Here is a 228,979-nt window from a genome sequence, read left to right on the forward strand (position 1 = left end):
GCGCATCGTCGGCCTGGTACCAGCTGAGCTGAATCGGCCGCGGGGCGTATTCCGCGGCCGGGTCCTGGGGATGCGGCAGCGCGGTCAGTACCATGAGGACATCCATCGGCGCAAACAGCTCAACGTAATCTCCGGCGCGGCTGTTGCCGGGGATAAAGCGGAAACTGCCGTCCTCATCGACGGTCACTTTGCTGAAGAAGTTAACCACCATCAGCAGGTCTTCCAGGCCCAGATCCCACTTGCCCATCTCGACCAGCAGGTTATCGACGCCGTTGCGATAGAAGCCGTTGCGCAGCTCCTGGTAGCGTCCTGCGCCATATTTTTCACGCGTCTCATCGGCGTTGAGCACCCCGCCGAACGGGTCGTGCCAGCCGCAGCTGTCGGCAACGATCCCGGCCAGGACGCGCCCCATATCGGAGTAGAAACAGTGCCCGGCGGTCAGGCGCGCGGTATGCTGGCCCTTGAGGGTGTCCGGCAGATTCAGGCGCTCGCTCTTCTCGTGGGGATTAAGCATCATCATGCTGACGTTGGCCCCGCCGTCGATATCGGTCAGGCGCAGGATCTGACCTTTGCGCAAAATTAACGAGGTGTGCGCCCCGCCGGGGAGCCGCTCTTCGCGCAGGCTGGGGGAGGAGTGAAAAAGTGCGGTCATCAAACTATCTCCTTAATGCGTAAACGTTATTGTCGCTGCCGGTCGTCAGCTGCGACATCCGCGCTTCATTGAGCGGGATATCGTAGGTAATGCGCGCCCCCCAGGCGTTGGGCGCCTGCGGATCAATGCGCACTTTGTCGAAAACCAGCAGCCGGGTGCCAAGGTTGAAGCCTTCCGCAAGGTCGTGGGTGACCATAAAAACCGTCATCCGGGTTTCGCTCCATAGCTGGAGCAGCAGCCCGTGCATATCCTTGCGGATCCCAGGGTCCAGCGCGCCGAAGGGTTCATCGAGCAGCAGCACGCGCGGCTGCATCACGAACGCCTGGGCAATCGCCAGCCTCTGCTGCATCCCGCCGGAGAGCTGCGCCGGGTATTTATCCAGCGCGTGCCCCAGCCCGACTTTCTCCAGCATCCTCCGCGCCCGTTCGCGGGCGTCGCGTTTCCTGCCGGCAAACAGCCGGCCAAACAGCGGTGACGCCGGAAGTTCAAGACCTATGGCGACGTTATCCAGCACGTTGAGATGCGGGAAAACCGAATAACGCTGAAACACCACGCCGCGGCTGCGGTCCGGCTCCGCCGCCAGCGGCTGGCCGTCGAGGGTGATTTCGCCGCGAGTCGGCTTTTCCTGGCCGAGCAGCAGACGTAAAAAGGTTGATTTGCCGCAGCCGGACGCGCCGACCATCGAACAGAACTCGCCCTCTTTCACCTGCAAATTGATGCGCTCCAGCACCACGTGATCGCCATACTCCTGCCAGATATTTTTGATGTCGATAAAACTCATGCCCGACCTCCTTCCGCCCACGGGAAACAGGCTTTGTGCAGCTGGCGCAGAGCCAGATCCATCAGCCACGCCAGCAGCGTTATCCAGATGACGTAAGGAATAATCACGTCCATCGCCATATAGCGGCGAACGAGGAATATGCGATAGCCGAGCCCGGCGGTGGCGGAGATGGCCTCGGCGGAGATCAAAAATAGCCACGCGGAGCCCAGCAGCAGGCGCAGGGAGGTGATCAGCCGCGATAGCAGCTGCGGCAGCACCACCCGCAGCACCACCGTCCAGCTATTGGCGCCGAGGGTTTGCGCTTTGATAAACAGCTCCGCCGGGATTTCCCGCGCCCGCTGTTCAAGGTCGCGCGCCAGCATCGGCGTAATGCCGATGACGATGAGCATCACTTTTGACAGCTCATCCAGGCCGAAGACAATAAACAGCACCGGCAGGATCGCCAGCGGCGGGATCATCGATACCACGGTCATCAGCGGCGACAGCGCCGCGCGGTACATCGGGAACACGCCGGCGGCGATGCCGATGCCCAGGCCAATCAGCGAAGAGAACGCCAGGCCAATCAGCAGGCGGCCCAGGCTAATCAGCGTATCGGCCCACAGCAGATACTCACCACTGCGTTTATCCGGCGTGAACGCCATCCGGTCAATGGCCGCGATCATCTGCGACAGGCCGGGCAGCAGCTTATCCTGCGGATTGGCTTCCAGCCGCACCGCCGAACCGATAAACCAGGCGGCGACCAGCAGGACAAAGGGCAACAGCATCAGCGTCAGGCGCATACCCTGCCGGGGATAGCGGTTAATGTGGCGCATGGCGTGGACTCCCGGAGTCAATCATTACAGCTTGCCCGCCGCGGCCAGCTTCAGATAGCTGTCGTCAAAGCGCAGCTTGCTGTTCGCGGTATCGCCGACGGTGACGCCGCCGGGGAAGGTCATGCCGATAAAGTCGGCGCTCTGCGCGCCCTCGCCCAGCAGCCCTTTATCAAAGGAGAACTGCGCCACCCGCTGCATGGTTTTGGCCAGCTCCGGCGAGGAGATAAACGTCAGGGTGTCGGCAGGCGTCCAGAACAGATGGGTCGTTTTTAGCTGCGCCTGGTAACCGGCGAGATCGGTGCCGGAGTCGGCGGCCATCGCGTTTAGCGCCTCGGTATCGCCGGCCCGCATTTTGGTCATCATCTCGAACCAGGCGCCGGTCAGGGCTTTGCCCAGCGCCGGGTTATCTTTCAGCGTCTGAGTATTCACCACCATCATGTCGATCAGCTCGCCGGGAACCTGCGAAGAGCTAAAGACTTCCGTGGTTTGCGGCGTCTTTTTGATAACCGAAAGCTGCGGATTCCAGGCCACCGCCGCGCGTACGCCGCTGGTGCCAAAGGCCGAGACGATATCCGCATCCGAGGTATTGACCACTTTGACGTCTTTTTCCTGCAGTCCGGCTTTTTCCAGGCCGCGAACCAGCAGGTAGTGCGATACCGAAAGCTCCGGGAGATACACCGCCATCCCTTTCAGATCGCTGAGCTTTTTATTCCCCCCCTTCAGTACCACGCCGTCGTTGCCGTCGGAGTAGCTGCCGGTAATCAGCGCCGTCGTGTCAACGCCGCCCGCCGCCGGAATGGTCAGGGCATCCATGTTGGTCATGGTGCAGCCGTCAAACTGGCCCGCGGTATACTGGTTGATGGACTCGATGTAGTCGTTTAGCTGAACGATATTGATTTTGATGCCGTATTTACTGGCCCACTTATCGATGATTTTTTCGTTGCTGATGGTGCCCCAGGGCATCCATCCGGCGTAGATAGTCCAGCAGACGTTGAACTCTTTTTTGACGGCGGCAAACGATGGGACGCTGGCCAGCAGCGCCAGCGACAGAATTAGAGAGCGGAGGAGCGGCGGTGTCTTCATGGTGGACCTCTGGTTAGCACGGGAAACGGGGGCAGCGCGACACCCAACGGTGCTGCTGTCTCCCGGGCTTTTGTCCCGCCGTGTAACCTCGCAGAGGTCGCCAGCTCTCGGACCAGACGTTCACCTGAGTGAACCGGAACCCTAGCCAGCTATTGTGTTATCTCAATTGTCTGTTGCGCTGCCTTCTGACGAGGAGTTTGCAAGGTCTATGCCAGGCGCGCAGAGCACGTAAACTCAGCCATGCGACGACAGGCGTCGCCGCGATTCCCAATTATGGGGAGTGATGATGGGGCATTGCATGGATTTGGTGCGCTCGCCGTGAAGGAGGAGCGCGGTCGGGATAATACTAACGCGCTTTTTCGCTGACCGTCATAGTGAACCGCGTGACCGCATCCCCGGCGTTAGCGTAGCTATGCGGGGCGTCGGTGCGCGCCACGGCGGAATCTCCGGCGACAATTACATAGCTCGCGTCGTTGACCGTCAGGGTTAAGGCGCCCTCGGTCACGAAAAGCAGTTCTGTCGTGCCATCGCCGTGCCCCGGCGAGGTAAAAATCTCACCGGGATAGAGACTCCATTGCCAGAGCTCCACCATATCCGGTCCGCTGGTACCGGCAAGCAGCCGTGCATGACCGCCCCGCTCGCCCTGCCATAGGGTGGGAATATCGCTTGCGGCCATCACCTTGACCGGCGGCGCGGCGGCGACGTTGACAAAATCGGCCACGGATACGCCCAGCGCCGAGGCCAGACGGCACAACAGCGCGATGCTCGGATTGGCCCGGCAGGCTTCAATGTCTACCAGCATGCCTTTACTGACCCCCGCGCGTCGCGACAGCTCATCAAGGGAGATCTTCTTTTCCGCCCGGTAGCGTTTAAGGCGCGCCGCAACGGCTTCATTGATCATGGCGGCATCGGCGCCCGCATCGGTCGTTATATTGACTTTATTGGTCATCGGTCGATATTATGCTTTAAAATGGTCGTTACAGGATTATCCAATGAATAGCGTATTACCGTCAATCAGCCCGCAGGTCTCCGCGCTGGCCCCCGGCTTTCGCGCCCTGAGCATTGATGTTGTTTCCGCCGCCGTACGCGCTCCCCAGGTCGGGTCCGATGCGCTCCGCTCCGCCTGCAAAGCGGTTCTCGCCGGCGAGCCGCAGTGGGCGGAGGCGCACCTGCAGGCCTGGAGCGAAGTATTCCGCGCCTTTGGCGCAAAACCTAAAAGGACCCCCTGCTCGGCTGAAGCCTTGCGCAAACGGGTGCTGCGCGATGGCGAGATGGCCGCGCTCGATCCTATCGTCGATCTCTATAACGCGGTAAGCCTGCGCTACGCCGTGCCGGTCGGCGGCGAAAACCTGGCGGCGTATGTTGGCGTGCCGCAGCTCAAGATCGCGGACGGCAGCGAGCCGTTCGATACCGTTAAAGAAGGACAGACGGTCGACGAATACCCCGACGCGGGAGAAGTGGTCTGGGGCGACGATCGCGGCGTGACCTGCCGACGCTGGAACTGGAGGCAGGGAGTCCGTACTCGCCTGAGCGTGGAGAGTCCGCGGATGTGGTTTATTCTTGAAAGCCTGCCGGAAATGCCGCTTAGCGCGCTGCAGGAGGCGGGAGAGATGCTGTGCAACGGTCTGCTGGAGATGATGCCGGAAGCCACGATCCGCTCGCGGCTGATTGGCCAGGGGGCTTAATCCCCTTCCGCTGCGCCCGGCAGCGCTATGCTACCGGGCAGAGCGATTACTTCCGCGCTTCGAAGGCAATTTTCACCGCCATCCCCGCCAGTACCGTCGCCATCAGCCAGCGCTGAAACTGCTGCCACAACGGGCGCCCCGCGAGAAACAGCGACACCTGCCCGGCCATCATCACAATCAGCGCGTTAACCGCCACGCTAATTATCGCCTGGGTAAATCCCAGTACCAGCGACTGCGCAAGGATGCTGCCGTGTCCGGGAGAGATAAACTGCGGCAGCAATGAGAGGTACATAATAGCGATTTTAGGGTTCGCCAGATTAGTGATAAAGCCCATCAAAAACAGCTTACGGCCGCTATCGGCGGGCAGATCCCGCACCGCAAAAACCGAGCGCCCGCCGGGCCTCACCGCCTGCCAGGCCAGATAAAGCAGATAGACAACGCCGCTGATGCGCAAGACGTCATAAGCATAGGGCACGGCGAAGATCAGCGCGGTAATACCGAACGCCGCGCACAGCATATAAAAGACAAACCCCAGCGCCACCCCGCCGAGGGAGACCAGCCCGGCCCTTCTTCCCTGGCAAAGTGAGCGCGAAATCAGATAGATCATATTCGGCCCCGGGGTCAGCACCAGGCCAAGGGCCACCAGAGCGAAGGTCAGCAGCGACGAAATCTCAGGCATAGCGTATCTCCATACAGTGAAGTGACGCCCAGGCGCGCGGCGGCGGCAACCATGCTCCCCGACAGTGATCTGTCTAAAGCGCCAGTCACATGGTGACGAACAGTATGGCCGCGGTTGGCGATGCGCGACAACTCACCTGAACAGGTGGGCGGTCTATCGCTTCTCTGCGGCTTTTGCCGCCGTGCCGGAGCGATAAATAAAGAACAGCGCCAGCCCCAGACAAACGATCGCCCCCAGCCGCCCCGGCGAAAAGGTAATGGCGTCATTACCCAGCCAGCCAAAGTTATCGATTAGCAAGCTCATGGCCAGTTGGCCAAAAATCACCGCCACCGTGGCCGCCGCGGTACCAATACGCTGCACCGCCACCACCATAATCACGATATAGGGGACGCCGCAAAATGCCCCCAGCAGCTGCCATTTCGGCACATCCAGCAGCGTCGTCGTCTGGTGGGGCGCAAAGTAGAAAATCAGCAGCGCGGTGATCAACGCGCCCACGGAGAAAGTGAGAAACGCGCTACGAAATACGCCTACCTGACTGCCCAAACGACCGTTAATCGCCGCCTGCATGCTCAACATCGCGCCGCCGGCCAGCGCCAGCAAAATCATTATGCTACTCATCTTAACTCCTCAGCTTGTGGCGATCAGAATCAGGGCGACGACGATAAACAGCAGCGCGATAAGCCGCCGACCGTCGATTTTACGTTTTGGCGAACCAAACAGGCCGTAATGGTCAATCAACAGGCTTTTGCAGACCTGGCCGGCAAGAATGCCGATCATCGTCATGGCGATACCGATAACCGGCACGGCGATGGTTAAGATGACGACATAGATGGGGCCCAGGATGCCCCCGGTAAGCTGCCAGCCCGGCAAAGAGAAGAACGAGGGGCTTTGTCTCTGGCCAAACAGCAGCATCAGCAGAAACGTCAGCGCGCTGCCGACGCTGAAAATGCTGAAGGTGGCCCACAGGTCCCCTACCTGACCGGCCAGCGGCCCGAGTAGTCCGGCTTCCACGGATAATCCCATGCCGCCGGCAATCACAAGAAAAATCAGTAATAACTGCATCGTTGATATCCGATTATTAATGAGGTGTCAGAGCATAAAACAGCGGAGTGATGTGAAAAACGATACAATCAAGGAAACACTTTTGCGGATATTGCATTAATGAGCGATGCGGGTAATGTGAATTTTCGGGCGCTGCAGCTGTTTATCGCCGTTTACGACAGCCAGAGCTTTTCCACAGTGGCGCGACGAGAAGGCGTTTCTCCCTCAATGGTATCGCGCACCATTCACCAGCTTGAGGACGCGCTCGGCCAGCAGCTGTTTTATCGTAATACCCGGGCCGTGGTGCCTACCGAAGCAGGACGCCTGTTTGCCGCTCATGCCAGAGGCATCAGCGAACAGTTCAGCGCCGCGCGACGCGATTTGCAGGACCGGAGCCTTGAGCCGGGCGGGCTGGTGCGCATCAACGCCCCGGTCTATTTTGGCCAGCGCCATATCGCGCCCTGGCTGCCGGGGCTAACGGCGCGCTATCCGCAGATGCAGATTGAGCTGGCGCTGACCGATGATTTCATCGATCCGCACCGCGATGCGACCGATGTGATTTTTCGCATCGGTAGCCTGCCGGATTCCAGCGTTCACGCCAGGGTACTGGGTATGCAGCATCACTATCTGGTCGCCGCTCCGGCGTATCTGCAACGCCGCGGCATTCCGGAGACGCCGGAAGATCTTCGCCAGCACAGCACGCTGGTCTACAGCGGCTCAAACGGGCCCAACCGCTGGCTGTTCCGTCTTGCGCAAGGGGAATGGGTGCACTATCCGCAAACGCCGCAGCTCACTTCAAATAACGCCGATGCGCTGCTGACCGCTGCGCTGGGGGGGATGGGGATGGTCCTCTTTCCCGACTGGATGGTTAATGAAGCGACTGGAGAAGGAAAGCTGATTAAGCTGATGCCCCGCTACGCTGCGGCAATCGGCAATACCCCCTCGCCGGTCTCGGCGATTTACCCTCACGCCCGGCATCCGTCACTTAACGTACGGGCGGTAATTGACTATTTTATCGACGTTTTTGGTACGCCTTTATACTGGCAGCGCTAAGCTTGTTTACGCACTAAAATTGTCATAACGCAAATAATGGGGTCTTCGCTGGCGGAGATGATGCCTTAACGATTCCTTTACGCTGATGTTACGACTATGGTGGTGAGGTCATTGTTGAAAACCAGCCCTTCAACAATGATATATATTCGGTTTTTACAAGAGCATTGAACGGAAATAACTATTAAATCCGTAGACTCATTCAAATATCGCTTATTGGTAGCAGTGTATATCGTAATGGCATTCACAAAAGCAAACGGAGCCTGATATGAGCACGTCAAACGATCCTTCGAATACCCCGTCGGCAGGGAAATGCCCTTTCCACGCCGAAACGTCGACGCCCACGCAGAGCGCGGGCGGTGGCACCGGCAACCGCGACTGGTGGCCTAATCAACTACGTGTGGATCTGCTGAATCAGCACTCCAATCGTTCAAACCCGCTGGGCGAAAACTTTAACTACCGCGAAGAGTTTAAGAAACTCGACTATTCGGCCCTGAAAGCCGATCTGCGCGCCCTGCTCACCGACTCTCAGGAGTGGTGGCCGGCGGACTGGGGTAGCTATATCGGGCTGTTTATTCGTATGGCATGGCACGGCGCCGGTACCTATCGTACCGTTGACGGTCGCGGCGGCGCGGGCCGCGGGCAGCAGCGTTTCGCTCCGCTCAACTCCTGGCCGGATAACGTCAGCCTCGACAAAGCCCGTCGCCTGCTGTGGCCGGTCAAACAGAAATACGGCCAGAAAATCTCCTGGGCTGACCTTTATATGCTCGCGGGCAACGTGGCGCTGGAAAACGCCGGTTTCCGCACGTTTGGCTTCGGGGCCGGTCGTGAAGACGTATGGGAACCGGATCTGGACGTTGACTGGGGTAATGAAACCGAATGGCTGGCCCATCGTCATCCGGAAAGCCTGAATCAGCAGGCGATCGGCGCCACCGAAATGGGGCTGATTTACGTCAACCCTGAAGGCCCTAACGCCAGCGGCGACCCGCTCTCCGCGGCCTCCGCAATTCGCGCGACATTCGGCAATATGGCGATGAATGATGAAGAGATCGTCGCGCTGATCGCCGGCGGCCATACGCTGGGCAAAACCCACGGTTCCGCGGTGACCAGCCACGTTGGCGCAGAGCCGGAAGCGGCGCCGATCGAAGCGCAGGGCCTCGGCTGGGCGAACAGCTACGGCAGCGGCGCTGGCGCCGATGCGATCACCTCCGGTCTGGAAGTGGTGTGGACGCAAACGCCAACCCAGTGGAGCAACTACTTCTTCGAAAACCTGTACAAATATGAGTGGGTGCAGACCCGCAGCCCGGCAGGCGCGATTCAGTTCGAAGCGAAAGACGCCCCTGAAATCATTCCTGACCCGTTTAACCCAGAGAAAAAACGCAAGCCGACCATGCTGGTCACCGACCTGACGCTGCGCTTTGACCCGGAATTCGACAAGATTTCCCGCCGCTTCCTGAACGACCCGCAGGCCTTTAACGAAGCTTTCGCCCGCGCGTGGTTTAAACTGATCCACCGCGATATGGGGCCGAAGTCCCGCTACATGGGCCCGGAAGTGCCGAAAGAAGATCTGATCTGGCAAGACCCGCTACCGGCGGCGATCCACGCCCCGACCGCAGAGGATATCGCGACGCTGAAAACCGCCATTGCCGACGCCGGCCTTTCGGTCAGCGAGCTGGTTTCCGTGGCCTGGGCATCCGCATCCACCTTCCGCGGCGGCGATAAACGCGGCGGCGCCAACGGCGCGCGTCTGGCGCTCGAGCCGCAGAAATCGTGGCCGGTCAACGCCATCGCCTCCCGCGTGCTGCCGACCCTGCAGGCGATTCAGCAGGCATCCGGTAAAGCGTCGCTGGCCGATATCATCGTCCTCGCCGGCGTGGTGGGCATTGAGCAGGCTGCCGCGGCGGCAGGTGTTCAGGTCAGCGTACCCTTCGCCCCTGGCCGCGTCGATGCGCGTCAGGATCAGACCGATGTCGAAGCGATGGATCTGCTGCAGCCGCTGGCCGATGGTTTCCGCAACTATCGCCGCGTGGGCGGCGGCATCTCCACCGAAACGCTGCTGATTGATAAAGCGCAGCAGTTAACGCTGACGGCGCCGGAAATGACGGTCCTGGTAGGCGGTCTGCGCGTGCTGGGCGCTAACTTTGACGGCAGCCGCCACGGCGTATTTACCGACCGCGTTGGCGTATTGAGCAACGATTTCTTCGCTAACCTGCTCGATATGGGTACCGTCTGGAAAGCCGCTGACGAGCACGCTGAGCTGTTTATCGGCCGCGATCGTAAGAGCGGCGAAGAGAAATACACCGCGACCCGCGTCGATCTGGTGTTTGGCTCCAACTCCGTCCTGCGCGCCCTGGCCGAAGTGTATGCCTGCAGCGATGCGCGGCAGAAGTTCGTCAGCGACTTTGTCGCCGCCTGGACCAAGGTGATGAACCTCGACCGCTTCGATCTGTAATCTTTTCTCCGGCAGAAATGCTCATCCCGGGCCAGTGGCCCGGGATCCTCTTATCTAATCCAGATAGTCAGCAAAATAATGATGGCCGCAATCAGCGCCGCATGAATAAAGACTTTGTCCAGCGAACCTTTGCGCATCGCGCCCCCTTATTCAGAACAGGATTTGCCAGATAGCCAACAGCAGCACCAGCAGACCCATCAGGAAAAATATCAGCGCGATGATAGTGTCCGGAGAACGATTCATCTCTGCGCCTCCTTATTATCAGAACCACTGACCGAAACGTTTGATATAGAAACGCTTCATGCCCTGCGCGACCACGCAGTAGCTGAGCAGCGTCGCGACCAGCCACGGGAAGTAGCTCAGCGGCAGCGGCTCCAGCCCGACCATCGCTCCCAGCGGAGAGAACGGAATGTAGATGCCCATCGCCATAATCAATGCGGTGGTGAGCAGCACCGGCAGCGTCGCGCGGCTCTGGATAAACGGAATTTTCTGCGTTCTCAGCATATGTACGACCAGCGTCTGCGACAGCAGTCCTTCAATAAACCATCCGGACTGAAACAGCGCCTGGGCTTCGACGTTGTTCGCCGCGAACACGTACCACATCAGCGCGAAGGTGGTGATATCAAAAATGGACGACGTCGGGCCAATCCACAGCATAAAGCGGCCGATGTTTTTCGCATCCCACTTGCGCGGTTTGCGCAGGAACTCTTTGTCCATCTTGTCCCACGGCAGCGAGAGCTGGGAGAGATCGTACATCAGGTTCTGGATCAGCAGATGAATCGCCAGCATCGGCAGGAACGGAATAAACGCGCTGGCCACCAGTACCGAAAAGACGTTGCCGAAGTTAGAGCTGGCGGTCATATTCAGATACTTGATGATGTTGCCGAAGGTCTCACGCCCTTTGATCACCCCTTCTTCCAGCACCATCAAATCCTTTTCCAGCAGGATAATATCGGATGCCTCTTTGGCGATATCCGCCGCGCTGTCAACCGAAATACCGACGTCCGCATCGCGCAGCGCCGGCGCATCGTTGATGCCATCGCCGAGGAAGCCGACGGTGTGGCCGTTTTTCTGCAGCGTTTTCAGGATCCGCGACTTCTGCAGCGGCGTCAGTTTGGCGAACACCGCGCGCGTTTCCACTTCGCGCTCCAGTTCGTTATCCGTCATCGCCTCAATCTGCGGCCCGGTCAGGATACCGTGGGCATCGATGCCCACTTCCAGGCAAATCCGCGCCGTGACGACCGGGTTATCGCCGGTTAACACTTTCACTGCCACCCCGTTGTCGCGCAGCGCGGTAATCGCTTTTCCCGCGCTCTCTTTCGGCGGGTCGAGGAAGGTCAGCATTCCTTCGACCGTTAGCCCCTGCTCATCGTCGGCGCACAGCGGGGCTGTCAGAGCGGAATCATCCAGCTTGCGGGTCGCAACCAGCAGCACGCGGAAGCCCTGGGCATTGTAATCCTGCGTTTTGGCTAACAGCAGATCGCGTCGGGTGTCATCCAGCGCAACCACGCGGTCGCCTTCGCGAAGATGCGTGGCCACCGTCAGCATCTCTTCGACCGCGCCTTTGCAGATCAGGCTTTTATCGCCGTGGCGGACATCTTCCACCGACACCGACACCCGACGGCGAACAAAATCAAACGGCAGTTCATCAAGCTTCACGAAGCGCTCTTTGGTCGCTGGCGCAATCCGCCCCTCGCCAAAGCGCAGCACCGCCCGGTCCATCAGATTACGCGCCCCGCTCTGGCTGCTGCTGTTAAGCCACGCCAGCGTCAGCACCCGGTCGCTCTCGCTGCCGCTGACGTCAAGATGATGCTCAAGAATGATATTGTCCTGGGTCAGCGTGCCGGTTTTATCGGTGCACAGCACGTCCATGGCGCCGAAGTTCTGAATCGCGTTCAGCCGCTTGACGATCACTTTGCGCCGCGACATGGCGATAGCGCCTTTCGCCAGGTTTGAGCTGACGATCATCGGCAGCATTTCCGGCGTCAGGCCGACGGCGACCGCGAGAGCAAACAGCGATGCTTCAACCCAGTCGCCTTTGCTGAAACCGTTAATCAGCAGCACAATCGGCACCATCACCAGCATAAAGCGGATCAGCAGCCAGCTGACGCTGTTTACTCCGCGATCGAACGCCGTCTGGGTACGCGTGCCGACAATAGACTTCGCCAGCGAACCAAACCAGGTGCGGTTTCCGGTGGCCACCACCACCGCCTGCGCCCTGCCGCTGGTGACGTTGGTGCCCATCAGACAGATATTGCCCATCTCCAGCAGACTCTTGTCCTTGTTCGGCTCGGGCAGCCTGTCGCACCCTTTGCCGGACACGCTGGCCAGAACATCATACTTTTCAACCGGCAGCGATTCACCGCTGAGTATCGACTGGCTAACGAACAGGTCGCGGGACTCCAGCAGGCGGACATCCGCCGGAACCAGATCCCCCGCCGCCAGGAAGATGATGTCACCGGGCACCAGCTCCTCAATGGCAATTTCCTCCTGCGTCGGCCCCATGTTACCCGGACCGCGACGCAGCACCGTCGCCGTGGTGCGGACCATTGATTTCAGCGCCTGCGCCGCTTTGTTAGTGCGAAACTCCTGCCAGAAACGCAATAACCCGCTCAGGCTGACCATCGTGACGATAATGATAATCCCGGTCAGATCGGTCTCTTCGCCGTTACGCAGCGGCAGCCAGTAATCGGTCACGAAGCTGACGGCGGCCAGCGCCATCAGGACATAGATAAACGGGTTATTGAATGCCTGCAAAAGCTGAATTAGCGCCGGCGGCGCCTGCTCATGCGCAACCTCATTGCGGCCGTATTCATCCAGCCGTTCAAGGGCATCTTCGGTGGTGAGCCCCTGGCGGCTGCTGTTGAGCCGCGCCAGCGTATGATCCGGGCTGTTAAATGCCTCGGTTTCAATGGCGAAGCTTTTTTTATGCTGCTTATCATTTTCTGACGCAGACCGGTTGAGTTTCCGGTTTTCTATTTTCATGTCAGTCATGATTTATCCTCAAATTAAAAACGTGGTTATCCCTGCATAATTGGCTTATGCATAATTTATTTTTACGCTATTAAACGCTTCTTACTTTAATTGCCTGGGAACATTCATCATTCCCTCCTTATGCAAACTCTTGCCCGAAGGTTAACTTCCCTCAATGGCCCAGCGGACTGACGTAATATTTTCGTGACCGCCAATTTTTTCCATAATAAGGTCTCGCGCCTTGCGATAATCGGCATTGCCGACCAGCTCGATGCGAATTTCTTTATGCCCTTGTTCTTGCGCGGTTATGGATGCCAGCCCCAACAGGCTGAGCCTCATCTCTTTGCTGATAGCGAGTAGTTGCTGACGAATCGCGTTTTCATGTTCGCTATGACAGATAATATTCAGGACATAGCATTTCTCTTCTTCTGTCGCGCCGGGAATATGATTAATTCGCTGCGCCGCTTCGCGCAGTAAAATATTCGCGCAGAGGATGATCAGCGTTGCCGCCGCGGCTTGCCAGAACTGGCCTAACCCGCACAGGACGCCAATCGCCGCCGAGCACCACAGCGTGGCGGCGGTATTAAGGCCGCGCACGTTCATGCCTTCGCGCATGATAACGCCCGCGCCGAGGAAGCCAATCCCGGAGACCACCTGCGCCGCAATACGGCCCGGGCTATCCGGGGAAGCGGCAACGGAGCTGAGAATAAACACCGCCGCGCCGGTGGCGACCAGCGCATTAGTGCGCAGGCCGGCCATCCGCTGCCGCCACTGTCTTTCGGCGCCAATCAGCGCGCCCAACAGCATCGCGGCGAGTAAATTTGCGATATAAGGAAACATCAACATAGTTTCCTCCATTTTTGCTGGAAGAATTAACTATGTGCTTTATTAAGCACACGACAAATTGTCGCCGGAGAGGCGATTAACGTCGCGTTGACGGTGGAGGGAATAATGTATTTTTAAACAGGAACATGACGATTATCCTCGCAGCCTGGCTGCGTTATTTTTTATGGGATGCAATCGTCTGGATCAGGAGGATTGCTGCCCGCCGGTTGGCAAGCAGCGCAGAAAAAATAGCGTCAGCTTGCCTTGATGTTTAAGTAAGGGTGACTGTCCAACATATTTCTCCTGTATGAATTTGTGCTCATTATAGTCATTCAATTATTTGAGTAAAGGTAAAATCTCGCTTTAGTGACGATTTGTTTAGAATGACCTTAATGCGCTAAATCGGTGCTGATAAAACTAACCCCGGCACTAACCGGGGTTAATTCACTAATCAAAAACGCCATTAATTATCGACGTCACGATCGCCGTACTTAGCGCGATCAGCACTAAATCCTGACCCACCACCCGCCATTCATAGCCTGGATAGTAAGGCAGTTCATTGAGCATCGATGCCGGAACCGCTTTTTTGGCAATCCCCGGAGGTAATGGTTTGCCGCGAGCCAGGTTTTTGGCGATTCCCGGCGGCAGCGACTGGTAGCCGGTTAAACCGTAGTTTACCGCCAGCGAACGCGCTCTGGAAAAGCTGATATCGGCAGAGACATGATCGGGTTTGCCGTAATTTTTTCTCTGCCCCTGATTACCCTGTTTGTGACCCTGATTGCCCTTGTCTGCGTTGTTTTTACCGCTATTGCCGTTGTTGCCATGGTTACCGCTATTACCATGGCTACTGCCGCCGTTGCCGTTGCCGTTGCCAGGATTGGCGAAGACCGGCGTTGCCATCATTGACAGCGAAAGCGCCGCCGCCAGCGCTGCCTGTAGGACTTTCTTACTGGACATGATTTTTTTCCTGAGTGGTCGTACTCGCTTTGAATGTAGGTGAATAACCAGAGCGCAACAATCTCTCGTTATCTTAAATTTAATCCAGATCAAACTCAGCGGTGTGATGGTGAATTCCTTCAGGCTGCGGGCGGATGAAGCGCTAAAACCAGCATACAACTCTACTCGGATAGCATTGTCGCTATTTTATTCTGCAAATGCAATTTCACCGATGTGATTAAAAATTTAAAACCATTAACAATCAAATAACATTAGCAGGCAAACATTTTATCTGAGGAAAATAACAATATGTCTACCACCCAGGTTCTGGGCGACGCCGCGTTCGCCTCCCCAGGACATCCGCACTCCAGTCTGACCGCCCGCATCGATGCGCTGCCCGCTTCCGTTGGCCTGTGGTCTTTTATCACCCTCCTGGCGCTGGGCGGCTTCTTCGAGCTGTACGATCTTTTTCAGACCGGCTATATCAGCACCGGGCTGCTGGCAGAGAATATTTTCCATACCGGCGAACAGGGTATCTTCGGCATTTCCGACCAGGCCGCCTTCGCCTCGTCCACCTTTATGGGGCTGTTTATTGGCGCCAGCCTGCTTGCGCCGCTGGCGGATAAACTGGGCCGCCGCCTGACGTTTATGTTCGCCCTTGCCTGGTATGGCGTATTTTCGCTGATGATGGCCCTGCAAAGCAGCGCCGAAGGAGTTATCTTCTGCCGCTTTCTGGTGGGCGTCGGTCTCGGCATTGAGCTGGTAACGATCGACACTTATTTAAGCGAATGGGTACCGACGCATCTGCGCAATAAAGCCTTTGCTTTCGCCTTCTTTATTCAGTTTTTATCGGTTCCCGCCGTGGCGCTGATGTCGTGGATGCTGGTGCCGATCGCCCTTTTCGGCCTGACCGGCTGGCGCTGGGTGATTATCTTCGGCGCGCTCTGTTCGCTGATCATCTGGGTTATCCGCAAGAAGCTGCCGGAGTCGGCGCGCTGGCTGGAGGAAAAAGGTCGCCACGAGGAAGCCCACAAGGTGATGTGCGAAATGGAACAGCGCTGCGGCGTTTCTCCCTCGCCGCGCCACCGGATTGAGATGCAACATAACCGCCGCAGGCTGGGAAGCTTTAAAGCGATCTGGGCGCCGCAGTACCGCAAACGCACGATCATGCTGATGGTGATGAACTTCTTCCAGGCCATTGGCTTCTTTGGCTTCGGCAACTGGCTGCCCGCCCTGCTTTCCGGTCAGGGGGCGAGCATTACCCACAGCCTGCTGTACGCGTTCTTTATTACCCTCGCCTATCCGATTGGCTGCCTGTTCTGCACCCGCTTCGTCCATCGTTTTGAAAATAAATGGCAAATTGTGCTTTCGGCGCTGATGACGGTGGTGTTTGGCACCCTGTTTGCCCTACAGAACAGTCCGGTGCTGCTGGTGATTTGCGGGTTTATGATCACCTGGTCAAACGCCTGGCTGACCATTAGCTATCACGCCTACCAGGCGGAGGTCTTCCCGACCCACATTCGCGCGCGGGCGGTTGGCTTCTGCTACTCCTTTAGCCGGCTGTCAACGGCGATCACCAGCATTTTGATCGGCGTTATTTTGCAATACGCCGGAACCCCAGGGGTGATTAGCTTTATCGTCGCCAGCATGCTGATGGTGATGCTGTCGGTGGGTATCTTTGGTCCGAAAACCCGCGGGATCAGCCTGGAGAATATTTGACGCTAGCCGCCGCCGGGTTAGCCGGCGGCGCGCGTGGCTAATCTTTTCTCCTGAACCCGCAGCAGCCACGGCAGCGGCAATGCGCTCAGGGCGCAGAGCAGCAATATCCCCTGCATCGCCCGTTCGCCGCCCCCGTCAACCGAGAGCAACCACGACGAAAGCAGAAAGGCCGCCGCCGTGCTTAATGACATCAGGGTATTCTGTAAAAGCGTAAACCCGGCCCTGGCGCTATCCGCTGGAAAACGCATCGCCACCGCCGATGAGGCCACCAGGCGGCAGTAGGCGGCAGCCAGAAACAGCAGCATAAACAGTGCGCCGCCGTGGTTGAAGATAAAAGCAATGCTCAGGCTCAGTATAAACAGCAGACTGCCCAGCAGGCTGATGCGGTAGCCGCTATAACGCTGACACAGCCTGCCGGTCAATTTAGTGGCGCACAGCCCTGCCGCTCCGCCGGCGAAAAAGAGCCACGGCAATTCGTCGCCGCTGGCCCCCAGCTTAGTCGTAAGTAGCGGTACCAACAGCGGAATGATTAACATTGGACTGAACTGCGCGAGGGCGTTGCCGGAGGCATGAAACAGCAGCGAGGATGACCATCGCAAGCCCGCCTGAGGACTCGCCTCGATGGACTGTTCCGGCAGCGCAAGGACTATCAGCGGTAAAGCGATTATACAGAGTCCGCCGATCGTCGCGGGGGCACTCTGCCAGCCGATTTTTTCACTGAGAAATAGCATCGTCGGCATGCCGACAATGCTGACCAGCGAGAATGCGGCAATCGTTGAGGCCAATGCCCGAGGGCGCAGCTGCGGCGGCATAATGTTGACCAGCAGACTACTGGCCACGCCCATCGTGGTCCCGCCGACCACCCCGGCAAGGAAACGCCAGAATAACAATACGTCAAAACGGGTGGTGGTTAGCGTCATCGCCGTTAATCCCCCCAACAGGGCCATGTTGCAGAGCAAGAAACGCCTTGGTTTAAGCTGACCGACCCATCGCCATACGCCGATCCCCGAAATGACTGAAGCCAGCGTATAGATACCGGTGACGTAACCCGCCTGGCTTACCGGGACCTGAAACGTCGGCGCCATCCAGGTAAATAAGGGATTAAAAATCATATATTCAAGCGCGTTGATGAACTGAACGAAAGCGATAATCAACGTTGCGCGTACCAGATAACCGGGCATGTAAAGCTCCTTACAATGGAATGCGCAGAGTCTAGCCGCTGGTAAATCCGCGCATAAGCCGGTAAAAGTGGCGTTGTTAATTATCAAAATCGGGATAATCAAGAGTGAAAAGAGTGGATCTTAACGCGCTGCGGGTCTTCGTCACCGTGGCGGAAAATGGCTCATTCAGCGCCGGAGCAAAAGCGCTGCAGATGCCCTCATCGAACGTAAGCCGACAGATTTCACAGCTTGAGGAGAGCCTTCAGCTGCGTTTGATACAGCGCAGTACCCGGCATATGAAGCTGACCTCTGCCGGGCAGACGCTGCTCGCCAGTATGCGGCCGCTGCTGGAGCAACTTGCCGCGACGGAAGCCGAGCTGACTCAGCAGCAGGCCGAACCCGAAGGGCCGCTGCGTCTGTGCCTGCCGAACGAGATTGGCCCCTCGCTGTTTGCGCCGCTCATGGCGCAATTCGCCCTGCGCTACCCGAAAATAACCGTGAGCTGTACCACGAATCTGGCGGGCACGGAGGTGTTAAAAGAGGATGTGGATATTGCGGTGATCATCACCCGCGGCAAAATGGAAGACGCCAGCGTGATTGCGCGCCCGCTCTTTTTGTTTCCCTGCTGCGTGGTCGCTTCTCCGCAGCTGATTGCCAGAACGGGTATGCCGACAAACAGCGAGCAATTAACCACGCTGCCCTGTATTACCACCGTTAGCGCCCTGGCGGGGCAAGCCTGGCAGTTCGCCGCGGCGGACGGTAGCTTCAAAAAGGTTAGCGTCAACGGCCACTATCGCGTCAACAGTGGCGAAATGGCCCTGCACGCCGCGCTTGCCGGCGTCGGCTTCGCGATTCTGGGGGAGAAACCCTGCCGCCCGTTTATCGAACGCGGTGAACTCCAGGAAGTCACGCTGGAGCTGCCGCCGGCGCCGTTACAGCTCTCCGCCCTCTATCGTGAGCGCCACTTTATGCCCGCCAGAACGCGCGTCTGGCTTGAATTTATCCAGTCGCAGATGGCCGACGTTCGCTAAAAATCACCTGCGCATCGGTAAAACATTTTTCCGCCAGCGACGACACCGGCTCTTTATTACGCATGATCAGCGCCAGCGTCGAGTCGACCTCCGTCTCGGCGATTGGTCTGATGTCGAGATTATCGCTCAGCGCTTCCAGACCGTTGTTCAGCGGCATAATCGCGCAGCAGATCCCGGCCTGCACCGCCTGGATAATCTGAAACGTGGAGTCGCTTTCGAAAACGTATTTTGGCGCCAGCCCCTTGGCCTTAAAGCTCATCTCAATCGATTCGCGGTAGTACATGCCCTTGGTCAAAAAGCCCAGCGGCAACGAGGCCAGCGTCTCCCAACCGGGGATCGCGTCAGCAAACTGGAAATGGCGCTTATCGTGCAGCAAACCCATCCGGGTGTTCGGCAGCCACACCACGTTGAACAGCTGGCTATCGACGTGATGCAGATAGCAGATCCCCAGATCCAGCTGGTTGCGGCTGACGCCGTCGATAATCTGTTCCGAGGTCATGGACAGCAGACTGAACTGCAACTCCGGGTATTTATCCGCCAGCGGTTTGATCAGCTGCATCGGATTCAGGCTGGCTAAGGGCACCATTCCCACTCTGAGCTGGCCGACCATCTGCCCGCGGCAGATAGCCGCCTCCGCCTCCAGCCCGTCGTGCGCCGCCAGCAGCGCTCGCGCCCAGGCCAGAATACGCTCGCCTTCCGGGGTAAACCCTTCAAACCGCTGCCCGCGCTGAATCAGAGTCAGATTAAGTTCTTCTTCAAGATTGCGGATCCGCATTGATAGCGTAGGCTGGGTGATATGGCAGGCCGCCGCGGCCTGGCCGAAATGTCGTGTTCTGTCGAGCGCAATCAGGTACTTAAGCTGTTTGATATCCATTAATGATCCACTGTTTGCGCAATCTGCTGCCCGCGCCGCAGGCAAAATGTTAGCTAAATGTTATGTTCAGCGTTGATGAAATTCAAGCGCCGGTCGACCGTTGCTCGTCCCGCGCACCTGAGGCTACACTCATGCTATGCCCCGGCAGGAGAAACCGTTGAAAACTCGCCTTCATCACGTTCAGCAGCACCGGATAGCCATGCCGGGGCTGGAAGCCATATCGTTAGTCACGGAACAGAGCTTTTCGCGCCATTCCCACGATCGGTTCGGCATCGGGATTTTCACTCAGGGCGCGCAGCGTTCGTGGAGCCATCTGGGCAAAGTTGAAGCCGCCGCCGGAAATATCATTATGGTTAATCCAGGGGAGATGCACGACGGTATCCCGCTGGAGGGCCCACGCAGCTGGCGGATGGTCTATCTCGATCCTGAGCGCGTTGTCGACGAACTGCAGGGAGAGATGAAGGCCGAAGAGATCCTCCTGCGTCCGGTCGTCGACGACCCGCAGCTGCGCGGGCAAATGCAGCGGCTGTTTCGCGAGATCGTCGCCAGCGCGCCCGACGATACCGCCGTGGAAGAGGCGCTGCTGCTCTGCCTGATGCAGGTGAGCCAATATCATCTTTGCGCCAGGCAGCCCGCCAAAATCGGCACTCCCGCCATTGCGCTGGCCAGGCAATATCTCGACGACGCCCCGGAAGAAAAAATCTCTCTCGACGCGCTGGCTACCCTCTGCGGTCTCAGCCGCTTTCAGCTGATCCGCGGCTTCGCCCGTGAAACCGGCATTACGCCGCACGCCTACCTGGTACAGGCCCGCGTACGCCTGGCTCGCCGTCTGCTGGCGGAAGGTTACTCCCCCGCCGATACCGCGTTCATGGCCGGCTTTGCCGATCAGAGCCATCTGACCCGCGCGTTTCAAAAACAGTTTGCCGTCACGCCGGGCAGCTATCAGGCGCTCGTTCAGGCGAGTCGCTAGCCGATGTTGTGCAATTTTGTTCAATACCGGCGCGCGGCTTTGCGAAATACTCAGGGCCTCGATTCACAACATCAGGAATAACATCATGGCGCTCATCAGCCCTGAGTTTCTTTTGACTTCGCTTATTGTGGTTATCGCTCCCGGCACCGGGACGCTGTACACCATTGCCACCGGTCTGGCGGCGGGCAGACGAATGAGTTTTGCCGCGGCCTTCGGCTGCACCCTGGGCATTATTCCGCATATGCTGGCGGCGATAACCGGGCTGGCGGCCATCCTCCACAGCACGCCCGGCGCATTCGAACTGGTGAAGTACGCCGGCGTCGCCTGGCTGCTGTACCTCGCCTGGGCCACGCTGACCCAGCGCGGCAGCCTGAGCGTGGAAGGCGTCGGGCAACGCAACCCGCGGCAGGTCATCAGCCACGCCATTCTGATCAATTTGCTTAACCCCAAGCTGCCGCTCTTCTTTCTCGCCTTTCTGCCGCAGTTTATGCAGCGCGGCTCGGCTTCGCCGGTCCGGGAAATGCTGATCCTGAGCGCCATGTTTATGCTGATGACGCTGCTGGTTTTTATGCTCTATGGCGCCTTTGCGGCGGCGATGCGCGGGTACGTGCTGACTCGCCCCAGGGTTTTACAGGGGCTGAGAGTCAGCTTTGCCGCCGGTTTTGTCGGGCTGGGGATTAAGCTGATTCTGGCGCAAAGGTAGCCGTTCGCCCGCGTCGCTATCCGCGCCGTGGGCGAAACGGCGGCTTAGCGCAGCCCCGCCAGCGGGCGGATCTCTTTCGAGCGCAGGGTTAAACGGACGGGCGCCGATTTATACGACGGCGTGCCGCTCTCTTTATCGAGATAATCGAGAGGGACCAGCACGTTCGCTTCGGGGTAGTAGGCAGCAACGGTGCCCGGCGCGATGCTGTAGGCGACCAGCGTGATATCTTCCAGCCGCTGCTGGTGGCCCGGCAGCGCGGAGCTGATATCGACCCGATCGCCATGCTCGAATCCCTGCTCCGCCATGTCCTGCTCGTTCATAAACAGCACGTCGCGACGGCCAAACACCCCGCGGTAGCGATCGTCCATGGCATAAATGGTGGTGTTGTACTGATCGTGGCTGCGCAGCGTCACCAGCCGCATCACATCGTTACCTTCCACCTGTAGGTTTTCGCGCACGCCGTGGAAAACCGAGAACATCGCTTTACCGGTCGGCGTCGGCCAGATACGCTCCGTCGGCGGCAGCGGCATACGAAAACCGCCGGGATGGCGAATACGCTGATTGTACTGGTCAAAACCGGGAACGGTCTGCTCAATCAGATCGCGGATCCGATCGTAGTCGGCGACCAGCCACTGCCAGTCGATTTTGCTCTCCGGCAGCGTCGCCGTTGCCATTGCGGCGACAATCGCCGGTTCCGAGCGCAGCTCAGGCGAGCCGGGCTTCAGCTTGCCTGATGACGCGTGCACCATCGACATCGAATCTTCGACGGTGATCGACTGGCGTCCGGTCTCCTGAATATCGAGTTCGGTTCTCCCAAGGCACGGCAGGATAAAGGTCTCTTTCGCCACCAGAAGATGCGAGCGGTTAAGCTTAGTGCCAATATGGACGCTCAGATCCAGCCCCCGCATCGCCGGAAAAGCCCGTTCGCTATCCGGCATGGCCACCGCGAAGTTACCGCCAAGGCAGATGAGCGCTTTCGATTCACCGTCAATCATCGCCTGCAGCGCTTTTACCGCATCATGGCCGTGCTCCTGCGGCGGCGTAAAACCACACACCCGCTGCAGGTTGGCGAGAAACTGGGCGCTCGGTTTTTCGGTGATGCCGACGGTACGGTTGCCCTGGACGTTGGAGTGGCCGCGCAGCGGGCAGATCCCGGCTCCCGGCTTGCCAATATTCCCGCGCATTAGCAGCAGGTCAGCTATCAGGCGTACGTTGGAAGTGCCCTTGTTATGCTGGGTGATGCCCATGCCGTAAGTGATAATCGTGGCGTGAGATTTAGCGTAAGCCGCCGCCACCCGTTCAAGATCGCCGCGCGTCAGGCCCGACTCGCGTTCGATATCCGGCCACGGCGTCGCGTCGACATCCCGCGCAAAGTCGGCAAAGCCCAGGGTATGCTCATCGATAAAGGTCCGATCCAGCACCTCGCCCTGCTCCTCCTCAAGCCTTAACAGCGCCTTCGCGATCCCCTTAAGCGCCGCCGCGTCGCCGCCCGCTTTGACCTGGAAGTAGGTCGATGCAATGTTGGTTGAGCTGTAGGTCGCCATCTCAATGACGTTCTGCGGATCGGCGAATCGCTCCAGCGCCCGCTCTTTTAACGGGTTGAAGACGATAATCGGCACGCCCCGACGCGCCAGTTCGTGCAGCGTACCCATCATGCGCGGATGGTTGGTGCCGGGATTGTGGCCGATAGAGATAACCAGCTCGGTTTTGTCAAAGTCATCAAGCGAGACGGTCCCTTTACCGATGCCGATCGACTGCGGCAGGCCGACGCTGGTCGACTCGTGGCACATATTGGAGCAGTCAGGAAAGTTGTTGGTACCGTATTCGCGGGCAAACAGCTGGAACAGCCAGGCCACTTCATTAGAGGCGCGCCCGGAGGTGTAGAACTCCACTTCATTGGGCTGCAGGGTGCGAAGAACTTCGCCAATGCGGGTAAACGCCGCTTCCCATGACACCGGACGCAGGGTGTCGCTGGCCTTATTGTAGGCCAGAGGCTGGGTTAAACGCCCGTAGCCTTCCAGCTCGAAATCGCTCCGGGCCAGCAGCGACGTGACGCTGTTCGCCGCCAGAAACTCTGCCGTGACCCGCTTGCTGGTGGCCTCCCAGGTCACCGCTTTGGCGCCGTTTTCGCAGAACTGAAACGTGGATTTATGCTCTTTATCGGGCCAGGCGCAGCCGGGGCAATCAAAGCCATCCGGCTGATTGGTTCGCAGTAGCGTCGCGGGGGCATCGAGCGCATCCATTTGCGTACGAACGGCGATGGCGGTGGCTTTTAAGGCACCCCAGCCTCCCGCCGGGCCATCATACGGATGGACGCCGGGAACGACGCGTCTTTTATTACTCATGTTCACTCCTGATGCGCTTTCGGCGGCGGATAGCAGGTGAAACGCCGCGTGATTCTTATCACCCGCTACCAGCCAGCGTAACGGGCATTTTTGTTAACGAAAGCATAACAATCAGGGCCGAGACTGTATAATCAATGTTATCTATCACGCGTTAGATTTAACTTATTTAACGAATAATAAACATACAAATTAGGTCAGATTGTAGTAGCGATCCGGCTCAAGTTGCGCCGGCAAAGGATGCTGCCCGGTCATATCCAGCAGGTTGCGCTCAATGGTGTTGCACATCGCGTTCAGCGGCAAATCATTGGCCGCGGTACCGAACGGATCCTCCAGCTCTTCCGCCAGCGAATCCCATGACAGAAAGGTGTAGGAGATAAAGACCGACACGAACGGCGTCATATAGTGCAGGTCGCCGACCAGGGCAAACGGCAGCAGAGTACAGAACAGGTAAACCGTGCGCTGCAAAATAAGCGTGTAGGCAAAGGGGACCGGCGTGCTGGCGAGGCGCTCGCAGCCGCCCAGCGCATGACCGAGCTCATCTAGCTTATTGTCCATCAGGCTGAAGGTGATATCGCTGAGCTTCCCCTCCGCGCGAAGACGCCCCAGCTCATCCCCCGCCAGCAGCAGAATACGATTGGTGGGCATCGAGCTGGCGAGAATGTCCGCCACGTCTGACGGCGGCAGCAAACGCGCTAAATCGGCGCTCGGGTCCGTCTTGCGCAGCTGATGCTTCAGGCTCCAGCTAAACGCGACCAGATAGCTCACCAGCCGCTGATGGGATACGCTTTCCATCGGCAGGATATTCTTCAGCTGGCGCACCAGCGTTCTCTGGGCAATCAGTACCGTTCCCCACAGATTGCGCGCTTCAACAAAGCGGTTGTACCCGGCGCTGTTTCGAAAACCGAGAAAAATGGCAATGGCAATCCCCAGCAGGCTAAACGGCGCAACGGTAAGATGGATCCCCAGTTGCTCGTACCATTGATAGCTGATGATGGCGATAATCGACATCAGCAGATTAAGCAGCAGGCGAAAGACGATTTTTGACAGCACCGAGCCGTGCCAGTCAAACAGACGAAGAAACCAGTGTTGTTCTGGCCGGATAATCATTGTATTACTTCCTGAAATTTCGCACGGGCAATAGATATTTTCTATTAGCCGATTGGCTTTTTATATTGTTTAAAAACACGACAATGCGTCAACCTGCTATTAATCAGCGATGAAAGAATAGCCGCTGAATTATGGTCCTTTTTTATTTGCCAGGCAATATTGTCCGCAGAATAATAAAATCCTTTAGGTTTCTGGGGAATAAACTACGTATTCATTGCGGCTATTTCCGCGCGACAAGGGTCGATATGAATCATCATATGCATAACGTTATGGCTATTTAGTACTCGCGAGCGCGCCGTCAGCGCAATATCGTGCCCTTGCGCAACCGATAAATTTCCCGGTACTTCAATGTGCACATCGACCAGAATGAAATCTCCGGCACGGCGGGTTTTGAGGTCATGCAGCGCCGCAACGCCGGGCGTCGCCAGAATGGTGGCGGTTATCTGCTGCTCGGTATCGCGGTCCACTGAGCGATCCATTAAGTCATGCAGGGCGTCAGACGAAAAGGTATAGCCCATGCGGGTGACCAGCGCGCCGACGACCAGCGCGGCGACCGGGTCAAGCCACGCGAAACCGGCCAGATTACCGATGATGCCGACCGCAACGACTACCGAAGACGCGGCGTCTGAGCGGGCGTGCCACGCGTTGGCAATCAGCATTGAAGAGTGGATTTGCTTAGCCGCCCTTAGCATATAACGGAATAAAATCTCTTTGGCGACCAGCGCGGCGAGCGCCACCCACAGCGCGGTAATATGCACATTCTGGATAGACTCCGGATGCCACAGCTTGCCGCAGGCGGACCACAGCATCCCCGCGCCAACCAGTAACAGCAGCGCGCCAATCGCCAGGGAAGCGCCGTTTTCATAGCGCCAGTGCCCGTAGGGGTGATCGTCATCAGAAGGCTGGCGGCTTTTTTTATTCGCCAGCAGCACGACAAAATCGGCGACTAAATCGGAAAGAGAATGGATACCATCGGCAATGAGTCCTTGCGATCCGCAAAACACGCCCGCCAGCACCTGAGCGCTGGATAAAAAAAGGTTGACCACCACGCTGACCAGCGTCGTTTTACGCGCAACCTGAGAACGCCGATTCTCATCAGTCATCCCGCTCATGTTCGCTTCTCCGTAAAAAAATAAATAACGTACGCGCTTCGGCTTAATTTTTCCTGAATAATTCGCCGCCGTTAAGAGAAGATTTAATTATTTTTACCATCGCTAAATATATAAATGAGAATAGTTTGTTTTTAAAAAATATAGCCATGACAATAATAGCCATGGCTATATTCCCGGGTAAAACGCAGCCTGAATAATTAAAATTGATTCATCCGGCGCATGGCGCAGTGATAAGCGCCGTTGCGCACCGACGCGCGCAGTACGCGAGCGACGCCGTGCACCGCTATCCGCGCGCTGTGGCGCTGCGTTGCGCTCAGCGGTAAATTGAGCATCTCCTGCGCCCACGGCGGCAGCAGATCAATTCCGGCGCACATCATCATTCGCCCAACCGGCTGGCTCAGGCGACCGGGCAGGCGGGTCGACAGCAGTACGTCGGCCACTTCCTGCGTTCGCTCATCGCAGCGCAGCACCGGGCGCATATCCTGCAGATAGTCGGCAACCTGCCGCGGCGTCACCGGGATATCCCGAGCGCCAAGGCGGCGGGCAATTTCGGCGGCTTCCTGATAATACTGCTCCTGGCGGGCGGGGCTCACCACGGTACGTTTATAGCGCAGATGCGAGGCCATAAAGCTGCTGCATTCGGCGACGTGGACCCAGGTCAGCAAGTGCGGATCGCTGGCCTGATACGGCGTGCCGTCTTTATCCCGGCCGCTGACCCGCAGGTGGATCCCCTGCACTTTTGCGATCAGCCGTTCGGCGTCGGCGGTGGTACCAAAGGTGGTGGCGGAAATAAACTGGCTGGTGCGGCGCAGGCGGCCGAAGATATCCTCACGGAAGTTTGAGTGATCCCAGACCCCCGCCAACGCCAGAGGATGCAGCATCTGTAACAGCAGCGCGCTGACGCCGCCGCAGAGCATGGAGGTAAAATCGCCGTGAACCTGCCAGATCGCCGATTGCGGGCCAAATAGCCCCGGTTCCCCTTTGGGATGCTCAAAATCGATCTCTTTTAGCGCTATCCCGGTTAAGCCCAGAACCTGAGCCTCAATGGTTTTACGTATGCCGATCATTACCCTACCTGCTCTTTTCCGTGAGCGGCAAAGATAGCATTAATTCACGCCGGGGGCATTTGCCAACGATGGCTTTCAAGGCAGGAGCGCCCGCCGACGGCGGGCGCCAGTGAGATTAAGGATTAAGCTGGTAGTCGAGGCTTATCTCTGCGTTCAGGACCTGCGACACCGGGCAACCGGCTTTGGCTTTTTGAATGATCCCGTCAAACGCATCGGCTTCGATGCCTGGCAGCACGATTTTGCTCTGCAGCGCGATTTGGGTGATGGCAAAGCCGCCGCCGGATTTATCCAGCGTCACCACCGCCACGGTATCAATGGAGGTGGCGGTGTAGCCCTCTTCGCTCAGCATCAGCGATAGCGCCATGGAGAAACAGGCGGCATGTGCGGCCCCGATCAGCTCTTCCGGGTTGGTCCCCTTCACGCCTTCGAAACGGGTGTTAAAACCATAAGGCTGCTGGTTCAGCGCGCCGCTCTCGGTAGAGACGGTTCCTTTACCGCTTTTCAGATCCCCTTCCCAATGCGCCTGACCTTTCTTATGGATTGCCATAATATCGCTCCTTTTTGACATTAAAGGGTTAAGTATAGAACCCCCTTACGCATTTGGGCGGCGCGCGGCGTTTTTCAGATCAATCCGTCGGGATATTTTTACTCATATTAACGCCGGTCACGCGGAAACCCGCGGCGTCGTAGAGATGGCGGGCGCGCGGGTTATCCCCGGCGACGCGCAGCTTAACTTGGCTGATGCCCTGGCTTTTCAGCGCATGCTCAAAAGCCGCCATTGCTTGTTTACCCAACCCTTGCCCCTGCAATGCCGGATAAATATAAAAATCGCAGATAAAGGCGGAGCGCATTTCTTCATCCGGCTTGTACCAGAGATAGCCGACCCGCTTTTCTGCTCCGTCGCTGTCATCGAATAAGCAGCATAAAACCTGGCCGCAGGTATTGACGCCGTCAGGCAGATCCGCGGCGATTTCGCGCTGCGCCTGGGCTAAAGCGGCCGCCGGCGAAAGCGCATAATTGGCCGAGATTTCCGCCGCGTAGTCGGGGATAAAATAGTCGAGATAAGCGGGATACTCTTCATTACGCATGGGGCGAAGCACTATCATCATAGGTTTCCTTTTATATCGTGAGTTTGCGCCAGTAGCTGCTGAATCTCGCCAAGAAACAGCGGCAGCGCGCTCGGCTGGTAGTCCCTGGAGAGGTAAATCCCATACACGCTTAACGGTTTTGGCCGCCAGGCCGGCAACACCTGTTTCAGCGCCCCGCCGTTAAGCGCCCGCTGCGCCTCCAGCTCCGGCAGCATCGCGATGCCGCAGCCGGCGACCGCCGCCTCCATTAGCAGCGAAGAGATCCCGGCGCTAAGGTTGCCGGAAACCGCCACCGCTACGCTTTCGCCGTCGGGGTCGCTAAACTGCCACGTCTGGCTGGCAAAATGGCTGTAGTGCAGACAGTTGTGGCGGGCGAGATCTTCTGGCGATTGCAGAGGGCCGTTCTGCTGCAGCCAGCGCGGCGAAGCGCAGAGCACCGAACGGCATACGCCAAGGCGGCGGGCGATAGCCCCCGGTTCCGGGTTATCGGTGATCCGTATCGCCACGTCGATACGCTCGCTAATCAGGCTCACCGGGTGATTATTGATATCCAGCTCCAGGCGCAGCTGCGGATAGCGGGCGAGAAAATCGGGTAACAGCGGAGAAATAAGCTGCATGGCGGTGAAGTGCGCGCAGGCGACGCGCAGGGTCCCGCTGGGGATCGCGCGCTCGCTTTGCCCGGCGATCTCATCCGAGAGCTGCGTCAGGGTGCGCGTTTTTTGCAGCACCTTTTCACCGGCGGCCGTTAAGGTCAGTTTGCGGGTGGAACGGTGGACCAGTCGAGTACCGGCCCACTGCTCCATCTGCTCCAGATAGCGGCTGACCATCGGGCGCGACATCCCCAGCGCGCGCGCGGCGGCGCTTAAACTCCCCAGTTCACAAATGCGCATATACACCTGCGCGGCGATTACCCGATCCATAACTGATTTCCATCTGCACGTTTTATGAAACTCAGCATCTCTTTTTTCAGGAATTTTCGCAAATCAGGAAATCCGTAAAATAGCGCTCATTCACCTGACCAAGAGAAAATGAATATGAAATTATCTGCCCTGGCTATCGCGACCGCGCTGTTCAGTACTTCCGTTCTGGCCGCCCCTTTAACGCTGCAAACCTACAACCCGCAGGAAAACGCCATTTTCGCAGTGAACTCCACCCTCGCCTCCGGCCCGCATGAAGCGGTGCTTTTCGATGCCCAGTTCAGCGTTAAAGATGGCGAGAAGCTGGTTGAAATGATTCAGAAAAGCGGTAAAAAACTGACCCGCATCGTGATCACTTCCGGCGATCCGGATTTCTACTTCGGCCTCGAGCCGCTGGTGAAGGCCTTCCCGGACGCCAAAGTGGTGGCGACCGCGGAAGTGGTTAAACATATTAACGCCACCAAGGAGGCCAAATTGGCCTACTGGGGCCCGCAGATGAAGGACGGCGCGCCGAAGCAGGTTTACGTCCCGCAAGCGCTGACGACCAATACCTTCTCCATCGACGGCGAAAAAGTGGAGATCCGCCAGCCGCAAAATTACGCCGCCTATGTGTGGATCCCGGCGAATAAAGCCATTCTTGGCGGCACCGGCGTGGCGTGGGGGATGCACGTCTGGACCGCGGACACCCAGAGCGTCGAAAGCCGCCAGCAGTGGATCAATACGCTCGATGAGATGGCCGCGCTGCATCCGCAGCAGGTGATCCCCGGCCATTACCTGGGTACGCCGCCCGCAGGCGACCGCGCGATTACCTTTACTCGCGACTATCTGACCCAATTTGAGCAGGCGCTCAACGCGCACAAAGATTCCGCCGGCGTGATCAAGGCGATGAAACAGCGCTGGCCGGGACTGGCGGAAGAGAGTTCGCTGGATCTAAGCGCCAGGGTGAATACCGGCGAAATGAAGTGGTAATTCCGGCTATCGCGCGGGTATGTCGGCCGGATGGCGGCTGAGGCCTTATCCGGCCGACAAACCGCGGTCCGCTGAAGAGACTGTTCTTAATCTGCCGCCGCAACGTTGCTAATCCCGGCAAAATGGGCCACGCTGATTATCGCCGCGCTAAAAATGAGCGGCGTACTTAAGGGTTAAATTTCGTCCGACACCCGTCGGGCTTGTCCTTGAAACCGACACAGGATAAAGGAGTAAGAATGAAATCGAACCAACAGGCACGTCATCTTCTCGGTCTGAACTACAAGCTTTCTCAGCAGAAAAAAGTGCTGCTGGAGGGCGATGCGGAAACCACGGTTAACCATGTTCGCGCCACCGGCCGCAAACGCCGCGGTGGCTAACTTTTCAGCTGAATGATGATAAAAACACCGTCCTTTCCACAGGATGGTGTTTTTTTAACGCTATCGTCCTCTTGTTTACTCTCCTTTGATGCCATCTGCCTTATACTCTGCACGCTGCCATTCCCTGCCAGCCCCCCGCCTGTCGCCGCGCCCGGGCTGAAGCGATTATCAAGGAGTTAGTGCGATGCAATTCACCCATAAGAAAAACCGCTCTCTTTACATCCCTTACGCCGGCCCCGTGCTGCTTGAATTTCCGCTGCTCAACAAAGGTAGCGCCTTCAGCATGGAAGAGCGCAGCAGCTTCAACCTGCTGGGTCTGCTGCCGGAAGTGGTCGAAACCATTGAAGAGCAGGCCGAACGCGCGTGGATCCAGTACCAGGGATTTAAAACCGAGATCGACAAACACATTTATCTGCGCAACATCCAGGATACTAACGAAACGCTGTTCTACCGTCTGGTCGGCAACCATCTCGAAGAGATGATGCCGGTTATCTATACCCCGACCGTCGGCGCCGCCTGTGAACGCTTTTCTGAGATCTATCGTCGCGCCCGCGGCGTGTTTATCTCTTATCAGAACCGCAATAACCTCGACGATATTCTGCAAAACGTGCCGAACCACAACGTCAAGGTGATCGTGATGACCGACGGCGAACGTATTCTCGGCCTCGGTGACCAGGGTATCGGCGGGATGGGCATTCCGATCGGTAAACTGTCGCTGTATACCACCTGCGGCGGTATCAGCCCGGCCTACACGCTGCCGGTAGTGCTGGACGTCGGTACCAACAACCAGCAGCTGCTGGACGATCCGCTGTATATGGGCTGGCGTCACCCGCGTATTACCGACGACGAGTACTATCAGTTTGTCGACGACGTTATCCAGGCGATTAAAGCCCGCTGGCCGGACGTGCTGCTGCAGTTCGAAGACTTCGCGCAGAAAAACGCCATGCCGCTGCTCAACCGCTATCGCCACGAGGTATGCTCTTTTAACGATGATATCCAGGGCACCGCTTCGGTCACCGTCGGTACGCTGATCGCCGCCAGCCGCGGCGCGGGCAGCCAGCTGAGCGAGCAGAAAATTGTCTTCCTCGGCGCCGGCTCCGCGGGCTGCGGTATCGCCGAGCAGATCGTCGCCCAGATCCAGCGCGAAGGGTTAAGCGAAGAGGAAGCCCGCAAGCGCGTGTTTATGGTTGACCGTTTCGGCCTGCTGACCGACGCCATGCCGAACCTGCTGCCGTTCCAGAGCAAACTGGTGCAAAAGCGTGAGCATCTGCAAGCGTGGGACACCACGAATGATGTGCTGTCGCTACTTGACGTGGTACGCAACGTCAAACCGGACATCCTGATCGGCGTTTCCGGCCAGCCGGGTCTGTTCACCGAAGAGATTATCCGCGAGATGCATAAGCACTGCCCGCGGCCAATCGTCATGCCGCTGTCCAACCCGACCTCCCGGGTGGAAGCCACGCCGCAAAATATCCTCAGCTGGACCGACGGCGCGGCGCTGGTTGCTACCGGCAGCCCGTTCGCCCCGGTCACGCTCAAAGGCAAACAGTACGTTATCGCCCAGTGCAATAACTCCTATATCTTCCCGGGAATTGGCCTCGGCGTGATCGCTTCGGGCGCGTCGCGCGTGACCGATGAGATGCTGATGGCCGCCAGCGAAACCCTGGCGAAACACTCGCCGCTGGTGAATAACGGTGAAGGCCCGGTCCTGCCGGAGCTGAAGGATATCCAGACCGTCTCGCGGGCGATTGCCTTCGCGGTCGGTAAGGTGGCGCAGGAACAAGGCGTGGCGGTGAAAACCTCAGCTGAAGCGCTGCTGCAGGCGATTGCCGATAACTTCTGGCAGCCGGAGTACCGCAGCTACCGCCGGACGTCGATTTAACCGGAAAATCAGCTGTATAACGGGCCTGCTTTGCAGGCCTTTTTCTGTTCTTCAGCTAGCCAAAACGCTCTTCTCCCTCTACACTGCCAGCACCCATCAACTAACTGAATAGAAAAGGAGGATCCCATGTCGTACTGTGAAATGTTTTTTTCACGTGCATTTGGCGATCGCACCAGCTCAAGCGTTATCGGTATCGTGCTGCGATAACTTCAGCTTGAGCGAAGAAACCAAAGACTAACTCCCTTCCCTCGGGCTTACCGGGTTATCGTCAGCGATGTTTGACGAGGCATTCACATGCCTGTAACTCTTGAGTAAGTTCCCAATGAGCACATTACTAACTGCACAATCTCTTCATGTTGATACGGCGTTTGGCCCGCTGTTCACAAACCTCTCCTTTACCCTGAAAAAAGGCGACCGTATTGGCCTGATTGGCTACAACGGCTGCGGAAAAAGTACTCTGCTACAGGTGCTGGACGGCACGATCGTGCCCAATTCGGGTAGCGTGGCGCAGGCCAATCACTGTCTGATGGCGCGAGTGGAACAGCATCTACCCGATACGCTGTTAGCGCAGCCTCTGCTGCAGGCGGTATTGGCGAAACTTCCCGTCCTTGAGCGTGAGAGCCAGCGCTGGCAAGCGGAAAGGCTGCTGGCGGAGATGGGTTTTACGCCAGATGAGGTCCTGCAGCGGGCGTCGACGCTTAGCGGCGGTCAGCACACCCGACTGCTGCTTGCCAGAGCGCTGATCCAGCAACCGGATCTCCTGCTGCTGGATGAGCCGGGAAACCACCTCGACCTGCCGACCCTCCTGTGGCTGGAAAGCTTCTTGCAGACCTGGCAGGGGAGCTTCGTTCTGGTGTCGCATGATAATATCCTATTGGATGCTGTAACTAATGCCAGTTGGATCCTGCGCGACAGAACCCTGCACGCCTTCTCCCTGCCCTGCAGCGCCGCCCGTCAGGCGCTGGAAGCCCAGGACGCCAGCGACGCGCTGCGCCATAAAGCGGAGCAAAAGGAGATCGACCGGGTCGCCGCCAGCGCTAAACGGCTGGCCATCTGGGGCCGGACGTATGATAACGAAGATCTCTCGCGCAAAGCCAAGCAGATGGAAAAGCAGGTTCAGCGCCTGAAGGAGAGCCAAACCGAGCTCACCGATGGAACGCCCTGGCGGCTGGCGCTGCGCGGCGACATGCTGCGGGCTGACCGACTGCTGGAGATGGAACAGCTCCCCGTTCCGCCCGCGCCGGGTCTGCCGGCCCTGTTCACCGCGGGCCTGGCGCGCCTGAAAAGCGGCGATCGGGTGGCGGTGATGGGGCGTAACGGCTGCGGCAAGTCTTCGCTGCTGCGTCTGCTGTGGCGGCAAATGCAGCAGGAAACGACGGATCCCGGTCTGCGTTTGCATCCGCGGCTGAAGCCCGGTTACTACGACCAGACCCTGCATCAGCTGGCGGATGGCGACACCCTTCTCGACGCGCTGGAGCCCTTTGAACCAGCGGCGGAAACGCGCCGGCGGGCGCTGATCTCCGCCGGATTTATCTGGGCGCGTCACGGGCAAAAGGTCGCCACCTTAAGCGGCGGCGAGCGTTCGCGCCTGCTGTTCGTCGGCCTGTCACTGGCCCGCTATAGCCTGCTGCTGCTGGATGAGCCCACCAACCATTTAGATATGGATGGCAAAACGGCGCTGGCGGCGACGCTGAACGACTACCCCGGCGGCCTGCTGCTGGTCAGCCACGATCGCGAGCTCATCAACCACAGCTGCAATCGCTTCTGGCTTATCGACGAGCGCGGGCTGAGCGAATGGCAAAGCGCCGACGAGGTGTATGACGTTTTACGCGCCGCCGTCCGCCGTCCGCTCATCGAGGAAACAACGGTGAACAGCCGCGAAGCAGAGGACGATCATGATGCGCTGCTGGAGCGGTTAATCACGCTTGAGCAGCTGCTGGCCGACGATCTGGCGCGCAAGCCAAAACATCAAAAACCGCAGCTGCAGGCGCAGTGGCGTAAGGAGATGACGACGATCAATACGAAATTAAGCTAAATGCTGTTCTCCCGGCGCGGCGATTCGCGCCGGGAGATTATTCAGCGCGGGCCTGCTGCCGGCTAAACTGCTGCTCGGTCATCATCCGCCCCCACTGATCCCCCTGCCACTCTTTATGCAGCGTGAAGCCGAAGGATTCATATAGCCTGCGGGCGGCGTTCAGCCCGCTGAAGGTCCACAGCTGCACCGCAGCAAAACCCTGGCTATCGCAAAAAGCCAACGCTTCATTCAGCAGACGGCGGCCAATACCGCTTCCCCGACAGCTATCGTCGAGAATAAACCAGCGCAGATGCGCTTGATTGTTACCGAGATCTTCGCCGTCAATCGCCACCGACCCGACAATCTGCTCGCCCTGCACGGCAAGCCAAACCTGATTGCGCGGTTTATCAAGACGACCGGAAAACTCCGCCAGCCCGCTGGCCACTTTGCTCTCGAAAAAGTGACCAAATCCGTAGTGCTTCGCATAGTACTCGCCGTGCATCTGCGCAATGCGGCCAATCATTCCCGGACGATAGCCGGTAACGATAGCAATCGCCTGTTTCGCGGCGGTCGCCTCAACGTCGCGACATTTTTCCAGCGCCCAGGCCCAGTCGGTGAGGCCCTGAGCAACACCTTGTTTCTGCTCGTCGCTCAGGTGCGCCAGCGCGTTGACCACCCGCATTGCGCCATAGGCGTTAACTTTTGCCACCGTCGCCGCGCCTTTGGCCGTTAACGCAAGCTGCTTAAAACGCCCGTCGCCGGCGGAGGGTATTTCCTGGAGCTCGCCGGCGGTAACCAGGCGGGCGAGCATTCGGCTAACGCTCGATTTTTCGAGCCCCAGAATCTGCACCAGCTGCGCGGCGGTCATCGCCCCGCGCAGCGATATTTCCAGTAAGGTGTGCACGGCGGAAGGTGAATAGTCCGTGGCGGCCAGCGTCGCGCTCATAAAGCCAAGCTCCCGCACCATCAGGCGCGATGCGGTGCGAATTTCATCAATAAGCGGGGATGAGGTCATGGTCAGTCAGCCTGGTCGCAAATGGTTGCATAATACAACCATCTTCAGGACATACGTGTCAATGCCCTGGGCTTTCCGGTCATCCGCCCGCGTTAGCATCAAATCGGGGGTCATCGGCGCTTTCGTAGCGTATTGCCTCGTTCTGCGGACAATAAGGCGAAGAAAAAGCGACAGGCACCGGGCGATGCCTGTTTTTACGCTTATTGCGCATTATTTGCTTTCCAGCCATCCCATGCCGCTTTAATTTCCTGCTTCGCGGCGGCGGCATCATTAAAGCCGTTCAGCTCCACTTTTTTACGCCCTTCCGGCAGCTGTTTGTAAACGCGGAAGAAAGCCTGCAAACGCTCCTGCTCAATTTTCGGCAGATCGCCGATCGTGTTGATCTCATCGTAGGTTGGGTCGATTTTGCTGGCCGGAACGGCAATGATTTTGTCGTCCTTCTCGCCGCCATCAATCATCTTCAGCACGCCAATCGCGCGCAGCTTAATCAGCGTTCCCGGCGCCATCGGCGCACGGGTGTAAAACACCACGTCCAGCGGATCGCCATCCCCTGCCAGGGATTGGGTCAGCGAGCCGTAGTTAGCCGGATAGGCCACCGGCATTGACTGAAAACGATCGGCGATCAGAAAGCCGGTTTTGGCGTCGGTTTCATATTTGATAATCCCGCCAGCGGGAATTTCGGTCACCGCATAAAACTCTTCAGGATTGTTTTTCGGCTGCGGGAAATCCAGCACGTTCTGCGCCTCGGCGGTAGCGGAAAGCAGAAGGCCTGCGGCAAGGAGGGTTTTCACCAGATGCATTGTCGTGTCGCTCTTTCGTTATAAGAATTGAAAAACAGAACGATAGAGGCCGCAAATGAAGCGTGCATGACGTAACGATGACGGTAATGTGACGAGAATTTCATTAATAAATCTGATTAAAAAAACGGCACATAAAACTCACCCCAGCAAGGAACAGCAATTATTCCCTTGATTTTGTGATGATTTAAGCTAAACCTTAACATGCGTAAAAAACAAAACTGTGTTAATACGCTTATGTTCAATAAGGAGAACAGAATGAAAGCTGCTGTCGTCACGCAAGATCATCAGGTCAATGTTACGGAAAAAACGCTTCGTCCACTGCAATATGGCGAAGCCCTATTAAAAATGGATTGCTGCGGCGTATGCCACACCGACCTGCACGTTAAGAACGGCGATTTTGGCGATAAAACCGGGGTCATTCTGGGCCATGAAGGCGTGGGCGTCGTACAGCAGGTCGGCCCCGGCGTGCATTCTCTGAAACCGGGCGATCGCGCCAGCGTCGCATGGTTCTTCGAAGGCTGCGGGCATTGTGAATATTGTAACAGCGGCAATGAAACGCTGTGTCGCTCGGTGAAAAACGCCGGCTATACCGTCGATGGCGGTATGGCGGAAGAGTGCATCGTCATGGCCGATTATGCGGTCAAAGTGCCGGACGGGCTGGATTCAGCGGCGGCCAGCAGCATCACCTGCGCGGGCGTGACGACCTATAAAGCGGTAAAAGTCTCCCATATCAAACCCGGCCAGTGGATCGCCATCTATGGCCTCGGCGGCCTCGGCAACCTGGCGCTGCAGTACGCCAAAAACGTGTTTAACGCCAAAGTGATCGCCCTTGACGTTAACGATGAACAGCTGAAGCTGGCCGCGGAAATGGGCGCGGACCTGACCATCAACTCACGCAGCGAAGACGCGGCCAAAATCATTCACGAGAAAACCGGCGGCGCGCATGCCGCAGTGGTCACCGCCGTCGCGAAAGCGGCGTTCAACTCAGCGGTAGACGCGGTTCGCGCCGGTGGACGCGTGGTGGCGGTAGGCTTGCCCCCGGAAGCAATGAGCCTGGACATTCCGCGTCTGGTCCTCGACGGTATCGAAGTGGTCGGTTCACTGGTCGGCACCCGTCAGGATCTGACCGAAGCCTTCCAGTTCGCCGCGGAAGGTAAAGTCGTACCAAAAGTCACCCTGCGCCCGCTGGGCGATATCAACGCGATCTTTAAAGAGATGGAACAGGGGCAGATTCGCGGCCGTATGGTCATTGATTTCCGCCGCTAATCGTCGGACCTCTCCCCGCAGCGGGAGAGGTTTATTTCCCCTTTACACGCGCGGCCCCGTCGCGCAACCGTACATCATCACCAGCGGAAATAGCGGTACCAGCGGAATCAGAGCGATCGTCCCCAGCGTGCTAATATCTCTCCGTCATTAAATTATCCAGCTTGAGAGTTAGCTGAAACACATGCGAATACCAGCCCCCAAAAATCGAACCGGCTAACGGACGAAATCTGTCACCCTGAATGGCAACAAAGATATCCCCGGCCCGGCATCAAATGTGGCGGGTATAAATGCTTTTTATGCAAATGCTTAGCGCAAATCCTCACTTCCTTTGTTAAAACGCGCGCCCGATGATGGCCAAACAATAGATAACAAAGGAATTCACCATGCACACCCGTTTTCGCCTGCCCGCGCTGGCGGCACTTTTTTTAAGCGGCGCCTTTTCCGCGTGGGCCGCCGATACGCCGGTTAAAGGCGGCACGTTAATTTATCTTGAGCAGCAGCCGCATACTAATCTTTATCCGCCAGCTGGCGGGTTCTATCCCAACGGCGGTATCCTGAATCAAATAACCGATAAGTTAACCTGGCAAAATCCCGAAACTCTACAAGTCGAACCCTGGATTGCCGAAAGCTGGAGCGTTAACGCCGATAAAACAGAATATATCTTTAAGATTCGCCCTGGCGTCACCTTCTCGGATGGAACCCCGCTTGACGCCAATGCGGTTGCCAAAAACTTTGATACCTACGGGCTTGGGAATAAAGCGCGCCGCCTGCCCGTTTCCGAGGTGATTAATAATTACGATCGCAGCGAAGTCATCGATCCGCTGACGGTAAAATTCTACTTTAAAAAGCCCTCGCCGGGATTTCTGCAGGGCACCGCGACCATCGGCTCCGGGCTGGTTTCCCTCAGCACCCTGGCGCGTAATTTTGAAGAGCTGGGCGACGCCCGCCATATTATTGGTTCCGGCCCTTTTACGGTTAAAGATGAAAAACCGGGGCGTGAACTCACGCTGGTCGCGCGTAAAGATTATCAATGGGGGCCAAAAAGTCTCGCCCAGCAGGGACCGGCCAATCTCGACGGCATAACCTATATCGTCACCCCGGAGGATGGCGTGCGTATTGGCGCGCTGCTGGCGGGCCAGGCCGATTTTATCCGCCAGGTGCAGGCCTACGATGAAAAGCAGGCCACCGATGCAGGCTTTAAAATCTATGCTGCTCCGACGCGCGGCGTCAACGACAGCCTCAGCTTCCGCCCCGATAACCCGCTGGTTGCCGACCTGCGCGTCCGCCAGGCGCTACTGCACGCCACCGACGCGAAACAGGTGGTCGAAACCCTGTTCTCCGCCAACTATCCGCAGGCCACCTCCGTCGTCGCCAGTAGCGCGGCCGGATACGTTAACCTCAGCGACAGGCTGGCTTTCGATCCGGCCAAAGCGAAACAGCTGCTGGATGAGGCGGGCTGGAAACCGGCCGCCGACGGTATACGGGTCAAAGATGGCCAGCGGCTGGCGTTAACCGTCTATGAATCCCTGCCCCAGCCGCAAAACAAAGAGGTGCTCCAGCTTATCGCCCAGCAGTGGCGTCAGGTCGGCGTTGCGCTGGCGGTCAAAGCCGGTGATGCCGGTAGCCGTACGCTGGATAGCCTCGACCCGTTAAAAACGCCGCTCACCGTGTCGGAAGTGGGCCGCGCCGACCCGGATGTGGTTAAGAGCATGTTCTTCCCCACTAACCGCGACGCGCTGCTGCAAAAAGGCGGCTCCAGCGACAAAGTGCAAAGCTTCCGCGACGATAAGCTCAACGCGCTGCTGACCGCGATTTCAGCCGAAGTCGAACCGCAAAAACGCCTCCAGCTGACCGGCGACGCCCAGCGCTATCTGCTGGATAACGCCTACCTAATCCCGATTTTTGAAGAACCGCAGGTCTTTGCCGGCGCGCCGTGGGTTAAGGGCGTTAGTTTTGAAGCGGTAGGCCGCCCGTCGTTCTACGGCGCGTGGCTGGAAAAGCACTAAGGAGTCTGCGATGAGCCACTATCTTCTGCGGCGCTCCGGCCAGGGACTACTGGTGCTGTGGGCAGCGTTTACTCTCTCCTTCGCGCTATTGCAGGTGCTCCCCGGCGATGCGGTACTGATCAAGTTTCAGAACCCGGATCTGGGACTGAGCCCCGAGCAGATCGCCGAAATGCGCCTCGCCTACGGGGCCGATAGCCCGCTGTGGAAGCAGTATTTCCACACGCTATGGGCCATGCTGCGGGGCGATTTTGGCTATTCGCTGCAGGCCGGGCTGCCGGTCAGCGCGCTTATCGCCAGCAACCTGCCGGAGACATTAAGCCTGGCGCTGCCCGCCTTTGCGCTGGCGGTGGCGCTGGCGTTCACCCTCGCCCTCGCCTCACGGCTACCGGGTCTGCGCTGGCTGAGCAACGCGCTGCAATCGCTGCCGGTGCTGTTTATCTCGCTGCCAACGTTCTGGCTCGGTATCGCCCTGATTCAGCTGTTCTCCTTTCAGCTGCGCTGGATCCCGGTGATCAACCCGGGACCGGTTGAGGGCTTGATTTTGCCCATTATTGCCGTCGCGGTGCCGATTTCCGCCCCGCTGGCGCAAATCCTGATGCGCAGTCTGGATCAGGTCGCCGCGCAGCCGTTTGTCGCCGTTGCCCGCGCCAAAGGCCTGAGCGAAACCGGCGTTCTGTGGCGGCACGTTACCGGCAACGCCCTGCTGCCGGTGCTCAATATTGCCGGTCTGCTGCTGGGGGAACTGATCGCCGGAGCGCTGATTACCGAAACCGTGTTTGGTCGCGGCGGTCTGGGACTGCTGACGCAGCAGGCCGTCAATAATCAGGATATCGCGGTATTGCAGGCGGTGGTGATGATCTCCGCCCTCGGTTTCGTACTGATTAACCTGCTGGTTGACCTGCTGATGCCGCTGTTCGACCCGCGCCTGAAAACCGTTATCGGAGGTGCCGTATGAGCCTGGTGGATTACGCAATCGCCGCGCGCCGCCGCAGGGTAAACTGGCGTACGCTACGCGTTCAGCCCGGCCTGCTGCTGGCCTGGACGGTAACGATCGTTGCCGCGCTGATGGCGATCGCCCCGCAGCTGTTTACCGCGTATAACCCGCTGGAGGGCCTTCCCGGCGCCCAGCGGCTGGCGCCGCAGGCCGGCCACTGGCTAGGCACCGACCAGCTAGGTCGCGATCTGTGGAGCCGCATTGTTTACGGCGCCGTACATTCCCTCTCCGCCGCGCTGGCGGCGGTGGCGATCGGCCTGTTTATCGGTACCGCGCTGGGCACCCTGGCCGGTGCGCTGGCGGGACGCGTGGAGTCGGCGATCATGCGGCTGGTTGACGTGCTGCTGGCGATCCCCTCTTTATTGTTGTCGCTGACGGTCATCATCCTGCTCGGTTTCGGCACCCTTAACGCCGCCGTCGCGGTCGGCGTCGCGGCAATAGCCAGCTTTGCCCGCCTGGCGCGAGCGGAAGTGGTTCGCGTGCGCCACAGCGACTTCGTCGAAGCGGCGTACGGCAGCGGCGGCACCTTTTTCGCCGTTTTCTGGCGGCATATTCTGCCCAATTCGCTCACCGCGGTACTGGCTTTTGCCACCCTCCAGTTCGGCCAGGCCATTCTGGCGCTCTCAACCCTGAGTTTTCTCGGCTACGGCACGCCGCCGCCGGTTCCGGAGTGGGGGCTGCTGATCGCCGAGGGCCGTAACTATCTCTCCACCGCCTGGTGGCTCACCACCCTTCCCGGCCTTGCGGTGATCGCGGTGGTGCTCGCCGCCAACCGCATCAGCCGTCAATTTAGCGGAGAACGCCCATGAATGTTTTGACCGTCGAGAATCTGCGCATCAGCTATCGTTCGCAGCGCGAATGGCGCGAAGTGGTGCACGACGTCAGTTTTGCGGTAAAACGCGGCGAAATGCTGGCGTTCGTCGGCGAATCCGGTTCAGGTAAAACCACCACCGCGCAGGCGATTATTGGCCTGCTGGCCGATAACGCGCGCCGTGACAGCGGGCGCATCTTGATTAACGGCGAAGAGATCAGCGGCTGGTCCGCCAAACGCCTCGACGGCCTTCGCGGCGCGCGGATTAGTCTGGTGCCTCAGGATCCGGGCAACTCCCTGAATCCGGTAAAAACTATCGGCGCGCAGGTGGGCGAAATCCTGCGCCTGCATCAGCAAAGCAGCGCCGCAGAGCGTAAAGCGCAGGTGCTGGCGCTGCTGGCGAAGGTTGGGCTGAGCCACCCGGAACAGCGCATCGATCAATATCCCCACCAGCTTTCAGGCGGTATGAAGCAGCGGGTGCTGATCGCTATCGCCATCGCCCTGAAACCCGACTTAATCATTGCCGATGAGCCCACCAGCGCCCTCGACGTGACGGTACAAAAACGGATCCTCGACCTGCTGGATACGCTGCGCCGGGAGTCCGGCACGGCGGTGCTGTTCGTGACCCACGATCTGGCGCTGGCGGCGGAACGCGCCGACCGACTGCTGGTCTTTCGCCACGGTGAAATTCAGGAACAGGGCGCGACCGGCGATGTGGTGCGCACGCCGCAGCACGCCTATACCCGCCAACTGCTCAGCGATCTCCAGGGTTCGACGCTGACCATTGCCCCGGCCAGCGGGCGCGTGCTGGCGACCCCGGCGATCCGCGTAGAGGGCATCAGCAAATGTTTTTCGCTCGGCCGCGCGCATTTACAGGCGCTGGACGCCGTGAGCTTCGAGGTGAAACGGGGCAGCACCCACGCGCTGGTCGGCGAGTCCGGCTCCGGCAAAACCACCCTTGCGCGGATCCTGCTGGGATTCGAAAAGGCCGATGTTGGCCATATCGCTATTGACGGTATCGATGCCGGGCATCTCAGCCGCGAGGCGCTCCGCCAGCTGCGGCGTAAAATCCAGTTCGTCTACCAGAACCCCTTTGCGTCCCTGGATCCGCGGCAAACGCTGTTTGAGATTATCGAAGAGCCGTTAAAAAACTTTGACCGCCTCAACGCCGAGACAAGACGCCAGCGCGTGGAAACGGTCGCTGCCCGCGTGGCGCTCGCGCCGGAGCTGCTGTCGCGAACCGCCCGCGAGCTATCCGGCGGCCAGCGGCAGCGGGTGGCCATCGCCCGCGCCCTCATCCTTGAGCCAACGATCCTGGTGCTGGATGAAGCGACCTCAGCGCTGGACGTCACGGTGCAGGCGCAAATTCTCGCCCTGCTGCAGCAGCTTCAGCAGCAGCTCGGGCTGAGCTATCTGTTTATCACTCACGATTTGGCGACGGTGCGCCGTATCGCCCACAGCGTGACGGTGCTGCGGGCGGGCCAGGTGGTTGAACACGGCGACGTCAGCCGGCTGTTCAGCGCCCCGCAGCATGACTATACCCGCGAGCTTATCGCCGCGATTCCCCACTTTTCATCCCCGAGCAAGGAGGTTGCATGACGCGTAAACGACTGGGCTTTTTCACCCGCCTGCTGGACCACGCCACGCCCAAAGAGCGCTATCGGCTGGCCACCGAGCAAATTCGCCACGCCGAACGCCTGGGGTTCGACAGCGCGTGGATTGCGCAGCACCATTTTCATGAGCACGAAGGCGGCCTGCCGTCGCCGCTGGTTTTTCTCGCCCATGCGGCAGCGCACACCGAACGCATTCGTCTGGGAACCGCCATTATCACCCTGCCGATGGAAAACCCGCTACGGGTGGCGGAGGATGCGGCGGTGCTGGATCTGCTCGCCGATGGACGGCTGGAGGTAGGCTTCGGCTCCGGCGGCACCCCCACCTCGTTTTTACCCTTCGGCCTGACGATTGACCAGCGCAGCGCGATATTCGCCGAGCATCTGCATCTGATTCAAAGCGCCTGGCGCGGGGATTCGCTCGCCCATCCGGATAATCATCTTTACCCTCAGGCGCCGCAGCTGGCGGAACGTATCTGGATTGCCACATTTTCCGTCGACGGCGCGGTCCGCGCCGCGCAGGCCGGACACGGATTGATGCTCTCGCGCACTCAGCCGCGTCCGGCCGGGCAACCGACGCTGCCGCTCGACGCGATTCAGAATCCGATTATCGACGCCTATCTCGCCGCGCTGCCCGCGGGCGTCGAGGCAAGGATCCTTGCCTCGCGTACCGCCTTCGTCGCCGACAGCCAGGAGTACGCGCTACAGGTCGCCGAACCCGGTTTACGCAGACAGGCAGCCCAGCATCGCGCCGCCGGCCATGAAATTATTGGTGACACTGTCACCGAATTTCTACCGCAGCTTGACGCTCACGTCGGCGACCCCGCGCACGTCGCCGCCTCGCTGGCGCGCGATAGCGTGCTGCGGCGGGTGACCGATATTTCGTTTCAGGTGCACTCCGTTGAACCATCGCACCGGGACACGCTGCGTTCCCTTGAGCTGATCGCTCAGCACATTGCCCCTCAGTTACGATAAGGAGTCACCATGACGCTAAGTCAGGATATATTGGCCGAACTGGCAGAGATCGCCCCCGATTCCGCTTTAGCCGCGGCGCGCGCCGTGCGCGAGGCGGCCACCCGCCACGCGCAGGGAAGCTATGAAACGCTGTTTGGTCAGCAGGATAACGACTTTCCGCTCGATGAGCGTTTTGCCGTTGCCGCCAGGGTGGCTAAGCTGCATGACAGCGATGCGCTGGCGGCCCACTATGCCGGTTTTGGTATTGCCGACCCCACATCCCCGCGGCTGGCCCCGGCGCTGGCCTTTGCCCGACTGTTAACCTTTACGCCTGTGGAGGCTACGCCATCGCCGCTGGAGGCCTTAATCCGCGCCGGATGGACCCTGCGCGGCATTGTCACCCTCGCCCAGCTTATCGCCTTTGTCAGCTTCCAGAGTCGGCTGGTCACCGGGCTGCGCCTGCTTAACGGCAAAAGCATTACTGTCGCACAAACCCCGGTCGCGGCCGGATTCTGGCATACCTCGCCGCAAACCCTCAGCGGTAAGCGCGCGCCGGTGCGCTTTACCCGCGACGAACTGCACTGGGAGCCCTGGCTGGCGGCTAAACCGCTGGCGGAATTCTCCCCCGATGAGCAGGCGCTGCTGACGAAGTTCGGCCACAGCGATTCCCCCTATTTCCGCCTGCTGGCGCGTAACCAGCCGATACTGGAGCAGCGTACGTTAACCGACAAAGGCATTTTTTATACTCCCGGCGGCCTGCCCCGCGCCGAACGCGAGCTGGCGGCGACGGTAGCGAGCAAAGTTAACGGCTGTATTTATTGCGCATCGGTGCATGCGCGTAAGGCCGCGCAGCTGGCGAAGGATGAAACGGCGGTAGAGACGCTGCTGGCGGTGACGCCCGGAGAGAACCTGAGCGACGGGCAGACGCCGGGCTGGCAGGCGCAAATCGATTTCGCCGCCGCGATTTCCGTTACCCCGCCCGCCCTGGCCGCCGGCCACCTTGCCGCGGTCGAACAGCAGGGCCTGGATACGCTCGCTCAGCTGGATTTACTGCAATCGGCAGCGTTCTTCGCCTGGGCCAACCGTTTAATGTTAACCCTCGGCGAACCCTGGCAGGAGTAAATGAATCAGGCCAGACGCTGCTGATAGCGGGCATAAATCAGCAGCGAACTGAGGGCAAGAAACGAGAGCAGCGCGGCCGGTAAGGTAACGGAACGCCAGCCAAAATCGGCCGTAATCATCATTCCGCCAAACAGCGCGCCGATGGCGCTACCGAGATTAAAGGCGATCTGGCCGCCCGCCGCGCCCAGCATCTCGCCGCCTTTGGCGTTTTGCAGCAGCAGAATTTGCAGCGGCGCCGACAGGGCGAACAGCGCCGCGCAGCAAATAAACGCCAGGGTTAATGAGGCGGCTTTATGCTCAGCCAGCAGAAAAATCAATAATAAGGTCACCACAATAACGCCATCGGTAACGGCGGCAATACGCAGCGGGCTGTAGCGAACAGAAACTTTACCACTAAAGAGATTTCCGAGAACCATTCCGAGGCCCACCAGCATCATAATGAATATCATGGCGCTCTCACCGAAACCGGAGACGTTAATCATAAACGGCTTAATATAGCTGAACCACGCGAATACGCCGGCATTGCCGAACATCGTGGCGGCAAAAACTAACCACGGCGCGGGCGATTTTAAAAAATGAAACTGCGAGCGCAGGCGCGCCGTGGATTTATCAAACAGCGTGGGCACCCACCAGGCGATGGAGACCAGCACCGCGATATCAAATACCGCAATCGCCAGAAAAGTATAGCGCCAGCTAAACTGATGGCCGAGCCAGGTCCCGGCGGGCACCCCCAGCAAATTGGCGACCGTCATCCCGGCGATCATCCCCGCCACCGCCGCCGTCACCTTTCCTGGCGGGGCGATTTTTGACAGGATAATCGCCCCCACGCCAAAGAATGCGCCGTGCGGGAAGCCGGAGATCAGACGGCCCAGCGCCAGCATCGAATAGCTGGAAGATAAAGTGAAGATGGCATTGCCGATAACGCACAGCGCCACGAGAAACAGCATAACCGACTTTAACGAAAAGCGGCTGGAGAACAGCGCCATCACCGGCGCGCCGATCACCACGCCAAATGCATAATATGAGATCATATTGCCTGCGGCGGGAATCGATATCCCGACATCATGAGCGATTTCAGGTAATACGCCCATAATGCCAAATTCCGCCATCCCGAGACCAAAGGTGCCAAGCGCTAACGAAAAAATAGTCTTTTTCATACAACTAATCACTTGTTATAAAATAAACCGACGGCATTATTGTGCATTATCCAGCGGCAAACCAGATAAAAACGCCGGGTGACATTTTTATCCATATAACGGCGCGGTTATTTCATAAGCTTATTCGCAGATTGGAAAAAACGAATAAAGCCATTTCGCGCCCCGCCGCTGCCCAGTAGCCAGCAACGGCATAGCGATAACAATTCACAACCGCGGTTCCATTAAAATTTCATCATTTCATGCCGTTGCTTTTCAATGGAACCCGTCTCGCAAATGCGACTTAACCAGGGCAATCGGTATTGTTTTTTAAAGTAGTAGACTGATAATGGCGACATTAACCACACGGAGGCAGGATAATGAAAGAATACACAGCGGAAGATAGCTTCCAGTCGGCGGCATCAACGAGTAAAAAGTGCCATTTATCCTCGATACCCACAGCTAAAAGTCAGTCAATGCATCCCCGTAACGAATTGTTCCGGTTAATGAATGAATTCGTCGACGAGCATGGGTCTATCACCGATGATGAATACTTCAGGGTGCTCTGATGCTTAAGCAATTCGACGTTTATCGGAACCCTTCTTCGCAAACGAAGAACTCTCTACCCTATTTTATGATTGTGCAAAATGATTTTTATGAAGACCTACCCACCAGGGTAATTATTCCCCTGATGCGTAATGCTCATCTGCCACTATGGCAGCATCCTTTAGTTCCTGAGGTCAATATTGAATTTGAAACGTTTATGCTTTGTTCGCCGATGATGACGAACCTTAACAATAAGCTGATCAAGCGCGAAGATTTTATCGGTAGCTTAAAAAGCGCCAGAGGCGAAGTGATTTCCGCCATTGACGCCCTTATCACCAATACCTGACCCGCTCCGGGTTTAACCGGAGCGGGTTTACGACGCAGAACTTATTTAAGCCCTTCGCAGCTCTCTTTCTTCGCTTCCTGACGCTCCACCTCGCGATACCAGCGCGGATGATGCTTCTTCGCCCAGCGGCGACTCACCTTCCCCTCAACCATTCCCTTAATCGATCCTTTAACCCAGAACGCCATATACATATGAATAAGAATCGCGTGAATAAGAATAATCGCCGAGGTCGCGTGAATCAGCAGGCTATAGCGAATCACCTGAATCGGAAAATAGTGGGCAAACCAGGGTCGCCAGATGATCACCCCGGTCACCAGCAGCACAAAAATCATGCTCATAATGGTCCAGAACATCATTTTCTGCCCGGCGTTATATTTCCCTACCCGCGCCACTTTATGCTCGTTGCCTTTCAGCACCTCAATAATCCCCTTGAGCCAGGGAATATCCTGCCTGTCAGGAATATTGTGGTGGACAAAGCGTACAAACATAAACATCAGGGCCACGAAAATCAGCACGCCGAAGAACGGATGCAGAATACGCCCCATCTGCGGCGTACCGAAGGTTTCGGTCAGCCACTGCAGCGTCGGGAAGAAAAACGAGATCCCCGAGAGCGCCACCAGGAAGAAGCTGATGACGACCGTCCAGTGACAGGCGCGGTCAATAAACTTCGTGCGCACAATCATTTTCGATTTACTCATTGCGCTCCTCCTCATCGTCATCCGCTTCTTTGTTCGGCCCAATCCCAATGTAGTGATAAATCAGCCCGGCAAAGGTGGCGATAAACCCGACCGCCGAGAGCGGCTTCAGCGCCCCTTTCCACAGGTTGATCGCGGTATCGATCTGCGGTTCTTTCGCCAGGTTATGGTATAGCTCCGGTTGGTCGGCATGATGCAGCACGTACATCACGTGCGTGCCGCCGACGCCCGGCGGGTTATACACCCCGGCATGGGAATAGCCGCGCTTCTTCAGTTTTTCCACCCGCTCGTTGGCCACCTCGAGCATCTCTTGCTTGCTGCCGAAATGAATCGCGCCGGTTGGGCAGGTTTTCACGCAGGCCGGCTCCTGGCCGACGCTGACCCGGTCAACGCACAGGGTGCACTTATAAACCCGGTTATCCTCTTTATTGAGGCGCGGGACGTTAAAGGGGCACCCGGCGATGCAATAGCCGCAGCCGATGCAGTTCTCCTGCTGAAAATCGACAATGCCGTTGGCGTACTGAATAATCGCCCCGGCGGACGGGCACGCTTTCAGGCAGCCCGGGTCCTCGCAGTGCATACAGCCGTCTTTGCGTATCAGCCACTCCAGCTTGCCGTTCTGTTCGGTTTCGCTAAAACGCATCACCGTCCAGGATTTGGCGCTCAGATCGGCGGGATTGTCGTACACGCCGACGCAGTGCCCCACGTCATCGCGAATATCGTTCCACTCGGAACAGGCCACCTGGCAGGCTTTACAGCCCACGCAGGAGGAGACATCAATCAGCTTTGCCACTTCCGCCTTAAAATCCCGCGCGCGCGGCGCGGGAGTTATCGGGTTGGTGGCGGAGCGTTTAATGATGTCCTGGGTTTCCATCGCCATTGATTCGCTCCTTACGCTTTCTCGATGTTGACCAGAAACGCTTTATACTCCGGCGTTTGCGAGTTGGAATCCCCGACGTTCGGCGTCAGGGTGTTGGCGATGTAACCTTTGCGGGCTACCCCTTCAAAACCCCAGTGCAGCGGGATACCGACGGTTTCCACCTGCTGACCGTTAACGTTGAGCGTGTGCAGACGACGCGTCACCACCGCCACCGCGCGAATAAAGCCGCGCTTGCTGCTGACCGTGACCCGATCGCCGTTGGCAATCCCCTTCGCTCGCGCCAGGCCTTCGCTGATTTCAACAAACTGCTCCGGCTGCGCGATGGCGTTGAGCAGCGCATGCTTGGTCCAGGTGTGGAAATGCTCGGTCAGACGATAGGTGGTACCGACGTAGGGGAATTGCTCCTTCTTGCCTAAGCGCAGGGCATCCTCTTCGTACAGCCGCACCACCGGGCTGGAGACCACGTTCGGGTGCAGCGGGTTGGTGCCAAGGGGCGTTTCCATCGGCTCGTAGTGTTCCGGGAACGGGCCTTCCGCCAGCTTATTCAGCGCAAACAGTCGTCCCATCCCCTCTTGCTGCATAATAAACGGCCCGGTTTTGCTGCCCGGCGGGGCGTTATTAAAGTCCGCAATATCGTTGCCGACCCACTTGCTGCCGTTCCAGCGGATCAGCATCCGCTTCGCATCCCACGGCTTGCCGTTGATATCCGCCGACGCGCGGTTATACAGCACCCGCCGGTTGAGCGGCCACGCCCACGCCCAGCCGAGCGTATTGCCAAGACCTGACGGATCGGCGTTATCGCGGTTGGCCATCTGGTTGCCCTGCTCGGTCCAGCTGCCGGTATAGATCCAACAGGATGAAGCGGTGGTGCCGTCATCGCGCAGCAGCGCAAAGCTGTTCAGCAACTGGCCCTTCTTCGCCAGCAGCGCGCCGTTTGCGTCGTAGAGATCGTCCAGCGCGTAGCCGTTGTTCTCTTTGGCCACCTCTTCCGATTGCGGATGATCCGGCTGCTTATAGCGCCAGCCCATCTTCAGCAACGGCTCGGCGCCTTTGCCGCCCTCGGTGCGATACATCTCGCGCAGACGGTGGTAAATCCCGGCAAGGATTTCGCCGTCGTTGCGCGCTTCCCCCGGCGCGTCCTGACCTTTCCAGTGCCACTGCAGCCAGCGCCCGGAGTTGGCGATCGAACCATCCTCTTCGGCGAAGCAGGTAGACGGCAGGCGGAAGACTTCGGTCTGAATCGCCGCCGGATCGACATCGTTCGACTCGCCGTGGTTTTGCCAGAAGGTCGACGTTTCCGTCACCAGCGGGTCGATCACCACCATGTACTTCAGCTTGCTCAGGCTGCGGACCACCTTGTTTTTGTCCGGGAACGAAGCCACCGGATTGAAGCCCTGGCAGAGATATCCCGTCACCTTGCCGTTATCCATCATATTGAAGTACTTGATGACGTCGTAAGCCTGGTCCCACTTCGGCAGCCAGTTAAAGCCCCAGTCGTTCTCTTTTTGCGCCGCATCGCCGTAGAACGATTTCATCAGGCTGACGAAGAATTTCGGATAGTTGCTCCAGTAGTTCACCTGATCCGCCAGCAGCGCTTTCGGCGTATTCGCCGTCAGATAGCTTTGCAGATCGGTCTGTTGTTCCGACGGCAGCGTCAGGTAGCCCGGCAGGCTGGTCGACAGCAGCCCTAAATCGGTAAGCCCCTGAATGTTGGAGTGCCCGCGCAGCGCATTCACGCCGCCGCCCGCCATCCCCATATTACCGAGCAGCAGCTGGATCATCGCCATGGTGCGGATGTTCTGCGCCCCGACGGTGTGCTGCGTCCAGCCCAGCGCGTAAAGGAAGGTGGTGGTCCGGTCCGCCGCGCTGGTTGAGGCCAGCACTGCGCACACCTTGAGGAAATCGGCCTTCGGCGTGCCGCAGATATTCTCCACCACCTCCGGCGTATAGCGAGAAACGTGCTGCCGGAGCAGATTCCATACGCAGCGCGGATGCTGCAGGGTTTCATCGCGCAGGGCGTAGCCGTTTTCGTCGAACTGATAGTTCCACGACGATTTATCGTACTGACGCTTTTCAGCATCGTAGCCGCTGAACAGGCCGTCTTCGAAGGCAAAATCGTCGCGCACCAGCAGGCTGGCGTTGGTGTAGTGCTTCACGTACTCGGCGTTGATTTTGTTGTTTTCGATCAGGTACAGCAGTACGCCCGACAGAAAGGTAATGTCGGTGCCGGAACGAATCGGCGCATAGATATCGGCCACCGACGCCGTACGCGTAAAGCGCGGATCGACGACAATCAACGTCGCATCGTTGTTGTTTTTCGCTTCCATCGCCCAGCGGAATCCCACCGGATGGGCTTCGGCGGCGTTACCGCCCATCACTACCACGACGTTGGCGTTTTTGATATCCACCCAGTGGTTGGTCATCGCACCGCGACCAAATGTTGGAGCAAGACTTGCTACCGTTGGTCCGTGTCAGACGCGCGCCTGGTTGTCTACCGCCAGCATACCGAGGGAACGCACAAACTTCTGCGTCAGCATGCCGGTCTCGTTGCTGGCCGCCGAGGCGCACAGCATCCCGGTGGTAAGCCAGCGGTTTACCGTGACGCCATGCTCGTTTTTCTCCATAAAGTTGGCGTCGCGGTCGGCTTTCATCAGCCTGGCGATACGCTCAAACGCCTCATCCCAGGAGATGCGCTGCCATTTATCCGCACCCGGCGCGCGGTATTGCGGGTAGCGCAGGCGGTTATCGCTGTGGACGTAGTCCAGCAGCCCGGCCCCTTTCGGGCACAGCGCGCCGCGGCTTACCGGATGATCCGGGTCCCCCTCGATGTGATAAAGCGCTTCTTTCGCGTTCTTCGCGCCGTCGCCCAGGCTATACATTAATAGCCCGCAGCCTACGGAGCAGTATGTGCAGGTGTTGCGGATCTCTTTAGCGCGCAGCAGCTTGTAATTACGCGCCTGAGCCAGAGCCATTTTGGGCGCAAACCCCAAAGCAGCGGCTGTTGTTCCGGCCATACCGCCTGCGCAGATTTTAAAAAACTTTCTGCGGCTGACGTCCATTGTTCCCCTCCATGCGGGATGTTTATTCATCGCGGAGGGCAAAACTAACAGCAATATCCCTGTTTTATTTGCGTCAAATCAATGTCGAAAACTGACGCCCCCTTAATAGTCAGCGACGCCAATTTTTATTACTCCGATAGTATTAAGCATGGCGGAAAATATCCCCCCCGGCGGGCGTAAAAAGTGTTATAAAACCCGACTGCGTTTGAACCAACATCAGGTTAAATATGGAGAAAAAGAGAGCCACGCTCATTGGATTGGCCGCTATCGTACTCTGGAGCACCATGGTCGGGCTGATTCGTGGCGTCAGCGAAGGCCTTGGCCCGGTGGGCGGCGCGGCGATGCTCTACAGCCTGAGCGGCATGTTGCTGATCTTTACCGTCGGCTTCCCACAAATACGCCAGATCCCCCGCCCCTATTTACTGGCGGGGAGCCTGTTGTTCGTCAGCTATGAAATTTGCCTGGCGCTGTCGGTTGGCTTAGCTGGTACCCGCCAGCAGGCTATTGAAGTGGGGATGGTCAATTATCTGTGGCCCAGCCTGACGATTTTATTCGCCATTCTGTTTAACGGCCAAAAAAGCAGCTGGCTGGTTATCCCCGGTTTATTCCTCGCTATACTTGGCGTCACCTGGGTATTAGGCGGTGAGCATGGTCTGAATATAGACGAAATTATCAGCAACGTGGTCTCCAGCCCGCTGAGCTATATTTTGGCGTTTATCGGCGCGTTTATCTGGGCGGCCTACTGCACGGTCACCGCGAAATACGCCAAGGGCAAAAACGGGATTACCCTGTTTGTTCTGCTCACCGCCCTGACCCTGTGGCTGAAATTCCTGTTCAGCGAGCAGCCGCCGATGGTCTTTAGCTGGCCGGTGACGATCAAGCTGATCGCGCTGTCCGTCGCCCTGGGGTTTGGCTACGCGGCGTGGAACGTCGGGATCCTGCACGGCAACGTCAGCCTGCTGGCCGCCGCCTCTTACTTTACCCCGGTGCTCTCATCGGCGCTGGCGGCGGTACTGCTCAGCGCCGCGCTGTCGTGGTCGTTCTGGCAGGGCGCCGGGATGGTATGTATCGGCTCCCTGCTCTGCTGGCAGGCGACCCGGCGCTAACCGAGGTCGCCCCCGGCGACGGGCAACGTCACGCCGGTAATATAGCTGGCCTCATCGCTGGCGAGAAACAGGATGGCATTGGCCTGTTCCGCCAGCGTACCGTAGCGATGCATCAGGCTGCTCGCCACCGTCTGATCCACCACCTGCTGATACCACTTCTGCTCTTGCGCCGTCGGCTGCTCTTCATTACGCGGCGTCAGGCGCGCAGGCGCCTCGGTTCCCCCCGGCGCCACGGCATTAATACGGATCCCGTTTGCGCTATATTCCAGGGCCAGCGAACGGGTCAGCGCGTTAACGCCGCCTTTCGCTGCGGAATAAGGTACCCGGTTCACTCCCGCCGTCGCCACGGACGAAATATTGACGATGCTTCCCTTTCCCTGCCTGAGCATCCACGGTAGCGCAGCCCGACAGCCCCACAGGGTCGGGAACAGCGAGCGGCGAATCTCCTTCTCAATCTGCTGCGGCTGATATTCGGCAAACGGCCGCGCCCAGATGGTGCCGCCGACGTTGTTAATCAGCACGTCAAGGCGACCAAAATGAGCCACCCCTTCGGCAAACGCCCGCTCGGTGCTTTCCCATTGCTCAAGATCGGCCTTCAGCGCCAGCGCTTCGCTGCCGGAGTCGTTCAGCGCCGCCGCCAGTTCGTGAACATAACGAGAACGGTCAATCAACAGCAGCCGGGCGCCCTCACGCGCCGCCTGCTCAGCCGTCTGTCGGCCTATCCCCTGCGCGGCGCCGGTAATGGCCACGACTTTATTGCTAAATCGCATCGTTGCTCCTTATGCCGCCGCGCTCTGGCTGGCGATAAATTTTTCATACCAGAAACCCGCCGGCGAAACGCCTCTCTCGCGCAGCGCCGTGGCTACCGCATTGACCATCGGCGGCGGCCCGCACAGATAGATATCCACATCGCCATCGTTGAGTATCGCGTCATCGAGATGTTCGGTCACAAAACCGCGCTGCGGGCATCCGCTTTGCGCGTCGGCAACCACCGGCAGCCAGCGATAGGCCGGAAGCTGGCCGGTAAATGCTTCGAGCGCATCAGTTTTCACCAGGTCGCAGTCGCGGGTCACGCCATAGAGCAAGGTGACGGGCCGGGTGCTGCGCTGCATAACCAGCGTTTGCAGCATCGAGAGCAGCGGCGCTAAGCCGGTGCCCCCCGCGAGCAGCAACAGTGGACGCTCGCCGCCGCGCAGATAAAAGCTGCCCATCGGACCGCTTAGCGTCAGACGATCGCCGGGGCTGGCCCGCTGCGTCAGCCACTGACTCATCAAGCCGCCGGGCACGTTACGGATCAGAAAGCTCCCCTCACGCGAGCCCGGTAGAGAGCTAAACGAATAGGCGCGCGCCTGCGGCGTTCCTGGCACCTCAATATTGATGTACTGGCCCGGCAGAAAATCCAGCGGTTCATCCAGCACAACGACCAGCTCAATGGCGGTGTCCGACAGTAGATTTACCTGTTTTACCGCTGCGCCCAGGCTTGCCAGCGCGGTTTTGCACTGGGCCGCCGCAGCCGGAACATCAATGACGCAATCGCTGGTTGGCACCATCTGACAGGTCAGCACCTGACGCTCTGCGGCTTCGTCCTCGCTGAGCGCCTCTTCAAGAAAATCGTCACCCAAACCATATTCGCCGCTGACGCAGCGGCACTTGCAGGTGCCGCAGACGCCGTCCGAGCAATCCATCGGCAGATTCACCTGCTGACGATAGGCGGCATCCAGCACTTTTTCCCCGGCATGGCATTGAATAAAGCGGGTGATGCCGTCTTCAAAATTGAGAGCAATATTAAAGGTCATAAACGCCTCTTAAATGTGGTAAACGTCAATCACCTGACGGATGTAATCGTTATTCAGCCGCACGGTTTTACGGATAATCTGCGGTTTGCCGGCACTTTCAATCAGCGTGCAGCAGGTAGAGCCAAACCAGGTATCCGTCTGCTGATAGCGATGACAGTAGGTGACCCAGTTGTAGCGCACCTCCATCCCCTGTTCGGTTTCGCCAAGCCGCTCAACGTTGCCGATCATGTGGGTGGTTCGCGGTTCCGGCGTGCTGGCCCCGGAGCGTTCCGTTTTGATGCGGTATACCCGGTCTTCGAGGCCATCGCGGTTCGGGTAGTAAATCAGCGAAATTTCGCGCTGCGGATCGCGGGTAAGCTGGTCGTCATCGCCCCAGGCGGGCATCCAGTACACCACCTGCGGGCTGTAGCAGTTCAGCCATTCATCCCACTGGCGATCGTCCAGCAGACGGGCTTCGTAATAAAGAAACTGGCGAACCTGTTCGAGAGTCAGCATCAGGCCACCTCCACGCGTTGAGTGATCGACTGGTCGTAGCGCTGCCGCTCTGTTTCCAGCGCCGCCAGCATCACGTTTTGCCAGTGATGATGATGGGCGATATACAGCGCTTCATCTTCCGATTTCACTCCGCTTAGCTGCGGGCTAAAGCCCGCCTGCAAGGCGTGGTCGTCAGGGCCGTCGACCCAGTGCAGCGCCCCGCGGCTGAGGTCGCTCCATGCCAGATTCTCGCCGAGATAACCGCGCTGACAGGCGCTGAACTCTTCCAGATCGTCAGGCGTCCCCATGCCGCTAACGTTGAAGAAATCCTCATACTGGCGGATACGCAGCGCTCGCGCCTGGTCAGATTCACCTTTCGGGGCGAAGCACCAGATGGTGACTTCGGTTTTATCCACCGCAATGGGGCGGATCACGCGGATCTGCGTCGAAAACTGATCCATCAGGTAGACGTTCGGATAGAGGCACAGGTTGCGCGTTTCGTTGACCATCCGATCGGCGCGAGACTCGCCGAACTCAGCCCGCAGACGTTCGCGATGTTCATAGACCGGACGCACTTCCGGATTAAGCGCCCGGGTCCAGAGCAGCATATGCCCATTCTCAAAGCCGTATCCGCCGCCGACGCTTTTCGACCAGCCGTTTGCGTCTACCGCGTGCGTTCCTTCCGCTTCGTAGTTGCGGCGCGACATGGTGGAAGCGTAGTTCCAGTGCACCACGCTGACGTGATAGCCGTCAGCGCCGTTTTCCGCCCCCAGCTTCCAGTTGCCTTCGTAAACATAGCTCGACGAACCTTTAAGTACCTCCAGCCCTTGCGGCGCCTGGTCGACGATCAGATCGATAATTTTGCGGGTTTCGCCGAGGTACTCCTCCAACGGCTGCACATCAGCATTCAGGCTACCGAACAGAAACCCGCGATACGATTGAAACTTTGGCAGCTTTGTTAAATCATGAGAGCCTTCCTGTTTGAAGCTGTCCGGGTAACCACCGGTGCTTTCATCTTTGGCTTTTAATAGCTTGCCGTTATTGCTGAACGTCCAGCCGTGAAACGGGCAGGTCAATGAATTTTTATTACCGGTTTTGCGCCGACATAACATCGCTCCGCGATGGGCGCAGCTGTTAATTAGCGCATGTAGCTCATTCTTTTTATCGCGGGTTATTATCACCGGCTGGCGCCCAAGGGTCAGAGTGTAATAATCTCCTGGCTGCGCAATCTGGCTCTCATGGGCAAGGAACAACCAGTTGCCTTCGAAGATATGCTTCATTTCAAAATCAAATAACTGCGGGTCGGTAAATATTGAGCGATGGCAGCGATAAATATGTTTTTCACGATCAACAATTAATGCATTGCTGATTTTATCTTTTAATCTGGCGAATGTTTTTTGCATGAGTCGGCCCCTCCTGCATAATTCAGGAATAGAAAAAAGAGAACTCGTAATTTCGTTTTATTCTCCGGCCGCGATATGGCCGGAGAATAGCATTAACGCAGCGTTTTATTCCTGCGCGCGCAGGCGCGTACCGCGCTGTTCTTCATCGGCGTTAAGCGCTTTACACAGGGTAAAATCAAAGCGTACTTCAGTATGTTCCCCATCCAGTTCGCGCTGCTGAATAAGCTCGCGGTCGCTTACTTTTACCGGGTCGGCAATCAGGCCATCGCGGGTAGCGAACGCGAAATCATCCCATAGATATTTGTCACCGTTGAGATTAATCTGGCTGGTCAAATGTTTATAACCTAGCGCAGAGACGAAGAAGTGGATATGCGCCGGACGATTACCGTGGCGCCCCAGTTGGTTAAGCAGCTTTTGCGTCGGTCCATCCGGCGGGCAGCCGTAGCCGGAAGGCATTATGCTGCGCACGCTGTAGCGGCCATCGGCGCCGGTACGGATACGGCGACGCAGGTTGTATTCACTCTGGCTTTTATCAAAGAAAGAGTAGTTCCCAAGGGTGTTAGCGTGCCAGATATCAACGATAGCGTTGGCAACCGGGCGGCCCTGAGTGTCGTTGACCTGGCCGTAAAGCCACATCACTTCCCCCGCATCTTTACCATCATCCATACGGGTATGTCCGTCGGCCAGCGGCGCGTTCGCCACGTACAGCGGGCCTTCAATGGTGCGAGGGGTGCCGGTTTCCCGCTGCTCCGCGGCGTCGATAGCGTCCTGGCGCAGGTCGAGAAAGTGTTCCAACCCGAGGCCTGCCGCCAGCAGCGCCGCTTCCTGGCGCCCGCCTAATTCATGCAGATAATTCACCGCATGCCAGAACTCCTCTTCAGTGATGTTATAGTCATCAATCAGCGTACAGATGTTTTCCAGCAGGCGGTGAATAATCGTTTTAAAACGTTCGTCGCCGCCGCTAATATTTAATCCCGCGCTTTCGCGCAATAAATGTTGCACAGCATCTGGTCGTACGAATGCATTACTCATAATTAGTCTCACTTATCATTGTAGGATATTCGCCGAATTTCTTCGGCGCGAGGTTAGTGATTATTATTTATTAACGGTCGTCTTCGCGAATCGAGGAGGGATGACGACAGAGCGCCTCCACGCGAATTTGCATAAAGGGATATAGTGGTAAAGCCATTAAGATTTGATGCAATTCCTCAGCATCTTTCACATCAAAAATACTGACATTGGCGTAAAGACCGGCGACGCGCCAAATATGCCGCCACTTACCTTCACGCTGCAGCTGCTGTGAATAATTTTTTTCTCGCAGCTTAATTTCCTCTATTTCGTCAGCAGGAAATCCCAGCGGAATATTCACGGTCATATCGACTTTAAATAGCATACTAATCATCCCTTATCCTTTGCGGCTATAGAAGCGCAGCTTGTCTTCATCCAGTTCAACGCCAAGACCGGGCGTTTGCGGCAGCGTCACCTCGCCCTCGGCAAAGGTGAGCGGGACGCTGACAATATCGTCCTTCAGCAACAGCGGGCCAAACATCTCGCTGCCCCACTGCAGGGGGAGCGTAGACCAGGCGTGCAGAGAGGCCAGGGTGCCAACGGTTCCCTCAAGCATCGTGCCGCCGTAAAGCCCAATTCCCGCTGCTTGCGCAACTTTCGCCAGCGCCAGTACGCTATTGGGCCCCCCCGCTTTGGCAATCTTCAGCGCATAGGCGCCGCTAAACCCCTGCTGCGCCAGGCGATATCCATCGTAGTGGGTCGCCACCGCTTCATCGGCCAGAATGGCCGTGTCGATATGATGACTGAGGCGCACCAGCGCAGCGTTATCCTGCGCGCCGACCGGCTGTTCAATCAAATCCACGCCCATCGCCGCCAGCTCGCGGCAGCCTTTTGCCGCTACGGTGGCGTCCCACGCCTGATTCACGTCGACGCGGATGCTGGCCCGGTCGCCCAGCGCTTCAACAATCGCGCGCGTGTGGCGCAGGTCGGTCTCCAGCGCCCGGGCGCCGATTTTCAGCTTAAACGCCTGATGGCGGCGCTCCGCAAGAAGCTTTTCGCCCTCGGCAATATCTTTCTCGGTGTCGCCGCTGGCCAGCGTCCAGAGAACCGGCAGCGAGGTCGTCAGCGCCCCGCCAAGCAGCGCCGAAACCGGCAGACCGAGCGCTTTACCCTGCGCATCCAGCAACGCGGTTTCAATCGCCGATTTGGCGAAGGTATTGCCTTTAACCGCGCCGTCCATACGGCTGGTCAGGGCATTTAAATTATCGGCCGCCTGACCTTTCAGCAACGGCGTCAGGTAGTGGTTTATCGCCGATACGATGGCTTCCGGGCTCTCCACGCCGTAGCTGAGTCCGCCGATGGTGGTCGCTTCGCCAATCCCGCAAATGCCATCCGAGCGGGTAACCCGGATTATCGCCAGCGTCTGACAGCCCATCGTGGTCATGGAGAGTTTATGCGGCCGAATGGTCGGGATATCTACCAGCCAGCTTTCAATACGTTCAATGGTCGCGGTCATCTTTTTTTCCTGGTGATGAAATACATAACTTTTCCTACCCCGGTTCATAACGTGGGGTAACGATGCTGATGACAATAGGACTGCGTAATGGAGAGGGTCAACGGCGATAATCGAAATGTTGTGCGATTATCGACGCAGTTGTTAAGTTGAGGTTAATAATGTGATCGGCGTGGTAAAACCAGCACCAGGAATCCCCGCGTTTTTTACCCGCGATATAGTGATGCTCCGTGAGCCTATATCTTCAACAATCGAGGGGGTTATATGAGCGAAAAACAACCTGGCACACTCAGCGCCCGCCAGGCTGAACACGACCCTAACTTTATGTTATCCCTGGCGCGCGGTCTGGAGGTGCTGAACGCGTTTAGCCCCCAGCGGCAGCGCCTGACCATCTCCCAGCTTAGCCAGAAAACGCAGATCTCACGCGCGGCAGTGCGCCGCTGTCTGTATACCCTTGCCGCGCTGGGGATGGTGCACAGTCCGGATGGCCGCAGCTATGAACTGCTGCCTCGCGTACTGGCGGTGGGCCACGCTTATCTGGCCGGAACGCCGCTGGCTAAAGTCGCGCAGAGCGCGCTGGATACGCTGGGTAAAAACCTGGGAGAGTCCTGTTCCGCCGCCACGCTGGACGGCGATAACGTTCTGTATATCGCCCGCACGGCGGTGAATAATTTGCTCAGCGTGGATATCGGCCGCGGCAGCCGCCTGCCGGCATGGGCGACTTCCATGGGACGAGTCCTGCTGAGCGCATTGCCAGAAGAGCAGCTAGAGGTGACGCTGTCACGGGCAAATTTAATCCGCTATACCCCGCATACCCTCTGCGATATACCGGGATTACGCGAAGAGATTGCCAGAGTGCGCATGCAAGGCTACGCGCTCGCCGATCGGCAAATTGAGGTGGGATTGTGTTCGCTGGCGGTACCGCTGCTTTCCCGCAGCGGCCAGGTGGTAGCGGCGCTTAACGTTGGCGTTCCCGCAGGCAGCACCAACGCCGCGGCGTTGAAAGAGAAAGCCCTGGCCCCGTTACGGCGGGCGGCGATGGCGCTTTCTCTTCAGCTATAAAGGATTAATTGAGTTCAGGCGCTTTTGCCAGGCTTCGCCAAATCCCCGCCGCCAGCAGCAGAAGCAGGACGCCAGCCGTCGCCAGCACGGTACTGTGCGAGTGAATAAACGCCGCCTTCGCCGCCTCAAGCAGGCTTTGCGCCGGAATGGCGGGCAGCGACTGCGCCAGCTTAATCGCCTCGCTGATGGAGGAGGACGCCTGCTCCGCCGCCGCGCCCTCGATCCCCTGCGGCAGGACGATTGACGAGGTGTAGCTGCGGGTCAGGATCAGGCCAAACAGAGCGATGCCCAAGCCCGCGCCCAGTTCATAGGCCATGGTCTCGATGGCCCCCGCCGCCGCCGCTTTCTCCTTCGGCGCAGCGGCCATGATCGCCGAGCTGGAGGCCAGCAGCGCGCTGGCGACGCTGAAGCCCAGCAGCGTCATCAGCCCCCATGCCTGCCACTGCTGCGTGTTGAAATCGGTCATCGACAGGCCGAGGAAGCTCAGCGCGCTCAGCAGCATTCCGCCGGTGGCGACCTCGCGCAGCCCCAGACGCGACACCAGCATGCCGGCGATCGGTCCGCTGAAACCGCTTGCCACCATCACCGGCAGCATAAACAGCCCGGCTTCAAAAGGCGTTTTGCTATGCACAAACTGCAGCTCCTGCGCCATCAGCAGCTCAAACCCCACCAGCGTAATCAGCGCGGTCATCGCCATCATCACCCCGCTTAAAATAATGCGATGGGTAAACAGACGCATATCGACCATCGGCCGCGTTGCCGAGAGCTGTTTGCGCACGAACCAGAACAGCATCGCGGCGCCCGATACCGCCACCAGCCCGGTTAACCACAGCGCCATTTGCCCTTTGAGCGCCGTCTTGGCGCTAAACACCAACATCAGGATGGCGGCGATGAGGATCAGCGCCTGGAAAAAATTGAGCGGCTGCTCGCGCCGCGCGGGCTGGCGCGGCACCACTTTGGCGTTAATCGCCATCACCAACAGCACGATCGGCACGTTGATCAGGAATACCGACCCCCAGTAAAAGTGCTCCAGCAGCATGCCGCCAATCAGCGGGCCGAACGCCGCGCCGCCGGAACCGACTGCCGCCCATAGACCCAGCGCCATATTGCGCTGTTGCGCTTGCGAAAAGGTGCTGCGGATACCGGCAAGGGTCGCCGGGACGATCATCGCCGCCCCCACCGCCAGCAGCGCGCGGGAGGCAATCAGCGTTTCTGCGGTAGGGGAAAACGCCGCCGCCAGCGACGCCGAGCCAAAAATACCGCTGCCGAGCAGAAGCAGCCGTTTAAAGCCGATTTTATCGCCCAGTGCGCCCATAGGCAGCACCATGCCTGCCATGACCAGCGAATAAATATCAATAATCCACAGCAGCTCGTTGCCGCTGGTGCCCAGCGCTACGCTAAGCGTGGGCGCGGCCACGTGGAGAACGGTGGCGTCAATCGCCACCGGAATATAAACCAGCAAAATCGCCATCAGCGTCAACCATTGCCGAGACATACTACCTTTCCTCAAAGTTAAATATTGGACAGCCGTCCAGGAAAGCGATCCTGCCGGAATGTTGAACGAGTGTCCAACTTTTTGTTACTATCGGCAAAAAAACCGGGGTCACAAACGTTATGAGCTACTTAAATCGCGATGCGCGTCGGGAAGTTATTGTACAGGCGGCCATGCGCGTGGCGCTTCAGGGCGGGTTTAGCGCCATGACCGTTCGCAATATCGCCGCCGAAGCCGGCGTTTCCGCCGGCCAGCTGCACCACCATTTCACCTCCGCGGGCGAGTTAAAGGCCCATACCTTCGTGCGCCTGATCCGCGAAATGATGGATATGCCGCTGGTCGCCGACGATGCCACATGGCGCGAACGCCTGTTTTCCATGGTGGGCAGCGATGACGGCAGACTGGAGCCCTACATTCGTTTATGGCGCGAAGCGCAGCTGCTGGCCGATAGCGACGCTGACATTAAAGGCGCGTATCTGCTGACGATGAGCATGTGGCATGAAGAGACGCTGAAGATAATCCAGCGCGGGACCGAAGCGGGTGAGTTCAGGCCAAATGATCCCGCGGAAAGTATCGCCTGGCGGCTGATTGCCCTCGTCTGCGGTCTGGATGGTATTTACGCCCTGGGAATGAAGGAAATTGATGATGCCGCCTTTAACCAACATATCAATCATTATATTTCGCTGGAATTATTTTAATTCGGGTTACACTTTGTAACAAATAATCCCCACCTATTATTCGCGCGTCTCTTTTAGACGCGTTTTTCTTATCTATTCTTCATTCATTACAACAGATACATCACCCATCCCCTGGTTTTATTCCTTTTATTAATTTGCTGTTTTACAAGTTTATTCTTTTTGACTGACGACTGTTCATTCGAGGGCAATATGCAGAGCAAAAATGAGAAAAAGAATCATTATCTTTTAAAAGAGTGGAAACCAGAAAACGCGGCGTTTTGGGAGAATAAGGGAAAGAAAATAGCCCGCAGAAATCTTTGCATTTCCGTAGCTTGTCTGCTACTCGCTTTTTGCGTCTGGATGCTATTTAGCGCCGTCGCCGTCAATCTCAATAAGGTTGGCTTTAATTTTACCACCGATCAGCTCTTTTTATTAACCGCCCTGCCTTCGCTCTCTGGTGCAATATTACGCGCGCCCTACTCCTTTATGGTACCTATATTTGGCGGGCGCTACTGGACGGTATTAAGCACGATTATTCTGGTCGCGCCCTGCATCTGGCTGGGCATAGCTATACAGAACACCGCTACTCCTTTTTGGGTATTTATTACGATTGCTTTACTCTGCGGTTTTGCCGGGGCGAACTTTGCGTCCAGCATGGGAAATATCAGTTTTTTCTTTCCTAAAGCGAAACAGGGCAGCGCCCTGGGCATCAACGGCGGCCTCGGTAATCTCGGCGTCAGCGTGATGCAGATGATCGCCCCGGCGGCGATTTTTGTGCCCATTTTCGCCTTTCTTGGCGTACACGGCGTGCCTCAGGAAGATGGTTCAATCCTCGCGCTAAGCAACGCCGCCCTCGTCTGGGTACCGCTGCTGGTGATAGCCACCATCGCCGCATGGGTAGGCATGAACGATATCGCCAGCTCGAAGGCATCCATTCGCGATCAGCTCCCGGTGCTGAAACGCCCGCATATGTGGCTGCTGAGCCTGCTCTATCTGGCCACCTTCGGCTCGTTTATTGGTTTTTCCGCGGGTTTTGCCATGCTGGCGAAAACCCAGTTTCCCGACGTTAACATCCTTAAGCTGGCCTTCTTCGGGCCGTTTATCGGCGCGCTGGCGCGATCGTTTGGCGGCATAATCTCCGACCGCCTCGGCGGCGTGCGGGTAACGCTGGTCAATTTTGTGCTGATGGCGCTGTTTACCGGCTTGCTGTTTCTTACCCTACCCGGCTCCGGCTCAGGTAGCTTTCTCGCCTTTTACGTCGTGTTTATGGGCCTGTTTCTGACCGCCGGTCTCGGCAGCGGTTCCACCTTCCAGATGATCGCCGTGATCTTCCGCCAAATCACCATCGACAGCGTGAAGAAACGCGGCGGCAGCGACGAGCAGGCCCAGCACGAAGCGGTGACCGATACCGCGGCGGCGCTCGGCTTTATCTCCGCCATCGGCGCGATTGGCGGCTTCTTTATCCCGAAAGCCTTCGGTACCTCGCTGGCGATGACCGGCTCTCCGGTCGGGGCGATGAAGGTCTTCTTTGTGTTCTACGTGGTCTGCGTGCTGGTGACCTGGCTGGTCTACGGCCGGCGCAAACCGGCAAAAAAATAACGACATCTTTTTTAGCGGATGGCGGCTGACGCCTTATCCGGCAAACGGGATCGTAAGGTCTTGTCAGGCCGGACATTATCGAAGCAGGAGAAATGTCATGAGTAAACTACTGGATCGCTTTCGCTACTTTAAGCAGAAAGGCGAGAGCTTTGCCAACGGTCACGGCCAGGTGTACAACACCAACCGCGACTGGGAGGACAGCTACCGTCAGCGCTGGCAGTTCGACAAAATCGTCCGCTCAACGCACGGCGTGAACTGTACGGGCTCCTGTAGCTGGAAAATTTACGTCAAAAACGGGCTGGTGACCTGGGAAACCCAGCAAACCGACTATCCCCGCACCCGCCCTGACCTGCCGAACCACGAGCCCCGCGGCTGCCCCCGCGGCGCAAGCTACTCCTGGTACCTGTATAGCGCCAACCGCCTGAAGTATCCGCTGGCGCGTAAGCGGCTGATTGCGCTGTGGCGCGAAGCATTGGCCCAGCATCCGGATCCGGTAGAGGCGTGGGACAGCATCATGCGCGACCCGGTAAAAACCCTTAGCTACAAACAGGTTCGCGGCAAAGGCGGGTTTATCCGTTCAAGCTGGAAGGAGCTGAACCAGCTGATCGCCGCCGCCAACGTCTGGACCATCAAAAACTACGGCCCGGACCGGGTGGCGGGCTTTTCGCCGATCCCGGCGATGTCGATGGTCTCTTACGCCGCCGGTACCCGCTATCTGTCGCTGCTCGGCGGCACCTGCCTGAGCTTCTACGACTGGTACTGCGACCTTCCCCCCGCCTCGCCGATGACCTGGGGCGAACAGACCGACGTTCCCGAATCCGCCGACTGGTACAACTCCAGCTATATCATCGCCTGGGGCTCCAACGTCCCGCAGACCCGGACGCCGGACGCCCACTTTTTTACCGAAGTGCGCTACAAGGGCACCAAAACCATCGCGATTACCCCGGACTTTTCGGAAGTCGCCAAGCTCAGCGACCAGTGGCTGGCGCCGAAACAGGGTACCGACAGCGCGCTGGCCATGGCGATGGGCCAGGTGATCCTTAAAACCTTTCACCTCGATAACCCCAGCGATTATTTCCTCAACTACTGCCGCACCTACACCGATATGCCGATGCTGGTGATGCTTGAACGCCGCGAGGAGGGTTTCTACGTTCCCGGCCGCATGTTGCGCGCCGCCGATCTGGTTGACGATTTGGGCGAAAGCAACAACCCGGAGTGGAAAACCGTCGCTTACAGCAGCACAGGCAATCTGGTTGCCCCTAACGGCTCAATTGGCTTCCGCTGGGGAGAGAAAGGCAAATGGAACCTCGAACAGCAGGCCGCCGGGCAAGCGATTGAACTCTCGCTGTCGCTGCTGGATAGCCGTGACGACGTGGTAACGGTGGGTTTCCCCTACTTCGGCGGCAACGAAAACCCGCACTTTCGCAGCGTTAAGCAGGAGCCGGTAACCCTGCATCAGCTGCCGGTTAAACAGCTGCCGCTGGCCAACGGCGAAACCGGCCTGGTGGTCAGCGTCTATGATCTGATCCTCGCCAACTACGGGCTCGATCGCGGTTTAGACGATCCCAACGCCGCGCAGGACTTCGGCGAGATGAAAGCTTATACCCCGGCGTGGGCCGAACAGATAACCGGCGTCCCGCGCCAGCACATCGAGCAGATCGCCCGTGAATTTGCCGATACCGCGCATAAAACCCACGGGCGGTCGATGATTATCCTCGGCGCCGGCGTCAACCACTGGTACCACATGGATATGAACTACCGGGGGATGATCAACATGCTGGTGTTCTGCGGCTGCGTCGGCCAGAGCGGCGGCGGCTGGTCGCACTATGTCGGTCAGGAGAAGCTGCGCCCGCAAACCGGCTGGCTGCCGCTGGCGTTCGCCCTTGACTGGAACCGCCCGCCGCGCCAGATGAACAGCACCTCTTTTTTCTACAATCACGCCAGCCAGTGGCGCTATGAGAAGCTGACTGCCCAGGAGCTGCTGTCGCCGCTGGCCGACGCCAGCCAATTCAGCGGCAGCCTTATCGACTTTAACGTCCGTGCCGAACGCATGGGCTGGCTGCCCTCCGCGCCGCAGCTGGGCGTCAACCCGCTGACTATCAAGGAACAGGCCGCCGCTGCGGGTCTTTCCCCTGCCGACTACACCGCCCGGGCGTTGAAGTCCGGCGAGATCCGCTTCGCCTGCGAACAGCCGGATAACGGCAAAAACCATCCGCGTAATCTGTTTATCTGGCGCTCTAATCTGCTGGGCTCTTCCGGCAAGGGCCACGAGTATATGCTCAAATATCTACTGGGTACCGACAGCGGTATTCAGGGCGATGAGCTGGGCGCCAGCGATAACGTGAAGCCCGAAGAGGTGGAGTGGCAGACCGCGGCCATCGAAGGCAAGCTCGACCTGCTGGTGACCCTCGATTTCCGCATGTCCAGCACCTGCCTGTTCTCCGATATCGTTCTGCCGACCGCCACCTGGTATGAAAAAGACGATATGAACACCTCGGATATGCATCCGTTTATCCACCCGCTGTCGGCCGCGGTAGATCCGGCCTGGGAATCACGAAGCGACTGGGAAATCTACAAAGATATCGCCAAAACCTTCTCCGAGGTCTGCGTCGGCCACCTCGATAAAGAGACCGACGTGGTGCTGGTGCCGCTGCAGCACGACTCCCCGGCGGAGCTGTCGCAGCCCTTCGAGGTGCTGGACTGGCGGAAAGGCGAATGCGAGCTGACGCCGGGTAAAACCGCGCCGTCGATCGCCGTGGTTGAGCGTGATTACCCGGCGACTTACGAGCGCTTCACCTCCCTTGGCCCGCTGCTCGACAAGCTGGGCAACGGCGGCAAAGGCATTACGTGGAACACCCAGAGCGAAGTCGATTTCCTCGGCAAGCTGAACTACGTCAAGCTGGACGGCCCGGCGAAAGGCCGCCCGCGCATCGACAGCGCCATCGACGCCTCGGAAGTGATCCTCGCCCTGGCCCCCGAAACCAACGGCCAGGTGGCGGTAAAAGCCTGGCAGGCCCTCGGCGAATTTACCGGCCGCGAGCACACGCACCTGGCGTGCAATAAAGAGGATGAAAAAATCCGCTTCCGCGATATTCAGGCCCAGCCGCGCAAAATCATCTCCAGCCCGACCTGGTCCGGCCTTGAGAGCGAGCATGTTTCCTACAACGCCGGCTATACCAACGTCCACGAGCTGATTCCCTGGCGCACCCTTTCCGGCCGCCAGCAGCTGTATCAGGATCATCCCTGGATGCGCGCCTTTGGCGAAAGCCTGGTGGTTTATCGACCGCCGATTGATACCCGCAGCGTCAGCCAGATGAAAGCGATCCCGCCCAATGGCTTCCCGGAAAAAGCGCTCAACTTCCTGACGCCGCACCAGAAATGGGGCATCCACTCCACCTACAGCGAAAACCTGCTGATGCTGACCCTGTCGCGCGGCGGGCCGATCGTGTGGATCAGCGAAACCGACGCCCGCGAGCTGGGTATCGAAGATAACGACTGGATCGAGGCCTTCAACGCCAACGGCGCGCTCACCGCCCGCGCGGTGGTCAGCCAGCGCGTACCGCCGGGCATGACCATGATGTACCACGCCCAGGAACGCCTGATGAATATTCCGGGCTCGGAAGTCACCGGCCGGCGCGGCGGGATCCATAACTCGGTGACCCGCGTGTGCCCGAAACCAACCCATATGATCGGCGGCTACGCCCAGTTGGCTTACGGTTTCAACTATTACGGCACCGTCGGCTCCAACCGCGATGAGTTCATCATGATCCGCAAAATGAAAAATATTGACTGGCTGGATGACGAAGGTCGCGATGGGGTACAGGAGGCGAAAAAATGAAAATACGCTCACAGGTCGGCATGGTTCTCAATCTTGATAAATGCATCGGCTGCCACACCTGTTCCGTCACCTGTAAAAACGTCTGGACCGGACGCGAAGGGATGGAATACGCCTGGTTTAACAACGTCGAAACCAAACCGGGCATCGGTTATCCGAAAAACTGGGAAGACCAGGAGGTATGGGAAGGCGGCTGGGTGCGCGACGTTAATGGCAAAATACGCCCGCGTCTGGGCGGCAAAATGGGCGTCATCACCAAGATCTTCGCCAATCCGGTGATACCGCAGATTGACGACTACTATGAGCCGTTTACCTTTGATTACCAGCATCTGCACAACGCGCCGGAGGGCAAACATCTGCCTACCGCCCGCCCGCGCTCGCTTATCGACGGTAAACGGATGGATAAAATCATTTGGGGGCCCAACTGGGAAGAGCTGCTCGGCGGCGAATTTGAAAAGCGCGCCCGCGACCGTAACTTCGACAAGATTCAGAAGGAGATGTACGGCCAGTTTGAAAACACCTTCATGATGTATCTGCCGCGCCTGTGCGAGCACTGCCTGAATCCGAGCTGCGTCGCCACCTGCCCGAGCGGCGCCATCTACAAGCGCGAAGAAGACGGCATCGTGCTGATCGACCAGGACAAATGCCGCGGCTGGCGTCTGTGCATCAGCGGCTGCCCGTACAAGAAAATCTACTTCAACTGGAAAAGCGGCAAATCGGAGAAGTGCATCTTCTGCTACCCGCGCATCGAGTCCGGACAGCCCACCGTCTGCTCGGAAACCTGCGTCGGACGTATTCGCTATCTCGGGGTGCTGTTGTACGACGCCGACCGTATTGAAGAAGCCGCCAGCACCGAGCGCGAAATCGATCTCTACGAGCGGCAATGCGAGGTGTTCCTCGACCCCCACGACCCGGCGGTGATTGAAGAAGCGCTGAAACAGGGGATTCCGCAAAACGTGATTGATGCCGCCCAGCGCTCGCCGGTGTACAAAATGGCGATGGACTGGAAGCTGGCCCTGCCGCTGCATCCGGAATATCGCACCCTGCCAATGGTCTGGTACGTGCCGCCGCTGTCGCCGATTCAGTCCTACGCCGACGCCGGCGGTCTGCCGAAAAGCGACGGCGTGCTTCCGGCCATCGAAAGCCTGCGTATTCCGGTGCAGTATCTCGCCAATATGCTCAGCGCGGGCGATACCGGCCCGGTGCTGCGCGCGCTGAAGCGCATGATGGCGATGCGTCATTACATGCGCTCGCAAACGGTGGAAGGCGTCACCGATACCCGCGCCATCGAGGAAGTGGGCTTAAGCGTTGAGCAGGTCGAGGAGATGTACCGCTATCTGGCGATCGCCAACTACGAGGACCGCTTCGTGATCCCGACCAGCCACCGTGAAATGGCGCGCGACGCTTTCCCCGAGCGCAACGGCTGCGGCTTTACCTTTGGCGACGGCTGCCACGGCTCCGACAGCAAATTCAACCTGTTCAACAGTAGCCGTATCGATGCCATCAACATCACCGAAGTGCGCGATAAAGCGGAGGGGGAATGATGCAAATCCTCAAAGCGATCGGCCTGCTGATGGAGTACCCGGATGAGTTTCTTTGGCAGTGCAAGGAGGAGGTGCTGAGCATGGTGCGTCGCGACGCCCCCCTGCTCGACGACTTCGCCGCGGCGATGCTGAATGCCCCGCTGCTGGACAAGCAGGCCGAATGGTGCGAAGTGTTCGACCGGGGCCGCGCCACGTCGCTGCTGCTGTTTGAACACGTTCACGCCGAGTCTCGCGATCGCGGCCAGGCGATGGTCGATCTGCTCGCCCAGTATGAAAAAGCGGGCCTGGTGCTCGACTGCCGCGAACTTCCCGACCATCTGCCGCTGTATCTGGAATACCTCAGCATATTGCCGGAAGCCGAAGCCCGCGAAGGGCTGCAAAACGTCGCGCCGATTCTGGCCCTGCTGGGCGGGCGGCTCAAGCAGCGCGATACGCCGTGGTACCTGCTGTTTGACGCCCTGCTGAACCTTGCCGGAAGCCCTCTTTCAAGTGACAGTGTCACGAAGCAGGTCAAGCAAGAAACACGGGATGACACCCGGCAGGCGCTGGATGCGGTCTGGGAAGAAGAACAGGTGAAATTTATCGAAGACAACGCTACGGCCTGTGACAGCTCACCGTTACAGCAATATCAACGACGCTTTAGCCAGGACGTGGCGCCGCAGTACGTCGACGTCAGCGCGGGAGGCCCGAAATGATACAGTACCTGAACGTCTTTTTTTACGACATCTACCCCTACATCTGCGCGACGGTCTTTTTCCTCGGCAGCTGGCTGCGCTACGACTACGGTCAGTACACCTGGCGCGCCTCCTCCAGCCAGATGCTGGATAAACGCGGGATGGTAATCTGGTCGAATCTGTTCCATATCGGCATACTCGGCATTTTCTTTGGCCATCTGTTCGGCATGCTAACGCCGCACTGGATGTATGCCTGGTTTTTGCCGATTGCGGTCAAGCAGCAGATGGCGATGGTGCTCGGCGGCGTGTGCGGCGTTCTGACGCTGATTGGCGGCGCGGGGTTGCTCTGGCGCCGTCTGACCAACCAGCGCGTGCGCGCCACCTCGACGATGCCGGACATTATCATCATGAGCATTCTGCTGATTCAGTGTCTGCTCGGGCTGAGCACGATTCCTTTCTCGGCGCAGTATCCTGACGGCAGTGAAATGATGAAGCTGGTTGGCTGGGCGCAGGGCATCGTGACTTTCCGCGGCGGCTCGTCTGAAATGCTCAGCGGCGTCGCCTTTGTCTTCCGCGTGCATCTGGTGCTGGGGATGACGATTTTCCTGCTGTTCCCGTTCACCCGCCTGGTTCACGTCTGGAGCGCGCCGTTTGAATATTTCACCCGCCGCTACCAGGTGGTGCGTTCAAGACGCTGAGCAAAATCGGCAATCATCCCGGGTGACGGCGTCAACGCCTAACCCGGGCCACAGGATCCTGTAGCCCGGCTAAGCATCGCGCAAGCCGGGTAACATCCACGTTTGACAGCCAATGGTTCTGTACGATGTTTATTTTCCGGCCTCGGGATGGGTATCAAACGCCGCCATCACCGCCGCCAGCTCCGCTTCGCTGAAGCCGTATTTGGCATCATCGACGCCGAGGCCAAAACGCGTTTTCAGCGCTTCATACAGCGCCGGAACATCCGCTAAATCCAGCTTTTCGACCACATGGTTTTTATCCCAATGGGTAAAGTGGAAATTGGTCAGCGTCATCTTGCCGCCGTCCGGTAAATGGCGACACATCAGCAGATGGTGGCGGAAGTGCGACTGCGGCCAGTGCGCCGACCAGAAGTTGCCCATCACATAGTCAGCAGCGTACTGGCGACCTAAATCAAAATGGTACATCGACTGCCAGTGGCCGTGATGGCTAAACTGCAGCGCCCACTCATCCCCTTCGTAAATCAGGCGATACTCGCCGTGCGGCGTGGCTTGTTCAATATCCGCCAGCAGCTTAATCGGCGCGGTGAGGGTCTGGCCGCCGAAGCCGACGTCGGCAATCCAGCGTTCACCCTCCACGTCCACCAGCAGCAGCCGGTGGGTTCGCGGCGGCATATGCGGCGGATTGGCCAGCACCACGCGGCCCAGAAGGCTGCGCACGTTAAAACCGATCTCGCGCAGCGCCCTCTCAAGCAGGCCGTTTTGCTCAAAGCAGTAGCCGCCGCGGCGACCATGAATCAGCTTATCCTCAAGGGTACGATCGTCGAGATGAATCTCTCTGGGCAGCAGCACATCGAGATTCTCAAAGGGGATGGCGCCATTATGATGGATATGCAGTTCGCGCAGGGTGTTCAGAGATACATCCGGGGTGCCCACCCAGCCCAGGCGAGAAAAATAGGCGCTTAAAAAGGGACTCATCAATGCCTCCAGCAATCGGTGTCCGACATTTATAGCCTTTTTTTGTCGCCTGATGGCGTATTTTGTGCGATCGGCGTTATTCGCGCGCGCCCCGCTGCATCAACGCCAGCGCGCTGAGCATCAGCCCCAGACCGGTAAACAACGTCAGCGAGGCCATCGCCATGCCTTGTCCTGGGGATCCCTGCTCAAACTGACGCCAGATAAACACCGCCACGGTTTGCGTCCCGGCGGGGGCCAGCAGCAGCGAGGTCACCAGCTCGCGTGAGGCGATGGCAAACACCATCAGCATCGCCGCCAGCAGCGCCGGAAAGACCAGCGGCAGGACGATCAGGCGCAGCGCCTGCAGGGGCGTGGCGCCGTGCACCCGCGCGGCGGGCTCAAGGTTATGACCAAGCTGGCGCAGCGCGCTGCCAACGTAGCGCACCGGCCACGGCAGCAGTAGACAGCAGTAGGACAGCAGCAGCATAAACCCGGTGTTGTAAGGCGACACCGGCCAGAACGGCTGGTTCCACAGCAGAATCAGCCCGACGCCGACCACCACGCCCGGCAAAGCCGCCGGCATCAACGACAGCGCATCGACGATCGCGCTGCCCTTCATTTTCTGCACCAGCACCAGCCATGCCGCCAGCAGGCCAATGACGCCGACAATCAGCGCCGAAGCCAGCGCCAGCGAAAGGCTGGTGCCCAGCGCCGACAGCGCGTCGCCCTGCTGGGCAAACAGCGCCGTGAAATGGCGGAGGGTAAAGTTATCGCCATGAATACCGCCCGACAGGGTACTCATCAGGCTGGTCAGCACCATCGATGCTCCCGGCAGCATCACGGCCACGCCCCCGACGCTCGCCATTAACAACGTCGCAGGAAGCGCCAGCCAGCCCAACTCCGCCCCGCTATTCTCTCCCGGTTTGCCGGTGACGCTGGTGACCTCTTTATCGCCTGTCAGCCGTTTTTGCAGCCACCAGGCCAGCAGCGCCACCGCCATCAGCAGCAGCGACAGCAGCGACGCGCCGGGGAGATCGATTGGCCAGTCGGCGAGCTTTTTCTCAATTCCCACGGTGAGCATCAGCAGACCCGCGCGCGGCCCGAGGGCCGCCGGAACGCCGTACTCTTCTATCGCCAGGGTGAACGCCAGCAGCATCCCCGCCGCCAGCGCCGGTGAAAGCATCGGCAGCGTGATGTGCCAGAACGCCCGCCAGGCGCAGGCCCCGTGCACCCGAGCGACGATCGCCAGCCGCTGACCGCTCGCCAGCAGGCTGCGCGAAACGGCAAAATAGACCACCGGGAAAATATTGAGCGTCATCACCAGCACAATCCCGCTGCGGCTAAACAGCAGATCGTTGAGATCCCAGCCGGTTAGCTGTTGCAGATAGCCGTTGCTTTGCAGCAACAGCGTCCACTCCAGCACAGCGATATAGGGCGGCGTAAGAAACGGGATCAGAAACAGCACATCCCACAGCCGCGGCAACGGCACATTAAACAACCCGCGCAACACGCCCAGCGGCAGGCCGATCAGCACGCTCATCAGCGCCACGCCGCAGGCCACCCACAGGGTACCGCCGAGCATCATTGGCAGCTGCGGGTCGGCAATCAGCGCCGCCACGCCGCTAAACGCGCCTTCCAGCGATCCGGCGCTAAACCGGGGGAAAATTGCCTGCAGAACAATAAAGAGCAGCGGCAACGCCACCAGCACCAGCAGCACCGCCAGCGTGCCAGCGGAAATCAGTTTCTGTTTCACGGTATTTTCCTGAATACGATCTTTCCCGGCTCGCGCTGCGCTTAGCCGGGCTACAGGGTCACAGCCATCTGCGGTCCGGTAGCCCGGACAGGCGCGCCAGCGCCGCCTCCGGGGAATGTGCCGGGGCAAATTTTCGCAGCCCCGGGCAAAATCGGTTTACTGGGCGAAAAGCGTATTAAAGCGGGAAAGCACCGCGCTGCGGTCGCTCTTGCCATCGCTGACGGTTGGCAGAATTTTTAGCTCGTTGAGCAGCGGGCGCTTCGCCGGAACATCGCTGCGGGCGGGCATCAGCCAGGCATCGGCGACCCGGGCCTGGCCTTCCGGCGACAGCACATAATCCACGAAGGCTTTTGCATCGTCAGCATGCTGGCTGGTTTTGAGGATCATCATCGGCCGCGGAGCAATCACCGTGCCGCTGGCCGGGAAAATCACCTTCAGCGATTCGCCCTGATCGATATTGCCGTATGACACATAATCGACCGCGCCGAACACCGCCGCTTTCGCCCCCTGCATCACCGGCGTCACCGCCTGGGCGTTCGGCCCGCTAACCACCATGCCGTTGTTTTTTAAATCGTCAAACAGCGCCCATGCTTTATCGCCCATGCCATTCTGTAACCCGATCAGCAAATCCAGCGATGCGCCGGAAAGCGCCGGGTCCGGCGTCGTCACTTTGTTTTTGAACGCCGCTTCGGTCAGGTCGCGCCACTCTTTCGGCTCCGGGGTGCCGCTTTTGCTGTTCCACACAATCCCCAGCGCCGAAATACCCTGGGCAACGTAATCGGCGGATTTCAGGTTGGCCGGAACCTTATCGGCGTTGGCGCTCTGGTACGGCAGCAGCCAGCCGCGATGATGGAGATCCTCCGCCGTATCCCACGAAGCGGAGATCAGCACATCCGCCTGCGGGTTAGCCTGTTCGGCCTCAAGACGCGCCATCACCTTGCCGGTGGTGGCCTGGAAAATATTCACCTTAACGCCGGTTTTCAGCTCATACCCGCTGGCGAGGCTTTTCGCCAGCGAGCCCGGACCGGCGGTATAAACGGTGAGCGCGTGGGCGCTGGAAATCATTGTGGCGGACAACATCATCGCGAGCACGGCTCCTTTCTTAACGGTCATAACGGCTTTCATGCGGGTTCCCCTGAGGATGAAGAAACGGCGCGGACGGCGGCAACGCAGCCCGCGGATAAATGCACAATCTTGTCGGCCAGCAGTTCGGCTTCGCGACGGTCGTGGGTGACGTAGACGGCGGTGATGCCCAGCTGGCGCAGCAGGCGGCTCATTTCGATGCACAGCGACTCGCGCAGCTCGCTGTCGAGATTGGAGAGCGGCTCGTCGAACAGCAGCACGCGCGGTTCGGCGACGATGGCGCGGGCCAGCGCGATGCGCTGCTGTTGGCCGCCGGAAAGCCCTGACGGTTTGCGGTCGGCGAAGCCGCTGAGGCCGACCAGCGCCAGCGCCTCCTCGACCCTATGCTGACGTTGCTGACGCCCGACGCCGCGCATGCGCAGCGGAAAAGCCACGTTCTGCGCCGCCGTCATATGCGGCCACAGGGCGTAATCCTGGAAGACCATGCCGAGATCGCGCTGCTCCGGCGGCATCCCCCAGCCGGCTTTCGCCACCAGGCGATCGCCAAAGTGAATGCTGCCGCTGGCGGGTACGGTTAATCCGGCGAGCAGGCGCAGCAGCGTGCTTTTACCGCAGCCCGAAGGCCCCAGCAGCGCAACAGTGCTGCCCGCATCGATATGCAGATCGATCTGATTAAGCACGGTGTGGGCGCCGAAGGCGAAAGAAACGCCGTCGAGTTTAATGCTGGTCAGCGCGCGCATTATCGCCCTCCCCGATGGGAAAGCGAGGCTCTGCCCGCGGTCAACATCCGCCGGCGCGCGCTCACCTGAGATAAATTCAGGGGAGCTAACATCTTGTTATCCTCTTTGGGACTTAGTGACGCCGACTATAGGGAGCCTCGATGACGTATTGATTACATTTTCATTGCGGATTAACGTGTTGTCTGGCATCAGACCCATTTACCAAGGAACGCATATGAGCCGTTTTCGCCACGTGGAACTCCAGTACGCCAGTCGCCTGCTCAACCATGGCCCGACCATTCTGATAACCAGCTATGACGCCCCGTCTCAACGCCGCAACGTTATGGCCGCCGCGTGGTCGATGCCGGTGGAGTTCGCCCCGCCGCGGCTGGCCATCGTGGTGGATAAAAGCGCCTGGACACGGGAAATTATCGAGCGCAACGGCACCTTCGGCATCGTCGTCCCCGGCGTCGAAGCCGCCAGCTGGACCTACGCGGTCGGCAGCATCAGCGGGCGCGATGAGGATAAATTTAACGCTTATGGTATTCCGGTGGTGCAAGGCCCGGAGCTGGGATTGCCGCTGATTGAAGAAAAGTGTCTGGCGTGGATGGAGTGCCGACTGCTGCCGGCAACGGCGGCTCAGGAGCAGTACGATACGCTGTTTGGCGAAGTGGTTTCCGCCGCCGCCGATGAGCGCGCCTTCGTCACCGGCCGCTGGCAGTTCGACGACGATAAAATTAATACCCTGCATCATCTCGGCACCGGCAACTTTGTCGCCAGCGGTCGCCACGTCCGCGCCAATACCCCGGAAGAGTAGGCTCCCTCATTGACGCAGGCGCGGTTAGCGGCCTGCTCGCTTCATCCCGGGGGCGGCGCAGAGCGCCTTGCCCGGGCGACAGGACCGCAGACCGCTGAGGGCGCGTAGCCCGGACAGATGCGCAGCATCGCCTCCGGGGAGAGAACTACCGCTGCAAACGACGCCGGTCTTCGCTGGGAGTCAGGCCAAAAACCTTTTTATATAAGGTGGTAAAGTGATTGCTGTTGGCAAAACCGCATAAATAAGCCACTTCGGTGATCGTCATATCGGTTTCGCGTAATTTTACGCGCGCCGAAACTAATCTCAGCCGCTTTAAATAATTATCCGGGGTCAGTCCCGTCGCCTCTTTAATATGACGAAAAGCGGTCCGCGTAGTCAGATGAAATTTATCCGCCAGCTGCTGCCAGTTATGTTCTTCAAAACAGTGCTCCTGTAGCCAGGTCAGCAGCTTATGCAGCTTATATTTGGTATTACTGTATTCGGCTTCGGTTTCCGCATGCAGAATCGTCGTTACCAGCTGGAAAAACGCGGCTTCTCTCAGGGCGATATTTCCTGCCTGCCGCAGCTCGCGTGAAAAGATTTTGTCAACCAGCTCCTTGCAGGTATGGCGGGTGTCCGGAGCCAGCCAGCCGTAACAGGCGGCCTTCCGCGCGGAGAAGGTCTGCAATAACGTATCGAGCTGCTGTAAATAATGGAACTCTACCAGTGGGTTAATCAATACGTTAATTAACTTCAGCGTTCCCAGCTCATCATAATAATGTACATCGCCCGGCTGAACGTAAAAAACGTCCCCCTGTTGAATATATAATGGCCGGCCATTAATAACGTGTAAACCGTGTCCTTGCTCAACGATCACCAGTTCAGCAAATTCGTGACTGTGTTCATGGCTATTATCTTCCGGGTCACTGGCGTACATCCCCAACTTATCCTGCGGATGGGTGAAATAATACTCAACGGTTAACATCATCGATTAAGTCCAAAACGACATACGGTGCACGGGCAAGATAATGCATTTCACCGGCGGCCACGAGTCAGATTTGTGGAATTGTGATCGCCGACCCGCCCACCCCATTATCAGTGCCATTTTGTCAAATGCATTGGCATTGCCAGAGTGGTTGCCGCGGGCGGCGGCGTCTTATGCTGCGGACAATTAAACACAGAGGACGCAGTATGTCACAGGCAATTCAGCATAATTCTCAGGTCACGATGACTCGCCACCCGCATTTTCTACGCATCGCCGAGGCGCTCCGGCCCGCGCTGCGCCGTCAGGCGCATCTGCCGAGCGCGGTGGTGGAAGCCCGCGCCGACGCCGCGGCGCTCTTTGGCTGGCGCGCCGAGCCGGTGAGCACCCTGGCCGCGTTTTACCAGCGCGAGCTGACCAGCGGCGATAGCGTCATTATTGATTTTGGCAGCCACTACGTTGGCTACCTGCATTTTCTCTGCCGGAGCGCCGGGAGCCCGCCGGACGCTCCGGCCCATCTGCAGTTCACCTTCGGCGAAACGCTGAGCGAAGTGTGCGAACCGTTCAGCGATTATCAGGGCTGGCTCAGCAGCAGCTGGCTGCAGCAGCAGGATCTGTGGCTTGATGTCCTGCCCGCCGAAGTTGATCTCCCGCGTCGCTACTGTTTCCGCTACCTGAAGGTGGAGGTCAAAGCCGTTTCGCGCAAGTTTCGTCTGCAGTTTGACCAGATCCAGGTTAATGCCGTTACCTCAGCCAGCGGCGCATGCCCGGCGGCGACCACCTCCGACCCGCAGCTCCAGGCCATCGATAGCATCGCCGTTTTGACCCTACAAAACTGCATGCAGGAGGTGTTTGAAGATGGGCCCAAACGCGACCGCCGCCTGTGGCTCGGCGATTTACGTCTGCAGGCGCTGGTCAACGATGTCACCTTCGCCCGCCACGATCTGGTGCGCCGCTGCCTGTACCTTTTCGCCGGGCATACTCGCGAGGATGGGATGGTGTCGGCCAACGTGTTCGTCCAGCCGGATGTCGTTGCGGACGATACCTTTCTGTTTGATTATTCATTGTTTTTTGTCGACGTTCTTTATAACCATTGGCAAAGCGCCGAGGACGTTGAAACGGCCCGCGAGCTGTGGCCCACGGCGCGCCGTCAGGTAGAGCTGGCGCTAAGCCGCTGCGGCCCCTCCGGTATTGTGCGCGATAGCGACGACTGGTGGGTGTTTATCGACTGGCAAGCGTCGCTGAATAAACAGGCGGCGGCGCAGGGCGTGCTGATTTACTGCCTGCAGCGCGCGGTCTGGCTGGCGGAACGCTTTGAGCCTGAATTAGCCGCCCGCTATCGCACCCGTTTACAGCAGCTTAAAGCGGCGGCGCTTGATTCGTTCTGGGACGAGCGGCAAGGCTTCTACATTAGCGGCCCGCTGCGCCAGGTCTCATGGGCATCGCAAATCTGGCTGGTGCTGGCGGAAGTCGGCACGCCGCAGCAGAGACGGGAGATCATGCGCAACCTGGAGAAAAATCCCCCCGCCATCGCCATGAACACGCCGTACCTGCGTCACCACTATATCGCCGCCCTGTTGCAGTGCGGGCTGCGGGATGAAGCGATTGCGCAGATCAAGGCCTACTGGGGCGCCATGGTCGACTACGGCGCCGATACTTTCTGGGAAATCTTCGACCCGGCGCATCCTGACTTTTCCCCTTATGGCAGCAAACTGATCAACAGTTACTGCCATGCGTGGAGCTGCACCCCGGCCTGGTTTATTCGCCAGTACGGACTTTAACAACAACGATAAGCGAGTTTATTTTTATGGCAGAAACAACCTTTACCCTGTGGCGGCAGCGCCTTGGCTATGGCATCGCCGACCTCTCCTGCAACCTTGTGTGGCAGATGATCTCTCTTTATCTGATGTTCTTTTACACCGACGTGATGGGGCTGCCCGCCTATTACGTTGGCCTGATGTTCCTCGTTACGCGTCTGGTGGACGGCGTTGCCGATGTGCTGATGGGGTTGGTTATCGACAACACCGCCACCCGCTGGGGACGCTGTCGTCCATACCTGCTGATCGGCGCGCTTCCCTTCGGACTGCTGTGTATTCTGGCCTTCTACGTGCCGGATTTCGGCACCACCGGTAAGCTGATCTACGCTTTTATCACCTACCTGTGCCTGTCGTTTCTCTATACCCTCGTCAACATTCCGTTCTGCGCCATGCTGCCGTTTCTGACGAACGACTCGCGCGAACGCACCACGCTGTCGGCGGTGCGTATCCTGCTCGGCTCGCTCGGCGCAACCATTGTCGCGGTCGCCACTCTGCCGCTGGTTAGCGCGCTGGGGAAAGGCAATCAGCAGCACGGTTTCTTCTATACGGCGGTGGTTTTCGGCGTTATTGCCACCTTTTTCCTGCTGGTGAGCTTTCGTAACGTTAAAGAAAATATCAGCATTACCCAGGAGCGCATGACCTTAAAACGCGCCTGGGTCAGCCTGCGCGCCAACCGGCCATGGTTCGTCTTCGCCATTAATATTTTCCTGATGTGGGGCGCGTTCTTCTTCCAGACCGGGGCGCTGGTCTACTTCTTCCACTACTACGTCGGCAATAACGATCTCACGGCGATCGTCGCCGGGATCTCCACCTTCGTGCCGCTGCTGGGTACCCTCACCGTACCGCTGCTCGCCAGCCGCATGAAAAAACGCCACGTCTACCTGGCGGCCAGCGCGATCAACCTGGTCGGCATGGGCATGATGATGGCGGCAGGCGTTAACAGCTGGGGGCTGATCGCCGGTGCGGTGGTGCTATCGCTTGGCGCCGGACAGCGCACGGCAATTTACTTCTCCATGCAGGCCGATCCGGTGGATTACGGGGTGTGGAAAACCGGCATCAATACCGCTGGCATTTTGACCTCTATCAACGGCTTTCTTGGCAAAGTGGCTATGGCGGGCGCGGGCGCTATTACCGGGGTACTGCTCTCATCCGGCGGCTATATCGCCAACCAGGCCCAAAGCGACGGCGCGATGCTGGCGATTAAAGCCTGCTACCTCTATATCCCGGCGCTGTTGATTGTCGCCTCGATGCTGTGGATAGGCCGTTTCTACCGCCTCGACGACCAGTACGAGCAGATCCGCGCCGACCTTGATGCCGGACGCCGCGCGCCGTCGGATGCGTCATCAGTCGCCGGAGAAAACCACGCCCTGTAAGGCGCTGCATACCCTTCATACCTCTGAAAAAATAAGGATTAATATGCGTATCTCTTTGATTAGCGCAGCGGTTTGCTGCGCCCTTTTTTCAGCTTACGGCGCGAGTGCGGCCCCGCTCAGCGTTGAACAACGTCTGGCGCAGCTGGAGGCCCGGCTTAACCATGCGGAGCAGGAGGCCGGAGAGGCCAAGCGTCAGGCGCAGCAGGCGGAGCTGCGCACCAGCGCGGCAGAACAGCGCGCGGCGGCGGCGGAAAAACAGGTGCAGACGTTAAGCCAGCGCACCGATGCCACGGAGCAAAAGCAGCAGGCTGCCGACAAACAGCTGGCGAAAACCCGCCTGAGCGATGGCTTTGAATTTAACGCCTACGCCCGCTCCGGAATGCTGGTCAACAGCCACGGCAAAGGCGCGCGCGGCGGTCCGGGGATCTCGCCGGCCAGTTCGCTCAACGGTGACGCCCATGTTGGCCGTCTCGGTAACGAGAAAGATAACTACGTCGAGCTGAGCTTCGGCAAGAAAATAACCTTCAGCGACGGGTCGTGGGCGCACTTTAAAACCATGCTGGCCGACGGCGCGACCAACCCGGATCCGTGGGTGCAGGATAACGATAGCCATCACCTGAACGTGCGCCAGCTGTACGTCGAGATGGGCAATTTCGCCGATTTTTCCGGGCCGTTCAGGAACGCCTCCATCTGGGCGGGCAAGCGTTTCGACCGCGATAACTTCGATATCCATTTTACCGATAGCGATATTATGTTCCTCGGCGGTACCGGCGGCGGGATCAATGACGTCAACTGGAACAGCGCGCTGCGCGGCGACTACTCGGTTTATGCGCGCAGCTTTGGCGATCTGGGTAGCGATAACTATGAAGATAACGATATCCAGAACCTGATGTTCACCGCCAACCACTTCTGGAACAACTGGCAGCTAATGACCACGGCAATGACCGCGCAGGGTAACGATTCGCTAAAGGATAATACGTCGACGACCGGCAGCTACGCCCTGCGCAGCGATAATACGGCGAAGAACGGCTACTATGCGATGCTGGCGTATCACGATAAACAGCGGTTCTACGGCCTGGCGCCAGGCGTATCGGAGAGCGCCCTGCAGTACGGCGGCGGACTGGGCGCCGAGGCGCGGCAGCCCGGCAGCGATGGCGATCTTACTGAAAACGCCAAATCTCTGCGCTTTGCGTCCTACGGTATTTTGCCGCTGGGCAAAAACTGGCAGCTTGCGCCATCGGTTATCGCCCAGCATAGCGAAGATCGCTACCGCGACGGCGACCGCTACGATTGGGCGACCTTCAACCTGCGGGTTTCGCAGGGGATCACCCGCAACTTCGCCCTGCTGTACGAGGCGTCCTGGCAATATATGGACCTCAATCCCCATGGACGAACCTATCGCTACGACAGCGGCGTGCATCAATACCAGGCGGTGAGCGGCGATTTTTACAAGCTGACCTTCGCCCCGACGTTCAAAGTGGGCGATGTATTGGATATTAAAGCGCGACCGGAGATACGTTTCTTTGTGACCTGGATGAACTGGGACAAGGATCTGGATCGCTACGCAATTAACGATGATTTCGGCAGTAAAGGCTTTACCGCCGGGGGGAACTGGAACTTCGGGGTACAGACGGAGATTTGGTTTTAATAAAGTTGCCCGTCCGGGGCAAACGCCTGGACGGGTTTATTTAAATACACGCTGTAACTTTATCGCTATGCCAGTTCTGTATGAAGTAAAATAAACTAATAAAATAAAAACCATAACAGGCTAAAAAGATAAAGGTTGTTTTTATAATTCCAACAAGTGACTTTCGTTTTTTCTCAACGATGAGAAGATCGTCAAACCTTTCTTGCTGTTGTTCTGGTGTTAAATTATTAAGTATTTTATTTTTTATATCATCGTGAATCTTTTTAAACGTTCGCTTTTCACCTGGAAAGCTACCGTGTAGAAGAAACAAAAAAATAAAGAAAAGCATAACGAATGCCAATATCCGAATACTGGGCTCAGTTACCCCCCAGCATCCAAGGGTAGCAATAAACAACCAGATACCATGAATGTTTGCTCGCGCTCTAAACCTATCAATATGAGTGCTGTATTTCTCGATTTCTTTCAAAATAGAATCACTGGTTTCCATACGTAATACTCTCCTTTTTAAATGTCCTCGGTTACGAAAGGGTGCAGATCCTGCCATTTTCGTTGCGAAGCGTAACGATTCAAATAACCTTCAACAAATTGATAATCAATGGATTGCCCTGAAGCAATAAAAGCAGCTTTCTGGATGCACCGGTTGGATGACGTCGTTTCGTTTCCCAGCTTTTAACTAGCTCATAGCTAACGCCAACGGCGGCGGCGAAGTCCTGCTGTTTTAAACCTGTGGCTTCGCGTATCGCTTTCACATCAACTTCGCTGAAGGTATGAACGTGGTGCACCTTCGGCGTTTGTTCACCCTTCTCAATCCTGACCATCTCTTCTGCACTAGCCAGCAGATCGGCAAACAATTCGTCTTTCATATACACCTCAGTTGGCTCTCTGGCGCTATCGATGTTTCAATCATTAATAGCTCAGCCTTACTTTATGTTTATTGGCTAGTTTAATAACTCAGCAACCTGCCTTAACATCTTTTTCTGCTCCTGGCTTAATTCATCCTGTTCATTTTTAGGATAGATGAGCGCCAGGTAAATTCTTCCCTTTATCGTTACATTATAGTAAATCACCCGCACGCCGCCGCGCTTGCCCGTTCCGGGACGACTCCAGCGGATTTTACGAAAACCTCCGGTTCCCGAAATGGTGTCACCTGCCTCAGGATCATTGATCAGGATTTCCTGAAAGGCCCGAAATTCATCATCCGGTAACAGCACCTGGCGTCGTTTACTGAAGCCTTGTAGTTCAATAAAAGTAAACATCTCATTCCCTGATGTCCTTACGACTTACCAGACAATATACATGTACTGTGTACAGTAATCAAAGGATTTTATGTACCCGGTACATTGTGACGCGTTGGCCCAGGACAAGACGTATCGCTCATGACCTGGCTTCAGTGCCCACGCTCCCGGGGGCGGCGCGATGCGCCTTGCCCGGGGTACCGAATCGCAGACCACTGAGGACCCGTAGCCCGGACAGATGCGCAGCATCGCCTCCGGGGGCCCGGGTTACATGCTGTAACCCGGCTTCTTAATCAACTGCTCCATCTGCGGCGCGATTTCGCTATCCCAGACCTGCTGCCAGTCGCTCGGTTCTACCTGCTGCAGGGCCACACTCACCGAACTCTCTTTGCTGTTCAGATGGCGAATCAACACCTCGGTAATATCGGCGGCCAGCGCCGTTTTTTGTTCATCATTCAGCTCGCGGGGAAAACATTTAATATCAACGTGCGGCATAGCAGGCTCCTTATTGTCAAGACAATAAAGCTATCATAGCAGGCGACGTTCAGTTCTCATTTTGTGCTTTAAATCAGCTCGTTGCGACGCAGCACGGATTGGAGTTTGGGATGGCGATACACCGCATCCGCCACGGCGACGAATTTTGGCGTATGGGCCGCAAACCACTCCCGGCGCGGGCCCCAGGCGCACATCGCCGCGATATAGCAGTCGAGCAGGGTTATCCCCGCGCCCAGCGCATACGGCGCGGCGGCGAGCTGCTGCTCCAGCCACAAATAGAGCGATTTACGATAGCGGATGCAGCTTTCCCGCAGCTGCTCTGGCGCATCGGCGGCCCAGCGTTCGGGGTAATCCGCAAAGGTAAAGGTGGGATAAACGTTCGCCACCAGCCAGATGAGCAGACGCTGAAAGGCATGCCGCTGCGGCGAGCCCGGCGCCGGGGCCAGATCCGGCCGCCTGTCGAGAATCATCAGGGCGATAGCGGCGGTTTCGGTCATCACGCTGCCGTCTGCAAGCGTCAGGGTCGGCACCTGACACAGCGGGTTTATCTGTTTGAGGCGGTCGCGCTGCGGGCCCGGCTGGTCAAAGCCCTCAACGTTGACAAAATAGTACGGGATATCGGCCAGCGTCAGCATCAGTTCGCTAATTGTCGACCCCCAGCCGGGTACGCCATAGACGGTGATCATGTTCTGCGCCCTCGTGAATTCGCCGCACAGGAGCGCGGCGGCGGCAGGTTTAGCCATGTTGCAGTATAGATTCGATCGCGCGATGCCGCTATAGAACGCCCTACGCCGACTCCCGCGCCACCAGGTGAAAGCCGATATCAATAATCACGTCCCCTTCACCGCCGCCTTCGATGCGGTCGGCGAGCAGCGTGGCCGCCTGCTCGCCGATGGCGTGACGGTCGACGCTGACGGTGGTGATCGCCGGACGGTTGCTGGCGGCGAAGTCCAGATCGCCAAAACCGATCACCGCCAGATCCTGCGGCACGCGCAGACCCCGGCTTTCGGCTTCCATAATCGCCCCCTGGGCAAGGGTATCGGAGCTGCAGACGATAACGTCAAATTCGCCGCCAGCGAGCAGCTCGGCCAGGCCGCGACGCCCCAGCGCCAGTGATGCCGGAAGCGGCACTTCGACCTGCGGCGCATCGTCAATGCCGTTTTTGGCCAGCCGTGCGCAGAGCCCCTGCTTTCGCAACGTCGCGCGCGCGTCGCCGGCCCACAGCAGACCCGGTCGGCGGTAGCCTTTTTCCAGCAGATACTCGCCAATGGTTTCACCGACTTTTTCATGCGAAAAACCGACCAGCATATCCAGCGGCGTCGGGGTGAGATCCCAGATCTCCACCACCGGCGTAGCGGCGTTGAGAATCGTCTTCTTCAACGCCGGGGCGTGCTGAATGCCGGTCAACACGACGCCATCCGGACGCCGGGAGAGTAAGGTTGCGACCAGCTCGGCTTCGGTCTGTCGGCTGTAGCCCGCCACGCACAGCAGCATATGGTAGCCGCGCGCCGCCAGGGTATCGCTCAGCGCCTGGATGGTATCGACAAACATATTGTTGTTAATTTGCGGCACCACCACGGCCACCAGCTTGCTGCGCCTGGAGGCCAGGCCGCCGGCCAGCGCGTTGGGGATGTAGCCCGTCGCCTGCACCGCCTGCATCACTTTCTCGACCGTTTTTGGCCGTACCAGCTGCGGCGTATTCAGCGCCCGACTAACCGTCATCGATGACAACCCGGCGCTGCGGGCAACGTCATCCAGCGTCGGCGCGCGCGTCGGTTTTCTGCTTTTCACGACTAAGCCCCTGTGTTGAGTCGTTTCCTGTGGGCATTATTGATGATGGTCCGCGCAATTGCCAGCGCCCTCCGGGACATCTCTAAGAGAATCAACGACCTGAAAAACAAAATGTTATCGCTATCATTATGCTTTGTAACTTTTCACAAACCTTGTTGGATCGTGACCTGCGCTGCATAATTTCACTCGTTATAACCGCTAATTGTGATCGTTTGTACAAATTAAAATCACTGTCGTAGCGTAAAGACAATTCCAGGATTAAAAATGTTAGCGCAAACATTTTATCACTAAAAAGGAACTGACTATGACCTCGAGTGCTAATTCCGAGTCCGTGACCTACGCCAAAGCTTCCGGCGTCAAAACCGCCGCTGAGACCGGTGACCGTATTGAACACGTCAAACTGTCGCTGGCTTTTCTGCCGCTGGCGACCCCCGTCAGCGATGCAAAAGTTCTGACCGGTCGACAAAAGCCGCTGACCGAAGTGGCGATTATCATCGCCGAAATCCGCTCCCGGGACGGTTTTGAAGGCGTCGGCTTTAGCTATTCCAAGCGCGCGGGCGGCCAGGGCATTTACGCCCACGCCAAAGAGATCGCCGATAATCTGCTCGGCGAAGACCCGAACGATATCGACAAGATCTACACCAAACTGCTGTGGGCCGGGGCTTCCGTAGGTCGTAGCGGCATGGCCGTACAGGCCATCTCCCCTCTCGATATTGCGCTGTGGGATATGAAAGCCAAACGCGCCGGACTCCCGCTGGCGAAGCTACTCGGCTCGCATCGTGATTCCGTCCAGTGCTACAACACCTCCGGCGGCTTCCTGCATACCCCGCTGGATCAGGTATTGAAAAACGTGGCTATCTCCCGCGAAAACGGCATTGGCGGGATTAAGCTGAAAGTCGGTCAGCCGAATACCGCTGAGGATATTCGTCGTCTGACGGCGGTGCGCGAGGTGCTGGGCGATGACTTCCCGTTAATGGTCGACGCCAATCAGCAGTGGGATCGCGAAACCGCTATCCGCATGGGGCGCAAAATGGAGCCGTTCAACCTGATCTGGATTGAAGAACCCCTTGACGCTTACGACGTTGAAGGCCACGCGCAGCTCGCCGCCGCGCTGGATACACCGATTGCCACCGGCGAGATGCTGACCAGCTTCCGCGAACACGAGCAGCTGATCCTCGGCAATGCCAGCGACTTTGTCCAGCCGGACGCCCCGCGCGTCGGCGGGATCTCCCCGTTCCTGAAAATTATGGATCTGGCGGCGAAGCACGGTCGCAAGCTGGCCCCGCACTTTGCGATGGAGGTGCACCTGCATCTCGCCGCCGCCTACCCGCTCGAGCCGTGGCTGGAGCATTTCGAGTGGCTGAACCCGCTGTTTAACGAACAGCTGGAGCTGCGCGACGGGCGGATGTGGGTTTCCGAACGCCACGGTCTGGGCTTCACCCTGAGCGAACAGGCCCGCCGCTGGACCCAGCAAAGCTGCGAGTTTGGTAAACGTCCTTAACAGAATTCCCCGGATGGCGGCGTAAACGCCTTATCCGGGCTACAGGCCCAGTCGCCCGGCAAGGCGTATTAAGCGCCGCCCCCGGGAGAATACAGCGTTTTCCCGGAGGCGATGCTGCGCATTTGTTCGGGCTACCGGTCCGCAGGCGACTGAAAACCCGTAGCCCTTCCGGGGAAATACCTCTTATTGCCTGTACCCACAATACACAACCCTGCAAAGGAGTTGATTAAAATGCAACAGCAATTAAAACGCAGCAACGTGCGTTACGGTATATTACTGTTTTTATTTCTGGCTACCGTATTTAATTATGCCGACCGGGCAACGCTGTCCGTCGTCGCGCCTATTATGAGCAAAGAGTTAGGTTTTGATCCCGAGGCGATGGGGCTGGCCTTTTCCGTTTTTGGTATCTCCTACGTCATTATGCAAATACCCGGCGGCTGGCTGTTGGATAAATATGGTTCGCGGCTGGTCTACGGCTGCGCGCTAATTGGCTGGTCGATCGTCACCATGTTCCAGGGCACCATCTATATGTTCGCCAGCCCGCTGGTAGCGCTGGTTATTCTGCGCCTGATGATGGGGGCGATTGAAGCCCCAGCCTTCCCCGCCAACAGCCGTCTGAGCGTGCAATGGTTTCCCAATAAAGAGCGCGGATTCGTCACCTCGGTCTATCAGGCCGCGCAGTATATCTCTTTGGGGATTATTACGCCGCTGATGACCATTATTCTGCATAATTTAAGCTGGCACTACGTATTTTATTATATTGGCGCTATCGGCGTGGTGCTGGGGATATTCTGGCTGGTAAAAGTAAGAGATCCCTCTCATCATCCAAAAATTAACCAGCAGGAGCTCGACTATATTCGTGAAGGCGGCGGCGAGCCGGAGTTAGGCACGAAAAAAACGCAGCAGAAATTAACCCTCGCGCAAATCAAAAGCGTCTGCGTCAATCGTATGATGATCGGGGTATATATTGGCCAGTTCTGCGTAACGTCCATTACCTGGTTCTTCCTGACCTGGTTTCCGACCTATCTTTACCAGGCCAAAGGTATGTCGATCCTGAAAGTCGGCTTTGTCGCCAGTATCCCAGCCATTGCCGGATTTATCGGCGGCCTGCTGGGCGGCGTATTCTCGGACTGGCTGTTGAAACGCGGCTACAGCCTGACGACCGCCCGCAAGCTGCCGGTGATCTGCGGCATGCTGCTCTCCTGCGTGATTGTTGTCGCCAACTACACCACCTCGGAAGTGGTGGTGATCGCCGCCATGAGCGTGGCCTTCTTTGCTAAAGGGTTCGGTAACCTCGGCTGGTGCGTGCTGAGCGACACCTCACCGAAGGAGATGCTCGGTATTGCCGGCGGCGTGTTCAACATGTGCGGCAACCTGGCGAGCATCATCACGCCGCTGGTCATCGGCGTGATCATCGCCAACACCCACTCGTTTGATTACGCCATCCTGTACGTCGGCTCCATGGGCGTACTGGGGCTGTTCTCCTATCTGTTTATCGTCGGGCCGCTGGATCGTTTGACGCTGACCCCGCGCGCCGCCTGATTTAACACCCTGGCGAGGATTCGCCCCCGCTGTTTCGCATCACACTCCTGCGAAACAGCGGTTTTTTAGTAGGTTATCCCCGGCGGATTCACCGTCGATTGCGTCACCTCTTCGCCCTGTTCGCCCCAGCGCGCCAGCACCTTCTGGTATTCCCCACGAGCAATCGCGCCATTTAGCGCCGCTTGCAGCGCCACCACCAGGCCGTTGCCCTTTTTGGTCGTCGTGGCAACGTATGCTTTTTTCGGCCCCAAGCCGACGACTTTGGTTTTGCCGCTGAGCGCCGCTTTATAGGCCGCCACCGACTGCGGCCCAAAGAACACATCCGCGCGCCCGGACTGAATATAGAGATTGCCCGAAGCGTCATCGGTCAGGTAGACCGGCAGCGCCGGTTGACGCCCGGCGGCTTCATTTTCGGCGTTCCAGCCGAGCAAAATCCGCTCCTGATTGGTCCCGGACCCGACGATCACCTTTTTGCCCGCGAGATCCGCCGGTCCGCTGACGCTGGCGATATCGCTGGTCGATTTCACGGAAAAGGCCAGCGAATCGACGCGATAGGTCGCAAAATCAAACTTCTCTTTCCGCTGCTCGGTCACCGCAATATTGACCAGCGCCACGTCGTAGCGACCGGAAGTCATCCCCAGCGGCCAGTCCTCCCAGGCGGTGGGCACCAGCTTCAGCTTTAGCCCGAGGCTGCCGGCCAGCAGCCGGGCGATATCCGGGTCGCTGCCGATACGCGTGCGGTTATCGCTGGCCAACAGCGCCAGCGGCGGCGAGTTGAGCGCCGAAATCGCCACCGTTAAGGTGCCCGGCTCGACGAAGGCGTAATTTGCCGGGATCTTCGCGATCGCCTGCTCATCGCGGGTCACCGGCAGCGGCTGCTCGTTGGCGCGAAGGTCGATAGCCGCCTGCGATGCCGCGGATAAAGATAATAACGTCAGGGCTAAAAGTCCGTTTCTCATGCCGCTAATACCCTCGATAAGAACTGCCGCGTCCGCGGGTGCTGCGGGTGGTTCAGCACGGCGTCGCTGCCGCCCTGCTCGACAATTTTGCCGTCGACCATAAACACCACCCGATCCGCCACCTCTTTCGCAAAGCCGATTTCATGGGTCACCACCACCAGGGTAGTGCCGGAGCGCGCCAGCTTTTTAATCACATCCAGCACTTCCCCCACCAGCTCAGGGTCAAGCGCGGAGGTCGGTTCATCAAACAAAATCACCCGCGGGTTCAGCGCCAGCGCCCGGGCAATGGCGATGCGCTGCTGCTGCCCGCCGGACAGGTGTCGCGACCAGGCATCGGCTTTGTTGCGCAGTCCGACCACGTCCAGCAGGTCATACGCCCGCGCGATAGCCTCTTTGCGGGTCGCCTGTTTGTGGGCGATGGGCGCCTCAATCAGGTTTTCCAGCACCGTCAGATGCGGGAACAGATTGAAGTTCTGAAATACGTAGCCGACGTTGACCCGCTGGCGGAGGATCTCTTTCTCTTTCAGTTCGTACAGCTTGTCGCCTTTGCGGCGATAGCCGATATAGTCGCCATCGATCTGGATAAAGCCTTCATCGACGCGCTCCAGGTGGTTAATCGCCCGCAGCAGCGTCGATTTTCCCGAGCCGGACGGCCCGAGGATCACCGTTACCGTGCCGGGTTCGATTTCCAGCGACACGTCATCCAGCGCTTTATGGCGGCCAAAGTATTTGCTGACGCCGGTAATGGAAATATGACCGTTACGAGAGTTGGACATGGACAGGCTCCTGCGGTTGTGGGCGGCGAACGGGTTCAGCGCGACGGCTGCTGCGGGCGGTATTGACCGCCGAGCGGCGTTCGCTGCGGGCCAGGCCGCGCTCGACCAGATACTGAATCAGCGACAGCACGCTGGTGATCACCAGATACCAGGCGGCGCCGACCATCAGCAGCGGAATGACTTCCTGGGTGCGGTTGTAGATCATCTGGATGGTGTAAAACAGCTCCGGCATCGCCAGCACGTAAACCATCGCCGTCCCCTTGGCGAGGCTGATAATTTCGTTAAAGCCCGCCGGTAAAATGGTGCGCAGCGCCTGCGGCAGGATAATGCGCAGCGTGCGACGGCTGGCCGGAAGCCCCAGCGCCGCCGCCGCTTCATACTGACCGTGATCGACGCCAAGGAAGCCGCCGCGGATAATTTCGGCGGTGTAGGCGCTTTGCACGAGGGTCAGCCCGACAACGGCAGTGGAAAACTGTCCCAGCACGTTGATGGTCTCAAAGCTGGCCCAGCTAATGCCGGTGAACGGGATACCGATCGATAACCTGTCGTAGAGATAAGAGAAGTTGTAGAGAATAATCAGCACCACGATCAGCGGCAGCGAGCGGAACAGCCAGATATAGCCCCAGGCCAGGCTGCTCAGCAGCCATGAGCTGGAGAGGCGGGCCAGCGCCAGCAGGCCGCCGAGAATAACGCTCAGCGCCGTCGCCAGCAGGGTCAGCAGCAGCGTCTGCCCGAGGCCCTCGAGGATCACCGGGTCAAAGAACCAGCGGGCAAAAACGCCCCACTCCCAGCGCGGGTTAAAGGCGACGGATTGAATCACCACCGCCAGCGCCAGCAGCGCCAGCGCCGCGCCTACCGCCCGCAGCGGATAGCGCGCGGGGACAACCTTAATCGTTTCCGGGGTATGCATAGGGGCTCCTTAAGCGCTCTGGCTTAGCGCGCTGACCGCCAGCGCTTTGGTGAAGCGCAGTCGGCCATCAAACGGCGGCAGACTGTACTCTTCCGGATCGCGGCTGAGGTCAAACTGCGCCTCGTAGCCCTGACTCAGGTAGAGCCGCACCGCTTCCGGCTGCCGAAAACCGGTGGTCAGATAGATATGGCTGTAGCCGGCAAGCAGCGCCCGACGCTCCAGCTCCTGCACCACTTTCGCCGCCAGCCCCTGCTGGCGCAGACGGCGATGGGTCCAGATACGTTTGATTTCCGCCGTATGGGCGTCTTTCGGTTTGTACGCGCCGGTGGCGATAATTTCGCCCTCGCGCTCCAGCACGATAAACAGCCCCTGCGGCGCCAGATACCATTCAGTCAGCTCGATTTCGGCATCGCGGGAGAAGTAGTCGCCGTAGCGCGCGGCGTACTCACCGAACAGGCCCTCAATAATCGGCTGCAGCTCCGGGGTTTCCGGAGAGACATCGCGGAAAATATCGCTCATCATGCCTCCTGTTAGTCGCCGAGTCCGGCCGGGTTGATTTCCGATTGCGGGATGCTCTCCACGCCTTCGCCCCAGCGGTTCAGTACCTTCGCGTAATCGCCGCTGCGGATAGCGCCGTTCAGCGCCGTCTGTACCGGTTCAACCAGACCGCTGCCTTTTTTCACCGTCACGGCGATATGCGCCGCCTTCGGCCAGCCGCCGTCAACGCTGCCCACCAGCTTGGTTTTGCCGGTCAGCGCCGCTTTCCACGCGCCGATCACGTTGGGGCCGAAGAAGGCGTCGGCGCGCCCGGACTGCAGCGCCAGGGTTTGGGCGGCGTCATCTTTGGTATAAACCGGGGTAAACGGCTTCAGCCCCTTCTTAAGGTTCTCGGCGTTCCACGCCAGCAGGATCGCTTCCTGATTGGTACCGGAGCCGACGATAATCCGCAGCCCGGCAATATCTTCGGCTTTTTCAATTTTGCTCAACGGACTGGTGCTCTTGACGTAAAAACCCAGCGAATCTTTGCGGTAGGTGGCGAAGTCAAACTTCTCTTTGCGCTCTTTGGTTACGGTGATATTGCTGACCGCCGCATCATATTTGCCGGAGGCGACGCCGAGCGGCCAGTCTTCCCATGATGTCGGTACCACGTTCAGCTCAAGCCCAAGGCTGTCGGCCACCAGGCGGGCGATATCCACTTCGCTGCCGAGCAGAGTTTTGTTATCGTCAGAAAACACGGTCAGCGGCGGCGAGTTCAGCGCGGCGACCGCGACGGTCAGTTTGCCCGGCACCGCCAGGTGAAGACCTTTGGGCAACTGCGCGATAGCCTGCGGGTTTTTCGCCGTATGAATCGGCGTTTTGTTAGCTTCGAGGCTCACGCCGGTGCCGTTGATCGTGACGTTCTGCGCCCAGGATGAGGCGCTAACGGCCAGCGCAAGCGCCAGGAGTAGCGATTTTTTCTGCGTTTTCTGCATAGCGGGTGTTCTCTATTATTGTTTTTGGAATTGATTAACGGGCTCTGCCAGCCCTAAGCTTTCGCGCAGCGTGGTGCCGGGATATTCCCGGCGGAATAATCCGCGCTGCTGAAGAATGGGTACGACCTGATCCACAAAGCGCGGGAAGGTGTCCGGCGTGCCGCCCTGGATAATAAAACCGTCCGCCGCGCGCTGTTCGAACCACTGCTGTAAACCATCCGCCACCTCTTCGGCGGTGCCAGAGAAACGCGGTCGCGGGCTGGCCGCCTCCAGCGCCACCTGGCGCAGCGTCAGGCCGCGTTCGCGGGCGTTGCGTTTTATCTCGTCGGTGGTGCTGCGAAAGCTGTTCTGCCCGAGGTCGCCGATATCCGGAAACGCCTCGTCCAGCGGATATTGGGCGAAATCGTGATGCTCAAAATAGCGGCCGAGGTAATTCAGCGCGTCGTCAATCGATACCAGCGCGGCGGTGGTCTGGTATTGCTGCTCCACATCGTCGGCGCTATCGCCAACGATGACGCTGACGCCCTGGAATATGTGTAGTTCGCTCTCCCGGCGGCCGTGCGCTTCGAGCTGGCTTTTGACGTCGCGATAAAAGGCCTGCGCCTCCGCCAGCGATTCCTGATGGGTAAAAATAGCGTCGGCGTGGCTGGCGGCTAATTTTTTGCCGTCATCGGATGCGCCCGCCTGAAAGATAATCGGTCGCCCCTGCGGCGTGCGGGCAATATTTAGCGGACCGGCTACTTTAAAGAAATCGCCGTGATGATTAAGCGTGTGCAGCTTATTTTTATCAAAGAACTGGCCGCTCTCTTTATTCCGAATAAACGCATCCTGCTCCCAGGAGTCCCACAGGCCTTTGACAACCCGCAGATATTCATCGGCAATGCGGTAGCGCAGCGCATGATCGGGATGCTGGGCGCGGGAGAAGTTTTTCGCCGAGCCCTCCAGCGGCGAGGTGACCACGTTCCAGCCCGCGCGCCCGCCGCTCAGATGATCGAGGCTGGCGAACTGGCGGGCGGTGGTAAAGGGTTCGCTGTAGGAGGTCGACAGGGTACCAACCAGGCCTAAACGCGTGGTTACCGCCGCCAGGGTGGATAATACCGTCAGCGGTTCAAAACGATTTAAAAAATGCGGGATCGATTTTTCATTAATATATAAGCCGTCGGCGACAAAAATAAAATCGAGCTTGCCCTCTTCCGCTTTTAGCGCCGTCTGCTTAACGAACTCAAAGTTAATACTGGCGTCGGCCAGCGCGGCCGGATGGCGCCATGCCGACATATTTCCCGATGCGCCATGTAATATAGTGCCAATACGCAGCTGCCGTTGTTCAGACATCGTTAATCCTTAGTCTATGACCCTGAATAATTAAAGTTCTTTTAATGCCTGCTCTGCCAGATCGGCAAAGTAGTGCGCCGCTGGCGCGATCAACCGCTCATCCGGGTTAAACGCCGGATGGTGAAGACCAAATTCGCTGGCGCTGCCGATGCTGACGAAGGCGCCGGGTATATGCTGGAGATAAACGGCAAAATCTTCGCCGCCGAGATGGAGGTCCGCATGATGCGTGCGGTAGCCGGACTTATCGGCCACGTCGCTGGCGAATGCCGCCCAGCGCTCATCATTGACCAGCGCGGTCGGCCCGGCGTACCAGAAGACATCGATCTGCGCGCCGAAGGCGCTGGCGAAGCCGGCGGCAATCTCGCTCACCCGCGCCTTCACCCGCTGCTGGACTTCGCTGCTATGGGTGCGCAGCGTACCTTCCAGCTCGACGCTTTCCGGCAGGACATTCCACGTATTGCCACCCTGAATCCGCGTGACGCTCAGCACCACGGAATCGAGGGTGTTCACTTCGCGGCTGGCGACGCTTTGCAGCAGGGTCACCAGCTGGCTAGCCAGCAGAATGGCGTCCTTCCCTTCATGAGGCCGGGCGGCATGCGCGCCTTTACCGGTCACTTTGAAGACAAAGCGATCGACGTTGGCGTAAAACGCGCCGCCGCGGGTGGCGAACTCGCCTACAGGCAGGCCCGGTTCATTATGCATACCGAAAATGGCGGAAACCCCCTCCAGTACCCCGGCGCGAATCAGGGTTTTCGCGCCGCCGAAGCTCTCTTCCGCCGGCTGGAACAGAATGCGGACGCGTCCCGCCAGCTGCGCTTCGCGTTGTTTCAGCAGTAAGGCCGCGCCAAGGATCACGCTGGTATGAATATCATGCCCGCAGGCGTGCATCACGCCGGCATTCAGCGAACGAAACGGCACGCTGGCCGCCTCTTCGATAGGTAGCGCGTCGATATCGGCGCGCAGGGCTATCACCTTATCGCCGCTGCCCACTTCGGCCACCGCGCCGGTTTTCAGTTCATAAGGCAGCAGGCTGATGCCGCCGCTCTGCAGCCAGTCGCGAATACGCGCGGTGGTATCAACCTCCTGCAGCGAAAGTTCCGGGTACTGGTGCAGTTCGCGCCGCCAGCGTATTAACTGTTCGGCAAGACTCATGGTTGGACCTCCGCGCTCAGATGCGCCTGGGCCAACAGACGCAGGGAATTCAGACGCGCCGCGCCGTCGCTGATGGGCGTGTCGATAATAAATTCGTCGATGTTCCACGCCGACTGCAGAGCATCCAGCTGCGCTTTCACCTGTTCCGGGGTGCCGAACAGCACCGCCGATTCCCGACGGGCGATGCGCGTCGGCCTGCTACCCGCCTGGCGGGCAAAGGCGGCCGCCTGCGCTTCGCTGCCGACGGTCACCCGCTGGCCGTTTTCCAGCTCAACGCCCCAGACTTCCACGGCGTTTGCCAGATCGGCTGCGGTGGCAGAATCGTCGGCCACCACGGCCTGGACGGCAATAATCGCGTCGCGACGGCTCAGTTCGCGCCAGCGGGTGAGCACCTCGCGCAGCAGATGCTTATCGCCGTTGAGATGGGCGGCGAAGACAAAGTTCCAGTCCAACTGCGCCGCCAGCTGCGCGCTTTCCAGGCTGGCGCCGAGGAGAAAGCCGTCTGCGCGACGCGGCGGAATCGGGGTTGCGCGGACGCTCTCTTCCCCGTCGGTTTCGGTCAGCGACAGCCAGTTATCGAGCTGCGCCAGCTGGTCGGCAAAACTCCCTTTTTGCTGGGGATTAAGCCCCTGCTGCAGCGCGCGGGTAGAGAGCGGCAGGCCGCCGGGAGCTTTGCCCACGCCCAGATCCACGCGGCCCGGCGCGAGGGAGGCCAGCATATTGAAGTTTTCCGCCACTTTGTACGGGCTGTAGTGCTGGAGCATGACGCCGCCGGAACCGACGCGAATCCGGCGGGTCTGGCCGAGGATCCAGGCGATCGCCAGTTCCGGCGACGGGCTGGCAAGCTGCTCGGTATTGTGGTGTTCGGCTATCCAGAAACGGTGATAGCCCCAGGCTTCCGCCTGTTGCGCCAGCGTTAATGTACGCGCCAGCGCCTGGGCGGCCGTTTCTCCGGCCGCCAGCGGGCTTTTATCCAGGATACTGATTCGATAAGACATTTCGCAGGCTCATGTGAATTAACATGTCTGCATTATTAGAAGCGGCCGCGGTCAGTGAGAAACAATTTATTTACATTTGCTCTGCCGGAAATTAGATATGCGGTGAGGTAACTGCCCCGGAGGCGATGCTGCGCATCTGTCCGGGCTACGCATCCTCAGCAGTCTGCGAGCCTGTAGTTTGTAGTCCGGCTAAGCGCAACACATTCCCCGGGTTGCGGCGTAAACGCCTTACCCGGGCTACGGGTTCCCGGCAGTCTTCGACCCGGTAGCCCGGCTAAGCGCAGCGCGAGCCGGGGGATTATCGGCTATTCTGCCGAAGCTCGCGCACCAGCGCCTCGGTCTGCTGCTGGTTGCGTAAGCGCACAAAGCGAATATGTCGATACTGCGGATCCTGCATATCCGCCAGATAGCGGCGGCGATTATTGCGCCAGGTTTTTAGCGTCCAGAGAATAATGGAGTCCCGGCTAAAGAAGGAGCGGCGGAAGGTTTCACAGTTACCGGTGCCAGGCCACAGTTCCTGGCGTCGGCTGGCGCGTGAAGCCGCGCGCCAGACCGCCTGGCGCAACGTGCGCCAGAAGCTGTAGTCCACCCACACCACCAGATCCACGTCGCGCCATTTTAGCGGGCGGCTGCGGTTATAGTTACCGTCCAGCACCCAGCCGGGCGCGGCGAGCGCGGCGGCAAGTTTGGCGTAAAACTCATCGTCCGGCGTCCCTTGCCATTCGGGCAGCCAGTAGAGCACATCCATTTCGATATAAGGCAGCGACAGTTCCTGAGCCAGCCGACGCGCGAGGGTAGATTTGCCGACGCCGCTGGTCCCTACTACATTGATTTTCATCGTGGTCTCTCGGGCAAAACGCGGGCTGAAAATAATAGCGCACGTTGGGCAAAATCGATCAGCGAAATTTCCAGGTAATTACCCCCCCACAGAACGCGGCGATCTCATTGATATTTAAGCAAGTGCGGTCCGCAAATCTTTTACGTGCGTCCATTTTCCGATACGTGTAGGATTCTCCGCCATGCTCGCTTATCTCATTCCTCAGAATGATGAGAGAGCCAGCAGCACGAACCACTCATGGACATTGACAGGAAAATAGCGACATCAATGAATACAAAACACTCTAGCGTGGCGGAGCAGCACGCTGCCAAACGCCACTGGCTGAATTCGCAGGAGTCCGGCTACCACAAGGCGATGGGCAACCGTCAGGTACAGATGATTGCCATCGGCGGCGCCATCGGTACCGGCTTGTTTCTCGGCGCGGGCGCGCGCCTGCAGATGGCCGGGCCGGCTCTGGCGCTGGTTTATCTGGTCTGCGGCCTCTTTTCGTTTTTTATCCTACGCGCGCTGGGCGAGCTGGTGCTTCATCGTCCTTCGAGCGGCAGCTTCGTCTCCTACGCCCGCGAGTTCCTCGGTGAAAAAGCGGCTTACGTGGCGGGCTGGATGTACTTTGTCAACTGGGCGATGACCGGGATCGTCGATATCACCGCCGTCGCGCTGTATATGCACTACTGGGGCGCGTTCGGCGACGTCCCGCAGTGGGTATTCGCCCTCGGCGCGCTGGCGATTGTCGGCACCATGAACATGATCGGCGTGAAATGGTTCGCCGAGATGGAGTTCTGGTTCGCGCTGGTGAAAGTGCTGGCGATCGTGGCATTTCTGGTGGTCGGAACCATTTTTCTCGGCAGCGGCAAGCCGCTTGATGGCAATGCCACCGGCTTCCACCTGATTACCGATAACGGCGGCCTGTTCCCGCACGGCCTGCTGCCAGCGCTGGTGCTGGTTCAGGGGGTGGTGTTCGCCTTCGCCTCTATCGAACTGGTGGGCACCGCCGCTGGCGAATGTAAAGACCCGCAGACCATGGTGCCGCGCGCGATTAACAGCGTTATCTGGCGTATCGGTCTGTTCTATGTGGGTTCGGTGCTGCTGCTGGTGCTGCTGCTGCCGTGGAATGCCTATCAGGCCGGGCAGAGCCCGTTCGTCACCTTCTTCTCGAAGCTGGGCGTGCCGTATATCGGCAGCGTGATGAATATTGTGGTGTTAACCGCCGCGCTCTCCAGCCTCAACTCTGGTCTCTACTGCACCGGGCGTATTCTGCGCTCCATGTCGATGGGCGGTTCCGCGCCGAAGTTTATGTCGAAAATGAGCCGTCATCACGTGCCTTACGCCGGGATTCTGGCGACGCTTGGCGTCTACGTCGTTGGGGTATTCCTCAACTATCTGGTGCCTTCACAGGTGTTTGAGATTGTCCTCAACGTCGCGTCGCTGGGGATTATCGCTTCGTGGGGCTTTATTGTGGTGTGCCAGATGCGCCTGCGCAAGGCGATTAAGGAAGGGAAAGCGGCGGACGTCAGCTTCAAGATGCCGGGAGCGCCTTTTACCTCCTGGCTGACACTGCTGTTCCTGCTGAGCGTGCTGGTATTAATGGCTTTCGATTATCCGAATGGGACCTATACCATCGGTTCGATTCCGCTGATCGCCGTGCTGCTGGTCGCCGGCTGGTTTGGCGTACGTAAGCGCGTACATGATATTCACAGCACCGCGCCGAATATTGAAAAACCGTAACTCGTTCCTTTTGCGGTTTGCCCCACCGGGCAAACCGCAACGGCACAACTTAATTATCTTCCACCAGCTGAGCGACGTCGCTGCTGTTAATCTGGCGCTTATTGCCTGACTCATCGGTATAGCTGGTCATGCCGGTATCTTTATCCAGCTGCGGCTTGCCCTGCGTCACGATAGTCTGCCCGCTTTTCGTCGTCATCACATAGTTTGAGCTACAGCCCGCCAGAAGGGCCAGCATCGCGCCGGCGCAAACGACCATAAATGATTTTTTCATCTTTTCTCCAGGATTAATGCCACCGTCCCGCTTGCGCAGGAAAGACGTCAGTTTATAGCCATTGTATTTATCAGGCTAATAAGTGTTTGTAACAGAGGGTGATATCGCTGAAGGCGTCAGCCGCCGCCCGGCAGACAGACTTTCAGGAGGGGTTACCCCCTCCCGTCAGGATCACAGCGCGATGCGGATAACGTCATCCGGCTGGGTGGCCTCTTTCTGGCGTGTCGATTCCTGCTTCACGCTGACGTACAGCGTTTTGCCATCGGCGGATAAGGTCAGGCTGTTCGGGTGAGTCGGGGTTTTGAAGGTCTTGACCACTTTGTAGGTCTTACCATCGATCACGCTCACTTCGCCGGCTTTACGGTGAGTTACGTAGGCTTCATTGCGGGTCGGGTTAAACAGCACGGCCAGGGATTCCGGCGCGGCGATTTTCTCCAGCACTTTACCATCGCGAATATCGACCACCAGCACTTCCGGCTGTTTGCCGTCGGTGATAAAGGCCCGGTGACCGGCGGTATCGAGGCTCAGGTTGAGGTAGAAGTGCTCTTTGCCGTCATCCTGCAGTTTCTTACGCGTCAGGATTTTATTGCTGGCGCTGTCGATGGTCACCAGTTCGCCGTCGGCGTTAGTGGTGTAGATACGGTTCGCTTCCGCGTCCACCGCCAGGCCCGTCGCCATCGCGCCGGTATTGGCAATAGTGTCTTTCAGCGTCAGCTTGTCGCCGTCCACCACCCAGATCACGCTCTCTTTACCCAGACCGGTGATGTAGACAGTATTGGTTTTCTCGTTAACCGCCAGTTCGCGCGGGGCCAGCGGGCGCACGGTTTCGCTGCGCTGACGGGGATCGAGCACCAGACGCCCTTTCACCTTCCCGGTTTTGGCATCAATTGCCGTTACGCTGCTGTCGGTGGTATTGCCAAACCACAGGGTCTGGGTAGCGTTGTTGATCGTTGCGCCGAACGGTTTCAGATCGTTATGAATAATCTGCGTCACTTCCAGCGTCGTCGGATCGAGGCGGTAAACAATACCGCCCTTATCCAGCGAACGGCTTTGCGAAGTCGCCACCCACAGCGCATTCTCCTGCTGGCTATAGGCCATTTCGTACGCGCCCTTGCCAACGGCTTTACGCAGCATTTCTTCCGCCGCGTGGGCGCTGAAGCTCCCCGCCAGCAGTAATGAAGTTAACAACAGTGAACGGCGCAGACGCGGCGCGGACAGATGACGTAATGACATGACGACTCCCTTTGATAAAACGAATATGTGCCTGCTCGACAGTGCTTCCGTGGCGCAAAATCATGGCTTTGCGCTACTCTTTGTAATGCGAATAGTAATCATTATTTATCGCAATGTGGAGAGTTAATTGCGTTTTGTCCACCCGGCATCACGCAATTCTTGCTATTTGTTAACTCAAATCCTGTTAAGTCTTTTCAAAAAATTTACAAAAGAGTTAACATATATACATATGTTCCGTTTGGTTCGTTTTGCGAGTAACTTTGATGAAAATCCTTTCCGTGCGCGCCGCCGCACTCCCCGCACTGCTTCTGCCGCTTATTTCTTCAGCGCCAATCGCCCACGCCGCTGAACAGACCATGGTGGTTACCGCCGCACCGTCGGCGGTTTCTGAACTCGATACTCCCGCCGCCGTAAGCGTGGTTAACGGCGACGAGATGCGCCAGGCCGCGCCGCGGGTCAACCTTTCCGAGTCGCTGGGCGCGGTACCGGGGCTACAGGTGCAAAACCGTCAGAACTATGCGCAGGATCTGCAGCTTTCGATTCGTGGCTTCGGCTCCCGCTCCACCTACGGCGTGCGTGGGCTGCGAATTTACGTCGACGGCATTCCGGCCACCATGCCTGATGGCCAGGGACAAACCTCGAATATTGATATTGGCAGCCTCGATTCGCTCGAAGTACTGCGCGGGCCTTTTTCCGCCCTGTACGGCAACTCCTCCGGCGGGGTGATTAACGCCACCACCCAGACCGGCAGCCAGCCGCCCACTATCGAAGCCAGCAGCTACTACGGCAGCTTCGGTACCTGGCATTACGGTATGAAAGCGACCGGCGCGGTCGGCGACGGCAGCCATGCGGGCGATGTCGACTATGTGGTTTCCACCAACCGCTTCACCACTCACGGCTCCCGCGACCATAGCGGCGCGCGTAAGAACCTCGCCAACGCGAAGCTCGGCGTGCGCATTAATGACGACAGCAAACTGACCCTGCTGTTTAACAGCGTGGATATTAAAGCTAATGACGCGGGCGGCCTGAGCTATGACGAATGGCAAAATAACCCGCGCCAGTCGCCAAGAGGCGATCAGTACAATACCCGCAAAACCATAAAACAGACCCAGGCCGGTTTGCGCTACGAGCGCCAGCTGAGCGATCAGGACGATCTGAGCGTGATGATGTACGCCGGCGAGCGTGAAACCACGCAATATCAGTCGATTCCTCGCGCTCCGCAGCTCAAACCCACCCATGCTGGCGGCGTGATCGACCTGACGCGCCACTATCAGGGGATTGATACCCGCTGGACCCATCGCGGCGAGCTGCTGGTGCCGGTCACCTTTACCACCGGACTTGATTATGAAACCATGACCGAGCGCCGTAAGGGTTATGAAAACTTTGTCATGAGCAACGGCGCGCCGCAGTACGGTGAAAAGGGCGACCTGCGCCGCAACGAACGCAATTTGATGTGGAACGTAGACCCCTATTTGCAAACCCAGTGGCAGCTCACCGAGAAACTCTCTCTCGACGCCGGCGTGCGCTACAGTTCGGTGTGGTTTGATTCCAACGATTATTACGTTACGCCGGGTAACGGCGATGACAGCGGCGAGGCCAGCTATCATAAATGGCTGCCGGCGGGCTCGCTGAAATACGCGGTAACCGATGCCTGGAACGTCTACGTCTCCGCCGGCCGCGGTTTCGAAACGCCGACCATCAATGAGCTTTCCTACCGCTCCGGCGACCAGGGCGGGCTGAACTTTGGCCTGCAGCCGTCCACCAACGAAACCGTTGAAATTGGCAGCAAAGCGCGAATCGGCAACGGCCTGTTGACCGCCGCGCTATTCCAGACCGATACCGATAATGAGATTGTCGTCGACGCCAGCAGCGGCGGGCGCACCAGCTATAAAAACGCCGGTAAAACGCGCCGTCAGGGGATGGAGCTGGGGCTGGATCAGCAGTTCGGCGAGAGCTGGCGTTTAAAAGCGGCCTGGACCTGGCTGGATGCGACCTATCGTACCAACGTCTGCGACGATGCCAGCTGTAAAGGCAATCGTATTCCGGGGATCGCCCGTAATATGGGCTACGCCTCCTTCGGCTATCAGCCCGAGAAAGGCTGGTACGCGGGCAGCGATATTCGCTATATGAGCGATATTATGGCAAACGATGAGAACACCGCCAAAGCGCCGTCCTGGACGGTGGTCGGCCTGACGACCGGCTATAAATGGAGCTACGGCAAGATGGATATGGATCTGTTTGGCCGGGTAGATAACCTGTTCGACCGCAGCTACGCGGGCTCGGTTATCGTGAATGAATCCAACGGCCGCTACTACGAACCGGCGCCGGGCCGTAACTACGGTATCGGGCTAAACCTGGCATGGCGGTTTGAGTAACGCTTGACCACGGCACCTCAACGGGATCGCACGCAGGATCCTGTTGAGGGTTAGCCGTGGGCGCTCGCTACGTTAAATAACGTTTCTTAACGACAATTCGAAAATGATCTTTTCCGCCTGGCAGGAGAAGGCAATGGAAGCCTCAAGCTTTGCCTCATCACCGGCGGGCGCGATGGTATAATCGACCTGCGGCGGCTCGCTGGCGGGCGCGGCGGCCAGGGCACGTTCGCGGACCGCCGCGATGGTGGACTCGGCCTCTTCGCGGCTGGCGAAGTTTTTCTCAACCCGCCAGACGCAGTCCTCATTATCAATAATCGAGCCTACGTCGATGGCACAGCCTTTGGTACTGCATTTATCTACCACATCTTTCATTGCGATTATCTCCTGGAGTTTTCTTTAGAATAAGAATCCGTTGGCGGAAAGCAAACCATTAATATTTGTATGGTTGCGTCGTTTTATCATTATAGGCCTCCGCGGGAAGCGACTTCTTGCGCCACCGCATGGCTAGCTCCTGATTGCGCACAGATCAAGCAGCTATGTTGGCAAGCGTCGCGTTATGTCGCGCTCAATCGTGCACGCCATCACACTATTCTGCGTTGAGCCTCGTCTATGGCGCTTTGCGGCGTTACCCTTGTCACAAAATAACGCCAACAAGGAGCTGCCATGGCACTGCCAGTCATTATCGATTGCGATCCGGGTCATGATGACGCGATTGCCCTCGTTCTTGCCCTCGCCTCACCCGAACTCGATGTAAAAGCCGTGACGTCCTCCGCGGGAAACCAGACCCCGGACAAAACGCTGCGTAACGTACTGCGCATGCTCACCCTGCTTAAACGCCCGGATATCCCGGTCGCCGGCGGCGCGCTTAAGCCGCTAATGCGGGAGCTGATTATCGCCGACAACGTGCATGGCGAGAGCGGTCTTGACGGCCCGGCGCTGCCGGAGCCGGGCTTTGCCGCGCAAAGCTGCACCGCCGTCGAGCTGATGGCCAACATCCTGCGCGACAGCGTCGAACCGGTCACGATCGTTGCCACCGGCCCGCAAACCAACGTCGCCCTGCTGCTCAACAGCCATCCGGAACTGCATGCCAAAATCGAGCGTATTGTGATTATGGGCGGCGCAATGGTGCTGGGGAACTGGCAGCCGGCGGTCGAGTTTAATATCTACGTCGACCCGGAAGCCGCGGAGATCGTTTTCCAGTCCGGCCTTCCGGTGGTGATGGCCGGGTTAGACGTCACCCATAAAGCGCAAATCCACGTTGAGGATATCGAGCGTTTCCGCCGTATCGGCAACCCGATATCCACCATCGTCGCCGAACTGCTCGACTTCTTTCTTGAGTACCACAAGGATGAGAAATGGGGCTTTGTCGGCGCGCCGCTGCACGACCCGTGCACCATTGCCTGGCTGCTGAAGCCGGAGATGTTTACCACCGTTGAACGCTGGGTCGGCGTGGAAACGCAGGGGAAATATACTCAGGGGATGACGGTCGTCGATTTTTACAATCTGACCGGTAAGCAGCCGAACGCTACGGTGATGCTCGATGTCGATCGCCAGGCGTTTGTTGACCTGCTGGCCGAGCGGCTGGCGTTTTACGCGTAAATCATCATAAAACCCGGCAGGCGCGACGCCTGCCGGGTAAGCGGTTACTCGTCCGGAGAGACGCGAACCACCACCTTACCGAAGTTCTCGCCCTTCAGCAGACCGATGAGCGCCTGCGGCGCGTTCTCCAGGCCGTCAACGACCTGCTCGCGGTATTTGATTTTCCCTGCCTGCACCCAGCGCCCCATCTCCTGCTGGAACTCGGCAATCCGGTGACCGTAATCCTGGCCGATAATAAAGCCCTGCATGCGGATGCGTTTTTTGAGGATCGTCGCCATCAGCAGCGGCAAGCGATCCGGGCCGTCGGGCAGCGCGGTGGCGTTGTAGCCGCTGACCAGGCCGCAAACCGGCACGCGGGCCGAGGTATTCAGCAACGGCAGAACTTCATCGAATACTTTCCCGCCGACGTTCTCATAGTAGATATCGATCCCCTGCGGGCAGGCTTCAAGCAGTTTGACGGCGAAATCGGGCGCGCGGTGATCGACACAGACGTCGAAGCCGAGAGTTTCTACCGCATAGCGGCACTTCTCGCTGCCGCCGGCGATGCCCACCGTGCGGCAGCCTTTCAGCTTCGCGATCTGTCCGACCGTTGCGCCAACCGGCCCGGTGGCGGCGGCGACCACCAGCGTCTCGCCCGCTTTCGGCTGACCAATATCCAGCAGCCCCATATAGGCGGTAAAGCCGGGCATGCCGAGGATCCCCAGCGCCCACGAAGGGTGTTCAGGACTGTCGCCTAATTTCACCAGCCCGCTGCCGTCGGAAAGTTCATAATCCTGCCAGCCGCCGTAGCCCAGCACCCAGTCGCCGGGCTGAAAATCGGCGTGGTTCGATGTCACCACGCGGCTCACGGTGCCGCCGACCATCACCGCGCCAATGGCGACAGGCGGCGAATAGGAAGGCGCGTCGCTCATCCGCCCGCGCATATAGGGATCCAATGACAGAAAGACGGTGCGCAGCAGCAGCTGCCCCGGCCCGGGAGACGCGACCTCGCCCTCTTCCAGGCGGAAGTTCTCCCCGGTTGGCTCGCCGTGCGGACGCGATGCCAGCAGCCAGCGGCGGTGGCGTTGCGGATTGAAAGCCATAACACACTCCTCTTTTGACAAGTCTGTATTGAGGCTAGCTGCTTTCCCGGCAGCGCGCATTGACATTATGAGGCAGATTGATTGAGTCGGACGACCAGATAGACGCAGGGCTGCGTGGTTTCATTAATAAAGCGGCAGTCGTTAGGCGGCCCGAGCTCCAGGCAGTCCCCCGCCCGCATCTCGTGTCGCGCGTTGCCTTCGATAAACACCAGCTCGCCCTGCTGTAGCCAGATCAGCTGCCGGGCCTGGGCGTAGGATGACGCAGGCATCGGCACATCGCTGCCCGCCGGAAGCTCCACCTGCACCAGGTCGATTGGCAGGTCGCTACGCGGCGAAACGTGCCGCCGCAGATAGTGGCTCTGCGGGTCGCGCCACACCGGCTGATGGGCAAAGCGCAGCAGCTTGCCTTCCTGCATCTCCGCCCTGGCGATCAGCGTCGACATGCTAATGCCGAAAGCGCCGGATAACCGTCCCAGCATCGATGCCGTCGGGCTGCTTTCGCCGCGCTCGATCTTGTGGATCATCGCCCGCGACGCCCCCGCCCGCTCCGCCAGTTCGCTGAGCGACCAGCCGCGGGATTCCCGCTCGATTCGGATACGTGCGCTGATGCGCTGGTTAAGATTGTCTTCTATAGTATTCATAGCGTAATACTATAGTGTAGCCCGCCTGTTTGCACAACCAGACGCCCGGCACCGGGAATGAAAATGAAAAAGCCCGGCGTAATAATCGGCCGGGCAAACACGGAGAGTCATTCGATCCGTTAATGTAAACGGCGTTACGGCAATAAATGAAAAGAAATCGCGTATCCGACGCCGGTCAGCCGAGGATAAAAATTTCTACCTAAAACAGGTGACAGCCTTGCGTACATTATTGTAATAATATCGTACTACTATAGTGTACAAGCCTTGAGGGTTACCATGACCATCCGCCATGCCAGCAAAGACGATTGCGCGGCAATCGCTGAAATCTACAACCATGCGGTACTGCATACCGCCGCTATCTGGAACGACAATACCGTCGATACCGACAACCGTATTGCCTGGTTTGAGGCCCGACAGCTCGTCGGCTATCCGGTGCTGGTCAGCGAAGAAAACGGCGTAATTACCGGTTATTCCTCCTTCGGCGACTGGCGCGCCTTTGACGGCTTTCGCCACACCGTCGAGCATTCCGTCTATGTTCACCCCGATCATCAGGGCCAAGGGCTGGGCCGCCGTCTGCTGGTCGCCCTCATCGCCGAGGCTAAGCGGTTGAATAAGCACGTTATGGTTGCCGGTATTGAGGCGCAAAATCAGGCTTCACTGCATCTGCATGATACCCTGGGCTTTATCACCACCGGGCAAATGCCGCAGGTTGGCACCAAATTTGGCCGCTGGCTGGATCTGACCTTTATGCAGCTGCAGCTTGACGATCGCCGCGATCCGGACGGTAGCGCATGAATCAAACGCTAACCCTCGCCTGTTTAGTTGCCGCTGGCGTCGGGCTGGTGCTGCAAAACACGCTGATGGTGCGCATTACCCAGTCCGCATCGACCATTCTGATCGCCATGCTGCTTAACTCGCTAGTCGGCATCGTGATTTTCGTGACCATCCTGCTGCTTAAGCACGGCGCGGCGGGGTTTCAGGAGCTGGCGGTTAGCGTAAAGTGGTGGACGCTCATTCCCGGTTTGCTAGGCTCGTTCTTTGTCTTCGCCAGCATCAGCGGCTATCAGAACGTCGGAGCGGCAACCACCATTGCGGTATTGATTGCCAGCCAGCTGGCGGGGGGGTTAGTGATGGATCTGATTCGTGCGCACCACGTCCCGCTTCGCGCGCTGATTGGCCCGCTCTGTGGCGCGGTGATGCTGGTGGTCGGCGCCTGGCTGGTGGCCAGACGCCAGTTCTAACGGCTTGACTAATGAATTTCGCCGCCGCGGGTTAGCTGCTCGCGGCGCGCTTCCTGCTCCTCATGCTGCTGGCGGCCATGGTGGGCGATGGCGGTCCGCAAACGCTGCTGCTGAACGTAGCGCTCTTCCCGCCCCAGCTCCGCGTCATCGCTCAGCGCGATCAGCAATTCATTCATATGGGTAATGACGCTTTCGGCAATCGCGGCGTCCACGCGGGCGACGACCTCATCCAGATGCGACATGTTTTCTCCTTGCGGCTTAGTTGAGTTTAACTTTGGAAAAATCGCTGCCCATCAGGCTCACGCTGTAGCCGCTGACGTTGCTGCGCGTCGCGTAGAAGGTCTTCCCGGTCGCCAGGGTGATCCAGGGGGCCTGCTGCTGAAAAATCGTCTGCGCCTCGCCGTATAGCTTAGCGCGCGCCTGCGGATCGCTGACCAGGATAGCCTTTTTCACCAGCGCATCGTAGGACTTATCGCACCAGCGGGCAACGTTAGAACCGGTTTTGATGTTATCGCAGCTTAGCAGGGTGCCGGCGAAGTTATCCGGATCGCCGTTATCGGACATCCAGCCAAACAGCGCGCTGTCGTGCTCGCCTTTACGCATTCCGGCGAGATATTCCCCCCACTCATAGGTGACGATTTTGGCTTTAATCCCGACCTTGCTCCAGTCATTCTGGATCATCTCGGCAATACGGCGCGAATTGGGGTTATAGGGACGCTGCACCGGCATCGACCACAGGGTCACTTCGGCCCCCTTCTCCAGTCCGGCCTGCTTAAGCAGGTCTTTCGCTTTTTGCGGATCGTAGTCGTAGTCCGGTAGATCTTTCTTATAGCCGAGCATATTGGCGGGGATCGGTGATTTCGCGACGCTGCCGGAGTCGAGGAACACCGCTTTCACGATCGCCTGCTTGTCGGTCGCGTAGTTCAGCGCCTGACGCACCAGAACATTATCAAACGGCTTTTTCTCGGTATTAAACGCCAGATAACCAACGTTGAGCGCTTCTACCGAATGCAACGCCAGATCTTTATTGCCCTTAATCACCGGGAACTGTACCGGCGACGGCGCGGGAATAATCTGGCACTCATTGGTTTGCAGCTTCGCCAGCCGCGTCTCAACGTTTGGCGTGATCGAGAAGATCAGGTGTTTGGTCGGCACTTCACCGTCCCAGTAGTGCGGATTGGCGATATAGCGGATCTGCGAATCCGCTTTATATTGCTGCAGCGCATAAGGTCCGGTGCCGACAGGCCAGGTATCGACATACTCCGGCGTCCCTTTTTTCAGCATCGCATCAGCATATTCAGAGGAGAGTATCGACGCAAAATCCATGCCCCAGTCGGCGAGGAACGCCGCGTTGGGTTCGCTCAGCACAAACTGGACGTGGTAATCATCGAGCTTTTTAACCTCTTTGATCAGCTTATCCAGCCCAACGTCATGAAAGTATTCGTAATGCCCCTGAGAAACATTATGGTACGGATGGTTGGCATCTTTCTGCCTCAGCACCGAGAACAGCACGTCATCGGCGTTGAAATCGCGGGTCGGCTTAAAGAATTTGTTGCTGTTGAACTGCACGCCCTTACGCAGGGTGAAAGTCCAGGTTTTGCCGTCCGGCGAGACGCTCCATTCGGTCGCCAGCGAAGGAATTGGCGTGTTTTTCACCGGATCGAAGTTTATCAGGCGGTTATAAAGCACCTGAGAACTGGCGACGAACGATGGGCCCGAACTGGCAATCTGCGGGTTGAAAGATTCCGGCGAAGCTTCGGAGCAGTAGACCAGCGTATCGTTTCCCGCCGCCCAGGCGCTGGCCGCCGGAAAGAGTGCGCTCAACGCCAGCGCAAGCAGCGTTTTCCCTGTAGACATGGTTATAAACCTTATGAATTTGTTATAAGTGCTTTAATAACAGCACAGGAGGATTCAACCGGCAAATAATCAATTGCTATCAGGTTATGCTAAAAACCGCGTTTTCGCCGATTAATTCTACATCCGCTCGTTTGACGTCATTGAATCCAGCAATAAATGTGAAGCGTGCGGAAGGTTACGAAAAAAGCGGGCGATAACCGCCCCGCCGGCATCGCGCTCCCGCGCCACCCGGTACACTCGGCAAATCGTAACGTCAGGAGAAGATAACAATGACCATAACCTGCAGCCTGTACACCAACGGCCAGTGGCACGATGCCGAAGGCCGCGCCACCTTTACCCGCAACAATCCGCTGACGCAAGAGACCGCCTCCGTTGCCAGCGCCGCCAGCCTGGCGGACGCTCGTCGCTGCGCCGATACCGCGGGCGCGGCGTTCCCGCAGTGGCGCGACACGGTCCCCGCCGAACGCCGACGCCTGCTGCTGGAAGCCGCAGAAGAGATGCTGCGCCGCGAGGCGAAGTTTATTGCCGCGATGGCGGCAGAAACGGGGGCCACCGCGCACTGGGCCGGTTTTAACGTCCACCTGGCCGCCGATATTCTGCGTGAAGCCGCCGCGCTGACCACGCAAATCGAGGGCCAGGTGATCCCCTCCAACGTGCCGGGAAATCTGGCGCTGGGCATCCGCCAGGGCGCGGGAGTCGTGCTCGGCATGGCGCCGTGGAACGCGCCATTAATCCTGGCGACCCGCGCTATCGCCACGCCGCTGGCTTGTGGAAATACGGTTATCCTCAAAGGCGCGGAGCTGTCTCCGGCAACCCAGGGGTTGATCATCGATGCCCTGGCAGCGGCAGGCTTTCCCGCCGGGGTGGTCAATTATCTGACCTGTCCCCCCGCCGACGCGCCTGCGCTGGTGGAGTCCCTGATCGCCCACCCCGCCGTACGCCGCATCAATTTCACCGGTTCGACGCCGGTGGGGCGGATAATCGCCCGCACCTGCGGTGAACATCTGAAACCCGCGGTACTGGAACTGGGCGGCAAAGCGCCGCTGCTGGTGCTGGATGACGCTGACCTCGAACAGGCCGCGGCAGGGGCAATTTTTGGCGCCTTCGCCAACGCCGGGCAAATCTGCATGTCAACCGAGCGCATCATCGTCGATGCCGCCGTCGCGGAACCGTTCGTGGCGCTGCTGGCCAAACGAGCCGCCGCCCTGCCCGCCAGCCTTCTCGGTCCGGTGGTGGAGATGAGAACCGTCGCCCGCTGCAACGCGCTAATAGAGGACGCGCTGGCGAAAGGCGCGCGCCTGCTCGCAGGCGGCATGTCCGACTCAACGCAGATGCGCGCCACCCTGCTCGATGGCGTCACCCGCGAGATGCGCATCTGGCATGAGGAGTCCTTTGGCCCGGTGAAATCGATTATTCGCGTTCAGGATGAAGCCGAAGCGCTGGCCGTCGCCAATGAAAGCGAATATGGCCTCTCGTCGGCGATCTACAGCCGGGACAGCGCCCGGGCGTGGAACCTGGCGCAAAATCTGCAAACCGGCATTTGCCACATTAACGGCCCCACCGTGCATGATGAGGCGCAAATGCCGTTTGGCGGCTGCAAATCGTCGGGCTACGGCCGCTTTGGCGGACGCACGGGGGTGGCGGAGTTTACCGAGCTACGCTGGATAACGCTGCAAACGGTCCCGCGCGAGCTACCGTTTTAAGCCTCAGGGCTGCCAGTGGTTATTGAATTCCCACAGGCGATTGAAGGCAACATCATCAAGCTGACGTTCTGCGGCGGGATTGCCGCGGAACGGCCGGGAGGTGGTGGCCGCAGCGCCCCAGGGGGAAAGCCGATCGTAGCTTTGATCGATAGTACTGTTGGCGATAAGCGCCTGACCGTTAGCGGTTTTTCCGGGTAAATAGCCGGTCTTGCCCGCCCCCTGATCCCAGGCGCGGCCCAGCTTCGCCTTGAAGCCGCCCCGATAGCCGCTATCGCCGGTAAAACGGCTGTTGATCACCAAAAATCCACACGGGTTATCCGGCAACGTATTCGGCGCAAGCACGTAAGCTTCGGGCGAGCGGCGCGTTGAGACGGTGTGAAAATGGACATTATCAAAAACCACGTTTGCCCGGCCAAAAACATAGTCCACATCGCCTTCTACGTAGCTGTCTTTGACATATACCCGGCTGATACGGTCGGTCACCGCCTCATTGCGCCGATTGCTGGTATTGACATAGAGCGTATCCTGGCGTCCCAGCAGACGGACGTTCTCCAGCTGCACCCGATCGCCATCCGTCCGCAGCGCCACGCCCTGATGGGTCGCACCGTCGACGGTGTCCAGCAGGCTATTGACTACGCTGAGGTTCAGCAGTTGAAAATCCGCGCTTTGCGACCACATCACCGCCGCGCAGTTGGTGCCTATCGTCCTGGCAGTACGTCCGGCGCACAGCGCATACTGATACCATGCCGGATCGCCTTCACGATACTGTTGCTGGCTATTCACCTGCTGGCGATAGCGCGATACCGGGAACTGCGAGTCTATCGCCAGCTCTATTCTCACCGCTTGAGGATTATCCCCGGCGCCGTAGAGGGTTATCGGCGGCGCCCCTTCAGGGATATAGACCGTCTCCCGATAGATACCCGGTTCAATGCGGATATAGATACGCTCATCACCGGCCGCGTGCTGGTTGATTGCCGCGTTGACCGCCTGCTGAATGCGGGTGAACGGCGCACCCGACGGCGCTACGCGCCACGCGCTTTCGGCCCGCGGGAGACGCGCAGGCGATGGCGACCAGGGGCCATCGGGGGCACTCAACGCACCGCCTTGGGCAAAATAGCGTTCCATGGTGAAGGCTGCCGCTTCCGCCGCCGTAAGCTGCGGGCGGGAGGCTGTCCCGCGCGGATTTTGCGACACGCACCCTTGCAGAAGCAGCGGTGTACAGAGTAAAGCCGAGATACCCAGGATAGTGATTTTTCGCATTTCGCACTCGCCAAAAATAAAAGAAACGAAAAATCAAAATAAATGAAATGTCGTTTCTTTTCGTATATAGCGATCACGAATCAGGCTTCTGCCTCAATACCGGCGTAAAAATCGGCCAGCGTACGCGCCAGCGCTGAGGGGTTTTCCCACGCCATGGAATGCCCGGCCTGCGGTATCATCAGCAGCGGGATCCCGGCGGCTTCACTCTCCGTCGCCTCCCGGGCAGGCAGCGAAAACGCTCCGTATATCAGCGCTCTGGGGCAGGATAAATTGACAAAGCGCGCGAACCAGGAGGGATTAGCGCCCTTCACCAGGCTGGCCGCGCCGCGCCACACCGCCCAGGGGGCGCTGTTTTGCAGGCAGCCGGCCCAGGGCGAGGTTTCGGCGGAGAGCATTTCGGCGTAGCCGCGGGCAATAAAGCGTTCTTCCGTTTGCCCGGCGATGCACCTGCTGTACATTCCACCCCCGGGATAGAGATTGGGCTCGGCTACCAGCAACGCCCGCACCCGTCCGGCAAGGCGCCCGGCCGCTTCAATCGCGACGCTGCCGCCCATGCTGTGACCAAATAAATAGCAGCGTTCAAGGGCTAAGCGATCCACCAGCTCGACCACTACCGCGGCCTGATCGGCGATACGGTAGCTGAAGGATTCAGGTTTATCGCTATAGCCGAAACCGGGTAAATCGACAAGGATCATTCGCCGCCCGGCCAGCGCCGGGTCGGCGGCAACGCGCGGATAATCATAGCTTGAGGCACAGCCCAGACCGTGGATAAACACAATGGGTTCGCCGTAACCGGGTAGATCGAGCCAGCGCACGGTGGCGCCAGCATGAGGAGAATAAAAACCGTTCATCGAAAAGCCTCCATTTAATTATGCCTGTTTTTTTATACAGTCATAACGAAAGGTGAGCTATCGATTTTTAAATCAAAACAGGGAGACCAGCAGCGCCATTGGAAAACTGAACGGCCAGGTCGCGCCAATCAGCAGCGCCGCCAGCAGGCGGATCCAGCGGCTCTCTTTGGTTAAGAACCAGCTTATTACCGCACAGATACAGCCCATAACTGCATAAAAAACCAGCATTTTCTGGTATAAAGTCATTTTTCTTCTTCCTTCCCTGACCGGCATTTACGCATATCGCGATGCCTTTTCGCACCCCAGAGTGCGTCAGAGATTATGACATTTTAAAACACACAACAGCGTTAATTTCGGAAAAACGCCCGATTCATCTTTGTCCGATAGCGCAACCTTTAAGCGCGTACTATAACTGTAGAGGCTTATTCATAAAGGTGGCGTTATGGATGTTTCCAGCAAAACCGTCCTTCTGATAAATGTCGGCGCGGCACTTGCGCTTATCGGCCTGTTATCCGTTCGTTTTGGTTGGTTTTAAAGATTTTACTCAGCAGCGAAACCTAAAAAAGCAGCCTGGTCAGGCTGCTTTTTTACGATTTGAAAGACCCCGCCTCCGCTGCAAGCGTACGCTTTTGCGCGGCCATCAGCCTTTGAACGTCGGGATTCCATGCCGGCAGCAGATCGACTTTTTCACTATCCCACGCGGCCGCTATGCAGATCGATTCCGCGCCACCCTGCTTTTCACAGCCAATAATCTGTTTGGCCGGAAAATTGCCGTAAAGCATCGCCGTGGCGCAGGCCACAAAGAGAAAACACGCTATTTTATTCAAAACAATATCAACTTCGAAGCAACAAATTGCGCCGAATGTTCGCATGAGCGGCTATAGAAAGTCAAACGCCCGGCGCACGGCTTATTAGCCGTAATGATGCCCGCAAATTTAACAAAAAAATTACATTCACCCTAAGCTTAAAGGTGAAAATGGGCGATTAAATATCGCCAATGTTAAATCGCTACCGTCGGAGATAATAATCACCCCGGCCGCCGTAAATACCATTACAAATAATAGGGCTAACCCCGACTATAAATATGCCCCATGCGTCGTAAGCCGCACGACACGGTATTGCTGAAAGCGAATGCGCTTTTCATCGCGCGGGGTAATTGTTCATTATTCTTTATACGCGCAGGTTCGCAAGAGCGTATTGCGATCATCATTATTAGCAGGGTCAGCGGCGGCAAGGATTTCTGAAAAATGAACAGACCCAAAAAAAACAATTAATATATCAATAGGTTATATTATAAAATGATAGTCTAAAGCCTGCGGATTATTTTAAATGATAAGAAATATCATTTGCGTTATTTAGCACAAAATCATACATTCATAATCACAAGTTATGCGAAGCTTGTTTTTTACTCATTTATTTTTGAGGTGGCACATGTCCGGAATCGCCGTTCTTATTGTGGCGTTAATTTTATTAATTGCTGCAATTTATAATCTTTTTTCCTACGTTCGCGAGCGTCGCCAGGCGAGTTTACCGAGCAAAAAAACAAAACGTTAGCCTGATTATCATTTGCCAAAAAATAGATGTCTTGATACGTAATAAATACGCGATCGCATGACATCGGGCAAACTCGCAGTAACAAACCCGTAGCGCCTGAACAACAAAAAGCCCCTGCAGGTGGCAGGGGCTCGAGAATGAGTAGCATCATATCGCGGCATCGCGCGCCCCGGGGAAGGAAACCAGCCCCATCCGGCGCTTATCTCCGGCACTCATCATGGCTTAGCTCTTGAAGGGGCATGAGAATATTCTCATAAATCCCCGCTCCCGTTTTAACTTTTTCTGCTATTGCTAACTATTAGCACGGTAATGTGTCCATGCCGCAATTATCACAACCGTGCCCTACCCGTGTTTAATCATTACGTGCCGGATAGTGGTGTAATCCTCCAGGCCGTACATCGACATATCCTTGCCGTAGCCGGAAAGCTTCTGCCCGCCGTGCGGCATTTCGCTGACCAGCATGAAATGGGTGTTGACCCAGGTGCAACCATATTGCAAACGCGCGCTAAGGCGATGCGCTCGGCCGACATCCCGGGTCCACACCGACGAAGCCAGACCATACTGCGAATCGTTGGCCCAGCTCAGCGCCTGCTCTTCATCAGTAAACGAGGTGATGCTGACGACCGGGCCGAAGACCTCGCGCTGGACGATCGCATCTTCCTGCCTGGCTCCCGCCAGCAGCGTCGGCTGGTAGTAGTAGCCGTTACCGGGCGCTTTGCTGCCGCCGGCGATCACCTGAATATGCGGCAGCGCGCGGGCGGCATCGACGGCGGCGCTGACCCGGTCCAGATGCGCCTGCGAACTCAGCGGCCCCAGTTCGGTGGTCTCATCGTCCGGCGGGCCCATCTTCAGGCTGGCAACCGCGGCGCCGAGTTTTTCCACCAGCTGGTCATAAATCCCGGCCTGGGCGTAAATCCGGCAGGCGGCGGTGCAGTCCTGACCGGCATTATAGAAACCAAAGGTTCGTACGCCCTCCACCACCGCGTCGATATCCGCATCATCAAAGACGATAACCGGCGCTTTCCCGCCCAGTTCCATATGGGTACGCTTAATCGAAGACGCGGTGTGGCCGATAATATGCGCGCCGGTGGCAATCGAACCGGTCAACGACACCATGCGCACCTTCGCATGGGCGGTGAGCGGATCGCCGACGGTAGCGCCGCGGCCAAACAGCACGTTAAGCACCCCGGCGGGGAAAACCTCTTTTGCCAGTTCGCCCAGCTTCAGCGCGGTCAAGGGGGTAATCTCCGAAGGTTTGATCACCACGCAGTTGCCGGCGGCCAGCGCCGGGGCCAGTTTCCAGGCCGCCATCATCAGCGGGTAGTTCCACGGCGCGATGGAGGCCACCACGCCAACCGGATCGCGGCGGATCATGGAGGTGTGGCCTTCGAGATACTCACCCGCCGCCATACCCGGCAGACAGCGCGCCGCCCCGGCAAAGAAGCGGAACACATCGGCGACTGCCGGCAGTTCATCGTTGATCACGCAGTGCAGAGGCTTGCCGCAGTTGAGCGATTCAAGCTTAGCCAGCGTCTGCGCATGTTCGTCAATCACGTCCGCCAGCGCCAGCAGGCATTCGGCGCGGCTCCTGGGCGTGGTCTGGCTCCAGCTGATAAAGGCCTGGTCTGCGGCCTCAACCGCGGCCTCAACCTGCGCCGCCGTGGCTTCGGCAATCGACACGATCTCTTCACCGGTGGCAGGATTAAACACCGGCACAGCCTCGCCTTCCCCAGCCACTAACTTACCGTTAATCAAAAGGTTATTTTGCATAGCATTATCCTGTATCGGTATTTTATTTTCCGTTTTCAGCGCTGATGTCGCCGTCACGGGTGAGCCACCAGGCCCCCAGAATCGGAATCATCGTCACCACCATCACCAGCAGCGCGACCACGTTGGTGACCGGGACATCGCGCGGGCGTCCGAGCTGATTGAGCAGCCAGAGCGGCAGCGTACGCTCGTGTCCGGCGGTAAAGGTGGTAACGATAATTTCATCAAACGACAGGGCAAACGCCAGCATCCCCCCCGCCAGCAGCGCCGAACCCAGATTGGGCAGCACCACGTAGCGAAAGGTTTGCCAGCCCGTTGCGCCTAAGTCCATCGACGCTTCCACCAAGCTCCAGGAGGTCCGGCGAAAGCGGGCAATCACGTTGTTAAACACCACCACGACGCAGAAGGTCGCGTGGCCCACGACTATCGTCAGCAGTCCCGGCTCCAGATTGACGGCCTTAAAGGCGGTAAGCAGCGCCAGTCCGGTAATAATGCCCGGCAACGCTATCGGCAACAGCAGCAGCAACGACACGGCGTTCTTGCCAAAAAACGCGCTGCGCCACAGCGCACCTGCAGCCAACGTGCCAAGGACCAGCGCGATGGTGGTGGAAAGCGCGGCAATCTTAAGTGACAACGTCACGGACTCGATAATATCGCCGCGCCCCGCCGCTGCGCTAAACCAGCGCAGCGTCAGGCCCTGCGGCGGAAAGCTGAAGGCGGCGTCTTCGGTATTAAACGCATAGATGGCGATAATCAGCAGCGGGAAATGCAGGAAGATCACCCCGCCCCAGGTTGCCACCTTCAGGAGCAGCGGCGCGCGTTCAGAGTGCATCAAACGCTCCCAGACGTTTCACGAACGCCAGATAAAGGGCAATTAGCACGATCGGCACGAGGGTAAAGGCCGCCGCCATCGGCATATTGCCAATCGCCCCCTGCTGGGAATAGACCATATTGCCGATAAAAAACCCCGGCGGCCCCACCAGCTGTGGGACGATAAAATCGCCGAGCGTCAGGGAAAAGGTAAAAATCGATCCCGCGGCAATGCCGGGAATCGCCAGCGGCAGCACCACGTAGCGGAAGGTCTGGCGCGGACGGGCGCCAAGATCGGCGGAGGCCTGAAGCAGCGACGGCGGCAGGCGCTCCAGCGCGGCCTGCACCGGCAGGATCATAAACGGCAGCCAGATATAGACGAACACCAGAAAGCGGCCCAGACCGGAAGTCGACAGCGTATTGCCGCCTACCGCCGGGATCGTCAGCACCAGGCTCAGCAGGCTTTCCAGCCCCAGATGGCGCAGAAACCACTGCGCGACGCCATCTTTCGCCAGCAGCAGCGTCCAGGCATAGGCTTTGACGATATAGCTCGCCCACATCGGCAGCATCACGGCGATATAGAAAAACGCCTTCATCTTGCCACGGGTATAGCGGGCCATATACCAGGCCATAGGCAATGCCAGAATCGCGCTGGCGATCGTTACCGACAGCGCCATCATCAGGGTACGGAGAATGATGTCGTAGTTTGCCGGGTTAAACAGCGCCCGCAAATTGGCCAGCGTCAGGTCCTGGGTCACCGACATGGTGAAATCGTCGAAGGTGTAGAAACTTTGCCATAGCAGGGTCAACAACGATCCCAGATAGACAATGCCGAACCACATCAGCGGGCCAAGTAGAAGCAAAAATAGGGCCAGCGAGGGTTTACGCCAAAACAGCGCGGATAAGCGCCCGGGAGAAGCGGACGGAATCGCCATCGTCATATCAGCCCCCGCTCTCCAGCGGCACCATCGCCGCGCGCGACCACGAAGCCAGCACCGTTTGCCCCACCGGCGGCGCGTTTAACGCGGCGTGACCATCAACGTTCGCCTGGCTCACCAACAGCTTCCCGCCATCGGCCAGCTTGAGTTCGACTCGGGTCGCGGCCCCCTGATACTGTACCGCCTGCACCACGCCCGCAATCTGGATCTCGCCGGCGGCATTCAGGCGAATATGCTCCGGACGCAGCGACCAGGATCCCGCCATCGCGCAGAGCTTGTGCGCCCGTGCTCCGCTGAACACGTTGGCGGTACCGACAAAGCCAGCCACAAACGCCGTTTTCGGCCGCAGATAGAGGTCCTGGGGCGCATCAATCTGTTCGATTCGCCCGTTATTAAACACCGCCACGCGATCGGACATCGACAGCGCTTCCCCCTGGTCATGGGTCACAAAAATAAAGGTGATGCCCAGCGCCTGCTGCAGTTTTTTCAGCTCCAGCTGCATCTGTTCACGCAGTTTTAAATCCAGCGCCCCGAGCGGCTCATCCAGCAGCAGGACCCGCGGCTGATTTACCAGCGCGCGGGCGATCGCCACCCGCTGGCGTTGGCCGCCGGAAAGCTGCGATGGCCTGCGCGCGTGCACAAACGCGAGCGCGACCCTCTCCAGCGCCTCCATCGCGCGGGCGTGCCGCTCCTTTTTGCCGATCCCTTTGACCATCAGCCCGTAGGCGACGTTATCGAGCACCGACATATGCGGAAACAGCGCGTAATCCTGGAAAACGGTATTGACGTCGCGCTGCCACGGCGGCAGCTCGCTGGCCGGTTTACCAAAAATGCGAATCGCGCCGCCAGAGAGCTGTTCAAACCCGGCAATCAGGCGCAGGCAGGTGGTTTTGCCGGAGCCGGAGGGCCCCAGCATGGAGAAAAACTCACCGTCGCGAATGGCGATGCTGACGCCATCCACCGCCCGTACGTCGCCGTACAGCCGCGAAACATTATCGAACTCTACCGCGTGCATATTGTTCGCCTCCGGCCACTTAACGACCGCCCATAATCGCGATGTAGTCCTGGGTCCAGCGGCTGTAGGGCACGAATTTCCCGCCTTCCGCGACCGGCGTTTTCCAGAACGCGATTTTGGTGAACTCATTGTAGCCGTTGGTCTCGCAGCCCTTATCTCCCAGTAGCGTACTGGCCTTGCACCCTTCTGGAACCACCGGCAGAGAACCAAACCAGGCGGCGACATCGCCCTGGACTTTCGGCGTCAGCGACCAGTTCATCCATTTATAGGCGCAGACCGGATGTTTTGCGTCGCTATGCAGCATGGTAGTATCCGCCCAGCCGGTGACGCCCTCTTTTGGGAAAACGGTGGCAATCGGCTGGCCTTCCGCTTTCAGGCCGTTGGCCTGATACGGCCAGGCGCTGGAGGCCACGACGCCTTCGTTTTTAAAATCACTCATCTGTACGGTGGTATCGTGCCAGTAGCGATGAATCAGGGCGTGCTGATCGCGCAGAACTTTGAGTACCGCCTGATATTGCGCTTCGGTGAGCTGATAGGGATCGGTGATGCCGAGCTGCGGCTGAGTGGCTTTGACAAACAGCGCAGCGTCGGCAATATAGATCGGCCCGTCATAGGCCTGCACCCGGCCCAGGTTGGTTTTGCCGTCCGGCAGGTTTTGTTTGACGAACACCGCGCTCCAGCTATCCGGCGGCGTCGGGAAGGTTTTCGTGTTGTACATCAGCAGGTTCGGCCCCCACTGGTACGGAGTGCCGTAAACCTTACCGTTGACGTTGAACCACGCGCCTTTTTCCACCCTCGGGTCGAGGGACTTCCAGTTGGCGATCAGCGCGGTGTTAATTGGCTGTACGCGTTTGCCCATAATCAGGCGCAACGAAGCGTCGCCGGAGGCGGTGACCAGGTCATAACCGCCTTTCGCCATCAGGCTGACCATCTCGTCGGATGTGGCGGCGGTTTTAACATTGACCTGACAGCCTGACTCTTTTTCAAACTGGCTGACCCAGTCGTAGCTTTTATCGGTCTGTCCCCGTTCGATGTATCCCGGCCAGGCGATAATATCGAGACGGCCTTCGCCTTTATCGAGAGAAGTCGGCGGCTCGGCGGCCTGCGCCGTCAGGAAAACCATACCCAGCACGCATAGGCTGCCACGGGCAATTTTATTGCTCATCGGGTCTTACTCCTGTCACAAGAAAATGAGCGGCAGCCGTGCCGTAAAAATATCTCCCTTAATAACAGTAGACGGCGCGCTATGGCCCCCCGGGGAATTTATTCAGGTTGTGACAAGGGGCGCATTACGCAAAAAACGAGATTCACGCGATAACTTTATGGATTATAGACAAGGAGTTAGCGAGATAATACGACTATGCAAATTTCCTATGGCTCGTGCCGGTAAAATAATAACCGGCATGATACCTGAGAGCCTTCCGTGGCTTATTTTTCGGCAGCGGATAATTGCCGGATATAAACAAAACCGCAGCGTGGTGCCCTCCCTTTTAACCGCTGCCGCGCATGCCTGACGGGCGCAGTTTTAGTCAGGTCAGCATCTCGCGAATCAGTTCGCCCAGCCGTTTAACCCCCTGTTCTTCTTTTTCGCCCCAGCCCCAGGCGGTATTAAAGCGGAAAAATGCGGTCCAGCTGGCGGTGGTGGAAAACATTTTCCCCGGCGCAATGCTGATGTTATACGCCAGCGCGCGGGCGCTCAGTTCCCCCGCATCGCTCCCGGTGGGGAGCTCAAGCCAGAGAAAATAGCCGCTATCGCTATGATGAATTTTCACCTCTGCCGGAAGATGACGCAGCAGCGCCTGCCAGGCCAGCTGCTTGCGCTCGGCAAGCTGGCGGCGCAAACGCCGCAAATGGGCGTCATAGCGCTTGGTCGAGAGGTAATCCACCAGCGCCAGCTGCATTGGCGAACTGGTAGAGAGGGTGCTCATCAGCTGTAGCTGCTGAATACGTCGGGCGTGCTTACCCGCCGCCACCCAGCCGATACGGAATCCGGGGACCAGACATTTGGAGAAGGAGCTGCAGTGCAGCGTCATATCGTCGCGATCCCAGTACTTTGCCGGCAGCGGTTTCTCACGGCCAAAGTAGAGCTCGCTGTACACATCATCTTCAATCAGCATCACGTTATAGCGCGCCAGCAGCGCCACCAGCCGCGCTTTTTTCCCCGCGCTGAGGGTAAAACCGAGCGGGTTTTGCCCGTTGGTCATCAGCCAGCAGGCTTTAACCGGATAGTTCTGCAATGCCTGCTCCAGCGCGTCGAGATCAATCCCCTCTTTGACGTCGGTCGCCACCGACAGCGCCTTGAGGCGCAGCCTCTCCAGCGCCTGCAGCGCCCCGTAGAAGCAGGGGTTTTCCACCACCACCCAATCGCCGGGTTCGGTGACGGCCTGCAGGCTAAGGTTTAACGCCTCCAGCGCCCCGGCGGTAATGACGATTTCATCCGGCGAGATATTCATTCCCTGCAGCGCGTAGCGTCGGGCAATGGCGTGGCGAAGTTCATCATTCCCCGGCGGCAGATTTTCAATCACGCTCATGGCGGTAGCGGTTTTGCTCACCTGCGCCAGCGATCGGTTGAGCTGCGGCAGCGGGAACAGGCGCGGGTCGGGAAACGCGGAGGCAAAGGGCAGCATCGATGCCTGACGGCTGGCCTGCAGCACCTCGAAAATGTAGGTATTGATATCCACCGCCTCATCACGCGTTACCTGCGCAGGCGGCGCGGGCTGACGCGGTTTAGTGGGCTGCGGCGCGACATAATAGCCGGACTGCGGGCGGGCGATGATACGTCCCTGGCTCTCCAGCAGCTGATAGGCGTGGCTGACGGTCATAAAACTCATTCCGCTGCTTACCACCTGTTCGCGCAGCGAGGGCAGCCTGTCGCCGGGTAACCACACCCCAAGCGCGATCTGTTCGGTAATCTGCTGCGCCAGCCGCTGGTACTTTTTCATCAGTCGATCCGTGTTGCGATTCGTAGGGTCAATAATATATCAGATGAGAAATGATGGTGGTTTATAAAAACTGTTATGGTGTGTAGTGAAATAACACATTCCCGGAGGCGGCGCTGACGCGCCTGTCCGGGTTACCGCCCCGCAGACGGCGAGCCCGTAGCCCGGCTAAGCGCAGCGCAGGCCGGGAGAGCGCCATTCTGCGTTTTGCCAAAATGTCATAACAGACCCCAACTGTTATAGGGAAAAACAGCGTTTCTGTTCCTGCAACCCGTTATCAACGAAGCCTAGAATTGCGCTGAATCAATTTTGTTGCGGAGCTCTGCATGTTCGGTCTTGATGCATTTCACCTGGCGCGGATCCAGTTCGCTTTCACCGTGTCATTTCATATTATCTTCCCCGCCATTACCATCGGATTAGCCAGCTACCTGGCGGTACTCGAAGGCTTATGGTTAAAAACGAAAAACCCGACCTGGCGCTCGCTGTACCACTTCTGGTCGAAAATATTCGCCGTCAACTTCGGTATGGGGGTGGTCTCCGGCCTGGTGATGGCCTACCAGTTTGGCACCAACTGGAGCGGGTTCTCCGAGTTTGCCGGGAGCATTACCGGCCCGCTGCTGACCTATGAAGTCCTGACCGCCTTCTTCCTGGAAGCCGGATTCCTCGGCGTCATGCTGTTCGGCTGGAACCGCGTCGGGCCGGGCCTGCACTTCTTCGCCACCTGTATGGTCGCGCTGGGGACGATTATCTCCACCTTCTGGATCCTCGCCTCCAACAGCTGGATGCAAACGCCGCAGGGGTTTGAGATCGTCAATGGCCAGGTGGTGCCGGTGGACTGGTTCGCGGTGATCTTTAACCCGTCATTCCCCTACCGCCTGCTGCATATGTCGGTGGCGGCCTTTCTCAGCAGCGCGCTGTTCGTCGGCGCCTCGGCAGCCTGGCACCTGCTGCGGGGCAACAATACGCCCGCCGTTCGCGCGATGTTCTCCATGGCGCTGTGGATGACGCTGATTGTCGCCCCCATTCAGGCCATGATTGGCGATATGCACGGGCTGAATACGCTCAAGCACCAGCCGGCGAAGATCGCGGCGATTGAAGGCCACTGGGAAAATATCCCCGGTGAGCCCACCCCGCTGCTGCTGTTCGGCTGGCCGGATATGCAGCAGGAGCGTACCCGCTATGGTCTGGAAATCCCGGCCATCGGCAGCCTGATCCTCACCCACAGCCTGGATAAACAGGTGCCCGCGCTGAAGGAGTTCGCCGCGGAAGATCGGCCTAACGCCACCATCGTATTCTGGTCCTTCCGCCTGATGGCCGGGCTAGGGATGCTGATGATCCTGCTCGGTGCGCTGGCGCTATGGCTGCGCTATCGCGGCCGCCTGTATCATTCCAGACCCTTTTTACGCTTTGCGCTGTGGATGGGGCCATCGGGACTTATCGCTATCCTCGCGGGCTGGGTGACCACCGAGGTGGGCCGCCAGCCGTGGGTTGTCTACGGGGTACAACGCACCGCGGATGCCGTCTCGGCGCACGGCGACCTGCATATGTCGATCAGTCTGCTGACGTTTATCGTCGTCTACGGTTCGGTATTCGGCGTCGGCTATAGCTATATGCTGCGTCTGATTCGCAAAGGGCCGCAGGAAGCGCAGCCGCCCGCGTCAGGGACGCCAGCGCGCCCCCTTTCCGCCGCTACCGATCATGCACAGCAGAAGGAGTCCTGGTAATGGGTATCGATTTATCGGTTATTTGGTTTGTGATTATCGTCTTCGCCACCCTGATGTATATCGTGATGGACGGCTTCGATCTGGGCATCGGCATTTTATTTGCTACCACGCGGGACGCTTCCGACCGCGACGTCATGGTGAACAGCGTCGCGCCGGTCTGGGATGGCAACGAGACCTGGCTGGTACTCGGCGGCGCGGGCCTGTTCGGCGCGTTTCCGCTGGCCTATGCGGTGATTATCGACGCGCTGGCGATCCCGCTCACCCTGATGCTGATCGGGCTTATTTTCCGCGGCGTCGCCTTTGAATTCCGCTTTAACGCGACGCCATCGCACCGCCCGTTCTGGGATCGCGCCTTTATGGGCGGGTCGATTCTGGCCACCTTCACCCAGGGGATGGTCGTCGGCGCGGTGATCAACGGCTTCGCGGTCAACGGCCGCAGCTTCAGCGGCGGAATGTTTGACTGGTTGACGCCGTTTACCCTGTTCTGCGGCCTGGGGTTGTGCATTGCCTATGCGCTACTGGGGGCCAGCTGGCTGGTGATGAAGAGCGAGAATGCGCTGCACCACAATATGCGCGTCACCGCGCGCGGTTTGCTGCTGGCGCTGCTGACGGCAATCGTCGCCATCAGTATCTGGACGCCACTGGCGCAGCCGGCCATCGCCGAGCGCTGGTTTAGCTTACCTAACCTGTTCTTCCTGCTGCCGGTGCCGCTGTTGGTCGCGGCGATAAGCGCCTGGCTATGGCGAGCGCTTCACAACAGCGCCAGCCACCTGCTACCGTTCGTTCTTACGCTGGGGCTGATCTTTCTCGGCTTTAGCGGACTGGGGATCAGTATCTGGCCGCATATTATTCCGCCGGGCATTACCCTCTGGCAGGCCGCCGCGCCGCCGCAAAGTCAAGGCTTTATGCTGGTCGGCGCGCTGCTGATTCTGCCGGTGATCCTCGGCTATACCTTCTGGAGCTACTACGTTTTTCGCGGCAAAGTTCAACACGGCGAGGGGTATCACTGATGCAACGAGTATGGCTTAAGCGGACATTATGGATGGTCGCTCTGTGGGGAGGCAGCGTGCTGGCGCTGGCGGCGGTGAGCATGGGATTTCGGCTGCTGATGACGGCCGCCGGATTGAAATCGTGATCGCGCGCGTATCGTTGTGAGTTCGGCCCGACGGCACGCCGTCGGGCTTTTTTTCGCCCTCCGTCAGTTGCCGCTGACAAAGGCTTTTCTCTTCTTTGATAACCGCAGAGATAAACTCAACCCATTCCGGGCATAGTAACCCCATTCGCCGATAGCATGGAAAAAGAGATGTTCAGGAGAAGCGTTTCGACGTTACTGCTGGTGTGCGCCCTGTTTTCCGGGCACGTGCTGGCCCGCAAACAAGGGCACGATTTCTTCCCGGTACAGAGTCTCGAACAGCAGTTACAGCACGAAGCCGATAGCGATGAACTGCGCAGCCAGGCGGAAGAAGCCGCCTCCGACCTGCGCGAACATCACCGCTGGCAGAATGCGCGAAAACCGAAAATGCATCACTACCAGTAGCGATTTCGTTATCAGGCGCCCTTGCGTTTCGGCAGCGTTTTCATCAGCTCATCGGGGCTCACGGACGCCACGATACTGCCCGGCAGCGGCATTTTCAGAATATGATTTTTTATCTTACCGACCACGTGCATTTCGCACGGCCGGCAATCGAACTTCAGCGTCAGCACTTCATCACCGTGGATGAGCTGCATCGGCGTCGCTTTCCAGCTCTTAATCGAGCCTTTGGCCTGTTTCGGACACAGGTTGAAGGCAAAGCGCAGGCAGTGCTTGGTAATCATCACCGGCACATCGCCCTTCTCTTCGTGGGCTTCATAGGCGGCGTCGATCAGCTGTACGCCGTAACGTTGATAAAACTCGCGCGCTTTGTGGTTGTAAACGTTAGCCAGAAACGACAAATGCGTTTCCGGATAGACCGGCGGCGGAACGGAAACCGGCTTGCGGCTGCCGCGCGCCACGGCCTTCAGACGGGCATCATCGAGCATTTCAGCCGTTTCACGGCGCAGCTGGTTCAGCAGGCTGTTTGGTACAAACAGCGCGCCCGGCAGGTTAATCTCGACCTTGCGCGAATAGTAAAGGGTCTGGCCAAGCTTCGCCACGCCATCGCGCAGGTTCGCCAGCGCTTTCTCCGCCTGGGTCGCCTCGGCAAACTCGCCGTCCAGCGTGTGGGTGACGCTGACGCCCTCTTCGCTGGTCATCGTCAGGACCAGCTGCTCCTGCCAGCCGCTCAGCTCGATATCGACGGCGATGCGGCGCTCGCTGGAGGTTTTCAGCAGCGCCTGCTGCCAGTTATGATCGAGGTTGCGGTTTAACGGCTGGTGCGGACGCACTTTGTATAAATCCGCGGGCATCTCATTCGGCCATACGCGATAGCGATTTTCGCCGGTTTTCTCCACCGTGTTGGCGCGAAAGCCGACGATTTCACGTTTAATCATCACGTTCAGGCCATCGCCGTTGGTCAGCGCTTCGCTCACTTCAACGTCGAGAAAATCTTTGCCGACTTTCAGGACTTCACCCACCGGCAGGCCAATAAACTTCGGTGAATCAAAAGCCCCAATGTCGCCTTTGCGCGCATTGACAAAATAGTCGGTGCTGCCGCGATGGAAGGTCTTGTCCGTCGACGGGACAAAGAAGTGTTCGGTCCGCCCCGACGAGGCGCGGGCCAGGTCGCCGCGATCGTCAATAATGGCGTCGAGCATCTGGCGATAGTGCGCGGTGATGTTCTTCACATAGCTCATATCTTTGTAGCGGCCTTCAATCTTGAAGGAGCGCACCCCGGCATCGATCAGCGCGGCCAGGTTGGCGGTCTGATCGTTGTCCTTCATCGACAGCAGATGCTTTTCGTACGCCACCACGCGGCCCTGGTCATCTTTCAGGGTATAGGGCAGACGGCAGGCCTGCGAGCAGTCGCCGCGGTTGGCGCTGCGCCCGGTCTGGGCATGGGAAATATTGCACTGCCCGGAATAGGCCACGCACAGCGCGCCGTGGATAAAGAATTCAATGGTCGCGTCGGTATTATCGTAAATCGCTTTGATCTGCTGAAGATTCAGCTCGCGGGCAAGCACGATTTGGCTGAAGCCGACGTCAGAGAGAAACTTCGCTTTCTCGACGCTGCGGATATCGCACTGGGTGCTGGCGTGCAGCTCTATCGGCGGAATATCCAGCTCCATCACCCCCATGTCCTGGACAATCAGCGCGTCCACGCCGGTTTCATACAGGTCGGTTATCAGGCGCTGCGCCGGTTCCAGTTCATCATCATGAAGAATAGTGTTCAGGGTCACGAACACTTTCGCGCCGTAGCGATGGGCAAACGGCACCAGGCCGGCGATATCGCTCAGGCTATTGCTGGCGTTGTGGCGCGCGCCAAAGCCCGGCCCGCCGATATAGACCGCATCCGCGCCGTGTAAAATCGCTTCACGGGCGATCCCGGCATCGCGGGCGGGACTCAGTAGTTCAAGATGATGGTTTTGCAGGCGCATACGCTCGTCGTTATCCATTATAGGGGGTCGAAATGGCGGCTATTGTAGTCAGAACTGGGCACAGACCAAAACATTTTCCATCGCCGCGGCGGGAGGAATTTTCAGTTTTTAGCAAAGCATTGAAGGAAAAGATATTTCCCAGAAAAAGCGCCTGAGGATAGAGTCATCACGTATTCCGGATTTTCCTCGTCACGTTGTGATTTGCTGTCTCAGTCATTTGCCTGGCCGCGAGTTTGCTCGCGGCTTTTTTATTTCTCTTTCGGATAGTGGATCAGCGAATGGAAATGGGCGGTCTGCGCCCCGCTATTGCGATAGGCGTGCGCTAAATCGCCGGCGAAGCGCCGCCCTTCGCCGGGCTGCAGCGTCAGCCACGTCCCCTGCAGGCAAAGATCCAGTACGCCGCTAATCACCACCACATGTTCGATAACCCCTTGCTCATGCGGCGTTGACTCGCTCAGCGCGCCGGGGGCAAGGGTAATGGAGAAGTGGTCGAAACGCAGCACCGGGTCCCACGGGAAGAGCGGCGTCACCACCATGGCCTGCTGCTGGGGATCAAAAGCCGTCGGTTCGGCGGCGTCATCGGCAACGATAAAGGCGGAAAACGGCACGTTAAGCCCGGTGGCGATTTTCCATAACGTCGCCACCGTCGGACTCGATTCGTTGCGTTCAATCTGGCCCAGCATCGCCTTCGACACGCCGGTCTCTTCCGCCAGGCGCGACAGGCTCCAGCCGCGCAGCTGACGCTGCGTTTTTAACGTTGCCGACAGGTGTTGCGCAATATCCATTCAACCTCCCAATCATCTCTGCGGGAATTATACGCGCATTCGTCTGATTCTACAGGGGCTAACCGAGTAGGCGTTTTCACAACCCTTCTGGCTTTCATGAGATAAGCGATTTTAAAAAGCGTTTTCTGACTTCTTTATAGCCGTTGTTCTGATAAAACTTATGCGCCTGTTCTCGTCGTTCGCTGCTGGAGAGTTCAATTTGGCTACAACCGCTGGCGGCAGCGATCCGTTCGGCTTCAGCCAGTAATATTCGCCCCACTCCCATGCCCCGGCACGACTCATCAATCACCAGCGCCGAAATTAGCCCCCAGCGTCCTTTTTCATGCATCGGTTCAATCAGGTTCACCACAATCACCCCGGATAAGCGTTCTTTTACCTCGGCAATCAACGCGTAGCGGCAGGGATTATATTCCCGTAATGAGGATTGCAGGTTGTCTAAATCTACCGAATAGCCGAGCTGTTGAAAAAGCACGAGCAGGCCGGGCGCATCGACCTCCTTCGCTGTTCTGGTCGTAACCATGGTGGCTTGTTTCCCTGGTGATTGATTTGCAGAGATATCTATTGCGTTTCGCTCGGTAATGTCAAGATCGGATAGCCTCGCTTGTTCTGTCCCACCCCGCCGTCCCCAGCGCAGAACCCAAACAAAGCCGGTTGTGCGCTATAGCGCACAATGCTAAATTATATCGACCGTTATAACGCACAAGGCACAACCATGCGCTCTTTTACTCTCCCTTTCCCGACCCTGCTGGCCGGCTTCGTTGCCGTACTGGTCGGCTACGCCAGCTCCGCGGCGATCATCTGGCAGGCCGCGGCGGCGGCGGGCGCCGATGCTTCGCAAATCGCGGGCTGGATGACCGCCTTAGGCCTGGGGATGGGCGTCAGTACGCTGGCGCTCACCCTGTGGCGGAAGGTGCCCATCCTGACCGCGTGGTCGACGCCAGGCGCCGCGCTGCTGGTCACCGGCCTGCAGGGGGTCACACTCTCCCAGGCGGTTGGCGTCTTTATTTTTGCCAACGCCTTAATCGTGCTTTGCGGCGTCACCGGCATCTTTGCCAGGCTAATGAAAATCATCCCTCATTCGCTGGCGGCGGCGATGCTGGCCGGGATTTTGCTGCGCTTCGGCATGCAGGCTTTCGCCAGCCTGCAGGGAAATTTGCTGCTCTGCGGCAGTATGTTCGCCGTCTGGTTGCTGTGCAAAGTCTGGCTTCCCCGCTTCGCGGTGGTGGCCGCCCTGCTGGCAGGCGGCGCGGTAGCCGGGTTTAGCGGAGAAGTGACAACGTCACAAATAGCTTTCAGCTTCGTCGCTCCGTCCTGGATTGCGCCTGAATTTACGCCAGCGCTGTTGCTCAGCGTCGGCGTGCCGTTTTTCCTCGTCACCATGGCGTCGCAAAACGCCCCCGGATTCGCCACCCTTCAGGCCTCGGGCTACCGGGTCCCGGTTTCGCCGCTGATTGTCGCCACCGGCGGCCTGGCGCTGCTGCTGTCTCCCTTTGGCGTCTACTCGATCTGCATCGCCGCGATAACTGCTGCGATTTGCCAGAGCCCGGAAGCCCATCCGGACCCGCAAAAGCGCTGGCTCGCGGCAGCGGCGGCGGGCGTTTTTTACCTGTTGGCGGGGATATTTGGCGGCTCTATCACCTCGCTGATGTCGGCGCTGCCGATGGCGTGGATCCAGATGCTTGCCGGGCTGGCGCTGCTCGGTACCATCAGCGGCAGTCTGTTTCAGGCGTTGAATCAGGAGAGTGAGCGCGATGCGGCGGTGGTGACTTTTCTGGTCACCGCCAGCGGCGTGACGCTGGGCGGTGTCGGTTCTGCATTTTGGGGACTGGTTCTCGGCGGCGTCAGCTACGTTTTGCTCTCAACGCTGCGCCGCGCGTAGCTGCGATGGCGTCAGGCCGGTGGCGCTTTTCACCCGGTGACTAAAGTGGCTGGCCGTACTAAACCCGCAGGCCATCGCAATATCGGTTAACGACATCTGGCTGCAGTAAATCAACTCCTGCGCTTTCACCATCCGGCGCTGCATCACGTACTGATGCGGCGCCATCTTCATCGACTGGCGAAACATCCGCGCAAAATGGTATTCGCTCAGCGCCGCTTCCTGCGCCAGATCGGCGAGAGTGAGCGGCCGATCCAGATGCTCCTCAATCCATGCCAGCAGATTGCGCAAGACGTGCGGCGCCAGCCCGCCGGTCACCGTCGGTAGACGCCACTGGACGTTCGAATAGTGCTGAATCAGGTGAGTGAGCAGCAGCGTGCTGGCCGAACTCAACGTCAGCTGATTCGCCTGCTGCTGCCAGTCGTTGTCGAGAAGAAACTGGCGATAGACAGCGGTGATTTTGTCATCGCTGGAGAACGTTTTTTCCTGCAGCGTGAACGAGGCCGGGCTGCGATCCCAAATCTGCTCGCCTACCCGGCGCAGGTGTTCATCGGTGCAGTAAAGATGTACAAAAGAGAGATCGCCGCGGATATCCCAGGTGCTCTCATCGCCTTTTGGCATCAGGCAGAAACGGTCCGGCCCGCCGCCGTTTTTCCAGCCGTGGGGCGTTTTTTGGTAACTTTCGTAGCCATCGGCAATATACAGGCTCAGGGTATGGTGGTCGCTTTGTACCGTAATAGTATCAAGATTGTTATACCATGCCGCCAGCTGAATACCGGAGTTGAGCTTCACCGTCTCGCGCAGCACGGCATTTTTTTGACGCAATGTTTCGAAAGTCCCGTAAGCCATAGCCCTTCACACTTCTGATTCCGCAGATCTCTAGTCTATGAAGAGTCGCTGGCAGATACCAGCATTCCCCCGCCGCTGGCTAAAAATAAGCGCAAGAATTTGCAAGTCGGCAACAAGCAGATGACAGCGCCGCGCGGTGCCAGGCCGCAGAATGATCGCGACAACACTCACAGGAGAGACATTTTGAACGCATTACTCTACGGGTTGGTCGTGGTTATCTGGGGCACGACATGGATTGCTATCTTTTTACAGCAGGGGCCGGTTGCCGCGCCGGTGTCCATTTTCTGGCGTTTTGCCGTCGCCAGCGTCGCGATGCTGACCATTTTGCTGGTTACCCGCCGCCTGCGCCCGTTGGCCGCGCGCGACCATGTCTTCTGTCTGCTGCAGGGCTGCTGCGTCTTCTGTTTTAATTTCTGGTGTTTCTATACCGCCGCCGCGTATATCAATACCGGCCTTGAGTCGGTGATCTTCTCTATGGCGGTGCTGTTTAACGCGATCAACAGCTTTCTCTTCTATCGCCAGCAGCCTCCTGGCCGTTTCTGGCTGGCCGCCGCGCTGGGCCTGGCGGGGATCGTGACGCTATTCTGGGATGATTTATGGGCCAGCGGCCTGAACGCCTCGCTGCTGCTGGGTATCGCCCTCAGCGCGCTGGGAACCTATGGCTTTTCACTCGGCAATATGCTCAGCATCCGCCACCAGCGCCGCGGCCTGGAGACCTTGACCACCAACAGCTGGGCCATGCTTTACGGCACCCTGGTCATGGGCGCTATCGCCCTGATACGTGGTGATAATTTTGCCCCGCAGTGGACGCTGAGCTATATGGGAGCGCTACTGTATCTGGCCGTTTTTGGCTCGGTGATAGCTTTTGGCGCCTACTTCACCCTGGTGGGGCGCATCGGCGCAGGGAAAGCGGCATACAGCACCCTGCTGTTTCCGCTCGTCGCCCTGACGATTTCCACCTTTTATGAAGGCTACGTCTGGCATAGTAACGCCGTGGCCGGGCTGGCGCTGATCCTGGTGGGAAATCTGGTGATGTTTGCGCGTCCGGAGCAGTGGCTGCTACGTCGCAGGCCGGCCCAGGTTCGCTCGTAACGGCGTGGACGCTGCGTTGAGGCTGAGGGTAAGCCAATAAAAAAGGCGCTATCAACGAATAGCGCCTTTACTTGACGACGACCCTTGCTTAGCGGTTATTCGGATCGAATTTCACCGCGTCAATCGCCATATCGTCAATCACCTGCTTCAGCGTCTCGACGGTGAGCGGCGTATTTTCGTTGGACAAGTTTTTACCTTCGCCTTTACGGACCACTTTGATGACCGGCTTTTTGGTCGCCGCATCAATCAGTTCACCTTCGAAGTACAGGTTGGTATCCATAGTACGGTGACCGGTAGCCGCCTGGGTACCGGCGATAATCATCGCGACCGGGATCACTTCGTAGAACTGCAGGCCTTCTTTGCTGGAATCCACGCCGGTGATGGCGCCGCGGAAGATCAGGCTGCGCTTACCTGCGGTGGTGGCCAGCGGTTTACGCTCGGAAATCGCCTGTTTCATCTCTTTATTGGTGTAATTCAGGATGTCGCTGAGCGCCTTCTCGCCCACCTGAGTGGTCGGTTTCGGTACCGGGTAGTAGGTGATTGGATTATAAACAACGTTGTCATAGTTGCTCGGATTGTAATCCGGAGAAATCCAGCGCAGTTCCGGTTTGCCGGACGCCGAGGTGGTTTCTTTTAAGTTAGAGTAATCTTTTAAAAATCCCGAATATTGTTCCGGCTTAGCGATTTTTGATGAGCAGCCGGCCAATGCTAACAGGCCAGCGAGCGCGGCGACTTTAAAAAATAACTGAGTTCGCATATAGGTTAATCCCTGTGAATACCATTTTTGGTAAGAGTTATAGCAAATAACAGGGGTAAGTTTTGTGGCAAAAGTGGTGCTACGTCAAGTAGCACAATAAAATAAACCCGCCGTTGCTGGCGGGTTGTCTTTAGCTGTTTATTTAATATCAACCTGATAAAAAATATGCTTGCCAAAGGGATCAATTTCATAACCGGAGACGTTTTTACGTACCGGTTCGAATATTGTTGAGTGGGCAATCATCACGGCCGGCATCTGGTCATGCATCATCTGCTGCGCCTGAAGATAGAGCGCTTCGCGTTTTTGGCGATCGGTTATCGATTTTGCTTCGGCAATAATTTTATCAAACGGCTGATAGCACCATTTTGCCGAGTTAGACCCGCCATTCGCCGACTGGCAGGTAAATAATGGGCCAAAGAAGTTATCCGGGTCACCGGTGGCGGTGGTCCAGCCCATCAGCGCCGCCTGATGTTCGCCATCCTTCACCCGCTTTAAGTATTCACCCCACTCATAGGTTGTGATTTTAGTTTGCACGCCGATTTTCGCCCAGTCGGCCTGAATCATCTCGGCCATACGTTTGGCGTTCGGATTATAGGGCCGCTGCACCGGCATTGCCCACAGATCGATGCTAATTGGCCCCGCAACGCCTGACTCCGCCAGCAGCGCTTTGGCCTTCTGCGGGTCGTATTCATAATCCTTAAGCTGGCTATTCGCGCTCCATACGCCCGGCGGCAGCAGGTTTTTCGCCGCCGTACCGGTACCGTGGAACACCGCTTCAATGATCGCCGGTTTATTAATCGCCATCGCTAAGGCCTGGCGCACCTTAACGTTGTCCAGCGGCGCTTTTTGGGTGTTAAAAGCAAGAAAGCCGGTGTTAAGGCCCGCTTTGCTCATCAGGTTGATCGCCTTGTTCTCTTTCATTCGCGGCAGATCGGCCGGATTGGGGAACGGCATCACCTGACACTCATTTTTCTCCAGTTTGGCGTAACGTACCGAGGCATCCGGCGTGATGCTAAAGATGAGACGATCGATATGCGCCTTCCCCTGCCAGTATTCCGGGAACGCGGTGAAAAGAATACGGGAATCTTTTTGATATTGAGCGAGTTTGAAAGGACCGGTGCCAATCGGATCCATATCCACGCGCTCTGGCGTACCGGCTTTTAACATCGCATCGGCATATTCCGCTGATAAAATAGAGGCGAAATACCAGGCAAGATCGGCGACAAATGGCGCTTCGGCATGGGCCAGCGTGAAACGCACCGTATATTCATCGGGCTTATCAATTGCGGTAATTAACTGGCCAAATTCCAGGCTCTCAAAATTAGAATAATTACCGCTGGAGATATTGTGATAAGGGTGTTGAGGATCCTTTTGCCGCATAAACGAAAAAATAACGTCATCGGCATTAAAATCTCGGCTGGGTTTAAAATATTTATTGCTCTGGAATTTAACGCCTTTGCGTAAATGGAAAGTATAAACTTTGCCATCTTCGCTGACTTCCCAGCTTTCGGCGAGGCTCGGCACCAGTTCCGTGGTGCCGGCTTTAAAATCGACCAGCCGGTTATAAACGGGCACCGCGCTGGCGTCCACGCTGGTCCCGGAGGTGTAGAGTTGAGGGTTAAAATTTTCCGGCGACCCTTCTGAACAGTAGACCAGCGTTTTTGCGCTAATGGCCGAGCTGGCCGTCAGGGCCGCTAACGCCAGAGCAAGCGTCGTGAATCTGCGTTGCATAGGTTTTCCTTTTTAATTTGTCAGCTAATGAATAGCTTGTTGTTTTCCCTTCCATACATAACACTAAAGACTGATTGCAAACACCTGAAAACTCGAATAAAGAAGGAATCACTATGTCATCAGCCCTGGCCAGTCAATTAACCCAACGCTTCTTTCGCTACCTGGCGATCACCAGCCAAAGCGACCCGCGAGCCGCGACTTTGCCCACCACCGCCGGGCAATACGCGATGGCGCGGGCCCTTGCGGATGAGCTACGCCAGCTGGGGCTGGATGAGATTGTGATCGACGAGCACGCTACCGTCACGGCGGTGAAAAGAGGCAATGTCGCAGGCGCGCCGCGGATTGGCTTTATTACCCATATCGATACCGTTGACGTCGGGCTGTCGCCGGATATTCATCCACAAATCCTGCGTTTTACTGGTGAAGATCTCTGTTTGAACAGAGAAAAAGAGATCTGGCTGCGCGTCGCCGAGCATCCCGAAATCCTCGCTTATCCCGATGAAGAGATTATTTTTAGCGACGGTACCAGCGTGCTCGGGGCGGATAACAAATCCGCCGTGACGGTAGTGATGACGGTACTGGAGAACCTGACGCCAGAGCACCGCCACGGCGATATCGTGGTGGCGTTTGTGCCGGATGAGGAAGTGGGCCTGCGCGGTGCAAAAGCGCTGGATCTCTCGCGTTTTGCCGTCGATTTTGCCTGGACCATCGACTGCTGCGAGCTCGGGGAGATCGTCTATGAGAACTTTAACGCCGCCGCCGCGGAAATTCGCTTTACCGGCGTGACCGCCCACCCGATGTCGTCAAAAGGGGTGCTGGTGAATCCGCTGCTGATGGCCACCGATTACATGAGCCATTTCGATCGCCAGCAAACGCCGGAGCATACCGCCGGACGTGAGGGCTACGTGTGGTTTAACGGCATCCAGGGCGATCAGAACAGCACCCTGCTGCAGGCCAGCATTCGCGATTTCGACCTTGAAAGCTTTACTCGCCGTAAGCAGCAGATTGGCGAGGTGGCGCAGAAAATCGCCGCGCAGTATCCCACGGGCAATGTGGAATACCAGGTGAGCGATATTTACAGCAATATCAGCAACGCCGTTGGCGAAGACCGCCGCGCGATTGACCTGCTATTTGAAGCGATGGAAAGCTTGGGCATCACGCCAAAACCGACGCCGATGCGCGGCGGCACCGACGGCGCGGCCCTGTCGGCAAAAGGCATATTAACGCCCAATTTCTTTACCGGCGCGCACAACTTCCACTCAAAATTTGAGTTTCTGCCGCTGCGCGCCTTTGAGGCCTCTTATCAGACCGCGCTACAGCTCTGCCTGTTAGCGGCGCGTTAAGCCGGCTTGCGCGCCAGCATCGTGGCGAAACGCAGCTTAATCCGCTTACCGCTGGCGTCGGTGCGGTGGAGTTCACCGACGTCTTCGTTATATTTGAGCAACGCCCAGCCTGCATAATAGTTGCGCAGTTCTTCCGGTTTAAACGCGAACGGGAAACCAACGGTGCACGGAAAATCGTCGGTATCCATGGCCGCAACAATCAGATTGTAGCCGCCGGGACGGGTGCAGCGCTGCATGTTGGCAATCAGACCCGGTATAGTCTTCGCTTCCAGGAACATCATCACCACGGTCGAAAGAATAAAGTCATACTCGCCGTCAAAGCTGAGGGCGTTAAGGTCCTTAATCGCCGTCCGCAGATTCTCCAGCCCTTCCGCCTGACGAATACGTTCAAGATTGCTGATGCTGGCCGGATTTTTATCCCACGCGGTAACGTCAAACCCGTTGGCCGCCAGGTAGAGGCTATTGCGCCCGTTGCCGCAGCCCAGATCCAGCGCCTTGCCCGGCGCGATCAGCGTGGCGGCGTGCAGCACCTCGGAGTGGGTGCGGGTCATTCCGTATTTGTCGGTGAAGTAATTTTCGTCGCGAAGAGTCATGGTTAATCCTTGTTTTTTAATAACGTGTCGCGTTCGACGCGAATCAGCAGTTTACCGCGCATCAGCAGCAGGAAGGTACGAATCAGCAGCAGCCCAACGATCAGATTGGTAAAGAGAAACAGCGGGAGCGCGAGAGTGTGGAAAAAGCCGTCCGGATGCTGATGACCGAGATGCAGGCCGGTGGTCGCCAGCGCGGAAACGCCGAACGAGAAGCTCCAGAACGAGGCGTTAAACGGCTGGCGCAGGTACCACGGCATCAGACGCAGCATAAACAGCAGCTGGAGCAGACCATAGCCGAACAGCAGCTTAGCAAAGGTATCCGCCTCGCCGCCGTTCACGCTCAGCCAGGCGCTGCACGCCACCAGCGCCGGAGCCAGCTGAATGCCGAGCGAGGTGCGCATGGCCATCGGCAGTTCGCCGTCGCTGCGCAGGCGTTGCAGAATCACCGGTTCAAGGCTAAGCCAGGAGAATAAGCCGGCGCCGAGAAACACCAGCCCGGCGTCGGTAAAGCCCAGCGCGCCGCAGGCCATAGCGCTGATAAAGTTGTTTGCCACCGTCGGCAGATAGAGGCCCGGGGTGGTCGCCTCGTTGGGATGGCTCCCCCGCCATAGCCCGGCGCTCTGCCAGGCCGCGTAGCTCAGTTGCAATACTACGCCAATGCTGAATAACACCAGAGACAGCGGACGCAGCCAGGGTACAAAACCGATAGCGACCAGCATCGTGGTGGCCGGAAACAGGCTGACAAAACTGCTGGCGACCGGATGGCGCATCTCCTGTAGTACGCTGTGCGGGAAACGGACTGCCCGGCCGATAAACGCCAGCGCCAGCAGCACCCAGACAACCGTCGCCGCGACCACCAGACCGTCGCCGACGATCCGGCTCACCGGCCAGATCGTGCTGGCGTAGCGCCAGGCGAAGCCCATGCCGATAAGACCCAGAACCATACCAAAATAGCCCGCCGGAAGATTCAGCACCCGGCTCGCGCCCTGCTTTTTATTCATTTTGTTTAAACTTTCAATTTATCTTAAGTTGCATTCTAAAAGAACCTTCAAAAACGCGCTACGGCGTTTTTTGCTATGTTTATGTTAACCATATGTAATGAGTAAGGCCGATGCGCAAATATTCCCTCAGCGAACAGGTTCGCCCGTTTCACTACCAGACAGACGGCATTAAACATAGCGTAAATATGAGGCAAATTGTCGCCTTGCGAGATTTCGCCGATGTGAAAACCGGCGACGAAGGCGGCTGGATCGATGATGAGGCCGCCCTGAGCCACGGCGGCGAGTGCTGGATTTATGACGCCAATAGCGCCGTTTTTGCCGGTGCGAAAATCGAGGGCAACGCGCGCTTAACCGGCGAGTGCATTATCAGCATGGGGGCGATCGTTAGCGATAATGCCCGACTGGATAGCGTACACGTTAGCCACTGTGCGCGATTAAGTGACAACGTCACCGCTTCGCATTCGCAGATTCGCGGTTATTGTCACCTGGCCGACAATGCGCGCATCCTCCCCCACTGTCATATTATCGCCGCCCGAGGCCTGACCGCCGACAATGATAAAATCCTGCGCATTTATCAGCGGGCGACGGTCAGCGCATCGCGAATCGTTCACCAGGCGCAAATTTACGGCGACGCCTTTGTCGAACACGCGTTTGTTGAGCATCGGGCGGAAATCTTCGACCAGGCGCGGCTGGAAGGCAACGATGAGAACGACGTCTGGGTCTGCGATAACGCCAGGGTATACGGGAACGCGAAGATTATCGCCGGTCGTGAAGAGGACGCCATCCCCACCCTGCGCTACAGTTCGCAGGTGGCTGAGCACGCGGTGGTCGAAGGAAATTGCCTGCTGAAGCATCGGGTGATGGTCGGCGGGCATGCGCACCTGCGCGGCGGGCCGATCCTGCTTGACGATAGCGTGTTAATTGAAGGCCATGCGGTCATTTGCGGCGATGTGGTGATTGAACATCAGGTGACGATCGGCGATCGGGCGCGAATTGAGGCCAGCGCGGGCGACGCCATTTATATCCGCGGGGAGAAAGTGATAAACGGCGACGAGCATTTTACCCGCACGCCCATCATCGGCTTTCTTTAACGCGTGGTTTATCAGCTTCACGCCCCTTTGCTCTGTTCCCGGGGGCGGCGCTCAACGCGCCTTGCCCGGGCTGCATGTCCGGACGGCCTGTAGCCCGGGTAAGGCGTCAGCCGCGACCCGGGAACTGCTCAGAGCGACAATCAATAATGCGCCCGTAGATATTCTGGTCATCATACGAACCGTTCAGATACTCGGCCTGCTTCAGACACCCTTCGAGGGTGAAACCGTTACGCAGGGCGACCTGATTGCTTCTCTGGTTTGCTACCCGACATTTAATGACGAAGCGTCGGACCGTCCCGCTGCGGGCAAAAGAGTCCATCAGCGCCTGTAGCGCCTGAGAGAGCAGCCCCTGCCCCTGATGGCTCTCATCAATCCAGTAGCCGATGTAGGCGGTCTTATTGATCGGCTCAATCTGGTTAAACGACAGCACGCCGACGATCTCTTCCTGCAGAAAGAGCAAAAACATTTTGGCGTAGCCGCGCTGGTGCAGCATCACGTTGCCCTGCACGTGGCGGCGGGTTTCGTCTTCGTGACTCACGTCAGCGGGCCAGCTCAGCGATTGCTGGAGCCAGCGCTGGTTTTTCATCACCAATTGGTGCAGTTCCGTCACGTAGCGCTCATCCACCGCGCGCAGAGAGAGCGATGCGGTGACGGGGATGCGTTCGATCGAAGCGGTATTTTCGGCAGACATGGCGCACTCTGATTAATCGTCTGATAAAAAGAGAAACGCCCGCAGAGTCACCTCGGCGGGCGGAGTGACGGGCTATTACTTCATGACCCGGTCATCGACATAGTTGCGTTTATCCGGCGCTGGCGGGAAGTACTGATACAGCCAGGTTTCGCTGATCGCCTCCCCCTGACAGCGCAGGAACATGCGCATCTCGACGGGGTCGGTCGAATCAGAGGTCGGGTACCAGTCAAACTGGATACGATAGCCATCAAACGGTTCCACGTAGAGAATCTCTATCTGTTTAGCTTCGCCGCTCGACAGGGTAATCACCGGCTCGATGCCTCTTGGCGCAACGGCCTTCAGGTCTCCGCCGACAAAATCAATGGCAAAACGACGGGTCCATTTATCCGGGTAATGCTCACCCGGCGCCCAGCCTTCAGGGAAACCGCCCATGCCGGTACGCGTCGCCAGCACCCGCGCCAGCGGCGAACGGACCGGCGGCTGCGCGCTCCAGTAGAGACGATAGCGGAAGTCCAGTTCATCCCCGGCCTTCACTGGTTTCTCCGGCTGCCAGAAGCACACGATATTGTCCAGCGTTTCGCCGGTCGTCGGGATCTCCATCAGGTTGACGGCCCCTTTGCCCCACTGGTTGCGCGGCTCCACCCACAGGCTTGGGCGTTTGTTATACCAGCCCATAATGTCCTGATAGTGGGAGAAGTCGCGGTCCAGCTGCAGCAGGCCAAAACCACGCGGATTTTTATCCTGGAAAGCGTTGAACTGCAGCTTCTGCGGGTTGTTCAGCGGACGGCACACCCATTCGCCGTTGCCCAGCCACATCGACAGGCGGTCGGAGTCGTGGATCTGCGGATGGATAGTGTCGCACATCCGCCGTTCGTTATTGCCGCAGCTGAACATACTGGTCATCGGCGCGATGCCCAGCTGTTTGATGTCTTTACGCGCGTAGATGTGGTTTTCCACATCCATAATCACCTGCGTCTCCTGACAGTTCACGACGAACTTATAGGCGCCGGTGACGCTTGGGCTGTCGAGCAGCGCATAGACGGTAAATACCGTCGCCCCCGGTTTAACGGTCTCAAACCAGAAAGAGGTGAAGTCAGGGAACTCTTCCGGCGTATCGGTAAAGGTATCGATCGCCAGGCCGCGGGCTGACAGTCCGTATTGATACGTGCTGTCCACCGCGCGGAAATAGCTCGCGCCGAGGAAGGCGACGATATCGCGACGCGCCAGCTCCGGCGCTTTAAATACGCGGAATCCGGCAAAGCCGAGATCGCTCTGGCCTTCCAGCTGTTTGGTGTCGACGCCGGCGTCATTATATTTAAACAGCTCAGGGCGGAAGTGAATTTCCCGCGCCTGCTGGGTTTGTGAATCCAGGGAGAACATCCGCACGCGGCGGCGGAACCCCATCCCCACGTGGAAGAACTGAATGTCCAGCTTGCGCTCTTCAATATTATTCCACAGCGAATGCGCAGCGTCGTACTGAATGCTGTTGTAGGCCTGGGGGGTCAGGTTTGCCAGGGTTGGCGGCAGATCGCGCGGCGCGCCGCCCCAGGGCTGACGCGCAAGATCGTGGGCCATCGACTGGAGTACGGAGTAGTCAAAGCGACGGGTCTGACCGTCGGCAATTCCTGAGTCCTCGGCGAATGCGGCTTTCGAGAATAGAGAGGCGACTCCTGACGTTCCGCATACGGCGGCAACAGCCATGGAGGATTTGAGAAAACGTCTGCGGTTCATGCCTGAGAGAGCATCCTTCTTCATATGTGAATTGAGACGCGACGTAACAAACCCATGCGTCGTGAATGTCGCTCACTCTAGACAAAAACGATTGATAATCCAATTGTTGACGGCAGAAATGCGTGAAAAAAATATGTCCACCGGACCAGACCGAATTGCCGATATCCACAGAGCGGCGATGATTCCGCCAGGCGGCGACGCTTCATACGAAATACAGCGCCAGCGAAACCTGAAGGGAAGCGGCCAGACGAACGCTGACCGCGAGAGCGACTATTTTTGCTGCAGAAGGTTAAAACTGGTCATCAGGTTGCGATAGTCCGGGATATGGTTAGAGAACAGCGTCCCTAGCCCTTCAACATCATTCCGCCAGTCGCGGTGTAGTTCGCAGGCAACGCCAAACCACGACATCAGCTGCACCCCAGCCTGCGACATACGATCCCAGGCGGCATCGCGGGTAATGGGGTTGAAGGTACCGGAAGCGTCGGTCACGACAAAGACATCAAAGCCCTCTTCGATGGCCGACAGCGCCGGAAATGCCACGCAGACTTCCGTCACCACCCCGGCGATGATCAGCTGCTTCTTGCCCGTCGCTTTCACCGCCTTCACAAAATCGTCGTTATCCCAGGCGTTAATATTGCCCGGCCGCGCGATATAGGGCGCATCCGGAAACTGCGCTTTTAACTCCGGCACCAGCGGACCGTTCGGACCGTTTTCGAAGCTGGTGGTTAAGATGGTCGGCAGAGCGAAGTACTTCGCCAGGTCGCCAAGGGCAAGGACGTTGTTCTTGAATTTATCGGGATCGATATCGCGCACGAGAGAGAGCAATCCGGTCTGGTGATCGACCAGCAGCACGGCGGCATCATTTTTATCCAGACGAACATACGGTTTGGCCATGATTTCATCCTCATTTCAGCAGCACATTTTCCGTCAGAACCCCGGTTCCGCGGATGTAGGGTTAACAGCACCGATCATAGTGTAACCACTGGCTGAGGATTAGCCGCCGAAAGTGGGACGCATCGTCCCACTGACAGAACGCGCAGCGGCTCAGGGCATCTTCCAGGCAACGTTAATCCAGGGTCACATGATGCTTCATCACCCGACGAAACAGCGCCAGCCGCGCGCGCATAAAGCGGTTTTCCACCTTAAAACCAGCGCGTTTATGCAGGCCAATACGCAACAAACGATCCCGACCGCGCACGCTGGCGGGCCAGCGCACCGGCCCCTGGAGATCGTGGCAGCCGTTACCGGCCACGCGGGCGAAGTTAGCCCAATAGTCGGCGACCTGGCCGGCAAAGGTCCGGTCGCGATCGTTAGCATACTGGCGTACCGGCTCGGCAAGATCGAGGTTGTCAAAAACGTATGCCACTTCATTCCCGTGCCATGCGCCGTGCGGATAGGTCTGATGTTCCGCCTCGGCAACGTAGTCAAACCAGTAGCGCCAGCACGGTTGTCCTACCCGCTGCTGCGCCTGCATCACCACGTAGCCCAGAGTGGTGAACGCCATATCGCGGCAGACTTCGCGCCCCAGCGCTTCATCGCCTTTGACGCCGGAATACAGCAGTTTAATCAGTCCGAGACCCAAGCGGCGTTCGCGGCGAAGCTTCTGAATCTGTCCGGCGATATCGACGCCAAACACCGCCATCACGCTGGCCTCATCGCTGTTTGAACCTATCATCACCGGCAGCGGATGCTGACGCCCGCTAAAAAAAGTTTCCAGCATCGGCTGGGGCAGCACGGTATCGCCAACAATCGGCGCCGGGCCGATGGTCAGCGGCGCGGTTAGCGACCAGAACGCCTCTGCCGGAATCGCCCGCAGCTGTTCGGCGCTGGCCTGCGGTAAAGCGAAGTGCTCAGCGATAAGCTGCCCTTTGGCCAGCGCCTTTTCCCGCGGCAGATCCGGCAAGGTATAGCCGCTCTGGATAATCGCTTTATGGAACAGTCCCCGGGATTTCGGCGAAACCATGAGCGACAGCACGCTGCGCGCCCCGGCGGACTCGCCGAACAGGGTGACGTTGGCCGCATCGCCGCCGAAAGCGTGAATGTTCTCCTGAACCCATTGCAGGGCGGCAATTTGGTCAAGCAGCGCGAAATTATAGATGCGCTCGCCCTCCTCTTCCTCCAGCGCCGGATGGGCAAAAAAGCCCAGGTGCCCCAGCCGGTAGTTGACGGTCACCACGACGACGTCACGGGAGGCTAAGGCTTTGCCGTCATAGGGCGGTAAACTTCCCGCGCCGATGGTATAGCCGCCGCCGTGCAGCCAGACCATCACCGGCAGCGGCTGCGCGCGCGAAGCGGGCGACCAGACGTTAAGGTAAAGGCAATCCTCGGAGAAGCTGCCAGGATCGCCGCCGCCGAGCTCACGACAGTATTCAATATCCTGCCAGCTGGAGGCCGAGAAAGTCTCCGCCCGGCGTACGCCCTGCCAGCGGGCGGCAGGCTGCGGCGCGCGCCAGCGGAGATCGCCGACGGGCGGCGCGGCATAGGGAATACCGCGCCAGATATGAATGTTCTCTTCCGAGGTGCCGGATAGAGTGCCCTGCCGGGTTTTCACCAGCGGGGTAGACGGATTCTGCATGGCCTGCTTCCTTTAACGACTCATGCCAGCAGAGTACTGATTTTACAGCAGACCGCAACGTCGTTTACTGCGCTCTTCCGCCTGCTGATAAAGGGCAAACTCATCGTAAACCGCACAGCCCAGCGCCTCCTCAAAGGCCTCGCGGCTGGCGTTGCCGTGGCTGCGGGCCTGTATCTCGTTACCCAGGTTAGACTGAAAAATCCCGGCGGCGCTGACCGGTAAAAAGTCTTCATAAATAATCGGTTGTGCGATAACCCAGCCGCGCTCAATCAACGGCTGCGGATCGTCGCCCGGACGAAAGGCCTGGCGGTGCGCCTCGCCGGCGGGCGTCAGGCGGTAGCGAAAGTACGCCAGCCCCTGCTGACGCAGCAGGAATTCGCTGTCCGGGAACGGGCTAAACACCTCCTGCAGATGACGCTGATGGTTAAGATTATCTTTGCCCACCCCCGCCTCGCTAAGCAGTCGGTCGTACAGAGCGCGGCCCTTGGGCGTCAAGGCGATGCCGCGCTGCTCTATTTCGCCAAAGCGCGCCGTATGGGTGCCTCGATGCTCCCCGGCAAACATCACCGGCTCTTCAAGGGCCTTAAAGCTGGTCTGGCGCAGCAAAATCGGCACATCGCGGCGCGGCGGGCCTTCTATTAACGCTTTCGGCGCGATACCGCATTCGGGCATCAGCGCCTGAACCCGGTCGATATCCAGCGTGCGCGGCGTCAGATGATTAATGTGGCAACCGGGGAAACAAACCACATCGGCAATCAGCCGGTGCTCTTCGTGCAGCGCGTGGTAGGTTTCCTCATCGACGGTGGCATGTCGATGCCAGCGAAAGGTTTCCAGCGCCTGCTGCACAAATTCACGCGCCTCCGCGGCGGTGAACTCCCCCTTCTGTTCATGAAGCGCGATCAGTTCGCGACAGCGCGACGTGAAGATATCGCGCCGGGCAAGAATTTCCGCCGCCCGCTTGCGCAACGCCTCATCGGCGATCAGCTCAAGACGCAGGAGCGAGGTAAAAACGCGAAACGGATTGCGCGCCAGCGCCGCGTCATCGATGGGGCGAAACGCGGTGGAGTGAACCGGCACGCCAGCCTGCGACAGATCGTAATAGCTAACGGGATACATGCCCATAATGGCAAACATGCGACGCAGGGTCGCCAGTTCCTCCGCCGTACCGACGCGGATCGCGCCGTGGCGCTCAACGTTTAGCCGCGCCAGCTCATCGGCGTTGGCCAGTTGTTCGTGCAGCGTCGGGTTATTCTCCAGTATGGCCAGGTTAACGTCGGCCACCAGCTCCAGTAGCGTCCCGTACTGCGGAACTTCCTGCTGGTACATCGCCGACATCGCCTGCGAAAAGCTTTCCCGAATCTCATCAGCCGTGATGGTGTTCGCCATGATGTCTTACCTCCAGTGAATTCTCCCTGGAGTGTAGGAAAGCTCTCTGAAGACGGCGGGAAGAATTTACAAACTGTGATGCCGGTAGCTGGCCGGTTTCTTTTCATCCGCTCACTTCATAACCACCGGTTATGTTAAACACCCTTTAATTTCACTTTAAATTAACAAAGCATTTACACACACTGCAAGTGGCGACATTACAACAACATGCCTCTCTACCGATAACACGGAGTCCCCTCATGAATGATAAATGGTCACCGCGCGAGGTCCTGCATCGCGACTACAGTAGCCATCCACCCGCCTACGCGCCGGGCTATAAAACCAGCGTACTGCGCTCGCCGCGCAATGCGCTCATTTCCCTGCAGAATTCACTTTCGGAGATCACCGGCCCGGTGTTCAGCAGCGACGATCTCGGCGCGCTCGATAACGACCTGATCCTCAACTACGCCAAAGACGGCCTGCCGATTGGCGAGCGGATTATCGTGCACGGCTACGTTCGCGATGGGTTTGGCCGGCCGATGAAAAATACGCTGGTCGAAGTCTGGCAGGCTAACGCGGGCGGCCGCTACCGGCATAAGAAAGATCAATATCTGGCGCCTATCGACCCGAACTTTGGCGGCTGCGGACGCGTGCTGACCGACGAGAACGGCTACTATTGTTTCCGCACCATCAAGCCCGGCCCCTACCCGTGGCGCAACCAGGTCAGCGACTGGCGTCCGGCGCATATTCACTTTTCGCTTTCCGGCGACGCCTGGGCGCAGCGTCTGATCACCCAGATGTATTTCGAGGGCGATCCGCTGATTAAACAGTGCCCTATTGTCAAAACCATCAATAACGATGATGCCATCAGAACGCTGATCGCCGAGCTGGATACCCATGCCGCCGTCCCGCTGGACTCTCTGGCCTACCGTTTTGATCTCGTGCTGCGCGGTCATCGCGCAACGCTGTTTGAAAACCGCACGCAGGGGGCCGCCCGATGAGAGATTTTTTACCTGAAACCGCTTCGCAAACCGCCGGTCCTTATGTGCATATCGGCCTGGCGCCGGACGCCGCGGGCTTTCATATCTTTGAGAGAAACTTTGGCCCGACGCTGACGACGGCCGACACCGAGGGCGAACGCATTACTATTGAAGGCAGAGTCATCGACGGCTCCGGCACCCCGGTGCGCGATGTGCTGCTGGAAATCTGGCAGGCCAACGCCGCCGGGCGCTATAACCATCCCGACGACCGACAGCAGGGTAAGAAGCTGGATACGGCGTTTCGCGGCTGGGGACGCAGCTGCTCGGACTTCACCAGCGGCGTCTGGCGCTTCGAAACCATTAAACCCGGGGCCGTTGTGGGCCGCGATGGTCGCACCATGGCGCCGCACGTCAATTTATGGGTGGTCGCCCGCGGGATTAATATTGGCCTCAACACGCGGATGTACTTCTCCGACGAACAGGATGCCAACCAGGCCGACCCGGTGCTGAATCTGATTGAGTGGGAAGTGCGCCGCCAGACCCTCATCGCCCAGCGCGAGGTGCGCGGGACGGAGATCGTCTATCGCTTCGATATTCATCTGCAGGGCGAAAACGAAACCGTCTTCTTCGATATCTGAGTTTTCACTTCCTTTTTCCGCCCCTGTTGACCGGGGGCGGTACTTTACGGCAATGCCAATAAAATCAACTTGTAAAATAATAATATAAAATGTTAATAATATTTTGCTATGAAGTTAACAATTTTAAACACCCTTACTTGTCACCGGTACACCTCTGTTTTTAACATTGATTATGCAAAAAAATGGTCTTTTCAGTCAGCGCATTCGCTTGCGCCATCTACATACCTTCGTGGCCGTCGCTCAACAGGGAACTCTTGGGCGCGCGGCTGAAACCCTCAATCTGAGCCAACCGGCCTTATCCAAAACGCTGAACGAACTGGAGCAGCTCACCGGTACGCGGCTGTTTGAGCGTGGGCGGCTGGGCGCGCAGCTGACGCTGGTCGGCGAACAGTTTCTCACCCATGCGGTTAAAGTGCTCGACGCGCTCAATACCGCGGGTCAGGCGCTCAATCGTAAAGAAGGCCTCAACAGCGATATCGTACGCATCGGAGCGCTCCCCACCGCCGCGCTGGGGATCCTGCCCTCGGTGATCGGCCAATTCCATCAGCAGCAAAAAGATATCACCCTTCAGGTCGCCACCATGAATAACACCATGCTGCTGGCGGGGCTAAAATCGGGAGAAATCGATATCGGCATCGGGCGGATGTCCGATCCGGAGTTGATGAGCGGGTTGAACTATGAACTGCTATTTCTCGAATCCCTGAAGCTGGTGGTTCGTCCGGGTCACCCGCTGCTGCAGGAAACCGTCACGCTGAGTCGGGTCATGGAGTGGCCGGTAGTGGTTTCGCCTAAAGGCACGCTGCCGCGACAGAACGCCGAAACCCTGCTGCAAAGCCAGGGCTGCAAAATTCCCACTGGCTGCATCGAGACGCTGTCGGCTTCCCTGTCGCGTCAGCTCACCGTCGACTATGACTACGTATGGTTTGTCCCCTCCGGCGCGGTTAAAGACGACCTGCGTCGTGGGATGCTGGCCGCGCTACCGGTGCCCACCCAGGGCGCGGGTGAACCAATAGGGATCCTCACGCGGGTGGACGCCACGCTCACTGCGGGTACGCAAACCCTGCTCAGCGCCATTCGTAAATCCATGCCCGTCTGAACACGATCTCCCCGGCTTCGCCCGTCGGGGAGAGATAATCCGCCCGTTTTCCCTGCTGCTGCCCGGTATTATTCATCAAAATAATCAATTAGTGCGAAGTCATTCATTAACAATTGCGTAAATTTCTTTAACAGATCTATCATATCCGCGATTTCACCAAATGGTTCACATGAAATCAATAACAGTAAAAACCCCGCTTTTATGAAGGCTACTATCACTTCATTCAAAAGAGTTCACTTGAAAAATTGATTCATCTGGTTCACGCCTGTTCAGGGGTGGTTAAGGAGAAAAAATGGCAACTGACAACGCGCCGCGAGGGTTCCCCCGGATCCTGCAGTGGCTTCTCGCCGGGCTGATGCTGATCATCGGTCTGGCTATCGGTATTCTTGGTGCGAAGCTCGCCTCCGTCGGCGGGACGTTCTATTTTGCGCTGATGGGCCTGGTGATGGTTATCGCCGCGGCGCTCATCTTCCGCAGCCGCCGCGGCGGCATCATGCTGTACGCCGTTGCGTTTGTCGCATCGATCGTCTGGGCGATTAGCGACGCGGGCTGGACCTACTGGCCGCTATTCTCCCGCCTGTTCGCGCTCGGGGTCCTGGCCTTCCTTTGCGCGCTGGTCTGGCCGTTCCTTTCCCGCCAGCCGGCGAAAAAAGGGCCGGCGTTTGGCCTGGCTGCGGTGATCGCCGTGGCGCTGCTGGTCAGTTTCGCCTGGATGTTCAAATCCCAGCCGCTGGTCAGCGCCAGCGAAGCGGTGCCGGTCAAACCGGTCGCCGCGGACGAGCAGCAGAAAAACTGGGCGCACTGGGGCAACACCACCCACGGCGACCGTTTCGCCGCCCTCGACCAGATTAACAAACAGAACGTCGACCAGCTGCAGGTCGCCTGGATCGCCCATACCGGCGATATTCCGCAGAGCAATGGCTCCGGCGCGGAAGATCAGAACACCCCGCTGCAGATTGGCGATACGCTTTACGTCTGTACGCCCTACAGTAAAGTGCTGGCGCTGGATGTCGATAGCGGCAAAGAGAAGTGGCGCTACGATTCAAAAGCCACCGCCCCCAACTGGCAGCGCTGCCGTGGTTTAGGCTATTACGAAGATAGCCAGGCTCAGGTTTCCCCGGCCGCCGACGCGCAGCCGGCCGCCTGCTCCCGTCGCCTGTTCCTGCCTACCACCGACGCCCGTCTGATCGCTATTGATGCCGACAACGGCAAACTGTGCGACGCCTTTGGCGACCACGGTATCGTTGATCTGAGCATTGGCATGGGCGAGATCAAAGCGGGTTACTACCAGCAAACCTCCACGCCGCTGGTGGCGGGTAATGTCGTGGTCGTTGGCGGTCGCGTGGCGGATAACTTCTCCACCGGCGAGCCTCCGGGCGTCGTTCGCGCCTATGACGTCCACACCGGGAAACTGGCGTGGGCATGGGATCCGGGCAACCCGGCGCTGACCGGCGAACCGCCGGCAGGCCAGACCTATACGCGCGGCACGCCGAACGTCTGGTCGGCCATGTCCTACGACGCGAAGCTGAATCTGATTTATCTGCCGACCGGTAACGCGACGCCGGACTTCTTTGGCGGCGAACGTACCGCGCTTGACGATAAATACAGTTCATCCATCGTGGCCGTTGACGCCACGACCGGCCAGGTCCGCTGGCATTATCAGACCACCCATCACGATCTGTGGGACTTCGACCTGCCTTCCCAGCCGCTGCTGTACGATCTGCCTGACGGTAAAGGCGGCACCACGCCGGTGCTGGTGCAAACCAGTAAGCAGGGCATGATCTTTATGCTTAACCGCGCCACCGGTGAACCGGTCGCTAAAGTCGAAGAACGTCCGGTACCGGCCGGCAACGTTAAAGGCGAGCGTTACTCGCCTACCCAGCCTTACTCCGTCGGTATGCCGATGATTGGCAACGAGACGCTGACCGAGTCGGATATGTGGGGCGCGACGCCTGTCGACCTGCTGCTGTGCCGCATCCAGTTTAAAGAGATGCGCCACCAGGGCGTCTTCACCCCGCCGGGCGAGGATCGTTCGCTGCAGTATCCCGGCTCGCTGGGCGGGATGAACTGGGGCAGCGTGTCGGTTGACCCGAATAACAGCCTGATATTCGTCAACGATATGCGCCTTGGCCTCGCCAACTATATGGTGCCGCGCGCCAAAGTGGCGAAGGACGCCAGCGGTATCGAAATGGGGATCGTGCCGATGGAAGGCACGCCGTTCGGCGCCATGCGCGAGCGTTTCCTGTCGCCGTTGGGCATTCCATGCCAGAAACCACCGTTCGGCACTCTGTCAGCGGTTGATTTGAAAACCGGCAAACTGGTGTGGCAGGTTCCGGTAGGCACCGTTGAGGACACCGGCCCGCTGGGGATCCGCATGCATATGCCAATCCCTATCGGCATGCCGACGCTGGGCGCGTCGTTATCAACCCAGTCCGGTCTGCTGTTCTTTGCGGGCACCCAGGACTTCTACCTGCGCGCGTTTGATACCGCCAACGGGAAAGAGATCTGGAAATCGCGTCTGCCGGTCGGCAGCCAGTCCGGGCCGATGACCTACGTATCGCCGAAAACCGGTAAACAGTACATCATCATCAACGCGGGCGGCGCTCGCCAGTCGCCGGATCGCGGCGATTACATCATCGCCTACGCGCTCCCGGAGCAGAAGTAACCCTCGGGCCCCAATCGGGGCCCTTTTTTGCTGGCAAAGTACGTAGCCAGGGCATTGCCCGATAGCGCGATATAAAAATCGTCTTCGCATCTCCCCCCAGCAAGCCATTCTTATTCCGTCATGTTATTATTGCGAATGGTTATCAATAATAAATACTGAACAAGGATAATGGATGAAGCGTTCAACCTGCCGCCTGCTCGCAGGCGCCATCATGTCGATAGCGGCCGCCTCAGCTCAGGCTTTACAAGCCCCGGAAGTGGACCTGCGCGATCCGGCGATTTGGGAGGAGAAAGCGGCGTCTCCGCTCACCGCTCACCCGCAGCCCTGCGAGGTGTTCAGCGGCCCGCACTGCGCGGTCTGGGATGATGAGAAGTCGGATATTCAGCGCGAACGAGAGCGGCGGGAACAGCGGCGCTGGCAGAATGGTTATGAAAACCTGCGGCGGGAATAATCCCGCTTAAACGATAACCCGGGCACGCCCGGGTTATTTATTACCTGAAAATCAATTCTCGCCGAAATGAATAACGGTACGAATGGATTTACCTTCGTGCATCAGGTCAAAGGCTTCGTTGATGCGGTCCAGCGGCATGCGGTGGGTAATAAACGGGTCGAGGCGGATTTTGCCCGCCATCGCCTCTTCTACCATTCCCGGCAGCTGCGTGCGCCCTTTCACGCCGCCGAACGCGGAGCCGCGCCAGACGCGCCCGGTCACCAGTTGGAATGGACGGGTTTTAATCTCCTGACCCGCGCCAGCGACGCCGATAATCACGCTTTCGCCCCAGCCTTTGTGGCAGCATTCCAGCGCGGCGCGCATCACGTTGACGTTACCGATACACTCGAAGCTGAAGTCGACGCCGCCGTCGGTGAGTTCAACAATCACATCCTGAACCGGCTTATCGTAATCATTCGGGTTGATAAAGTCGGTGGCACCCATCTCTCTCGCGAGGGTGAATTTTTCCGGGTTGGTATCCACCGCCAGAATGCGCCCGGCTTTCGCCTGTACCGCCCCCTGGATCACCGCCAGACCGATCCCGCCGAGGCCGAAGACGGCGACGGTATCGCCCTCTTTTACTTTCGCCGTATTGTGCACCGCGCCGATGCCGGTCGTGACGCCGCAGCCCAGCAGGCAAACTTTGTCCAGCGGCGCCTGCGGGTTCACTTTCGCCAGCGAAATTTCAGCCACCACGGTGTATTCGCTGAAGGTGCTGGTGCCCATATAGTGATAAATCGGTTCGCCGTTGTAGGAGAAACGCGTGGTGCCGTCCGGCATCAGGCCCTTACCCTGGGTGGCGCGGACCGCCTGGCAGAGGTTGGTTTTGCCTGATTTACAGAACTTACATTCGCGGCATTCAGCGGTATACAAAGGAATAACGTGGTCGCCCGGCTGCAGGCTGGTCACGCCTTCCCCGACTTCGACGACAATCCCGCCGCCTTCATGGCCCAGCACCGCCGGGAAAACGCCTTCCGGATCGTCGCCTGAGAGGGTAAAGGCATCGGTGTGGCATACGCCGGTATGGGTGATCTTGACCAGCACTTCGCCTTTTTTCGGCGGCGCGACGTCAATCTCTACGATTGAAAGCGGCTGGCCCGGGCCAAACGCGACGGCTGCACGTGATTTCATATCTCTCTTCCTCGTGGTGATTTTATTTTAAATAGGATCGTAGCAGATGCCCGACTTCCGCCATTCTGGCGGCGCGCTGATCGGGCGTCGTTTCGCCGCTAACCAGTTCATCCTGCAGGTGAATTTCCACCATCTCCCCCATCAGGCCGTTAGCGGCGCCGCGTATTGAGGCGATTTGCTGCAGAATGGTCATACAGGGTTCGCCGGATTCCAGCGCCCGCTCGAGCGCTTCAACCTGGCCACGAATGCGCCTTACCCGGCTGAGGGCACGCTTTTTATCTTCAGGTGAATGTGGCATGGTGACGCCCTCCATATCATATAGGGGGGTATACTATATTTATTGTTGCCGTGAGGCAAATGCGTTCGCCGCTTTAACCGTAGCATAGCGGCGAGAATTTGCGCTTAGCTGAAGTTGAGGCTCCCGAAGAAAGAGACAAAAAAACCCGCCGAAGCGGGTTTATCGAGGTTTAACGCCTGCGCGGCATCATCCGCAGCAGCGTGTTATCTTTCCACAAATAGTGGTGCATCAGCGCCGCCAGCGCGTGCAGGCCGATAATAAAGTAGCCGGTATTGGCCAGCAGCTCATGCCACGCTTTCAGGGTATCCACCAGCTCAAAGTCGCTTTCCGCCGCGTGCGGCATGGTCAGGCCAAAAGCGAACCAGGGGTTGCCGCGGTAGTACATCATGACCATGCCGATGGCCGGCAGCGCGATAAACAGCAGATAGATAACCAGATGCCCAAGATGCGCGAAGCCGGTCATCATCGGCGACGGTTTAGGCACAATCGGCGGCGTCGGGGATTTGAGGCGCACCAACAGACGCACCGCCATCAGAACAAAAATTGAAATCCCGCAGGAGACGTGGATCATATTAATCATGGGCCGCGCGCTGCGGGGGAAAAAGCCCCGCAGCTCCATCGCCGCGTAAGCGCCAATCACTAAAAAAAAGACCAGCCAGTGGATGCCTATTTGCAGACCAGAGTATTTATCGCGCATGAGAAACCCTTAATAAAACGGTGATATCGCCAACATAAACACCTTTTATTAAAAATTCATTAACTTTTACGTACTTATAAAAAAACAATTGTCGGTTTCGCGCAGATAAAGCAAAAGCAGCGGGTTACCTGCGGCGCGGCAATACGAGGAACCTATACCTCAACCTTGACGCTGTATATAATCACAGTACAATACGGTCTGCTATTACCATTAATGGGATAAAAAATGTTCGTAGAGCTGATTTATGACAAGAGAAATTTCGAAGGATTAGCTGGCGCTAAAGAGATCATTCTGACGGAATTGACGAAGCGAGTGCATCGCATTTTTCCCGATGCCGACGTTCGCGTTAAACCGATGATGACGCTGGCCTCCATCAATACCGACGCCAGCAAGCACGAGAAAGAGCAGATCAGCCGCGCCGTGCAGGAAATGTTCGAAGAAGCTGACATGTGGATGCAGGAAGATTAACGGGCGACATTCGAGGAAATAATGAATACCTTCACCATCATGGCTATCCCCTTCTTCGCCGCAGCGATCGTTATGCTGACGCTGGGGGCAACCAGGAAAAGTCGTGCCTGCGCTATCGTGGGCGGCGTTTTGCTGGCCGCGACCGTGGTAAACGCGGTGACGGGCATGGCGCTACAGGGCGGGTAACAGAATGAGTTTTGTTTGGTACATGGCGCTGATATGCGTTGCGATCGCGTATCTCATGATGCGCTTCCTTCCTGTTTAACCCCGGGTTTGCGCATACCCGGGCTTCAAATAGCGTTCTTTTTACCGGCGGGATCATAACCCCTTACGCACCAGCGTCGCCGCCTGTTTAAAAATCTCATCCTCGACGCCGTCCCCCTTCTGTCTTCCCAACCTCACCAGTTCTTCGACAATACTTTCCCGGTTAATAGGCTTCTGCTCAGAAACCAGACCAATGACCGCCGCGCCGATGGCAAGACCAATCAGCCCCGTTTGTTCGTCTTTGTTCTTCATCGTTCCGCTCCGTTATGCCCGAAAAAAGTTTAGCAGCCGCATCCGCGACTGCAACCCGAGCATCCGCAGGCTTTGGCGCCAGCGAAAACGGCTTCAGAGGACATGCGGATGCCGGGTCAGACAAAGCCAGCCTCCGGCTCGTTAGCCTGTTGCGGGACGCTAAAAAGTGTGAAGTTGATCAAAAACAACAAAATGACGCTCTGAGAGGCGTATTTGTATTACCGCCGCGCCGGGACAGCCCGGAGCGTGACGACACGATGATGAAAAGGAGAAAAAACCATGATCACATACGATCGTAACCGCAATCCTATTACCAACGGCAGCCAGGTGATGATTAATGGGACGGGCAAAACCGGTAAAATTATCGCTATCCATTCTACGGGTTTGACCCCAGCCCAGCTGCGTCGTAATAAGACTGTTGAAGTTGAAGGGGCTGAAGGGAAGTTCGAACCGGTTGAACTGATCCGCCTTGGCCTCCACTAAGGAGGCGACAGCCGCTGCGGCATCGCCCAAACGCCGACTATCGGCTGGCGACGCCCGGCGGTTCTACTACCGACGTTCCGCGCCATGGCTGCTCTTCGCCTGATACATGCGCCGGTCCGCCACCGCGACGATCTCATTGAGGCTATGATGCGCAGCGGGATCGTATTCAACGCAGCCCCATGAGAACGCCAGCTGCCACGGATTGCCCGCCTGCTGATTGTACTCCGCGACGTTCTTGCTAAGCTGCTCCATCGCCAGGCCCGCGGTCTGCTGCGAGGTATTGGCAAGCAGGATGATAAATTCGTCGCCGCCCTGCCTGGCAATTAAATCCGACTCTCTGAAGGTGGCCTTCATCAAATCGGCAATCGCCCTCAGGGCTTTATCTCCCTGTTCATGACCCCAGGTATCGTTAATCAGCTTAAAGCGATCGAGATCGATAAAGATGAGGCTCGCTGGTTCATTCCGCCGTCTGGCGGTCAGCAGCGCGTACTCCGCTAACGACATAAAGCCCCGGCGGTTGAACAGCCCCGTCAGCTCGTCGGCGGTCGCCGCGTCCAGCACCTTGAATTCATCTTCAACGATGGCGGCCAGGTCGCTTAAGATTTGTATTTCATGAACGGAGAAAGCGCGCGGCTTGTGATCCATCAGACAGAACGCGCCTACCGTCGCGCCGTCAGGCAGTTGCACCGGGTAGCCGGCATAAAAGCGGATAAAAGGCGCTTCGGTGACCAGCGGGTTATCGTGAAAGCGCAGGTCCTGCTGCAGGTCGTTGACGATTAAAGGGTCGGTCTGCAGGATAGTATGCGCGCAGAATGTTATATCCCTCGGCAGGGTATCCACTTCCAGTCCGGCGCAGGATTTTACGTGCAGGGTATTTTCCCCCACGAGGCTAATCGAAGCCACCGGTAGATCGTAGAGCGTACGCGCAAGCCTGGTCAGGCGATCGAAACGCTCTTCTTTTCCGCTGTTTAATAATCCGGATGTCCGCAGCGATTGCAGACGGCGCAGTTCATCTGGATGAAGTCCGGCTAATTTCAATTTTTCTCTCTTACGTTATCAGGATAGATGACGCAGCGCTTACCAATGAAACGCGCATCAGGCTGTTAACAGACGATTCACATGTGTTATCTGATGAGTTAAGCATATATCGCTGGCTCGTCAAACGAGACTTCAGGCGCGCTCCGCCGCGGCCCACTCCCTCAGCTTCGCTTTCAGCCACTGGCTCGCGCCGCGCTGCCCGCTCCGCTTATGTGAATAGATTTTCACCTCGAATGGCGGAACCTCAAACGGTAGTTCAAAAACCTTCAACTTCGCCGCGCCGAGCATTTTTTCCGCTGCCGAGCGCGGTATCGCCATAAGCAGTTCACTTTGCGCAATAATGAAGGGCGCGCTCAGCATAGAGGGCGTTTTGATGGTGATATGCCGCGCAAACCCCATTTTCGCGAGCTGTACGTCGAGAACCCCCTGGCTTTCATTCCACGGGGTAACCACCAGATGCTGGGCTGCCAGGTAATCCGCCAGCGTTAGCCGGGACCGGCCGGCGTGGCTTATCGCAACATAATCATCTTTCAGCCAGCAGATCTCATCCAGCTCCGGATGCTCTGCTTCATTCAGGGCGCTAAACCCCAGCGCTAAATCCACCTCGCCGGCCAGCAGTTCCGTCAGCGCCGGGCTGTGCGGCAGATAGCGCAGCTCGAAACGCAGGCCGGGCGCCTGTTGCTGTAGCCTGGGCATCAGCGTCGGGAAAACGCACTGCGCGGTGAAATCCGTGATCGCTATCTGTAAGCAGTCGGTACTGGCTGAGGCGACAAACTTCGGCTGCGGGGTCAGCTCCTGATCTAAAAACGTTAACGCCGAGGCAATAGAAGGCGCGAGCTGGGTGGCGAACACGCTGGGGCACATACGATGCCCTTCGCGATAGAAAAGCGGGTCATTGAGCGCGGCGCGCAGCCTGGACAGCGCGTGACTTAACGCCGAGGTGCTCATCGCCAGCTCTTCCGCCGCCAGGCGCACCGAACGATAGCGGTAGACCGCCTCGAATACCGGCAGCAGGTTCAAATCAAGACGGCGAAGGGCTGGATGCATAATATTCATCATTACGTGATTTCATTGCACTTAATTCTTCTAACCTTAACGTTTATGCTTTGCGGTATCAAACTTACGATGGCACAACAGGTAATCCAATGAATATGACCATTCGTCAGGCCAGCCCGGCGGACGCAAAAGCAATTTATGACATGATTTACGAGCTGGCGGTGTATGAAAAGGCGCCGGAACAGGTGGTCACCACGGTTGAGGAAATCCAGGCTTCGCTTTTCGCCAGCGACAGCAAAACGGAAGCGTTAATCTGCGAGATTGACAATAAGATCGCCGGCTACGCGGTGTTCTTTACCAGCTATTCCACCTGGCTCGGCCGCAACGGCATCTATATGGAAGATCTCTACATCACCCCCGAGTTTCGCGGCCGCGGCGCAGGAAAAGCGCTCCTGAAAACCATCGCTCAGCTGGCGGTAAAAAGAGAGTGCGGTCGCCTGGAGTGGAGCGTGCTCGACTGGAACCAGCCGGCCATTGATTTTTATCTGAGCATTGGCGCCGTTGCGCAAAGTGAGTGGGTTCGCTATCGCCTTGACGGCGCTGCGCTTACCGCTTTTGCTGAACTGGGCAGGGCCGCCGACTAGTCCGCCATCAGGCGGGTCCTTCTCTGGCCCGCCTTTTCACTCCGTTGCCAATATGCCCCTGGCGTATAAAGCTGAAACAAAAAATTATTACCCCTTAACGCCCCGCCCGCAACCCGCCGAATTTATTCACTTTTCCGTTCGCGTTTTTATCAGCATTTAACGGCGCCAAATAAATCGCTGGTTGCCCTATCCCGACGGCTGAACTAAGCCTGGAGAAGTTTTCACCTGACCTGGAGATTCTTCATGAGCAAACTTGGGATTAATGGATTTGGGCGTATTGGACGTTTAGTACTGCGCCGGTTACTGGAGGTCGACAGCCCTTTAGAGGTCGTGGCGATTAACGACCTGACATCACCTAAAGTGCTGGCCTACCTGTTAAAGCATGATTCAAACTACGGTCCTTTCCCATGGAGCGTGGATTTTACGGAAGATGCGCTGATCGTTGATGGCAAAAAAATTACCGTTTATGCGGAAAAAGAGGCTCAGCATATTCCGTGGAAAGCGGTAGGCGCCGAGCTGATTGTCGAGTGTACGGGTTTTTATACCTCCGCGGAGAAAGCGCAAGCGCATCTGACCGCCGGGGCTAAAAAAGTGCTGATTTCCGCGCCCGCTGGCGATATGAAAACCATTGTCTATAACGTTAACGACGACACGCTGGACGCCAACGATACGATTATTTCCGTGGCCTCCTGCACCACCAACTGCCTGGCGCCGATGGCGAAAGTGCTCCATGACGCCTTTGGTATAAAGGTGGGGACCATGACCACTATTCACGCCTATACCGGTACGCAATCGCTGGTTGACGGCCCGCGCGGCAAGGATTTGCGCGCTTCCCGCGCCGCGGCGGAAAATATCATTCCGCATACTACCGGGGCGGCGAAAGCCATTGGGCTGGTTATTCCCGAGCTTAGCGGCAAGCTGAAGGGCCACGCCCAGCGCGTACCGACCAAAACCGGGTCGGTGACTGAGCTGGTGTCAGTGCTGGAGAAAAAGGTCTCCGCCGAAGAAGTCAATCAGGCGATGAAAAACGCGGCGGCGAACAACGAATCATTCGGTTATACCGAAGAGGAGATCGTTTCGTCGGACGTTATCGGCAGCCATTTCGGTTCCATTTATGATGCCACGCAGCTGGAGATTGCTGAGGTTGGCGATCTGCAGCTGGTGAAAACCGTGGCCTGGTACGATAACGAGTATGGCTTCGTTACCCAGCTTATCCGGGTGCTGGATAAATTCGCGAAGTAAGGCGCAGACTACTCGGCACGCATAGCCCGGGTAAGGCGTCAGCCGCGACCCGGGGGGTGGGACGGTCTGCGGGCTGGGTAGCCGGACAGATACACAGCATCGCCTCCAGGAAATGATGCCATCCTGCGCTCTGCTCCCGGGGGCGGCGCGGAGCGCCTTGCCCGGGCTACAGGTACGTGCGGCCTGCGTTTGGGTAGCCCGGGTAAGGCGTCAGCCACGACCCGGGGGACAGCCTGCGGGCTGGGTAGCCCGGACAGATGCGCAGCATCGCCTCCGGGAAACGCTGCCGCTCCTCTGCTAAATCAGGCCTGCAGATAGACCACCTGAGTTTGCAGATACTCATTCAGGCCGTGACGTCCGTCGGCGCCGCCGATGCCCGATTTACGCCATCCGGCATGGAAACCCTGCATCGCTTCGAAGTTTTCGCGGTTAATATAGGTTTCGCCAAACTTCAGCCCCTTAATCGCCTTCATCGCGACGTTCAGGTCGCGGGTATAGATTGACGACGTCAGCCCATAATCGCTGTCGTTGGCCATCGCCAGCGCCTCTTCAAGGGTATCAAACGCCACCACCGGTAGCACCGGACCGAATGTCTCTTCATGCACGATATCCATCTCCTGGCGCACGTCCAGCAGCAGCGTCGGCGGATAAAAATAGCCCCTGCCCGTCACCGCTTTCCCGCCAAGGGCGACGCGCGCGCCCTGGGCGACCGCTTTTGCCACCTTCTGCTCAACGCGCGCCAGCGCGGCGGCGTTAATCAACGGCCCCATCGCGATATCGTCCCGTGCCACCGGATCGCCAAACTGCACCGCCTTCAGCGCTTCGCCAAGGCGATTAACGAAGCGATCGTAAATGCCCTTTTGCACATATACGCGCTCAACGCAGTTACACACCTGCCCGCTATTAATGACCCGAGAATCCACCACCGCCTTAACCGCCAGCTCCAGATCCGCATCGTCCATCACGATAGCGGGCGCTTTCCCGCCCAGCTCCAGACACACTTTAGTGATGTTTTTCGCCGCCGCGGCCATAATCTTCTCGCCCGCGGCAACGCTGCCGGTCATGCTGACCATCGCCACTTTCGGATTGCCTGCCAGCTCCTGGCCTACGGTTTCTCCGCGGCCCAGCACCAGGTTAAAGACCCCTTTCGGCAGACCGATATCATGGACGATTTGCGCAAAAGCGATGGCGTTATTCGGCGTAAATTCACTCGGTTTAATGACGATGGTATTGCCGGTAATCAGCGCCGGCGCCAGCTTACGGGCAATCAGGAAGAACGGAAAATTCCACGGCAGGATGCCGGTCGTCACACCCAGCGCGCGCTTAAATACCAGAATGTTCTCCCCCGGGCGGTCGCTCTGCACAATTTCACCTTCATAACGGCGCGCCCACTCGGCCATATAATCAAGATAATCGGCGGTAAAAGAGACCTCCACCGCCGCCAGCTGCTGGATTTTTCCGCCCTCAGCGACGATCAGCGCGGCGATCTCTTCCGCACGTTCGCGGATACCGGCGGCGATTTTGCGCAGCCATCCCGCGCGCTCAATCGCTGGCAGGGCCTCCCAGTCCGGCTGCGCGCGCTCGGCGGCGAGAATCGCGCGCCGCGCATCCTCCGCGCTGCCGTCGGGGATCCGCGAAAGCAGCGCTTCCGTTGCCGGGTTGATCACATCAATCCACGCATCACCGCGGCCGGGTTCAAACTGGCCGTCAATATACATAGGGTGTTGAACGGGTGCTGTCATGGTCTGCTCCTCAGGATTATTGTTTTTAACAGGTGAACTAGATGTTAAAAATTATCGTCCGTCAGGCAAAGAGACAGCATGAGGGCTTGTTTTTGTGAGATATTTCATAAAAAGAGACGAAGCTAACGCGCAAAAAATCACAATTCAATAACACGAGCTGCCCGTTTGCGATACCGCCAACGCAAACGGGCAAATTTCCCGACGCGGCGACCAGGCCATGCGTCCAGAGAAGGGAGAAACGCGGAGCGGCAGCGATGAAAAGCGCTTTATGGTTACCTAAGCCAGCTGCCGCGCGCTTAGCGCATCGGAGAGCAGGCGGTCGTCGCGCAGCGTCTGCCACGCCTGAGCAATGTGCGGCGGAATATCCACATGGGCGATAAAACCCTTGCCCAACGGGCCGTAACCCTGCGGGTTATCCGCCAGCCGCGGCGGCTCGCCGAGGATCAGCGCCAGATAGCGCCCCACCGGCCACAGCCCACTATCTTCCCCGCAAAACGTGACACCGTCACGCCCGTTGCACAATACTGGCGCGCACCCCGGCGTGCTGTACCACGTCGGCGCTCGCGGGGCGTCTTGCCAGACGCGGGCAAACGTCGCCATCGTTCTGCGCTGCATGGTCGGATCCTGAATCACCACGCCCGTACGATGGGCAATGCCCCTCTCCTCAAGCATTTGCCGGGTAAAGTGCGCGTTCTCTCCGCAGTTGGTGGAGCGATCCTCCACCACGATGTGTTCGCGCGGAATAGCCCAGAACTGATGGGCGATGTCGGCCAGGATATGCGCTTCGGCGCGATCCCTTACCGCAATGGCGCGGTAGCGCGGGTCGTTCAACACCGACTGGTATAAAAACGAAGTGGAGTGACCGATACCGCCGCTGATCAGCAGCGGAACCGCGTGCCGCGCCGCCAGCCGGCAGGCGAAATCGATGGTCGGGATCACCGCGTTGCCAGCCAGCACCACCACCTCTATGTGCGGGTCACGGGGCAAATCATCCTGCGCCAGCCAGGCGCCCAGCTGGTTCGCCGCGGCCAGTACCGCCTCGGGTAGCGATGGAAAATGTTCTGACATGTTCTCTCCTGTTAACACTCTCAGCCGTAGATTAGCGGCCACCATCTTAGACGCTGGCGCGAACTTTGGGTAATAAAGCGCAAATAGCGCACCCACGCCTCTTAAGCAACAAAGTCAACACATCTGAATAGCGTTTTATTCACTTTTTGAAGAGGGTCAAGAATCTAATAAATAGGGAGAAAGGGTTACAACTACGGCTTTAATGCACAAAAATGCATATTCATCCATGAAGAGCCTTGTTTTGCGTTTTTTTATTCATAAAAAGCTGAATCCCAGCCGCAACAACAGCATATTCTGCATTTTTGCCAAATACCGTCCCATTAAATTGGTGATAACATTCTCGTTACAGAGTTTATAGCTGTACCTTTCCACGGTTAACAAAATAATTATCACTGCGAAACAGGACTCTTATGGAAAAGTTATCTTACGCTTCTGAAAGTAGTACATCTCCATGGACCACCTACCTGCGTCAAATCGATCGCGTCGCGCCCTACCTCGGCGATCTCGCTTTCTGGATTGAAACCCTGCGCCATCCGAAACGCGCGCTCATCGTTGATATCCCGGTGCAAATGGACGATGGTACTATCCGCCACTTCGAAGGCTATCGCGTTCAGCACAACCTCTCGCGCGGACCGGGTAAAGGCGGCGTGCGCTACCATCCTGATGTTGATCTGAATGAAGTGATGGCGCTTTCAGCCTGGATGACCATCAAGTGTGCGGCAGTTAATATTCCCTACGGCGGCGCCAAAGGCGGCATCCGCGTCGACCCGTTCTCATTGTCGGAAGGTGAACTGGAGCGTTTGACCCGTCGCTATACCAGCGAGATCGGCATTATTATCGGGCCGCAAAAAGATATTCCGGCGCCGGACGTCGGCACCAACGGCAAAGTGATGGCCTGGATGATGGATACCTACTCCATGAACCACGGCACTACCATCACCGGCGTGGTCACCGGCAAGCCGATTCACCTCGGCGGTTCGCTGGGCCGTGAAAAAGCCACCGGCCGCGGCGTATTCGTCACCGGTCGCGAAGTGGCTCGCCGCAGCGGTATCGAAATCGAGGGTGCCAAAGTCGCGCTACAGGGTTTTGGTAACGTGGGTAGCGAAGCGGCCCGCCTGTTTGCAGGCGTCGGCGCGCGGATTGTGGTGATTCAGGACCACACCGCCACCCTGTATAACGAGGGCGGTATTGATATGGCCGCGCTGACCGCATGGCAGGCCGAGAACAAGCAAATCGCCGGTTTCCCTGGCGCCCGCGAAATTGCCAAAGAAGCGTTCTGGACGACGCCGATGGATATTCTGATCCCGGCGGCGCTGGAAGGCCAGATTACGCGCGAGCGCGCCGAAACCCTCAGCTGCAAACTGGTGCTCGAAGGCGCTAACGGCCCGACCTATCCGGAAGCGGACGACGTGCTGGCCGAGCGCGGCATCGTGGTGGTGCCGGACGTTATCTGTAACGCCGGCGGCGTCACCGTGAGCTACTTCGAATGGGTGCAGGATATGGCCAGCTTCTTCTGGAGCGAAGAAGAGATCAACGCCAAAATGGACCGCATCATGACCGATGCGATCGTTCACGTTTACGAAAAAGCAGTGGAAAAAGCGTGCTCTTTACGCACCGCCGCCTATATCGTGGCCTGTGAGCGGATCCTGATGGCGCGTAAAGATCGCGGTATATATCCGGGATAATCCCCCCTTCTCAGCCCGGTGAATGCCGGGCTTGAGACCAGGCTCCTCCTTTCCCTTCCCAAGGCTTCTTCCACAATAAACGCACATACCGTTAACCTGTTTTTATCAAACGGGCTTGAATTCTCGTTTTTGCCAGGCAAAAATCATTAGAGTTCTAACGATATTGCAGATTGACCTATGGATAGCCGACAGCTTAACTTTTCCCATCTTTTGTATCTCACCGCCCACCATTGGCGGCTGGCGGTCAACCGCCGGCTTAAGGGCCTCGGCATGAGCCAGGCCAGTTGGGTCGCCGTTTCCGCCATCGCGCGCCACGAACAGCCGCTATCGCAAAGCGAGCTGGCCCAGGAGCTGGGCGTCGAAAGCGCAACTCTCGTGCCGCTGCTCAACCGTCTGGTCGATGTTGGCCTGGTCGAGCGGATTAAAACCGAGCGCGATAAACGCAAACGGCTGCTGATCGCCACCGCTAAAGGCCTTGAGGTGTATCAGCAGGTGAAAACGGTGGCCGATGATTTACGTGAGGAGATCCTCACCGCCATCACCCCCGAGGAACAGCGGCAAACGCAGCGGGTCCTGGAGAAGCTGCTGCGCGAGGTCGAGAAAAAATAATGCCTCGCCGTAAAGACAATCCCTATGTGCCCCACGACTGGGCCCCGCACGAAAAACCGGCGATCCTCGGTTCGCCGTCCACCCCGATCCACAGTACGCCAAAACGGATTGCCTACGGGATCGTCGGGCTGCTGGTCTGCCTGACCGGCGCGCTGGGCAACGCGGTGGTGACCGCCAATCTACAGCTGTTGCAGGGGACCTTTGCTGCCTGGTCGACGGAGATTGCCTGGCTCCCGGCGGTCTACGTAATGACCAACGTCTCCATCAACCTGCTGCTGGTGAAGTTCCGCCAGCAGTTCGGCCTGCGCGCTTTTACCGAAGGTTTTCTCGTCCTCTACGTGCTGGTGACCTTCTTCCACCTGTTCGTCAACGACCTCAGTTCCGCGCTGATGGTGCGCGCCGCCCACGGCATGGTGGCCGCGGCGCTAAGCTCGCTGGGGATTTATTATCAAGTGCAGGCCTGGCCCGCCCGCCATCGGCTCAAAGCGCTGACCATCGGCATCACCGGTTCATCGCTGGCGATCCCGCTGGCGCGCCTGTTTTCAACCGAGCTGCTGCAAATTGACGAGTGGCGCGGGCTGTACTTCTTTGAACTGGGGCTGGCGCTGGTGTCGCTGGCCTGCGTAATCGCCCTCAAGCTGCCGCCAAGCGATCGGAAAAAGGTGTTTGAGAAAAAAGACTTCATCACCTTCTTCCTGCTGGCGCCGGGGATGGCGCTGGTCACCGCGGTACTGTCGCTGGGACGGCTGGACTGGTGGTTTGAAGCGCCGTGGATCGGCTGGGCGCTGGCGGGGGCGGTGATGCTGATTGTCTCCGCGATTGCCTTTGAGCATAACCGCAGCAACCCGCTGCTCAATATCAAATGGCTCTCCAGCGGCAGTATTCTGCGCCTCGGGCTGATTATGCTGCTGATCCGTATCGTGCTGGCGGAGCAGAATACCGGCGTCATCGGCTGGCTGCAGTACGTCGGCCTGCAGAATGAACAGATGACCAACCTGGCGTGGTCGATTTTCGCCGGCATCCTCTGCGGCATCGTCGCCAGCTGCCTGACGCTCAACCCGCAGCGTCTCTACTGGCCTACCGCCACGGCGCTGGCGTTAATTATGGTTGGATCGCTGCTCGACAGCCAGTCGACGATCCTCACCCGCCCGGAGCAGCTGATGTTCAGCCAGTTTCTGCTGGGTTTCGGCAGCGCCTTCTTCCTCGCCCCGGCGATGCTGGCGGGGATTGGCGGGGTCATTGCCGACCAGCGCAACCTGGTGAGCTTCTCGGTGCTGTTCGGCATGAGCCAGAATATCGGCGGTCTGCTGGGCTCCGCCATTCTCGGTACTTTCCAGACCTGGCGGGAGAAGTTTCACTCCAGCCAGCTCGCCGACCAGCTCACCACGCTCAATCCGCTGATTACCGAGCGTTTGCAGCAGTACAGCCAGATGTATCAAAGCCAGATTGGCGACAGCACCCTGCTCAACGTTCAGGCCACCACGCTGCTGCAAAACGCCGCCACGCTGCAGGCCAATATTCTGGCTTACAATGATACCTATCTGCTGACGGCGGCGATTTCAGCCGCCACGCTGGTATGGGTTTTCTGGCGCTTAATAAGATTACGTATTACCGCCCGCATCGCGCTGAAACGCGCGACGGGTAGCAAATAAAATTTACTCTGGAGTCATTATGAGTCAGCAGGATGCGGCCAAACAGCAGGCCAACACCCGAAATAATATTCGCATCGTCTCGATTTTCACCGCCGCCGCCATTGGCATCGTTGGGGTACTGGTTATTCTCTACGCCTGGCAGCTGCCGCCGTTTACCCGTGAAAGCCAGTTTACCGATAACGCCTACGTTCGCGGGCAAACCACGTTTATCAGCCCGCAGGTCAACGGTTATATCACCGAGGTGAAGGTTCAGGATTTTAATCAGGTTAAAGCCGGCGACGTGCTGTTCCAGATTGACGAGCGCATCTATAAGCAGCGCGTCCATCAGGCACAAGCAACGCTGGCGATGAAAGAGGCGGCGCTGAAGAACAATCAGCAGCAGCGCAGAAGCGCCGAGGCGGTTATCGCACGTAACGAAGCGGCGCTGCAGAACGCCCGCGCGCAAAATCTGAAAACCCAGGCCGATTTAAAACGCGTTCAGGAGCTGACCGCCGACGGCTCGCTATCGATTCGCGAACGCGATTCCGCCCGCGCCAGCGCGGCGCAGGGCACTGCGGATATCGAGCAGGCCAAAGCGACGCTGGAAATGTCGCGCCAGGATCTGCAATCCACCATCGTTAACCGCGATTCGCTGCTCGCCGACGTCGCCAGCGCAAAAGCGGCGCTGGAGCTGGCGCAGATCGACCTGCAAAACACCCGGATTATCGCGCCGACGGATGGACAGCTCGGGCAAATCTCCGTCCGCCTTGGCGCTTACGTCACCGCCGGGACGCATCTCACCTCGCTGGTGCCGCCGCAGCACTGGCTGATCGCGAATCTGAAAGAGACCCAGCTGGCGCAGGTGCGCGTCGGACAGCGGGTAACTTTTACCGTTGATGCGCTGAACAGCGAGAAATTCACCGGCACGGTGCAGAGCATCTCGCCGGCGACCGGCGTCGAGTTCAGCGCCATTTCCCCGGATAACGCCACCGGTAACTTTGTCAAAATCGCCCAGCGCATTCCGGTACGCATCGCCGTTGATGAGGGGCAGAAGAACGGCCAGCGTCTGCGGCCGGGGATGTCGGTGCAGGTCACCATCGATACCCGCGCGGAGAAACAGCAATGATCCGCCCCCTCGCTCTCGCCGTTATCCTTGCGCTGGCCGGCTGCCAGTCCGCCGACGTTCAGCAGGCCGCGCCCGGTCTACAGATCCCCGCCGCCTGGCGGGCGGATGTCGGACCCTCCAGCCCCGTTGAGGGCGTGTGGTGGCGCAACTTCCACGACAGTACGCTCAATCTCTACGTTGACCAGGCGCTGCGCTACAACAGCGACGTGCTGATGGCTCGCGAACGAGTCAATGAGTACCAGGCCCGGGCCTACGCCGCCGATAGCAGCCTGTTTCCCTCGCTTGACGCCGGACTGGCCGGCACCCGCGCGCGGTCTCAGTCGGCCGCTACCGGCCTGCCCGTTCACAGTACGGTGTATAAAGGCGCGCTGACCGCCAGCTACGATGTCGATATCTGGGGCGCCAACCGCAGCGCCGCCAGCGCGGCGCAGGCCAGCCTGGAAGCGCAAAAAGCCGCGGCCGCCGCGGCGAACCTGACCGTCGCCTCTTCGGTGGCGGTCGGCTACATCACCCTGCTGTCGCTGGATGAACAGCTGCGGGTGACGCAGCAAACGCTAAAATCGCGCGAAGATGCATTCAATCTGGCGAAGCGCCAGTTTGAGACGGGCTATACCTCACGCCTGGAGCTGATGCAGGCGGACTCCGAACTGCGCTCCACGCGCGCGCAAATCCCGCCGTTGCGCCATCAAATCGCCCAGCAGGAAAATGCGCTCAGCCTTTTGCTCGGCGCCAATCCTGGCGCCGTTAAGCGCAACGCGTTCGCGCAGCTTTCGCCGCTATCGCTACCGTCCCAGCTGCCGTCAACCCTGCTCAACCGCCGACCGGATATCGTTCAGGCCCAGCGTCAGCTGGTGGCCGCCGACGCCACCCTGGCGTCATCGCAGGCGCAGCTGCTGCCGTCCATCAACCTTACCGCCACCGGCAGCCTGCAGGATCGCACCCTGCCGGACCTACTGGATAATCCGCTACGCTTATGGAGCCTCGGCGGCAGCATTCTGGCGCCGCTGCTTAACCGCCAGGCGCTGAATGCCCAGGTCGACGTATCGATGGCCCAGCGCAATCAGGCGCTGTATAGCTATGAAAAAACGGTGCGCGGCGCGTTTAAAGAGGTCAATGACAGTCTCGATGCGATTGGCCGCTACGGCGAGCAGCTCTCGGAGCTACAGGCGCAGGAGAAGGTGGCCCAGGAGACGCTGCGCATCGCGCAAAACCGCTATCGCAACGGTTATTCATCCTATCTGGACGTACTCGACGCCCAGCGTACGCTGTTTTCCACCCAGCTCAGCGTGGTACAGGTGAAAAACAACCTGCTGCTGGCGCAAGTCGATTTGTACCGGTCGCTGGGAGGCGGCTGGTCTGATTCATCAGGGACGTAAGACGGGAAATCTGACATGCAACAACAGTGGTCGGCAGTAGATAATTATCTCGTGGAAGCGTTAATTCCCAACGATCCGCTCCTCAGCCAGGTCCTGGAGAATAACCAGCGCGCCGGTCTTCCGGCGATCGACGTCGCCGCCAATCAGGGGCAGTTCCTGGCCCTGCTGGTGCGCATGACGGGCGCCAAACGCATCCTGGAGATCGGCACGCTCGGCGGCTACAGCACTATCTGGATGGCCCGGGAGTTGCCCGCCGATGGTGAATTGCTCACCCTGGAGGCCGACGCGCATCATGCCGCCGTCGCGCGCGAGAACCTCCGTCTGGCGGGCGTGGACGATCGCGTTGCGGTGCTGGAAGGCCCGGCGCTGACCAGCCTCGAAAAACTGGGCGATCGCCCGCCGTTCGATCTCATTTTTATCGACGCGGATAAGCCGAATAACCCCAACTATCTGCGCTGGGCGTTGCGCTATTCCCGCCCGGGGACAGTGATTGTGGGCGATAACGTAGTGCGCGACGGCGAAGTGACGAACCCGGATAGCGCGGACGACCGGGTGCAGGGGGTCAGAGCGTTTATCGACATGATGGGCAGCGACCCACGGCTAACGGTCACGGCCCTGCAAACGGTGGGCAGCAAAGGCTGGGACGGGTTCACCCTCGCGTGGGTGAACGCCTGACGTGACTCGCTGACCCCGGCAGCCCGCGCCACCGGGGTCAGTGACGGCTTAGGCCGCGATCTGCTCCATCGCCTGCAGCACCCGCTTATCGGAAATCGGATACGGCGTGCCGAGCTGCTGGGCGAACAGGCTGACGCGCAGCTCTTCAATCATCCAGCGGATCTCCTGCACATCGTCATCCTGACGGCGCTGAGGCGGTAGCTTATTCAACCACTGCTGCCACCTCTGCTGGAGGCTCTCCACTTTGAGCATCTGCGCGCGATCGCGGTGCGGATCGATCGCCATTTTCTCCAGCCGCTTTTCAATCGCCTGCAGATAGCGCAGCGTATCACCCAGGCGGCGGAAGCCGTTGCCGGTGACGAAGCCGCGATACACCAGACCGCTCATCTGCGATTTGATATCCGACAGCCCCAGCGCCATGGTCATATCCACGCGGCCTTTCAGGCGTTTATTGATGTTAAACACCGCGGTCAGAGTCTGCTCAACCTGTTTGGCGATTTCCACCACCGTCTCGTTGAGTTCAGCGCGCACCTTTTCATGCAGCGCGGCAAAGCCCTCTTCGGTCCATACCGGCCCGCCCGCTTCGTCAATCAGCTTATCCACGCCGCAGGAGATACAGTCATCGATCAGATCCAGCACTTTGCCGTAGGGGTTGAAATAGAGCCCCAGCTTGGCTTTATTCGGCAGCTTCTCGTGCAGGTATTTAATCGGCGACGGGATATTCAGCAGCAGCAGGCGGCGCAGGCCGCGCCACATCTCCTGCTGCTGCTCGAGCGGATTATCAAACAGCTTGATCGCCACGCTGTCGCGTTCGTCCACCAGCGCCGGCCAGGCCTTAACTTTATAGTTGCCGCGCTTCTGCTCGTAGCTCTCCGGTAGCCGGCCAAAGCTCCAGATATGCAGTCCGCTCTGCTCGATACCGTCATCGGCGACCGCGGACAGCGTCTCCTGTACCTTGCCTTTCAGGGCATCTTTCAGATCCTGCAGCGAGCGCCCTTCATGTAGCTTCTTGTTTTTGTCGTCCACCACCCGGAAAGTGATTTTCAGGTGATCGGGCACCTGCTCCCACTGCCAGGCCTCGCGGTCGATAGTCACACCGGTCATCCGCCGCAGTTCGCGCTCCAGAGAATCCAGCAGCGGCAGCTCCAGCGGCGTCGCGCGGCCTAAAAACGCCTCCGCGTAGTTCGGCGCAGGAACGATGTTACGCCGTACCGGCTTCGGCAGCGATTTAATCAGGGCGATAATTAGCTCACGGCGCAGCCCCGGGATCTGCCACTCAAATCCGGCTTCTTCCACCTGATTGAGCAGCGGCAGCGGAATATGCACCGTTACGCCGTCGGCGTCGGCGCCCGGTTCAAACTGATAGGTGAGACGCAGCTTCAGGTTGCCCTGGTGCCAGAAGTTCGGATAGTCGAGCTTGCTGACCTGCTCCGCGCCTTCCTTAATCAGCATGCTCTTTTCAAAGTTGAGCAGATCCGGCGTCTCGCGGCTGGCCTGCTTCCACCATTTATCGAAGTGGCGCGCGGAGATGACGTCATGGCTGATGCGCTGGTCGTAGAACTCAAACAGCGTTTCGTCATCGACGAGAATGTCGCGGCGGCGCGATTTATGCTCCAGCTCTTCAATCTCGTTACGCAGCTTGAGGTTTTCGCGGAAGAAGGCGTGGCGAGTCTGCCAGTCGCCCTCCACCAGCGCGTGGCGGATAAACAGTTCGCGGCACAGCGCCGGGTCAATCTGGCTGTAGTTGACCTTGCGGGCCGCGACAATCGGCAGGCCGTAAACGGTCACCTTCTCCGTCGCCATCACCGCGCCCTGCCCGCGCTCCCAGTGGGGTTCGCTGTACGAGCGTTTGATCAGATGCTGCGCCACCGGCTCGACCCACTCCGGCTCAATGCGCGCGGCGATGCGCCCCCACAGGCGGCTGGTTTCCACCAGTTCGGCGACCATCGTCCATTTCGGCGGCTTTTTGAACAACCCGGAGCCGGGGAAGATGGAGAAGCGAGCGTTACGCGCGCCGGTAAACTCCTGCTTGTCGGCGTCTTTCATACCGATGTGCGACAGCAGGCCGGTCAGCAGCGCGGTGTGAATTTCGCGATACTCCGCCGGCTCGCTGTTCACCGACAGGCCGAGCTCTTTGACCACCTGACGCAGCTGAGTGTAGATATCCTGCCACTCGCGCACGCGCAGGTAGTTGAGAAAATCGACCCGGCACTGGCGGCGGAACTGGTTCGAGGAGAGCGCTTTTTGCTGCTCGCCAAGGTAGTTCCACAAATTCACAAAGGCAAGGAAGTCGGACTCTTTATCGTGGAAACGACGATGCTTCTCGTCAGAGGCCTGCTGCTTGTCCATCGGCCGCTCGCGCGGATCCTGAATCGAGAGCGCCGAGGTGATGATCATCGCCTCGCGCACGCAGCCGTGTTTTTGCGCCTCCAGTACCATCCGCGCCAGACGCGGGTCAACCGGCAGCTGGCTGAGCTGGCGGCCCATCGGTGTCAGCTTATAGGCGGTCTGCTGTTCGTCGGTGGTAATCGCCCCCAGTTCCTCCAGCAGGCGTACGCCGTCCTGAATATTGCGCTTATCCGGCGCTTCAACAAACGGGAACGCGGCAATATCGCCCAGGCCCAGCGCGGTCATTTGCAGAATAACCGACGCCAGGTTGGTGCGCAGAATTTCAGGGTCGGTAAACGCCGGGCGCGACAGGAAGTCGTCTTCCGAATAGAGACGAATACAGATCCCTTCGGAGACGCGGCCGCAGCGGCCCTTACGCTGGTTAGCCGACGCCTGGGAAACCGGCTCAATAGGCAGGCGCTGTACTTTAGTCCGGAAGCTATAGCGGCTGATACGCGCGGTACCGGGATCGATAACGTACTTGATGCCCGGCACGGTCAGCGAGGTTTCCGCGACGTTGGTGGCCAGCACGATCCGCCGCCCGCTGTGGGCCTGGAATACGCGGTTCTGCTCACTGTTGGACAACCGCGCGTACAGCGGCAGCACTTCGGTATGGCGCAGATTCAGCTTATTGAGCGCATCGGCGGTATCGCGGATTTCGCGCTCGCCGCTCATAAAAATAAGGATATCGCCGGGGCTTTCGCGCCCGAGTTCATCAACGGCGTCAAATATCGCCTGCAGCTGATCGCGCTCGGTGTCGTCGGCGTCTTCCACTATCGGGCGATAGCGCACTTCTACCGGGTAGGTGCGCCCGGACACTTCGATAATCGGCGCGTTGTTAAAGTGGCGCGAGAAGCGTTCCGGGTCGATGGTCGCCGAGGTGATAATAATTTTCAGATCCGGGCGACGGGGCAGCAGTTCCCGCAAATAGCCAAGCAGGAAGTCGATGTTGAGGCTGCGTTCGTGCGCTTCATCGATAATAATGGTGTCGTACTGCATCAGCAGCCGGTCCTGCTGGATTTCCGCCAGCAGAATACCGTCGGTCATCAGCTTAACCATGGTGTTATCGCTGACGTGATCGCTAAAGCGGACTTTATAGCCGATGCAGCCGCCCGGTTCCGTTTGTAGCTCTTCGGCAATACGGTTGGCGACGGTACGCGCGGCCAGACGACGCGGCTGGGTATGGCCGATTAACCCTTTAACGCCGCGCCCCAGCTCCATACAAATTTTTGGCAACTGGGTGGTTTTCCCCGAACCGGTCTCCCCCGCCACAATCACCACCTGGTGGTCGCGCACGGCGTCGAGGATCTCCTGCTTTTTCTGGCTGACCGGCAGGTTTTCCGGGTAGGTTATCGCCGGTCGAGCGGCTTCGCGCAGCAGGACTCTCCCTGCCGCCTGTTCAATTTCTTGCGCCATCTCCTGAAGGATGGCCTGCTGGGCATCAGGATTTTTAACCTTCTTCACGCCGTGCAGGCGACGGGCGAAGCGCGACTTATCGCGCAGCATCAGGCCATCAAGCCGTGTAACGAGCTGAGAGAAGGTTATTTTTTGTTGTTCTGTCATAGCGTTATCGGGCAGCGCACTGCCGGGAAAAATCTCTTTTGATGTATTGCGTTAGAGTACCACATCCGCGCAATTCGTGCCTTGTTCAAAAAAACTGAATACAGAGTTCGATTTATTGCGCTTTCTCTGTGACATGATTGTGAATACAGTGTCATCAAGCACCAGGGCACAGGCCCGTCAATCACATTAAAAAAGGAAACACCCATGAGCAAAGTATTAGTTCTGAAATCCAGTATTCTGGCAGGGTACTCGCAATCTGGTCAGCTGTCCGACTATTTTGTTGAACAATGGCGTGAAAAGCACGCGCAAGACGTTATCACCGTGCGCGACCTGGCTGCAAACCCAATCCCGGTACTGGACGGGGAACTGGTTGGCGCTCTGCGTCCGAGCGATGCGCCGCTGACGCCGCGTCAGCAGGAAGCGCTGGCGCTGTCCGACGAACTGATCGCTGAACTGCAGGCGAACGATGTGATTGTTATCGCGGCGCCGATGTACAACTTCAACATCCCGACCCAGCTGAAAAACTACTTCGACCTGGTGGCGCGCGCTGGCGTGACCTTCCGCTACACCGAGAAAGGGCCGGAAGGTCTGGTGAAAGGTAAACGCGCGGTCGTCGTCACCAGCCGCGGCGGTATCCATAAAGATACCCCGACTGACCTGGTAACGCCGTACCTGTCTACTTTCCTTGGCTTTATCGGCATCACCGACGTGAACTTCGTGTTCGCTGAAGGCATCGCCTACGGCCCGGAAGTTGCAGCGAAAGCGCAGACCGATGCGAAAGCCGCTATCGACAGCGTTGTTGCCGCATAAGATTTGCCTCCTCCCGCCCCGGCGGGAGGAGTGTTTCACTTTTTCTCGTAGCGCAAATACCCCACCACGCCACCGCCGCCGTCTTTTGGATGATTCACGCCGTCGTTGACCTCCACGCAGGGAAAGTCAAAAGGCGACACGCCGTCAATGCAGGCCACATTCACGCCATACTGCTGCGGGTTTGAACGCCGTTGATGAAAAGTATAGATCCCACACACTGAGCAGAAAAAGTGCACGGCTTGACCGGTATTAAAACGATACTCCGTGAGCTTATCCCGTCCGCGGATAACATCGATTCCTGAAAGCGGCGCGGAGACCGCGACCGCCCCACGCATCCGGCAATATGAACAGTTACAGCGGCGAACGGTGTTGAAGCCATCGCTAAGCTCAACGGTAAACGCCACCGCGCCGCAGTGGCACTGAGCGGATAATTTCTCTGCCATGATTTTCCCCCTCAGGATGAAGATTTCGGCCGTAAATTCTCATCAAACGCCAGCCGCTTTCTGTCCGGCTCTGCTTCTTTGAGCGGTTCCACCTGATGCAGCGTCTGTTTGCAGCGCTCCACCAGCACCTGATACTCGCGTGTCCCCTGCTTCTTCCAGGCCAGCTCCTGTTCGCTTAATGTACGAATGGCTTTCGCCGGACTGCCGACAATCAGATGGTTGGCGGGCATTTCGGCGTTGGCTTTGACAAAGGCCGAAGCGCCGACGATGCTGTTTTCACCAATGCTGGCCCCGTCGATGATCACCGCGCTCATGCCCACCAGCGCGTTGCGCCCGATGGTGCAGCCGTGCAGAATCGCGCCGTGGCCGATATGCCCCTCTTCTTCCACGACCGTATCCTGGCCGGGAAAGCCGTGCATCACGCAATTATCCTGGATGTTGGCGCCATCTTTCACCACGATGCGGCCAAAATCGCCGCGCAGGCTGGCGTTAGGGCCAACGTAGACCCCTTTGCCGAGGATCACGTCGCCAATCAGCACCGCGGTGGGATGAACGTAGCTCTCATCCGGTACCACCGGCGTCATACCGTCAATTTGATAAATGGGCATAGCCTCTCCTTATACGCCTGCGAGTCCGCCAAAGCGCTGGAAATAGAGCGGTCCCGGCGCGGGAAGTTCCCCCACCGAGCTTTCGCCCTTCTCGCCGACAAACGCCAGCGCGCCGGGGGCAACGCGTTGATAAATATTGATGCACAGCTGGCGCGCGGTTTGCCCGGCCCAGTGCGCGGGGAGCAGCTCTTCGGGCAGCAGCGGGTCTTTCAGTACCACCCGGCGATAGAAGTGAATCAGTAGGAGTTGAATCTGGAAACTGCGTTCGGGCGTCAGCTCCGCGGGCTCGCAGTCGCGAAGCAGCGGCAGCAGCGGTCGAAACAGGGTGATAAATGTTTCATACATCGCGTTCTGATCGGTAAGATGCCAGCACTCTTCAACGCGAGCGCGCAGCGCCGCCCGGGAGAGCGCCAGCGGGGAATGCGCTTCGAAACAGATAACGTTTTCCGCCACGCCCGCTTCGTGCAGCAGAGACTGTACGTCCGCCAGCTTTTGCGACGGCGAAGCCAGCAGGCTCGGCGCCAGCGCGCCAAATCCCTGCCACAGCAGCTGTTTTTTGACTTCCGCCAGGGTGCTTTTTTCCAGCCCTTCCGACAGCAGCAGCAGCCAGGTGCCATCCCACTCCGGCGCGCTGGCGCGATAGATTTTATGCTCCGCCCGGCGGGTCAGACGCAGGCCTTTGTCGCTGAGGCGGTAGAAGCTGCGGCGACCAATGCGCACCACATCGAGCCACTCTTCTTTATTCAGGCGGAACAGCGCGGTACGCACGAATCGTTCGCCGAATCCAAGCCCTTCCAGCAGCGCCGCCACGCTGCCAAGCCAGACCTCTCCGCCGCGCTGGAGCAAGGCGTCGCCGTATAAAGAAGCAATAAGCGAGGTCCCGCTGATGGGCATCGCGGTGACGGCCTGCTGAATAAAGGTGTCGAGTTTACTCATCTGATTCATTCTGTTGTGATTTTTATCCTTTTTGAATCATAGCACAGGAAATCCCGGAGGCGGTGCTGGCGCACCTGTCCGGGCTACCGGCCCGCAGACGACGGTGAACACGTAGCCCGGCTAAGCGCAGCGCGAGCCGGGAAGAGGCCGAGCTGGTACATCAACCCCGGCACACTCCCCGGGTCGCGGCGTAAACGCCTTACCCGGGCTGCGGGAGTTGTGTCGTCGGGTAGCCCGGACAGGCGCAATGCGCCGCCTCCGGGAGAACACGTTATCCGTTAGCGGCAGCCTTGCGCAGGTCGAACACGCGGCAGGCCTTACCCTCGGAGCGCGGAATGCTGCCGCAGTTAACAATGCTGATATCGGTCGAAATCCCCACCATCGATTTGATCCGGTGGCGCAACTGATGACAAATCTGACAGCGCTGCTCGTGGTTCAGCGCCAGACCGCTCTCTTTTAGCTCCACGCGCACCGAAAGTGAATCAAGATGGCCCCGGCGGTTAACCTCCAGCTGATAGTGCGGCGCCAGATGTTCGAACTTGAGGATCTCCTCCTCTAGCTGCGATGGGAAAACGTTCACGCCGCGGATAATCAGCATATCGTCGCTGCGCCCGCTGATGCGATCCATCCGGCGCATCGTGCGGGCAGTACCCGGCAGCAGACGGGTCAGGTCGCGGGTGCGGTAGCGGATCACCGGTAGCGCTTCTTTGGTCAGGGTGGTGAACAGCAGCTCGCCGTGTTCACCGTCCGTCAGCGGCGTGCCGTTGTCCGGATTCACCACTTCAGGGTAGAAGTGATCTTCCCAAATCGTCGGACCGTCGGCGGTTTCCAGGCACTCCATCGCCACCCCCGGCCCCATCACCTCCGACAGGCCGTAGATATCCAGCGCCGAAATCCCCAGCCGACGCTCGATTTCCGTACGCATCGCGCGGGTCCACGGCTCCGCGCCGAACACTCCCACCCGCAGGGAGCAGCCGCTGGCGTCGCCGCCCATCTGGCGCTCCAGCTCTTCAATCAGGTTCAGGCAGTAGGACGGCGTCACCATAATCATATCCGGCTTAAAATCGCGGATCAGCTGGGCCTGCTTTTCGGTCTGGCCGCCGGACATCGGTATCACCGTCGCGCCTAAACGCTCCGCGCCGTAGTGGGCGCCCAGTCCGCCGGTAAACAGGCCATAGCCGTAGGCGACATGGATTTTGTCTTTCGCCGTGCCGCCCGCCGCGCGCAGGGAGCGGGCGACAATATTGGCCCAGTTATCAATATCGTTTTGCGTATAGCCCACCACCGTCGGCTTGCCGGTAGTCCCCGAGGACGCGTGGATGCGCACCACCTGCTCCATCGGCACCGCAAAGGTATCAAAGGGGTAGTTGTCGCGCAGATCCTGCTTGGTGGTGCAGGGAAACTTGCTCAGATCGCTCAGTTCGTGGAAATCGTCAGGATGAACGCCCGCCGCGTCGAATTTACGGCGATACATCGGCACATTGTCGTAGGCGTGCTTCAGGGTCCACTTCAGACGCTGGGTTTGCAGGGCCTGCAGCTCGTCGCGCGATGCGCTTTCAATCGGGTCTAATTGCGTTATCGTTGTCATTTTGTAGGGTACTCGCAGGTAGATTCGCTCACACTCGCTCAAGGATCATGGCAATGCCCTGACCCACGCCAATACACATCGTACACAGCGCATAGCGCCCGCTGCGGCGCTGCAGCTCCAGGCTGGCGCTCAATGCCAGCCGGGCGCCGCTCATCCCCAACGGATGGCCTAAGGCGATGGCGCCGCCGTTGGGGTTAACATGCGGGGCGTCATCCGCCAGCCCCAGCTGTCTGAGCACGCCCAGCGCCTGGGCGGCGAAGGCTTCATTCAGCTCAATCAGATCCATATCGTTTATGCTCAGTCCGGCGCGCTCCAGCACTTTACGTACCGCCGGCACCGGCCCGAGTCCCATCAGCTTCGGCTCGACGCCCGCCGTCGCCATGGCCACAATACGCGCCCGCGGCGTTAGCCCCTGGGCGATGGCCTGCTGCGAGCTGGCGATAATCAGCGCCGCGGCGCCGTCGTTGACGCCGGAGGCGTTTCCCGCGGTCACCACGCCCCCTTTGCGGAACGGCGTTTTCAGCCGCGAAAGCTGTTCAAGGGTGGTCTCCGCCCGCGGATGCTCGTCCTCATACACGGTGCTCACCGCCCCCTTGCCGCCGATAATCGGTACCGGCACGATCTCCTGCGCCAGAATGCCGTCGCGCTGGGCCCGGGCCGTACGCTGCTGGCTGCGGTACGCAAAAGCGTCCTGATCGGCGCGGCTGATATTTAACAATTCAGCTACATTCTCCGCCGTTTCCGGCATGCTGTCAGTGCCAAATCGCTGCTGCATGAGCGGGTTCACAAAACGCCAGCCGATAGTGGTATCAAACAGCTCGGCCTGGCGCTGATACGCGGCGCTGGCTTTGCCCATCACAAACGGCGCGCGCGACATCGACTCGACGCCGCCGGCGATCATCAGATCCGCCTCTCCGGCTTTGATGGCGCGGGCGGCGAAGCCGATAGCGTCGAGACCGGAGCCGCACAGGCGGTTAACGGTAGTGCCGGGTACGGTGTGCGGATAGCCCGCCAGCAGCGTCGCCATATGGGCCACGTTACGGTTGTCTTCGCCGGCCTGGTTGGCGCAGCCGAGAATTACATCGTCAATTGATGCCGGATCGAACTTCGGGTTACGGCTCAGCAGCTCGCGCAACGGGATAGCGGCCAGGTCGTCAGCGCGCATGCTGGCCAGCGCCCCGCCGTAGCGGCCAATCGGCGTGCGGATCCCGTCACAAATAAAGGCGTCGCGCATCAGACTTCTCCTGTGATTGTGCCGCCGATGCGGTGCGATTTACCGCGAAACAGGGCGACCACTTTTTGCTGTTGGTTAACGATCTCAATGTCATAGACCCCGGTCAGTTTGCCCTGCTGCTTGACCCTCGCCGTGGCGGTCAGCAGCTCGCCGACAAAGGCCGGACGGAGAAAATCGATGCTCGCCGCCGAGGCGACCGCCGCCAGCCCCTGGCTGTTGCAGGCGTAAGCGAAGGCGGTATCGGCGAGCGAAAACAGCTGTCCACCGTGGCAGGAGTGGTGGCCGTTGAGCATGTTCGGGGTGACCGCCATGGTCATCTGCGCGTAGCCGTCATCCATCTCGATAATCTTGATCCCCAGCGCTTGCGCACAGTTATCGTTCTCATACATCGCGCGGGCGTTGCGCCAGGCTTCATTGCTCATGATGTTTCTCCATCAGCGCCTTCTGACGCAGCAGGGAGCAGGGGCGATAGCGCTCTTCACCATAGTGCCGCTGCAGGTTTTCCAGCAGGCGCAGCACCCGGCCCCAGCCAAGTGACTCTCCCCACGCCAGCGGGCCGCGCGGGTAGTTAACGCCCAGGCGCATGGCGGTATCGATATCCTCCGCGCTGGCGACCCCTTTTTGCAGCGCGTCCAGCGCTTCGTTAACCAGCATCGCCACCGTACGCCACACCAGCAGGCCGGGATAGTCAGCGATCTGCAGCACTTTTTTGCCCTGCTGTTGAAAATAGAAAGTTGCTTTATCGGTCGCCGCCTGTGACGTGGTTTCCGCGCTGGCCAGCACCACCGTATCACCCGCGCTGTGGTCGTAGACCACTACCGGTCGGCCGTGCTGAAGGCTTAACGCCAGGGCGGTTTCACCGGTCGTTTCCAGCAGCAATATCTCGTCCAACTCAGTGACAACGTCATGTTTTATGCGTTTTGCTGCGCGTTCTGCTGATACGGCGGCCAGCGCCCGCTCGGGTTGGGCCTCAGCAGGCCAGCGGTAGACCCCCTGCCCGCTCTTTTTCCCCAACCGCCCAGCCAGAGCCAGCTCCTGCTGCAGCAGCGACGGTTGATAGCGACGGTCCTGCCAGCAGGCGTTAAACACCGAACAGGTCACCGCAAAGTTGACGTCCTGACCTATCAGGTCGGTCAACGCCAGCGGGCCCATGGGGAAACCGCCGCCGTCGCGCAGGGCGGCGTCAATCACTTCAGGCGCGGCGACCTGCTCTTCCAGCGCTCGCCACGCTTCGGCGTAAAAAGGCCGCGCCACGCGGTTGACGATAAAACCGGGCGTTGAGCGGCAGCGAACCGGCTGTTTTCCCCAGTCGCTAACCCACTGACAAAGCTGTTCGACGACTTCCGTCGAGGTGGCCAGGCCGCTGACCACTTCCACCAGCTTCATCACCGGGGCCGGGTTAAAGAAGTGCAGCCCGGCGACCCGCTCCGGGTGTTTTATCCCGGCGGCGATGGCGGTGATCGATATCGACGAGGTGTTGCTAACCAGCAACGTCGACGGGGAGCAGATCGCCGCCAGCTGTTCGAACAGCGCCTTTTTGACCTCCAGACGTTCGGAGGCCGCTTCGATAACCAGCTGCGCGTCAGCCAGGTTGCTCAGCTCCGCCGCGGGAACCAGACGCACCAGCAGCGCATCGGCCTGTTCCGTCGCCAGCTTGCCGCGGCTGACGCGGGAGGCCAGCCGCTGGCGAATCCCGTCGATGGCGCGAACCACCGCCTCAGGGGCGATGTCGAAAATCAGTACCGGATGCCCGGCGGCGGCGGCCACTTCGGCAATCCCGGCGCCCATGGTGCCGCTGCCTATCACCGCAACGGTAGGTAACGTTTTGCTCATCGGCTATTTCCCGCTGAATTGAGGTGGACGCTTCGCGAGGAAGGCGCTGACGCCTTCGCGATAGTCGGCGCTGCGTCCGGCCAGGCGCTGATAATCGCGCTCAAGATCGAGCTGCTGATCCAGGGTCTGGGTTTCCGCAAGCTGAAGCGCCTTCTTAATCAGACCGAGGCCATAGGTCGGCTGGGCGGCCAGGTGCCGCGCCAGCGCCAGGCCGGTATCTTTCAGCTCGGCATCGTCCACCACCTGCCAGATCATCCCCCACTGCGCGGCCTGCTCTGCGCTCAGGCTATCGCCCAGCAGCGCCAGCCCCATCGCCCTCGCTCGACCCGCCACCCGCGGCAGAAACCAGCTGCCGCCGCAGTCAGGCACCAGGCCGAGCTTGCTGAACGCCATGACGAACTTCGCCGAACGCGCCGCCAGAACGATATCGCAGCCCAGCGCCAGCGTGGCCCCCGCTCCCGCCGCGACGCCGTTTACCGCGCAAATCACTGGTTTCGGCAGCGCCGCCAGACGGCGCACCAGCGGGTTATAGAAACGCTCAACCGACAGGCCGAGATCCGGCGCAGGACCGCTGGGGTCGACGTTGCGGTCATTTAAATCCTGCCCGGCGCAAAAGCCGCGCCCGGCGCCGGTCAGCAGTAAACAGCGCACATCGTCATCACGTTCCGCCTGCTTCAGGCACGCCGCCAGCTGCTGGTGCATCAGGTCGTTAAAACTGTTCAGGCGGTCCGGGCGATTAAGGGTAATCGTCATCACGCCCTGTTCCACTTCGCTGAGAATGAAAGCTTCCACGATTAGCGTCCTTTAAATTCCGCAGTACGTTTATGTAAAAAGGCGTCAATACCTTCGCGGCGATCTTCGGTCGCGCTCAGTAAGGTAAACAGCTGACGCTCCTGCTGAAGCCCGGCCTGCAGACTCACCTCCTGCGACAGCCGCAAGGACTGTTTAGCCGCGCGCAGCGCCAGCGGCGAGTGGCGAGCCACGGTTGCCGCCAGGCTAAGCGCGTATTCATCGGTAAGCGCTGGCGGATACACCTCGCTCACCAGCCCCGCCCGCAGCGCCTGATGGGCATCGATGCTTTCGCCGCTCAAGACCATCCGGCTGGCCAGCGCCTTACCGACGCTGCGGATCAGGCGCTGGGTGCCGCCCGCGCCCGGCATCATGCCGAGGGTGATTTCCGGCAGGCCGAAGCGGGCGTTATCGCCGGCGACAATCAGATCGCAGATCAGCGCCAGCTCGCATCCGGCGCCGAGGGCATAGCCGTTAACCGAAGCGATCAGCGGTTTGCTGAAGGCGTCGATACGCGCCCACAGCCGCGGGCGAATATCATCGAGCGTGGCGGGCAGATCGTTTTCCGCCATTTCGTTCAGGTCGGCCCCTGCGGCAAAGAAGCGTTCGTTACCGCTGATGACGCAGACGCCAACCGTCGGGTCCAGCGCCGCCGCGTCGAGCACATCGGCGATCTGCATCAGCAGCGCGTTATTGAGCGCGTTGCGCGCCTGCGGGCGATTGAGCGTCAGCTGCAGTACGCGCGCGTGGCGGGCAATAAACAGTTCACTCATGCCATCCCCCGCGCGTCGAAGTCGACGATCACATCGCCGCTGGTGGGGAGCGCCTGGCAGCTCAGCACGTAGCCTGCCGCCACTTCGTCGGCTTCAAGGCTGTAGTTCGCGGCCATCGCCACCTCGCCGCGCAGCACTTTGCATTTACAGGTGGCGCAGACGCCGCCCTTGCAGGCAAACGGCAGGTCCGCCCCCTGGCGTAGCGCGGCGTCAAGAATGCTGTCGTCCTCGGCGCTCAGGGCTATGGTGCGGTCGCGGCCATCCTGACGAATCGTGACCGAGCGGCCCTCCGCCTGTACGCCGGCAGCCCGCCTGGCGCCGCTGCCCGGCGTATTGAAACGTTCCAGATGGATGGCTTTCGCCGGGACGCCCAGCTCGCGCAGGGTCATTTCCGCTTCATCCATCATCGCCGCCGGGCCGCAAATAAAGGCATGGTCAAAGCGGCTGAAGTCCAGCAGATGGCCGGCCAGTTCGCGCAGCTTGTCGCCATCGATGCGCCCCTGCAGCAGGTCGCTGTCCATCGCCTCCTGGCTGAACAGATGCACCACCTGCAGGCGCTGCGGATAGCGGTCTTTCAGGTCGGCCAGCGCCTGGCGGAACATCATGCTGTGGCTGCTGCGGTTGCCGTAAATCAGCGTGAAGCGGCTGTCGGTTTCGCAGGCGAGAGTGGCGTCAACGATCGCCATCATCGGCGTAATCCCGGAGCCGGCGGCAATCGCCAGGTAGTCGGCCCGACGCCCGGCCCGCGGCTGGTAGCCAAAGTGGCCCTGCGGCACCATCACCTCCAGCGCCATCCCCGGTTGAATGTCGCTCTGGGCATAGCGCGAGAAGCGCCCGCCGTCGATAGCTTTAACCGCCACGCTGATTTCACCCGGCGCGCGGCTGCGGCAAATGGAGTAGCAGCGCCTAAGCTCTTCGCCGCCGAGGCGGGCCTTCAGCGTCAGATGCTGGCCCGGACGAAAGGCATAGGCGTCGCGCAGCGCGTCGGGTATGGCAAAGGTGATGGTGACCGCGTCGCGGGTTTCCGGTTCCACTTTCGCCACGGTAAGCGAATGAAATGTCGTCATCGCAACCTCAAATACATTTAAAGTAATCAAAGGGTTCCCGGCAGCTGTCGCAGCGATACAGCGCTTTGCAGGCCGTGGAACCGAATTCGCTAATTAGCGAGGTGTGGCGGCTACCGCAGCGCGGGCACACCACCTCGTCTGGCATATGGGCATGGCAGGCATGATCCTGCGGCGGACTGATGCCGTACTGGCGCAGACGTTCGCGGGCCTCCGGCCCCATCCAGTCGGTGGTCCACGGCGGGTCAAGCTGCAGCACGATATGCACCGGCGCGAAGCCGTTTGCCGTCATCACCGCGCGGATCTCCCCCAGCAGATGTTCGGTGGCCGGGCAGCCGGAGTAGGTTGGCGTGAAGCCAATGACCCACCCCTCGCCGCGGCGCTCCACGCTGCGCACCATGCCGAGGTCGGTAATGGTCAGCACCGGGACTTCCGGGTCGGGAATCGCGCTTAACACGCCCCACACCGCGTGGATCTCCGGAGGAGCGATATCAACCAGACGTTGCATAATCCCCTCCTGCTACCAACGCTGACCGGGATAGGCGCGCTGTAAATACTGCATCTCCGCCAGCAGCGGCCCGAGATGCTCGCTGTGCAGCCCCTGCTTGCCGCCGTGGCGAAACGGCGCTTCCTCGGGGATCTGCAAACCGGCATCGCTCAGCGCGGCGCGGACCGTCGCCTGCCATTCAGCCTGCAACTCGCGCGGGTCGACGGCGATGCCCTGCGCGCTTAGCTCAATCTCCAGCGCATCGGCCTGGAACAGCTCGCCGGTAAAGCGCCACAGGTTATCGACCGCGTCCTGCATTCTCTGCGCGGAAAGCGCCGTGCCGTTGCCGAGGCGTTCCAGCCAGCCGCGGCTAAAGCGCTGATGGTAGCGCACCTCTTTCAGCGCCTTGGCGGCGATGGCGGCGAGCTGCGTATCGCGACTGCTGACCAGGCGGCCATAGAGCGCCACGTGCCAGACATCGATAAAAAACTGGCGAGCAAGAGTGTCGGCAAAGTTGCCGTTTGGCTGCTCCGCCAGCAGTAAATTGCAAAACTGGCGTTCGTTGCGGCCAAAGGCCAGAGTGTCTTCATCGCCGCTGCCGGCCAGTTCGGCGGCGTAGCTAAGAAAATTGCGCACCTGCCCCAGCAGGTCGAGGCCGATATTGGCCAGCGCCAGATCGATCTCCAGCTCCGGCGCGTGGCCGCACCACTCGCCCAGACGCTGGGCCAGCACCAGGCCGTTATCGCCAAGGCGCAGGGCATAAGCTGCAACGGGGTTGTCGTTGTTCATCGCCGCCTCACATATGTTCCATGCCGTCGGGCACGGTGTAGAAGGTCGGATGGCGGTAGATTTTGCTCTCCGCCGGATCGAAAAATTCACCGCGCTCTTCAGGCTGCGAGGCGACAATTTCGCGGGCCTTCACCACCCAGATTGAGCAGCCTTCGCTGCGGCGGGTATAGGCATCGCGGGCGTTTTCCAGCGCCATCTGATCATCGGCGGCGTGCAGGCTGCCGACGTGGCGGTGCGACAGCCCCTGCTTGCTGCGAACGAACACTTCATATAACGGCCAGTCGTTTTTGCTCATCTTCCTTCTCCTTACGCGGCGTCGCGGGCCTGTTGTTTTTGCGCGTGCGCCAGCGCGGCTTCCCGCACCCACGCGCCCTCTTCCCATGCCTTGCGTTTAGCGGCCAGGCGTTCGTGGTTGCAGATCCCGCGCCCGGCGATCGTCTCGTTAAATTCCTGCCAGTCGATGGCGCCAAAGCGGTAGTGGCCGGTGGTTTCATCCAGCCGCAGATCCGGGTCCGGCACGGTCATGCCGAGGATCTCCACCTGCGGAATGGTGTTATCAACAAAGCGCTGGCGCAGTTCGTCGTTCGAGTGGAGCTTGATTTTCCACGCCATGCTGCGGGCGCTGTTTGGCGAGTTATCGTCGTTTGGACCGAACATCATCAGCGCCGGCCACCAGAAGCGGTTGATGGCGTCCTGCAGCATCTGCCGCTGCGCGTCGCTGCCCTGCGCCAGCGCCATGCAGGCTTCAAACCCCTGACGCTGGTGAAAGCTCTCCTCTTTGCAGATCTTGACCATGGCCCGGGCGTAGGGTCCGTAGGAGGTCCGGCACAGCGCCACCTGATTGACGATGGCCGCGCCGTCCACCAGCCAGCCGATCACGCCGATATCCGCCCAGCTCAGGGTCGGGTAGTTGAAAATGGAGGAGTACTTCATCTTGCCGTCGAGCATTTTCTGATACAGGTCTTCGCGGGCGCAGCCGAGGGTTTCCGCCGCGCTGTAGAGGTACAGACCATGCCCGGCTTCATCCTGCACTTTCGCCAGCAGAATCGCTTTGCGCCTAAGGGTCGGCGCGCGAGCGATCCAGTTGCCTTCCGGCAGCATGCCGACAATTTCCGAGTGCGCGTGCTGGCCTATCTGGCGGATCAGCGTTTTACGGTAGGCTTCCGGCATCCAGTCCAGCGGTTCGATGGCCGTCTCCTGTGCAATGCGCTGCTCAAAGCGTTGTTCTTCTGTCACGTCATCACCTTTATGATTCCAACAAATTCGGTTTAAATTAATTTATGAATCACTTTGTTTTATAAAAGTTACATTCAGGTTAAATAAAACCACAAATTTTGTTTGCCTTTTCTGTGACACCCACCGCAAAAGCTTTTGTAAAATGCATTAATAACAACAAATTAAGTAAATCGCGCAGATCGATAGCGATCGCATTGTTAATAAATTATTAAATTGGAACTTGATTTTTATGATTCATCAAAGAACTATCTATAGATATTTCACGTAACACATCTGGAGATGAACCATGCAGCAGTTAGCCAGCTACTTGTCCGGCACGTGGCAGACCGGCCGGGGCCACGCGCGCACCATCCATCATGCCATCAGCGGCGACGCGCTCTGGGAAGTCACCAGCGCGGGTCTGGATATGGCGCAGGCGCGGCGCTTCGCGATTGAGCGCGGCGGCAAAGCGCTACAGGCGATGACCTTTATTGAGCGCAGCGCGATGCTCAAAGCGGTCGCCAGACATCTGCTGGAACAGAAGGCGGCGCTGTACGCCATCTCCGCCGAAACCGGCGCCACCCGCAGCGATAGCTGGGTGGATATCGAAGGGGGCATTGGCACCCTTTTCACCTACGCCGGTCTCGGCAGCCGCGAACTGCCGGACGATACCCTGTGGCCCGAAGATGAGCTGATCCCGCTGTCAAAACAGGGAGGCTTCGCCGCCCGCCACGTTCTGACCTCGAAGTCCGGCGTGGCGGTGCATATCAACGCCTTTAACTTTCCCTGCTGGGGCATGCTAGAAAAACTGGCGCCAACCTGGCTTGCCGGCATGCCCGCCATCATCAAACCGGCTACCGCCACCGCGCAGCTGACGCAGGCGATGGTCAAAATGATTGTCGACAGCGGGCTGGTGCCGGAGGGCGCAATCAGCCTGATCTGCGGCGGCGCGGGCGATCTGCTCGACCATCTCGATAGCCAGGACGTTGTCACCTTTACCGGCTCGGCTCGTACCGGACAGCAGCTGCGGGTGCACCCCAACCTGGTCGCAAAGTCCATTCCCTTCACCATGGAAGCGGATTCGCTGAACTGCTGCGTGCTCGGTGACGACGTCACGCCTGAGCAGCCGGAGTTCGCGCTGTTCATTCGCGAAGTGGTACGAGAGATGACGGCGAAAGCCGGGCAAAAATGTACCGCCATCCGGCGGATTATCGTGCCGCAAGCGCAGGTGAAAGCGGTGAGCGATGCGCTGATTGCGCGTCTGCAAAACGTGGTGGTCGGCGACCCGGCGCAGGAAGGCGTAAAAATGGGCGCGCTGGTGAACTACGAGCAGCGTCAGGACGTACAGGATAATGTCAACCGTCTGGTAGCCGCCGGATGCGACGTGCTGCTGGGGGGCCAGGCCGATCTCCGCGCCGCCGGGGCCTTCTTCCCGCCAACGCTGCTGTTCTGCCCGCAGCCGGATGAAACCCCGGCGGTACACGCCATTGAAGCGTTTGGTCCCGTCGCAACCTTGATGCCCTATCAGAATATTGAGCACGCCATGAGCCTGGCGCGGGCCGGTGAAGGTAGCCTGGCCGGTACCCTGGTGACCGCTAGCGGCGAACTGGCGCGGGCGTTTATTCTCGGCGCCGCCCGCACCCACGGGCGTATTCAGATACTGAACGAATCCTCTTCCGCAGAATCGACCGGCCACGGCTCCCCGCTGCCGCAGCTGGTTCACGGCGGCCCGGGGCGCGCCGGCGGCGGCGAAGAGCTGGGCGGCCTGCGGGCGGTGAAGCACTATATGCAGCGCACCGCGATTCAGGGCAGCCCGACGATGCTCGCGGCAATTGGTCAGCAGTGGGTACGCGGCGCGGAGGTGGTGGAAGACCGCATTCACCCGTTCCGTAAATATTTCGAAGAGATCCAACCGGGCGACAGCCTGCTGACTCCGCGCCGCACGCTGACCGAGGCGGATATCGTCAACTTCGCCTGCCTGAGCGGCGATCACTTCTACGCCCATATGGATAAGATTGCCGCCGCGGAGTCGATTTTCGGCGAGCGCGTGGTGCACGGCTATTTCCTGATTTCCGCCGCTGCCGGGCTGTTTGTTGACGCCGGAGTCGGTCCGGTGATCGCCAACTACGGGATGGAAAATCTGCGCTTTATCGAGCCGGTGAAGCCGGGCGATACCATCCAGGTACGCCTGACCTGCAAGCGCAAAACGGTGAAACGCCAGCGCAGCGCGGAGGAGAAAGCGACCGGCGTCGTCGAGTGGGCGGTAGAGATTTTTAACCAGCACCAGCAGGCGGTAGCGCTCTACTCCATCCTGACTCTGGTGGCCCGCCAACAGGGGGATTTTGCGGGGTAAATGTTAGAAATTCGCCCATCTTTATCGCCATCTTCATGCCTCTGCGGAGGCATTTTTTATAACTGGCAAAACTGACAAACAACCTGGCAAAAGCAGGCAAACGCCTGGGCGCTGAGCGCTGTTAGGTTAAGGATACACAAGCCGACATTCGCAGCGGCACTGCACAACACAACAATAAGGTGAGGTCTCAATGGCGATTCTTTCCCCCCGCAAGACGGCTCTGGCGTTGGCTGTCGCCCTGTTTTGCGCCTGGCAAAGCCCGGCTTTCGCCCACGGCGGCGAAGCCCATATGGTCCCGATGGATAAAACCCTGCAGGATTTTGGCGCGGACGTTCAGTGGGATGACTACGCGCAGATGTTTACCCTGATTAAAGACGGCGCTTACGTGAAGGTAAAACCGGGGGCGAAAACGGCCATCGTCAATGGAAAAACCCTGGAGCTGCAGGTGCCGGTAGTGATGAAAGACGGCAAAGCGTGGGTTTCTGATACCTTTATCAACGACGTGTTTCAGTCCGGTCTTGACCAGACTTTCCAGGTGGAAAAACGCGCTCACCCGCTGAACTCGCTGTCAGCGGCGGAAATCAGCGCCGCGGTCGCCATCGTTAAAGCCGCGGCGGATTTCAAGCCCAATACCCGATTCACCGAGATCTCCCTGCGCGAGCCGGATAAAAAAGCGGTGTGGGATTTTGCCCTCAACGGCACGCCGGTCAACGCCCCGCGCGCCGCCGACGTGATCATGCTCGACGGCAAGCACGTTATTGAGGCGGTGGTGGATTTACAGAATAAAAAGGTCCTTTCATGGACGCCGATTAAAGACGCCCACGGCATGGTACTGCTGGATGATTTCGCCAGCGTGCAGAACATCATCAACGCCAGCAGCGAGTTTGCCGAAGTGTTGAAAAAACACGGCATCGACGACCCGAGCAAGGTGATTACCACCCCGCTGACCGTCGGCTACTTCGACGGTAAAGATGGCCTCAAGCAGGACGCGCGGCTGCTCAAAGTAGTGAGCTATCTTGACGTTGGCGACGGGAACTACTGGGCGCACCCGATTGAAAACCTGGTGGCGGTGGTCGACCTCGAGCAGAAGAAGATCATCAAAATCGAAGAGGGGCCGACGATCCCGGTGCCGATGGCGGCCCGCCCCTATGACGGCCGCGACCGCGTTGCGCCAACGGTGAAACCGCTGGAGATCATTGAGCCAGAGGGCAAAAACTACACCATCACCGGCGATATGATCCACTGGCGTAACTGGGATTTCCATCTGCGGATGAACTCCCGCGTCGGGCCGATTTTGTCTACCGTGACCTGGAACGACAACGGTAAAAAGCGCCAGGTGATGTATGAAGGATCGCTCGGCGGGATGATCGTCCCCTACGGCGACCCGGACGTGGGCTGGTATTTTAAAGCCTATCTGGATTCCGGCGACTACGGCATGGGCACCCTGACCTCGCCTATCGTCCGCGGGAAAGACGCGCCGTCCAACGCGGTGCTGCTGGATGAAACCATCGCCGACTATACTGGCACGCCAACCACTATCCCGCGCGCGATCGCCATCTTCGAACGCTACGCCGGGCCGGAGTATAAGCACCTGGAGATGGGCAAACCGAACGTCAGCACCGAGCGCCGCGAGCTGGTGGTGCGCTGGATCAGCACCGTCGGCAACTACGACTACATCTTTGACTGGGTATTTCACGAAAACGGCACCATCGGTATTGATGCCGGGGCGACCGGCATCGAAGCGGTCAAAGGCGTACAGGCGAAGACCATGCACGACCCGAGCGCCAAAGAGGATACCCGCTACGGCACGCTGATCGACCATAATATTGTCGGCACCACCCACCAGCATATCTACAACTTCCGCCTCGATCTTGACGTCGACGGCGAGAACAACACGCTGGTGGCCATGGACCCGGAAGTGAAGCCGAATACCGCCGGCGGCCCGCGCACCAGCACCATGCAGATCAATCAGTACACTATTGCTAGCGAGCAGAAAGCGGCGCAGAAATTTGATCCAGGCACCATTCGTCTGCTGAGCAATACCACCAAAGAAAACCGGATGGGTAACCCAGTGTCGTATCAGATTATCCCCTACGCGGGCGGCACGCATCCGGTCGCCACCGGGGCGAAATTCGCCCCTGATGAGTGGATTTACCATCGTTTGAGCTTTATGGATAAACAGCTGTGGGTCACCCGCTACCACCCCACCGAGCGCTTCCCGGAAGGCAAGTACCCTAACCGTTCGATTCACGACACCGGCCTCGGCCAGTACGCGAAAGATGACGAGTCGCTGGACAACCATGATGACGTGGTGTGGATCACCACCGGCACCACCCACGTGGCCCGCGCCGAGGAGTGGCCGATTATGCCTACCGAGTGGGCGCATGCGCTGCTGAAGCCGTGGAACTTCTTTGACGAGACGCCGACGCTGGGCGAGAAGAAACAGTAACCACATCACGGCCTCAGCGATGGGGCCGTTTTTATTTATCCGCGACCAATGCACATGCAGCGGGCAGTAGGACCGGTATAGTCTGTTTTTCAACTTCTTTTGCCATATATGTTAGAAGTCGACGATAAACTTATATGGCATAAAAGCCTGCAACGATTATCAATGAGAATGGCTTTATGTCGCTTTACGATCTCAAAACCGAAGCGCAGGCATTGCCGGAGTCCTGGCACTCCCGGATCCTGGGCCGCGTTGGGGCAACGAATCTCAAAGTCCTGCGCATGGATGCCCACTCAGTCGCTGAGGAGGTGCATGAATATGACGAGGGATTACTGGTTATTGACGGTCGTCTGGAACTGAGCGTACAGGAGAAAAAAATCTCCGTCGCGCCCGGCCAGCTTTATATAGCCAAAGCGGGCATTCCTCATACGGTGGAAGGCGGCAGCTTTGGCACCCTGGTGATTATAGATTTACCAGACAGCGGCTTCAGCGGCGTATCCCCTGCTGATTAAGTGAAATGCGCGTTTGGAGGATAAGCGAGTCATCATTTCATTTTGATTGACTAAGCCATTGCGCCCACGTTATAGCCAATGTCCGGGTATGCTCCTGTGGGGTTGAAGGTATTAGTCGCGGGATCGCCATAAACGTTGAAATCTTGCACGTGAAGCGCAGCGGCGCGAATGCGGGCCAGGCAGATAACACGCGCTATTTTTCATGATGCCCCTTTAATCACTGAGATCATCATGCTTGAACTTCGCCCTAATTGTGAATGCTGTGATAACGATCTGCCGCCAGAATCAGCGGATGCGTACATCTGTTCATTCGAATGCACCTTCTGCATTGACTGCGTGACCCAGCGGCTTCAAGGATGGTGCCCGAACTGCGGGGGCGAGCTGGTGCGCCGTCCAGTACGCCCCGAAGCTGCCCTCCTTCGCCACCCTGCCTCCAGCCAGCGCCGATATAAACAATAAGCCAGTTTGTCGCTTATCGCTGACGCTCCGGTTCGCCGCGAGCCCGCTCATCCTCGTTTACGAAGCGCGTTAAGTAGCGCCTGCGTTGCGCCGGAAGACGTCCCGGATGACGAACAAACCAGCCGAAACTCACGGTGTATGGCAGGCGTCACGGGTACCACGCACAGATTACGCAACGCCTCCGGCAGGGCTGATTCGGGTACAAGGGCGACGCCCATCCCTTCCGCAACCAGCTTACAGGCGCTAATCCAGTCACGTACCGTCACGCGGATATCAGAAAGTTGCAGACCCGCATTTTCCATCAGGCTTTTTCCATTAACGACGCATCCGCCTGTCGCCAGAATAAAGGGCTGGTCTGCCAGCGCCTTTAGCGTTATGCCATAGGTCCTGGCATGGTGTGCCAGCCGATGAGCGGCTGGCAGTACCGCTACCCATGCATCCTGCCCTAATACAACGTCTGCGCGCCCAGGGTCGGGATTCATGACCACCCCCAGCTCAACGGTATCTGCGGCCAGCCACTCCTCGACCTCCTCGTCCGAGCCTTCCAGGATGACGACCTCAATACCCGGATGCAGACGCTTAAAGTCGCGCAGCAGGCCGGGCAACAAGGTGGACGTCACTGATGGAAAGCTGGCCAGGCGAATGCGCCCGCGATTTAAACCCCGGCTCTCATCGGCCAGTTCGCGGATGGTATTCAGCTGCGAAAGCATGTTTCTTGCGTGTTCAACAACCTGCCCGCCCAGCGCGGTCACCCCGATATATCGTCGCTCACGCGTAAATACCGGAAATCCCAGTGCAGCCTCTAGCTGGGCGATGGCCTGGCTGGCGCCGGACTGAGTCATTCCTATCTCCTCTGCGGCACGCGAGATGTTGCCGGCATCCGCCACGGCCACCAGTAAGCGCCAATGTAAAAGATTCATCATGATTGTCAGTAGCCCAGCTAATAGTTAGTTTCTTTATCATTAATTTTACAGCGCATTCCGCGTCAAATACAGTGGATTCAGGACGTCCCCCGACAGCTTTTCACCTTTCACGGAGACAAAATGAAACTCTATTACGCCCCGGATACCTGTTCGTTATCGCCGCACATCGTGCTGCGCGAACTGCAACTTGAGTTTGAACTGGTTAGAGTCAACAACAGAAGCAAGATCACCGCTGATGGTCGCGACTTCCGCGCCATTAACCCTAAAGGGTATGTCGCCGCCCTTGAACTCGATGATGGGCAGATACTCACTGAGGGTCCGGCCATCGTGCAGTACCTCGCCGACCTAAAACCAGAATACGGCCTGGCGCCGCGCGCGGACAGTTGGGCTCGGGTGCGTCTGCAGGAATGGCTTAACTTTATCACCAGTGAAATACACGCTGGCTCGGCACCGTTGTTCAACCCCGCGCTGCCCGAAGAGGTCAGAGCGATTTTTCGTGAGAAGCTGTTCCGACAGTTCGATTTTCTTCAGGCGACTCTCAACGAAAAAATCTATCTGACTGGCCCCACTTTCAGCGTGGCTGATGCCTACCTCTTCACTGTGCTGGGCTGGTGTAAATTCTTCTCAATCCCACTGGATCGCTGGCCTGGGCTATTGGCGTACAGGGAAATGATCAATGCCCGTCCTGCGGTACAGGCCGCATTACTGGCCGAGGCGTCGCTTTAAGGTTGATGTGGGGATTTGGGTTCAGGCGTTACTGCGTAAAAACGTAGAGCCTTATGAACAGGCATTCATCAAAGAAGACGACGAAAAAGGGGTGGATAACACCGGGCAGATGATCAGCAACCGCTAAGGAAAGGTGGTGCTGAGGCCCGAGCGTTATGGCGGATAATTTTGTGCCACAGACGTACAAGGAGAAAACAGCCGGAGGCGGGCAGCTCCGGCTATCGACCTATCGCAGGACAAGATTGGCCTGTGGGGCGTTAAGCGCCGCGTTAAAGCTCTGCCTTGCTGGCCCTGCCAACCATTGTTCCAGCGTCATCATCATACCGAACTCCTGTTCAAGCGCCGGTATATCCGCCGAGCCTGCGACAATGCCATTGTCTACCAACGCCGTGAGCTGGCGAAGAAAAGTGTTCTGCGCTAACAGCTCGTCAGGAAAGCGGTGATAATGAACAGGATGACCGGCGGCATCTGAGAAAGCACGCTGCAAGTCTTCACCGGTCAACGCCTGGCTGGCCAGTTCCAGAGTCTGCCCCCGATAACGTTCAGGATTACAAAGAATCTGGGCATTAATGCGCCCCAGGTCTTGCAGCGCAATCATCTGCATCGCCTGATGGCGTTGCATGAAGAAGAAAAAATGGCCGCTGTTTAGTCCCATGCCGGGCAGCAGCATCATTTCCATAAAGCTTGCCGGGCGCGTGATGGTCGTGGAGAGCGGCAAGGCGCGAAGGTAATCTTCAATTGTCGATTTACTGTCAAAGTGCCCCATGCCGGTTGGGGCTTTTCCAGCCGCCCCGGACGAAGAATAGACGAGATGGCGGATACCAGCCGCCAGGGCGCTATCGGCAATGGCTTTTCCCTGCATAACCTCCTGCTCGTCGCTTATCTCGCCTGCCGGAGAACTGGTCTGAACGCTAAATACGCCCTGGATACCCGACATTGCACGGTCAATGGATGCGAGGTCGAACAAGTCGCCGATGGCGAGCGTGATTCCTTCTGTCGTCAGCGCTCTGGCCACTTCGCTATGCGGATTCCGTACGAAAGCGCGGACTTGACGTCCGGCCCGCCGTAACGCTCGGGCCACTGCGCCACCTTGCTGCCCGGTGGCGCCAAAGACGAGGAATTCTGCGGTATGTGTCATGGTGGTTCCTTAGTGTAACTATTGGCAGTCACAGTATGGAACCAGTGCTATTCTGTTCACAAGACGGCACATTTTTGGTCCTCAGTTACACAAAGATAACCATTAGGGATGTCCAGCGGAGAAAAATTATGGCGCGTGAGATTAATGGCAGACCCGTGTTCGAAACACCGGATGGACCAAAACTGACACCCTGTGCGCCGGGGAGTGTCCTGGCAAGACTGGGTGATAAATGGACAATCCTCGTTATCTCACTACTGGCACTTTCACAGGAGACGCCTATGCGCTTTAGCGCCATTCGGCGCGGCATTCCTGACATTTCGCAGCGTATGTTGACCCTGACTCTGCGTAATCTCGAAAGGGATGGCCTGGTTGCCCGGTATTATTACCCCGAGCTTCCACCACGGGTGGAATATCAACTGACTGACCGAGGCCGGTCGATGTTGGAGCCGCTGGCGGGGTTCACTGACTGGATCAGGGATACCTGGCAGGATATTGAGGCATCCCGGAAAGCCTTCGATGATTCAGAGGACAAACGGGCTGCTGCGTCCATGACCCGCTTGTAGTCGTAGGCTACCTTATGCCAGAAGAGAACCGTCAGCAAACCGAAGCAGGACATTTCGGAGGCTCGTATGGACAAATGAAATGTATAATCACATGTAAACTCAGGCGGGATTTTAACATTAAAGCAGTATCTTTCCCTGGAGAACCCTGATGTTTACTCATATGCGTATTGCTAAACCCGTCGCCAATCTCGAAAGATCATTTCTGATGTACAGCAAGGGGTTAGGTCTGCATAAGATTGCTGAATTCAACGATCATGACGGTTTCAATGGAATAATGTTAGGGAGGGGAGACTTAGACTGGCACATAGAATTCACTTTTTGCCGAAACCATCCCGTTCAACCTTTACACACAGAAGAGGATTTACTCGTTGTTTATTACTCTGAAGAAAAAGAATGGGATACGGCCTGTGAAAGAATGATCGGTGCTGGCTTTAGAATGACCACGTCATTCAATCCTTACTGGGATGCGAACGGAAGGACATTTGTTGACCTTGATGGATATAGGGTGGTTATACAAAACAAGGCGTGGGTATTGCCCCAATAAATATTGCAATGCTGCCGCCATCCTGCCGCAAGATAAACATTCGTTTCTCGCTCATAGCTGACCTCACGGCGCTTCAGACAGTCCGCTTGGTGCCAGGAGCGGAAGTTAACTACGGATAAAATTCAGCGCTCCACCCCCAGAGCCGCTGCATAACGGCAATAAGCTACACTTGTTCATTATTTCCAAAACAGGAAAGCCTTCCGCTGCTTCAACGGTGTGTGTTTGATATCGCGCAGTTGGGACATTTTGATCAACAACGAGCATGGCCAGCTAACGATGAAATTGATACTTGTTCGACACGCAGAAACAGAGTGGAATTTGGAAGGAATTATTCAGGGGCACAGCGATAGCTCCTTGACCTGTCGGGGTTTGCGTGAAACATCCGTCCTACTAGCAGCGTTTAGTGCAAGTGAGTATCAAATAGAGCGTGTTTACGCTTCTCCGCTTGGGCGTGCCTGGCAAATGGGGCAAAGCCTGGCTGAACACTTTCATTGTTCACTGACGGCTGAACCGGCCCTTAAAGAGCAGGCCTTTGGTCAGTTTGAAGGTATGCCGTTAGAACTACTCAGACAAAAACATCCAAACTATGCAAATGCGTTATTCAGGCTTGATGCAGAGTATTGTCCACCTGGGGGGGAGTCACTGGCGCATGCTTCTCAGCGAGTTATGCGTTTTTTACAAAACCTGGAAGATACCTCATCACATCAACAAACAATATGTATTGTGTCTCACGGGCATGTCAGTCAGGGCACTCTGGCAATTCTTAAAGAAGGGACTGTCAATAGTTTCCCTCGCTATGCTCACCCCAATGCAAGTTATTCTGTTATCGACCTGATTAATGGAAAATGTATCGGCCTAAAGTGGGGGATTGCTACACATTTACGTCACCTGAATTAGTGGCTACCTTCCAAGCATTGAAAACCCATCCTGCCAGAGTCATCATTATTTAAGCACAATGTCCGCTCCTCGCTCATAGCGGACCTTTCGCCCAGTTAGCTTGTCCGCTTCGTGCCAGAAGCGACCATGGCGCGTCTCTAGACTGTGATACGAGACATCTCAGTATTATCAATCAATGCAGCCCAGGCCCTGTAACGTCGTATGGACGGCTACATCAAGTGGGGTATGAGGCTCAGCGCCTAAAAAATTCACCAGCTTCGTATTGTCCAGGCGGACCGACTGGCGCCACAGGTACCGCATCTCCAAAAGTTCGCGTAAGGTTGCGTTGAAAGGCGCAGCCAGGTACATAAACCACCACGGAAATGAGCGTATTTTGGCAACGCCGCCAAAGCGCGCCGCAGTGCGTTGAATCGCGCTGACCATTTCGCTGCCGTCGGCATCCCAATGGCCTTGCATATGGAAGCGCGCAAAGGGCTCAAGTTCCTCGCGTTGTTCCAGCAGCGCAGCTATCGTTTCCGCGACATCAGGTAAATAAGCCCACTGGTGACCGGTTGCAGGCGAACCAGGATTGGTAATGACGCCAGGCAGCTTGCCGGGTTTAATCAGACCTTGAGAAAACCAGTTATTACCGGCGCGTGGGCCAAAAAAATCCCCCGCGCGGACGATTAATACCCGCCCGCCCCGCTGCGAATAGGCCTCCAGTTCTTTCTCCATTTGTACCCTGATCGCTCCCTTCTTTGTGACCGGCATCTGCTGAGCATCTTCCCGTACTAGCGGAAAAGCGTCAGGACCATAGTTGTAAACGGTACCGGGAAGCACGACCAAGGCGCCGGTTCGTTCTGCTGCGCCAATCGTGTTGCGCAGCATAGGCAACGCCAGATGCTCCCAGTTTCGGTAGCCGGGCGGATTGACGGCGTGAACGATCGCGCTACAGTCTGCTGTCGCAGCGGCGACTTGCTCCGGGTCGAGAGCGTCGCCGCCTATCCACTGGATGTCACCGCTTCGTTCACTGCCGTGAAGTCCTCGTTTTAGCGCACGTACGTCCCATTTTTTCTGAATGAGCCGGCGAGCAGTTTCACCACCAATACCGCCGGTTGCGCCAAGTATTAAGACCCTGCCTCGGGTTGCCATATTGTTTGCCTCTTTGCTGATTTGACCTTGACAGCGTACGTACAGGCAGAGCTAAATGGAATTGCATATCCTTATAGGTCAGCTATACAAATTTGTATGAACACATCTATCCCATGGGAGTGGTACCGAACATTTCTGGCTGTGCTCAGGGAAGGCTCGCTTTCCGGCGCATCGCGCCGGCTTTCGATGACGCAGCCCACGGCAGGACGGCATATCGCTGCGCTGGAGTCGGCTCTTGGCCAGGTATTGTTCACGCGTTCGCAAACGGGGTTGCTGGCGACTGAAACGGCGCTGGCGCTGAGGGTGCATGCCGAAGCGATGGAGAGCACGGCGAATACGCTAGCGCGCACAGCCTCCAACTTCAGTCATAACAGCGCGTCCATTCGCGGCGTCGTCCGCGTCTCCGCGAGTGACGTTATCGGCGTTGAGGTGCTACCGCCGCTTATTGCCAGGCTCCGGGAGTCTCACCCACAAATAACGATTGAATTAGTTCTGTCGAACCGGGTTCAGGATTTACTGCACAGGGAAGCTGATATTGCTGTACGCATGACGACGCCGGTACAGGAGCAGCTTATTGCGCGTCGTGTAGGCCGGATTGAACTTGGCCTACACGCATCGACTTCCTATCTGGCACGACATGGCACGCCTGAAAATAGCCAAGAACTGCTGAAACATGCGCTGGTTGGCTTTGATCAGAATACGCCTTTCATCCGTAAGGTACTGGAAAAATACCCTCAGTTAAGCCGGGATTCATTTTCCATGCGCACCGATAGCAATGTGGCTCAGCTTAATCTTATTCGCGCCGGTGCTGGCATTGGCATATGCCAGGTGCAGTTGGCCAATGGCTATATTCCACTGCAGAGGTTACTGCCGAATTTCTTTTCTTTATATCTTGATACCTGGATCGTCATGCACGAAGACCTGCGCAATAGTCTGTGCTGCAAACTGGTTTTCGATATTCTGGCAAAGGGATTAGAGGAATATATCTGCCAGAGGCAGGAACCGTGAATCGCCATGGAGAAAAGGCCGCTAGTTCGAACTCAGTCTGCTTACGCCGCCAATGAGATTGGCACCTCAGGGGGTCGCTGATCCTCACAATTCATCGTCGGCTGCCCTATAGCGACGCCCCCTGACGTCATAGCTGATTTTTCCTATGGCGAGTTTATTCATCGGTTAAAGCGTGCGCAATCCACCTGTGTGGTGTATGGATGGCTCGTGCCGGGTTTGTCGCCATTTTCTGTTTATCCGGGAGGATGCACCTACCCCTCTCCCGCGCGCCATCAGGTTCTGCACCTCAGGAACAGCATGGGGTATTGCCACACACCAGCTTCAACTCGAACGCCAGAACGCTTAACTTCATGTGCATCTCCGCCCTGCAAACAAGTGATACCATAGAAGGTATGAACCTGCTTCAGGAATGCTCATGAAACCGACCCTTAATCAGTTGATTAACTTTTGCACTGTTGCTGAAACCGGAAACATCGGCAAAGCCGCCAGTAAACTCAATATCTCGCAGCCTCCCTTAAGCCGGCAAATAGCCCAGCTGGAAACCATCCTCGGTGCAAAGCTGTTTAACCGGGCCGCTAAAGGTGTCAGTTTAACCCTTGCCGGAGAGCAATTTCTGGTGGACTGCCGCGCGGTGCTGGCAATGCTGGAGCTGGCCTGTAATAACGTACGGGCCGTAGAATCAGGGCAGAAAGGTGTGCTGAAATTAGGTGCAACAATGTATGCCAGCTATAGCGTTGTGCCTCATGTTGCCATGCAGCACCGGGAGACCTATTCTGATGTGGAATTGCATTTTCAGGAGATGGTCCCCTCTGATTTACACGCCGCATTAGAGGATGGCAGATTAGACGCGGCAATCAGCTTCTCCGAGACGGCCACTCCGGGAATTCATTCACTGGTACTCTTGCGTGAGCCGCTAATCGCCGCCCTTCCTGCCAATCACCCCCAGGTTCAAAGCGAGCATTTCAGACTTGAATCACTCTGTGATGACCCGTTCATCACTGTTCCGCGCCAGAGTGCACCGATGCTCTACGATTCCATCCTTCATCAGTGCCTCAAGGCCGGATTTAGCCCGCAAATAGGACTGGAAGCCTCCGTACAGCAGACTGTGATGAATTTTGTGGCCCGTGGCGTTGGCGTGGCGCTTATTCCCGCAAGTATGGAGAATGCCCAATTGCGTGGTGTGGTTTACCGTAGGCTGGAAAATCCGAATATGGTGGAGAATATGCTGATGTGGTCGACAAAGAACAAAAACCCGGCTTTACCGGGTTTTGTGAACCTGTGCCGCAGTATCAGGGATAAACTGGATGCAGCGCAGGCCGGACGGATTAACGATTAACTCTTACTGATGATGATTTCGATCACATTAGGTTTGCCACTCGCCAGTGCGGCCTCAACTGCCGGGGCGATATCTCCGGCACGGAGAACTTTTCTGGTTTCCAGTCCCATCGATGCACCCAGTGCCTGATAATCAACTGCCGGATTAATCAAATCCATTGCGATAAAGCGTTCTGTTTGCGCCGAAGTATAATCTGCCTGTGAACGCATGAAGTTTTTCAATACGTTATATTCCGTATTATTCATTACAATAAAGGTTACCGGCAGTTTTTCATGTGCGGCCGTCCAGAGAGCCTGAGGGGAGTACATCGCAGCGCCGTCGCCCACAAAGCACACCACAGGCGCTCTTCCCAAACCGAGTGAATAGCCCACAGCGGCAGGCATCCCCCACCCCAGACCACCGCCGCGCAAAAAGGCATACTGATCCGCACGGCGACTGTTGAGTGATTTGCGAAGCGAGCCGCTGGTTGCAATCGCTTCGTCAACAATTGCCACATCTGGTCCGATCGCCCTTGCTGCCTCAAACGCAGCCACGAGTGGCGTAATTACCGTAGCAGATTGTTGTTCATTAACCTGCCCGAGCAGACTTTCTTTGCTCAATTCAAACTCATTAACCGCGTTTTCAAAACGACGTTGATAATCACTGCGATGGTTTGCCGTGGCTTTTTCCAGTTCGGGCAGTAGCACCCTTAACGATGATTTAATATCGCCAACCACTGAGAGTTCACTACTGTAGGTGCGTCCCAGGTCGCCCGCATCGGCTGATAACTGGAACACTTTACACTGGTCCGGTACTGCCTGACCTTCTGTATAAAGAATGGTGATAAGCGACTTACCGCCAAGTGCAAAAATAGCATCGTACTGGCCTAATGCTCTGTTAATTTCCGTCGCTTTAGTGGACAGATTACCCCGCCAGAGAGGGTGTGCTGTTGGGTAGGGGATCCGGTTTGGCCATGTTGAACCGTATACGTCAGCGGCAAGCATCTCAGCAAGAGCAACAACCTCGCTGGCCGCTTCACTTTGGTAAATTTCGTCGCCGGCAATCAGTGCGACTTTACCCGGAGTAAATGCCGCCAGCTTACTTGCCAGCAAAGGTAACGAACCCGCGATTGCATTGCGGTCAATAGTGGAAGGCGCCCCGATCCCGATACAGCTCATCGCCTCCATCACATCCATCGGAAGCGACAGGAAAACGGAGCCTTTCGGTGCAGCGTCTGAATCGTGGAAAGCCCGGCGAACTAATACCGGTAGCTGGTCAACGTGGGTAACCTCCTGTGACCATTTAGCGAACGTTTTCCCCATTCCGACCAGATCACCCAACAATAACGGATCGGTTGTCGTGTGGCGTAAATCCTGCTGCCCTGCTGTCACCACAAGTGGTGTCTGTGAACATTTTGCATTCAACAGGTTTCCCATGCCGTGGCCTAAACCACCGGCGGTATGCAGATTCAGAAATCCTGGTTTTTTTGCTGCCTGCGCATAACCGTCCGCCATGGCTACTGCACTCGCTTCCTGCAGAGCTAATACGTACTGAATTGACGGTTTTCTTAACAGCGCATCCATGAAGGGCAGTTCGGTTGTGCCTGGATTACCAAACACATATTCCACCCCTTCACTTTCCAGAACTTCTAACAATACATCACCGCCACGACGTGCATTGGCGTTTTGCACTTTAGTTATTGCGTTACTCATAGAATGATCACCTCTATCTGCGTATTCGTTCGCCCTGTCTGGCGGGTGATTCAATCTTAATAACAGGTATAACATCCTTTCCAATACTATAATGATGCCCAGCCATACCCTTCAAGGTATGGGAAGTCATTCGTTTTCCATTTGGTCAGTTTGAAGCATGACAGCAGCACCGTCCTGACGCGGCAATGATTGAAGAGGTAACAAACACTGCGCAATCAATAGCGCCGGACTATACAGGGCAATTTATCGCTTCGGGAAACCCTTCGAAGAAATGACTATTCCTTCAAAAATATCTAGCCTGAATATAGAGAACTCGATACCCTGTAATGCTTTGTGTTTTTTGTGAACAGGAAAAAGTATGCTTAATACGTTACCCGATTTACACAGAAGTTTTGCAGAGCACCTCAAGCTTCAATTTCAGTCTGACTCGCGGATTCACTCCCTTCTCGCCGGCGGCTCGATTATCCATGGCGGATTTGATAAATACTCCGATTTGGATTTTGTCGTTGTGGTCGATCCCCTCTACTATGACGAAATCATGGCCCAGCGTGTGGCGTTCGCCGGAACGCTGGGCCATCTCCTGCATGCTTTCAGCGGGGAACATGTCGGAGAGCCTCGCCTGCTGATATGCCTGTATGGTCCTGAACTCCTTCATGTCGATCTGAAATTTGTCACCCTGGAAATGCTCACTCAACGCGTTGAGGAGCCAGCCGTGTTATTTACCCGTGATAACCGTGCTCTGCAGCAACAACTGGCAAAATTCAGTGCTCACTGGCCTGATATGACGCCGGAGTGGTTCGAGTCCCGAGCCTGGATCTGGCTTCATTATGCGGTGGCTAAACTAGGAAGGGGCGAACTCTTTGAGGCGATTGGTATGCTGTCATTCTTCCGCGAGCAGGTACTGGGGCCAATGCTGCACCGCCGTGCAAATTTACCGCAACGTGGGGTTCGCCGCATTGAATCGCGCGGTATTGATCCTGACGGCCTGCTGACTTCCACGCTGGCAACGCACGATCGTGACTCCGTCAGCGTTGCTATCAGAATGGCCCTTGACGCTTATATCACTCTGCGAGCGGATGCTCTGCCTGAAAATATCGCAGACGATGCCGCGCAACGGGCGCTGTTGGCCATGCTGAAAGCGTATTCTGACAAAGTTTAATCCTGACTTCCGATCGCTTACATGGCCGGACAGGGGCAGCGAAAAACGCGTCTGACCGCATGGCAAAAAGCATAAATGCCCGGGAGGCATTTATGCTTTTACGATAATGACCACCATGCCGATATTCACAGGTCAGATATTCTTGCCGTCCTGAAAATACTCAGTGCATAAATAACGCGATTAAAATAATGATAGGGATTGGCACACCCAAAAAGAAAAGCAATATTGAACGCATAGGTTCCTCCCGCAGAATGTGTATTAGACGTTATAAATCACGCTGACGGCCGCCATAAGTTGCGCAGAGACTGGCAACAAAAGCGCCGATTAACAGAGAAATGAATGACCACAGGGTGACGTAGCTAGTGGTTTTTCTGGCGGCGTCTGCGGTCTGCTGCGCTTTATCTTTTGCCTCTTTTAAATTGGCCTGGGCTTTATCATAAACCGCCTGTACCCGCTGTTCGGCCTCTTTCTGACTGATGCCGGTATTCTGAGAAACCAGCTGCGCCACATACGTCAGATCGTCCTGGGGAAGCGCGCCAGAATTAATGCTATTAGCAAAAATACCCGTCACCTCGGCTAATTGAGCCGGTGACTCCGCCTTTGGCGGCACAGGATGATTCATTGCCATAACGTCATTGCCTGATGAATTTGCTGGCAGCCCGCTATTATCCGCCGGAGTGGCAGCGGTAGCCCTGAACAGTGAATGGGTAAAATATTCCATCGATGACTTCGATAACAGAGAGGCTCCGTCCCCCGCGTTATTCATGGCGGTTGCCGTCGCGCCGCCGGCAACGGAACCTATCACTTTTGCGCTACCGCCGATCAGCGAACTGATGGTGGTGGTCAACAGCACAGCGGAGACCAGCAGCGCCACGGCCCACGTCAAAAAGCCATGCGCCGTGTCGCGGAAATAGATTTCATTGGTATGAGTGTCTACCCATTTAGTCCGCAGCCGCCCGGCGAGGTATCCGCCCATACCTGACGCCACTATTTGGGTAAACGTCAGCCATGCGATGGCGGCAATACCGACGGTTCCCGCCGCAAGTCCTTGATTTTCCCACGGGGAAATTGAGGTAAGGCCCAATCCGGCGCCAAGCATGAGCAGCATAAGCGCCAGCGACGCCGCGGCGGCGGCGCCTGCAAATATCGCCCCCCATGATACCGCGCTCGCGCTGTTAACCGCGGCCGCGGGTACCTGACTACTGATAGAGGTAGAGTCGTAGATATTCGTCATTTACGTTGTCCTTTGAAATAACTCATTAGCCCCGACGTCGTTTGCTATAAACGTCCACTGCAGACATTAACCCGCCAGAACTACGGTAATATCGAGCGGGATAATTATCGCTCGCCGCTTAAATAGCGGGCGATTGACCAGGGGCCAATTATCTAAATGAGTACAAATTGGTAGTGTATGAATTTAATCAACAATTTTATTTTAGTAGATGATTTTGTTTTAACCATTACTTATCGCCAAAAATATTACTACATAGCCGTAACCGACTGTAAATAACGGGAATATTGGTGAGGATAGATTTTGCCAACAATATTTTTCGCGGAGCTATATTGCCCAGTTTTTATGGAATTATCTTAATTTTATACGGGTAATTCACTGAATGATCTTGGTTATTAAAAGTGGCGTACGTTTACGATTTGCATTATCGACGATTTAATCCCATGGCCTGAACCGTAATACATAGCTGGTGGCCGATCGAAGTATATCAACTGAGCAAAAGGAACGCGGGGAAGGTTTGCTTCCCTTCCCCGTTATATCGGCTTCGTATTCGTCTCGCCGTGGGCTAGCTCGCCCTTTTGACTAATTAGCGAGCAGACAAAGCAAAGCGGTTCTCAAGCGCATGCGCTATTTCATCTTCTGTCAGCCACTGCTTCTCTACGCGGTCGGCGGTAATACTCTTAAGCATATTGCCGAGCAGAATAAAACGCCCCTCGGGCTGATGCTGTATCACCAGCAGCTTTTGTACAAAGACCGCATCGGGATGCGTGGAGTTAAGAAAATTGGCCGGAACAAAATCAATCCACTCCTGAGGTGACAGGTCAAAACCGTATTGATTGGCCCAGCTTCCCTCAACCCTCGCCTGCAGCAGATAGCTTCCGTTCGCATCACGCGTAAGCCGGAACGTATCAAAATCCTGGATGATGTCCGTATCAAGTTCGTCCAGGGCCAGCGGCGCGCGGATACCGTAGCTCCCAAAGCCAAGGTCGCAAAGCCACTGACGGCCATCAACTTCCGCGACCACCGCCATATGGGTTTTAGGCCGGCGCGCAGGATAGAACATGGGCCGCGCCGCGACAAACCGCCAGGCAATACCCAGCGCTTCCAGCGCCATCGTAAACAGCCCGTTGAGTTCATAGCAGTAGCCGCCCCGTCTCTGCCGTAAGAGCTTGTTGGCAATATCATCGGGCTCCATCGAAACGATTTTACCTGCCTGTACGTCCAGGTTCTCGAAGGGGATCGAAAAGAGCTGGTGGCGCATGAGCGCGTGCAGCGTCGCGGTATCGGCAGCCGCAGGCCCGCTATAGCCTATGCGGCGGAAGTAAAGGGAAAGGTCAAAACTGTCGCTGTGCATGTTATTTCCTTGGCTGGATTGTGTTGAGCCCACTATAGATGGCGCCCCGCAACGCCTGTATAGTCAGATTTATCAAAAATCAGACTATACAGATGACGATGTCCGACCCTCTCCCGCCGATTCCCCACTACCGCCGAATAGCCGATATGCTGCGGCTGACGCTTACTTCAGGCGCTTTGCGGGCAGGCGATCGCATTATCTCCGCGCGCAAACTGGCCGAGCGCGAGCAGGTCAGCCTTCCCACGGCGCTGGAAGCCCTGCGTTATCTTGAGGCGGAGGGGCTGATCGTCGCCCGACCGCGTTCAGGCTACTTTGTCCGCCAGATAAACACCGCCAAAGACGGGCAGCGCGCAGCATCTTTATCCGGCCCGGTGCCGGTAACCATGTCCGCCATCGCCCGCTCGTTGTTCGGTAGCGCTGAAGCGCGTCTGGTGCCGCTTGGCGCCGCGCTACCCGATCCCGCCTGGCTTCCCGTCGAGGCTTTGCAGCGGGCGTTGCACACTGCCGGTCGTCGGCTTGATGCGCGCGGGCAGAGCTACAGCCTGCCCCCGGGAAGAGCGGACCTGCGCAGAAAGATTGCCGCCCGCGCGGCGCAGTGGGGCGCCCTTTTTGGCGCCGATGACCTTATCATCACCGCAGGCGCAACCCAGGCGCTACGCCTGGCGCTCCGCGCGGTATGCCAGCCGGGCGATGCGGTGGCGATTGAGCAGCCCGCCTATTTCGGCACGCTTCTGCTGCTGGAAGATCTGGGGCTGAAGGCGTTACAGATCCCCACGGACCCGATTAAAGGGTTATTACTGGCGCCGCTTAAAGAGGCCATTAAGCACCACCGTCCGGCAGCCGTTCTGGCCTCACCCACGGTGCAAAATCCGCTGGGCGCCAGCATGCCCGTCGCGCGCAAGCAGGCGCTGGTGGCCCTGCTTGCCGATCAGGGCATCCCTTTAATTGAGGACGATGTCTACGGCGATCTGGCCGGTGGCGCGCAGCGTCCGCCCGCGTGTAAAGCCTTCGACAAGGGCGGAAATGTGATTTATTGCAGTTCTCTGTCGAAAACCCTGGCACCGGGCTGGCGAATTGGCTGGATTGCCGCCGGACGCTATTACCCGGCGGTGTTGCAGGCCCGCATGGCCGGGGAATGGGCGGGCGCGCCGCTGATAGAGGCCGCGGCGAACGAGATCCTCGCCAGCGGAGATTATGACCGGCACCTGCGGCACCTGAAGCTGCGGATTGCGGAAGGTATGCGGGCCATTATCGCCAGGGTTGACGCCTGCTTCCCACCGGGCACGCGCGTAGCGGCGCCCGAAGCCGGCTTTCTGATTTGGGTCAAACTGCCGTCCGGGATCGATGCGCTGGAAGTCCATCGTCGCGCCCTCGCCCTGGGTATTGGCGTCAGTCCGGGGCCGCTGTTTTCCCCGGGCGCAGCTGAACTGCAAAACTACCTGCGCCTGAACGGTGCGAACGAACCCACGCCCGCGCTTTTGCAGGCCGTGGAGCAGCTCGGTAGCTTATGCCATGAACTGGTCGGGGGCCGTTGACGCCGGACATTTCCGTCGAATTATCAACGCTGACAGGCGAGAATCTGGCTGGCTGTATGCTATTCATGGCGATATTTCCCCCGGGTTTTCCCGGCGCCCTGCCGCTCTCTGGCTGAGCAAGCCTCTGGTCAACGCCCTTCGCCCAGGTCAATCGGTTCTGTTGACTTATTCTGTAAAAAGATTACTTTTCAGGACATGAAGAAGATACTTATTATTGTCCCCGATGGCGGCATGCTGTTTGAATCCGCCGGTATTGCCGACATTCTGATGCAGGCCAACCGCCTGCACCCGGAAGGCGCTAAGGGCAACGGTTACCAGGTGCAGCTCGCGACAACCCAGCCGCATCAGGTGATCCATGGTCAGTCCGGTTTAAATCTGCTGGCCGATCATCGCCTGCATGAGATAGACCCCCGCGAGCCGCTTGATACCATCATGATTACCGGCAGAGGTCAAAACCCGCAGGAAGGGATCGCGGTCGTTGACTGGCTGCGGCTGGCTGCCCCCCATGCCCGCCGCATTGCGTCCATATGCGGCGGCGCGATGCTGCTGGCGCAAACCGGGTTACTGGACGGCAGACGCGCCACTACCCACTGGAAGCTGCTGGAAACCCTGCAGGCGGAATTCCCTCAGGTGCGCGTGGAAGGCGGCCCGCTCTATATTCAGGACGAGCATATCTGGACCTCCGGCGGGGTCAGTTCCGGCTTTGACCTGACGCTAGCGCTGGTTGAGGAGGACTACGGCTTCAGCCTGGCGCGCGATATCGCCCAGGACTTCGTCATGTACCTGCGCCGTCCCGGAGGCCAGCTGCAGTTTAGCCGCTACAACCTACAGCAGACCAGTACCCTGGGCCCCATAAACGATCTGCTGGCCTGGGTGCTTGAGAACCTCACCGCCGACCTCTGTGTGGAAAAACTGGCGGAAAAAGTGGCCATGAGCCCACGTAATTTCACCCGCGTATTTACCCGGGAAACCGGCGCGTCGCCGGCGCGCTACGTCGCCGAAGCCCGCCTGTCCGCGGCCCGGCAGCGTCTGGAGCAGACAGCCGAGACGCTGGATCGTATCGCCGAACAAACGGGATTTGGCAGCAGCATTAACCTGCGACGGCAGTTTGAAAAACAGCTTCACCTGACGCCGGGTGAATACCGCCAGCGTTTTCATTGCCGTAAAATGGCGTAAAGTGATCCTTTTCCGTCATTTACGCCAACCAGCGACCGGCCTACATTAACTTCAGAGACAACAACTAAGGAGTTGATCATGGTAAAGGTCGGTATTAATGGTTTTGGCCGTATCGGTCGCAACGTACTGCGTGCTGCCCAGGGTAACCCGGAGATTCAGATTGTGGCCATCAACGATCTGACCGACAGTAAAACGCTGGCCCATCTGCTGAAATACGACTCGCTGCTCGGTAAACTCGACGCCGACGTCACCGCCGGTGAGGGGCAGCTTGTGGTTGACGGAAAAACCATTACCGTCTTCAGCGAACGCGACCCGGCGAGCATCCCGTGGCGTCAGAGCGAGGTGGATATTGTCATTGAGGCCACAGGCTTCTTTACTGACCGCGACAAGGCGGCGGTACACATCCACAGCGGTGGCGCCAGGCGCGTGATTATCTCCGCTCCCGGTAAAAATGAGGATTTAACCATCGTGATGGGTGTTAACGATGGCCTCTATTCACCGGATAAGCACTACGTGGTCAGCAACGGTAGCTGCACCACCAACGGCCTGGCGCCTGCCGCGCAGGTGCTGCACCAGCATTTCGGTATTAAACATGGCCTGATGAACACCACCCACGCCTACACCAACAGCCAGGCGCTGCACGACCAGCCGGAAAAAGATCTCCGTGGCGCCCGCGCCGCCGCGCTGTCGATTGTGCCCTACTCCAGCGGTGCCGCGAAGGCGCTTGGCAAAGTTATCCCTGAGCTGGACGGCCGCTTAACCGGTTACTCGCTGCGCGTACCGGTTCCGGTGGTGTCGATTGTCGATCTGACCGTAACGCTCGAGCGGGATGTCACGGCTGAAGAGGTCAATAACGCGTTTCGTGAAGCCGCCGCGACGGGGCCGCTGAAAGGTATCCTCGGCTATAGCGATGAGCCGCTGGTCTCAAGCGACTACCGGGGCGATCCGCGTTCCTCCATTATCGATGGTCTGTCAACCCTGGTGATTGGCGGCAATATGGTCAAAATTCTGGCGTGGTACGACAATGAGTGGGGATTCTCCAATCGCCTCGTCGACCTTTCGCTGCTGATGGCAAAGCGTGAAGGCTAGCTCCTTGCCCACACGTCCCCTCTAAAATCCACGCCCGGCGTGGATTTTTTTAGCGCTATCGCCGGTCCCATTCCGAAGAGCGCCGGAGAAGGCGGAAACTTAACCCGGCGCCCGCGGCAAGGCAGAGCGACATCGCCGCCAGCGCGACGATAAAAGCCTGGGTGATATTCGCCGCGCTTTTCCCGTTGTCCAACATGCTGTAAAAAAGGCCGCCAATCACCGCGACGCTCAGCGCCGTGCTGAGCTGCAGCGCCGAGCTGGTCACGCCGGCAATCATTCCCGAAAACGCCGGCGCAACGCGACCGGTTACCATTCTGACCAGCGTTGGCATCGCCAGTCCCTGGCCGAGACCGGTAACAAAAAGCAATAGGGCGAGCGGCAACGCGGCGGGAGAACTGCCCGTCGGCGTATTGGCAATGACCCCTGCAAGACCTGCCAGCCCTAAGGTCTCGCATCCCATCCCGATTGCGCTCAGGTAATTGCCAACCAAGCGCCTGAGATAAGGCGTCAGCAACGGTCCGATCAGAAAGCCGACGCCAAAGGGCAGAAAAATCAGGCCCGCGGTCAGGGCGTTCAAATGCAACGCGCCTTGTAGATAAATGGAAAATAAAAGAAAGAAGGCGCCGATGGAATAAAACAGCAATACGATCGCCAGTCCCTGGCCCAGTCCCGGCGCGCGCAACACGGCAGGATTAAGTAGCGGCGAACCGCCATGCTGGCTAAGCCGATCCTCATAGCGCCATAACAATCGGGCCAGCAGTGGGAAAGCAAGCAATGACAGCCACGTCCACCACGGCCACCCTGCCTCTCGGCCTTCAGTCAACGGCACAATCACCGCGCTCAGCATCACGGTTGTCAGCAGCGTGCCGACGGGGTCCAGCCGCTGTGCAGATTGCGCCCGCGTCTCTTTCAGCAGCGGCACGCCAAAGAGGATGACCAGCAGCGCCACCGGCAGGTTAACGAGAAAAATAGTCCGCCATCCCAGGCCAAACAGGTTCGCTGAGATCAGAATGCCGCCTGATACCTGGCCGATAACGGAGGCCAGGCCAAACACTGCGCCATACAGACTCAGCGCGAACGGTTTTTCCGCTTCCGGGAAAATGGCCTGCACGGAAGCCAGCGCCTGGGGGGCCATAATCGCAGCCGTGGCACCCTGTAAAATGCGTCCGATAATCAGCATCCACGGTGACCAGGCTAAACCGCACAATAACGATGCAGCAGCAAAACCGATAAGCCCAAGGAAAAACATCCTGCCGCGGCCATAAATATCGCCCAGGCGGCCTCCGGTAATGAGGGTGACAGCATACACAGCCGCATAGGATGAAATGACCAGCTGTTCGGCGGAGAAAGAGGCGCCCAGCTCGCTCTGGATGGCAGGCAGCGCAACATTGACGATAAAAAAATCGAGCGGCGGCAAAAACGCGCCGACCAGCAAAATGACGAACATGGCCCAGCGGCGCGGCTCAGCTTGCGTGATGCGATGGGTCGACATAGAACACTCCATAGGGTTAGGTCGAGGAGGCAATAGTGATACCTACAAAGTTGTTTTGGAACTGACACTTTTGTATATTTGATGTTCATTTTTGAACGGTGAGACCATGAAATGGAATGGGGAGACGTCCGGGTATTTCTTGCAGTCCTTCGTCAAGGCTCCTTCGGTGAGGCAGCGCGAAGCCTTGGCGTGAGTCATCCGACGGTAGGACGCAGGATAAAAGCGCTGGAAGATGAAGCCCAGCAGGCGCTGTTCCGCCGTACAAGGGAGGGTCTGGTGCTAACGGACGCCGGCGACAGAGTTCTTAAGCTGGCTGAGGCGATGGAAAACTCCGCGCTGGCAATGGAACGACGCCTGGCGGGGAATCATGAACGTCTTGAAGGGATATTAAGGATATCTTCAGCAGAATGGTTCGCTAACTATGTTCTGGCCCCGGTGCTTGTCGAACTGACGCGCCGCCACCCGGCCATTGTGCCGGAAGTCATTGCAAGCTACCGCCTGCTCAATTTGTCGCGCCGCGATGCCGACATCGCGTTTCGCATCGTCCCCTTTACCGAACCGGATATTGTCCAGCGCCGCCTGATGAGTATGCCCTATGCGCTGTATGGAACAGCGGAAACCGCGCAGACGGTGCAGCACGATCCGGCCGCCGTGGGGCTTATTTTGATGAATACGGCGCAATCTCACTTTTCTGATGTTGCCTGGCTGCTTGACGGCTTCCCCCTGTCGCGGCGGGTGTTCACCAGTACCAGTCGGGCCGTTCAGGCGCAGATGTGTCAGCGGGGAATGGGGATGGCCGTGCTACCGCAGCCTCTTGGCGATGCCCTCTCCGGATTGCAGCGCATTGGCACGCCGACGCCACCGCCATCCAAAGATATATGGGTCGGGTATCACTCTGATCTCCGACATATGGATCGCCTGCGGGCAATGCTGGATATCGTCGATGCCATACTTGCCGATCCTGTTGCGGCCGGCACCTGAACAGCATCACATTTGGTTCGCATCATACCCCTCTCCCCTCTTCATTGTTTACCGCCTTGGCCGGGACAGGAAGGAGGCGACGCCAACCTCCAGTTCAGGTCGGAAACGCTTTTTTAAGTCGCAGGCATAGCGCAGATTGCTTCAAAAAAATTACCGTATTTGGTATATTGTTTGTTTATTGCTTACTCACCTCTGCGGTGCCAAAAAGAACAAGATTCACCGCTACCCAGGATAAGAAAATGTTAGATTACCGCTTCCCGACAGCTTTGCAGATGGTTCTCAGCGTAGCAATGGCGGAGCAGTTGGGTGAACGCTCAACGAGTGCGATTCTGGCCTACGGTCTGGAAGCGAACCCGAGCTTTATCCGCAAACTCATGGTTCCTCTCACCCGTGACGGCATCATCGTCTCTACCCTTGGCCGCAACGGCTCTATTCATCTTGGCCGCCCGGCGGAAGAGATCACCCTGCGCGATATCTACGTCTCCGTCATCGAAGATAAAAAGCTGTGGGCGTCGCGTCCTGACGTCCCTGCCCGCTGCGTGGTCAGCGCGAACGCATGCTGGTACTTCAAATCTATCGCCGATGAAGCGGAGCAGGCTTCACTACAGGTACTTGCGCGCCACACCGTGGCAAGCGCGCTGGAAGAAGTGAAAAAAGCCGATACCAGCGGGTGCGATCCGGTGCCTGAACTTATCGCCAAGTATAAAGAAGCTCATTAATTTTCCTTCAGCGCAAAAAAAACCGCCTTCACTGTGAAGGCGGTTTTTTGTTATCTGCCGCTCCCTACGCTGGCGAAACGTCCTTTACCGCTTTGCCGCGTGTGACGAATTTACGCAGCGTCACATAGAACACCGGGGTCAGGAACAGACCAAACAGCGTCACGCCCAGCATCCCCGAGAACACCGTGATCCCGGTGACGCCGCGGACCTCCGCGCCCGCGCCGTGGCCGAGGATCAGCGGGATGGTCCCGGCGATAAAGGCGATGGAGGTCATCACGATCGGGCGTAAACGCAGACGGCACGCTTCCAGCGCCGCTTCCATGATCCCTTTCCCCTGTATTTCCAGCTCGCGGGCAAACTCGACGATCAGAATCGCATTTTTACAGGCCAGCCCCATCAGCACCACCAGCCCCACCTGCACGAACACGTTGTTATCGCCGCCGGTCAGCCAGACGCCAAACAGCGCGGAGAGCATCGTCATCGGTACGATAAGGATCACCGCCAGCGGCAGCGTCCAGCTTTCATACAGCGCCGCCAGCACCAGGAATGCCAGCAGTACCGCCACCGGGAAGACGATCAGCGCCGTATTGCCCTGGGTGGCCTGCTGGAAGCTCAGGTCCGTCCATTCAATATTCATCCCGTTCGGCAGTATCTGTTTAGACATCTCGTCAAGCTGCGTCATCGCCTGCGAGGAAGAGAGTACGCGAGGGTCGGCGTCGCCGATCAGATCCGCCGCCGGATAACCATTGTAGCGAATCACCGGGTCCGGTCCGTAGGTGGTGCTGATATTCACCATACTACCGATCGGCACCATTTCGCCCTGATTATTGCGGGTGCGCAAATTGGCAATATCTTCCACGCTTTCGCGGAACGGCCCGTCGGCCTGCGCCATCACGCGCCAGGTACGCCCGAACTGGTTAAAGTCATTGACATAAGAGGAGCCCAGATAGGTTTGCAGCGTACCGAACAGATCGGTCAGCGACACGCCCTGCGCTTTCGCCTTATCCCTGTCGACCTGCACATCCAGCTGCGGAACGTTAGCCTGGTAGGTTGAGATCGGGAAATGCATCCCCGGCGTCTGCATAATCGTACCGGACATCGCGTTCACCGCGCTTTGCAGCGCGCCGTAGCCAAGGCCGGCGCGGTCCTGAATATACAGCGAATAGCCGGAACCCTGACCCAGTCCTAAAATCGGCGGCGGCAAAATCGAGAAGCCAAAACCCTGCTGGATTTGCGCGATTTTGGCGTTAATCTCGGCGTTAATTTCCGCCGCCGAATGATGACGCTGGTCGAACGGCTTCAGGCCAAAGAAGACCGTCCCGGTATTCGGCGTGTTGGTAAACTGCAGCGCGTTGAGCCCCGGGAACGCGACCGCATAGTCCACGCCTTCGGTATTCATCCCGATTTCGCTCATTTTGCGGATCACCGCATCGGTGCGCGCCAGCGAAGAACCTTCCGGCATTTTCACGCCGCCGATTAAGTACAGCTTATCCTGGGTCGGAATAAACCCGCCGGGGACGATTTTAAACATGACGCCCGCGGCGCAGAGCAGCAGCAGATACACCGCAAACACCGCTCCGCGTCGTCCAAGCGTTTTGCCCACCAACCCCTGATAGCCGTTCGAGCTGCGGTGGAAAAAGCGGTTAAACGGACGGAAAATCCAGCCGAACAGACGATCGATAAGCCGGGTCGGGAAGTCCTTCGGCGCGCCGTGCGGCTTCAACAGCAGCGCGGCCAGCGCCGGAGAGAGCGTCAGCGAGTTGATGGCCGAAATCACCGTGGAAATCGCGATCGTTACCGCAAACTGTTTGTAGAACTGACCGGTCACGCCCGAGAGAAACGCCATCGGCACGAACACCGCGCACAGCACCAGCGCAATGGCGATGATCGGCCCGGACACTTCACGCATCGCCTGATGCGCCGCGGCAAGCGGAGCCAGCCCCTCCTCGATATTTCGCTCGACGTTTTCCACCACGACGATGGCGTCATCCACCACGATGCCGATAGCCAGTACCAGCCCGAACAGGCTCAGGGTGTTCAACGAGAAGCCCAGCAGATAAAGAATGCTGAAGGTCCCCACCACCGAGACCGGCACCGCGATCAGCGGAATAATCGACGCGCGCCAGGTTTGCAGGAACAGGATCACCACCAGCACCACCAGCACCACCGCTTCCAGCAGCGTTTGCACGACCGCGCGAATGGAGTCGCGAACAAACACCGTCGGATCGTAAGGCGCCGCCCATTGCATATCCTGCGGGAAACGCTTCGACAGCTCGTCCATTTTGGCGCGCACCGCGTTCGAGAGATCGATCGCGTTCGCTCCCGGCGACTGGAAGATACCAATCCCGACCGCGTCTTTGTTGTTCAACTGGGAACGCAGCGCATAGCTGCCGGAGCCCATTTCGATACGCGCCACGTCGCGCAGGCGCACCAGCGAGCCGTCCTGCGCCGTTTTGAGAATAATATTGCCAAACTCTTCTTCGGTGTGCAGGCGCCCCTGGGCGTTAATGGAGATCAGGAAATCGCTCTCTTTCGGCAGCGGCTCGGCGCCAAGCTGCCCGGCGGAAACCTGGACGTTTTGCTCCTGCATCGCCGTCACCACATCCGAGGCGGTCAGCCCGCGCGCCGCCACTTTATTGGGATCGAGCCAGACGCGCATCGCGTATTCGCCCGAGCCAAAAATCTGAATTTGGCCGACGCCGGGCAGGCGCGCCAGCTCATCTTTCACTTTTAGCGTGGCGTAGTTACGCATATACAGAGAGTCGTATTTACCGCCGGGCGAAAACAGATGCACCACCAGCGTCAGCGTCGGCGACTGCTTCTGGGTGGTAATCCCTAAACGCCGCACATCTTCCGGCAGACGCGCTTCGGCCTGCGATACCCGGTTTTGCACCTGGACCTGCGCCTGATCCGGGTCGGTACCCGGACGGAAGGTGACGGTGGTCACCAGCACGCCGTCGGAGCCAGCGACGGATTTCATGTACATCATGTTTTCAACGCCGTTGATCGCCTCTTCCAGCGGCGTCGCCACGGTCTCAGCGATCACTTTCGGGTTGGCGCCAGGATACTCCGCGCGCACCTGCACGCTGGGCGGCACGACGTCAGGATATTCGCTGACCGGCAGCAGCGGGATGGCGATTAATCCGGTGATAAAAATCAGAATCGACAGCACCGCGGCGAAAATCGGCCTGTCGATAAAAAAGCGGGAAAAGTCCATGGGTCGGATTCTCAGATAAGGGATCAGTTAAGGGCGGTGCTGGCGGTCATGGCCACGGTTTTCGCGTTAACCGGCATCCCCGGCATAAACACTTTTTGTAAACCATCGACGATGACTTTATCGCCAGGTTTCAGCCCCTGCTGCACGATACGCAGACCGTCCGCCAGACGCCCCGGCGTAATATCGCGACGCTGCGCTTTACCCTCTTTATCAACGACATAAACATATTTACGATCCTGATCGGTCAACACCGCTTTGTCATCGATAAGCGTGGCGTTGAACTCGGCACTGCCCGGCAGGCGGACGCGGGCAAAAAGCCCCGGCGTGAACTGACGCTGGGCGTTATCCAGCAGCGCGCGCATCCGGATCGTACCGGTGCTCGGCGTTAACTGATTATCCAGAAAATCCACTTTACCCTGATGGGGGTAGCCCTCTTCGCCAACAAGGCCAATCTCCACCGGGAGCGCCAGGTGATTGCTCGACGCGCCCTGCCCGCTGCGGGCGAGATTTTGATAGTGAAGGTAGGTCGACTCGTCCACGTCAAAGTAGACGTAAACCGTCTTCTGCGATACCAGCGTGGTCAGTACGCTGGCGCTGTCGCCGGCGGTGACCAGGTTACCGCTGGTGATCAACGCGCGGCTGGCGCGGCCATCGATAGGCGCGGTCACTTTGGTGAAATCCAGGTTAAGCTGCGCGGCGTCGACCGCCGCCTGCGCGGCGCGGATGTCGGCCTGCGCCTGGGTGGCCGCCGCACGGCGCTGCTCCCACTCTTCGCGGGAAACCAGGTTGGTATTGACTAATTTATCGGTACGGTTAGCCTCGCTTCGCGCCAGGCTGGCCTGGGTTTTGGCTCTCGCCAGCGTCGCCTGCGCCTGTTCCAGCGCGGCGCGATAGGTTCTGTCATCAATAGTGAACAGCACCTCGCCCTTTTTCACCTCCTGACCGTCGGTGTAATTCACTTTATCAATGTAGCCGGAGACGCGGGGACGGAGCTGAACGCTTTCCACCGCTTCAATCCGACCGTTAAAGCTATCCCACTGACTGATGGATTTAACGACCACGTCAGCGGCGCTGACCGCGGGCGCTTGCGGCGCGGCGTTTTGCGCGACTCCCTCATCGCATCCGACGAGGAGCGCGGAGAGTAACATCACGCCCGGCACAGTCAGATGAAAGTTACCCCAGGTTTTTTGCAGGCTCATTATTTTTATTCCGGTATTGGTAGCCGCCGGGCAAGACGCAGCGGAAGACGCCGCACCACTTCCTTTGTCCGGGCTGGCTTAAGGCCATTTGTGACGTTCATCGCCACAAAACTGTAACAATTGCGAATACACTATCGCGGCGATTGTAGGAAGGCGCTAAATTTAGTGCAAGAATAATTGTTGCACTTTATGTGCTATTCCTGGCACTGGAAAAAGGCGCGTTTTCACCGGGGATTTAAATGCAACAATAAAACTTGCAATTAATTCAAAAACGGGCCACCTTTAAATGCAACAGATAAAGATGCTCTTTAAGACGCTGCGTGGAGGAGACAAGATGAACACTGGCGCATTCATTCACGATTTACTCGGCTGGATCGACAACAATCTTGATAGCCGTCTGGACATTGACACCGTCTCCAGGCGAGCCGGCTATTCCAAATGGCACCTGCAGCGGATATTCAAAGAGCATACCGGCTATCCTCTCGCCGAGTATATTCGCGCGCAAAAGCTGCAAAAATCGGTTGAGCGTTTAGCCCAAAGCGACGAACCGATTTTGAACGTGGCGATTGCCCTGGGCTTTGACTCCCAGCAGTCCTTCAACCGCAGCTTCAAGCGTCAGTTTGGCCAGGCGCCCGGCGCATGGCGTCGCAGCATCGGCTGCGCGCAAACGCAGGGGTTACGCCAGCAATCAGCGCCCTTATCGGAAAAAGGTTTACGCTCGCAGCGTTAACCCCGTTGCAGTCCCTACCCCGAACATTTTGGCTGGCGGCTTACTGCCAGCTTTGCCTCACGCCTTATCAAAGATGGGCGTCACTGCGGGCTCTGCCGCTCTTCGACCGGCAAAGTAGTGCGCGGGCGTGCTGCCCATCGTTTTTCTGAATATAGTGATAAACGCGTTGACCGACTCATAGCCCAGATTAGCCGCCACGTTTTGCACCGATACCCCGCTTGCCAGCTCCCGAAGGGCAATAATCAAATGCAGCTGCTGACGCCATCGCCCGAAGGTCAGCCCGGTTTCACGCAGCATCAGGCGGGCTAATGAGCGCTCGCTGAGCGCCAGCCGTTTTGCCCAAACTTTAAAGGTGCTGCGATCCTCCGGGTGGCTGACCAGCGCATCCGCCATGGCGCGGATCTTAGGGTGCGCCGAAACCGGCAGGCTTAATTTCTGCTGCGGCATGGCGGTAAGTTCATCGAGCGTCACTCTGATCAATCGGCCGACGTGGCTCTCCGCCGGGTAATCAACCTCCTCATTCGTTAAGCGGTCGACGAGCTCTTTAATCAGCGGCGAAATCGCCAGGGTGCAGCATTTCTCCGGCAGCGCGGCGGCGCCGGGTTCAATAAACAAATAGTTGAGATGCGCATTCCAGGTCGCTTTGGCGCTATGCGGGATCCCGCCGGGGATCCACACCGCGCAGTCTGGCGGCACTATCCAGATATCATTTTCCGCGCGACAAATCACCGCCCCGTACAGGGCCACGATCAGCTGGCCTTTGCGGTGAGTATGAACCGGCACTTCTGCCGCGTAATCAACGAAATCGATATGCCGCGCGACGGCCGGGCTCGGCGTACTATCGGGATCAAACAGGGTATGGGCGAGTCTGGATGGCATCTCATTGGCAACATTTAGGTATTTTTTGACAGAATAGGGTATTTAAGGACGTACGCAAAGCGGGAATAATTCACGCCATGAATAAATTAACTTCCCCTCACAGCCATTTTTTGCACGCGATAAGCCGTTGGCCAGGCCGCATGGCCACACCCGCGCTGCTAAGCGACGCCCATGCCCTGCTCTATTCGGTCAGGAGTTTTGCCGCCGCGATGCTCGCCTATTACCTCGCCCTGGCGATTGGCCTTGAACGCCCCTCGTGGGCCATCATTACCGTCTATATCGTGTCGCAAACCTCGGTGGGCGCCTCCCTGAGCAGGAGCCTCTATCGCCTGGCGGGTACCGTGGCCGGCGCGGGGGCCACGGTGTTGATTGTGCCCACGTTTGTGAATACGCCGATTTTATGCAGCGTGATGCTGACAGGCTGGATCACCTTCTGCCTCTATTTGTCCCTGCTTGAACGCACGCCTCGCGCCTATGCTTTTGTGCTGGCCGGTTACACCGCAAGCCTGATTGGTTTTCCCGCCGTCGCCGACCCAGGCACGGTGTTTAACATCGCCATCATCCGGGTACAGGAGATCGCGATCGGTATCGTCTGCGCCGCGCTGATTCACCGCTACATTCTGCCTACCCGGATATCAGGGGTGTTCAACAGCAAATTAGCGCAGACGCTTGGGGCCGCGCGGCAGCGGATTGCCGACACGCTGGCAGGCAAGTCCGACGCACAGTCAGAACCGCTGCATCTGGCGCTGGCGCTGCAGTTTCTGCAGGGCATCAGTCACCACATCCCGTATGATTTCGCTCTTTCGGTACCGGTCCGCCAGGCCAGGAAAGCGCTCCATGACCGGCTGGCGCGGTTAGTCATTGTCAATGTTGAATTACGCGATCGTTTGCAGGCGATCGCGCTGATGCCCGCTGATACGCGGACGTTGCTGGATGATGTTCAGGCCTGGCTGACCTGCGACGATAGCGGAAAATGCAACAGCGCAGCCGATGCGCTACAGCAACGCGGCGCGCGGTTAGCGCAGCGGTACGCCGCGCAGGCGCTGACCTTTGAAGATGCGCTGCAGGTGAATTTCTTACGCTACCTCGCTGAGTCGATTGCCCTCCTGCAGCAGTGTGGGCGACTTTCGGAGGCCATCCATCACGCCAGACCCGCAACAATGCAGGCGGAAGACCGTGCGGCGAAAGGATACGTTTTCCATCGCGATCCCCTCAGTGCCGCCCGAACGGCGCTGGGCGCGTTTGTCATCATCCTGAGCGGCTGTCTGGCATGGATTTATTCCGCCTGGCCGGATGGCGGCACGGCGGTGTCGATTCTGGGGGTTTGCTGCACGCTGTTTGGCAGTTTCGACACCCCGGCTCCGCATATTGTGAAATACATTATCGGCTCTTTCTGGGGCGTCGTAATAAGCCTGCTCTATAGCTTCGCCCTGCTTCCTCCGCTCAGCGACTTCCCCGTACTGGCGGCGGCGCTTGCCCCGGCCTATCTGCTTGCCGGATCGCTACAGGCGCGGCCCCCCACCACCTTTATGGCGATGGGGATCACCCTGACGCTACCTGTGCTCTGCGAGCTGGGCGCGCGCTACAGCGGCGACTTTGCCGAGGCGGCCAACACCGCGATCGCCCTGTTTTTGGCGACCGGCTTTGCGGTTATCGGCATGAGTCTGCTGCAAACCGTGCAGGCGGACGTGGCGATAAACCGTCTGCTGAAACTGTGCCAACGCGATATTCGCCGCAGCGTGAACGACGCGTTTAGAGGCGATGAAACGCACTGGACCAATCTGATGATCGACCGGGCCGCCCTGCTGCTGCCGCGCTTGCCGCGCAGCGGGCGGTCATCCGCGCGGGCGCTTGAACACCTGCTGCGCTTTCTGCGCCTTGGCCTCTGCGTGATGCGCCTGCGCCGCTGCGAAACGCCCGCCGGCAGCGATATCCACGAGGTGCTTTATCCCCTTACCCGCACAACGGAGACCGAAGCCTTACGCGAGCGCATTGCCGCCATGACGGAGCGCTGCTTGCCCGCGACGGATGAACATTCACGCCAGTTTGTCGACAGGCTGGTCGATCTGCACTGCGCGTTGCGGGCGCAGAACGAGGAACCGACGCATGATCAATGACATCAATATCGGAGGGGTTTTTATCCCCGGACTGCTGCTGACCGCGCTCATTGCCCTGGTCTGTACGCTGTTACTCGTGCCGCTTTTCTCTGTCAGCAGGCTGTACCGCCGTCTGCCCTTACGCCCGCTGCTTGATGTCTCAACCTATATCGTGACCTTTTTCCTGCTGTTGCAGGGCCTGACCACACTGGGGTTATTCGCATGAAATCTTTACTCTCTTTGCTCGGCCGTTACGCGCTGACGTTAATCGCAGTGGCGGTGGCGGCTTTCGTGGCGTTTATTTTCTGGAAACAGTATGCGCAGACGCCCTGGACGCGCGATGGCCGCGTTCGGGCAGATGTGGTGCAGATTGCGCCGGACGTTTCCGGGCCGGTAACCAGCGTAGCGGTGCGGGATAATCAGTGGGTTAACCGTGGCGATGTACTTTACGCCATCGACCCGCGCTGGCTAAAGCTGGCGGTGCTCAGCGCGCAGGCCGACGTCGAGGCAAAGCGTCATGAGATGGTGATGCGCCAGGATGCGGCCAGGCGACGCGCCCTTATCAAAGGGGTCATTTCCAGCGAGGACATCCAGCAAACAGGCAGCGCAGCGCGCGTCGCGGCGGCCAATTACCAGGGGGCGCTGGCGGCGCTGGAACTGGCGCAGCTGAATTTATCCCATGCGACGGTGCGCGCACCGGCTGCCGGCTACGTCACGCATCTTCGGCTTCGCCCCGGCGATTACGCCACGGCGGGAGAGACAAAAGTCGCCGTGGTCGATGCGCACAGTTTCTGGGTGGTGGGCTATTTTGAAGAGACCAAGCTGCGTCATATTCGCATCGGCAGCGCCGCGCGCATTTCGCTGATGGGGTTTGACCCGCTCATTACCGGGCATGTGGAGAGTATCGGCCGGGGGATCGACGATAACAATGACGAGACGGGCGGGCTGGGACTGCCGGATGTCAATCCCACCTTCAGCTGGGTGCGGCTTGCGCAGCGTGTCCCCGTCCGTATCCAGCTAGATAAGATACCAGAGGGGATTGAGCTGGTGGCAGGGTTATCCGCCAGCGTTTCCATTGTGCCTGAAAGCCCTGACGGCGGACATAGCGGAGGATCGGGCTACGTGGATCAGGCTATCCACCCATGATGCGTTCGGACAGCGCGGCGGAGGCTGCCTTCACTTCTTCAGTCACTTCCACGGGCAGCCGGGCAACGCAGATAGCCATAGTGCAAGATGAACTGCCCAGGTGCCGACAGTCAGCGCTCTGCACCACTACGTGCCGGATCTTCATCGTAAGATACTTCTGGCCACGCTCTGGAATACCGGCGCCCGGATTAACGAAGCGCAGGCGCTGTTTCACGGGCGCCGCCCTGTCCTTTTGTTCAACTGACCACGCTGAAACACCACACGGAAAAAGCAGGCACAACGGAGGGGAAATCACCGACCGGAACGTCCGCACCTGACTGAATGAAACTGTTGCTGCAGCCGCCGCTGAGCCTGCAGAGACAGAAGTCGATCAGCTCGACGGAGATCTATACGAAAGTGTTTCCATTCGATGTCACTGCACACCAAAAAGTGCAGTTCGCGGTGCCGGAATCGGATGTGGTATGCCCTGAGCATTTCGCAGCACCGAGACATATCAGCAATAAAGACTTCTACTTCAGCCATGCTGATGTTCTCCTTATTCCGGAAGTGATTTTTAGCTGTGAAAGAGATAAAAATCGCTGATGCTATATGAAACATTTTAATAATGACGAAATCGGATGTTATTCGTAATGACCTTTAATTTGAGATGAGATATAACGTGTTTCGAAGAAAATTAACATTTTAATAACGTAATTAAGGTTAAGCAAATGAAGCAGGTTGGCATTGTAGGTTGGCGAGGAATGGTCGGTTCTGTTTTGCTACAGCGAATGATCGAAGAGAACGACTTCGACAATATATCAGCGCATTTTTTCAGCACCTCCAGTGCGGGAGCCGCCGGCCCTGTCATTGATGGCGTCAGCTACACACTTAAAGATGCTAATTCCGTGAGTGCGCTGGCCGAAATGGACATCATCATAACCTGCCAGGGTGGGGATTATACCAAAGCAATATACCCTGATTTGCTTAACCATGGCTGGGGAGGCTACTGGATTGACGCGGCCTCAGCGCTGCGGATGGATGAGAAAGCCTGCATTATTCTCGACCCCGTCAACCGCAACAATATCGATCGTGCAATTAAAGAAGGTATTAAACTTTTTGTCGGCGGCAACTGTTCCATTACGCTGAGTCTTATGGGGCTGGCTGGGTTGATAAAGGCTGACTTGATCGAATGGATGAGTGTGATGACCTACCAGTCCGCATCGGGTGCTGGTGCACAGTATGTACGGGAACTCATTGCGCAAAGTGCTTACATAAGCCGCCATTTATCTCCGGATGAGCTGGCATCCTCAGGTTCAGTGCTCCCGTTAGTTAATAAGGTCAGTGAATTGATTAACAGCGCTGATATGCCGACCCAGAACTTCGGTGCACCTTTGATGGGCAGCATCATTCCCTGGATTGACAGCGATTTAGGGGATGGCAACAGCCGTGAAGAATGGAAAGGTGAGGCTGAAACCAACAAAATTTTAGGCCTGTCTCCCGGTACGATCCCGGTAAACGGCTTATGCATACGCGTCGGCGTGATCCGCTGCCACAGCGCTGCTATAACCCTTAAGCTCAAGCGTGAAGTCAACGAAGAGGAATTTGCAGAATTAGTGATGAATTCCCACCCCTGGGTTAACTATGTGCCCAATAACAAGGAAGAGAGTGTCAGTACCCTGACACCAGCCTATATCAGCGGTTCGCTTAAGGTTGGTATTGGCCGTTACAAGAAAATGTCGCTAAACAATGAACCTATCTACTCGGTCCTGACGGTCGGCGATCAGCTATTGTGGGGAGCAGCGGAACCATTGCGCCGCATGTTGAATATTCTGTCTGGCAAAGCGTGAATCATATTATGTGGACAACACACCTCCCCCTAAACTCAACGGCATAAATACAAGCTGTATACGGAGCACTTGATGGTCACCACACATGTTTTTATCGCGGTCAGTCTTGATGGTTATATCGCCCGACAGGATGACGATATCGACTGGCTGTTGCAGCGCGATGACCCGACAGAAGATCACGGCTATGCCGCATTCATCGCGGACAAAGATTGGATCGTTATGGGTCGGGGCAGCTATGAGAAGGCGCTGACCTTTGACCAGTGGCCTTACGATCGCCCCGTGCTGGTTCTCTCCCGACAGCTAACCGCGACCGCCGTGCCCGAGGCGTTGAAGGACAAAGTGCAGTTCTCAAGCCGCACGCCAGGGGAAGTGCTTGCTGACCTGACGGTACAGAACGCGCATCGCGTCTATATAGATGGCGGGAAAGTAATACAGTCGTTCCTGCGCGAAGGGCTGGTCGCCGATATGATTATCACTACCGTTCCTGTCCTGCTCGGTTCGGGAAAACCGCTGTTCGGTTCCCTGACCAGGGATATCGATTTGACTCTGTTATCAAGCCGTAGCTTTCCTTCGGGACTGGTGCAGTCGCACTATCGGCTGACGTCATAAACTGTATATCAACATAGCGGCGACCGCTCTCAATCTGGCAGTGACTTTAATAGAAAAACTGACACCCAGAGAGAATGTTGAAAAAATAAAAGAGGGAATGGGCTTCAATCCCCTCAGTCAGTGAGTGAAAACCGCTATCCGCAACGTGGTCTGGGCCCGCTACCGCGGCCAGACCAGCGGAAATTCATCGGCGACAAGCGGCTCTCCGTCGCGAAGCTTAAGCCCCGGAAACGGCGGCGAGGTCACGCCGCCGCGGTCGGCGAATGTCGCATCATCCCCTACCCAACGGGCGGAAAATACCCGCCGCGCGCGGGTGCTTGAATTACCCCTGGCGCCATGCAGCGTGCGGAAATGAAAAGCGACTGCATCGCCCGGTTCCAGCGCCCAGCTAACGATATCGTAATCCTCCTGATGGGCATCGATATCCGGCAGCTCTTTAAAACGCGAGTGGGAATAGAGCTTTGAACCGTTAAACCGCGTTGGGCTGAACTCATCGTCCCAGCGATGGGAACCGCGAATGCAGCGCAGCGAAATCTCCTCCGCTACCGGATCGAGCGGGATCCACAGGCTCACGTTCTGCCGCCCTTCCACGCAGTAATAGGGCTGATCGTGGTGCCATGGCGTCACCGTACTGCCGCCGGGCTGTTTCACCAGCGTGTGCTCGTGGAAAAACTTCGCCGTCTGCGACCCCATCAGCACCGCGGCGATCTCCGCCGCCGGCGACTGAAAAACGAAATCGCGAAATTCCGGGATTCGTTGCCAGTTGCAATAGTCCTGAAAAAACGGCGCCGAACCGTCTTCCGGGATTACCGTTCGCGCATGGCCATATTCGCTGGGGTTCGCCATCAGCGCGGCGACGCCGCGCGACAGGCTGTCTATCCACGGCGTGAACACGCCTTTGAGTAGCACGACGCCGTCGGTCTGCCAGCGGTCGACGGTCTGTTGATCAATAAGCGGGGAGTACGGGTTTTGCATAGTCGCCATCCTGTGTTGATAAATCAGCGAAGTGAATCGGAGGGATCGGCGCGCATCCAGGCGCAAAGGTTATCCAGCATGGCCAGACAGCGTTCCGTCTGTGGGATGCTGATATATTCGTCCGCCCTATGGCCCTGCGCCATGCTGCCCGGCCCGCAGATAAGCGTCGCGACGCCCGCCTCGTCAAACAGGCCGCCTTCGGTGCCGTAGGCGACGGTGGTGAAATCATCGCTGCCGCACCACTGCGCCAGCCAGCGGGCGAACGCTGACTGCGGGTCGCTCAGCAGACCTGGATAGTGGCTCAGCGTCTGGAAATGAATGTCGCTGCACTGCGCCACCTTGCGCATCGCCGGAAGCAGCTGCTCGCGGGCATAATCGCCCAGGGCGTCGGTGACCACCTGCGGACGGGTACCGGGTAAATAGCGAATTTCAAAGTCGAACCAGCAGGATTGCGGAACGATATTCAGCGCCTCGCCGCCGCGGATCGTCCCCACCTGCAGCGTGCCTGACGGCGGCGAGAACCGGCGGTCCAGGTGCTGCGAAAAGCTTTCGCCCAGCGCATCCAGCCGGTAAATCAGCTTCGCCGCGTAGCTAATCGCGTTAACCCCTTGCGGGGCGTAGGCCGAATGGCAGGCGTGGCCTTCCACGCGACAGCGCACCGCGAGCTTGCCTTTATGCCCATAGACTGGGCGCATGTCGGTCGGCTCGCCGATAATACACAGCGCCGGTTTCTCGGCGGAGGCGCGGAGAAAATCCACCAGGCTGCGCACGCCCAGACAGCCAACTTCCTCATCATAAGAGAATGCCAGATGCAGCGGCATCCGCAGCGGCGCAGCCAGAAACGCCTCCAGCGACGCCAGCACGCAGGCGATAAATCCTTTCATATCCGCGCTGCCGCGACCGTAGTAGCGCCCGTCGCGTTCGGTAAGGGCGAACGGCGGCACCGTCCACGCCTGGCCATCCACCGGCACCACGTCAGTATGACCGGAGAGCATCACCCCGCCGGGGCCGGATGGCCCAAGGCGGGCATAGAGGTTCGCCTTGCGACCTTCGTCGTCATAAAACAGCTGCGACGTCACGCCGCGCGCGCGCAGAAAGTCGCCGATCCAGGCAATCAGCGCCAGATTCGACTCGCGGCTGGTGGTATCAAACGCCAGCAGCTGCCCGAGGATCTCACGCAGGCGGTTACTCATCGCCCGGCACTCCGTAGGTCGGCGCTTCGCGCGGGTCCAGCGCGCGGGTGATGTACGCTTCCATCTGCGGTTCATAGGCCAGCCACAGCGCTTCCAGCGCCGCTACCGGGCGATCCTCAGCCCAGTCGACGCGTAAATCCACCACCGGCCAGGCGTAATCCTCCACCACTTTCAGCGCCGCCGAGTGCTCCGGCCCGGCTTCGCCGCCCGCATCGATGCCCGCCTGCAGAGCCGCAATCAGGCGGCTGGCCAGTTCGCCGGTGGCGGCTTCGAACGCCGTCGTCATGGCGGTAATCACCTGCGGGTTGGCCAGCATATTCCCCGCCGCCACGCAGTTCTCACCCTGCGCCACCCGCCCGATGCCGAGCGTATGTTCGCCGCTGAACACGGCGCTCTCGCCGCTGGCGTCGATGACCGCCACCTGGCGATAATCGCTAAACCGGTCTTCGCCCAGCGCCTGCGTCAGGGCCTGCTGCGGCGTGAGCCCCGCCTCAAGCCCGGCAAGGATCTGCGGTCCGAGCGCGGGCAGCGTGATGTTCTGGCTGGACACCGCGCCAACGCCCGCCAGCAGCCACGGGCAGCGGGCGCCGACCGCAATGCTGGATGAGCTAATCGCAATGCCCAGTTGACCCGACTCCGGGCACAGGGCGGAAATTGAAAGGGTCATGGTGCCTCCTGCGCATGCCAGTCGTCAGGGATCACCGCCGTGACGTCAATTTCCATCAGCCACTGCGGCTGCGCGAGGGCCGACACCACCACGCCGGTCGAAATGGGAAACACGCCTTTGAGCCATTTCCCCACTTCCTGGTACACCGGTTCGCGGTAGCGCGGGTCGATCAGATAGGTCGTCGTTTTCACGATATGCGTCAGATCGCTGCCGGCCTCTTCCAGCAGCTGTTTAACGTTCTTCATCGCCTGTTCCGCCTGGGCGCGCGGGTCGCCCAGGCCGATCAAATTGCCGTCAAAATCGGTACCCACCTGGCCGCGAACGTACACGGTATTTCCCGCGCGCACCGCCTGGCACAGATCGTTATTGAGCGTCTGATTGGGATAGGTTTCTTTGGTGTTAAACATCCGAATACGGGTATGGGTTGGCATAGGTCGCGTCCTCAAATCAGGCGTTAGCAGGAAGGTTGGTAGCGTTGATACTGACGCTGAATGGCAATCTGATCGGCAACATATTTCGCATCGTGCCAGACGCCCCAGATAAAGGTTGAGCCACGGCGGGAGAGCCAAGGCAGGCCAAGGAAATAGACGCCCGGTTCGCTGGAAACGCCGCGATGATGCTGCGGGCGCTGCTGTTCATTAAAGGCGTTAACCTTCAGCCAGCGGTAATCGGTGGTGTAGCCGGTGGCCCAGATAATGCTGCGCACGCCCGCTTTTGCCAGGTCGAGTTCGGCGAGCGGCTGGGTCAGGCAATCGGGGTCAGGCAGGAAGAAGCGCGCTTCCGGCTCTTCCGGCAGGATGAGTCCGTTGCGGGCAATGTACTCATCCGCAGCGTCGAGCAGCGCCAGATAGGAGGCGTCGCCGAGACGAATGTTGTCCGCCAGATCGTCGCGGAACACCGCCTTACCCTCGGTAAAGCCGTGCGTTTGCCCGACCAGGGTAATCCCCTGGTGCGCCAGCTGGCGAAAGTCAACGGTATGACCGCCGCGCGCGCCGCTAACCGCAATCGTCACGTGCTCTTTACCGGGCTGGTTGGCCGCCGCGTCCCACAAGCCTAATACCCCCAGCCACCAGCAAAAATCGCGCTGGCGGTAGCGGCGCGGCGGGCGATCGTGGGCGCCGACGGAGAGCCACACCGCGCGCCCCGCCCGGCGGAGTTCTTCGGCGATTTGTACGCCGGACGATCCCGCACCGACCACCAGCACGCCGCCTTCCGCAAGCTGCTGCGGGTTGAAATAGTGCGCGGAATGGATTTGCTCCACTGCGCTATCCTGCGGCGCGATGGCCGGTATCACCAGGCGCTGGAACGGCCCGGTGGCGGCGACAATACGCTGCGCCTCAATCACGCCCAGCGAGGTTTCGACGCGAAACCCCGGACGGCCGTTTAAGCGCTCTGCGCTAAAGACCTCAACGCCGGTTTTGATCGGTGCATTAAAGGTTTTGGCATACGCGGCGAAGTAGTCGGCAATCTGCTCTTTGGCGACAAAGCTGTCGGCGTCGCAGCCGGGAAAGGTCATGCCGGGAAACCGATCGTGCCAGGCCGGGCCGTTGGCCACCAGCGAATCCCAGCGGCCGCTGCGCCAGGCCTCAGCGATGCGCTTTTTTTCCAGCACCAGGTGGGGAATGCCGTGATGCGTCAGATGCTCGCTCATCGCGACGCCCGCCTGCCCCGCGCCCACCACCAGGGTATCGATCTCTGTAATCTGCTCTGTCATGTCTGTGTCCTTCAAGCACGGTTGTCCGGCTTATCCGCCGGGATTGACAGAACTCAGGTTAAGTAAGTGTGATGAAATGGTAAATTATTATAAAACGATCGTCTGAATAGAAATTTACGAGGCTGGATAACGCAGCGGGAAAATAACGCTTGCGGCCGCGTTAATTACATTACGCGTGCTGATGGGGCGTTAATTCTATGCTGCGGCAATAATCCATAAACAGCTGCGTCGGGCGCGTGGGTTCATTATTGGCAAGGTGCGCCATAATTAATGTCGACGCGGGCATCTCGTCGGCAATATCCAGCTGCACCAGCTTTTCACCGTCATAGGTCATATCGCATAGCGGACGAGTCACGAGGACCGAAAAGCCTAATCCCTGCCCGACCATACAGCGCACCATTTCAATAGAGGGTGAACTGTAGGCCACTTCCGGGTGATAACCTTTCTCTTTAAATATTGAGACAAAATAGTTTTTGCTGGGAACCGCATCGAGCAAAATCATCGGCTCACGACTTAACTCTTGCAGCGTGACGCTTTTTTTCTGCGCCAGCGGATGAGAGGCAGGCAGTAAAGCATAGGGCTTGTGCGGAGCGTTCAGCAGCTCTTTATGAATGGAATGACCCAGTTCCAGATCGTAGACCAGCGCCAGATCGAAACGCCCGCGATGCAGGCCGTGCATCAGCTCATGTTGTTCGCCGTCGTAGAGCTGGAGAGTGATTTCGGGATACATTTTTTTAAATCCCGCCACCAGTTTTGGCATATACAGCGGCGCCACGGATTCAAAGCAGCCGACGGAAATCGTCCCGGATACCAGCTCTTTATCCGCCCGCGAGTTCTGCTCAAACTCGTACGACAGCCGCAGCAGCTCTTTAGCTTTATCGTAGAAGCGCCGCCCGCTTGAGGTCAGGGATACGCCCTGCGCGTGGTGGCGAATAAACAGCTGCTGGTCGAAGGTGCTTTCCAGGTTTTTGATGGCAATGGAGATCGACGGCTGGGCAATATGCAGCTGGCGGGAAGCCTCGGCGATACTCTCCGTTTCCACCACCGTCACGAAATACTTAAGCTGTTTGAGGGTAAATCGGTTCATCGCGTCACCATTGATAAAATATTGTCTTATTGCGAACGGGCTTAGTTTTACAATAAGCAGCCTGCAAGCATCGTGCCATACCGTTTGCGCTGTATATCGTCGGCAAATAACCGCCGCATCTATTTAATTACCCGCCCTCTTTTTTGCCTGATTTCGCGTTTTGCACCATAAAGCATCGCCCTGCACCTTATTTGCCCGCGGCACGCCCCAATATTGCACAAATTACCGTTTTGCCAAAAATCAGGTTTAAAAATAACGGCGATTGTTTTTAAGTTGTTTAAATGTTGTTTCTCATTAATTGCGTTAAATTCCTTGGGGTTAATATAGCTGTATAGTTTTTTTAAACTTAAAGGCCAAAAATTTACTAATTGCCACCGGTCGAACAGTGCCAGCATAGTGTCAGGGCAAGATGAACGCCGGCGGCTCCCCATTTTAGAACAGGGGAATCGCCTTAATTTCCGTTAATTATGGCGAGTGAAATAGCCCATGACGTTTAACTGGAACTATATGTTAAGCCTGCTCAGCGATGTCGATTTCTGGCAGGCCACCTGGACCGTCATCAAATTAAGTTTGCTGACCTGGGCTTTCAGCATTGTGCTGGGATTTATTCTGGCGCTGGCCAAACAGTCGCCGCGCAAGCTGTTTAACGCGCCTGCCCGCCTCTATATCTGGCTGTTTCGCAGCATGCCGCTGCTGGTGCTGCTGATTTTTGTCTACAACATGCCGCAGGCGCTGCCCTCCTTCGCGCCGGTGCTGAACGACCCGTTCTGGGCCGGGCTGCTGGCGATGGTGCTGAGCGAAGCCGCCTATATTGCTGAAATTCATCGCGGCGGGCTGCTGTCGATTCCGAAAGGACAGAGCGAAGCCGCCCGCGCGCTCGGGTTGCGCTATGCCGGCACCCAGTGGCGCGTGGTGATCCCGCAGGCGCTGCGCGTCGCCCTACCGGCGCTGGCCAATGAGTATATCGCCATCGTCAAGCTCAGCTCGCTGGTGTCGGTTATCTCCCTGACCGAGATCTTAATGGTCGGCCAGCGCCTCTATTCGCAGAATTTCCTCGTCATGGAGACCATGGCGGCGGTGGCGTTTTACTACATCCTGATCGTCACGGTGTTTGATTTCCTGCTTAAGCGCCTCGAGACCTGGCTCGACGTCACGCAACGTAAAACCACGCGTCCGGTGGATGAAGAAATGCAGCAAATGGCCACGGCGCGACGTCCGGCAATGGCCCGCAGCGTTAG

211 protein-coding genes, 5 pseudogenes and 2 riboswitches (2 of these 218 only partly in view) are annotated in these 228,979 nt (G+C 58.1%); of the genes and pseudogenes, 91 read left to right on the forward strand and 125 right to left on the reverse strand.

All coding sequences use genetic code 11. The features are described from left to right. From GUC22_RS13390 to GUC22_RS13410, 5 genes are all read right to left on the reverse strand, one after another. A protein-coding gene (locus tag GUC22_RS13390) for an urea amidolyase associated protein UAAP1 (protein ID WP_064342652.1) crosses the window boundary here: on the reverse strand, positions 1-652 show its 5' portion. It extends 77 nt beyond the left edge of the window; 652 of the gene's 729 nt are visible here — the first part of the coding sequence; it begins with the start codon at positions 650-652; the stop codon falls past the left edge of the window. Positions 653-656: 4 nt separating this feature from the next. Continuing rightward, complete coding sequence (locus GUC22_RS13395) at positions 657-1,433, reverse strand: ABC transporter ATP-binding protein (RefSeq protein ID WP_004138010.1); 777 nt, start codon at positions 1,431-1,433, stop codon at positions 657-659. Next, entirely contained in the window at positions 1,430-2,245 is an 816-nt protein-coding gene (locus GUC22_RS13400) for an ABC transporter permease (RefSeq protein ID WP_004138011.1), read from the reverse strand. The genes GUC22_RS13395 and GUC22_RS13400 overlap by 4 nt, the downstream gene beginning before the upstream one ends. A 24-nt stretch (positions 2,246-2,269) precedes the next feature. Then, the gene (locus GUC22_RS13405) at positions 2,270-3,328 is read right to left on the reverse strand and encodes a putative urea ABC transporter substrate-binding protein (protein WP_160183576.1); all 1,059 of its coding nucleotides are present in this window, start codon (positions 3,326-3,328) and stop codon (positions 2,270-2,272) included. 57 nt (positions 3,329-3,385) lie between these two features. After that, positions 3,386-3,484, reverse strand: a riboswitch (guanidine-I (ykkC/yxkD leader). A 190-nt stretch (positions 3,485-3,674) separates the two neighbouring features. Then, on the reverse strand, positions 3,675-4,277 hold the full coding sequence (locus GUC22_RS13410) for a helix-turn-helix domain-containing protein (RefSeq protein ID WP_064342650.1): 603 nt from the start codon (positions 4,275-4,277) through the stop codon (positions 3,675-3,677). A 43-nt stretch (positions 4,278-4,320) separates the two neighbouring features. On the opposite strand from GUC22_RS13410, the gene GUC22_RS13415 reads away from it, so the two are divergent. Further along, on the forward strand, positions 4,321-5,013 hold the full coding sequence (locus GUC22_RS13415; RefSeq protein WP_116943673.1) for a B3/4 domain-containing protein: 693 nt from the start codon (positions 4,321-4,323) through the stop codon (positions 5,011-5,013). A 46-nt stretch (positions 5,014-5,059) separates the two neighbouring features. On the opposite strand, the gene GUC22_RS13420 is transcribed toward GUC22_RS13415, so the two are convergent. From GUC22_RS13420 to GUC22_RS13430, 3 genes are all read right to left on the reverse strand, one after another. Next, the gene (locus GUC22_RS13420; RefSeq protein ID WP_004138018.1) at positions 5,060-5,692 is read right to left on the reverse strand and encodes a LysE family translocator; all 633 of its coding nucleotides are present in this window, start codon (positions 5,690-5,692) and stop codon (positions 5,060-5,062) included. Positions 5,693-5,711: 19 nt separating this feature from the next. After that, positions 5,712-5,791, reverse strand: a riboswitch (ZMP/ZTP riboswitch). A 54-nt stretch (positions 5,792-5,845) separates the two neighbouring features. Further along, on the reverse strand, positions 5,846-6,310 hold the full coding sequence (locus tag GUC22_RS13425; protein WP_024358203.1) for a DMT family transporter: 465 nt from the start codon (positions 6,308-6,310) through the stop codon (positions 5,846-5,848). A 9-nt stretch (positions 6,311-6,319) separates the two neighbouring features. Continuing rightward, a complete protein-coding gene (locus GUC22_RS13430; protein WP_004138020.1) occupies positions 6,320-6,754 on the reverse strand; it encodes a DMT family transporter in 435 nt (144 codons plus the stop codon). A gap of 99 nt (positions 6,755-6,853) precedes the next feature. Between GUC22_RS13430 and GUC22_RS13435 the strand changes: the two genes are divergently transcribed. After that, positions 6,854-7,786 carry a LysR family transcriptional regulator gene (locus GUC22_RS13435; protein WP_004138021.1) on the forward strand — a complete coding sequence of 311 codons (933 nt, stop codon included), beginning with the start codon at positions 6,854-6,856 and terminating at the stop codon, positions 7,784-7,786. A 265-nt stretch (positions 7,787-8,051) separates the two neighbouring features. Further along, on the forward strand, positions 8,052-10,235 hold the full coding sequence (gene katG / locus GUC22_RS13440) for a catalase/peroxidase HPI (RefSeq protein WP_004138022.1): 2,184 nt from the start codon (positions 8,052-8,054) through the stop codon (positions 10,233-10,235). A gap of 50 nt (positions 10,236-10,285) precedes the next feature. Here katG and mgtU read toward each other — a convergent pair whose 3' ends face one another. The 5 genes from mgtU to GUC22_RS13460 form a co-directional block, all read right to left on the reverse strand. After that, positions 10,286-10,372, reverse strand: a complete 87-nt coding sequence (mgtU, locus tag GUC22_RS27520; protein ID WP_253075166.1) for a magnesium transporter protection protein MgtU — start codon at positions 10,370-10,372, stop codon at positions 10,286-10,288. Between the two features lie 13 nt (positions 10,373-10,385). Continuing rightward, positions 10,386-10,478: a protein MgtR gene (gene mgtR / locus GUC22_RS13445; protein ID WP_004101989.1), complete on the reverse strand. Its 93-nt coding sequence runs from the start codon at positions 10,476-10,478 to the stop codon at positions 10,386-10,388. An 18-nt stretch (positions 10,479-10,496) separates the two neighbouring features. Then, positions 10,497-13,229 carry a magnesium-translocating P-type ATPase gene (mgtA, locus tag GUC22_RS13450; RefSeq protein WP_049132019.1) on the reverse strand — a complete coding sequence of 911 codons (2,733 nt, stop codon included), beginning with the start codon at positions 13,227-13,229 and terminating at the stop codon, positions 10,497-10,499. Between the two features lie 141 nt (positions 13,230-13,370). Continuing rightward, a complete protein-coding gene (locus tag GUC22_RS13455; RefSeq protein WP_004138035.1) occupies positions 13,371-14,066 on the reverse strand; it encodes an MgtC family protein in 696 nt (231 codons plus the stop codon). 414 nt (positions 14,067-14,480) lie between these two features. Then, a complete protein-coding gene (locus GUC22_RS13460; RefSeq protein WP_024358206.1) occupies positions 14,481-14,990 on the reverse strand; it encodes an anti-virulence regulator CigR family protein in 510 nt (169 codons plus the stop codon). Positions 14,991-15,278: 288 nt separating this feature from the next. Here GUC22_RS13460 and GUC22_RS13465 point away from each other — a divergent pair, with 288 nt between their 5' ends. After that, positions 15,279-16,688, forward strand: a complete 1,410-nt coding sequence (locus GUC22_RS13465) for an MFS transporter (RefSeq protein WP_024358207.1) — start codon at positions 15,279-15,281, stop codon at positions 16,686-16,688. A gap of 17 nt (positions 16,689-16,705) precedes the next feature. On the opposite strand, the gene GUC22_RS13470 is transcribed toward GUC22_RS13465, so the two are convergent. After that, positions 16,706-17,869 (reverse strand): MFS transporter, encoded by a 1,164-nt coding sequence (locus GUC22_RS13470; RefSeq protein ID WP_116943678.1) that lies wholly within the window; start codon positions 17,867-17,869, stop codon positions 16,706-16,708. A gap of 104 nt (positions 17,870-17,973) precedes the next feature. On the opposite strand from GUC22_RS13470, the gene GUC22_RS13475 reads away from it, so the two are divergent. Continuing rightward, positions 17,974-18,879 carry a LysR family transcriptional regulator gene (locus GUC22_RS13475; RefSeq protein WP_102649824.1) on the forward strand — a complete coding sequence of 302 codons (906 nt, stop codon included), beginning with the start codon at positions 17,974-17,976 and terminating at the stop codon, positions 18,877-18,879. Here the strand turns inward: GUC22_RS13475 and GUC22_RS13480 are convergent. Then, positions 18,848-19,753, reverse strand: a complete 906-nt coding sequence (locus GUC22_RS13480) for a LysR family transcriptional regulator (RefSeq protein WP_004138046.1) — start codon at positions 19,751-19,753, stop codon at positions 18,848-18,850. The genes GUC22_RS13475 and GUC22_RS13480 overlap by 32 nt on opposite strands. A 157-nt stretch (positions 19,754-19,910) precedes the next feature. On the opposite strand from GUC22_RS13480, the gene GUC22_RS13485 reads away from it, so the two are divergent. Both GUC22_RS13485 and GUC22_RS13490 read left to right on the forward strand, forming a co-directional pair. After that, positions 19,911-20,723 (forward strand): helix-turn-helix transcriptional regulator, encoded by an 813-nt coding sequence (locus GUC22_RS13485; protein ID WP_064371757.1) that lies wholly within the window; start codon positions 19,911-19,913, stop codon positions 20,721-20,723. Positions 20,724-20,808: 85 nt separating this feature from the next. Further along, the gene (locus GUC22_RS13490) at positions 20,809-21,426 is read left to right on the forward strand and encodes a LysE family translocator (RefSeq protein ID WP_049090376.1); all 618 of its coding nucleotides are present in this window, start codon (positions 20,809-20,811) and stop codon (positions 21,424-21,426) included. Positions 21,427-21,470: 44 nt separating this feature from the next. Here the strand turns inward: GUC22_RS13490 and GUC22_RS13495 are convergent, their stop codons facing one another. The 7 genes from GUC22_RS13495 to GUC22_RS13525 all read right to left on the reverse strand — a co-directional run bounded on the left by GUC22_RS13495 (position 21,471) and on the right by GUC22_RS13525 (position 29,065). Beyond that, positions 21,471-23,771: an FdhF/YdeP family oxidoreductase gene (locus GUC22_RS13495; protein WP_049090375.1), complete on the reverse strand. Its 2,301-nt coding sequence runs from the start codon at positions 23,769-23,771 to the stop codon at positions 21,471-21,473. A gap of 189 nt (positions 23,772-23,960) precedes the next feature. Further along, positions 23,961-24,878, reverse strand: a complete 918-nt coding sequence (locus GUC22_RS13500; protein ID WP_064410668.1) for a bestrophin family protein — start codon at positions 24,876-24,878, stop codon at positions 23,961-23,963. A gap of 203 nt (positions 24,879-25,081) precedes the next feature. Next, complete coding sequence (locus GUC22_RS13505) at positions 25,082-25,990, reverse strand: cation diffusion facilitator family transporter (protein WP_024358213.1); 909 nt, start codon at positions 25,988-25,990, stop codon at positions 25,082-25,084. 197 nt (positions 25,991-26,187) lie between these two features. Beyond that, the gene (locus tag GUC22_RS13510) at positions 26,188-27,057 is read right to left on the reverse strand and encodes an oxygenase MpaB family protein (RefSeq protein ID WP_160183577.1); all 870 of its coding nucleotides are present in this window, start codon (positions 27,055-27,057) and stop codon (positions 26,188-26,190) included. Between the two features lie 115 nt (positions 27,058-27,172). Beyond that, positions 27,173-27,604: an OsmC family protein gene (locus tag GUC22_RS13515; RefSeq protein WP_004138064.1), complete on the reverse strand. Its 432-nt coding sequence runs from the start codon at positions 27,602-27,604 to the stop codon at positions 27,173-27,175. Between the two features lie 79 nt (positions 27,605-27,683). After that, on the reverse strand, positions 27,684-28,163 hold the full coding sequence (locus GUC22_RS13520) for a GNAT family N-acetyltransferase (protein WP_004138066.1): 480 nt from the start codon (positions 28,161-28,163) through the stop codon (positions 27,684-27,686). Continuing rightward, the gene (locus GUC22_RS13525; protein ID WP_004138067.1) at positions 28,163-29,065 is read right to left on the reverse strand and encodes a LysR family transcriptional regulator; all 903 of its coding nucleotides are present in this window, start codon (positions 29,063-29,065) and stop codon (positions 28,163-28,165) included. Before GUC22_RS13525 ends, GUC22_RS13520 begins: the two co-directional genes overlap by 1 nt. A gap of 114 nt (positions 29,066-29,179) precedes the next feature. Here GUC22_RS13525 and GUC22_RS13530 point away from each other — a divergent pair, with 114 nt between their 5' ends. The 4 genes from GUC22_RS13530 to GUC22_RS13545 all read left to right on the forward strand — a co-directional run bounded on the left by GUC22_RS13530 (position 29,180) and on the right by GUC22_RS13545 (position 34,325). Then, the gene (locus GUC22_RS13530; protein WP_049103571.1) at positions 29,180-30,031 is read left to right on the forward strand and encodes a Vmh family MBL fold metallo-hydrolase; all 852 of its coding nucleotides are present in this window, start codon (positions 29,180-29,182) and stop codon (positions 30,029-30,031) included. Positions 30,032-30,267: 236 nt separating this feature from the next. Next, positions 30,268-30,408 (forward strand): stationary-phase-induced ribosome-associated protein, encoded by a 141-nt coding sequence (sra, locus tag GUC22_RS13535; RefSeq protein WP_004101955.1) that lies wholly within the window; start codon positions 30,268-30,270, stop codon positions 30,406-30,408. A gap of 184 nt (positions 30,409-30,592) precedes the next feature. Further along, positions 30,593-32,290: an NAD-dependent malic enzyme gene (locus tag GUC22_RS13540; protein WP_004138070.1), complete on the forward strand. Its 1,698-nt coding sequence runs from the start codon at positions 30,593-30,595 to the stop codon at positions 32,288-32,290. Positions 32,291-32,612: 322 nt separating this feature from the next. Further along, a complete protein-coding gene (locus GUC22_RS13545) occupies positions 32,613-34,325 on the forward strand; it encodes an ABC-F family ATP-binding cassette domain-containing protein (RefSeq protein ID WP_102649829.1) in 1,713 nt (570 codons plus the stop codon). A gap of 37 nt (positions 34,326-34,362) precedes the next feature. Here the strand turns inward: GUC22_RS13545 and GUC22_RS13550 are convergent, their stop codons facing one another. Continuing rightward, positions 34,363-35,319: a bifunctional helix-turn-helix transcriptional regulator/GNAT family N-acetyltransferase gene (locus GUC22_RS13550; RefSeq protein WP_064410666.1), complete on the reverse strand. Its 957-nt coding sequence runs from the start codon at positions 35,317-35,319 to the stop codon at positions 34,363-34,365. Positions 35,320-35,519: 200 nt separating this feature from the next. Then, complete coding sequence (locus GUC22_RS13555) at positions 35,520-36,119, reverse strand: inorganic diphosphatase (protein ID WP_131930027.1); 600 nt, start codon at positions 36,117-36,119, stop codon at positions 35,520-35,522. 255 nt (positions 36,120-36,374) lie between these two features. On the opposite strand from GUC22_RS13555, the gene adhP reads away from it, so the two are divergent. Then, positions 36,375-37,385 carry an alcohol dehydrogenase AdhP gene (adhP, locus tag GUC22_RS13560; RefSeq protein ID WP_004138079.1) on the forward strand — a complete coding sequence of 337 codons (1,011 nt, stop codon included), beginning with the start codon at positions 36,375-36,377 and terminating at the stop codon, positions 37,383-37,385. Positions 37,386-37,427: 42 nt separating this feature from the next. On the opposite strand, the pseudogene GUC22_RS27605 reads toward adhP, so the two are convergent. Further along, positions 37,428-37,526 (reverse strand): annotated as a pseudogene (locus tag GUC22_RS27605) (hypothetical protein); the annotation flags it as partial. 242 nt (positions 37,527-37,768) lie between these two features. Between GUC22_RS27605 and GUC22_RS13565 the strand changes: the two are divergent. Genes GUC22_RS13565 through GUC22_RS13590 form a run of 6 tightly spaced genes read left to right on the forward strand, consistent with a single transcriptional unit; the run spans position 37,769 to position 44,882 of the window. Then, the gene (locus tag GUC22_RS13565; RefSeq protein WP_160183578.1) at positions 37,769-39,391 is read left to right on the forward strand and encodes a TIGR04028 family ABC transporter substrate-binding protein; all 1,623 of its coding nucleotides are present in this window, start codon (positions 37,769-37,771) and stop codon (positions 39,389-39,391) included. A 10-nt stretch (positions 39,392-39,401) separates the two neighbouring features. Continuing rightward, positions 39,402-40,346 carry an ABC transporter permease gene (locus GUC22_RS13570; RefSeq protein ID WP_024358222.1) on the forward strand — a complete coding sequence of 315 codons (945 nt, stop codon included), beginning with the start codon at positions 39,402-39,404 and terminating at the stop codon, positions 40,344-40,346. Next, entirely contained in the window at positions 40,343-41,194 is an 852-nt protein-coding gene (locus GUC22_RS13575; RefSeq protein WP_049090366.1) for an ABC transporter permease, read from the forward strand. Before GUC22_RS13570 ends, GUC22_RS13575 begins: the two co-directional genes overlap by 4 nt. Continuing rightward, positions 41,191-42,795, forward strand: coding sequence for a dipeptide ABC transporter ATP-binding protein (locus GUC22_RS13580; protein ID WP_098140674.1), 1,605 nt, complete (start codon positions 41,191-41,193; stop codon positions 42,793-42,795). Before GUC22_RS13575 ends, GUC22_RS13580 begins: the two co-directional genes overlap by 4 nt. Beyond that, positions 42,792-43,781, forward strand: coding sequence for a putative FMN-dependent luciferase-like monooxygenase (locus tag GUC22_RS13585; RefSeq protein WP_064371752.1), 990 nt, complete (start codon positions 42,792-42,794; stop codon positions 43,779-43,781). Before GUC22_RS13580 ends, GUC22_RS13585 begins: the two co-directional genes overlap by 4 nt. A 9-nt stretch (positions 43,782-43,790) precedes the next feature. Further along, positions 43,791-44,882 carry an alkylhydroperoxidase domain protein gene (locus GUC22_RS13590; RefSeq protein ID WP_024358226.1) on the forward strand — a complete coding sequence of 364 codons (1,092 nt, stop codon included), beginning with the start codon at positions 43,791-43,793 and terminating at the stop codon, positions 44,880-44,882. Positions 44,883-44,887: 5 nt separating this feature from the next. Here GUC22_RS13590 and araJ read toward each other — a convergent pair whose 3' ends face one another. Further along, complete coding sequence (araJ, locus tag GUC22_RS13595; protein WP_049132131.1) at positions 44,888-46,039, reverse strand: MFS transporter AraJ; 1,152 nt, start codon at positions 46,037-46,039, stop codon at positions 44,888-44,890. 544 nt (positions 46,040-46,583) lie between these two features. Here araJ and GUC22_RS13600 point away from each other — a divergent pair. Beyond that, on the forward strand, positions 46,584-46,907 hold the full coding sequence (locus GUC22_RS13600) for a CcdB family protein (protein WP_004138090.1): 324 nt from the start codon (positions 46,584-46,586) through the stop codon (positions 46,905-46,907). Positions 46,908-46,948: 41 nt separating this feature from the next. Here the strand turns inward: GUC22_RS13600 and fdnI are convergent, their stop codons facing one another. The 3 genes from fdnI to fdnG are packed head-to-tail and all read right to left on the reverse strand — an operon-like array spanning position 46,949 to position 51,541. Continuing rightward, positions 46,949-47,605: a formate dehydrogenase-N subunit gamma gene (fdnI, locus tag GUC22_RS13605; RefSeq protein WP_024358230.1), complete on the reverse strand. Its 657-nt coding sequence runs from the start codon at positions 47,603-47,605 to the stop codon at positions 46,949-46,951. Further along, positions 47,598-48,482, reverse strand: a complete 885-nt coding sequence (gene fdxH, locus GUC22_RS13610; RefSeq protein ID WP_049086868.1) for a formate dehydrogenase subunit beta — start codon at positions 48,480-48,482, stop codon at positions 47,598-47,600. Before fdxH ends, fdnI begins: the two co-directional genes overlap by 8 nt. Before the next feature lie 11 nt (positions 48,483-48,493). Then, positions 48,494-51,541: a formate dehydrogenase-N subunit alpha gene (fdnG, locus tag GUC22_RS13615; RefSeq protein WP_160183579.1), complete on the reverse strand. Its 3,048-nt coding sequence runs from the start codon at positions 51,539-51,541 to the stop codon at positions 48,494-48,496. A gap of 227 nt (positions 51,542-51,768) precedes the next feature. Between fdnG and yddG the strand changes: the two genes are divergently transcribed. Next, positions 51,769-52,647 (forward strand): aromatic amino acid DMT transporter YddG, encoded by an 879-nt coding sequence (yddG, locus tag GUC22_RS13620; RefSeq protein ID WP_160183580.1) that lies wholly within the window; start codon positions 51,769-51,771, stop codon positions 52,645-52,647. On the opposite strand, the gene benD is transcribed toward yddG, so the two are convergent. From benD to GUC22_RS13655, 7 genes are all read right to left on the reverse strand, one after another. Then, complete coding sequence (benD, locus tag GUC22_RS13625; RefSeq protein WP_116943690.1) at positions 52,644-53,417, reverse strand: benzoate diol dehydrogenase BenD; 774 nt, start codon at positions 53,415-53,417, stop codon at positions 52,644-52,646. The two genes, yddG and benD, sit on opposite strands and share 4 nt — an antisense overlap. A gap of 9 nt (positions 53,418-53,426) precedes the next feature. Continuing rightward, a complete protein-coding gene (gene benC, locus GUC22_RS13630) occupies positions 53,427-54,443 on the reverse strand; it encodes a benzoate 1,2-dioxygenase electron transfer component BenC (protein WP_004138105.1) in 1,017 nt (338 codons plus the stop codon). A 9-nt stretch (positions 54,444-54,452) separates the two neighbouring features. Beyond that, positions 54,453-54,938: a benzoate 1,2-dioxygenase small subunit gene (gene benB, locus GUC22_RS13635; RefSeq protein WP_024358234.1), complete on the reverse strand. Its 486-nt coding sequence runs from the start codon at positions 54,936-54,938 to the stop codon at positions 54,453-54,455. Beyond that, the gene (locus GUC22_RS13640) at positions 54,938-56,320 is read right to left on the reverse strand and encodes a Rieske 2Fe-2S domain-containing protein (protein WP_024358235.1); all 1,383 of its coding nucleotides are present in this window, start codon (positions 56,318-56,320) and stop codon (positions 54,938-54,940) included. The genes benB and GUC22_RS13640 overlap by 1 nt, the downstream gene beginning before the upstream one ends. A gap of 105 nt (positions 56,321-56,425) precedes the next feature. Beyond that, positions 56,426-57,352 (reverse strand): catechol 1,2-dioxygenase, encoded by a 927-nt coding sequence (gene catA / locus GUC22_RS13645; protein WP_160183581.1) that lies wholly within the window; start codon positions 57,350-57,352, stop codon positions 56,426-56,428. 70 nt (positions 57,353-57,422) lie between these two features. Beyond that, a complete protein-coding gene (gene catC / locus GUC22_RS13650) occupies positions 57,423-57,713 on the reverse strand; it encodes a muconolactone Delta-isomerase (protein ID WP_004138111.1) in 291 nt (96 codons plus the stop codon). Positions 57,714-57,725: 12 nt separating this feature from the next. Continuing rightward, positions 57,726-58,892: a muconate cycloisomerase family protein gene (locus tag GUC22_RS13655; RefSeq protein ID WP_162685322.1), complete on the reverse strand. Its 1,167-nt coding sequence runs from the start codon at positions 58,890-58,892 to the stop codon at positions 57,726-57,728. Positions 58,893-59,064: 172 nt separating this feature from the next. Here GUC22_RS13655 and GUC22_RS13660 point away from each other — a divergent pair. Next, positions 59,065-59,903: pseudogene (locus GUC22_RS13660) on the forward strand (IclR family transcriptional regulator C-terminal domain-containing protein). A 4-nt stretch (positions 59,904-59,907) separates the two neighbouring features. Here the strand turns inward: GUC22_RS13660 and GUC22_RS13665 are convergent. Beyond that, on the reverse strand, positions 59,908-61,398 hold the full coding sequence (locus GUC22_RS13665) for an MFS transporter (protein ID WP_154952968.1): 1,491 nt from the start codon (positions 61,396-61,398) through the stop codon (positions 59,908-59,910). Positions 61,399-61,517: 119 nt separating this feature from the next. On the opposite strand from GUC22_RS13665, the gene GUC22_RS13670 reads away from it, so the two are divergent. The 6 genes from GUC22_RS13670 to narI all read left to right on the forward strand — a co-directional run bounded on the left by GUC22_RS13670 (position 61,518) and on the right by narI (position 70,422). Then, positions 61,518-62,093: a TetR family transcriptional regulator gene (locus GUC22_RS13670; RefSeq protein ID WP_024358241.1), complete on the forward strand. Its 576-nt coding sequence runs from the start codon at positions 61,518-61,520 to the stop codon at positions 62,091-62,093. 189 nt (positions 62,094-62,282) lie between these two features. Further along, the gene (locus GUC22_RS13675) at positions 62,283-63,671 is read left to right on the forward strand and encodes a NarK family nitrate/nitrite MFS transporter (protein WP_160183582.1); all 1,389 of its coding nucleotides are present in this window, start codon (positions 62,283-62,285) and stop codon (positions 63,669-63,671) included. A 97-nt stretch (positions 63,672-63,768) separates the two neighbouring features. Beyond that, complete coding sequence (locus GUC22_RS13680) at positions 63,769-67,509, forward strand: nitrate reductase subunit alpha (protein ID WP_082237191.1); 3,741 nt, start codon at positions 63,769-63,771, stop codon at positions 67,507-67,509. Beyond that, a complete protein-coding gene (gene narH / locus GUC22_RS13685; protein ID WP_004138127.1) occupies positions 67,506-69,050 on the forward strand; it encodes a nitrate reductase subunit beta in 1,545 nt (514 codons plus the stop codon). The genes GUC22_RS13680 and narH overlap by 4 nt, the downstream gene beginning before the upstream one ends. Continuing rightward, positions 69,050-69,745 (forward strand): nitrate reductase molybdenum cofactor assembly chaperone, encoded by a 696-nt coding sequence (gene narW, locus GUC22_RS13690; protein WP_004138128.1) that lies wholly within the window; start codon positions 69,050-69,052, stop codon positions 69,743-69,745. Before narH ends, narW begins: the two co-directional genes overlap by 1 nt. Then, the gene (gene narI / locus GUC22_RS13695; protein WP_004138129.1) at positions 69,742-70,422 is read left to right on the forward strand and encodes a respiratory nitrate reductase subunit gamma; all 681 of its coding nucleotides are present in this window, start codon (positions 69,742-69,744) and stop codon (positions 70,420-70,422) included. Before narW ends, narI begins: the two co-directional genes overlap by 4 nt. Before the next feature lie 129 nt (positions 70,423-70,551). Here the strand turns inward: narI and nhoA are convergent, their stop codons facing one another. From nhoA to GUC22_RS13715, 4 genes are all read right to left on the reverse strand, one after another. After that, positions 70,552-71,397 carry an N-hydroxyarylamine O-acetyltransferase gene (nhoA, locus tag GUC22_RS13700; protein WP_024358243.1) on the reverse strand — a complete coding sequence of 282 codons (846 nt, stop codon included), beginning with the start codon at positions 71,395-71,397 and terminating at the stop codon, positions 70,552-70,554. A 76-nt stretch (positions 71,398-71,473) separates the two neighbouring features. Continuing rightward, positions 71,474-73,129 (reverse strand): ABC transporter permease, encoded by a 1,656-nt coding sequence (locus GUC22_RS13705; RefSeq protein ID WP_098362671.1) that lies wholly within the window; start codon positions 73,127-73,129, stop codon positions 71,474-71,476. Between the two features lie 156 nt (positions 73,130-73,285). After that, on the reverse strand, positions 73,286-74,254 hold the full coding sequence (locus GUC22_RS13710) for an ABC transporter substrate-binding protein (RefSeq protein WP_102649842.1): 969 nt from the start codon (positions 74,252-74,254) through the stop codon (positions 73,286-73,288). Then, complete coding sequence (locus GUC22_RS13715) at positions 74,251-74,955, reverse strand: ABC transporter ATP-binding protein (RefSeq protein ID WP_162685325.1); 705 nt, start codon at positions 74,953-74,955, stop codon at positions 74,251-74,253. The genes GUC22_RS13710 and GUC22_RS13715 overlap by 4 nt, the downstream gene beginning before the upstream one ends. Before the next feature lie 211 nt (positions 74,956-75,166). On the opposite strand from GUC22_RS13715, the gene GUC22_RS13720 reads away from it, so the two are divergent. Continuing rightward, positions 75,167-75,748: a flavin reductase family protein gene (locus GUC22_RS13720; RefSeq protein WP_024358247.1), complete on the forward strand. Its 582-nt coding sequence runs from the start codon at positions 75,167-75,169 to the stop codon at positions 75,746-75,748. A gap of 145 nt (positions 75,749-75,893) precedes the next feature. On the opposite strand, the gene GUC22_RS13725 is transcribed toward GUC22_RS13720, so the two are convergent. Next, the gene (locus GUC22_RS13725) at positions 75,894-76,715 is read right to left on the reverse strand and encodes a helix-turn-helix domain-containing protein (RefSeq protein WP_004138139.1); all 822 of its coding nucleotides are present in this window, start codon (positions 76,713-76,715) and stop codon (positions 75,894-75,896) included. A 203-nt stretch (positions 76,716-76,918) separates the two neighbouring features. Here GUC22_RS13725 and GUC22_RS13730 point away from each other — a divergent pair, with 203 nt between their 5' ends. The 3 genes from GUC22_RS13730 to GUC22_RS13740 are packed head-to-tail and all read left to right on the forward strand — an operon-like array spanning position 76,919 to position 81,547. Beyond that, positions 76,919-78,490, forward strand: a complete 1,572-nt coding sequence (locus GUC22_RS13730; protein WP_064342630.1) for a family 78 glycoside hydrolase catalytic domain — start codon at positions 76,919-76,921, stop codon at positions 78,488-78,490. Positions 78,491-78,516: 26 nt separating this feature from the next. Next, positions 78,517-79,899, forward strand: coding sequence for a glycoside-pentoside-hexuronide (GPH):cation symporter (locus GUC22_RS13735; protein WP_082237196.1), 1,383 nt, complete (start codon positions 78,517-78,519; stop codon positions 79,897-79,899). Positions 79,900-79,942: 43 nt separating this feature from the next. Then, complete coding sequence (locus GUC22_RS13740; protein WP_131930035.1) at positions 79,943-81,547, forward strand: carbohydrate porin; 1,605 nt, start codon at positions 79,943-79,945, stop codon at positions 81,545-81,547. Positions 81,548-81,587: 40 nt separating this feature from the next. Here the strand turns inward: GUC22_RS13740 and GUC22_RS13745 are convergent, their stop codons facing one another. The 6 genes from GUC22_RS13745 to GUC22_RS13770 form a co-directional block, all read right to left on the reverse strand. Continuing rightward, positions 81,588-82,034 carry a hypothetical protein gene (locus GUC22_RS13745; RefSeq protein ID WP_160183583.1) on the reverse strand — a complete coding sequence of 149 codons (447 nt, stop codon included), beginning with the start codon at positions 82,032-82,034 and terminating at the stop codon, positions 81,588-81,590. Positions 82,035-82,113: 79 nt separating this feature from the next. Further along, positions 82,114-82,410 (reverse strand): NadS family protein, encoded by a 297-nt coding sequence (gene nadS / locus GUC22_RS13750; protein WP_004138143.1) that lies wholly within the window; start codon positions 82,408-82,410, stop codon positions 82,114-82,116. Positions 82,411-82,485: 75 nt separating this feature from the next. Then, complete coding sequence (locus GUC22_RS13755) at positions 82,486-82,803, reverse strand: type II toxin-antitoxin system RelE/ParE family toxin (protein ID WP_004138145.1); 318 nt, start codon at positions 82,801-82,803, stop codon at positions 82,486-82,488. Between the two features lie 246 nt (positions 82,804-83,049). Further along, on the reverse strand, positions 83,050-83,277 hold the full coding sequence (gene pptA, locus GUC22_RS13760; protein WP_004138159.1) for a tautomerase PptA: 228 nt from the start codon (positions 83,275-83,277) through the stop codon (positions 83,050-83,052). 68 nt (positions 83,278-83,345) lie between these two features. Further along, positions 83,346-83,963 (reverse strand): glutathione S-transferase family protein, encoded by a 618-nt coding sequence (locus GUC22_RS13765; protein WP_049086006.1) that lies wholly within the window; start codon positions 83,961-83,963, stop codon positions 83,346-83,348. 100 nt (positions 83,964-84,063) lie between these two features. Then, the gene (locus tag GUC22_RS13770) at positions 84,064-85,068 is read right to left on the reverse strand and encodes a LacI family DNA-binding transcriptional regulator (protein WP_004138163.1); all 1,005 of its coding nucleotides are present in this window, start codon (positions 85,066-85,068) and stop codon (positions 84,064-84,066) included. A gap of 304 nt (positions 85,069-85,372) precedes the next feature. Here GUC22_RS13770 and GUC22_RS13775 point away from each other — a divergent pair, with 304 nt between their 5' ends. Both GUC22_RS13775 and GUC22_RS13780 read left to right on the forward strand, forming a co-directional pair. After that, entirely contained in the window at positions 85,373-86,569 is a 1,197-nt protein-coding gene (locus GUC22_RS13775) for an L-talarate/galactarate dehydratase (RefSeq protein WP_004138165.1), read from the forward strand. A gap of 231 nt (positions 86,570-86,800) precedes the next feature. Further along, a complete protein-coding gene (locus GUC22_RS13780; protein WP_004138166.1) occupies positions 86,801-88,111 on the forward strand; it encodes an MFS transporter in 1,311 nt (436 codons plus the stop codon). 65 nt (positions 88,112-88,176) lie between these two features. On the opposite strand, the gene GUC22_RS13785 is transcribed toward GUC22_RS13780, so the two are convergent. From GUC22_RS13785 to GUC22_RS13825, 8 genes and pseudogenes are all read right to left on the reverse strand, one after another. Continuing rightward, on the reverse strand, positions 88,177-89,070 hold the full coding sequence (locus tag GUC22_RS13785; RefSeq protein WP_004138167.1) for a transporter substrate-binding domain-containing protein: 894 nt from the start codon (positions 89,068-89,070) through the stop codon (positions 88,177-88,179). After that, positions 89,067-89,846, reverse strand: a complete 780-nt coding sequence (locus GUC22_RS13790) for an amino acid ABC transporter ATP-binding protein (RefSeq protein WP_004138168.1) — start codon at positions 89,844-89,846, stop codon at positions 89,067-89,069. Before GUC22_RS13790 ends, GUC22_RS13785 begins: the two co-directional genes overlap by 4 nt. Then, entirely contained in the window at positions 89,830-90,756 is a 927-nt protein-coding gene (locus GUC22_RS13795) for an amino acid ABC transporter permease (RefSeq protein WP_049103128.1), read from the reverse strand. Before GUC22_RS13795 ends, GUC22_RS13790 begins: the two co-directional genes overlap by 17 nt. Before the next feature lie 9 nt (positions 90,757-90,765). Further along, the gene (locus tag GUC22_RS13800) at positions 90,766-91,275 is read right to left on the reverse strand and encodes a GNAT family N-acetyltransferase (protein WP_004138170.1); all 510 of its coding nucleotides are present in this window, start codon (positions 91,273-91,275) and stop codon (positions 90,766-90,768) included. 11 nt (positions 91,276-91,286) lie between these two features. Next, positions 91,287-93,560, reverse strand: a pseudogene (locus tag GUC22_RS27285) (NtaA/DmoA family FMN-dependent monooxygenase). Positions 93,561-93,590: 30 nt separating this feature from the next. Next, positions 93,591-94,712, reverse strand: a complete 1,122-nt coding sequence (locus tag GUC22_RS13815) for an amidohydrolase (protein ID WP_131930041.1) — start codon at positions 94,710-94,712, stop codon at positions 93,591-93,593. After that, a complete protein-coding gene (locus tag GUC22_RS13820; RefSeq protein ID WP_049131571.1) occupies positions 94,709-95,710 on the reverse strand; it encodes an LLM class flavin-dependent oxidoreductase in 1,002 nt (333 codons plus the stop codon). Before GUC22_RS13820 ends, GUC22_RS13815 begins: the two co-directional genes overlap by 4 nt. Before the next feature lie 298 nt (positions 95,711-96,008). Further along, positions 96,009-96,548, reverse strand: coding sequence for an AAA family ATPase (locus GUC22_RS13825; RefSeq protein ID WP_116943700.1), 540 nt, complete (start codon positions 96,546-96,548; stop codon positions 96,009-96,011). A gap of 267 nt (positions 96,549-96,815) precedes the next feature. Here GUC22_RS13825 and ansP point away from each other — a divergent pair, with 267 nt between their 5' ends. Then, on the forward strand, positions 96,816-98,273 hold the full coding sequence (gene ansP / locus GUC22_RS13830) for an L-asparagine permease (RefSeq protein WP_024358258.1): 1,458 nt from the start codon (positions 96,816-96,818) through the stop codon (positions 98,271-98,273). A 49-nt stretch (positions 98,274-98,322) separates the two neighbouring features. On the opposite strand, the gene GUC22_RS13835 is transcribed toward ansP, so the two are convergent. Next, positions 98,323-98,544: a YgdI/YgdR family lipoprotein gene (locus GUC22_RS13835; RefSeq protein WP_004120747.1), complete on the reverse strand. Its 222-nt coding sequence runs from the start codon at positions 98,542-98,544 to the stop codon at positions 98,323-98,325. A gap of 171 nt (positions 98,545-98,715) precedes the next feature. Then, positions 98,716-99,777, reverse strand: a complete 1,062-nt coding sequence (locus GUC22_RS13840) for a YncE family protein (protein WP_004120750.1) — start codon at positions 99,775-99,777, stop codon at positions 98,716-98,718. 263 nt (positions 99,778-100,040) lie between these two features. On the opposite strand from GUC22_RS13840, the gene pqqU reads away from it, so the two are divergent. Then, positions 100,041-102,152 (forward strand): TonB-dependent receptor PqqU, encoded by a 2,112-nt coding sequence (gene pqqU, locus GUC22_RS13845; protein WP_064410650.1) that lies wholly within the window; start codon positions 100,041-100,043, stop codon positions 102,150-102,152. A 72-nt stretch (positions 102,153-102,224) separates the two neighbouring features. Here the strand turns inward: pqqU and GUC22_RS13850 are convergent, their stop codons facing one another. Next, positions 102,225-102,524 carry a DUF406 domain-containing protein gene (locus GUC22_RS13850; RefSeq protein WP_004138889.1) on the reverse strand — a complete coding sequence of 100 codons (300 nt, stop codon included), beginning with the start codon at positions 102,522-102,524 and terminating at the stop codon, positions 102,225-102,227. A gap of 291 nt (positions 102,525-102,815) precedes the next feature. Here GUC22_RS13850 and rihA point away from each other — a divergent pair, with 291 nt between their 5' ends. Continuing rightward, a complete protein-coding gene (gene rihA / locus GUC22_RS13855) occupies positions 102,816-103,751 on the forward strand; it encodes a pyrimidine-specific ribonucleoside hydrolase RihA (RefSeq protein WP_024358260.1) in 936 nt (311 codons plus the stop codon). Between the two features lie 44 nt (positions 103,752-103,795). Here rihA and GUC22_RS13860 read toward each other — a convergent pair whose 3' ends face one another. After that, entirely contained in the window at positions 103,796-104,833 is a 1,038-nt protein-coding gene (locus GUC22_RS13860) for an NADP-dependent oxidoreductase (RefSeq protein ID WP_024358261.1), read from the reverse strand. A gap of 65 nt (positions 104,834-104,898) precedes the next feature. After that, positions 104,899-105,474, reverse strand: coding sequence for a helix-turn-helix domain-containing protein (locus GUC22_RS13865; RefSeq protein WP_004138903.1), 576 nt, complete (start codon positions 105,472-105,474; stop codon positions 104,899-104,901). Positions 105,475-105,750: 276 nt separating this feature from the next. On the opposite strand from GUC22_RS13865, the gene GUC22_RS13870 reads away from it, so the two are divergent. Both GUC22_RS13870 and GUC22_RS13875 read left to right on the forward strand, forming a co-directional pair. Beyond that, positions 105,751-106,269: a GNAT family N-acetyltransferase gene (locus GUC22_RS13870; protein ID WP_004138905.1), complete on the forward strand. Its 519-nt coding sequence runs from the start codon at positions 105,751-105,753 to the stop codon at positions 106,267-106,269. Further along, positions 106,266-106,715 carry a DMT family transporter gene (locus GUC22_RS13875; RefSeq protein WP_004138908.1) on the forward strand — a complete coding sequence of 150 codons (450 nt, stop codon included), beginning with the start codon at positions 106,266-106,268 and terminating at the stop codon, positions 106,713-106,715. Before GUC22_RS13870 ends, GUC22_RS13875 begins: the two co-directional genes overlap by 4 nt. An 8-nt stretch (positions 106,716-106,723) precedes the next feature. Here the strand turns inward: GUC22_RS13875 and GUC22_RS13880 are convergent, their stop codons facing one another. Then, positions 106,724-106,957, reverse strand: coding sequence for a YdcY family protein (locus GUC22_RS13880; protein WP_004120770.1), 234 nt, complete (start codon positions 106,955-106,957; stop codon positions 106,724-106,726). Between the two features lie 16 nt (positions 106,958-106,973). After that, positions 106,974-108,572: an ABC transporter substrate-binding protein gene (locus tag GUC22_RS13885; RefSeq protein WP_049086504.1), complete on the reverse strand. Its 1,599-nt coding sequence runs from the start codon at positions 108,570-108,572 to the stop codon at positions 106,974-106,976. 269 nt (positions 108,573-108,841) lie between these two features. On the opposite strand from GUC22_RS13885, the gene GUC22_RS13890 reads away from it, so the two are divergent. Beyond that, entirely contained in the window at positions 108,842-110,275 is a 1,434-nt protein-coding gene (locus GUC22_RS13890; protein WP_160183584.1) for an aldehyde dehydrogenase, read from the forward strand. Positions 110,276-110,278: 3 nt separating this feature from the next. Here GUC22_RS13890 and GUC22_RS13895 read toward each other — a convergent pair whose 3' ends face one another. The 3 genes from GUC22_RS13895 to GUC22_RS13905 all read right to left on the reverse strand — a co-directional run bounded on the left by GUC22_RS13895 (position 110,279) and on the right by GUC22_RS13905 (position 112,632). Then, positions 110,279-111,535 carry a putative acyl-CoA thioester hydrolase gene (locus GUC22_RS13895; RefSeq protein WP_024358264.1) on the reverse strand — a complete coding sequence of 419 codons (1,257 nt, stop codon included), beginning with the start codon at positions 111,533-111,535 and terminating at the stop codon, positions 110,279-110,281. An 80-nt stretch (positions 111,536-111,615) separates the two neighbouring features. Next, the gene (locus GUC22_RS13900) at positions 111,616-112,386 is read right to left on the reverse strand and encodes an alpha/beta fold hydrolase (protein ID WP_049131562.1); all 771 of its coding nucleotides are present in this window, start codon (positions 112,384-112,386) and stop codon (positions 111,616-111,618) included. A 72-nt stretch (positions 112,387-112,458) separates the two neighbouring features. After that, positions 112,459-112,632, reverse strand: a complete 174-nt coding sequence (locus GUC22_RS13905; protein WP_004101823.1) for a GhoT/OrtT family toxin — start codon at positions 112,630-112,632, stop codon at positions 112,459-112,461. 196 nt (positions 112,633-112,828) lie between these two features. Between GUC22_RS13905 and yncL the strand changes: the two genes are divergently transcribed. Beyond that, complete coding sequence (gene yncL, locus GUC22_RS13910; protein WP_004101822.1) at positions 112,829-112,921, forward strand: stress response membrane protein YncL; 93 nt, start codon at positions 112,829-112,831, stop codon at positions 112,919-112,921. Between the two features lie 52 nt (positions 112,922-112,973). On the opposite strand, the gene GUC22_RS13915 is transcribed toward yncL, so the two are convergent. Beyond that, on the reverse strand, positions 112,974-113,258 hold the full coding sequence (locus GUC22_RS13915; RefSeq protein ID WP_049085600.1) for a hypothetical protein: 285 nt from the start codon (positions 113,256-113,258) through the stop codon (positions 112,974-112,976). Between the two features lie 559 nt (positions 113,259-113,817). Between GUC22_RS13915 and GUC22_RS13920 the strand changes: the two genes are divergently transcribed. Beyond that, the gene (locus GUC22_RS13920; RefSeq protein ID WP_004138919.1) at positions 113,818-113,940 is read left to right on the forward strand and encodes a small membrane protein; all 123 of its coding nucleotides are present in this window, start codon (positions 113,818-113,820) and stop codon (positions 113,938-113,940) included. 342 nt (positions 113,941-114,282) lie between these two features. Here GUC22_RS13920 and patD read toward each other — a convergent pair whose 3' ends face one another. The 6 genes from patD to GUC22_RS13950 all read right to left on the reverse strand — a co-directional run bounded on the left by patD (position 114,283) and on the right by GUC22_RS13950 (position 121,412). Continuing rightward, positions 114,283-115,710 (reverse strand): aminobutyraldehyde dehydrogenase, encoded by a 1,428-nt coding sequence (gene patD, locus GUC22_RS13925; RefSeq protein WP_098363531.1) that lies wholly within the window; start codon positions 115,708-115,710, stop codon positions 114,283-114,285. A 22-nt stretch (positions 115,711-115,732) separates the two neighbouring features. Further along, a complete protein-coding gene (locus tag GUC22_RS13930; RefSeq protein WP_154933244.1) occupies positions 115,733-116,539 on the reverse strand; it encodes an ABC transporter permease in 807 nt (268 codons plus the stop codon). After that, positions 116,529-117,458, reverse strand: a complete 930-nt coding sequence (locus GUC22_RS13935) for an ABC transporter permease (RefSeq protein WP_004120810.1) — start codon at positions 117,456-117,458, stop codon at positions 116,529-116,531. The genes GUC22_RS13930 and GUC22_RS13935 overlap by 11 nt, the downstream gene beginning before the upstream one ends. A gap of 1 nt (position 117,459) precedes the next feature. After that, complete coding sequence (locus GUC22_RS13940) at positions 117,460-118,470, reverse strand: ABC transporter ATP-binding protein (RefSeq protein ID WP_154933242.1); 1,011 nt, start codon at positions 118,468-118,470, stop codon at positions 117,460-117,462. A gap of 19 nt (positions 118,471-118,489) precedes the next feature. Beyond that, positions 118,490-119,635, reverse strand: a complete 1,146-nt coding sequence (gene ydcS / locus GUC22_RS13945; RefSeq protein WP_154933240.1) for a putative ABC transporter substrate-binding protein YdcS — start codon at positions 119,633-119,635, stop codon at positions 118,490-118,492. Positions 119,636-119,999: 364 nt separating this feature from the next. Beyond that, entirely contained in the window at positions 120,000-121,412 is a 1,413-nt protein-coding gene (locus GUC22_RS13950; RefSeq protein ID WP_024358270.1) for a PLP-dependent aminotransferase family protein, read from the reverse strand. A 323-nt stretch (positions 121,413-121,735) separates the two neighbouring features. Between GUC22_RS13950 and GUC22_RS13955 the strand changes: the two genes are divergently transcribed. The 4 genes from GUC22_RS13955 (at position 121,736) to GUC22_RS13970 (ending at position 124,670) form a co-directional block, all read left to right on the forward strand. Beyond that, a complete protein-coding gene (locus GUC22_RS13955; RefSeq protein ID WP_160183585.1) occupies positions 121,736-123,133 on the forward strand; it encodes a cytochrome ubiquinol oxidase subunit I in 1,398 nt (465 codons plus the stop codon). After that, entirely contained in the window at positions 123,133-124,143 is a 1,011-nt protein-coding gene (cydB, locus tag GUC22_RS13960) for a cytochrome d ubiquinol oxidase subunit II (protein ID WP_064410641.1), read from the forward strand. The genes GUC22_RS13955 and cydB overlap by 1 nt, the downstream gene beginning before the upstream one ends. Continuing rightward, positions 124,143-124,268 carry a DUF2474 domain-containing protein gene (locus GUC22_RS13965; RefSeq protein ID WP_064510575.1) on the forward strand — a complete coding sequence of 42 codons (126 nt, stop codon included), beginning with the start codon at positions 124,143-124,145 and terminating at the stop codon, positions 124,266-124,268. The genes cydB and GUC22_RS13965 overlap by 1 nt, the downstream gene beginning before the upstream one ends. Before the next feature lie 168 nt (positions 124,269-124,436). Continuing rightward, complete coding sequence (locus GUC22_RS13970; RefSeq protein ID WP_004138937.1) at positions 124,437-124,670, forward strand: DUF2554 family protein; 234 nt, start codon at positions 124,437-124,439, stop codon at positions 124,668-124,670. Between the two features lie 11 nt (positions 124,671-124,681). Here GUC22_RS13970 and GUC22_RS13975 read toward each other — a convergent pair whose 3' ends face one another. The 3 genes from GUC22_RS13975 to GUC22_RS13985 form a co-directional block, all read right to left on the reverse strand. Continuing rightward, positions 124,682-126,646, reverse strand: a complete 1,965-nt coding sequence (locus GUC22_RS13975) for a peptidase U32 family protein (RefSeq protein ID WP_024358273.1) — start codon at positions 126,644-126,646, stop codon at positions 124,682-124,684. A 248-nt stretch (positions 126,647-126,894) separates the two neighbouring features. Next, entirely contained in the window at positions 126,895-127,431 is a 537-nt protein-coding gene (locus GUC22_RS13980) for a helix-turn-helix domain-containing protein (RefSeq protein WP_101868713.1), read from the reverse strand. 94 nt (positions 127,432-127,525) lie between these two features. Continuing rightward, positions 127,526-127,951 (reverse strand): GNAT family N-acetyltransferase, encoded by a 426-nt coding sequence (locus GUC22_RS13985; RefSeq protein ID WP_004138943.1) that lies wholly within the window; start codon positions 127,949-127,951, stop codon positions 127,526-127,528. Between the two features lie 192 nt (positions 127,952-128,143). On the opposite strand from GUC22_RS13985, the gene GUC22_RS13990 reads away from it, so the two are divergent. After that, the gene (locus GUC22_RS13990; RefSeq protein ID WP_024358274.1) at positions 128,144-129,310 is read left to right on the forward strand and encodes a benzoate/H(+) symporter BenE family transporter; all 1,167 of its coding nucleotides are present in this window, start codon (positions 128,144-128,146) and stop codon (positions 129,308-129,310) included. Here the strand turns inward: GUC22_RS13990 and GUC22_RS13995 are convergent. After that, positions 129,290-130,156, reverse strand: a complete 867-nt coding sequence (locus GUC22_RS13995; protein ID WP_024358275.1) for a helix-turn-helix domain-containing protein — start codon at positions 130,154-130,156, stop codon at positions 129,290-129,292. The two genes, GUC22_RS13990 and GUC22_RS13995, sit on opposite strands and share 21 nt — an antisense overlap. Before the next feature lie 183 nt (positions 130,157-130,339). On the opposite strand from GUC22_RS13995, the gene GUC22_RS14000 reads away from it, so the two are divergent. Further along, positions 130,340-131,248, forward strand: coding sequence for a DMT family transporter (locus tag GUC22_RS14000; protein ID WP_004138947.1), 909 nt, complete (start codon positions 130,340-130,342; stop codon positions 131,246-131,248). Positions 131,249-131,336: 88 nt separating this feature from the next. On the opposite strand, the gene GUC22_RS14005 is transcribed toward GUC22_RS14000, so the two are convergent. Both GUC22_RS14005 and GUC22_RS14010 read right to left on the reverse strand, forming a co-directional pair. After that, positions 131,337-132,005, reverse strand: coding sequence for a DUF3313 domain-containing protein (locus GUC22_RS14005; protein WP_024358276.1), 669 nt, complete (start codon positions 132,003-132,005; stop codon positions 131,337-131,339). Positions 132,006-132,143: 138 nt separating this feature from the next. After that, a complete protein-coding gene (locus GUC22_RS14010) occupies positions 132,144-133,736 on the reverse strand; it encodes an ABC transporter substrate-binding protein (RefSeq protein WP_024358277.1) in 1,593 nt (530 codons plus the stop codon). Between the two features lie 113 nt (positions 133,737-133,849). Between GUC22_RS14010 and pepT the strand changes: the two genes are divergently transcribed. Further along, complete coding sequence (gene pepT, locus GUC22_RS14015; protein WP_148865479.1) at positions 133,850-135,079, forward strand: peptidase T; 1,230 nt, start codon at positions 133,850-133,852, stop codon at positions 135,077-135,079. Here pepT and tehB read toward each other — a convergent pair. Both tehB and tehA read right to left on the reverse strand, forming a co-directional pair. Further along, positions 135,076-135,672: a tellurite resistance methyltransferase TehB gene (tehB, locus tag GUC22_RS14020; protein WP_004138955.1), complete on the reverse strand. Its 597-nt coding sequence runs from the start codon at positions 135,670-135,672 to the stop codon at positions 135,076-135,078. The genes pepT and tehB overlap by 4 nt on opposite strands. A 2-nt stretch (positions 135,673-135,674) precedes the next feature. Continuing rightward, positions 135,675-136,673, reverse strand: coding sequence for a dicarboxylate transporter/tellurite-resistance protein TehA (gene tehA / locus GUC22_RS14025; protein WP_024358279.1), 999 nt, complete (start codon positions 136,671-136,673; stop codon positions 135,675-135,677). 110 nt (positions 136,674-136,783) lie between these two features. On the opposite strand from tehA, the gene ydcK reads away from it, so the two are divergent. Next, positions 136,784-137,764 (forward strand): YdcK family protein, encoded by a 981-nt coding sequence (gene ydcK, locus GUC22_RS14030; RefSeq protein WP_148865477.1) that lies wholly within the window; start codon positions 136,784-136,786, stop codon positions 137,762-137,764. A gap of 106 nt (positions 137,765-137,870) precedes the next feature. Here the strand turns inward: ydcK and rimL are convergent, their stop codons facing one another. From rimL to GUC22_RS14055, 5 genes are all read right to left on the reverse strand, one after another. Then, positions 137,871-138,455 carry a 50S ribosomal protein L7/L12-serine acetyltransferase gene (gene rimL / locus GUC22_RS14035; RefSeq protein WP_004138964.1) on the reverse strand — a complete coding sequence of 195 codons (585 nt, stop codon included), beginning with the start codon at positions 138,453-138,455 and terminating at the stop codon, positions 137,871-137,873. Positions 138,456-138,530: 75 nt separating this feature from the next. After that, complete coding sequence (locus GUC22_RS14040) at positions 138,531-140,186, reverse strand: glucan biosynthesis protein D (protein ID WP_148865475.1); 1,656 nt, start codon at positions 140,184-140,186, stop codon at positions 138,531-138,533. Positions 140,187-140,456: 270 nt separating this feature from the next. Further along, entirely contained in the window at positions 140,457-141,080 is a 624-nt protein-coding gene (gene ycaC / locus GUC22_RS14045) for an isochorismate family cysteine hydrolase YcaC (protein ID WP_004138968.1), read from the reverse strand. Positions 141,081-141,252: 172 nt separating this feature from the next. Beyond that, a complete protein-coding gene (locus GUC22_RS14050; RefSeq protein WP_049086042.1) occupies positions 141,253-142,761 on the reverse strand; it encodes a carboxylesterase/lipase family protein in 1,509 nt (502 codons plus the stop codon). 42 nt (positions 142,762-142,803) lie between these two features. Continuing rightward, on the reverse strand, positions 142,804-144,147 hold the full coding sequence (locus GUC22_RS14055; RefSeq protein WP_049090336.1) for a VOC family protein: 1,344 nt from the start codon (positions 144,145-144,147) through the stop codon (positions 142,804-142,806). A 239-nt stretch (positions 144,148-144,386) separates the two neighbouring features. Here GUC22_RS14055 and pcaH point away from each other — a divergent pair, with 239 nt between their 5' ends. The 5 genes from pcaH (at position 144,387) to GUC22_RS14080 (ending at position 149,956) form a co-directional block, all read left to right on the forward strand. Beyond that, positions 144,387-145,127, forward strand: a complete 741-nt coding sequence (gene pcaH, locus GUC22_RS14060; protein ID WP_004850552.1) for a protocatechuate 3,4-dioxygenase subunit beta — start codon at positions 144,387-144,389, stop codon at positions 145,125-145,127. After that, on the forward strand, positions 145,124-145,744 hold the full coding sequence (pcaG, locus tag GUC22_RS14065) for a protocatechuate 3,4-dioxygenase subunit alpha (RefSeq protein ID WP_064342605.1): 621 nt from the start codon (positions 145,124-145,126) through the stop codon (positions 145,742-145,744). Before pcaH ends, pcaG begins: the two co-directional genes overlap by 4 nt. A gap of 172 nt (positions 145,745-145,916) precedes the next feature. Further along, the gene (locus tag GUC22_RS14070; RefSeq protein WP_004138972.1) at positions 145,917-146,840 is read left to right on the forward strand and encodes a LysR substrate-binding domain-containing protein; all 924 of its coding nucleotides are present in this window, start codon (positions 145,917-145,919) and stop codon (positions 146,838-146,840) included. 292 nt (positions 146,841-147,132) lie between these two features. Beyond that, entirely contained in the window at positions 147,133-149,505 is a 2,373-nt protein-coding gene (locus tag GUC22_RS14075) for a glucose/quinate/shikimate family membrane-bound PQQ-dependent dehydrogenase (RefSeq protein WP_049090334.1), read from the forward strand. 172 nt (positions 149,506-149,677) lie between these two features. Then, positions 149,678-149,956 carry a hypothetical protein gene (locus GUC22_RS14080; protein WP_004138973.1) on the forward strand — a complete coding sequence of 93 codons (279 nt, stop codon included), beginning with the start codon at positions 149,678-149,680 and terminating at the stop codon, positions 149,954-149,956. Positions 149,957-150,007: 51 nt separating this feature from the next. On the opposite strand, the gene GUC22_RS14085 is transcribed toward GUC22_RS14080, so the two are convergent. From GUC22_RS14085 to cybB, 3 genes are all read right to left on the reverse strand, one after another. Further along, the gene (locus GUC22_RS14085) at positions 150,008-151,126 is read right to left on the reverse strand and encodes an S-(hydroxymethyl)glutathione dehydrogenase/class III alcohol dehydrogenase (RefSeq protein ID WP_024358286.1); all 1,119 of its coding nucleotides are present in this window, start codon (positions 151,124-151,126) and stop codon (positions 150,008-150,010) included. A 22-nt stretch (positions 151,127-151,148) separates the two neighbouring features. Next, a complete protein-coding gene (locus GUC22_RS14090) occupies positions 151,149-151,424 on the reverse strand; it encodes a metal/formaldehyde-sensitive transcriptional repressor (RefSeq protein WP_004101746.1) in 276 nt (91 codons plus the stop codon). 169 nt (positions 151,425-151,593) lie between these two features. Continuing rightward, on the reverse strand, positions 151,594-152,121 hold the full coding sequence (cybB, locus tag GUC22_RS14095; RefSeq protein ID WP_024358287.1) for a cytochrome b561: 528 nt from the start codon (positions 152,119-152,121) through the stop codon (positions 151,594-151,596). 225 nt (positions 152,122-152,346) lie between these two features. Between cybB and GUC22_RS14100 the strand changes: the two genes are divergently transcribed. Then, positions 152,347-152,589 carry a DinI-like family protein gene (locus GUC22_RS14100; RefSeq protein WP_004120890.1) on the forward strand — a complete coding sequence of 81 codons (243 nt, stop codon included), beginning with the start codon at positions 152,347-152,349 and terminating at the stop codon, positions 152,587-152,589. Between the two features lie 21 nt (positions 152,590-152,610). Then, positions 152,611-152,775 (forward strand): hypothetical protein, encoded by a 165-nt coding sequence (locus tag GUC22_RS27290; protein WP_004138979.1) that lies wholly within the window; start codon positions 152,611-152,613, stop codon positions 152,773-152,775. A gap of 132 nt (positions 152,776-152,907) precedes the next feature. Here the strand turns inward: GUC22_RS27290 and GUC22_RS14105 are convergent, their stop codons facing one another. Then, a complete protein-coding gene (locus GUC22_RS14105; protein ID WP_004138981.1) occupies positions 152,908-153,105 on the reverse strand; it encodes a hypothetical protein in 198 nt (65 codons plus the stop codon). Between the two features lie 279 nt (positions 153,106-153,384). On the opposite strand from GUC22_RS14105, the gene ydfZ reads away from it, so the two are divergent. Beyond that, a complete protein-coding gene (gene ydfZ / locus GUC22_RS14110) occupies positions 153,385-153,588 on the forward strand; it encodes a putative selenium delivery protein YdfZ (protein ID WP_004138983.1) in 204 nt (67 codons plus the stop codon). A gap of 66 nt (positions 153,589-153,654) precedes the next feature. Here ydfZ and GUC22_RS14115 read toward each other — a convergent pair whose 3' ends face one another. Together GUC22_RS14115 and GUC22_RS14120 are read right to left on the reverse strand one after the other, a co-directional pair. Continuing rightward, positions 153,655-154,626 (reverse strand): sensor domain-containing diguanylate cyclase, encoded by a 972-nt coding sequence (locus tag GUC22_RS14115; protein WP_024358288.1) that lies wholly within the window; start codon positions 154,624-154,626, stop codon positions 153,655-153,657. 132 nt (positions 154,627-154,758) lie between these two features. Next, on the reverse strand, positions 154,759-155,682 hold the full coding sequence (locus GUC22_RS14120) for a LysR family transcriptional regulator (RefSeq protein ID WP_165775020.1): 924 nt from the start codon (positions 155,680-155,682) through the stop codon (positions 154,759-154,761). Positions 155,683-155,771: 89 nt separating this feature from the next. Between GUC22_RS14120 and GUC22_RS14125 the strand changes: the two genes are divergently transcribed. Then, positions 155,772-156,266, forward strand: a complete 495-nt coding sequence (locus GUC22_RS14125; protein ID WP_024358290.1) for a GNAT family N-acetyltransferase — start codon at positions 155,772-155,774, stop codon at positions 156,264-156,266. A gap of 243 nt (positions 156,267-156,509) precedes the next feature. Continuing rightward, on the forward strand, positions 156,510-157,508 hold the full coding sequence (gene gap, locus GUC22_RS14130) for a type I glyceraldehyde-3-phosphate dehydrogenase (protein ID WP_102649860.1): 999 nt from the start codon (positions 156,510-156,512) through the stop codon (positions 157,506-157,508). A 302-nt stretch (positions 157,509-157,810) separates the two neighbouring features. Here gap (GUC22_RS14130) and aldA read toward each other — a convergent pair whose 3' ends face one another. Then, entirely contained in the window at positions 157,811-159,250 is a 1,440-nt protein-coding gene (gene aldA / locus GUC22_RS14135) for an aldehyde dehydrogenase (protein WP_131930055.1), read from the reverse strand. Positions 159,251-159,526: 276 nt separating this feature from the next. Beyond that, a complete protein-coding gene (locus GUC22_RS14140; protein ID WP_024358293.1) occupies positions 159,527-160,318 on the reverse strand; it encodes a YdcF family protein in 792 nt (263 codons plus the stop codon). Positions 160,319-160,728: 410 nt separating this feature from the next. Between GUC22_RS14140 and GUC22_RS14145 the strand changes: the two genes are divergently transcribed. The 6 genes from GUC22_RS14145 to GUC22_RS14170 all read left to right on the forward strand — a co-directional run bounded on the left by GUC22_RS14145 (position 160,729) and on the right by GUC22_RS14170 (position 167,420). Continuing rightward, positions 160,729-162,003 carry a Glu/Leu/Phe/Val family dehydrogenase gene (locus GUC22_RS14145; protein WP_004120918.1) on the forward strand — a complete coding sequence of 425 codons (1,275 nt, stop codon included), beginning with the start codon at positions 160,729-160,731 and terminating at the stop codon, positions 162,001-162,003. A 177-nt stretch (positions 162,004-162,180) separates the two neighbouring features. Further along, positions 162,181-162,612: a MarR family winged helix-turn-helix transcriptional regulator gene (locus GUC22_RS14150; RefSeq protein ID WP_004138995.1), complete on the forward strand. Its 432-nt coding sequence runs from the start codon at positions 162,181-162,183 to the stop codon at positions 162,610-162,612. Then, positions 162,612-164,264 carry an MFS transporter gene (locus GUC22_RS14155; protein WP_049131060.1) on the forward strand — a complete coding sequence of 551 codons (1,653 nt, stop codon included), beginning with the start codon at positions 162,612-162,614 and terminating at the stop codon, positions 164,262-164,264. Before GUC22_RS14150 ends, GUC22_RS14155 begins: the two co-directional genes overlap by 1 nt. Before the next feature lie 19 nt (positions 164,265-164,283). Further along, on the forward strand, positions 164,284-165,369 hold the full coding sequence (locus GUC22_RS14160; protein ID WP_004138997.1) for an HlyD family secretion protein: 1,086 nt from the start codon (positions 164,284-164,286) through the stop codon (positions 165,367-165,369). Continuing rightward, complete coding sequence (locus GUC22_RS14165) at positions 165,366-166,745, forward strand: efflux transporter outer membrane subunit (protein ID WP_160183586.1); 1,380 nt, start codon at positions 165,366-165,368, stop codon at positions 166,743-166,745. The genes GUC22_RS14160 and GUC22_RS14165 overlap by 4 nt, the downstream gene beginning before the upstream one ends. A gap of 15 nt (positions 166,746-166,760) precedes the next feature. Continuing rightward, positions 166,761-167,420 (forward strand): O-methyltransferase, encoded by a 660-nt coding sequence (locus GUC22_RS14170; protein WP_024358296.1) that lies wholly within the window; start codon positions 166,761-166,763, stop codon positions 167,418-167,420. Positions 167,421-167,468: 48 nt separating this feature from the next. Here GUC22_RS14170 and hrpA read toward each other — a convergent pair whose 3' ends face one another. Then, positions 167,469-171,314 (reverse strand): ATP-dependent RNA helicase HrpA, encoded by a 3,846-nt coding sequence (gene hrpA / locus GUC22_RS14175; protein WP_264984836.1) that lies wholly within the window; start codon positions 171,312-171,314, stop codon positions 167,469-167,471. A 261-nt stretch (positions 171,315-171,575) separates the two neighbouring features. Between hrpA and azoR the strand changes: the two genes are divergently transcribed. Beyond that, a complete protein-coding gene (gene azoR / locus GUC22_RS14180; RefSeq protein ID WP_004120936.1) occupies positions 171,576-172,181 on the forward strand; it encodes an FMN-dependent NADH-azoreductase in 606 nt (201 codons plus the stop codon). A 35-nt stretch (positions 172,182-172,216) separates the two neighbouring features. On the opposite strand, the gene GUC22_RS14185 is transcribed toward azoR, so the two are convergent. The 14 genes from GUC22_RS14185 to paaA all read right to left on the reverse strand — a co-directional run bounded on the left by GUC22_RS14185 (position 172,217) and on the right by paaA (position 183,961). Continuing rightward, positions 172,217-172,627: a GFA family protein gene (locus GUC22_RS14185; protein WP_029669679.1), complete on the reverse strand. Its 411-nt coding sequence runs from the start codon at positions 172,625-172,627 to the stop codon at positions 172,217-172,219. Positions 172,628-172,635: 8 nt separating this feature from the next. Beyond that, positions 172,636-173,232 carry a phenylacetic acid degradation protein PaaY gene (gene paaY / locus GUC22_RS14190; RefSeq protein ID WP_024358298.1) on the reverse strand — a complete coding sequence of 199 codons (597 nt, stop codon included), beginning with the start codon at positions 173,230-173,232 and terminating at the stop codon, positions 172,636-172,638. Positions 173,233-173,241: 9 nt separating this feature from the next. Then, entirely contained in the window at positions 173,242-174,168 is a 927-nt protein-coding gene (gene paaX / locus GUC22_RS14195; RefSeq protein ID WP_024358299.1) for a phenylacetic acid degradation operon negative regulatory protein PaaX, read from the reverse strand. Positions 174,169-174,439: 271 nt separating this feature from the next. Then, complete coding sequence (gene paaK, locus GUC22_RS14200) at positions 174,440-175,756, reverse strand: phenylacetate--CoA ligase PaaK (protein ID WP_024358300.1); 1,317 nt, start codon at positions 175,754-175,756, stop codon at positions 174,440-174,442. A 28-nt stretch (positions 175,757-175,784) separates the two neighbouring features. After that, a complete protein-coding gene (gene pcaF, locus GUC22_RS14205) occupies positions 175,785-176,990 on the reverse strand; it encodes a 3-oxoadipyl-CoA thiolase (RefSeq protein ID WP_024358301.1) in 1,206 nt (401 codons plus the stop codon). Continuing rightward, the gene (paaI, locus tag GUC22_RS14210; RefSeq protein ID WP_098363513.1) at positions 176,990-177,412 is read right to left on the reverse strand and encodes a hydroxyphenylacetyl-CoA thioesterase PaaI; all 423 of its coding nucleotides are present in this window, start codon (positions 177,410-177,412) and stop codon (positions 176,990-176,992) included. Before paaI ends, pcaF begins: the two co-directional genes overlap by 1 nt. Then, complete coding sequence (locus GUC22_RS14215) at positions 177,402-178,823, reverse strand: 3-hydroxyacyl-CoA dehydrogenase (protein ID WP_160183588.1); 1,422 nt, start codon at positions 178,821-178,823, stop codon at positions 177,402-177,404. The genes paaI and GUC22_RS14215 overlap by 11 nt, the downstream gene beginning before the upstream one ends. A gap of 3 nt (positions 178,824-178,826) precedes the next feature. Next, entirely contained in the window at positions 178,827-179,615 is a 789-nt protein-coding gene (gene paaG, locus GUC22_RS14220) for a 2-(1,2-epoxy-1,2-dihydrophenyl)acetyl-CoA isomerase PaaG (RefSeq protein ID WP_004139014.1), read from the reverse strand. A gap of 2 nt (positions 179,616-179,617) precedes the next feature. Continuing rightward, positions 179,618-180,385, reverse strand: a complete 768-nt coding sequence (gene paaF / locus GUC22_RS14225) for a 2,3-dehydroadipyl-CoA hydratase PaaF (protein ID WP_004139016.1) — start codon at positions 180,383-180,385, stop codon at positions 179,618-179,620. Next, positions 180,382-181,452 carry a 1,2-phenylacetyl-CoA epoxidase subunit PaaE gene (gene paaE / locus GUC22_RS14230; RefSeq protein ID WP_160183589.1) on the reverse strand — a complete coding sequence of 357 codons (1,071 nt, stop codon included), beginning with the start codon at positions 181,450-181,452 and terminating at the stop codon, positions 180,382-180,384. The genes paaF and paaE overlap by 4 nt, the downstream gene beginning before the upstream one ends. A 7-nt stretch (positions 181,453-181,459) precedes the next feature. Beyond that, positions 181,460-181,957, reverse strand: a complete 498-nt coding sequence (paaD, locus tag GUC22_RS14235) for a 1,2-phenylacetyl-CoA epoxidase subunit PaaD (RefSeq protein WP_024358306.1) — start codon at positions 181,955-181,957, stop codon at positions 181,460-181,462. A 12-nt stretch (positions 181,958-181,969) separates the two neighbouring features. Next, on the reverse strand, positions 181,970-182,725 hold the full coding sequence (gene paaC, locus GUC22_RS14240; RefSeq protein ID WP_160183590.1) for a 1,2-phenylacetyl-CoA epoxidase subunit PaaC: 756 nt from the start codon (positions 182,723-182,725) through the stop codon (positions 181,970-181,972). Between the two features lie 7 nt (positions 182,726-182,732). Continuing rightward, entirely contained in the window at positions 182,733-183,020 is a 288-nt protein-coding gene (paaB, locus tag GUC22_RS14245; RefSeq protein WP_024358308.1) for a 1,2-phenylacetyl-CoA epoxidase subunit PaaB, read from the reverse strand. 11 nt (positions 183,021-183,031) lie between these two features. Beyond that, positions 183,032-183,961 (reverse strand): 1,2-phenylacetyl-CoA epoxidase subunit PaaA, encoded by a 930-nt coding sequence (gene paaA, locus GUC22_RS14250; protein ID WP_116943716.1) that lies wholly within the window; start codon positions 183,959-183,961, stop codon positions 183,032-183,034. A 286-nt stretch (positions 183,962-184,247) separates the two neighbouring features. Here paaA and paaZ point away from each other — a divergent pair, with 286 nt between their 5' ends. The 4 genes from paaZ (at position 184,248) to GUC22_RS14270 (ending at position 189,710) form a co-directional block, all read left to right on the forward strand. Beyond that, positions 184,248-186,293 carry a phenylacetic acid degradation bifunctional protein PaaZ gene (paaZ, locus tag GUC22_RS14255; protein WP_064371726.1) on the forward strand — a complete coding sequence of 682 codons (2,046 nt, stop codon included), beginning with the start codon at positions 184,248-184,250 and terminating at the stop codon, positions 186,291-186,293. 190 nt (positions 186,294-186,483) lie between these two features. Next, the gene (tynA, locus tag GUC22_RS14260; protein WP_098067155.1) at positions 186,484-188,742 is read left to right on the forward strand and encodes a primary-amine oxidase; all 2,259 of its coding nucleotides are present in this window, start codon (positions 186,484-186,486) and stop codon (positions 188,740-188,742) included. A 176-nt stretch (positions 188,743-188,918) separates the two neighbouring features. Further along, the gene (locus GUC22_RS14265; RefSeq protein ID WP_004139027.1) at positions 188,919-189,251 is read left to right on the forward strand and encodes a cupin domain-containing protein; all 333 of its coding nucleotides are present in this window, start codon (positions 188,919-188,921) and stop codon (positions 189,249-189,251) included. Positions 189,252-189,482: 231 nt separating this feature from the next. Next, the gene (locus tag GUC22_RS14270; RefSeq protein WP_071830717.1) at positions 189,483-189,710 is read left to right on the forward strand and encodes a DUF1272 domain-containing protein; all 228 of its coding nucleotides are present in this window, start codon (positions 189,483-189,485) and stop codon (positions 189,708-189,710) included. 47 nt (positions 189,711-189,757) lie between these two features. On the opposite strand, the gene GUC22_RS14275 is transcribed toward GUC22_RS14270, so the two are convergent. Beyond that, a complete protein-coding gene (locus tag GUC22_RS14275) occupies positions 189,758-190,633 on the reverse strand; it encodes a LysR family transcriptional regulator (RefSeq protein WP_082237222.1) in 876 nt (291 codons plus the stop codon). Positions 190,634-190,753: 120 nt separating this feature from the next. Between GUC22_RS14275 and gstA the strand changes: the two genes are divergently transcribed. Both gstA and GUC22_RS27610 read left to right on the forward strand, forming a co-directional pair. After that, positions 190,754-191,359 carry a glutathione transferase GstA gene (gene gstA / locus GUC22_RS14280; protein ID WP_024358312.1) on the forward strand — a complete coding sequence of 202 codons (606 nt, stop codon included), beginning with the start codon at positions 190,754-190,756 and terminating at the stop codon, positions 191,357-191,359. A 4-nt stretch (positions 191,360-191,363) separates the two neighbouring features. Beyond that, a pseudogene (locus tag GUC22_RS27610) lies at positions 191,364-191,456 on the forward strand (arsenate reductase); the annotation flags it as partial. Between the two features lie 129 nt (positions 191,457-191,585). On the opposite strand, the gene GUC22_RS14285 reads toward GUC22_RS27610, so the two are convergent. Beyond that, positions 191,586-192,497, reverse strand: a complete 912-nt coding sequence (locus GUC22_RS14285) for an NmrA/HSCARG family protein (protein ID WP_004139051.1) — start codon at positions 192,495-192,497, stop codon at positions 191,586-191,588. Between the two features lie 128 nt (positions 192,498-192,625). On the opposite strand from GUC22_RS14285, the gene GUC22_RS14290 reads away from it, so the two are divergent. From GUC22_RS14290 to GUC22_RS14300, 3 genes are all read left to right on the forward strand, one after another. Further along, positions 192,626-193,060 carry a winged helix-turn-helix transcriptional regulator gene (locus GUC22_RS14290; protein ID WP_024358313.1) on the forward strand — a complete coding sequence of 145 codons (435 nt, stop codon included), beginning with the start codon at positions 192,626-192,628 and terminating at the stop codon, positions 193,058-193,060. 148 nt (positions 193,061-193,208) lie between these two features. Next, the gene (locus GUC22_RS14295) at positions 193,209-193,604 is read left to right on the forward strand and encodes a VOC family protein (protein WP_004139057.1); all 396 of its coding nucleotides are present in this window, start codon (positions 193,209-193,211) and stop codon (positions 193,602-193,604) included. A gap of 276 nt (positions 193,605-193,880) precedes the next feature. Beyond that, the gene (locus GUC22_RS14300) at positions 193,881-194,501 is read left to right on the forward strand and encodes a histidine phosphatase family protein (protein WP_071830716.1); all 621 of its coding nucleotides are present in this window, start codon (positions 193,881-193,883) and stop codon (positions 194,499-194,501) included. A gap of 168 nt (positions 194,502-194,669) precedes the next feature. Here GUC22_RS14300 and GUC22_RS14305 read toward each other — a convergent pair whose 3' ends face one another. After that, on the reverse strand, positions 194,670-195,632 hold the full coding sequence (locus GUC22_RS14305) for an NAD-dependent epimerase/dehydratase family protein (RefSeq protein WP_160183591.1): 963 nt from the start codon (positions 195,630-195,632) through the stop codon (positions 194,670-194,672). Between the two features lie 96 nt (positions 195,633-195,728). Between GUC22_RS14305 and GUC22_RS14310 the strand changes: the two genes are divergently transcribed. Together GUC22_RS14310 and GUC22_RS14315 are read left to right on the forward strand one after the other, a co-directional pair. Continuing rightward, the gene (locus GUC22_RS14310) at positions 195,729-196,640 is read left to right on the forward strand and encodes a LysR family transcriptional regulator (RefSeq protein ID WP_049090318.1); all 912 of its coding nucleotides are present in this window, start codon (positions 195,729-195,731) and stop codon (positions 196,638-196,640) included. Positions 196,641-197,055: 415 nt separating this feature from the next. Beyond that, entirely contained in the window at positions 197,056-197,976 is a 921-nt protein-coding gene (locus GUC22_RS14315) for a LysR family transcriptional regulator (protein WP_064342579.1), read from the forward strand. On the opposite strand, the gene GUC22_RS14320 is transcribed toward GUC22_RS14315, so the two are convergent. Then, positions 197,973-199,667, reverse strand: a complete 1,695-nt coding sequence (locus GUC22_RS14320) for a thiamine pyrophosphate-binding protein (protein WP_064410631.1) — start codon at positions 199,665-199,667, stop codon at positions 197,973-197,975. The two genes, GUC22_RS14315 and GUC22_RS14320, sit on opposite strands and share 4 nt — an antisense overlap. 358 nt (positions 199,668-200,025) lie before the next feature. Between GUC22_RS14320 and GUC22_RS14325 the strand changes: the two genes are divergently transcribed. Further along, positions 200,026-200,826, forward strand: a complete 801-nt coding sequence (locus GUC22_RS14325) for a hypothetical protein (protein ID WP_024358317.1) — start codon at positions 200,026-200,028, stop codon at positions 200,824-200,826. Between the two features lie 265 nt (positions 200,827-201,091). Here the strand turns inward: GUC22_RS14325 and GUC22_RS14330 are convergent, their stop codons facing one another. Further along, on the reverse strand, positions 201,092-202,060 hold the full coding sequence (locus GUC22_RS14330; protein WP_064371723.1) for a hypothetical protein: 969 nt from the start codon (positions 202,058-202,060) through the stop codon (positions 201,092-201,094). Between the two features lie 583 nt (positions 202,061-202,643). Next, a complete protein-coding gene (locus GUC22_RS14335) occupies positions 202,644-203,411 on the reverse strand; it encodes an arylamine N-acetyltransferase family protein (protein ID WP_004139077.1) in 768 nt (255 codons plus the stop codon). Between the two features lie 38 nt (positions 203,412-203,449). Between GUC22_RS14335 and GUC22_RS14340 the strand changes: the two genes are divergently transcribed. The 3 genes from GUC22_RS14340 to gap (GUC22_RS14350) all read left to right on the forward strand — a co-directional run bounded on the left by GUC22_RS14340 (position 203,450) and on the right by gap (GUC22_RS14350) (position 207,211). Then, positions 203,450-204,946, forward strand: coding sequence for a PLP-dependent aminotransferase family protein (locus GUC22_RS14340; protein ID WP_049131854.1), 1,497 nt, complete (start codon positions 203,450-203,452; stop codon positions 204,944-204,946). Between the two features lie 195 nt (positions 204,947-205,141). Beyond that, the gene (locus GUC22_RS14345; protein WP_160183592.1) at positions 205,142-206,122 is read left to right on the forward strand and encodes a GlxA family transcriptional regulator; all 981 of its coding nucleotides are present in this window, start codon (positions 205,142-205,144) and stop codon (positions 206,120-206,122) included. Positions 206,123-206,200: 78 nt separating this feature from the next. Then, on the forward strand, positions 206,201-207,211 hold the full coding sequence (gap, locus tag GUC22_RS14350; protein ID WP_004139087.1) for a type I glyceraldehyde-3-phosphate dehydrogenase: 1,011 nt from the start codon (positions 206,201-206,203) through the stop codon (positions 207,209-207,211). 55 nt (positions 207,212-207,266) lie between these two features. On the opposite strand, the gene GUC22_RS14355 is transcribed toward gap (GUC22_RS14350), so the two are convergent. Continuing rightward, entirely contained in the window at positions 207,267-208,703 is a 1,437-nt protein-coding gene (locus tag GUC22_RS14355) for an MFS transporter (protein ID WP_160183593.1), read from the reverse strand. Between the two features lie 111 nt (positions 208,704-208,814). Between GUC22_RS14355 and GUC22_RS14360 the strand changes: the two genes are divergently transcribed. Next, positions 208,815-209,684 (forward strand): LysR family transcriptional regulator, encoded by an 870-nt coding sequence (locus GUC22_RS14360; RefSeq protein ID WP_024358322.1) that lies wholly within the window; start codon positions 208,815-208,817, stop codon positions 209,682-209,684. Positions 209,685-209,923: 239 nt separating this feature from the next. Continuing rightward, entirely contained in the window at positions 209,924-210,403 is a 480-nt protein-coding gene (locus GUC22_RS14365; RefSeq protein ID WP_004121015.1) for an RrF2 family transcriptional regulator, read from the forward strand. Between the two features lie 64 nt (positions 210,404-210,467). Here GUC22_RS14365 and oqxB read toward each other — a convergent pair whose 3' ends face one another. After that, positions 210,468-213,620 (reverse strand): multidrug efflux RND transporter permease subunit OqxB, encoded by a 3,153-nt coding sequence (oqxB, locus tag GUC22_RS14370; RefSeq protein WP_098067146.1) that lies wholly within the window; start codon positions 213,618-213,620, stop codon positions 210,468-210,470. A gap of 23 nt (positions 213,621-213,643) precedes the next feature. Continuing rightward, the gene (locus GUC22_RS14375) at positions 213,644-214,819 is read right to left on the reverse strand and encodes an efflux RND transporter periplasmic adaptor subunit (protein ID WP_049086395.1); all 1,176 of its coding nucleotides are present in this window, start codon (positions 214,817-214,819) and stop codon (positions 213,644-213,646) included. A 334-nt stretch (positions 214,820-215,153) separates the two neighbouring features. Here GUC22_RS14375 and GUC22_RS14380 point away from each other — a divergent pair, with 334 nt between their 5' ends. Beyond that, the gene (locus GUC22_RS14380) at positions 215,154-215,549 is read left to right on the forward strand and encodes a helix-turn-helix domain-containing protein (RefSeq protein WP_024358325.1); all 396 of its coding nucleotides are present in this window, start codon (positions 215,154-215,156) and stop codon (positions 215,547-215,549) included. A 57-nt stretch (positions 215,550-215,606) separates the two neighbouring features. Here GUC22_RS14380 and GUC22_RS14385 read toward each other — a convergent pair whose 3' ends face one another. Next, complete coding sequence (locus GUC22_RS14385) at positions 215,607-216,428, reverse strand: AraC family transcriptional regulator (protein WP_160183594.1); 822 nt, start codon at positions 216,426-216,428, stop codon at positions 215,607-215,609. A 77-nt stretch (positions 216,429-216,505) separates the two neighbouring features. Between GUC22_RS14385 and GUC22_RS14390 the strand changes: the two genes are divergently transcribed. The 6 genes and pseudogenes from GUC22_RS14390 to GUC22_RS14415 all read left to right on the forward strand — a co-directional run bounded on the left by GUC22_RS14390 (position 216,506) and on the right by GUC22_RS14415 (position 222,105). Then, the gene (locus GUC22_RS14390; RefSeq protein ID WP_160183595.1) at positions 216,506-218,545 is read left to right on the forward strand and encodes an FUSC family protein; all 2,040 of its coding nucleotides are present in this window, start codon (positions 216,506-216,508) and stop codon (positions 218,543-218,545) included. After that, positions 218,535-218,750 (forward strand): DUF1656 domain-containing protein, encoded by a 216-nt coding sequence (locus GUC22_RS14395; RefSeq protein ID WP_004121021.1) that lies wholly within the window; start codon positions 218,535-218,537, stop codon positions 218,748-218,750. The genes GUC22_RS14390 and GUC22_RS14395 overlap by 11 nt, the downstream gene beginning before the upstream one ends. After that, the gene (locus tag GUC22_RS14400; RefSeq protein ID WP_154063211.1) at positions 218,747-219,670 is read left to right on the forward strand and encodes an HlyD family secretion protein; all 924 of its coding nucleotides are present in this window, start codon (positions 218,747-218,749) and stop codon (positions 219,668-219,670) included. The genes GUC22_RS14395 and GUC22_RS14400 overlap by 4 nt, the downstream gene beginning before the upstream one ends. A 71-nt stretch (positions 219,671-219,741) precedes the next feature. Then, positions 219,742-220,252 (forward strand): annotated as a pseudogene (locus GUC22_RS14405) (hypothetical protein). A 125-nt stretch (positions 220,253-220,377) separates the two neighbouring features. Further along, entirely contained in the window at positions 220,378-221,496 is a 1,119-nt protein-coding gene (gene asd / locus GUC22_RS14410; protein WP_098067143.1) for an aspartate-semialdehyde dehydrogenase, read from the forward strand. Positions 221,497-221,568: 72 nt separating this feature from the next. Continuing rightward, on the forward strand, positions 221,569-222,105 hold the full coding sequence (locus GUC22_RS14415) for a dihydrofolate reductase family protein (RefSeq protein ID WP_004139122.1): 537 nt from the start codon (positions 221,569-221,571) through the stop codon (positions 222,103-222,105). 159 nt (positions 222,106-222,264) lie between these two features. Here GUC22_RS14415 and GUC22_RS14420 read toward each other — a convergent pair whose 3' ends face one another. From GUC22_RS14420 to GUC22_RS14445, 6 genes are all read right to left on the reverse strand, one after another. Continuing rightward, on the reverse strand, positions 222,265-223,080 hold the full coding sequence (locus tag GUC22_RS14420; protein ID WP_131930083.1) for a phytanoyl-CoA dioxygenase family protein: 816 nt from the start codon (positions 223,078-223,080) through the stop codon (positions 222,265-222,267). Positions 223,081-223,103: 23 nt separating this feature from the next. Beyond that, positions 223,104-224,273, reverse strand: a complete 1,170-nt coding sequence (gene argE / locus GUC22_RS14425) for an acetylornithine deacetylase (protein ID WP_049090309.1) — start codon at positions 224,271-224,273, stop codon at positions 223,104-223,106. After that, complete coding sequence (locus GUC22_RS14430; RefSeq protein WP_004139127.1) at positions 224,266-224,940, reverse strand: DUF1028 domain-containing protein; 675 nt, start codon at positions 224,938-224,940, stop codon at positions 224,266-224,268. The genes argE and GUC22_RS14430 overlap by 8 nt, the downstream gene beginning before the upstream one ends. After that, positions 224,937-225,371: a RidA family protein gene (locus GUC22_RS14435; RefSeq protein WP_004139129.1), complete on the reverse strand. Its 435-nt coding sequence runs from the start codon at positions 225,369-225,371 to the stop codon at positions 224,937-224,939. The genes GUC22_RS14430 and GUC22_RS14435 overlap by 4 nt, the downstream gene beginning before the upstream one ends. A 23-nt stretch (positions 225,372-225,394) precedes the next feature. After that, a complete protein-coding gene (locus GUC22_RS14440) occupies positions 225,395-226,654 on the reverse strand; it encodes a flavin-containing monooxygenase (RefSeq protein WP_160183596.1) in 1,260 nt (419 codons plus the stop codon). A gap of 169 nt (positions 226,655-226,823) precedes the next feature. Further along, positions 226,824-227,741 (reverse strand): LysR family transcriptional regulator, encoded by a 918-nt coding sequence (locus GUC22_RS14445; RefSeq protein ID WP_004139133.1) that lies wholly within the window; start codon positions 227,739-227,741, stop codon positions 226,824-226,826. A 486-nt stretch (positions 227,742-228,227) separates the two neighbouring features. Here GUC22_RS14445 and GUC22_RS14450 point away from each other — a divergent pair, with 486 nt between their 5' ends. After that, positions 228,228-228,979: the beginning of an amino acid ABC transporter permease/ATP-binding protein gene (locus GUC22_RS14450; RefSeq protein ID WP_024358339.1), read on the forward strand. Its footprint extends 769 nt past the window's final position; only the first 752 of its 1,521 coding nucleotides appear in the window; the start codon lies at positions 228,228-228,230; its stop codon lies off the right edge, out of view.

The sequence above is a fragment of the Klebsiella sp. MPUS7 genome (assembly GCF_009905335.1).
Lineage (GTDB): Bacteria > Pseudomonadota > Gammaproteobacteria > Enterobacterales > Enterobacteriaceae > Klebsiella > Klebsiella grimontii.

Coding starts and splice junctions, on each gene's coding strand:
- GUC22_RS13735 (WP_082237196.1), top strand. CDS start 78,517: ATGGCAGAAACAACCTTTACCCTGTGGCGGCAGCGCCTTGGCTATGGC.
- nadS (WP_004138143.1), bottom strand. CDS start 82,410: ATGAAAGACGAATTGTTTGCCGATCTGCTGGCTAGTGCAGAAGAGATG.
- GUC22_RS14420 (WP_131930083.1), bottom strand. CDS start 223,080: ATGCAAAACCCGTACTCCCCGCTTATTGATCAACAGACCGTCGACCGC.
- GUC22_RS13520 (WP_004138066.1), bottom strand. CDS start 28,163: ATGATAGTGCTTCGCCCCATGCGTAATGAAGAGTATCCCGCTTATCTC.
- GUC22_RS14155 (WP_049131060.1), top strand. CDS start 162,612: ATGCCTCGCCGTAAAGACAATCCCTATGTGCCCCACGACTGGGCCCCG.
- narI (WP_004138129.1), top strand. CDS start 69,742: ATGATACAGTACCTGAACGTCTTTTTTTACGACATCTACCCCTACATC.
- ansP (WP_024358258.1), top strand. CDS start 96,816: ATGAATACAAAACACTCTAGCGTGGCGGAGCAGCACGCTGCCAAACGC.
- GUC22_RS13725 (WP_004138139.1), bottom strand. CDS start 76,715: ATGATGTTAACCGTTGAGTATTATTTCACCCATCCGCAGGATAAGTTG.
- GUC22_RS13835 (WP_004120747.1), bottom strand. CDS start 98,544: ATGAAAAAATCATTTATGGTCGTTTGCGCCGGCGCGATGCTGGCCCTT.
- GUC22_RS14150 (WP_004138995.1), top strand. CDS start 162,181: ATGGATAGCCGACAGCTTAACTTTTCCCATCTTTTGTATCTCACCGCC.
- GUC22_RS14055 (WP_049090336.1), bottom strand. CDS start 144,147: ATGGCGAACACCATCACGGCTGATGAGATTCGGGAAAGCTTTTCGCAG.
- GUC22_RS13720 (WP_024358247.1), top strand. CDS start 75,167: ATGAGCCGTTTTCGCCACGTGGAACTCCAGTACGCCAGTCGCCTGCTC.
- GUC22_RS13985 (WP_004138943.1), bottom strand. CDS start 127,951: ATGGTTACGACCAGAACAGCGAAGGAGGTCGATGCGCCCGGCCTGCTC.
- GUC22_RS13575 (WP_049090366.1), top strand. CDS start 40,343: ATGAGCCTGGTGGATTACGCAATCGCCGCGCGCCGCCGCAGGGTAAAC.
- GUC22_RS14275 (WP_082237222.1), bottom strand. CDS start 190,633: ATGATGAATCTTTTACATTGGCGCTTACTGGTGGCCGTGGCGGATGCC.
- GUC22_RS13870 (WP_004138905.1), top strand. CDS start 105,751: ATGACCATCCGCCATGCCAGCAAAGACGATTGCGCGGCAATCGCTGAA.
- paaF (WP_004139016.1), bottom strand. CDS start 180,385: ATGAGTGAACTGTTTATTGCCCGCCACGCGCGCGTACTGCAGCTGACG.
- GUC22_RS14295 (WP_004139057.1), top strand. CDS start 193,209: ATGTTTACTCATATGCGTATTGCTAAACCCGTCGCCAATCTCGAAAGA.
- paaY (WP_024358298.1), bottom strand. CDS start 173,232: ATGCCCATTTATCAAATTGACGGTATGACGCCGGTGGTACCGGATGAG.
- GUC22_RS14070 (WP_004138972.1), top strand. CDS start 145,917: ATGCAAAAAAATGGTCTTTTCAGTCAGCGCATTCGCTTGCGCCATCTA.
- GUC22_RS14385 (WP_160183594.1), bottom strand. CDS start 216,428: ATGCCATCCAGACTCGCCCATACCCTGTTTGATCCCGATAGTACGCCG.
- paaC (WP_160183590.1), bottom strand. CDS start 182,725: ATGAACAACGACAACCCCGTTGCAGCTTATGCCCTGCGCCTTGGCGAT.
- GUC22_RS14290 (WP_024358313.1), top strand. CDS start 192,626: ATGGCGCGTGAGATTAATGGCAGACCCGTGTTCGAAACACCGGATGGA.
- GUC22_RS13455 (WP_004138035.1), bottom strand. CDS start 14,066: ATGGAGGAAACTATGTTGATGTTTCCTTATATCGCAAATTTACTCGCC.
- GUC22_RS13745 (WP_160183583.1), bottom strand. CDS start 82,034: ATGGAAACCAGTGATTCTATTTTGAAAGAAATCGAGAAATACAGCACT.
- GUC22_RS13525 (WP_004138067.1), bottom strand. CDS start 29,065: ATGGATCGGGTAATCGCCGCGCAGGTGTATATGCGCATTTGTGAACTG.
- tehA (WP_024358279.1), bottom strand. CDS start 136,673: ATGAATAAAAAGCAGGGCGCGAGCCGGGTGCTGAATCTTCCGGCGGGC.
- GUC22_RS13730 (WP_064342630.1), top strand. CDS start 76,919: ATGTCACAGGCAATTCAGCATAATTCTCAGGTCACGATGACTCGCCAC.
- GUC22_RS27290 (WP_004138979.1), top strand. CDS start 152,611: ATGAATACCTTCACCATCATGGCTATCCCCTTCTTCGCCGCAGCGATC.
- mgtR (WP_004101989.1), bottom strand. CDS start 10,478: ATGAATCGTTCTCCGGACACTATCATCGCGCTGATATTTTTCCTGATG.
- nhoA (WP_024358243.1), bottom strand. CDS start 71,397: ATGAGTCCCTTTTTAAGCGCCTATTTTTCTCGCCTGGGCTGGGTGGGC.
- GUC22_RS13515 (WP_004138064.1), bottom strand. CDS start 27,604: ATGGCAATCCATAAGAAAGGTCAGGCGCATTGGGAAGGGGATCTGAAA.
- GUC22_RS14050 (WP_049086042.1), bottom strand. CDS start 142,761: ATGCAGAATCCGTCTACCCCGCTGGTGAAAACCCGGCAGGGCACTCTA.
- GUC22_RS13505 (WP_024358213.1), bottom strand. CDS start 25,990: ATGAGCGGGATGACTGATGAGAATCGGCGTTCTCAGGTTGCGCGTAAA.
- GUC22_RS13555 (WP_131930027.1), bottom strand. CDS start 36,119: ATGCATCTGGTGAAAACCCTCCTTGCCGCAGGCCTTCTGCTTTCCGCT.
- GUC22_RS13500 (WP_064410668.1), bottom strand. CDS start 24,878: ATGATTATCCGGCCAGAACAACACTGGTTTCTTCGTCTGTTTGACTGG.
- GUC22_RS14085 (WP_024358286.1), bottom strand. CDS start 151,126: ATGAAATCACGTGCAGCCGTCGCGTTTGGCCCGGGCCAGCCGCTTTCA.
- GUC22_RS13470 (WP_116943678.1), bottom strand. CDS start 17,869: ATGCCCGGTTATCTGGTACGCGCAACGTTGATTATCGCTTTCGTTCAG.
- GUC22_RS13965 (WP_064510575.1), top strand. CDS start 124,143: ATGCAACGAGTATGGCTTAAGCGGACATTATGGATGGTCGCTCTGTGG.
- GUC22_RS13840 (WP_004120750.1), bottom strand. CDS start 99,777: ATGTCATTACGTCATCTGTCCGCGCCGCGTCTGCGCCGTTCACTGTTG.
- GUC22_RS14390 (WP_160183595.1), top strand. CDS start 216,506: ATGAATAAATTAACTTCCCCTCACAGCCATTTTTTGCACGCGATAAGC.
- GUC22_RS14365 (WP_004121015.1), top strand. CDS start 209,924: ATGTTAGATTACCGCTTCCCGACAGCTTTGCAGATGGTTCTCAGCGTA.
- patD (WP_098363531.1), bottom strand. CDS start 115,710: ATGCAAAATAACCTTTTGATTAACGGTAAGTTAGTGGCTGGGGAAGGC.
- pqqU (WP_064410650.1), top strand. CDS start 100,041: ATGAAAATCCTTTCCGTGCGCGCCGCCGCACTCCCCGCACTGCTTCTG.
- GUC22_RS13540 (WP_004138070.1), top strand. CDS start 30,593: ATGCAATTCACCCATAAGAAAAACCGCTCTCTTTACATCCCTTACGCC.
- GUC22_RS14160 (WP_004138997.1), top strand. CDS start 164,284: ATGAGTCAGCAGGATGCGGCCAAACAGCAGGCCAACACCCGAAATAAT.
- tehB (WP_004138955.1), bottom strand. CDS start 135,672: ATGACTCTTCGCGACGAAAATTACTTCACCGACAAATACGGAATGACC.
- GUC22_RS13765 (WP_049086006.1), bottom strand. CDS start 83,963: ATGATCACCGTCTATGGCGTACCCGGCTGGGGGTCGACAATTAGCGAA.
- mgtA (WP_049132019.1), bottom strand. CDS start 13,229: ATGACTGACATGAAAATAGAAAACCGGAAACTCAACCGGTCTGCGTCA.
- GUC22_RS14285 (WP_004139051.1), bottom strand. CDS start 192,497: ATGACACATACCGCAGAATTCCTCGTCTTTGGCGCCACCGGGCAGCAA.
- narW (WP_004138128.1), top strand. CDS start 69,050: ATGCAAATCCTCAAAGCGATCGGCCTGCTGATGGAGTACCCGGATGAG.
- paaK (WP_024358300.1), bottom strand. CDS start 175,756: ATGACAACGATAACGCAATTAGACCCGATTGAAAGCGCATCGCGCGAC.
- azoR (WP_004120936.1), top strand. CDS start 171,576: ATGAGCAAAGTATTAGTTCTGAAATCCAGTATTCTGGCAGGGTACTCG.
- GUC22_RS13785 (WP_004138167.1), bottom strand. CDS start 89,070: ATGAGAAACGGACTTTTAGCCCTGACGTTATTATCTTTATCCGCGGCA.
- GUC22_RS13930 (WP_154933244.1), bottom strand. CDS start 116,539: ATGCACTCTGAACGCGCGCCGCTGCTCCTGAAGGTGGCAACCTGGGGC.
- GUC22_RS13670 (WP_024358241.1), top strand. CDS start 61,518: ATGAGCTACTTAAATCGCGATGCGCGTCGGGAAGTTATTGTACAGGCG.
- narH (WP_004138127.1), top strand. CDS start 67,506: ATGAAAATACGCTCACAGGTCGGCATGGTTCTCAATCTTGATAAATGC.
- ydfZ (WP_004138983.1), top strand. CDS start 153,385: ATGATCACATACGATCGTAACCGCAATCCTATTACCAACGGCAGCCAG.
- GUC22_RS14325 (WP_024358317.1), top strand. CDS start 200,026: ATGCTTAATACGTTACCCGATTTACACAGAAGTTTTGCAGAGCACCTC.
- GUC22_RS14395 (WP_004121021.1), top strand. CDS start 218,535: ATGATCAATGACATCAATATCGGAGGGGTTTTTATCCCCGGACTGCTG.
- GUC22_RS13430 (WP_004138020.1), bottom strand. CDS start 6,754: ATGCAGTTATTACTGATTTTTCTTGTGATTGCCGGCGGCATGGGATTA.
- GUC22_RS13850 (WP_004138889.1), bottom strand. CDS start 102,524: ATGAAAGATGTGGTAGATAAATGCAGTACCAAAGGCTGTGCCATCGAC.
- GUC22_RS13550 (WP_064410666.1), bottom strand. CDS start 35,319: ATGACCTCATCCCCGCTTATTGATGAAATTCGCACCGCATCGCGCCTG.
- cybB (WP_024358287.1), bottom strand. CDS start 152,121: ATGCGCGATAAATACTCTGGTCTGCAAATAGGCATCCACTGGCTGGTC.
- GUC22_RS13775 (WP_004138165.1), top strand. CDS start 85,373: ATGACCTCGAGTGCTAATTCCGAGTCCGTGACCTACGCCAAAGCTTCC.
- GUC22_RS14170 (WP_024358296.1), top strand. CDS start 166,761: ATGCAACAACAGTGGTCGGCAGTAGATAATTATCTCGTGGAAGCGTTA.
- GUC22_RS14080 (WP_004138973.1), top strand. CDS start 149,678: ATGAAGCGTTCAACCTGCCGCCTGCTCGCAGGCGCCATCATGTCGATA.
- gap (WP_102649860.1), top strand. CDS start 156,510: ATGAGCAAACTTGGGATTAATGGATTTGGGCGTATTGGACGTTTAGTA.
- gap (WP_004139087.1), top strand. CDS start 206,201: ATGGTAAAGGTCGGTATTAATGGTTTTGGCCGTATCGGTCGCAACGTA.
- yddG (WP_160183580.1), top strand. CDS start 51,769: ATGGAGAAAAAGAGAGCCACGCTCATTGGATTGGCCGCTATCGTACTC.
- catA (WP_160183581.1), bottom strand. CDS start 57,352: ATGAGTAATGCATTCGTACGACCAGATGCTGTGCAACATTTATTGCGC.
- GUC22_RS14300 (WP_071830716.1), top strand. CDS start 193,881: ATGAAATTGATACTTGTTCGACACGCAGAAACAGAGTGGAATTTGGAA.
- benB (WP_024358234.1), bottom strand. CDS start 54,938: ATGCTGACTCTCGAACAGGTTCGCCAGTTTCTTTATTACGAAGCCCGT.
- GUC22_RS13790 (WP_004138168.1), bottom strand. CDS start 89,846: ATGTCCAACTCTCGTAACGGTCATATTTCCATTACCGGCGTCAGCAAA.
- ydcS (WP_154933240.1), bottom strand. CDS start 119,635: ATGAGCAATAAAATTGCCCGTGGCAGCCTATGCGTGCTGGGTATGGTT.
- GUC22_RS13895 (WP_024358264.1), bottom strand. CDS start 111,535: ATGCGAAAAATCACTATCCTGGGTATCTCGGCTTTACTCTGTACACCG.
- GUC22_RS13675 (WP_160183582.1), top strand. CDS start 62,283: ATGCAGAGCAAAAATGAGAAAAAGAATCATTATCTTTTAAAAGAGTGG.
- GUC22_RS13580 (WP_098140674.1), top strand. CDS start 41,191: ATGAATGTTTTGACCGTCGAGAATCTGCGCATCAGCTATCGTTCGCAG.
- GUC22_RS13795 (WP_049103128.1), bottom strand. CDS start 90,756: ATGCATACCCCGGAAACGATTAAGGTTGTCCCCGCGCGCTATCCGCTG.
- GUC22_RS13415 (WP_116943673.1), top strand. CDS start 4,321: ATGAATAGCGTATTACCGTCAATCAGCCCGCAGGTCTCCGCGCTGGCC.
- GUC22_RS14435 (WP_004139129.1), bottom strand. CDS start 225,371: ATGCCAACCCATACCCGTATTCGGATGTTTAACACCAAAGAAACCTAT.
- GUC22_RS14005 (WP_024358276.1), bottom strand. CDS start 132,005: ATGCGAACTCAGTTATTTTTTAAAGTCGCCGCGCTCGCTGGCCTGTTA.
- GUC22_RS13585 (WP_064371752.1), top strand. CDS start 42,792: ATGACGCGTAAACGACTGGGCTTTTTCACCCGCCTGCTGGACCACGCC.
- GUC22_RS14335 (WP_004139077.1), bottom strand. CDS start 203,411: ATGCACAGCGACAGTTTTGACCTTTCCCTTTACTTCCGCCGCATAGGC.
- GUC22_RS14310 (WP_049090318.1), top strand. CDS start 195,729: ATGAACACATCTATCCCATGGGAGTGGTACCGAACATTTCTGGCTGTG.
- katG (WP_004138022.1), top strand. CDS start 8,052: ATGAGCACGTCAAACGATCCTTCGAATACCCCGTCGGCAGGGAAATGC.
- GUC22_RS13460 (WP_024358206.1), bottom strand. CDS start 14,990: ATGTCCAGTAAGAAAGTCCTACAGGCAGCGCTGGCGGCGGCGCTTTCG.
- GUC22_RS13915 (WP_049085600.1), bottom strand. CDS start 113,258: ATGCGAACATTCGGCGCAATTTGTTGCTTCGAAGTTGATATTGTTTTG.
- GUC22_RS13400 (WP_004138011.1), bottom strand. CDS start 2,245: ATGCGCCACATTAACCGCTATCCCCGGCAGGGTATGCGCCTGACGCTG.
- yncL (WP_004101822.1), top strand. CDS start 112,829: ATGGATGTTTCCAGCAAAACCGTCCTTCTGATAAATGTCGGCGCGGCA.
- GUC22_RS13885 (WP_049086504.1), bottom strand. CDS start 108,572: ATGTCTACAGGGAAAACGCTGCTTGCGCTGGCGTTGAGCGCACTCTTT.
- GUC22_RS13990 (WP_024358274.1), top strand. CDS start 128,144: ATGCGCTCTTTTACTCTCCCTTTCCCGACCCTGCTGGCCGGCTTCGTT.
- GUC22_RS13940 (WP_154933242.1), bottom strand. CDS start 118,470: ATGCACGCGGTAGAGTTCGATAATGTTTCGCGGCTGTACGGCGACGTA.
- araJ (WP_049132131.1), bottom strand. CDS start 46,039: ATGAAAAAGACTATTTTTTCGTTAGCGCTTGGCACCTTTGGTCTCGGG.
- GUC22_RS13405 (WP_160183576.1), bottom strand. CDS start 3,328: ATGAAGACACCGCCGCTCCTCCGCTCTCTAATTCTGTCGCTGGCGCTG.
- GUC22_RS13815 (WP_131930041.1), bottom strand. CDS start 94,712: ATGAGTCTTGCCGAACAGTTAATACGCTGGCGGCGCGAACTGCACCAG.
- GUC22_RS14125 (WP_024358290.1), top strand. CDS start 155,772: ATGAATATGACCATTCGTCAGGCCAGCCCGGCGGACGCAAAAGCAATT.
- GUC22_RS13780 (WP_004138166.1), top strand. CDS start 86,801: ATGCAACAGCAATTAAAACGCAGCAACGTGCGTTACGGTATATTACTG.
- GUC22_RS14380 (WP_024358325.1), top strand. CDS start 215,154: ATGAACACTGGCGCATTCATTCACGATTTACTCGGCTGGATCGACAAC.
- paaZ (WP_064371726.1), top strand. CDS start 184,248: ATGCAGCAGTTAGCCAGCTACTTGTCCGGCACGTGGCAGACCGGCCGG.
- GUC22_RS14305 (WP_160183591.1), bottom strand. CDS start 195,632: ATGGCAACCCGAGGCAGGGTCTTAATACTTGGCGCAACCGGCGGTATT.
- rimL (WP_004138964.1), bottom strand. CDS start 138,455: ATGTCTGCCGAAAATACCGCTTCGATCGAACGCATCCCCGTCACCGCA.
- GUC22_RS13565 (WP_160183578.1), top strand. CDS start 37,769: ATGCACACCCGTTTTCGCCTGCCCGCGCTGGCGGCACTTTTTTTAAGC.
- GUC22_RS13920 (WP_004138919.1), top strand. CDS start 113,818: ATGTCCGGAATCGCCGTTCTTATTGTGGCGTTAATTTTATTAATTGCT.
- pcaF (WP_024358301.1), bottom strand. CDS start 176,990: ATGCGCGACGCCTTTATTTGTGACGGGATCCGCACGCCGATTGGCCGC.
- GUC22_RS13880 (WP_004120770.1), bottom strand. CDS start 106,957: ATGTCGCATCTGGATGAGGTCGTCGCCCGCGTGGACGCCGCGATTGCC.
- GUC22_RS13570 (WP_024358222.1), top strand. CDS start 39,402: ATGAGCCACTATCTTCTGCGGCGCTCCGGCCAGGGACTACTGGTGCTG.
- GUC22_RS14145 (WP_004120918.1), top strand. CDS start 160,729: ATGGAAAAGTTATCTTACGCTTCTGAAAGTAGTACATCTCCATGGACC.
- GUC22_RS13655 (WP_162685322.1), bottom strand. CDS start 58,892: ATGAACCGGGGTAGGAAAAGTTATGTATTTCATCACCAGGAAAAAAAG.
- paaX (WP_024358299.1), bottom strand. CDS start 174,168: ATGAGTAAACTCGACACCTTTATTCAGCAGGCCGTCACCGCGATGCCC.
- tynA (WP_098067155.1), top strand. CDS start 186,484: ATGGCGATTCTTTCCCCCCGCAAGACGGCTCTGGCGTTGGCTGTCGCC.
- GUC22_RS14360 (WP_024358322.1), top strand. CDS start 208,815: ATGGAATGGGGAGACGTCCGGGTATTTCTTGCAGTCCTTCGTCAAGGC.
- asd (WP_098067143.1), top strand. CDS start 220,378: ATGAAGCAGGTTGGCATTGTAGGTTGGCGAGGAATGGTCGGTTCTGTT.
- pcaG (WP_064342605.1), top strand. CDS start 145,124: ATGAGAGATTTTTTACCTGAAACCGCTTCGCAAACCGCCGGTCCTTAT.
- GUC22_RS14320 (WP_064410631.1), bottom strand. CDS start 199,667: ATGAGTAACGCAATAACTAAAGTGCAAAACGCCAATGCACGTCGTGGC.
- catC (WP_004138111.1), bottom strand. CDS start 57,713: ATGCTATTTAAAGTCGATATGACCGTGAATATTCCGCTGGGATTTCCT.
- GUC22_RS13970 (WP_004138937.1), top strand. CDS start 124,437: ATGTTCAGGAGAAGCGTTTCGACGTTACTGCTGGTGTGCGCCCTGTTT.
- pcaH (WP_004850552.1), top strand. CDS start 144,387: ATGAATGATAAATGGTCACCGCGCGAGGTCCTGCATCGCGACTACAGT.
- adhP (WP_004138079.1), top strand. CDS start 36,375: ATGAAAGCTGCTGTCGTCACGCAAGATCATCAGGTCAATGTTACGGAA.
- benD (WP_116943690.1), bottom strand. CDS start 53,417: ATGCGATTTAGCAATAAAGTCGTGGCCATTACCGGCGCCGCGCAGGGG.
- GUC22_RS14075 (WP_049090334.1), top strand. CDS start 147,133: ATGGCAACTGACAACGCGCCGCGAGGGTTCCCCCGGATCCTGCAGTGG.
- GUC22_RS14355 (WP_160183593.1), bottom strand. CDS start 208,703: ATGTCGACCCATCGCATCACGCAAGCTGAGCCGCGCCGCTGGGCCATG.
- GUC22_RS13665 (WP_154952968.1), bottom strand. CDS start 61,398: ATGTCTCGGCAATGGTTGACGCTGATGGCGATTTTGCTGGTTTATATT.
- ydcK (WP_148865477.1), top strand. CDS start 136,784: ATGCGCAAATATTCCCTCAGCGAACAGGTTCGCCCGTTTCACTACCAG.
- oqxB (WP_098067146.1), bottom strand. CDS start 213,620: ATGGACTTTTCCCGCTTTTTTATCGACAGGCCGATTTTCGCCGCGGTG.
- GUC22_RS13935 (WP_004120810.1), bottom strand. CDS start 117,458: ATGACGATGGCGATTCCGTCCGCTTCTCCCGGGCGCTTATCCGCGCTG.
- GUC22_RS13490 (WP_049090376.1), top strand. CDS start 20,809: ATGGCGCTCATCAGCCCTGAGTTTCTTTTGACTTCGCTTATTGTGGTT.
- gstA (WP_024358312.1), top strand. CDS start 190,754: ATGAAACTCTATTACGCCCCGGATACCTGTTCGTTATCGCCGCACATC.
- GUC22_RS14330 (WP_064371723.1), bottom strand. CDS start 202,060: ATGACGAATATCTACGACTCTACCTCTATCAGTAGTCAGGTACCCGCG.
- GUC22_RS14445 (WP_004139133.1), bottom strand. CDS start 227,741: ATGAACCGATTTACCCTCAAACAGCTTAAGTATTTCGTGACGGTGGTG.
- argE (WP_049090309.1), bottom strand. CDS start 224,273: ATGAGTAACCGCCTGCGTGAGATCCTCGGGCAGCTGCTGGCGTTTGAT.
- GUC22_RS13865 (WP_004138903.1), bottom strand. CDS start 105,474: ATGAATACTATAGAAGACAATCTTAACCAGCGCATCAGCGCACGTATC.
- GUC22_RS13420 (WP_004138018.1), bottom strand. CDS start 5,692: ATGCCTGAGATTTCGTCGCTGCTGACCTTCGCTCTGGTGGCCCTTGGC.
- benC (WP_004138105.1), bottom strand. CDS start 54,443: ATGACCTTTAATATTGCTCTCAATTTTGAAGACGGCATCACCCGCTTT.
- GUC22_RS14375 (WP_049086395.1), bottom strand. CDS start 214,819: ATGAGCCTGCAAAAAACCTGGGGTAACTTTCATCTGACTGTGCCGGGC.
- GUC22_RS14010 (WP_024358277.1), bottom strand. CDS start 133,736: ATGCAACGCAGATTCACGACGCTTGCTCTGGCGTTAGCGGCCCTGACG.
- GUC22_RS13955 (WP_160183585.1), top strand. CDS start 121,736: ATGTTCGGTCTTGATGCATTTCACCTGGCGCGGATCCAGTTCGCTTTC.
- GUC22_RS13900 (WP_049131562.1), bottom strand. CDS start 112,386: ATGAACGGTTTTTATTCTCCTCATGCTGGCGCCACCGTGCGCTGGCTC.
- GUC22_RS14345 (WP_160183592.1), top strand. CDS start 205,142: ATGAAGAAGATACTTATTATTGTCCCCGATGGCGGCATGCTGTTTGAA.
- GUC22_RS13980 (WP_101868713.1), bottom strand. CDS start 127,431: ATGGATATTGCGCAACACCTGTCGGCAACGTTAAAAACGCAGCGTCAG.
- GUC22_RS13710 (WP_102649842.1), bottom strand. CDS start 74,254: ATGAAAGCCGTTATGACCGTTAAGAAAGGAGCCGTGCTCGCGATGATG.
- GUC22_RS13480 (WP_004138046.1), bottom strand. CDS start 19,753: ATGGATATCAAACAGCTTAAGTACCTGATTGCGCTCGACAGAACACGA.
- GUC22_RS13950 (WP_024358270.1), bottom strand. CDS start 121,412: ATGAAAAAGTACCAGCGGCTGGCGCAGCAGATTACCGAACAGATCGCG.
- GUC22_RS13800 (WP_004138170.1), bottom strand. CDS start 91,275: ATGAGCGATATTTTCCGCGATGTCTCTCCGGAAACCCCGGAGCTGCAG.
- GUC22_RS14120 (WP_165775020.1), bottom strand. CDS start 155,682: ATGAATATTATGCATCCAGCCCTTCGCCGTCTTGATTTGAACCTGCTG.
- GUC22_RS14415 (WP_004139122.1), top strand. CDS start 221,569: ATGGTCACCACACATGTTTTTATCGCGGTCAGTCTTGATGGTTATATC.
- mgtU (WP_253075166.1), bottom strand. CDS start 10,372: ATGCGCAAAGGTTCGCTGGACAAAGTCTTTATTCATGCGGCGCTGATT.
- sra (WP_004101955.1), top strand. CDS start 30,268: ATGAAATCGAACCAACAGGCACGTCATCTTCTCGGTCTGAACTACAAG.
- GUC22_RS13995 (WP_024358275.1), bottom strand. CDS start 130,156: ATGGCTTACGGGACTTTCGAAACATTGCGTCAAAAAAATGCCGTGCTG.
- GUC22_RS13545 (WP_102649829.1), top strand. CDS start 32,613: ATGAGCACATTACTAACTGCACAATCTCTTCATGTTGATACGGCGTTT.
- GUC22_RS13975 (WP_024358273.1), bottom strand. CDS start 126,646: ATGCGCCTGCAAAACCATCATCTTGAACTACTGAGTCCCGCCCGCGAT.
- GUC22_RS13465 (WP_024358207.1), top strand. CDS start 15,279: ATGTCTACCACCCAGGTTCTGGGCGACGCCGCGTTCGCCTCCCCAGGA.
- GUC22_RS14165 (WP_160183586.1), top strand. CDS start 165,366: ATGATCCGCCCCCTCGCTCTCGCCGTTATCCTTGCGCTGGCCGGCTGC.
- ycaC (WP_004138968.1), bottom strand. CDS start 141,080: ATGGCCAAACCGTATGTTCGTCTGGATAAAAATGATGCCGCCGTGCTG.
- GUC22_RS14090 (WP_004101746.1), bottom strand. CDS start 151,424: ATGCCACATTCACCTGAAGATAAAAAGCGTGCCCTCAGCCGGGTAAGG.
- GUC22_RS14140 (WP_024358293.1), bottom strand. CDS start 160,318: ATGTCAGAACATTTTCCATCGCTACCCGAGGCGGTACTGGCCGCGGCG.
- GUC22_RS13640 (WP_024358235.1), bottom strand. CDS start 56,320: ATGCAAAAAACATTCGCCAGATTAAAAGATAAAATCAGCAATGCATTA.
- rihA (WP_024358260.1), top strand. CDS start 102,816: ATGGCACTGCCAGTCATTATCGATTGCGATCCGGGTCATGATGACGCG.
- fdxH (WP_049086868.1), bottom strand. CDS start 48,482: ATGGCGATGGAAACCCAGGACATCATTAAACGCTCCGCCACCAACCCG.
- GUC22_RS13435 (WP_004138021.1), top strand. CDS start 6,854: ATGAGCGATGCGGGTAATGTGAATTTTCGGGCGCTGCAGCTGTTTATC.
- hrpA (WP_264984836.1), bottom strand. CDS start 171,314: ATGCTGCGCGATAAGTCGCGCTTCGCCCGTCGCCTGCACGGCGTGAAG.
- GUC22_RS13820 (WP_049131571.1), bottom strand. CDS start 95,710: ATGTCTTATCGAATCAGTATCCTGGATAAAAGCCCGCTGGCGGCCGGA.
- GUC22_RS13425 (WP_024358203.1), bottom strand. CDS start 6,310: ATGAGTAGCATAATGATTTTGCTGGCGCTGGCCGGCGGCGCGATGTTG.
- GUC22_RS13395 (WP_004138010.1), bottom strand. CDS start 1,433: ATGAGTTTTATCGACATCAAAAATATCTGGCAGGAGTATGGCGATCAC.
- paaI (WP_098363513.1), bottom strand. CDS start 177,412: ATGAGCAATGAAGCCTGGCGCAACGCCCGCGCGATGTATGAGAACGAT.
- GUC22_RS14340 (WP_049131854.1), top strand. CDS start 203,450: ATGGCGCCCCGCAACGCCTGTATAGTCAGATTTATCAAAAATCAGACT.
- GUC22_RS13510 (WP_160183577.1), bottom strand. CDS start 27,057: ATGATCGGCATACGTAAAACCATTGAGGCTCAGGTTCTGGGCTTAACC.
- GUC22_RS13410 (WP_064342650.1), bottom strand. CDS start 4,277: ATGACCAATAAAGTCAATATAACGACCGATGCGGGCGCCGATGCCGCC.
- GUC22_RS13495 (WP_049090375.1), bottom strand. CDS start 23,771: ATGAGTAATAAAAGACGCGTCGTTCCCGGCGTCCATCCGTATGATGGC.
- cydB (WP_064410641.1), top strand. CDS start 123,133: ATGGGTATCGATTTATCGGTTATTTGGTTTGTGATTATCGTCTTCGCC.
- GUC22_RS14270 (WP_071830717.1), top strand. CDS start 189,483: ATGCTTGAACTTCGCCCTAATTGTGAATGCTGTGATAACGATCTGCCG.
- paaB (WP_024358308.1), bottom strand. CDS start 183,020: ATGAGCAAAAACGACTGGCCGTTATATGAAGTGTTCGTTCGCAGCAAG.
- GUC22_RS13860 (WP_024358261.1), bottom strand. CDS start 104,833: ATGGCTTTCAATCCGCAACGCCACCGCCGCTGGCTGCTGGCATCGCGT.
- GUC22_RS13590 (WP_024358226.1), top strand. CDS start 43,791: ATGACGCTAAGTCAGGATATATTGGCCGAACTGGCAGAGATCGCCCCC.
- GUC22_RS13740 (WP_131930035.1), top strand. CDS start 79,943: ATGCGTATCTCTTTGATTAGCGCAGCGGTTTGCTGCGCCCTTTTTTCA.
- GUC22_RS14100 (WP_004120890.1), top strand. CDS start 152,347: ATGTTCGTAGAGCTGATTTATGACAAGAGAAATTTCGAAGGATTAGCT.
- GUC22_RS14430 (WP_004139127.1), bottom strand. CDS start 224,940: ATGACCCTTTCAATTTCCGCCCTGTGCCCGGAGTCGGGTCAACTGGGC.
- GUC22_RS14315 (WP_064342579.1), top strand. CDS start 197,056: ATGAAACCGACCCTTAATCAGTTGATTAACTTTTGCACTGTTGCTGAA.
- GUC22_RS13890 (WP_160183584.1), top strand. CDS start 108,842: ATGACCATAACCTGCAGCCTGTACACCAACGGCCAGTGGCACGATGCC.
- GUC22_RS14215 (WP_160183588.1), bottom strand. CDS start 178,823: ATGAGCAAAACGTTACCTACCGTTGCGGTGATAGGCAGCGGCACCATG.
- paaE (WP_160183589.1), bottom strand. CDS start 181,452: ATGACGACATTTCATTCGCTTACCGTGGCGAAAGTGGAACCGGAAACC.
- GUC22_RS14440 (WP_160183596.1), bottom strand. CDS start 226,654: ATGACAGAGCAGATTACAGAGATCGATACCCTGGTGGTGGGCGCGGGG.
- GUC22_RS13530 (WP_049103571.1), top strand. CDS start 29,180: ATGAAATTATCTGCCCTGGCTATCGCGACCGCGCTGTTCAGTACTTCC.
- GUC22_RS14265 (WP_004139027.1), top strand. CDS start 188,919: ATGTCGCTTTACGATCTCAAAACCGAAGCGCAGGCATTGCCGGAGTCC.
- GUC22_RS13905 (WP_004101823.1), bottom strand. CDS start 112,632: ATGACTTTATACCAGAAAATGCTGGTTTTTTATGCAGTTATGGGCTGT.
- pptA (WP_004138159.1), bottom strand. CDS start 83,277: ATGCCGCACGTTGATATTAAATGTTTTCCCCGCGAGCTGAATGATGAA.
- GUC22_RS14105 (WP_004138981.1), bottom strand. CDS start 153,105: ATGAAGAACAAAGACGAACAAACGGGGCTGATTGGTCTTGCCATCGGC.
- GUC22_RS13875 (WP_004138908.1), top strand. CDS start 106,266: ATGAATCAAACGCTAACCCTCGCCTGTTTAGTTGCCGCTGGCGTCGGG.
- GUC22_RS14400 (WP_154063211.1), top strand. CDS start 218,747: ATGAAATCTTTACTCTCTTTGCTCGGCCGTTACGCGCTGACGTTAATC.
- GUC22_RS13825 (WP_116943700.1), bottom strand. CDS start 96,548: ATGAAAATCAATGTAGTAGGGACCAGCGGCGTCGGCAAATCTACCCTC.
- GUC22_RS13600 (WP_004138090.1), top strand. CDS start 46,584: ATGCTTAAGCAATTCGACGTTTATCGGAACCCTTCTTCGCAAACGAAG.
- GUC22_RS13755 (WP_004138145.1), bottom strand. CDS start 82,803: ATGTTTACTTTTATTGAACTACAAGGCTTCAGTAAACGACGCCAGGTG.
- pepT (WP_148865479.1), top strand. CDS start 133,850: ATGTCATCAGCCCTGGCCAGTCAATTAACCCAACGCTTCTTTCGCTAC.
- fdnI (WP_024358230.1), bottom strand. CDS start 47,605: ATGAGTAAATCGAAAATGATTGTGCGCACGAAGTTTATTGACCGCGCC.
- GUC22_RS13680 (WP_082237191.1), top strand. CDS start 63,769: ATGAGTAAACTACTGGATCGCTTTCGCTACTTTAAGCAGAAAGGCGAG.
- aldA (WP_131930055.1), bottom strand. CDS start 159,250: ATGACAGCACCCGTTCAACACCCTATGTATATTGACGGCCAGTTTGAA.
- paaD (WP_024358306.1), bottom strand. CDS start 181,957: ATGCAACGTCTGGTTGATATCGCTCCTCCGGAGATCCACGCGGTGTGG.
- GUC22_RS14040 (WP_148865475.1), bottom strand. CDS start 140,186: ATGAACCGCAGACGTTTTCTCAAATCCTCCATGGCTGTTGCCGCCGTA.